The organism is Xanthobacter luteus, assembly GCF_040049235.1.
Lineage (GTDB): Bacteria > Pseudomonadota > Alphaproteobacteria > Rhizobiales > Xanthobacteraceae > Xanthobacter.
This window is the reverse complement of the sequence record NZ_JBDZDO010000002.1, coordinates 1-229,620: the sequence shown is the minus strand read 5'-3', so window position 1 is coordinate 229,620 and position 229,620 is coordinate 1. Positions and strand designations below refer to the sequence as shown.

General features: G+C 70.0%; 194 protein-coding genes, 2 tRNA genes, 3 pseudogenes, 1 riboswitch and 1 other annotated feature (1 of these 201 only partly in view). Of the genes and pseudogenes, 123 read left to right on the top strand and 76 right to left on the bottom strand.

Going from position 1 to position 229,620, the window contains the following annotated elements; genetic code table 11:
• Nucleotides 1–670 carry the 3' portion of a DUF2189 domain-containing protein gene (locus ABLE88_RS09660; protein WP_348831325.1) on the top strand. It extends 131 nt beyond the left edge of the window, so 670 of the gene's 801 nt are visible here — the last part of the coding sequence; its start codon lies beyond the left edge, outside the window; the stop codon is at nt 668–670.
• A gap of 43 nt (nt 671–713) precedes the next feature.
• Here the strand turns inward: ABLE88_RS09660 and ABLE88_RS09655 are convergent, their stop codons facing one another.
• Complete coding sequence (locus ABLE88_RS09655; RefSeq protein WP_348831324.1) at nt 714–1,562, bottom strand: NUDIX hydrolase; 849 nt, start codon at nt 1,560–1,562, stop codon at nt 714–716.
• Nucleotides 1,563–1,704: 142 nt separating this feature from the next.
• Nucleotides 1,705–2,445, bottom strand: a complete 741-nt coding sequence (locus ABLE88_RS09650) for an SIMPL domain-containing protein (protein ID WP_348831323.1) — start codon at nt 2,443–2,445, stop codon at nt 1,705–1,707.
• Between the two features lie 210 nt (nt 2,446–2,655).
• Between ABLE88_RS09650 and ABLE88_RS09645 the strand changes: the two genes are divergently transcribed.
• The 3 genes from ABLE88_RS09645 to ABLE88_RS09635 all read left to right on the top strand — a co-directional run bounded on the left by ABLE88_RS09645 (nt 2,656) and on the right by ABLE88_RS09635 (nt 4,641).
• Nucleotides 2,656–2,731, top strand: a tRNA-Ile gene (locus ABLE88_RS09645).
• Nucleotides 2,732–2,905: 174 nt separating this feature from the next.
• Nucleotides 2,906–4,111, top strand: a complete 1,206-nt coding sequence (locus ABLE88_RS09640; RefSeq protein ID WP_348831322.1) for a tyrosine-type recombinase/integrase — start codon at nt 2,906–2,908, stop codon at nt 4,109–4,111.
• 323 nt (nt 4,112–4,434) lie between these two features.
• Nucleotides 4,435–4,641 (top strand): hypothetical protein, encoded by a 207-nt coding sequence (locus ABLE88_RS09635; RefSeq protein WP_348831321.1) that lies wholly within the window; start codon nt 4,435–4,437, stop codon nt 4,639–4,641.
• Here the strand turns inward: ABLE88_RS09635 and ABLE88_RS09630 are convergent.
• Nucleotides 4,610–4,867, bottom strand: coding sequence for a hypothetical protein (locus ABLE88_RS09630; RefSeq protein WP_348831320.1), 258 nt, complete (start codon nt 4,865–4,867; stop codon nt 4,610–4,612). The genes ABLE88_RS09635 and ABLE88_RS09630 overlap by 32 nt on opposite strands.
• Nucleotides 4,868–4,878: 11 nt before the next feature.
• Between ABLE88_RS09630 and ABLE88_RS09625 the strand changes: the two genes are divergently transcribed.
• The gene (locus ABLE88_RS09625; RefSeq protein WP_348831319.1) at nt 4,879–5,169 is read left to right on the top strand and encodes a hypothetical protein; all 291 of its coding nucleotides are present in this window, start codon (nt 4,879–4,881) and stop codon (nt 5,167–5,169) included.
• Nucleotides 5,170–5,174: 5 nt separating this feature from the next.
• Here the strand turns inward: ABLE88_RS09625 and ABLE88_RS09620 are convergent, their stop codons facing one another.
• From ABLE88_RS09620 to ABLE88_RS09605, 4 genes are read right to left on the bottom strand one after another with little or no spacing between them, the layout of a single operon-like run.
• Complete coding sequence (locus ABLE88_RS09620) at nt 5,175–9,305, bottom strand: hypothetical protein (protein WP_348831318.1); 4,131 nt, start codon at nt 9,303–9,305, stop codon at nt 5,175–5,177.
• Between the two features lie 58 nt (nt 9,306–9,363).
• Complete coding sequence (locus ABLE88_RS09615) at nt 9,364–10,797, bottom strand: hypothetical protein (protein WP_348831317.1); 1,434 nt, start codon at nt 10,795–10,797, stop codon at nt 9,364–9,366.
• Nucleotides 10,797–11,003, bottom strand: coding sequence for a hypothetical protein (locus tag ABLE88_RS09610; protein ID WP_348831316.1), 207 nt, complete (start codon nt 11,001–11,003; stop codon nt 10,797–10,799). Before ABLE88_RS09610 ends, ABLE88_RS09615 begins: the two co-directional genes overlap by 1 nt.
• Nucleotides 11,004–11,012: 9 nt before the next feature.
• The gene (locus ABLE88_RS09605) at nt 11,013–11,219 is read right to left on the bottom strand and encodes a hypothetical protein (RefSeq protein WP_348831315.1); all 207 of its coding nucleotides are present in this window, start codon (nt 11,217–11,219) and stop codon (nt 11,013–11,015) included.
• A 351-nt stretch (nt 11,220–11,570) separates the two neighbouring features.
• On the opposite strand from ABLE88_RS09605, the gene ABLE88_RS09600 reads away from it, so the two are divergent.
• From ABLE88_RS09600 to ABLE88_RS09545, 12 genes are all read left to right on the top strand, one after another.
• On the top strand, nt 11,571–12,635 hold the full coding sequence (locus ABLE88_RS09600) for a hypothetical protein (protein ID WP_348831314.1): 1,065 nt from the start codon (nt 11,571–11,573) through the stop codon (nt 12,633–12,635).
• Between the two features lie 109 nt (nt 12,636–12,744).
• A complete protein-coding gene (locus ABLE88_RS09595; RefSeq protein WP_348831313.1) occupies nt 12,745–12,966 on the top strand; it encodes a helix-turn-helix domain-containing protein in 222 nt (73 codons plus the stop codon).
• A gap of 81 nt (nt 12,967–13,047) precedes the next feature.
• Nucleotides 13,048–13,461, top strand: a complete 414-nt coding sequence (locus ABLE88_RS09590) for a winged helix domain-containing protein (protein WP_510182878.1) — start codon at nt 13,048–13,050, stop codon at nt 13,459–13,461.
• A gap of 35 nt (nt 13,462–13,496) precedes the next feature.
• Nucleotides 13,497–13,694 (top strand): hypothetical protein, encoded by a 198-nt coding sequence (locus tag ABLE88_RS09585; protein WP_348831312.1) that lies wholly within the window; start codon nt 13,497–13,499, stop codon nt 13,692–13,694.
• The gene (locus ABLE88_RS09580) at nt 13,691–15,097 is read left to right on the top strand and encodes a replicative DNA helicase (protein ID WP_348831311.1); all 1,407 of its coding nucleotides are present in this window, start codon (nt 13,691–13,693) and stop codon (nt 15,095–15,097) included. Before ABLE88_RS09585 ends, ABLE88_RS09580 begins: the two co-directional genes overlap by 4 nt.
• 3 nt (nt 15,098–15,100) lie before the next feature.
• Nucleotides 15,101–15,379, top strand: a complete 279-nt coding sequence (locus tag ABLE88_RS09575; protein ID WP_348831310.1) for a hypothetical protein — start codon at nt 15,101–15,103, stop codon at nt 15,377–15,379.
• Nucleotides 15,379–16,293 (top strand): hypothetical protein, encoded by a 915-nt coding sequence (locus ABLE88_RS09570; RefSeq protein ID WP_348831309.1) that lies wholly within the window; start codon nt 15,379–15,381, stop codon nt 16,291–16,293. Before ABLE88_RS09575 ends, ABLE88_RS09570 begins: the two co-directional genes overlap by 1 nt.
• On the top strand, nt 16,290–17,219 hold the full coding sequence (locus ABLE88_RS09565) for a hypothetical protein (RefSeq protein WP_348831308.1): 930 nt from the start codon (nt 16,290–16,292) through the stop codon (nt 17,217–17,219). Before ABLE88_RS09570 ends, ABLE88_RS09565 begins: the two co-directional genes overlap by 4 nt.
• Before the next feature lie 110 nt (nt 17,220–17,329).
• Entirely contained in the window at nt 17,330–17,602 is a 273-nt protein-coding gene (locus ABLE88_RS09560) for a hypothetical protein (RefSeq protein ID WP_348831307.1), read from the top strand.
• Between the two features lie 883 nt (nt 17,603–18,485).
• Nucleotides 18,486–18,857, top strand: coding sequence for a hypothetical protein (locus ABLE88_RS09555; protein ID WP_348831306.1), 372 nt, complete (start codon nt 18,486–18,488; stop codon nt 18,855–18,857).
• Entirely contained in the window at nt 18,796–19,311 is a 516-nt protein-coding gene (locus ABLE88_RS09550) for an ImmA/IrrE family metallo-endopeptidase (protein WP_348831305.1), read from the top strand. The genes ABLE88_RS09555 and ABLE88_RS09550 overlap by 62 nt, the downstream gene beginning before the upstream one ends.
• Before the next feature lie 491 nt (nt 19,312–19,802).
• Nucleotides 19,803–20,297, top strand: a complete 495-nt coding sequence (locus tag ABLE88_RS09545) for a hypothetical protein (protein ID WP_348831304.1) — start codon at nt 19,803–19,805, stop codon at nt 20,295–20,297.
• A gap of 119 nt (nt 20,298–20,416) precedes the next feature.
• Here ABLE88_RS09545 and ABLE88_RS09540 read toward each other — a convergent pair whose 3' ends face one another.
• Together ABLE88_RS09540 and ABLE88_RS23815 are read right to left on the bottom strand one after the other, a co-directional pair.
• Nucleotides 20,417–20,797 carry a hypothetical protein gene (locus tag ABLE88_RS09540; protein ID WP_348831303.1) on the bottom strand — a complete coding sequence of 127 codons (381 nt, stop codon included), beginning with the start codon at nt 20,795–20,797 and terminating at the stop codon, nt 20,417–20,419.
• Between the two features lie 184 nt (nt 20,798–20,981).
• Nucleotides 20,982–21,524, bottom strand: coding sequence for a DUF3761 domain-containing protein (locus ABLE88_RS23815; RefSeq protein WP_510182877.1), 543 nt, complete (start codon nt 21,522–21,524; stop codon nt 20,982–20,984).
• Nucleotides 21,525–21,781: 257 nt separating this feature from the next.
• Here ABLE88_RS23815 and ABLE88_RS09535 point away from each other — a divergent pair, with 257 nt between their 5' ends.
• The 3 genes from ABLE88_RS09535 (at nt 21,782) to ABLE88_RS09525 (ending at nt 23,725) form a co-directional block, all read left to right on the top strand.
• Nucleotides 21,782–22,555 (top strand): hypothetical protein, encoded by a 774-nt coding sequence (locus ABLE88_RS09535; RefSeq protein ID WP_348831302.1) that lies wholly within the window; start codon nt 21,782–21,784, stop codon nt 22,553–22,555.
• Between the two features lie 157 nt (nt 22,556–22,712).
• Nucleotides 22,713–23,381 (top strand): SH3 domain-containing protein, encoded by a 669-nt coding sequence (locus ABLE88_RS09530; RefSeq protein WP_348831301.1) that lies wholly within the window; start codon nt 22,713–22,715, stop codon nt 23,379–23,381.
• Between the two features lie 164 nt (nt 23,382–23,545).
• Nucleotides 23,546–23,725 carry a hypothetical protein gene (locus tag ABLE88_RS09525; protein WP_348831299.1) on the top strand — a complete coding sequence of 60 codons (180 nt, stop codon included), beginning with the start codon at nt 23,546–23,548 and terminating at the stop codon, nt 23,723–23,725.
• Here the strand turns inward: ABLE88_RS09525 and ABLE88_RS09520 are convergent.
• Nucleotides 23,722–24,234 carry a phospholipase D-like domain-containing protein gene (locus ABLE88_RS09520; RefSeq protein WP_348831298.1) on the bottom strand — a complete coding sequence of 171 codons (513 nt, stop codon included), beginning with the start codon at nt 24,232–24,234 and terminating at the stop codon, nt 23,722–23,724. The genes ABLE88_RS09525 and ABLE88_RS09520 overlap by 4 nt on opposite strands.
• 250 nt (nt 24,235–24,484) lie before the next feature.
• On the opposite strand from ABLE88_RS09520, the gene ABLE88_RS09515 reads away from it, so the two are divergent.
• Nucleotides 24,485–25,699, top strand: coding sequence for a S1 family peptidase (locus tag ABLE88_RS09515; protein WP_348831297.1), 1,215 nt, complete (start codon nt 24,485–24,487; stop codon nt 25,697–25,699).
• 234 nt (nt 25,700–25,933) lie between these two features.
• Here the strand turns inward: ABLE88_RS09515 and ABLE88_RS09510 are convergent, their stop codons facing one another.
• Both ABLE88_RS09510 and ABLE88_RS09505 read right to left on the bottom strand, forming a co-directional pair.
• Nucleotides 25,934–26,827: a hypothetical protein gene (locus tag ABLE88_RS09510; RefSeq protein ID WP_348831296.1), complete on the bottom strand. Its 894-nt coding sequence runs from the start codon at nt 26,825–26,827 to the stop codon at nt 25,934–25,936.
• A gap of 88 nt (nt 26,828–26,915) precedes the next feature.
• Nucleotides 26,916–27,176: a helix-turn-helix domain-containing protein gene (locus ABLE88_RS09505; RefSeq protein WP_348831295.1), complete on the bottom strand. Its 261-nt coding sequence runs from the start codon at nt 27,174–27,176 to the stop codon at nt 26,916–26,918.
• A 93-nt stretch (nt 27,177–27,269) separates the two neighbouring features.
• Here ABLE88_RS09505 and ABLE88_RS09500 point away from each other — a divergent pair, with 93 nt between their 5' ends.
• From ABLE88_RS09500 to ABLE88_RS09455, 10 genes are all read left to right on the top strand, one after another.
• Entirely contained in the window at nt 27,270–27,857 is a 588-nt protein-coding gene (locus ABLE88_RS09500) for a hypothetical protein (protein ID WP_348831294.1), read from the top strand.
• A gap of 54 nt (nt 27,858–27,911) precedes the next feature.
• Nucleotides 27,912–28,418: a hypothetical protein gene (locus ABLE88_RS09495; protein ID WP_348831293.1), complete on the top strand. Its 507-nt coding sequence runs from the start codon at nt 27,912–27,914 to the stop codon at nt 28,416–28,418.
• Nucleotides 28,411–28,818, top strand: a complete 408-nt coding sequence (locus ABLE88_RS09490) for a hypothetical protein (protein WP_348831292.1) — start codon at nt 28,411–28,413, stop codon at nt 28,816–28,818. Before ABLE88_RS09495 ends, ABLE88_RS09490 begins: the two co-directional genes overlap by 8 nt.
• A complete protein-coding gene (locus ABLE88_RS09485; RefSeq protein ID WP_348831291.1) occupies nt 28,811–29,071 on the top strand; it encodes a hypothetical protein in 261 nt (86 codons plus the stop codon). The genes ABLE88_RS09490 and ABLE88_RS09485 overlap by 8 nt, the downstream gene beginning before the upstream one ends.
• Before the next feature lie 589 nt (nt 29,072–29,660).
• Complete coding sequence (locus tag ABLE88_RS09480) at nt 29,661–31,112, top strand: sensor domain-containing diguanylate cyclase (protein ID WP_348831290.1); 1,452 nt, start codon at nt 29,661–29,663, stop codon at nt 31,110–31,112.
• A gap of 290 nt (nt 31,113–31,402) precedes the next feature.
• The gene (locus ABLE88_RS09475; protein ID WP_348831289.1) at nt 31,403–31,903 is read left to right on the top strand and encodes a hypothetical protein; all 501 of its coding nucleotides are present in this window, start codon (nt 31,403–31,405) and stop codon (nt 31,901–31,903) included.
• A gap of 555 nt (nt 31,904–32,458) precedes the next feature.
• The gene (locus ABLE88_RS09470; protein ID WP_348831288.1) at nt 32,459–34,669 is read left to right on the top strand and encodes a heavy metal translocating P-type ATPase; all 2,211 of its coding nucleotides are present in this window, start codon (nt 32,459–32,461) and stop codon (nt 34,667–34,669) included.
• Nucleotides 34,670–34,783: 114 nt separating this feature from the next.
• Complete coding sequence (locus ABLE88_RS09465; RefSeq protein ID WP_348831287.1) at nt 34,784–35,149, top strand: MarR family winged helix-turn-helix transcriptional regulator; 366 nt, start codon at nt 34,784–34,786, stop codon at nt 35,147–35,149.
• Nucleotides 35,150–35,275: 126 nt separating this feature from the next.
• Nucleotides 35,276–36,460: an acetyl-CoA C-acyltransferase gene (locus tag ABLE88_RS09460; protein ID WP_348831285.1), complete on the top strand. Its 1,185-nt coding sequence runs from the start codon at nt 35,276–35,278 to the stop codon at nt 36,458–36,460.
• Nucleotides 36,461–36,486: 26 nt separating this feature from the next.
• The gene (locus ABLE88_RS09455; protein ID WP_348831284.1) at nt 36,487–37,869 is read left to right on the top strand and encodes an MATE family efflux transporter; all 1,383 of its coding nucleotides are present in this window, start codon (nt 36,487–36,489) and stop codon (nt 37,867–37,869) included.
• Between the two features lie 101 nt (nt 37,870–37,970).
• Here ABLE88_RS09455 and ABLE88_RS09450 read toward each other — a convergent pair whose 3' ends face one another.
• Complete coding sequence (locus ABLE88_RS09450; protein WP_348831283.1) at nt 37,971–38,768, bottom strand: SRPBCC family protein; 798 nt, start codon at nt 38,766–38,768, stop codon at nt 37,971–37,973.
• A gap of 31 nt (nt 38,769–38,799) precedes the next feature.
• Complete coding sequence (locus tag ABLE88_RS09445) at nt 38,800–39,942, bottom strand: zinc-dependent alcohol dehydrogenase family protein (RefSeq protein ID WP_348831282.1); 1,143 nt, start codon at nt 39,940–39,942, stop codon at nt 38,800–38,802.
• 132 nt (nt 39,943–40,074) lie between these two features.
• On the opposite strand from ABLE88_RS09445, the gene ABLE88_RS09440 reads away from it, so the two are divergent.
• From ABLE88_RS09440 to ABLE88_RS09430, 3 genes are read left to right on the top strand one after another with little or no spacing between them, the layout of a single operon-like run.
• On the top strand, nt 40,075–40,950 hold the full coding sequence (locus ABLE88_RS09440) for an FAD binding domain-containing protein (RefSeq protein ID WP_348831280.1): 876 nt from the start codon (nt 40,075–40,077) through the stop codon (nt 40,948–40,950).
• Nucleotides 40,947–41,429 carry a (2Fe-2S)-binding protein gene (locus ABLE88_RS09435; RefSeq protein WP_348831279.1) on the top strand — a complete coding sequence of 161 codons (483 nt, stop codon included), beginning with the start codon at nt 40,947–40,949 and terminating at the stop codon, nt 41,427–41,429. Before ABLE88_RS09440 ends, ABLE88_RS09435 begins: the two co-directional genes overlap by 4 nt.
• Nucleotides 41,426–43,831, top strand: coding sequence for a xanthine dehydrogenase family protein molybdopterin-binding subunit (locus tag ABLE88_RS09430; RefSeq protein ID WP_348831278.1), 2,406 nt, complete (start codon nt 41,426–41,428; stop codon nt 43,829–43,831). The genes ABLE88_RS09435 and ABLE88_RS09430 overlap by 4 nt, the downstream gene beginning before the upstream one ends.
• Before the next feature lie 167 nt (nt 43,832–43,998).
• Here the strand turns inward: ABLE88_RS09430 and ABLE88_RS09425 are convergent, their stop codons facing one another.
• The 4 genes from ABLE88_RS09425 to ABLE88_RS09410 form a co-directional block, all read right to left on the bottom strand.
• Nucleotides 43,999–45,540, bottom strand: a complete 1,542-nt coding sequence (locus tag ABLE88_RS09425) for a class I adenylate-forming enzyme family protein (protein ID WP_348831277.1) — start codon at nt 45,538–45,540, stop codon at nt 43,999–44,001.
• A gap of 181 nt (nt 45,541–45,721) precedes the next feature.
• Nucleotides 45,722–46,474 carry an SDR family NAD(P)-dependent oxidoreductase gene (locus ABLE88_RS09420; RefSeq protein ID WP_348831276.1) on the bottom strand — a complete coding sequence of 251 codons (753 nt, stop codon included), beginning with the start codon at nt 46,472–46,474 and terminating at the stop codon, nt 45,722–45,724.
• Between the two features lie 52 nt (nt 46,475–46,526).
• Nucleotides 46,527–47,288, bottom strand: a complete 762-nt coding sequence (locus ABLE88_RS09415) for an N-acyl homoserine lactonase family protein (RefSeq protein WP_348831275.1) — start codon at nt 47,286–47,288, stop codon at nt 46,527–46,529.
• Between the two features lie 25 nt (nt 47,289–47,313).
• Nucleotides 47,314–48,087: an enoyl-CoA hydratase-related protein gene (locus ABLE88_RS09410; RefSeq protein WP_348831274.1), complete on the bottom strand. Its 774-nt coding sequence runs from the start codon at nt 48,085–48,087 to the stop codon at nt 47,314–47,316.
• A 736-nt stretch (nt 48,088–48,823) separates the two neighbouring features.
• Between ABLE88_RS09410 and ABLE88_RS09405 the strand changes: the two genes are divergently transcribed.
• Complete coding sequence (locus tag ABLE88_RS09405) at nt 48,824–50,080, top strand: ABC transporter substrate-binding protein (RefSeq protein ID WP_348831273.1); 1,257 nt, start codon at nt 48,824–48,826, stop codon at nt 50,078–50,080.
• A gap of 141 nt (nt 50,081–50,221) precedes the next feature.
• Here ABLE88_RS09405 and ABLE88_RS09400 read toward each other — a convergent pair whose 3' ends face one another.
• The 3 genes from ABLE88_RS09400 to ABLE88_RS09390 form a co-directional block, all read right to left on the bottom strand.
• Complete coding sequence (locus tag ABLE88_RS09400; RefSeq protein ID WP_348831271.1) at nt 50,222–51,454, bottom strand: winged helix-turn-helix transcriptional regulator; 1,233 nt, start codon at nt 51,452–51,454, stop codon at nt 50,222–50,224.
• Nucleotides 51,455–51,564: 110 nt separating this feature from the next.
• The gene (gene proA, locus ABLE88_RS09395; RefSeq protein ID WP_348831270.1) at nt 51,565–57,597 is read right to left on the bottom strand and encodes an anti-phage protein ProA; all 6,033 of its coding nucleotides are present in this window, start codon (nt 57,595–57,597) and stop codon (nt 51,565–51,567) included.
• Between the two features lie 299 nt (nt 57,598–57,896).
• Nucleotides 57,897–59,471 carry an adenosine deaminase gene (locus ABLE88_RS09390; RefSeq protein ID WP_348831268.1) on the bottom strand — a complete coding sequence of 525 codons (1,575 nt, stop codon included), beginning with the start codon at nt 59,469–59,471 and terminating at the stop codon, nt 57,897–57,899.
• A 382-nt stretch (nt 59,472–59,853) separates the two neighbouring features.
• Between ABLE88_RS09390 and ABLE88_RS09385 the strand changes: the two genes are divergently transcribed.
• From ABLE88_RS09385 to ABLE88_RS09335, 11 genes are all read left to right on the top strand, one after another.
• Nucleotides 59,854–61,887, top strand: a complete 2,034-nt coding sequence (locus ABLE88_RS09385; protein ID WP_510182876.1) for a c-type cytochrome — start codon at nt 59,854–59,856, stop codon at nt 61,885–61,887.
• 157 nt (nt 61,888–62,044) lie between these two features.
• Nucleotides 62,045–62,944 (top strand): LysR family transcriptional regulator, encoded by a 900-nt coding sequence (locus ABLE88_RS09380; protein WP_348831266.1) that lies wholly within the window; start codon nt 62,045–62,047, stop codon nt 62,942–62,944.
• Nucleotides 62,945–63,088: 144 nt separating this feature from the next.
• Entirely contained in the window at nt 63,089–64,159 is a 1,071-nt protein-coding gene (locus ABLE88_RS09375; RefSeq protein WP_348831265.1) for an ABC transporter substrate-binding protein, read from the top strand.
• A 160-nt stretch (nt 64,160–64,319) separates the two neighbouring features.
• Entirely contained in the window at nt 64,320–65,078 is a 759-nt protein-coding gene (locus ABLE88_RS09370; protein ID WP_348831264.1) for an ABC transporter permease, read from the top strand.
• Nucleotides 65,075–65,881 carry an ABC transporter ATP-binding protein gene (locus ABLE88_RS09365; protein ID WP_348831263.1) on the top strand — a complete coding sequence of 269 codons (807 nt, stop codon included), beginning with the start codon at nt 65,075–65,077 and terminating at the stop codon, nt 65,879–65,881. Before ABLE88_RS09370 ends, ABLE88_RS09365 begins: the two co-directional genes overlap by 4 nt.
• Before the next feature lie 77 nt (nt 65,882–65,958).
• Nucleotides 65,959–66,753 (top strand): enoyl-CoA hydratase/isomerase family protein, encoded by a 795-nt coding sequence (locus tag ABLE88_RS09360; protein ID WP_348831262.1) that lies wholly within the window; start codon nt 65,959–65,961, stop codon nt 66,751–66,753.
• An 8-nt stretch (nt 66,754–66,761) separates the two neighbouring features.
• Nucleotides 66,762–67,928: a thiolase family protein gene (locus tag ABLE88_RS09355; protein WP_348831261.1), complete on the top strand. Its 1,167-nt coding sequence runs from the start codon at nt 66,762–66,764 to the stop codon at nt 67,926–67,928.
• Between the two features lie 2 nt (nt 67,929–67,930).
• The gene (locus ABLE88_RS09350; RefSeq protein ID WP_348831260.1) at nt 67,931–68,410 is read left to right on the top strand and encodes a Zn-ribbon domain-containing OB-fold protein; all 480 of its coding nucleotides are present in this window, start codon (nt 67,931–67,933) and stop codon (nt 68,408–68,410) included.
• Nucleotides 68,411–68,414: 4 nt separating this feature from the next.
• Nucleotides 68,415–69,968: a class I adenylate-forming enzyme family protein gene (locus ABLE88_RS09345; protein WP_348831259.1), complete on the top strand. Its 1,554-nt coding sequence runs from the start codon at nt 68,415–68,417 to the stop codon at nt 69,966–69,968.
• 7 nt (nt 69,969–69,975) lie between these two features.
• A complete protein-coding gene (locus ABLE88_RS09340) occupies nt 69,976–71,133 on the top strand; it encodes an acyl-CoA dehydrogenase family protein (protein ID WP_348831258.1) in 1,158 nt (385 codons plus the stop codon).
• Nucleotides 71,133–72,221, top strand: a complete 1,089-nt coding sequence (locus ABLE88_RS09335; protein ID WP_348831257.1) for an acyl-CoA dehydrogenase family protein — start codon at nt 71,133–71,135, stop codon at nt 72,219–72,221. The genes ABLE88_RS09340 and ABLE88_RS09335 overlap by 1 nt, the downstream gene beginning before the upstream one ends.
• 71 nt (nt 72,222–72,292) lie before the next feature.
• On the opposite strand, the gene ABLE88_RS09330 is transcribed toward ABLE88_RS09335, so the two are convergent.
• Nucleotides 72,293–74,572, bottom strand: a complete 2,280-nt coding sequence (locus ABLE88_RS09330) for a TonB-dependent receptor (protein ID WP_348831256.1) — start codon at nt 74,570–74,572, stop codon at nt 72,293–72,295.
• A gap of 161 nt (nt 74,573–74,733) precedes the next feature.
• Nucleotides 74,734–75,072, bottom strand: a complete 339-nt coding sequence (locus ABLE88_RS09325; protein ID WP_348831255.1) for a DUF2946 family protein — start codon at nt 75,070–75,072, stop codon at nt 74,734–74,736.
• A gap of 683 nt (nt 75,073–75,755) precedes the next feature.
• On the opposite strand from ABLE88_RS09325, the gene ABLE88_RS09320 reads away from it, so the two are divergent.
• From ABLE88_RS09320 to ABLE88_RS09290, 7 genes are all read left to right on the top strand, one after another.
• The gene (locus tag ABLE88_RS09320) at nt 75,756–75,950 is read left to right on the top strand and encodes a hemin uptake protein HemP (RefSeq protein ID WP_348831254.1); all 195 of its coding nucleotides are present in this window, start codon (nt 75,756–75,758) and stop codon (nt 75,948–75,950) included.
• Between the two features lie 375 nt (nt 75,951–76,325).
• Complete coding sequence (locus ABLE88_RS09315; protein WP_348831252.1) at nt 76,326–78,674, top strand: DUF3141 domain-containing protein; 2,349 nt, start codon at nt 76,326–76,328, stop codon at nt 78,672–78,674.
• A 170-nt stretch (nt 78,675–78,844) separates the two neighbouring features.
• Nucleotides 78,845–79,813, top strand: coding sequence for a bifunctional enoyl-CoA hydratase/phosphate acetyltransferase (locus ABLE88_RS09310; protein ID WP_348831251.1), 969 nt, complete (start codon nt 78,845–78,847; stop codon nt 79,811–79,813).
• Nucleotides 79,814–79,818: 5 nt separating this feature from the next.
• Complete coding sequence (locus tag ABLE88_RS09305) at nt 79,819–80,991, top strand: acetate/propionate family kinase (RefSeq protein ID WP_348831250.1); 1,173 nt, start codon at nt 79,819–79,821, stop codon at nt 80,989–80,991.
• Nucleotides 80,992–81,154: 163 nt separating this feature from the next.
• Nucleotides 81,155–82,150 carry an HlyD family secretion protein gene (locus ABLE88_RS09300; RefSeq protein WP_348831249.1) on the top strand — a complete coding sequence of 332 codons (996 nt, stop codon included), beginning with the start codon at nt 81,155–81,157 and terminating at the stop codon, nt 82,148–82,150.
• Nucleotides 82,147–84,876: a ribosome-associated ATPase/putative transporter RbbA gene (gene rbbA, locus ABLE88_RS09295; RefSeq protein ID WP_348831248.1), complete on the top strand. Its 2,730-nt coding sequence runs from the start codon at nt 82,147–82,149 to the stop codon at nt 84,874–84,876. Before ABLE88_RS09300 ends, rbbA begins: the two co-directional genes overlap by 4 nt.
• A gap of 14 nt (nt 84,877–84,890) precedes the next feature.
• Nucleotides 84,891–86,063: an ABC transporter permease gene (locus ABLE88_RS09290; RefSeq protein WP_348831247.1), complete on the top strand. Its 1,173-nt coding sequence runs from the start codon at nt 84,891–84,893 to the stop codon at nt 86,061–86,063.
• 6 nt (nt 86,064–86,069) lie between these two features.
• On the opposite strand, the gene ABLE88_RS09285 is transcribed toward ABLE88_RS09290, so the two are convergent.
• Entirely contained in the window at nt 86,070–87,083 is a 1,014-nt protein-coding gene (locus ABLE88_RS09285) for an AI-2E family transporter (RefSeq protein WP_348831246.1), read from the bottom strand.
• Nucleotides 87,084–87,293: 210 nt separating this feature from the next.
• Here ABLE88_RS09285 and ABLE88_RS09280 point away from each other — a divergent pair, with 210 nt between their 5' ends.
• A complete protein-coding gene (locus ABLE88_RS09280) occupies nt 87,294–88,472 on the top strand; it encodes an alpha/beta hydrolase (protein WP_348831245.1) in 1,179 nt (392 codons plus the stop codon).
• 8 nt (nt 88,473–88,480) lie between these two features.
• Here the strand turns inward: ABLE88_RS09280 and gltS are convergent, their stop codons facing one another.
• The 5 genes from gltS to ABLE88_RS09255 all read right to left on the bottom strand — a co-directional run bounded on the left by gltS (nt 88,481) and on the right by ABLE88_RS09255 (nt 96,695).
• Nucleotides 88,481–89,689: a sodium/glutamate symporter gene (gene gltS / locus ABLE88_RS09275; RefSeq protein ID WP_348831244.1), complete on the bottom strand. Its 1,209-nt coding sequence runs from the start codon at nt 89,687–89,689 to the stop codon at nt 88,481–88,483.
• A gap of 162 nt (nt 89,690–89,851) precedes the next feature.
• On the bottom strand, nt 89,852–91,315 hold the full coding sequence (locus ABLE88_RS09270; RefSeq protein ID WP_348831243.1) for a GntP family permease: 1,464 nt from the start codon (nt 91,313–91,315) through the stop codon (nt 89,852–89,854).
• A gap of 3 nt (nt 91,316–91,318) precedes the next feature.
• Nucleotides 91,319–92,344 carry a patatin-like phospholipase family protein gene (locus ABLE88_RS09265; protein ID WP_348831242.1) on the bottom strand — a complete coding sequence of 342 codons (1,026 nt, stop codon included), beginning with the start codon at nt 92,342–92,344 and terminating at the stop codon, nt 91,319–91,321.
• Nucleotides 92,345–92,484: 140 nt separating this feature from the next.
• A complete protein-coding gene (locus tag ABLE88_RS09260; RefSeq protein ID WP_348831241.1) occupies nt 92,485–95,577 on the bottom strand; it encodes an efflux RND transporter permease subunit in 3,093 nt (1,030 codons plus the stop codon).
• Complete coding sequence (locus tag ABLE88_RS09255) at nt 95,574–96,695, bottom strand: efflux RND transporter periplasmic adaptor subunit (RefSeq protein WP_348831240.1); 1,122 nt, start codon at nt 96,693–96,695, stop codon at nt 95,574–95,576. The genes ABLE88_RS09260 and ABLE88_RS09255 overlap by 4 nt, the downstream gene beginning before the upstream one ends.
• Nucleotides 96,696–96,897: 202 nt before the next feature.
• A riboswitch (cobalamin riboswitch) is annotated at nt 96,898–97,111 on the top strand.
• Nucleotides 97,112–97,215: 104 nt separating this feature from the next.
• On the opposite strand from ABLE88_RS09255, the gene ABLE88_RS09250 reads away from it, so the two are divergent.
• The 7 genes from ABLE88_RS09250 (at nt 97,216) to ABLE88_RS09220 (ending at nt 107,521) form a co-directional block, all read left to right on the top strand.
• On the top strand, nt 97,216–99,210 hold the full coding sequence (locus tag ABLE88_RS09250) for a TonB-dependent receptor plug domain-containing protein (protein ID WP_348831239.1): 1,995 nt from the start codon (nt 97,216–97,218) through the stop codon (nt 99,208–99,210).
• An 8-nt stretch (nt 99,211–99,218) separates the two neighbouring features.
• Nucleotides 99,219–100,103, top strand: a complete 885-nt coding sequence (locus ABLE88_RS09245; protein WP_348831238.1) for an ABC transporter substrate-binding protein — start codon at nt 99,219–99,221, stop codon at nt 100,101–100,103.
• Nucleotides 100,100–101,107, top strand: a complete 1,008-nt coding sequence (locus ABLE88_RS09240) for a FecCD family ABC transporter permease (protein WP_348831237.1) — start codon at nt 100,100–100,102, stop codon at nt 101,105–101,107. Before ABLE88_RS09245 ends, ABLE88_RS09240 begins: the two co-directional genes overlap by 4 nt.
• The gene (locus tag ABLE88_RS09235) at nt 101,104–101,886 is read left to right on the top strand and encodes an ABC transporter ATP-binding protein (protein WP_348831236.1); all 783 of its coding nucleotides are present in this window, start codon (nt 101,104–101,106) and stop codon (nt 101,884–101,886) included. The genes ABLE88_RS09240 and ABLE88_RS09235 overlap by 4 nt, the downstream gene beginning before the upstream one ends.
• Nucleotides 101,883–102,632 carry a DUF6925 family protein gene (locus ABLE88_RS09230; RefSeq protein WP_348831235.1) on the top strand — a complete coding sequence of 250 codons (750 nt, stop codon included), beginning with the start codon at nt 101,883–101,885 and terminating at the stop codon, nt 102,630–102,632. The genes ABLE88_RS09235 and ABLE88_RS09230 overlap by 4 nt, the downstream gene beginning before the upstream one ends.
• A 277-nt stretch (nt 102,633–102,909) precedes the next feature.
• Nucleotides 102,910–104,433, top strand: coding sequence for a sensor domain-containing diguanylate cyclase (locus tag ABLE88_RS09225; protein WP_348831234.1), 1,524 nt, complete (start codon nt 102,910–102,912; stop codon nt 104,431–104,433).
• A gap of 91 nt (nt 104,434–104,524) precedes the next feature.
• The gene (locus ABLE88_RS09220; RefSeq protein ID WP_348831233.1) at nt 104,525–107,521 is read left to right on the top strand and encodes a cation-translocating P-type ATPase; all 2,997 of its coding nucleotides are present in this window, start codon (nt 104,525–104,527) and stop codon (nt 107,519–107,521) included.
• A 14-nt stretch (nt 107,522–107,535) separates the two neighbouring features.
• Here ABLE88_RS09220 and ABLE88_RS09215 read toward each other — a convergent pair whose 3' ends face one another.
• Nucleotides 107,536–107,997 (bottom strand): Hsp20/alpha crystallin family protein, encoded by a 462-nt coding sequence (locus ABLE88_RS09215; protein WP_348831232.1) that lies wholly within the window; start codon nt 107,995–107,997, stop codon nt 107,536–107,538.
• Nucleotides 107,998–108,276: 279 nt separating this feature from the next.
• Between ABLE88_RS09215 and ABLE88_RS09210 the strand changes: the two genes are divergently transcribed.
• The 4 genes from ABLE88_RS09210 to ABLE88_RS09195 are packed head-to-tail and all read left to right on the top strand — an operon-like array spanning nt 108,277 to nt 111,784.
• The gene (locus ABLE88_RS09210) at nt 108,277–109,341 is read left to right on the top strand and encodes an NAD(P)-dependent alcohol dehydrogenase (RefSeq protein WP_348831641.1); all 1,065 of its coding nucleotides are present in this window, start codon (nt 108,277–108,279) and stop codon (nt 109,339–109,341) included.
• 54 nt (nt 109,342–109,395) lie between these two features.
• Entirely contained in the window at nt 109,396–109,692 is a 297-nt protein-coding gene (locus ABLE88_RS09205) for a hypothetical protein (protein WP_348831231.1), read from the top strand.
• Nucleotides 109,685–110,170, top strand: coding sequence for a hypothetical protein (locus ABLE88_RS09200; RefSeq protein WP_348831230.1), 486 nt, complete (start codon nt 109,685–109,687; stop codon nt 110,168–110,170). The genes ABLE88_RS09205 and ABLE88_RS09200 overlap by 8 nt, the downstream gene beginning before the upstream one ends.
• A 36-nt stretch (nt 110,171–110,206) precedes the next feature.
• Nucleotides 110,207–111,784 carry a bifunctional aminoglycoside phosphotransferase/ATP-binding protein gene (locus ABLE88_RS09195; RefSeq protein ID WP_348831229.1) on the top strand — a complete coding sequence of 526 codons (1,578 nt, stop codon included), beginning with the start codon at nt 110,207–110,209 and terminating at the stop codon, nt 111,782–111,784.
• Here ABLE88_RS09195 and ABLE88_RS09190 read toward each other — a convergent pair.
• The 6 genes from ABLE88_RS09190 to ABLE88_RS09165 form a co-directional block, all read right to left on the bottom strand.
• Nucleotides 111,750–112,157, bottom strand: a complete 408-nt coding sequence (locus tag ABLE88_RS09190; protein ID WP_348831228.1) for a hypothetical protein — start codon at nt 112,155–112,157, stop codon at nt 111,750–111,752. The two genes, ABLE88_RS09195 and ABLE88_RS09190, sit on opposite strands and share 35 nt — an antisense overlap.
• Before the next feature lie 148 nt (nt 112,158–112,305).
• Nucleotides 112,306–113,355 (bottom strand): selenide, water dikinase SelD, encoded by a 1,050-nt coding sequence (gene selD, locus ABLE88_RS09185; RefSeq protein ID WP_348831227.1) that lies wholly within the window; start codon nt 113,353–113,355, stop codon nt 112,306–112,308.
• Between the two features lie 33 nt (nt 113,356–113,388).
• Nucleotides 113,389–114,882: a PhnE/PtxC family ABC transporter permease gene (locus tag ABLE88_RS09180; protein ID WP_348831226.1), complete on the bottom strand. Its 1,494-nt coding sequence runs from the start codon at nt 114,880–114,882 to the stop codon at nt 113,389–113,391.
• Nucleotides 114,883–114,958: 76 nt separating this feature from the next.
• Nucleotides 114,959–115,675, bottom strand: coding sequence for an ATP-binding cassette domain-containing protein (locus tag ABLE88_RS09175; RefSeq protein WP_348831225.1), 717 nt, complete (start codon nt 115,673–115,675; stop codon nt 114,959–114,961).
• 2 nt (nt 115,676–115,677) lie between these two features.
• Nucleotides 115,678–116,544: a putative selenate ABC transporter substrate-binding protein gene (locus ABLE88_RS09170; protein ID WP_348831224.1), complete on the bottom strand. Its 867-nt coding sequence runs from the start codon at nt 116,542–116,544 to the stop codon at nt 115,678–115,680.
• Between the two features lie 240 nt (nt 116,545–116,784).
• Nucleotides 116,785–117,093 (bottom strand): hypothetical protein, encoded by a 309-nt coding sequence (locus tag ABLE88_RS09165; RefSeq protein ID WP_348831223.1) that lies wholly within the window; start codon nt 117,091–117,093, stop codon nt 116,785–116,787.
• Between the two features lie 48 nt (nt 117,094–117,141).
• Between ABLE88_RS09165 and fdnG the strand changes: the two genes are divergently transcribed.
• The 10 genes and pseudogenes from fdnG (at nt 117,142) to ABLE88_RS09115 (ending at nt 128,483) form a co-directional block, all read left to right on the top strand.
• Nucleotides 117,142–120,228: a formate dehydrogenase-N subunit alpha gene (fdnG, locus tag ABLE88_RS09160; RefSeq protein WP_348831222.1), complete on the top strand. Its 3,087-nt coding sequence runs from the start codon at nt 117,142–117,144 to the stop codon at nt 120,226–120,228.
• Between the two features lie 14 nt (nt 120,229–120,242).
• Nucleotides 120,243–121,184: a formate dehydrogenase subunit beta gene (gene fdxH / locus ABLE88_RS09155; protein ID WP_348831221.1), complete on the top strand. Its 942-nt coding sequence runs from the start codon at nt 120,243–120,245 to the stop codon at nt 121,182–121,184.
• Nucleotides 121,181–121,873, top strand: a complete 693-nt coding sequence (locus tag ABLE88_RS09150) for a formate dehydrogenase subunit gamma (RefSeq protein WP_348831220.1) — start codon at nt 121,181–121,183, stop codon at nt 121,871–121,873. The genes fdxH and ABLE88_RS09150 overlap by 4 nt, the downstream gene beginning before the upstream one ends.
• A 336-nt stretch (nt 121,874–122,209) precedes the next feature.
• Nucleotides 122,210–123,139, top strand: coding sequence for a formate dehydrogenase accessory protein FdhE (fdhE, locus tag ABLE88_RS09145; protein WP_348831219.1), 930 nt, complete (start codon nt 122,210–122,212; stop codon nt 123,137–123,139).
• A gap of 10 nt (nt 123,140–123,149) precedes the next feature.
• Complete coding sequence (selA, locus tag ABLE88_RS09140; RefSeq protein WP_348831218.1) at nt 123,150–124,652, top strand: L-seryl-tRNA(Sec) selenium transferase; 1,503 nt, start codon at nt 123,150–123,152, stop codon at nt 124,650–124,652.
• A complete protein-coding gene (locus ABLE88_RS09135; protein ID WP_348831217.1) occupies nt 124,639–125,451 on the top strand; it encodes a tetratricopeptide repeat protein in 813 nt (270 codons plus the stop codon). Before selA ends, ABLE88_RS09135 begins: the two co-directional genes overlap by 14 nt.
• Nucleotides 125,448–127,328, top strand: a pseudogene (gene selB / locus ABLE88_RS09130) (selenocysteine-specific translation elongation factor); the annotation flags it as partial. The gene ABLE88_RS09135 and the pseudogene selB, both read left to right, overlap by 4 nt.
• A 132-nt stretch (nt 127,329–127,460) precedes the next feature.
• Nucleotides 127,461–127,556: transfer RNA gene (locus tag ABLE88_RS09125), tRNA-Sec, on the top strand.
• Between the two features lie 17 nt (nt 127,557–127,573).
• A complete protein-coding gene (locus ABLE88_RS09120) occupies nt 127,574–128,041 on the top strand; it encodes a hypothetical protein (RefSeq protein WP_348831216.1) in 468 nt (155 codons plus the stop codon).
• Nucleotides 128,028–128,483, top strand: coding sequence for a hypothetical protein (locus ABLE88_RS09115; protein ID WP_348831215.1), 456 nt, complete (start codon nt 128,028–128,030; stop codon nt 128,481–128,483). The genes ABLE88_RS09120 and ABLE88_RS09115 overlap by 14 nt, the downstream gene beginning before the upstream one ends.
• A 46-nt stretch (nt 128,484–128,529) precedes the next feature.
• Here the strand turns inward: ABLE88_RS09115 and ABLE88_RS09110 are convergent, their stop codons facing one another.
• From ABLE88_RS09110 to trxB, 4 genes are all read right to left on the bottom strand, one after another.
• Nucleotides 128,530–129,249, bottom strand: a complete 720-nt coding sequence (locus tag ABLE88_RS09110) for a M15 family metallopeptidase (protein ID WP_348831214.1) — start codon at nt 129,247–129,249, stop codon at nt 128,530–128,532.
• A gap of 515 nt (nt 129,250–129,764) precedes the next feature.
• Entirely contained in the window at nt 129,765–130,283 is a 519-nt protein-coding gene (locus ABLE88_RS09105) for a peptidoglycan-binding domain-containing protein (protein ID WP_348831213.1), read from the bottom strand.
• 442 nt (nt 130,284–130,725) lie between these two features.
• Nucleotides 130,726–131,616: a LysR family transcriptional regulator gene (locus tag ABLE88_RS09100; protein ID WP_348831212.1), complete on the bottom strand. Its 891-nt coding sequence runs from the start codon at nt 131,614–131,616 to the stop codon at nt 130,726–130,728.
• 111 nt (nt 131,617–131,727) lie between these two features.
• The gene (gene trxB, locus ABLE88_RS09095; RefSeq protein ID WP_348831211.1) at nt 131,728–132,687 is read right to left on the bottom strand and encodes a thioredoxin-disulfide reductase; all 960 of its coding nucleotides are present in this window, start codon (nt 132,685–132,687) and stop codon (nt 131,728–131,730) included.
• Nucleotides 132,688–132,924: 237 nt separating this feature from the next.
• Between trxB and ABLE88_RS09090 the strand changes: the two genes are divergently transcribed.
• Nucleotides 132,925–133,407 (top strand): Lrp/AsnC family transcriptional regulator, encoded by a 483-nt coding sequence (locus ABLE88_RS09090; RefSeq protein ID WP_348831210.1) that lies wholly within the window; start codon nt 132,925–132,927, stop codon nt 133,405–133,407.
• A 15-nt stretch (nt 133,408–133,422) separates the two neighbouring features.
• On the opposite strand, the gene ABLE88_RS09085 is transcribed toward ABLE88_RS09090, so the two are convergent.
• Nucleotides 133,423–135,852, bottom strand: coding sequence for a tetratricopeptide repeat protein (locus ABLE88_RS09085; RefSeq protein WP_348831209.1), 2,430 nt, complete (start codon nt 135,850–135,852; stop codon nt 133,423–133,425).
• A gap of 215 nt (nt 135,853–136,067) precedes the next feature.
• Between ABLE88_RS09085 and ABLE88_RS09080 the strand changes: the two genes are divergently transcribed.
• The 3 genes from ABLE88_RS09080 to ABLE88_RS09070 all read left to right on the top strand — a co-directional run bounded on the left by ABLE88_RS09080 (nt 136,068) and on the right by ABLE88_RS09070 (nt 147,778).
• Nucleotides 136,068–137,870, top strand: coding sequence for a type I secretion system permease/ATPase (locus ABLE88_RS09080; protein WP_348831208.1), 1,803 nt, complete (start codon nt 136,068–136,070; stop codon nt 137,868–137,870).
• A gap of 14 nt (nt 137,871–137,884) precedes the next feature.
• On the top strand, nt 137,885–139,195 hold the full coding sequence (locus tag ABLE88_RS09075; protein ID WP_348831207.1) for an HlyD family type I secretion periplasmic adaptor subunit: 1,311 nt from the start codon (nt 137,885–137,887) through the stop codon (nt 139,193–139,195).
• Nucleotides 139,196–139,582: 387 nt separating this feature from the next.
• Nucleotides 139,583–147,778 carry an ExeM/NucH family extracellular endonuclease gene (locus ABLE88_RS09070; protein ID WP_348831206.1) on the top strand — a complete coding sequence of 2,732 codons (8,196 nt, stop codon included), beginning with the start codon at nt 139,583–139,585 and terminating at the stop codon, nt 147,776–147,778.
• 249 nt (nt 147,779–148,027) lie between these two features.
• On the opposite strand, the gene ABLE88_RS09065 is transcribed toward ABLE88_RS09070, so the two are convergent.
• Nucleotides 148,028–149,284, bottom strand: a complete 1,257-nt coding sequence (locus ABLE88_RS09065) for a CaiB/BaiF CoA transferase family protein (RefSeq protein WP_348831205.1) — start codon at nt 149,282–149,284, stop codon at nt 148,028–148,030.
• A 97-nt stretch (nt 149,285–149,381) separates the two neighbouring features.
• On the opposite strand from ABLE88_RS09065, the gene ABLE88_RS09060 reads away from it, so the two are divergent.
• Nucleotides 149,382–150,314 (top strand): hydroxymethylglutaryl-CoA lyase, encoded by a 933-nt coding sequence (locus tag ABLE88_RS09060; RefSeq protein WP_348831204.1) that lies wholly within the window; start codon nt 149,382–149,384, stop codon nt 150,312–150,314.
• A gap of 49 nt (nt 150,315–150,363) precedes the next feature.
• Here ABLE88_RS09060 and ABLE88_RS09055 read toward each other — a convergent pair whose 3' ends face one another.
• The 8 genes from ABLE88_RS09055 to ABLE88_RS09020 form a co-directional block, all read right to left on the bottom strand.
• On the bottom strand, nt 150,364–151,074 hold the full coding sequence (locus ABLE88_RS09055; RefSeq protein WP_348831203.1) for a Sua5/YciO/YrdC/YwlC family protein: 711 nt from the start codon (nt 151,072–151,074) through the stop codon (nt 150,364–150,366).
• 14 nt (nt 151,075–151,088) lie between these two features.
• A complete protein-coding gene (locus ABLE88_RS09050) occupies nt 151,089–151,784 on the bottom strand; it encodes a Sua5/YciO/YrdC/YwlC family protein (protein ID WP_348831201.1) in 696 nt (231 codons plus the stop codon).
• Nucleotides 151,785–151,812: 28 nt separating this feature from the next.
• A complete protein-coding gene (locus tag ABLE88_RS09045) occupies nt 151,813–152,613 on the bottom strand; it encodes an ABC transporter permease (RefSeq protein WP_348831200.1) in 801 nt (266 codons plus the stop codon).
• On the bottom strand, nt 152,610–153,407 hold the full coding sequence (locus ABLE88_RS09040) for an ABC transporter permease (protein WP_348831199.1): 798 nt from the start codon (nt 153,405–153,407) through the stop codon (nt 152,610–152,612). The genes ABLE88_RS09045 and ABLE88_RS09040 overlap by 4 nt, the downstream gene beginning before the upstream one ends.
• Nucleotides 153,404–154,183 (bottom strand): ABC transporter ATP-binding protein, encoded by a 780-nt coding sequence (locus tag ABLE88_RS09035; RefSeq protein ID WP_348831198.1) that lies wholly within the window; start codon nt 154,181–154,183, stop codon nt 153,404–153,406. Before ABLE88_RS09035 ends, ABLE88_RS09040 begins: the two co-directional genes overlap by 4 nt.
• A 48-nt stretch (nt 154,184–154,231) precedes the next feature.
• The gene (locus ABLE88_RS09030) at nt 154,232–155,260 is read right to left on the bottom strand and encodes an ABC transporter substrate-binding protein (protein WP_348831197.1); all 1,029 of its coding nucleotides are present in this window, start codon (nt 155,258–155,260) and stop codon (nt 154,232–154,234) included.
• A gap of 348 nt (nt 155,261–155,608) precedes the next feature.
• On the bottom strand, nt 155,609–156,472 hold the full coding sequence (locus ABLE88_RS09025; protein WP_348831196.1) for a GntR family transcriptional regulator: 864 nt from the start codon (nt 156,470–156,472) through the stop codon (nt 155,609–155,611).
• Between the two features lie 78 nt (nt 156,473–156,550).
• Entirely contained in the window at nt 156,551–157,468 is a 918-nt protein-coding gene (locus tag ABLE88_RS09020; protein WP_348831640.1) for a phosphatase PAP2 family protein, read from the bottom strand.
• Nucleotides 157,469–157,634: 166 nt separating this feature from the next.
• On the opposite strand from ABLE88_RS09020, the gene ABLE88_RS09015 reads away from it, so the two are divergent.
• Nucleotides 157,635–158,147: a YaiI/YqxD family protein gene (locus ABLE88_RS09015; protein WP_348831195.1), complete on the top strand. Its 513-nt coding sequence runs from the start codon at nt 157,635–157,637 to the stop codon at nt 158,145–158,147.
• Nucleotides 158,148–158,268: 121 nt separating this feature from the next.
• On the opposite strand, the gene ABLE88_RS09010 is transcribed toward ABLE88_RS09015, so the two are convergent.
• From ABLE88_RS09010 to rph, 4 genes are all read right to left on the bottom strand, one after another.
• Complete coding sequence (locus ABLE88_RS09010) at nt 158,269–159,969, bottom strand: NAD+ synthase (protein WP_348831194.1); 1,701 nt, start codon at nt 159,967–159,969, stop codon at nt 158,269–158,271.
• Between the two features lie 67 nt (nt 159,970–160,036).
• Nucleotides 160,037–161,230: a radical SAM family heme chaperone HemW gene (gene hemW, locus ABLE88_RS09005; protein WP_348831193.1), complete on the bottom strand. Its 1,194-nt coding sequence runs from the start codon at nt 161,228–161,230 to the stop codon at nt 160,037–160,039.
• A gap of 117 nt (nt 161,231–161,347) precedes the next feature.
• Entirely contained in the window at nt 161,348–161,980 is a 633-nt protein-coding gene (gene rdgB / locus ABLE88_RS09000; RefSeq protein ID WP_348831192.1) for an RdgB/HAM1 family non-canonical purine NTP pyrophosphatase, read from the bottom strand.
• Entirely contained in the window at nt 161,980–162,693 is a 714-nt protein-coding gene (rph, locus tag ABLE88_RS08995; RefSeq protein WP_348831191.1) for a ribonuclease PH, read from the bottom strand. The genes rdgB and rph overlap by 1 nt, the downstream gene beginning before the upstream one ends.
• Before the next feature lie 175 nt (nt 162,694–162,868).
• Here rph and hrcA point away from each other — a divergent pair, with 175 nt between their 5' ends.
• Together hrcA and grpE are read left to right on the top strand one after the other, a co-directional pair.
• Complete coding sequence (gene hrcA / locus ABLE88_RS08990) at nt 162,869–163,969, top strand: heat-inducible transcriptional repressor HrcA (RefSeq protein ID WP_348831190.1); 1,101 nt, start codon at nt 162,869–162,871, stop codon at nt 163,967–163,969.
• Between the two features lie 148 nt (nt 163,970–164,117).
• Nucleotides 164,118–164,795: a nucleotide exchange factor GrpE gene (gene grpE, locus ABLE88_RS08985; RefSeq protein WP_348831189.1), complete on the top strand. Its 678-nt coding sequence runs from the start codon at nt 164,118–164,120 to the stop codon at nt 164,793–164,795.
• Between the two features lie 99 nt (nt 164,796–164,894).
• Here grpE and ABLE88_RS08980 read toward each other — a convergent pair whose 3' ends face one another.
• Both ABLE88_RS08980 and efp read right to left on the bottom strand, forming a co-directional pair.
• Nucleotides 164,895–165,308, bottom strand: coding sequence for a response regulator (locus ABLE88_RS08980; protein WP_348831187.1), 414 nt, complete (start codon nt 165,306–165,308; stop codon nt 164,895–164,897).
• A gap of 267 nt (nt 165,309–165,575) precedes the next feature.
• Nucleotides 165,576–166,145 carry an elongation factor P gene (gene efp, locus ABLE88_RS08975; RefSeq protein WP_348831186.1) on the bottom strand — a complete coding sequence of 190 codons (570 nt, stop codon included), beginning with the start codon at nt 166,143–166,145 and terminating at the stop codon, nt 165,576–165,578.
• Between the two features lie 132 nt (nt 166,146–166,277).
• Between efp and epmA the strand changes: the two genes are divergently transcribed.
• Entirely contained in the window at nt 166,278–167,360 is a 1,083-nt protein-coding gene (gene epmA / locus ABLE88_RS08970) for an EF-P lysine aminoacylase EpmA (protein ID WP_348831184.1), read from the top strand.
• 16 nt (nt 167,361–167,376) lie between these two features.
• On the opposite strand, the gene ABLE88_RS08965 is transcribed toward epmA, so the two are convergent.
• From ABLE88_RS08965 to ABLE88_RS08940, 6 genes are all read right to left on the bottom strand, one after another.
• Nucleotides 167,377–167,688 carry an STAS domain-containing protein gene (locus ABLE88_RS08965; RefSeq protein ID WP_348831183.1) on the bottom strand — a complete coding sequence of 104 codons (312 nt, stop codon included), beginning with the start codon at nt 167,686–167,688 and terminating at the stop codon, nt 167,377–167,379.
• Nucleotides 167,669–169,375: a Na/Pi symporter gene (locus ABLE88_RS08960; protein WP_348831182.1), complete on the bottom strand. Its 1,707-nt coding sequence runs from the start codon at nt 169,373–169,375 to the stop codon at nt 167,669–167,671. The genes ABLE88_RS08965 and ABLE88_RS08960 overlap by 20 nt, the downstream gene beginning before the upstream one ends.
• 435 nt (nt 169,376–169,810) lie before the next feature.
• Nucleotides 169,811–170,263, bottom strand: coding sequence for an ATP-binding protein (locus ABLE88_RS08955; protein WP_348831181.1), 453 nt, complete (start codon nt 170,261–170,263; stop codon nt 169,811–169,813).
• Between the two features lie 8 nt (nt 170,264–170,271).
• Nucleotides 170,272–170,634 carry an STAS domain-containing protein gene (locus tag ABLE88_RS08950; protein ID WP_348831180.1) on the bottom strand — a complete coding sequence of 121 codons (363 nt, stop codon included), beginning with the start codon at nt 170,632–170,634 and terminating at the stop codon, nt 170,272–170,274.
• Nucleotides 170,635–170,830: 196 nt separating this feature from the next.
• Nucleotides 170,831–172,813, bottom strand: a complete 1,983-nt coding sequence (locus ABLE88_RS08945; RefSeq protein WP_348831179.1) for an MFS transporter — start codon at nt 172,811–172,813, stop codon at nt 170,831–170,833.
• A complete protein-coding gene (locus ABLE88_RS08940; protein WP_348831178.1) occupies nt 172,810–173,478 on the bottom strand; it encodes a hypothetical protein in 669 nt (222 codons plus the stop codon). Before ABLE88_RS08940 ends, ABLE88_RS08945 begins: the two co-directional genes overlap by 4 nt.
• 166 nt (nt 173,479–173,644) lie before the next feature.
• On the opposite strand from ABLE88_RS08940, the gene ABLE88_RS08935 reads away from it, so the two are divergent.
• The 4 genes from ABLE88_RS08935 to ABLE88_RS08920 all read left to right on the top strand — a co-directional run bounded on the left by ABLE88_RS08935 (nt 173,645) and on the right by ABLE88_RS08920 (nt 178,673).
• Entirely contained in the window at nt 173,645–174,391 is a 747-nt protein-coding gene (locus ABLE88_RS08935; protein WP_348831177.1) for a hypothetical protein, read from the top strand.
• A complete protein-coding gene (locus tag ABLE88_RS08930; RefSeq protein ID WP_348831176.1) occupies nt 174,381–175,211 on the top strand; it encodes a hypothetical protein in 831 nt (276 codons plus the stop codon). Before ABLE88_RS08935 ends, ABLE88_RS08930 begins: the two co-directional genes overlap by 11 nt.
• Nucleotides 175,211–177,289, top strand: a complete 2,079-nt coding sequence (locus ABLE88_RS08925; RefSeq protein ID WP_348831175.1) for a SpoIIE family protein phosphatase — start codon at nt 175,211–175,213, stop codon at nt 177,287–177,289. Before ABLE88_RS08930 ends, ABLE88_RS08925 begins: the two co-directional genes overlap by 1 nt.
• A 112-nt stretch (nt 177,290–177,401) precedes the next feature.
• Nucleotides 177,402–178,673 carry an MFS transporter gene (locus ABLE88_RS08920; RefSeq protein WP_348831174.1) on the top strand — a complete coding sequence of 424 codons (1,272 nt, stop codon included), beginning with the start codon at nt 177,402–177,404 and terminating at the stop codon, nt 178,671–178,673.
• A 187-nt stretch (nt 178,674–178,860) separates the two neighbouring features.
• On the opposite strand, the gene ABLE88_RS08915 is transcribed toward ABLE88_RS08920, so the two are convergent.
• From ABLE88_RS08915 to ABLE88_RS08905, 3 genes are all read right to left on the bottom strand, one after another.
• Nucleotides 178,861–179,436 carry a hypothetical protein gene (locus ABLE88_RS08915; RefSeq protein WP_348831173.1) on the bottom strand — a complete coding sequence of 192 codons (576 nt, stop codon included), beginning with the start codon at nt 179,434–179,436 and terminating at the stop codon, nt 178,861–178,863.
• A 96-nt stretch (nt 179,437–179,532) separates the two neighbouring features.
• Nucleotides 179,533–179,655 carry a hypothetical protein gene (locus ABLE88_RS08910; protein WP_348831172.1) on the bottom strand — a complete coding sequence of 41 codons (123 nt, stop codon included), beginning with the start codon at nt 179,653–179,655 and terminating at the stop codon, nt 179,533–179,535.
• A gap of 52 nt (nt 179,656–179,707) precedes the next feature.
• Nucleotides 179,708–181,159, bottom strand: coding sequence for an FAD-binding oxidoreductase (locus tag ABLE88_RS08905; RefSeq protein WP_348831171.1), 1,452 nt, complete (start codon nt 181,157–181,159; stop codon nt 179,708–179,710).
• Nucleotides 181,160–181,424: 265 nt separating this feature from the next.
• Between ABLE88_RS08905 and rimM the strand changes: the two genes are divergently transcribed.
• The 3 genes from rimM to rplS all read left to right on the top strand — a co-directional run bounded on the left by rimM (nt 181,425) and on the right by rplS (nt 183,297).
• On the top strand, nt 181,425–181,979 hold the full coding sequence (gene rimM / locus ABLE88_RS08900) for a ribosome maturation factor RimM (RefSeq protein ID WP_348831170.1): 555 nt from the start codon (nt 181,425–181,427) through the stop codon (nt 181,977–181,979).
• Nucleotides 181,980–182,064: 85 nt separating this feature from the next.
• Nucleotides 182,065–182,778 carry a tRNA (guanosine(37)-N1)-methyltransferase TrmD gene (gene trmD / locus ABLE88_RS08895; protein WP_348831169.1) on the top strand — a complete coding sequence of 238 codons (714 nt, stop codon included), beginning with the start codon at nt 182,065–182,067 and terminating at the stop codon, nt 182,776–182,778.
• 96 nt (nt 182,779–182,874) lie between these two features.
• Nucleotides 182,875–183,297, top strand: coding sequence for a 50S ribosomal protein L19 (gene rplS / locus ABLE88_RS08890; RefSeq protein ID WP_348831168.1), 423 nt, complete (start codon nt 182,875–182,877; stop codon nt 183,295–183,297).
• 127 nt (nt 183,298–183,424) lie between these two features.
• On the opposite strand, the gene ABLE88_RS08885 is transcribed toward rplS, so the two are convergent.
• Nucleotides 183,425–184,405, bottom strand: coding sequence for a hypothetical protein (locus tag ABLE88_RS08885; protein ID WP_348831167.1), 981 nt, complete (start codon nt 184,403–184,405; stop codon nt 183,425–183,427).
• Nucleotides 184,406–184,409: 4 nt separating this feature from the next.
• Complete coding sequence (locus ABLE88_RS08880; protein ID WP_348831166.1) at nt 184,410–186,011, bottom strand: hypothetical protein; 1,602 nt, start codon at nt 186,009–186,011, stop codon at nt 184,410–184,412.
• A 343-nt stretch (nt 186,012–186,354) separates the two neighbouring features.
• On the opposite strand from ABLE88_RS08880, the gene ABLE88_RS08875 reads away from it, so the two are divergent.
• The 10 genes from ABLE88_RS08875 (at nt 186,355) to ABLE88_RS08830 (ending at nt 200,256) form a co-directional block, all read left to right on the top strand.
• Nucleotides 186,355–186,945, top strand: coding sequence for an ANTAR domain-containing response regulator (locus tag ABLE88_RS08875; protein WP_348831165.1), 591 nt, complete (start codon nt 186,355–186,357; stop codon nt 186,943–186,945).
• The gene (locus tag ABLE88_RS08870; RefSeq protein ID WP_348831164.1) at nt 186,942–188,075 is read left to right on the top strand and encodes a CmpA/NrtA family ABC transporter substrate-binding protein; all 1,134 of its coding nucleotides are present in this window, start codon (nt 186,942–186,944) and stop codon (nt 188,073–188,075) included. The genes ABLE88_RS08875 and ABLE88_RS08870 overlap by 4 nt, the downstream gene beginning before the upstream one ends.
• Before the next feature lie 929 nt (nt 188,076–189,004).
• The gene (locus ABLE88_RS08865; protein WP_348831163.1) at nt 189,005–190,351 is read left to right on the top strand and encodes a CmpA/NrtA family ABC transporter substrate-binding protein; all 1,347 of its coding nucleotides are present in this window, start codon (nt 189,005–189,007) and stop codon (nt 190,349–190,351) included.
• Between the two features lie 60 nt (nt 190,352–190,411).
• On the top strand, nt 190,412–191,311 hold the full coding sequence (gene ntrB, locus ABLE88_RS08860) for a nitrate ABC transporter permease (RefSeq protein ID WP_348831162.1): 900 nt from the start codon (nt 190,412–190,414) through the stop codon (nt 191,309–191,311).
• A gap of 10 nt (nt 191,312–191,321) precedes the next feature.
• A complete protein-coding gene (locus tag ABLE88_RS08855) occupies nt 191,322–192,116 on the top strand; it encodes an ABC transporter ATP-binding protein (RefSeq protein WP_348831161.1) in 795 nt (264 codons plus the stop codon).
• Between the two features lie 82 nt (nt 192,117–192,198).
• On the top strand, nt 192,199–192,621 hold the full coding sequence (locus ABLE88_RS08850; protein WP_348831638.1) for a globin family protein: 423 nt from the start codon (nt 192,199–192,201) through the stop codon (nt 192,619–192,621).
• A gap of 26 nt (nt 192,622–192,647) precedes the next feature.
• Complete coding sequence (locus ABLE88_RS08845) at nt 192,648–193,862, top strand: NAD(P)/FAD-dependent oxidoreductase (protein WP_348831160.1); 1,215 nt, start codon at nt 192,648–192,650, stop codon at nt 193,860–193,862.
• Nucleotides 193,863–193,885: 23 nt separating this feature from the next.
• Nucleotides 193,886–195,652, top strand: a complete 1,767-nt coding sequence (locus tag ABLE88_RS08840; protein ID WP_348831159.1) for a NirA family protein — start codon at nt 193,886–193,888, stop codon at nt 195,650–195,652.
• Nucleotides 195,653–195,857: 205 nt separating this feature from the next.
• Complete coding sequence (locus tag ABLE88_RS08835; protein WP_348831158.1) at nt 195,858–197,495, top strand: sulfite reductase subunit alpha; 1,638 nt, start codon at nt 195,858–195,860, stop codon at nt 197,493–197,495.
• 55 nt (nt 197,496–197,550) lie between these two features.
• The gene (locus ABLE88_RS08830; RefSeq protein ID WP_348831157.1) at nt 197,551–200,256 is read left to right on the top strand and encodes a nitrate reductase; all 2,706 of its coding nucleotides are present in this window, start codon (nt 197,551–197,553) and stop codon (nt 200,254–200,256) included.
• Between the two features lie 65 nt (nt 200,257–200,321).
• Here ABLE88_RS08830 and ppa read toward each other — a convergent pair whose 3' ends face one another.
• Both ppa and ABLE88_RS08820 read right to left on the bottom strand, forming a co-directional pair.
• Nucleotides 200,322–200,855 carry an inorganic diphosphatase gene (ppa, locus tag ABLE88_RS08825; RefSeq protein WP_348831156.1) on the bottom strand — a complete coding sequence of 178 codons (534 nt, stop codon included), beginning with the start codon at nt 200,853–200,855 and terminating at the stop codon, nt 200,322–200,324.
• Nucleotides 200,856–201,116: 261 nt separating this feature from the next.
• Complete coding sequence (locus tag ABLE88_RS08820) at nt 201,117–201,626, bottom strand: GNAT family N-acetyltransferase (protein ID WP_348831155.1); 510 nt, start codon at nt 201,624–201,626, stop codon at nt 201,117–201,119.
• Nucleotides 201,627–201,886: 260 nt separating this feature from the next.
• Between ABLE88_RS08820 and ABLE88_RS08815 the strand changes: the two genes are divergently transcribed.
• From ABLE88_RS08815 to ABLE88_RS08805, 3 genes are all read left to right on the top strand, one after another.
• A complete protein-coding gene (locus ABLE88_RS08815; RefSeq protein ID WP_348831154.1) occupies nt 201,887–202,201 on the top strand; it encodes a hypothetical protein in 315 nt (104 codons plus the stop codon).
• A 199-nt stretch (nt 202,202–202,400) separates the two neighbouring features.
• A complete protein-coding gene (gene msrA / locus ABLE88_RS08810) occupies nt 202,401–203,057 on the top strand; it encodes a peptide-methionine (S)-S-oxide reductase MsrA (RefSeq protein WP_348831153.1) in 657 nt (218 codons plus the stop codon).
• A gap of 258 nt (nt 203,058–203,315) precedes the next feature.
• Complete coding sequence (locus ABLE88_RS08805) at nt 203,316–204,005, top strand: fumarylacetoacetate hydrolase family protein (protein WP_348831152.1); 690 nt, start codon at nt 203,316–203,318, stop codon at nt 204,003–204,005.
• Between the two features lie 25 nt (nt 204,006–204,030).
• On the opposite strand, the gene ABLE88_RS08800 is transcribed toward ABLE88_RS08805, so the two are convergent.
• From ABLE88_RS08800 to ABLE88_RS08790, 3 genes are read right to left on the bottom strand one after another with little or no spacing between them, the layout of a single operon-like run.
• Nucleotides 204,031–204,714 (bottom strand): adenosylcobinamide amidohydrolase, encoded by a 684-nt coding sequence (locus tag ABLE88_RS08800; RefSeq protein ID WP_348831151.1) that lies wholly within the window; start codon nt 204,712–204,714, stop codon nt 204,031–204,033.
• Complete coding sequence (locus ABLE88_RS08795) at nt 204,711–205,934, bottom strand: beta-ketoacyl-[acyl-carrier-protein] synthase family protein (protein WP_348831150.1); 1,224 nt, start codon at nt 205,932–205,934, stop codon at nt 204,711–204,713. Before ABLE88_RS08795 ends, ABLE88_RS08800 begins: the two co-directional genes overlap by 4 nt.
• A 3-nt stretch (nt 205,935–205,937) precedes the next feature.
• Nucleotides 205,938–206,222 carry an acyl carrier protein gene (locus ABLE88_RS08790; RefSeq protein ID WP_348831149.1) on the bottom strand — a complete coding sequence of 95 codons (285 nt, stop codon included), beginning with the start codon at nt 206,220–206,222 and terminating at the stop codon, nt 205,938–205,940.
• A 360-nt stretch (nt 206,223–206,582) separates the two neighbouring features.
• On the opposite strand from ABLE88_RS08790, the gene ABLE88_RS08785 reads away from it, so the two are divergent.
• From ABLE88_RS08785 to ABLE88_RS08730, 12 genes are all read left to right on the top strand, one after another.
• On the top strand, nt 206,583–207,428 hold the full coding sequence (locus ABLE88_RS08785; RefSeq protein ID WP_510182875.1) for a nitroreductase family protein: 846 nt from the start codon (nt 206,583–206,585) through the stop codon (nt 207,426–207,428).
• A 139-nt stretch (nt 207,429–207,567) separates the two neighbouring features.
• Entirely contained in the window at nt 207,568–210,492 is a 2,925-nt protein-coding gene (locus ABLE88_RS08780; protein WP_348831148.1) for a molybdopterin oxidoreductase family protein, read from the top strand.
• Complete coding sequence (locus ABLE88_RS08775; protein WP_348831147.1) at nt 210,489–211,223, top strand: 4Fe-4S dicluster domain-containing protein; 735 nt, start codon at nt 210,489–210,491, stop codon at nt 211,221–211,223. Before ABLE88_RS08780 ends, ABLE88_RS08775 begins: the two co-directional genes overlap by 4 nt.
• A 19-nt stretch (nt 211,224–211,242) precedes the next feature.
• Nucleotides 211,243–212,181 (top strand): dimethyl sulfoxide reductase anchor subunit family protein, encoded by a 939-nt coding sequence (locus ABLE88_RS08770; protein WP_348831146.1) that lies wholly within the window; start codon nt 211,243–211,245, stop codon nt 212,179–212,181.
• Entirely contained in the window at nt 212,181–213,998 is a 1,818-nt protein-coding gene (locus ABLE88_RS08765) for a SulP family inorganic anion transporter (RefSeq protein WP_348831145.1), read from the top strand. Before ABLE88_RS08770 ends, ABLE88_RS08765 begins: the two co-directional genes overlap by 1 nt.
• Nucleotides 213,999–214,533: 535 nt before the next feature.
• Complete coding sequence (locus tag ABLE88_RS08760) at nt 214,534–215,529, top strand: NADPH:quinone reductase (protein ID WP_348831144.1); 996 nt, start codon at nt 214,534–214,536, stop codon at nt 215,527–215,529.
• A gap of 111 nt (nt 215,530–215,640) precedes the next feature.
• Nucleotides 215,641–215,844 (top strand): tautomerase family protein, encoded by a 204-nt coding sequence (locus ABLE88_RS08755; RefSeq protein WP_348831142.1) that lies wholly within the window; start codon nt 215,641–215,643, stop codon nt 215,842–215,844.
• Nucleotides 215,845–215,917: 73 nt separating this feature from the next.
• On the top strand, nt 215,918–216,586 hold the full coding sequence (locus ABLE88_RS08750; RefSeq protein ID WP_348831141.1) for an isochorismatase family protein: 669 nt from the start codon (nt 215,918–215,920) through the stop codon (nt 216,584–216,586).
• The gene (locus tag ABLE88_RS08745; protein ID WP_348831140.1) at nt 216,579–217,469 is read left to right on the top strand and encodes a polysaccharide deacetylase family protein; all 891 of its coding nucleotides are present in this window, start codon (nt 216,579–216,581) and stop codon (nt 217,467–217,469) included. Before ABLE88_RS08750 ends, ABLE88_RS08745 begins: the two co-directional genes overlap by 8 nt.
• Nucleotides 217,470–217,483: 14 nt before the next feature.
• Entirely contained in the window at nt 217,484–218,389 is a 906-nt protein-coding gene (locus ABLE88_RS08740; RefSeq protein ID WP_348831139.1) for a polysaccharide deacetylase family protein, read from the top strand.
• 66 nt (nt 218,390–218,455) lie between these two features.
• Nucleotides 218,456–219,637 (top strand): CaiB/BaiF CoA transferase family protein, encoded by a 1,182-nt coding sequence (locus ABLE88_RS08735; RefSeq protein WP_348831138.1) that lies wholly within the window; start codon nt 218,456–218,458, stop codon nt 219,635–219,637.
• Nucleotides 219,634–220,470: a citryl-CoA lyase gene (locus tag ABLE88_RS08730; RefSeq protein WP_348831137.1), complete on the top strand. Its 837-nt coding sequence runs from the start codon at nt 219,634–219,636 to the stop codon at nt 220,468–220,470. The genes ABLE88_RS08735 and ABLE88_RS08730 overlap by 4 nt, the downstream gene beginning before the upstream one ends.
• Nucleotides 220,471–220,506: 36 nt before the next feature.
• Here ABLE88_RS08730 and ABLE88_RS08725 read toward each other — a convergent pair whose 3' ends face one another.
• Complete coding sequence (locus ABLE88_RS08725) at nt 220,507–221,397, bottom strand: MurR/RpiR family transcriptional regulator (protein WP_348831136.1); 891 nt, start codon at nt 221,395–221,397, stop codon at nt 220,507–220,509.
• Between the two features lie 374 nt (nt 221,398–221,771).
• Here ABLE88_RS08725 and ABLE88_RS08720 point away from each other — a divergent pair, with 374 nt between their 5' ends.
• The 5 genes from ABLE88_RS08720 (at nt 221,772) to ABLE88_RS08700 (ending at nt 227,458) form a co-directional block, all read left to right on the top strand.
• Complete coding sequence (locus ABLE88_RS08720) at nt 221,772–222,224, top strand: tripartite tricarboxylate transporter TctB family protein (RefSeq protein WP_348831135.1); 453 nt, start codon at nt 221,772–221,774, stop codon at nt 222,222–222,224.
• 12 nt (nt 222,225–222,236) lie between these two features.
• The gene (locus ABLE88_RS08715; RefSeq protein WP_348831134.1) at nt 222,237–223,742 is read left to right on the top strand and encodes a tripartite tricarboxylate transporter permease; all 1,506 of its coding nucleotides are present in this window, start codon (nt 222,237–222,239) and stop codon (nt 223,740–223,742) included.
• A 96-nt stretch (nt 223,743–223,838) separates the two neighbouring features.
• Nucleotides 223,839–225,566 carry an FAD-dependent monooxygenase gene (locus tag ABLE88_RS08710; protein ID WP_348831133.1) on the top strand — a complete coding sequence of 576 codons (1,728 nt, stop codon included), beginning with the start codon at nt 223,839–223,841 and terminating at the stop codon, nt 225,564–225,566.
• Nucleotides 225,563–226,351 carry an aspartate racemase/maleate isomerase family protein gene (locus tag ABLE88_RS08705; RefSeq protein ID WP_348831132.1) on the top strand — a complete coding sequence of 263 codons (789 nt, stop codon included), beginning with the start codon at nt 225,563–225,565 and terminating at the stop codon, nt 226,349–226,351. The genes ABLE88_RS08710 and ABLE88_RS08705 overlap by 4 nt, the downstream gene beginning before the upstream one ends.
• A gap of 225 nt (nt 226,352–226,576) precedes the next feature.
• Complete coding sequence (locus ABLE88_RS08700) at nt 226,577–227,458, top strand: Bug family tripartite tricarboxylate transporter substrate binding protein (RefSeq protein WP_348831131.1); 882 nt, start codon at nt 226,577–226,579, stop codon at nt 227,456–227,458.
• A 102-nt stretch (nt 227,459–227,560) separates the two neighbouring features.
• On the opposite strand, the gene ABLE88_RS08695 is transcribed toward ABLE88_RS08700, so the two are convergent.
• Both ABLE88_RS08695 and ABLE88_RS23810 read right to left on the bottom strand, forming a co-directional pair.
• The gene (locus ABLE88_RS08695; protein WP_348831130.1) at nt 227,561–227,653 is read right to left on the bottom strand and encodes a hypothetical protein; all 93 of its coding nucleotides are present in this window, start codon (nt 227,651–227,653) and stop codon (nt 227,561–227,563) included.
• Nucleotides 227,654–227,733: 80 nt separating this feature from the next.
• A pseudogene (locus ABLE88_RS23810) lies at nt 227,734–227,871 on the bottom strand (IS3 family transposase); the annotation flags it as partial.
• Between the two features lie 284 nt (nt 227,872–228,155).
• On the opposite strand from ABLE88_RS23810, the gene ABLE88_RS08690 reads away from it, so the two are divergent.
• Together ABLE88_RS08690 and ABLE88_RS08685 are read left to right on the top strand one after the other, a co-directional pair.
• Entirely contained in the window at nt 228,156–228,422 is a 267-nt protein-coding gene (locus tag ABLE88_RS08690) for a hypothetical protein (RefSeq protein WP_348831129.1), read from the top strand.
• Between the two features lie 71 nt (nt 228,423–228,493).
• Nucleotides 228,494–229,205, top strand: a pseudogene (locus tag ABLE88_RS08685) (transposase family protein); the annotation flags it as partial.
• Nucleotides 228,778–228,894, top strand: a sequence feature (AL1L pseudoknot). It overlaps the preceding pseudogene by 117 nt.
• On the opposite strand, the gene ABLE88_RS08680 reads toward ABLE88_RS08685, so the two are convergent.
• Complete coding sequence (locus ABLE88_RS08680; protein WP_348831128.1) at nt 229,198–229,479, bottom strand: PepSY domain-containing protein; 282 nt, start codon at nt 229,477–229,479, stop codon at nt 229,198–229,200. The pseudogene ABLE88_RS08685 and the gene ABLE88_RS08680 sit on opposite strands and share 8 nt — an antisense overlap.
• Nucleotides 229,480–229,620 lie beyond the last annotated feature (141 nt).

Below are 229,620 nucleotides of genomic sequence, written 5' to 3'. Positions count from 1 at the left end.
CCTGTTCTTCGGCGCCATCTATGCCCTCGGCGGCATGCTCATCTTCGCCACCGTGTTCGCGCTCGATCTCGGCTATCTCGCCTACCCGCTGGCCGCCGGATCGGTGCTGATCGGTCCGTTCGTGGCCGCGGGTCTTTATGAGGTGAGCCGGGAGATCGAGGCCGGGCGCCGGCCCAGCTTCTCCACCGTGATCCGCACCGCGCTCGCGCAAAGGAGCCGGGAGCTGGGCTGGATGGCCTTCGTCACCATCTTCGCCTTCATCATCTGGATGTATCAGGTGCGCCTGCTGCTCGCTCTGTTCCTGGGCTTCGCCTCGTTCGCCTCGCTCCAGGAATTCGCGCGGGTGCTGTTCACCACCGCGGACGGTCTCAGCTTCCTCGCCGTGGGCCACGTGATCGGCGCCGCGCTGGCGCTCGGGCTGTTCTCCATCACCGTCATCTCGTTCCCGCTGCTGATGGACCGGGACCTCGACGTGGTCACGGCCATGATCGTGAGCGTGCAGGCGGTGCTGGCGAGCCCCGGCCCGATGATCCTCTACGGCATCATCGTGGTGGCGCTGCTGGTGATCGCCGTGCTGCCAATGTTCCTCGGGCTGCTGGTGGCGCTGCCGGTGCTGGGGCACGCCACCTGGCACCTCTACCGCCGCGCCATCGTCCCGCCCGCGCCATAGCCCGCGCCTGAGACATCGCCGCGGCCGCCGCGCGCGCCGGGACCTAGGGCAAAGACGGTGGCAGCTTGCTTTGAGCGTGCTCTGCCGCGGGCTTGGCCTTGGCGCCCTTTGCCGCACCATCCTTCTTGGGGCTCGGCGGCTGAGACGCCGCGGCATCGGTCGTTGCGCCGGCGTCGGGCGGCGCGGCGGCGCGCTCCGTGCCTGAGACCTTGGATGGCTCGGTGGGGGGAGCCTTGGTCGTTCGTTTGGCCGATGCCTTGTCCGCGGCCCTGGCCGCGGCCTTGGCCGCAGATTTGGCCTCGGACTTGGCCTCGGACTTGGCCTCGGACTTGGCCTCGGACTTGGCCACGCCTTCGACGGCCGGCGCGGGCACCGGCGCGACCGCCGCGGCCTTGCGCGCCACGGCCGGCGCCGGCTTCACGGGAGCGCTGCTGCGCTTCTCCGCGAACTTCTGCGCCATCAGATCGCCGAAGGCGAGGATGAGCGCCTTCAGCTCCTCCTCCTGCACCGCCGCGGCCGCGCTCTCGATCGGAAACCAGAAGCCGAACCGCTGCGAGCGCTCCGGCCAGTTGCGCACCCGGCGCTTCACCTTCAGCGGGAACACGATCACGTCGCAGGGCACGGATCGGGTGGCGAGGCGCTTGTCGTAGGTGTAGAGGCCGAGCGGCTCGCGCGCCACCGTGCCGAGCAGTCCGGCCTCCTCGTAGGTCTCGCGCGCGGCCGCCTTCGGCGGCGTCATGCCCTTCATGGGCCAGCCCTTGGGGATCACCCAGCGCCGCGTCTCGCGGGAGGTGATGAGGCGCACCTCCACCGTTCCGTCCCGGCGCACCCGGTAAGGCAGAGCGGCATACTGGATGCGCCGTCCGTTCCGCTCGTTGATGCCCGACGCCATGGCCGACGCCCCGTCGAAGAAGCCCGCGATTCCCTCGCGAATCAGGGAGTGCGATGAGTTGGATTTTTCATTTACCACATCGCGCGGACCGGCAGGTGACGGGCTTCGCCCCCGCCGCCCCTCGCCCGGGCGGCCGCGCCGCTCACTGCGGCTCGATCTCGAACACGAACACCGCGCGGGCGCGCACCTCCACCTCGCCGGCCTCGATCGGCACCGCCGCGCGGGCGGCCTCCGCCTTCATCATCATCGGCGCCGGCATCACCGGCCCGAAATTGTCCGTGCGGGTGTCGATGCTGGCGATGCGCACGATGCGCACGCCCGCCGCCTTGGCGAGCGACTTCGCCTGGGCCATGGCGTCCCGCACGGCGGCGCCCTGCGCCTCCGCCTGCGCCGCATCGGGGTCGGCGAGGGTGAAGGTGAGGCCGGAGGCCTGGTTGGCGCCGGACTGGACCATCTTGTCGAGCAGCGCGCCGAGCTGGGCGAGGTCGCGCACCTTCACCCGCACGGTGTTGCGCGCCTCGAAGCCGATCACCCGCGGCGGCCCCGACTGGGCGCCGCTGGCATATTGGGGCGAGATGGAGAAATTGGCGGTGGCGATGTCCTTGGGCGCGATCCCCGCCTCCTTGATCACGGCGATGACGGCGGTCGCGGCCTTGGAATTGGCGGCCACCGCCTCGCCCGCGGTCTTGCCGGCGGTGACGACGCCGGTGGAGATGAGCGCCATGTCCGGCTCCGACGCGATGCGGCCCTCGCCCACCACCGTGAGCGTCGCCGCGGCGCGCGCGGGGAGCGGCGTTGCGGCGAGGAGCGCGAGCGCGCACAGCGCCCCGGAGACGATGCGCAGCGGGCGGGCAAGCGGGCCGTGGGCCCTGTCGAGGGGCATGGGAGATCCTCCATCGGATGACGCAGAGACACCACCTGCCGAACGCGGCGCCAGTGCGGCGCTCCGGTGGCGCAAGCCGTCGCGCCTGTGGGAAACCGCGCGGCGCCGCGCCGGCGGCTGGCCGGTCGGGCGCGCGCAACCGCTCGAAAAGCCGCCGGTTGTTCGATCCCGCCCCAATTGCTAGAGGAGACGACGCGCCGCGCCGCGCGCGGGCCCGTAGCTCAATGGTTAGAGCTGACCGCTCATAACGGTCTGGTTGTCGGTTCGAGTCCGGCCGGGCCTACCACATCGCGATCCGCCGGGGTTCGTCCCGGTTCGCAGAAGCCCGGTGATATCTCCACTTATCAATGGCTTATTTGTCGCGGTTCGCCGCCGACGTTCGTCACAGTTCGTTGGCACCCGCAAAATTTGATGGTACGAATGCTGGCACGAAATCGCGACTGCAGGCGACATACCATCAATGCCCCTGACTGACACCGCCGTGAGGAATGCGAAGGGCAAGGACCGGCCCTACAAGCTCAGCGACGGCGGCTGGCTCTTTTTGCTGGTGAACCCGGACGGCAAGCGATACTGGCGCGCCTCCTATCGCTTCGCCGGAAAGCAGAAGACGCTGGCAATTGGACCCTACCCCGCCATCTCGCTCGCGGAGGCGCGGAAGCAGCGCGACGCGCTCAAGGAGCAACTGGCCCAGGGGCTCGACCCGAGCGAGGCAAGAAAGGCCGACAAACGCGCGACCGCGTTGAACTCCAGCAGGACGTTCGAAGCCATCGGTCGGGAGTGGATCACTCTGAAGCTGCCGGGCTGGGTTCCGGCCTATTCCGAGCGGCTATTGAGCCGTTTGGATGCTGATGTGTTCCCGGCGCTCGGATCGCGCCCCATCGCTGATATCGAGCCGCCCGAGGTGCTGGAGGTCGTGCGGAAGATCGAAGCACGAGGCGCCGTCGAACTGGCGCGGCGCGAGATGCAGGTGATTGGGCAGATCTTCCGATTTGCCATTGCCAGCGGGCGTGCCAGCCGCGATCCGACCCAGGACCTTCGCGGCGCGCTCAAGTCGCCGGGCCGGCCGAAACACCGCCGTGCCCTCCCCCGCGAGGACCTCCCGGACTTTCTCCAGGCGCTCGACGCCTATGACGGCGAACCGATGACCAAGCTTGCCCTGAAGCTAATGGTCCTCACGTTCGTTCGCACGACAGAGTTGCGAGCGGCTCGATGGTCGGAATTCGAGGGGCTCGATGGAAAGGAGCCGCTTTGGCGCATCCCAGCGGCCCGCATGAAGATGAGGTTCGAACACCTCGTGCCGCTCGCGCCCCAGGCGGTTGCGGTGCTGAACGAACTGCGTCCCTTGGACGGCCGGAGCGCGCAACTGTTCCCCTCCCCTGGCAAGGAGGGCTTCATGTCGAACAACACGATGCTCTTTGCCATGTATCGCATGGGTTATCACGGCCGGGCGACGGTTCACGGCTTCCGCGGCGTGGCCTCCACCTGGCTCAACGAAGCCGGCTATGACTCCGACTGGATCGAGCGGCAGCTGGCCCATGATGAGCGGAATGAGGTGCGCGGCGCCTACAACAGCGCTCAGTACCTGACCGGCCGTCGGCAGATGATGTGCGACTGGGCTGACTTCTTGGACGCCCAGAAGCGCAAGGGCGCCAGCGAGAACAGCTAGGGAGCTTCCCGGCTGTCACCAGCCCAAGTTCGCACGTTGGGGGTGCGAACCTTCCTGCGAACCTGCATCAGGCTCGCCCGTTCTGGCGAGCAAATCCAAAGCCCAGCAACCGGAGTTTTCCGGAGCGCCGAGCACCTCATCCAGATCCTATCCGAGAGCCCTGCATTTCCCCTGTTGATGCAGGGATGGCCGAGGTGCGAACCAATGCGGCGCGCGGGTTCGCGCGTTAGGGGTGCGTACCTAGTGCGTACCCAGCGGAAGCTGCGACTCGTCCGGCGAATTGAGTAGTGCTAGCGTGACCTTCTCAACCTGGGGAGGATGGAATGTCAGATAAGGCACCAGTCGTGCACATAGGCGAGAACTCGCCGGAGCAGGTCGCTTACAAGCTGCTGGGCGCCGTGGCCCACGCTGAAGGCAAGCTCGTGAATGGCCTCGTTCACGCCAAGGAAAAGGCCACACGCGAATGGATCCTCGACACCTACGCCGAGTGCCTACAGGCTACTCTGAATCACCGTTCTCTGAAGCGGTGATGAAGTCGAGGTAGATCTGCGCCCGCTCGACGACCATCTGCGCCGGGCCGCCCTCGCCATTCGCCAGCTTCAGGCACTCCATCCGGAGGGCCGGCGCGTCGCGGCTGAAGGTGGACCAGTTTGCCCCAACCGACGCGCCTTCAGCACTGCCGAAGGTCGAGGCGCCCTCCCCGGCGCCCATGACTTGGCCGATGGTAGCGAAGCCCTTCTCGTAAGTCTTGGACATGGTGATCTCCTATGAAGTGGGGAAATGGCGTTAAAGCCGCCGCGTTATCGCTTTCCGCCCTACTCGTTTCCTGCGGAGATACGGAGGATGCTCGGCGCTTTGCGTTTGAGAAGTTCATCACCAACAATCGAGTTGGATCTGCCCCGGACTACTGGCTTGTGAAATACAACGCCTTGTCTCAATATGAACGTGTTGCTCTTGTATTCGGATTCATGGAAGATTTTGCCTTCTGCCAAGAAGTGGCCGAATTGTATATGAGAAAATACCCGATGGATCACTATTCCTGCGAGAAGGCAAACTAGACCGTTCACTTAGAGCCGCCTTCTCGATCTATGGCTCCCATCCCCGACGCGCGCAGGATCGCCTTGCGCAATTCGAGCGACTGGCGCGGGTTCTTGGCTAGCGCCCTGTCCAGCAGCAGCGAGGCAAGCTTCGGGTCCAGCATCGCATCCCGGAGGATCGTGTCGGCGCTCTTGATGCCGGCATTGCGCATGGCGCCAGCGAGCGCAATGACTACAGCGCCAGCCACGCCCGGAACAACGCCAGTGGTGAGGCCCACCGCGCCGCCCATGGCGCCCGCGCGCGTCAGGATCGACAGGAGGGACTGAGGCTCGCCAGTCGTCGCCCGAGCCGCCGCCAAGGCGTCGGGGGCGGTGTTGGACTGGCCCGGAACGCGGGCCGCCGTGTTGGAGCGGTTCGCCCGGTGGAGGTCGGCCGCAATCCGGCTCATCATCTCCACCTCGGGATCGGTAAAGACGACGCGCAGCGTGTTGCGGCTCGACTTCACAAACTCCTGGAACTGGTTCGAGCGCAAGAGGTTCTGTTCGGTGGTCGCCCCTTCGACGTTCGAGACGAAGCGGCGGTTGATATGCTCGGCCACCGCCTTGCGGAGACCCTGGCGCGCATCGGGGTTGCCGGCCGTCTCCCGGACCAGCTTGCGCATCTGAGCAACCGCGTCCTGCCGGCCGAAGATGCCCCCGACCGTCTTCACCACGTCCTGGGGGTCATCCACGCCAAGCAGCTTGGCGACGGTGCCGGCCTGGAAGCCCTCTAGCGCCTCCTTCCTGGCGATGGCCAAATTTGCCACCGCTTCGGCGGCGGAGGTGGGCTCGGCAAGCATGCGGTCCACCTCGGGAAGGGCGCGCAGGGCGTCCTTATGCCGGGCGCGCCACATTTCGACCTTCTTCGGGTCCAGCGTGCCGGCGATGTCGCCGCTCTTCACCTCGGCGAAGTCGCGCAGCCGGTTGATGGCGTAGTCCTGAAGGATGGCCTGCGCCCGCCCGTCGCCGAGGGCGCGCACGAAGTTTGTCACGCTCTCATAGCCGCCTGGGCCGGATCGGAAAACCCGCCCGCCGACATCTCCGTCCAGGACGCCTTCCGGGATGATCCGCGCCTCGTTCAGGAGCCGGGAAGCCCGCTCGGCCGTTCCGATGGATCGCAGGAAGTCAGGGGCCGCCCGCAGGGCGTCGGCATACTTGGCCCGCCACCGGCCGTAGGCGTCGGGGTCGAGCGTGCCGTTCGGGCCCGTCGCCGTGCGGCGAAGGTCGGCCACAGCCGCTTGCTGAAGGAGATGGACCGCGGCGGCATCGTCACCAACCGCCCGGCGGAAGGCTTGGACCGCTTGGAAGCCCTCAAGGCCCGGCCGGAACAGGGCGCCAGGCACCGCACTTTCCGAAAGCCGGTAGCGATCCGCAGGGCCAGACGATTCAAGGACGCGACCAACGGGGCCAGTGTCGAACGTCTCGGCTCGCTCGCGCGTGGCCGCGTTCGCGGTCCTCATTCGGGCGAGGTCTTCTTCCCCAAAAACGGAAGCAGGCTCCATCCGTGGCGGCGGAACTCCCTCACCTCCCGGAGAACCGCCAAGTCCCCGTCCCGTTTCCCCTCGTGCTCCAGGTGATCCAGGATTGCTTCCCACTCCTCCGGCGGGAACCTCAGGAGCACCCGAGCCATCCCCCGGCCCCATACCCCGCCATCCGGCTCCTGCCCCCGCGGCGGATTCACCGGAGGTTCCGAGGTCTCGGGGGGCGGATCGCTGGACATTAGGCGCTCGCGCTCGATCCAGAAGGTTAGGGACGACCGACGACGGCGGCCCGTCACCATAAAGCGCAGCCTCTTGGTTCAGCAAGTCAAGGGCGGCCCGCCGCGAACGCAAAGGGACGCCTTGCTCCGCCGCCAGGCGCGTGATGGACTCGGCGATGCGGGCGGCTTCCTCCCGCTCGGGGCTCGCGTGCATCGCGATCCACCAATCAGGATCGCGCCCGTTCGCGGCCTCAGAAATCCAATCGAGGATCTGGTTTTCGTCCGGCCGCTCGCGCATGCCGCTGCGTTCGGCAATGGAGATGCCGAGTTCGTCCACACTCCGGCCGCCGGTGCTCAGGATGCCGCCATAGCGACGATCAGCAGCGTCCAGAACGGCAGTCACATTCGCATCCGGGAGCACGCCACCGCGGGCCGCGACCCACCTCAGGAAAGAGGGAGGGCGATAGGGCGCGCGCCGGCCGAGGGCGATATCCGCCGCCTCTACCATCACAGCGTCCGGCTTGGGCGCGCCCGCGCGCGCCGCGACATCACCCTGCGCCGGAGCGCGGGCCATCGGGACAGGCCCCGGCCAGTCCCCAGCCCCACCACCAGACGCCACCGCCTGCACCCGGTCAAGCAAGGTGTCTTCCAGGTCCACCGCGCCACTCGCGACGAGCTGGGCTTCGTTCTCGGCCTGCCGGAGAACTGCCGTCTCCAGGTCGCGCTCTATTGCACCTTGAAGCCGCGCCAGGCGAGCATATTTGACCGTCCGCCCATTGGCCCGGCGCTCCTCCCAGGCGGCATCCCGAAGCCGGCTCCGTAGCGCCGCGAGTTCCCGGTAAGGGGTGGCCTGCCCGGCATACTGGTTCGCAACCGACAGGATTGCAGCCTCTTCCCCTTCGATCGGTCGGGCCGACCTGGGCAACGAGGCGGCCACCTCGCGTGCCGTCCTCGCCGTCTCGTTCGCGGAAAGAGCCAGCCGGCCGTCAGGATCAACGGCCTCGTGAAGAGCATTCTCCCGCTGCTTCATGACCTCGCGCGCATCGGCCAGCCGGTTGCGCAGAGCGCCGCCATAGAATTCCGGTGTGTCGAGCCCGCCCATGGCGCGCGTCGCGGCCTGCGCCTCGGCCTCGGCGCTTTGCACAATAGGCCGCTCGATGTCCCTCAGGGCCGCGCCATAGGCTTCCGGCGGCAGATCGCCTCCAAGGGCGCGCGTCCCCTCCACCGCCCGCGTAGTGGCGCCGGAGATGGCCGCGCTCGTCTCCTCATCGATCCGGGCGAGTTGCTCGCGAAGAGCCTGAGAGACCTGTTCCGGGTAGCCCGTGGGCTGGATCGCGTCCAGCGCCTCACGGCGGGCGATGTTCTGTTCGGCCGTGCGCTGCTGGAAGGCGGGCTGATCCTTGGCCGCGACACCCCGCTCTAGGCCCGCCAGCCCCATGTCCCCCGTCGCCTGGAAGGTGGTCGGCTGGGAGCCGGGAATAATCTCGGTGCCGCCTTCGTCGAGCGCCTCGCGCACCGCATAGGGATCGCTCGCCGCATCCCGGAGGGTGGCCCCGGCGGCGCGCTCCTGGGCTGCCCGCGTCGGCAGGAGCCGATCCGCGCCCATCCGGACACCCTCGCTCACCGCCCGAGGCGCCACAGCGAGCCCGGCGCCGGCCACACCACCGGCCACGTTGCCGGCCAGTTCGCCGAGCGGGCGGAACTTCTCCCCACCCTGTTCGGCCGCGATATCCCCCGTAACAGCACCGACACCGCCTCCCGTACCGCCGATGGTCAAATTTGCCACGAAGTTGGCGGGGTTCCGCGCCTCGCCGAACAGGGGGGCGAGCGCCTCAAGGGCGCCCTCCCGCAGCAGGCCGGCACGCGCCAGCCCCACAATGACGGCGGAAGGCGCCAGCATGGATCCGACGCCCGCGCCGACGCCGCGCGCAACCCGCTCTTCCACCGTGTTCGCCTGCACCTTCGCGGGATCGTTGACGCCGATGGATTCCATGGCCCGCGTGATCGAGCCTTTGCCTCCCACCGGCTCCTTGATCTCCTGCACTGGGGCGCCGTGCGCGGATCGGACCTGCCGCCCCGCTTCATTCAAGGCGCCGGTCGCGGCATCGACGGGGAGGCCGGCCACGGTGAACAGGAAATCGTTGGCGCCAGCAGTCAAATTGTTCCAGACGCCATCCGGCCCTTCACCTCGGGCGCCACCTTCCGGGCCGGGCGGCTGCTCCGGCTTGTCCGCCATCGGAATGCCCATGGCGTCCCACTGCTCCGGAGACTTCCGGCGCTGGCCCGCGACGGTCGCCTGCCGCAGTTTCGCCCGGTAGTTCTCGCGGGTCAGATCATCAGCCGAGGGCGCATCCGCAGGAGCTGCCCCCGAGGGCGACACCTCGCTATCGGCCATCGTAATGCCCGGCTCATCCAGCACGAATCCGGGGGGGAGCCCTGGGTTGACAGGTTCGTCAAGCACGAACCCCGGAGGAAGTTCACCGGCCATAGGGCACCCACTGTCCGTTGCGGAATTGGACTTTTTCGCCAGTCTGCGGATTGGTCGCGGTGGCGCCCTCACGCTGACCAGCCTTCGCGCCGCCGCTGGCGCCGGTTTTGACGCCGCCCTGCGCCGACGCGGCGTCGTCTGGCGGGAGCGGGACCACCATCCGGTCAACGTCGAGCGGCTCCAGGCCGTTGTCGGCGCGGCGCTGCTGGATCACGTTCCGCCGGTACTCGGCCGCAACCTTGTTGAGACGGGTGATTTCCGCAATCCGCTGCTTCACCACCTTCGGATCATTGATGTTCTTGATAAGTTCGTCCCAGGCGCGGACTGCATCGCCTTCCGTCTGGACGCCCTTATTCAGGCGCAGGGTGTCGTTCCGAAGCTTTTCCAAAGTGGCCTGGAATGACGCATAGTTGCGGGATTCCGCGCTGCTCAGTCCAGCCGCGTTCTTGGCCCCCGAGATGAAGTTCGAAAGCGGGCCGAGCTGGAGAGAGCCGGTGTCGATCTGCTTCGAGAACCGATCGAGGGTGTCGTTGATGCTGGTGATGCTCTGCACCCCGTAGAGGTCTTCAGCTTCGGCATTCTGGATCGTGGCCGGGACGGGCTTCTTGGGCGGCACCTTCACGCCGCCGATGGGCGTGACGGCGCCCGTGGCAGGATTGACGATGGCCGCCCGAGGCTGACCCGTCGTCTCGTCGTAGACCTCCGTCACGACTGGCTTGCCGGTGAGGCCCGCCTGCCGCTTCTGCGTCTCCACCAGGAGATCATGGGCGGTCTTGTCCTTGTAAAGGCCGAGGGCGTTGTCTCGCTCGCGCGCCGACCGGCGCACGTCGATCATCTCTTTCAGCCGGACTTCGGGCGCATAGACCGACGCCACCCCCATCATGAAGTCCTCGGGCGTCTTGAAGGTCGCCGCATAGCTCTTGCCCGAGCCGTCGCGATAGTCCACCGCCCAGCCGGCGGACTGCCCTTTGTCGTCAGCGAGCTTGCGCGTTCCGATATAGGTGTATCCGGCCGGGCCATAGCCGGGCACGGTGGCGAGCTTGCCGAAGGCGCCGAGCGCACCGTCCATATCGCCCGACTGCGCCGACATGAGCGCCTGCCGGAAAAAGGAGCGGCCTTGACGGGTATTCTCCGCCTCGGCCAACTCGCCCGCCTCCTTCGCCGATGTCAGGTCGCCGCGCTGGGCAAACTCCTGTTGCATCTGGGGAAGGATCTTGCCGGTGAAAAACGTGTTCCACTGGTCCTCAGACGCCTTGCCCGCCGCAACGTCGGCATCAAACTGCGCCCGGCCATCAGTCTTTATCTTGTCGATGGCCTCGCGGTCCTGCCGCTTCTGATTGACGGCCTCGAACTTCTGCCCGAGCCCATAGCCGCCTGCGAACCCTTGGGCGAATGCGCCCATGCCAACGCCGAAGCCAGCCATCACGCATTCCCTTCGGCACGGTGGTGAGGAGCGCCCGCCTTGGTAAGGTCCGCCGCGGCTGAGTTCGCGGCCAAATCCCGCGCGACGGCCTGGCGGATGAGTTCCGCGAACGTGATGCCGCGCCGCTCGGCCTCGGCACGCACGCTCGCGTGGAAGCCTTCAGGGGCGCGGAAATTGAGAAGTTCACTCTTTCGGGCGGAGTTCATCGCAGCACCTCAATGCACAGCGGACGGCTTGCCGGCCGGGCCTTCGCCCGGAAGCGCGTCGTCATCGTTGGTGGCCTTGTCGGGAGCCGGCGGCGGCGCGGTGGGGATCATGCCGCGTAGGGCATCGAGCGCTCGCTGCGCCTCCTGATAGCCGCAGACGACGAACACCTCCAGAATCCCCGCGTGGCGCAAGGTGGAATCGATGTCGGACGACACGCGCCCGGCCGCCTCCAAACAAGTCGCCCTCAGTTTCATGGGATTCACAGCGATGCCTCCGACGAAATGGCCTGCTTCGAAAAGTACGCTGTTTGTCCTACTCGCACAATAGTCAAGAATAATGCCCGTAAACGTCCATTTGTATGCGCCAACATACTTATTTATATTTAGACATGTTTGGTGCTTGTGTCTTTTTTCGCAAGACCGAGGGAAGCCCTCCGCCTGTGGAGCAGGGGCACAGACCACCCTCGCGCCCCTTGCGAACAACGGCGGACGCGCTCAAATTCAAGGAACACATAGAGAACGCCTCCGACCTTCGGCCGGGGGCGCTCTATCCGCCAAGGGTCGCAGATGAGCCAGGATCACGACTTTACTTTCGAGCTTGGGCCGCTTCCGGCGGAGGATACCGTCAGTCTGGCCGACGCCATGCAGTTTCTGCGATATGGCGGCATCCCGCGCTTTCGCCCGGCGAGCAGCGATCAACCCGCGGCGCACTACGATGGATCCCTCTATCAGGACCAGGATGGGCATTACCGCTTCTACCCGGCCGGCTCTGCCACCGCGGCCAGCAGCCCTCATGTTCTCGACGTTGCCAAGGCCGGCGCCGTGTTCAGCTTTCCTAGGGATGGGGCGGAACGGGCGAGCGATTGGCGCGCCGAAGTCGTCAAGCGTGAGGCCGAGCTGCAATCCTTGCTGAATGAGGCCGCGAGGTCTGGAAAACTCAAGATGTTTGGCACGCGCGTGAGCGGCCCAATGCACCTTGAGCCCAGCCCGAAGCGGCCCAAGGCACCGCCTGAACCAATAGACCGCGAATATTTCCACATTACGCGCGATTTCGACGATGCGTATTGCCGCATTCATTATGTCGATTGCGACGATTATCTTGAAATGGAGCAAGAATTAATTACCGCCGCCGCCGACGATGAACCGGTTTACTCTTTCTCAAACGTGAAGGTGGAGCGGGCCGGTGTTGTGGCGTTGATGGCCGAGATGGCGCCCGAAGTGGCTTGGGAACAGCCGGCGGACCAGCGCGCCGAGGTTGAAGGCGAACCGCTCGCGGGCGAACACGCCGCCGCTCCCGAGGGGATCGAGGCAACAGAGATAGTCGATACCGCCGATGTCGTCGATCCCAGCGTGCCTTCGACGCGGCGCCCGGCAGGTAGGCCAGGTGCGCGAGCGACGGTTCGCGCAGAGATGGAGCGTCGCGCAGCGGCACATGAAATGATAACCAGCCGCCTTATCGATGAGGCCGAGCACCTGTCTAGATGGCTTGAGGAAAAATTCCCCAACGAACCGAATATGCGCATGAAGGCCAAGAGCATTTCCGACATTTTCGGAGGACACGCGGACGGGACAAAGGACCGGGGCCTCTATTTTGAGCTTTGCGATAAATCGGCGGGGCTCATCGCGCGATAAACTATAAATAGGCTACCTATTTATAGTTATTTTTATCGCTTTTTGGCCGGGGCATGCTCGCAGCAGTTTCCACGCGCTCTCGATGCGCACTGCTTTGCGAGGACCGAACATGACCGAGCCCGCCCACGTCGCCCGCGCGGCCTACACCCTCGAAACCTTCTGCACCGTCTTCGGCGTCGGCAGGACGAAGCTGTACGACGAAATCAACGCCGGCCGCCTGAAGGCCGTGCGCGTGGGGCGCCGCGTGCTCATCCGCGCCACCGACGCCGACGCCTGGCTCGCCGCGCTCCCGGCCGTGAACCGGACTTGGGATTATCGCACGAACCCGTAACGCGAAACGCCCCGTGCCGGCGAAGCACGGGGCGTCAAATTTTCGCGTCTGAAACCCTCTCCCGCCAAGGAAAGAACTTCGATGACTCATGTAACGGATAGCTGCGCCGCGCACAAGGCCAGCCCGGCCCCCACCTTCGACTTTCAGCCGCCCACCGCGTCCCCCATGGCGGGCCGCGACCTCGACAAGATCACTCGCCTGCGCGTCCGCCTCCCCGGCCCCGAGGGCGCCGAGGGCGAGACCATCACGGTTCGGGGCCGCACGGCCTGGGCGCTCGCGGCGCTGATCCAGGCGGGTGCCGCCGGATGCACTCCGTTGACGCGGCCGGCGCCGCGGTGGAGCCACTACGTTTTTACCTTGCGCGGCATTGGCGTTCCGGTCGAAACCGTGACGGAGGGCCATGGCGGCCCCTACAGCGGCCATCACGCTCGCTACGTGCTGCGGGCGGCGCTGGAGGTGATCGGCGCCGAGTTCGCCGGGGAGGCCCGCCCGTGAGCCGCCCCCTCACTCACCCGCCTGGGCGCCACCCCGTGTCGCGCCCCGCCCACCTGCCGCCTGCGGTTCATTTGACCACCGTGGATGAATTCTTCGCGCGCTACACTCGCATCGCGAAGAGGGCGCAGGCCACGCACAGCTTGGCGGACGGCATTGCCGCCGGCCGGGCCTGGCGCGATTTTCTCGACGCCTTCACGTCCGAAGGGGACGACGAAGCGGAGGGCGTTGCATGATGAACTACGCCCCCCCGATCCCCGCCGACCTGGCGGACGATGGCCCCCGCATGGTGGAGGCCGAACAAGCGCTCTTGGGCGCCATCTTTTGCAACAATGCCGCGCTCGGCCGCGTTAGCGACGTGATCAGGCCGGCTCACTTCTACGAGCCGATCCACGCCAAGATTTACTCGCTGTGCGAGTCCGCCGTGATGGAAGGGCGCGCGGCGACGCCCATCACGATCAGCGGCAAGTTGTCGGCCGGCATCGACATCGCGGGCCTGACGGGCATTCAGTATTGCGCCCGGCTCATGGCCGAAGCCACCACGGTTGTGATGGCCCGCGACTATGCCGTGTCGGTGCGCGATGCCTGGGCGGCCCGCGAGGTGATCCGCGTCGCCCGCGAGGCCGCCGCCGCCGCGTCGGAGCCGGGCGCCAGCGCTAAGGCCGCCATCGCCGAGGCGGTGGGTGCGCTCGATTCCATCCGGGCCGAGGTGGACGACACGCGTTTGGCGCGCGAGCCGGTGGGCGAGGTGGCGTCGGCGGTCTTGCGCCGACTGGACGCGATCAGGGACGGGACATTTGAGGCGGGCGTCAGCACCGGCCTGCGGGACCTTGATCGCTCCATCGGTGGGCTTCAGCCCGGCCGACTGGTGGTGGTCGCAGGCCGACCCGGCATGGGAAAAAGTCTTGTGGGAGGCAATATCGCCCGCGCGGTGGCTGTTGCTGGGTATGGTTGCGTGTTCCACAGCATGGAAATGGGAAAAGAGGAAATCGGCGCAAGGATTGTTGCGGATCAAGCCTTTACACATGATTCGCCGATCAGCGCAAAGGGCATTTTTGAAGGCGCCTTGCGCCCGCAGCACCGCGAGATGGTGGAGCGGGCCGCCGAGGCTGTGGCGGCGCTGCCGTTGGTTTTCGACACGACCTCAAGCCTGTCAGTGAGCGAGATTGTCGCCCGCGCCCGGCGCACCGCGGACGAGATGAAGGCGCGGGGCCAGCGTCTTCATGTGGTGGTGATTGACTATTTGAAGTTCGTCAAGGCGTCGGAAAGGTATAGGGGCCAGCGCCATTATGAAGTTGGCGAAATTACCGCCGGCTTAAAGTCTCTTGCGAAAGATTTGAACATTTGCATCGTGCTCTTGTGTCAGCTTAACCGGGTGGTGGAGACGCGCGCCGACAAGCGCCCCGAGCTTTCCGACCTGCGCGAGAGCGGCGATATCGAAGCGGATGCAGATATTGTGATCCTTCTGTTTCGGCCGGCTTACTACTTGAAAGACAAAACCGATCCGGAATCGCAAGCACTACTTCTGTCTTGCGAAAATGACCTCGAAATCATCGTCGCCAAATCGCGGATGGGGGCGGTGGGGACCGTCCGCGTCTTTTGCCATCCCGCCGCGTCGGCAATCAGGGACTGGAGCTAACACATGGGCGCCTCTTATTCGGATATGGAATATCCTTCCACCAAGTGGACCACGGACCCGGCTTTGCGCCGGTGCAGCCTGTCGGCGCGCGGTCTGTTCGCTCACGTTCTTGTGCTGGTGCACGGCGACCCCGCGAGCGGATCGCCCGTCTCGGCTGTGCAGTTGGCGGCTGATAGCAGGCTCACCGAGCGCGAGTTCCGGAAGCTTCTCGCCGAGCTTGCGGCCGAGGGCCTCATCAGCCCGGACGGCGAGCGCCTCCACGTCCGGGAGGACTGGTTGTGATGGGCAACAATCCCTGGATCAAGTTCTATCCCCGAGACTGGCGCGGCGATCAGGCTTTGCGAGCCGTGAGCCTGGCGGCGCGTGGTTTCTGGATGGAGTGCCTCTGTGTGATGCACGAGGCGAAGCCGTACGGGCATCTCTTCCTCAACGGCGAGGTTCTAGAAGACGACGTGTTGGCGCGCATGGTCGGGGCGCCGGTGGACGAGGCACGGGCCCTGATGGCCGAGCTTCGGAAAGCCGGAGTCCTGAGCCTGACACGCTCAGGCGTCGTTTTCTCCCGCCGGATGGTGAAGGATCATGCCAAGGCGCAAAAGGGCGCCAAAGCGGCCAATAAGAGGTGGGCACAAGCCTCTGAAATGGAAGAGGAAAGCGCGGCACCTAATAGGCTCCCCAATGGGGACCCTATTACCCAGAAGCCAGAAACCAGAAACCAAAAGAATAATATTCATGCTTTCGAGGCTCCCCGAGAACCCCGGAAGCCGGAGCGTGACGAACTGTTCAACCGCTTCCGTTTGGCCTATCCCAAGCGGGACGGAACCCAAGACTGGCCGAAGGCTGGCGAGGTCTTCGCCCGGCTCCTGAAGAGCGGGACCGATCCGGAGGCCATCATTTCCGGAGCCGAGCGATACCGCGCGGATTGCCGGCGCCGTGGCGTGGAAGGAACCCCGTATGTGAAACAGGCCCGCAGTTGGCTGAACGGCCGGCTGTGGGAGGAATACAGCGGCGCGCCCAGCCCCGAGGCTCCCGCCATCGACTGGCGGGCGCTGGTGGGGCGCTATGCGGGCGGTGGCTCCTGGCCTACCGCCGCCGGCCCGGCGCCCGATTACGGCGGCTGCCGCGCCCCGCCGGACTTGCTCGCCGAGTTCGGCTTCGCCCAGCCGGCCGGCGCTGCCGCCGCGGGGGCCGCGCCGTGACCGCCCCCCATTCCGCAAGGTTCGATGCGGAGCGCTTCCGCAAGGTTGCGGTGCTGATCGAATTGGGCGCGACCGAAGGCGAGCGCAGCGCGGCCCGCGCCCGTGCCGAGGCTATCGCGATGGTCGCCGGCATGACGCTGGACGACGCCTTGGACGGCATGCGCGCCGAGGCTGCCACCGCCCCGCCGCAAGACGATTGGCGCGACGGCTTCCGCGACATGATGCGCGACCTTGAGCGCGAGCGGTGGGATAGGGACGCCCCGGCCCGTGCCGCGGCCCTTCGGGAGTTCGGATCGAGGGAGGCAATGTTTGCCGAGACCGACCGCGAGCGGCTGTTGGCCGACGAATTTGCGAACATCCGGTGGGATCATGCCAACGAGGACGCCCCTCACGCCGCGAGGGAAGCCGCTCGGCGGGCATTCCCCATGCCGGACGACCTCGCGGGCGTCTGTGCGGAATGGCGCGGCTGGCGCACCATCTGGACGCGCCGCCGGCTGTTCGATTCCCGCTATGAATTTCCCCTCGGGGTTTCGGCGCGGTGGGACTGCTTGGAATGGATGCTCGACAACTGGAGCGACCCGTCCTTTGCGGGGATCGAGGCCCGCACCTTGTGGCTGCGCTTTTGGGAGACCGAAGGCGGCGGCAGGGGATGGGGCACGGACAAGGCCCTCGCCGCGCTCTTGCTCGATATCTCGATGATGCAAATGCCCACCGCCAGCGATGACGGCACCGGCAAAAATTGCCACCCATCCACCACCGCCCCCGCCGAGCGCAGGACCAACGCGCAGAAGCGGGCCGAGGTGCTCGCGATGCTGACGGCGCACCCCGAGCTTAGCGACGGGGAGATTTCCCGGCGCTGCGGCGTCTCGCGCCAGAACGTATCCAACCATAGGAAGGCAATCGGCCGAGAAAGGACGAGGTCGTAGGGGGAGGAGCATTTCGGCGGTGGATTGCCAGTCAAAGCCTCACAGCTTCGGTTGCGCCGGGAACCAGACCCGCGCAGGTTGTCCGAATTCCATTCGCACTAGGTGCCGCTATGACCCAGGATGAACTGATTCGCCTAGTTCAGGATCTTCGAATTCGCGTGAACCAGCAGAGCGCGCAGATCGCCGCATTTGAGGCGCTGGTATCCTCTCAGGAGATCGAACCGAGCGTCTTCCTCGCAGCTCGTGCCCACTTGAAGCACTGGAAGTTCACCGACGTCATCCCCGCCCCCAAGGGCTTCCCGCGGGAAGCAACGGACGACATGTTTCCTGTCACCTACCTGAACCGCATTGAGGAGGCAGTGACGGGCAAGCCCGTCGAATGATCGCGGGAAGCCCGCAGAAATTCTGCGAAAACAGGTGCTGGCTTGGATCACGCTGACTTTTCAGACCCGCATCGCGATGCCGTCGCCGGGACGCCAAACGTTTGCGGCGAGGGCTAACCTCCAGATGTCGGTGGACAAAACCTACCGACATTCTAGTTGACCGGCCTAGTTTACCGGCGCGCCCCTCGCTCCCGGTCGAAAACTCGACCGTTGGATTTCAAGGATTTGTCGGACATCGGACCCCGCACGTACGATGATCCATGGCGGGAGAGTTGCGCCGCACGGCGCGGCGCATCAACTATGGTGGAGATTCCCACGGTTGCCTAAGGCGGATGGCTTACGGCAGAGCGGCTTGCGCTTCACCGTGAAGCGCAAGGGGCCATTCTGCAATGCAGGGGCACCTCGGAATTTCGGAGGAGGCTGCTGGCACATGGCCCCATCATGACCATCTGGCGCGGGCCGATGCCTGGCACAAGGACGCTGTGGAGCTACAACGCCGCGCCTATGCAGGACGTGATCATCGAATGGGCCGCGCGGGTTAGATGGATCGAACGCGCCGGCTAATCATCTCCCGGCCGGGACAGATCAGAAAAATGAGTCTGGGCACCCCCGTTGATGCACCGTGGAAAAGGATGGCTCATCGATGTTTACGATAGCGTCTCTCTTCTTTGCCAGCCTAATAGCTTGGTGGGCCGGCCGGATGAATGAGAAAGACCGCGAGAGCTACGACAATAATCCTGACATATACCGCATTCAACTCCATATGCGCCAAGACTTGAAGCTCATTGCCGCTCTGCTTTTCGGGGTGATAATCATGTTAGGGGTCGTTGCAGATCGCGTCCGCTGAACACCCGCCGGTCCATGATCGAGATGTGAGGGAGCGATGAGAACAATCTTCGTCATACTCGTCGCGCTGCTGTGCCTGCTGCTTGGCGTTGACATCGCTCTGCGAGCGAAGGAGCTCCCCAATGGATGGCCTCCCGCGGACGTTGTGACCGTCGTGCTCAGCGCCCTGAGCGCCATGCTCGCGATTGTCACGATTTTCCTCGGTATTGCCGCGATTCTGGGCTATTTTCATATTCGTGAATTGTCGGTGCAAACAGCATCTGCCGTGGCGAAGAAAACGGCGGAAGAGGTCGCTACCCGAGCGACCAGAGTGTTGAGCGACCAGGAGGAAGGCCAGGGAGGCGGAGATGAATATGCACAAAGCGCCGTCGCCCAATCAGAGGTTCGACCCCCTGGCTCCGGCGGTTGAGATCATCAGCGCCTTCCAGAAGACCGCGCCGATTGACGTGGACGCTATCGCTGCCGCGCTTGGCATCGAGGTCGTGATCGATGACCGATTGCCGGATGATATTTCCGGGAAGATCGAGCGGGTTGGCTTCTTTGGAGACCGATATCGGATCACCGTCAACGGGCGTCATGCTCGGACGCGCCAGAGATTTACGATAGCCCATGAACTGGCTCATTTTGCTCTTCACCGCAGCCTCATTGGCGACGGGATCGTGGATGACGCGATGTATCGCAGTCCTCGGGGTGACGACGTTGAACGGCAGGCCAATAGCTATGCCGCGACGATCCTAATGCCGGCGCCTCTGGTGCGGACCTATTATCGTGGCGGCATGAAGGACTTTGCGTCGATGGCACGCACATTCGATGTGTCTCCAGATATGGCGAGAATCCGCATGCGAGAGCTTCGCTTAGGATAACCTTTTGTCCCCATGAAACGATCTAGCCCGCCTTAACCGGCGGGCATTTTGTGCTCGCCAGATCATCTGAACGGATCGCCACTCGCCGCGCGGCACGGCGAGATGCCGCCACCATGGCGCCCAAGAGGCCCGGAGGATCAAACCCGATGAAGCGCCGGGTGTGGCTTGCATCAGCTGGCACCCTCGCGCGTTACCTGCTGAAACCGCCCTGAAACCTGCCGCCTGAAACCTGCGCTCCCGAGCCAATGCACCAACGCTGCACGGCACGGCTCCGGCACGTGCGGGGATGGCTAATATTGCCGCCTAAGCTGGGCCGAACTGAACCCGGCGCCATCTGCCTACCAGTCGGCGCGGCGGAAGGAGATCTACGAGGCGCTGCATCCGGAGGCTACCGGGCTATGGCACGGCTTCCACAGGTTGCATTCCTCCTGCCTTAGCGTTACGCCCAATCTGGGGGCAAGAGGAGTGATCGGCTGGGGATTCGCAACAAAATGGATTTCAAGTCTGCCGCCGTTCGAGACTGGATGAGCGTCACCTGCTACGAGCGGTTCTGCGCTTCGGTGCCTGACATTTTGGTCGGCCAATGGCCGGCGTCTTTCGACAGGGGCAGGGACCAGCCCTGGAAGCTCTGGATCGTCGATAGCGATGCCGAACGGAGGGCGTTGGATCACGCGCTCGGCCAGCCAGTCCCGTTTCGCAAGGGTTGGCCGGATTTTCGGGCAGGACCGGACTTCGTCAACTCGGGGCCGAGCCGCGGGATTGCCTTTGTCGCACTCTACCAGCCGCCGGCATCGGGCTTGCCCTGGATCACCCTTCGCTCCATGCCGGGAAGCCCGATCGGCTATCGCAATCGCTACGTCTGGGCATGCGACGAGACGCTCGCCGACGCCACCGCCCATTTTCGGAGCTTCTCGGAAGCCGATCCGAAAGCCGCGCGTTTCCTTCCGGCGGGTGGGCCTGCCCGCGACGGCGCGTCCACGGGCTGACCCAGCAAACCGGAGACGCAGAGTCAGGCCCCATGCCAGAGATGGAGAGCCGGACGACAGGCGGGGGACCGCCGCCCGGCTCTCCGCTTGTCCGCTCGGGGGCGCGGCGCGGACAAGAACTAGCGTAGCACACGGGTTGCGTCGGCCATCTGACCGGTCGGCGCGCGCCACAGAAGGGCCCGTTCGTTCTTGGCGAGGCCGGCCTTTCGAGCCTCGGCGAGCACTTCTTCGCCTGCGCTGGCGATTTCCATGTCGCGACGGAGGCGCATGCGCTTCGCCTCGTCAGTATCGCCTGGAACTGGCAATTCCCGCGCGGCCAGTCTGATGCCGCCCTCGTGGCGATGCCCACGACCATCTGCCCGCTTGCTTTTTTCATTTGGGTCAACTTGACCCGTTTGAAGATCCTCCTCCTCCCGGAGCCGTATCCACTCCGCCTCGTGCAAGGCGCGCTGGGCGCGGTCCAGATCATTGCGATGCAGGTTCTCGCTGATCTCCCACATGCGCGTTCTGGGGGAGCCACCTTGCGGAAGTGCCTATGCTTTCACTTGTCGTCTTAATGCCCGAAAATCCGGCGTGATAGGAAGCGACCATAGAGGCAGAGCCCGCGACCGACAGCATTAACTCCTTTTAGGGGATGCAAGAACCCCTCCCGGGAAGGTCTCCCCTAAAGCCGAAGCGCTTTCGCTACCGACGGCGCTTTGGCGACCTGGTAGGACGCGCTCGGTGGGGCTGCCGAGGTGCCCCACCATCCGCCCGCACCTCTAGTCTCATGCAATCAGGATCGAGACATTCCCAGAAATCGCCGTAGGGTTCGGGGCCGGCGGTTCTGGACACCGCCCGCATGCCGCCGCCACAAACTGGGCAATGTCGCGTAAACTGCATCGCCCATGCTTTCGACAAGCTCGGTGCGGGGTCTCGACTGAGATCCGGCGGCGCCAAGGCTACTCTATCCTCAGCTTCTTCCACGGTCCGACGAGCGGAGTTCGCAGGGAGACGGGCCGTGGAGCGGAGCCAAGCTGCAATGCCACCCGAGACCGTGCCCACCAAAAGGGCCAGCCATGGCGCTGAGGAGGGGCGGACGCCGCCGTGATGTGAGCATGCGCCTTGCATACCAATGGATGAGGAATACCACCCGTCGCGGCAACGGGCCGGTCCCTCGATGCGCGATATCGTACCCCATGAGACAACGAAGGCCAGAATGCCAACGAGCCAAGGCGAAGCCCGCATTTTATCCCCATCAACCGATCAGAAGCTCCAGGATGAGCCGGGAGACCCTGGCCTTCGAAGGCGGACGGCACGCCGGTGTGCGTGATGATCATGCGGCCGTCGGCACCCCGGCGATACCGGAATAACGCGCCAGGCGCGCGCCAAGCTCTGTTGCTCGCGCGCCACGCTCACGCCTGAGTTGCTTAACCAATCGTTAACGTGCCTCGACAGCCGGCTGCATATCCCAGAGGATGCCCGAAAAGGTAGAGGGGGCGGGGATGCGCAGCGGGGCATTGCGCGTCGGAGCAGCCGCGGCCGCGGCGTTGGTGCTGGCCGGATGCGTCACGACGGAAGTCGCACGGTTTCAGCCGAAGGGCCAGCAAGAGGCTATTGTGCGGGACGGGCAGCCGGCCCTCGTTTCGAAGCGAACGAAGACGGTCGCGCTCATTCGGCCCGCCTCCCGCGGCTTGCAGCCCGGCGCCCGGCCGGTCTACGTGGTCGGCGTTCTCAACGCGACCGGAACCCCGATCACGCTTCGAGCCTCGGACATCACGGTCGAGCAGCTGATCGACGGGGAGCCAGCTCATTCGCTGAAGGTCTACTCGTACGAGGATCTCGTGCGGGAGGAACAGACGCGCCAGGTGGTTGCGGCAATCCTGGTGGGCGTCGCTGCAGGCGCCAATGCGGCCGCCGCCTCCAGGTCCGGCTATTACACGAACACATCGCAAGTCTACTCGCGCTACGGCACCGCGACGGTCGTCACCAGCGGCTACAGCCCCACGGCGAACGCCATCGCCCAGGCCAATGCCTCCTACCAGAATGCGCAGATGATCGACGCCGCGGTGGCGCGGGGCCAGGCCAACCTGGCGAACCTCGAAAGGGACGTCATCAAGGACAACACGATGATGCCGGGGGAGTGGTATGGAGGCCAAGTCGTATTCGACCCGCCGCAGACCACGACGGGAAACCAGAAGGCCTATCGCATCACGATCAACGTGGGAGGCGAGCGCCACGAAGTCGACGTGTCCCAAGAGGCCCCCGCCCGGACCTGATCGGGCGCTGCCCTGGTCGTTGCCGGACGCGCCCAGGTGGCAGCGCTTGGCCGTCTGGAGCGGCATCTTAGGCCTTTCTGCCGTGCTGGCCGCGCTGCCCCTGGCAGGCCCCGTGCTTCGCCTGCTGCGCCAGCTGGCGCGACCCTAGGCGGTCATCGTGCAACGCCGGCGCATCCAGGTCGTTTTCGGATTGGCGGCGCTGATCGTGCTCGGGATGCTTTCGGGCAGGAAGGAAACGCCTGCGCCCCCGGCCCCGTCGGAACCGCCGGCGCGCGTCGCCCTGGTCTCTCCAGCGATCCCGTCCGTCCAAGCGCCTGCTCAGGCCGCGCCGCCCGTCCTGCGCCCGCCTTCCGCCGCCCCGGTGCGCTTGCGGGTCACAGGGACGGGCGTCGCGCTGCGCGGGGAGCCTTCTCGCGATGGCGCGATCCTGGATCGACTCTCACGGCCCCTGGTCGTCGAGGCTCTGGAGAGCGCAGGGGAGTGGGTGAAGGTTCAGCATCCTCTGACGGCTGTGGAAGGCTGGGTATTCGCGAAGCTGCTCGAGGCCGAGGGAGACGCGCCGCGGCCGGAGCAAAAGCCGCGGCCAGTGCCGCAGGTCCAACCGCCCAGCGTTCCCGCCCTGTCCGCCGCGATGATCGCTCAGCGCCTAGTGGCCGAGTCGCGGGCAGCCTATCCCGGCTCGTGCGCATGTCCCTACGACGTTGATCGCGGCGGGCGGCGCTGTGGTGCTCGGAGCGCCTATTCGAAGCCGGGTGGCTATGCGCCCATCTGCTACGAAAGCGATGTGACCGCAGCCATGTTGAAGCGCTATCGAGGACAGCCTTAGGATGGAAGTTGCCCTATGCGCACTGCAGGCGATGGTCGCTTCTGGACCGCCAACCGCGGCAATACCCCTGCACTCGCGGAAATGCAGGCGTCACTTGAGGCGCCGCACTTCCCGAAGGGCCTCTTGGCAGGCCTTCTCAATCTTTCTTTCGCGATGAAGCAGGCATGGCCGAAGAGCGTCAGCTTGTGGCCGCTGCGGCGATCCCGGCCGAGGTGCGGCCCGCGCGCATCGCCACCCTGCGGGCCGAGCGGGCGGGCCTGTGCTTCTATGAGAGCAACAGGCGGATGGACCAAGCTGCCGCCGAAATCGCGGTCGAGCTGCGGGTGCTGGAGGCGGTGGCCTAGCGCCCATCCCCTGGCGCCGGGGCGTATGGCGCCGCCGCGCGCCATAGCGCCTCGAATTCCGCTTGGAAGCGCTCCACCGCCTGGGCGTCGCGGATCACGACAAGGTCATTGTTCTGCCGCTTGAGGGCGCTGGGGCTGAAATTCGCCGAGCCCGTGCGCAGCGTGCTCCCATCCACTGCATAGCTCTTCAGGTGCATCAACGCGCCCTTGGCCTTCTGGCGAATCTGGGCGCCGAGCGGCGCGAGCTTGTCGGCGGCATGCTTGATCGAAGGATCGAGCACCACGCGCACGCGCACACCCCGGCCGGCGGCCATGACGAGTTCCTCGGCCACGGGCCAATCCGTCACCACGTAACCCGCGAAGTCGATAGAGACGCGCGCCGAGCGCAACAGGCCAAGGTCTATGTGCTCAAGGTTTTCGCCTGGGCTGTAGTGGATCGAGGCCGATTGCGCCTCGGCAGGCATGGGCACCACCGCGAGCGACAAGCCGAGCACGAGCACGGTCTTCATCGTTGGGAATGGCATGAGATGCCTCCTCAAATTCACAGAGCAGACCCGGTTAAGAGAAAGATGCAATGATTACCATCGGAGAGTTTGAAGCGACGCCAAATGAGGCTAGGCGGTCTCTCCTTCTTGGGTCGGCAAAAGTCCCTTCCATTCTCCACAAACGCACTCCTTGCAGCCGCCGGTCAGCCTGATACGGTTGCACAATGTTGGTGGCACTCCCAATGTTCGCAAGCTGACTCATTCCGAGGAGCAGATGACACGCTTAGCTTGGTTATGCGCCGCGATATTGACGGTCTCAGCAATTGAGCTGCGCGCGGCGCACGCGGAAAGCGTCAACATCGGCCAGATTGCGGGATGGAATACCCAGATTTGGTATGATAATGACACCAAGCGGCTTGGCCATTGTTCTGGAGAGGCCAGGTATAAAAGCGGCCTAACACTTTCATTCCTTCTTAATACGGACTATGTTTGGGCCATCATTTTTCGCAATGGTCACCTCTCTACGCGCGACAATGCTAGATATGATGTAGCGTTTCAGGTGGACGACTGGCCGTACGTGACATTCGACGGAATCGGTGTTCTTAGTTCGTCTGTCATAGTTCCTATCCGGAATCGCCCCGATCTATTTCAGCAAATTCGTCGCGGAAATATATTGCATGCTAGAATACAGGGTGTAATTGTCCACTTTCAATTAGATGGTACTTCGCAATTATTGTCAGGTTTAGCTAGATGTATCGAACTTGCCCCCAAAATTTACTCTCCACGGATTGCTTTCAATCCGAACGCCACTACGCCTGAATCAAACGTAAGCACGAAACCGGGAAAAGACAGCAGGCCTAAGAGCGCGTCCACTGGATCGGGATTCTACGTCGCCTCCGATGGGACAGGAATTACTAACGCACATGTTCTAGATGGGTGCTCTAGTGCCACTATTTCAGATATAGGGCCAGTGCGTATTCTGGCGCGCGACAATGCCAACGACCTTGCTCTTGTAAAGCCGAATGTCCCCTCCATTACAGCTTTTGCCAAACTGCGTTCGTCACCCGTGCAGCTAGGTGAGAGCGTTTTTGCTCTTGGATTTCCATTGGTCGGAGTTGTAGATAACGGACTGAATTTTACCAGCGGGTCAGTGAGTTCATTGGCGGGAATTGGGGCTGATACTCGACTTATGCAGTTTACTGCACCAATTCAGCCCGGCAATTCCGGGGGACCCATAGTCGACAACTCTGGGTCCGTAGTGGGAGTAACGCAGTCGAAACTTGCGGAGATTGCGGCGTTGAAAACGAGCGGGTCGCTGCCGCAGAACGTAAATTTTGGGATCAAGGCGCCGGTAATTTCAGGGTTTTTGAGCGCAAATGGAGTCAAGCCGACGCATTCGAATGAAGAAAAACCAATGTCTCCTACCGATGTTGCGGCTATTGGAAAAGGCTACACGTTCCAGATCAAATGTGTTTCGAATGCTGATTGATGGAGTTACGTCATTTCTACCCGAGTCGGGCTCAGCGCTTGCTTCGGCTTGAGCATCGCCCTCGTGGGGTTGCTCGCTGCTTTTGCCAGCCGCTGGAGCGGATCTTGGGTAAGGGTTCCCTGCCGGAGGTGAATCACAGATCGCTCTCAAGTCTTTTTCCGCGCAGCATCACCCCTGGCTGTCCGTGGTTCAGGAACTCGATGCCGGCGGCCTCGATGGCATGGACGAGATGGTCTACTCCTCGCCCACTTCCTGCCACTCCAGGTCCGTGCTCACTGACGCCTCCAAGGTGATGCGGTCGCCAAATAAGTGAGCATGCAGCGCAAGCATTTCCCGTGCCTTTTCTAGAGCTTTCGCCTTGCCGTCACAGGCCTCAGAGAACGTCTGGATGCTCTCCCCGGACTTTCGGCGCTCGTCCCACCGAAACACCTCCACGACGGCATACCACGTGCCCTTCCCGCTTCTGCGCCGGCGCTGTATCTCGCGCATCTCTTCGACGCGATTGGCAACCCCTTCGGATATAGCGCGCTCGGCTTTGAAGTGCCGAGCTTGCTTGCGAAGCTCAGATAGGACGCCTTTCAGCGAGTGCTCAGATAGGTCTTCTAGAGCGTTCTCGATTGTGAAGATTGCCTCATGGATGGTCTGAACCGCTCGACGAGCGTCAGAACTCACCGGCTGCGACTTTGGTCCGCCACCTTGCACACTCCCAACGCGTTCGTCTTCACCTCGCCTGGGCCAAATGGCGCGGGCTATCAGCTCGATCTGATCGACGGTCGGGGTCCAGCGATGGCGCTCTTGCCATTGTCGACGCTCGATAACAGGGCTGATATCCACGATAGGGCCATCCCTGTTTGGATTATCCAGATGAGAGAAGAGGTACCTAAGGGCGTCCGGGTCGCTCTCGTAGACGCCATTGCCGTCAAAGCTCCACCAGGAGCCCCGAACGTCTAGGAGCCGCAGGGGCTGGCGGCCGTCCATCTCGATCACACATTCGGCGAAGCGAACGCGCTTGCCCGCGAATTCAGGAACGGTGCGTTCGCCAAATACGCAATCGTCCAACAGTGCCTTGGGAAACAGCTTGATTTCTAGATCATCGGGGAACGCAAAAAACCGCAAAGACGTGGACATGCGTGGTCCTTCCAGCGCCCCGAGGAAGTGTCGCCACCCAACTCAAGCATGTGCGCTGATACGGTTCAAGCGACGCGAACGCTTGGCGTCAGTCTGGCTTTGCCAAACGCACCCCTGGGCCGCCGTCCGCCGCTTGGCCCTCTGCTAGAAAGGCTATCCCGGCGGCTTCGAGGGTGCGCATCACGGCAGCGACATTGTTCGCCAAGCCAGCCGCCGGGCCTTCGCTCGCTTCCATGCGCTTTAATGTGGGCACCGAGATGTTGGCCCGAGTGGCGACATCGGCCTGCGAAAGGCCAACGAGCGCGCGCGCCGCTGCAATCTGCCGTCCCGTGAGGGTTGAATGATCCATAGGGATTAATTTTATCCATAAGAGTTGACTAAGGGTTCGTTTCGATCCATAAGTATCACATTGATGCTTTGGATCAAAGTCGGACCGACAGTCATGCTCAACAAGTCCCACATCATGCGCCGCGCCTGGTCGCTCTTCCGGCAGAGCATGGCGCCCTACAATCGGCCGGCCTTCGCCTCCTGCCTCCGGCAGGCATGGAACGAGGCCCGGAACGCCCCGGTGACGCCATGGGACGTGCTCCAGCGCTTCTTGACCGTCTCGCGCGGCGCACACCGCGCGGTGGTGATCCGTCAGGCTGAACTGGCCCTGGCCTCGGCCCGTGCGTGCATGGCCCGCTACAGCCGCGCCGGGGCGCCCGCCAACTGGAGCGCCGCCAAGCACCGCAGCGCCGACCTGACGCGCGTCGCGAGCCTGGAGGCAATCGTTTCCGCCGAGAAGGCCGCGGCCGGCTTGGCAGCCCGCTACACCGCACAGCGCGACGGCACCGGCTTCGTCCTGAAGCGCAATGGCGTCGAGTTCGGCCGGCTCACCGGCCCGGCCAGCGCCCTCTCCTTCACCGCCACTGACGACGCCCTCGCCGAGCGCGTCCGCTCCACCTTCATCCCGTGGGGCGGCGTGCCGGCGATCCTCGCCAAGGTCCGCGCCGCGGACGAGGCCCTTCGCCTGTCCCGGATCGCCTGATCCCCGGCGGCGACCTCCGGGCCGCCGCTTCCTCTCACCACCTGGAGACTGACCATGCCGAAGCCCATCGCGGCGGCAAACGCCGCCCCCTTGCCTGCCACCACCCGCCGCGCCGTGCTCAAGGCAGCCGGCGCCCTGAGCGCCGTCGCCGCGCTCGCGGTCCCCGTCGCCATCCTCCCCAAGGCCGAGGCCGCGACGGTCGATCCGGTCTTGGCGGCAATCGAGGCGTTCTGCGCCAAGCGCGACGCCCTCGACGCGGCCTTGGCCGACCAGGCGAACCAGGAGAAGGTTTGCCGCGAGCGCGGCGAGCACCTTTCCACGAGCACGGCGCCGGATGCGCTCGCCATCCAAGCGCGCGTGGATGCCGCCCACGAAGCCGATATGGACGCGTGGTGGGGCCTCATCAACACGGCGCCGACCACGCGAGAGGGCCTGTGCGCCTTCCTCGATATGCTGACGGCTCCGGACGGCTACGGCGGCGGATCTGCCCCCACAAGCGAGGAGGTGGAAGCAATCTGCGCTTCCGTGCGCTCCTTCGCGATGGGGAACGCCCATGCGTGACCGCGCCGCCCTCCATGCCGGCGCAACGGGGGCGGCTTCGGCCGCTCCCACCGCCGCCACCTTCTGCGCCGCCGTCGCGCGGTGGAGAGCGGCGCAGCGTGCCGTGCGCGCCGCCGAACGCTCCGACATCGTGAACGACTGGCGCGCTTTTGCGCTCCTGTGCGACACGGCCGAGGCGTCTCTATTCCAGGCGTTGAACGCGCCTGCCACCGCAGGCGATGCGCCCGCCGTTCTGGCGTTCGGGGCGGCGCTCCGGCGCTTCACGCGCTCCCGGCTCCAACTTCCGTTCGATGATTTCCGGGTGCAAGCGCCGGATGGCGCCTTTCATCTCGCGGCCGAGATGCTCGACGCCCTCGCACGCGCATGCGCGCGGGCGCAGAAAGGGGGCATCCATGCCTAAGCGGCACAGCGCGACGGGGGCCGCAGAAACGCCGCGCCCCACCCTGGACGCCCTTGAGGGCTCCATCTGCGCCATCGCGAACATGGCGGCCCTTGTGAGGGACGACACAGAGGGCGCCATGGCGGGGCCGGGCGGCACCGCAACGGTATCGGAAGCTACGCTTTGGGGCCTGCTTCAGGTGCTCGACCGCGCGCACGAGCTGAAGGAGGAGCTTTACCGCCTTCTTAGAGAAGGAAATGTGCCCCGCGCGTGAGACGGCGCTTCCCGCCTCTCCATAGTCACGAGAGAGTGAGCCGGGCGGTGCGCCTGGGGGGCACGGTCCGCCCGGCTCCCCATCTACCCAGTCAGGGCGAGAGGGTCGACGCTGGCCAACATAGCGTAATTTGGACGTTTGCAGGAGGGATCGCGCGCAAATACATTGACCTGGATCAAGTGGCCCCTATTTATTCCGGATGCGTTGCGGAGCGCAGGAGGGTGAAAATTGGATCATGCATGCTCTGGACCTTCGCAACGCTCACGGGGACGTGCCTTGTGCTCATGTTGTGGGTCTCGCACAAGCCGTGACCGAAGAGCGCGTGCCTCTCTCCTGGGAATGCGGGGCTTTTTGTTTCACGGCCCATCCTTCCGCTCTCCTCGCGCCACAGCCTGGAGCCCATGGAATGTAATGGCGGCCACCCAGCTCCGACAAAGGTCAAGCTCCGCGGTAGCTCAAGTGCGTCGTCGTCGACACGAGGGTTCCGTCCCTCCACCTTCCGTGCTGTACTGCGCAAGAACGACGGCCGTTGCCGCGGATAGGATGTTCATTGCCAGAAAATAGGACTACTCTTCCATCGAGCAACCTGATGCCTGGAAGTGCCCATTTTCTTTTTTACGGCAGTCTTGTTGCTGCTGTACTTGTGGCAATCCTGGCAGGGATTACCATCTGGCAAAGCTATTCCAGCACCTGGGAAAGCGCCCAACGTACATCCGACAACCTGCTCCGCAGCGTGACCGGCTATGTAGACCGGCACATACGGCTCTTTACCTTCGGCCTCGATATGGTGGGCAACGCAGAGAGCGACCCGGAAATCGCCGCCCTCTCAGACGAAGCGAAAGTGGGGGTCCTTCAGACCATTGCCGGAAGCACCGACTATATCGGCAACGTGGTCGAGATCGATACGTCAGGCCAGGTGGTGCGAAGCGCCCGCCCTATTCCACCTGAATTTAGGAATCTCGCCGACCGGGAGTACTTCATATCCCATCGCGAAAACCCGGACATGGGCCTCCACGTCAGCCGGCCGTACCAAAGCCTGATGCGAAAGAACGAGTGGGCCATCGCGTTCAGCCGACGCCTGACTCATCCGGATGGCAGTTTCGCCGGGGTTGTCGCCATCTCGGTCCGGCTCGCATATATCCAGGCGTTCTTTTCCGAGCTCGATATGGGTCCCAACGGCGCGCTGCTTCTCCTAAGCACGAGCGGCCGGATTCTCGCACGCCAGCCGCCGCGGCAAGGTCCCGGTGACGTGGGCTCCGATTTATCCGGAACCAGCGTATTCAAGCGTATGGAAAAGCTGGGCTCCGGCTCGTTCGTCGCACGTGCGGCCGTCGACGGCATCGAGCGCTACTACACGTTTGCACGCATCCCCCAGCAACCTCTGATCGTCAATGTTGCCTTGGCCCGCCGCGATATCCTGGCGCCTTGGTGGCGCAGGTCCGAGCTCGTCGCCATCATCACTCTCATCACCTGCAGCCTAATCATCTTCCTGGCCACGGTGCTGCGACGTGAATTGCGACGCCGGGCCCAGGTGGAGGCTGACCTTGCATTCCTCTCCATCACCGACGGACTTACGGGGCTCGCCAATCGGCGCCGGTTCGACGATGCAATCAGCAGGGAATGGCGGCGGACGAAGCGCACCGGCACGGCGCTGGCGCTCCTGATGATCGATGTCGATCGCTTCAAGCTCCTCAACGACCGCTATGGCCACGCCCGTGGCGATGAGGCCCTCAAAGCTATTGCGCGACTGATCGAAGGCTGCATCCGCCGCCCCGGCGACACGGCAGCGCGCTACGGCGGCGAGGAGTTCGCGGTGATACTGCCCGACACGGACGCCAATGGCGCCGTTTCAATCGCAGAGTCGATCCGCGCGAAGATCGAGCGGGGAGTTCCCGACGTGCCGCCATTCACCGTCAGCATAGGCGTCAAGTCCGTTCGACCTACTCCGGAGTCGAGCCTGCAGGAATTTCAGCACGAGGCGGACAAGGCGCTCTATCAGGCGAAGGCCGAGGGCCGCAATCGAGTTGTGCTCGCTGGTTAGCATCGCCGACGATAACCTGCATATCCGCCACCTCCACTCTGCTGTGGAGGGCCAAGCCGTTCGTCCCAGGCCCCATCTTTCCGCTCGCCGCGCAGGACACTCTGAAGCCCGGCGTCGGCGCTGGCACGGCGAATGGCCGATTGCCAGGCGGCCGATTTCTACCGAAGCTTGTGGGGCGCATCATGGGGGTGTGGGTGCCGCGCGGCAACTAGTCCGATCCAAGCGGGAATTTCACCACGCTTACCCCCTTCCACGCCGCCGTCCTATGATTGCAGACGATGGAGGGGCACATGGAAAGAGAATGGCTTTTCGCGGCGGCGCTGGAGGACGCGAGAGAGCGGCATAAAGCCGTGTACGAGCTGATACGGTTTACCGACCAGCAAGCGATGGCGTTGCTGAACTTGTACTGCACGCTCGGCGTAGCGTCGGCTTCAGGCGCTGCGGCAAGCCTTGGGCGGGATGCGATCATCCCATTACCTGTAGGCAGCGCTTTAGGTGTCGCTGCGCTCTTCTTCATCCTCGGGGCAGGATGCTGCTTTCGCGTCCTGGCGTCGGCAACGATCAATCTTCCGGGCAGGGAAGCCGGATTCTGGACCTGGGCCAACTCCTATCCCACCCTCGGTTTGAGTGAAATCCTTGCTGCTTATCTCGACGGTGTGGCTGATCGGGAGGCGATGAACAATGGGGTCAATGCGACGGGCGCAAAATGGCTCGGGCGCGCTCGCCTCTTTGGCCTAATCGCCCCCTTTACGTCGCTGTGTATCGCCATCGGGACTTGGTACGCTGCCTAGTCGCGCCTCTCCGGCGCTGGAGTGGGACGCGGCAGCGGCCACTGGCTCTTTTGATGGTCGGTCGGAGGCGGTGGGGGCGGCGGCGGCGGGGATGGTGCCTTGGGTTCGCTATCCTGCGCCATTGTCACGCTCCCCAATCTCGTTTCGCCAAAGATGATGAACGCGACGCTTCAGTCTGTCGAGATGCTTCCCTGGTTCCGGCAAATGTCAAATCCGGCCACCGGTACAGTTTGATGGTATTTTTGCGGGTATTTGCCAGTTTTAAATTTTTCTATTTAATTGATTTATAACGATAATTTAGACTCAATATCCGTCCGGCCGGGCCTACCACATCGCGATCCGCCGGGGTTCGCCCCGGTTCGCGGAAGCCCAGCGACCTCTAAACTTAGCAGTGGTTTGTGGGACGCGATCCGGCGCCGACGTTCACCGACGTTCGTTGGCACCCGCAAATCTGGTGGTCGTTCGGGGATCGCAGAGATGCCCCCTTTGAGATGCCAGCTATTGGTCATTTAGGGTGCCGGCTCAAAGAATGGAAGGCGAGAGAAGGGCTCGACGATGAACGCTCCGCAGGTTCTCAGCCGCTTCCGGGTCTCGGGCCTCGACTGCGCCGCCTGCGCCGCCAAGATCGAGGGCGCGGCCAAGCGGGTGGACGGCATCACCGAGATCTCCGTCTCGGTGGCGGCCGCCACGCTCGCGGTGCGCCATGTTGAGGGGCTCGATCTGTCGGCCCTGGCCGACCGCCTCTCGCCCATGGGCTACACCCTCGCGCCGCTGCCGGCGGCGGCCGGGCCCGACGCGGCGCCCGGCGCCGCGCCCGCATGCTCCGGCGCAGGGGCGCACGGCCACGATCACGATCGCGATCACGCCGCCGCGCCCGGCCCCGGCGAGGCCGCGCCGGCCGATCGCCGCTGGTGGGCCGCGCCCAAGACGCGCCTGACCCTGGCGAGCGGCGCCGCTTTGGTGGCGGCGTTCGGCGCCGCCTGGGTGGTGCCGCAGGCGCGGGCCGAGATCTTCGTCGTCGCCATGCTGGTGGGCCTCGTGCCGATCGCCCGCCGCGCCTTCGCGGCGGCGCGCAACGGCATGCCCTTCACCATCGAGATGCTGATGACCATCGCCGCCGTGGGCGCGGTGGTGATCGGCGCCGCCGAGGAGGCGGCGGCGGTGGTGTTCCTGTTCCTGGTGGGCGAATTGCTGGAGGGCGTCGCCGCCGGCCGCGCCCGCGCCGGCATCCGCGCGCTGGCGGCGCTGGTGCCCAAGACCGCTTTGCTGGAGCGCGCCGGCGCCGCCGTGGAGGTGCCGGCCGAGCGCCTGCCCATCGGCGCCGTGATCCTGGTGCGCCCGGGCGAGCGCATCGCCGCCGACGGCGTGGTGCTCGCCGGCGCGAGCGGCGTCGACGAGAGCCCGGTCACGGGCGAGAGCGCGCCGGTGGCCAAGGGGCCGGACGCCCCGGTGTTCGCCGGCACGGTGAACGGCGAGGCGGCGCTGCGCATCCGCGTCACGGCGGCGGCGCAGGACAACACCATCGCCCGCGTGGTGCGCCTCGTGGAGGAGGCGCAGGAGGCGCGCGCCCCCACCGAGCGCTTCATCGACCGCTTCGCGCGCCATTACACCCCCGCCGTGGTGGCGGTGGCGGCGCTGGTGGCGGTGGTGCCGCCGCTCGCCGTCGGCGCCGGCTGGGACGAATGGATCTACAAGGGGCTCGCCATCCTGCTCATCGGCTGCCCCTGCGCGCTGGTCATCTCCACCCCCGCCGCCATCGCCGCGGGCCTTGCCGCCGGCGCCCGGCGCGGGCTGCTGATGAAGGGCGGGGCGGTGCTGGAGACGGCGCGCCAGGTGAGCGTGGTGTGCTTCGACAAGACCGGCACGCTGACCGCGGGCAAGCCGCAGGTGACCGACATCGTCGCCGTCAGCCGCCCGGAAGCCGAAATCCTGGCGCTCGCCGCGGCGCTGGAGGCGGGGTCGAGCCATCCGCTCGCGTCCGCCATCCTCGCCCGCGCGGCGGCGGACGGCATCGCCCCCGCCCCCGCCGAGGCCGCCAGGGCCCTAAGCGGCAAGGGCGTCTCGGGGCTGGTGGACGGGCGCGAGGTGCTGCTCCTGTCGCCCCGCGCCGCCGCCGCGCTGGCGCCCTTGGGCGCGGAGCCGGAGGCGCGCATCGCCGCCCTCGCCGCCGCCGGCAAGACCTGCGCGGTGGTGGTGGCGGACGGCAGGCTCGCGGGCCTCATCGCCCTGCGCGACGAGCCGCGTGCGGACGCCAAGGCCGGCATCGCCGCCTTGACGCGCAAGGGCATCCGCACCCTCATGCTCACCGGCGACAACCGCGCCACCGGCGACGCCATCGGCGCGGCGCTCGGCATCGACGTGCGCGCCGAGCTGATGCCGCAGGACAAGCTCGCCATCGTCGGCGCGCTGAAGCGCGCGGGCGCGGTGGTGGCCAATGTGGGCGACGGCATCAACGATGCCCCCGCGCTCGCCGCCGCCGACATCGGCATCGCCATGGGCGGCGGCACCGACGTGGCGCTGGAGACCGCCGACGCCGCGGTGCTGCACGGCCGGGTGACGGACGTCGCCGCGATGATCGACCTCTCCCGCCGCACCATGGGCAACATCCACCAGAACATTGCCATCGCTTTGGGGCTGAAGGCGGTGTTCCTGGTGACCACCCTCGCCGGCATCACCGGCCTTTGGCCGGCCATCCTCGCCGACACCGGGGCGACGGTCCTGGTCACGCTCAACGCGCTGCGGCTGTTGTCGGCGCGGCCCGGCTGACGCGCGCGGGCGCGTGCAAACCGGCAAGGGAACGCGGCGCGGATCTGGACAAGCGGGCGGTAAGGGCATATACCCGCATCCATGACATCGCCCTGCTACTGCGCCCGGCTGAGGATGGCGACGCGCAAGGTTTCCGCCTTCTACGACGCGGGCCTCGCGCCTTCGGGGATCAACGTCGCCCAGTATGGGCTGCTGCGCCGGATCGCCCACGCCAAGGCCATGAGCCTGACCGAGCTCGGCGCCGCCTCCGGCCTCGACCGCTCCACCGTCGGCCGCAACGTGCGGGTGCTGGAGCGGATGAAGCTGGTGGCCTTCACCCGCGGCAAGGACCAGCGGGAGGCGGTGGTCGCCCTGACCGCGGCGGGCACGGCGGTGCTCGCCGCGGCAACGCCGCTCTGGGAGGCGTGCCAGAAACAGATGGAGGAACGCCTCGGGCCCGAGAAGCTGGAGGTGATGCGCCAGATCCTCGATGCCTTCTGACGCGCCGTTTCGCGGCCTGACGCGGGTATATGCCCGCCTCGCCCCGTCCCGCCTCGTCCATCCGGGAAGGCCTCAGCCGCTTGCCTCGCCTGGGCGTTTCCCTTCACCACGGACCAGGAGACCGACATGACGTCCCTCGACATCGTCCTCACCCAGCCGGTGCGCACCGCCATCGGCGCCTACAACGGATCCCTGAAGGGCACCCCCGCCACCGAGCTCGGCGCCGTGGTGGTGCGCGAGACCCTGCGCCGCGCGGGCCTTGCCGCCGACGCGGTGGGCTCGGTGATCATGGGCAACGTGGTCCAGGCCGGCAACCGCATGAACCCGGCGCGCCAGGCGGCGATCGGCGCCGGCCTGCCGGTCGCGGTGCCGGCCATGACGGTCAACCGGGTCTGCGGCTCGGGCGCCCAGGCCATCGTCAGCGCCGCCCAGGAGATCCGCGCCGGCGACATCGCGGCGGCGGTGGCGGGCGGCATGGAGAACATGGACCGCGCGCCCTACCTCATGGACGGCGGGCGCTGGGGCTACCGCATGGGCCCGGCCACCATCCTCGACAGCATGCTCACCGACGGGCTCAACGACGCCTTCTCGGGCGCCCATTCCGGCTGGCACACGGAAGACCTCGTGACGCAGATGCAGATCAGCCGCGTCGACCAGGACGCCTTCGCCGCCCGCTCGCAGCAGCGTTTTTCCGCCGCCCGGGCGGCGGGCCGGTTCGCGGCCGAGATCGTGCCGGTGCAGGTGAAGGGCAAGAAGGGTCCCGAGAGCTTCGCCGAAGACGAGGCGCCGCGTGCCGACACCACGGCGGAGATTCTCGCCAAGCTCAAGCCGGCCTTCCGCCCGGAGGGCACCATCACCGCCGGCAACGCGCCGGGGCTCAACAGCGGCGCGGCGGCCATGATCGTCTCCAGCCGCGACTTCGCCGAGGCGAAGGGGCTTACCGCGCTCGGCCGGCTCGCCGGCTACGGCGTCGCGGCGGTGGAGCCGGGGCTGTTCGGCCTCGGCCCGGTGCCTGCGGTCAAGGCGGCGCTCGCGCGCGCCGGCTGGACCCTGGCCGACCTCGAGCGCATCGAGATCAACGAGGCGTTCGCGGCGGTGCCGCTGGCGGTGGCGCGCAGCCTCGGTCTGCCGGAGGAGATCGTCAACGTGGAGGGCGGGGCGGTGGCCCACGGCCATCCCATCGGCGCCACCGGGGCGGTGCTGGTGACGCGGCTCCTGCATTCCATGCGGCGCGACGGGGTGCGCAGGGGAATGGTCACCCTGTGCATCGGCGGCGGCCAGGGCATTGCCCTCGCCCTCGAGGCCGCCTGAACCCGAGCCGAGAAGGCAGGCCCGCCATGACCGACATCGCCGCTCCCCCGCCCGCCGCCGCGCCGGGAGCGATCGCGGCCCGCACCCGGCGCCTGGTGGAGGCGCCCATTCTGCCGCTGCTGCTCTCCATGGCTTGGCCCAACATGCTGATCATGGTGGCGCAGGCCGCCACCGGGCTGATCGAGACCTGGTGGATCTCGCGCCTCGGCACCGACGCGCTCGCCGGCATGGCGCTGGTCTTCCCGCCGGTGATGCTGATGACCATGATCTCCGCCGGCGCCATGGGCGGCGGCATCTCCTCCGCCGTGGCCCGGGCGCTGGGCGCGGGCCGGCGCGAGGAGGCGGACGGGCTGGTGCTCCACGCGGTGGTGCTCAACCTCGCGCTCGGCGCCGCCTTCTCGTTCGTGTTCCTGATGTTCGGGCGGTCCATCTATGGCGCGATGGGGGCCTCCGGCGGCGCGCTGGAGGCGGCGCTCGCCTATTCCGACACCGTGTTTGCGGGCATCGTCTTCGTTTGGCTGATGAACGCGCTTGCGAGCGTGATCCGCGGCACGGGCGACATGCTCTATCCCGCGCTGGTCATCTGCATGGGCGTGGTGTTCCTCATTCCGGCCTCGCCGCTGCTGATCTTCGGGTTCGGCCCGGTGCCCGGGCTCGGCATCGCCGGAGGCGGGGTGGCGCTCACGTTGTTCTACGCAGCGGGAACCATCGTCATGGCATGGCGCGTCGCCTCGGGGCGCAACCCCGCGCGCTTTCGCTGGGTGCGGCTGCGCTGGGCGCCCATGAAGGGCATCCTCAGGGTGGGCGCGGTCTCCGCCATCGCCTCGATCCAGACCAACCTCACCATCGCCGGCGCCACCGCTTTGGTCGCGGCGGCGGCCGGGGTCGAGGCGGTGGCGGGGTTCGGCACCGGCGCCCGGCTCGAATACCTGCTGATCCCGCTGATCTTCGGCATCGGCGCGCCGCTGGTGGCGCTGGTGGGCACCAATATCGGCGCCGGGCGCGGCGACCGGGCGCTCGCCATCGCGCTTCTGGGCGGCGGGCTCGCCTTCATCGTCACCGAGGCGATCGGCATCGCCGCGGCGCTCTGGCCGGCAGCGTGGCTGTCCTTGTTCAGCGACGACCCCGCCATGATCGCCGCCGGCAGCCAGTATCTGCGGATCGTCGGGCCGGCCTACGGCTTCTTCGGCCTCGGCATGTCGCTCTATTTCGCCTCCCAGGGGGCGGGCCGACTGTTCTGGCCGCTGGCGAGCGGCTCCCTGCGCGTGGCGTTGGCGCTGGGCGGGGGATGGCTCGCGCTCGCGCTCACCGGCTCGCTCGCGGCGCTGTTCGCGGCCCTCGCCGCGGCGCTCGTCGCCTATGGTTTGTCCATCCTCGCCGCGGTGAAGTCCGGCGCCTGGTTCCGGTAGGGCGGGATCCGCCCCTGCCGGTACGCCCGGGGGCGCCTCGGCGGGGGCGCGCGTCCGCGTCCGTTCGATACGTTGCAGGTCGGATCGCGGGCGCGGGCGGATCAGGTCTGACGGCCGTCGAGCCGGCCGAACAGATAGCCGATGGCGGCGACGAGGATCAGCAGCACCGCCAGCACGAACTCGGTGGAGACCGGCAGGCCGGCGCCGGTCGTGCCGGCCATGCCGCCGAACAGGAAGCCCGCCACGGCGAAGGCGGCAAGCAGCGCGCCGATGCCGAACAGGTTCCAACGCCCCGGTGCGGGCGCAGCCGCAGCCTCAGCCGCACGCGCAGGGGCGGCAGATGCGGGGCGCGGCGCGGCCGCCGGAGCGGCGGGCGCGCCTTCCCCCCCATTCCGGGGCGCCGGGGCCGCGGGCGCGAGCGCCTCGGGCGGCGCTGCCGGCGCCGCGGCGGCCTCCTGGCGGGCCAGCACCTCCTGCCCGAAGCGCTTGAAGAAGGCGCCGGACATCTGCTTGGCCGTGGCGTCGATGAGGCGCGCGCCGAGCTGGGCCAGCTTGCCGCCCACCTGCGCCTCCACCTGGTAGCGCAGGATGGTCTCGGCGCCGTCCTCCTCGAGGCTCACCTTGGCGTCGCCCTTGGCGAAGCCGGCGACGCCGCCCTGGCCCTCGCCCGAGATGCGGTAGCTCTTCGGCGGGTCGAGGTCGAGCAGCGTCACCGCGCCCTGGAAGCGGGCGCTCACCGGCCCCACCTTCAGCACCACGGTGGCGGTCATCTCGGTGTCCGAGAGCTTGTTCAGCTCCTGGCAGCCCGGGATGCAGGCCTTGAGCACCTCGGGGTCGTTCAGCGCCCGCCACACCGCCTCGCGCGGGGCCGGAATGCGCTGCTCGCCGGTCATGTCCATGGATCGTCTCCCCTCGCCGGAGCCGCCGGGCTCAGCCGGCGAACTCCACCACCAGGCGCACCACCGAGCCGTCGTGCAGCCGGTCGAACCCGGCATTGATCTCGTCGAGCCGGATGGCGCCGCTCATCAATTTGTCCACCGGCAGGCGGCCGGTCTTGTAGAGGTCCACATAGCGCGGCAGGTCGCGCACCGGCACGCAGGTGCCGATATAGCTGCCCTTCACCGTGCGCTCCTCCGCCACCAGGCTGACGATGTTCACCGGCAGCGTCGCGTCCGGCGGCGGCAGGCCGGCGGTCACCGTGGTGCCGCCGCGCTTGGTCATCTTGTAGGCGTTCTCCAGCGCCCGCGCCGAGCCGGCGAACTCGAAGGCGAAGTCCGCGCCGGCGCCGCCGGCCAGCGCCCGCACCTGCTCCACCGCGTCGGGCGCCCGCGCGTCCACCGTCGCGGTGGCGCCGAGCGATTTGGCAAGCGCCAGCTTCTCGGGCGAGAGGTCCACCGCCACCACCTTGGTGGCGCCGGCGGCGATGGCGCCGAGCACGGCCGCAAGGCCGACGCCGCCGAGGCCGATCACCGCGACGCTCTCGCCGGGCTGCACCCGGGCGGTGTTGATGACCGCGCCGACCCCGGTGAGCACCGCGCAGCCGAACAGCGCGGCGATCGGCAGGGGGATATCCTTGTCTATCTGAACCAATGAGCGGCGCGAGACCACCGCATGGTCGGCGAAGGCGGAGCAGCCGAGATGATGGTGCACCTCCGAATGATCGTGTCCGCACACATGCAGGCGGATGGCGCCGGTGAGCAGCCGGCCCTTGCCGTTCGCCACCGCGCCGGGCTCGCACAGCGCCGGACGGCCCTCGGCGCAGGGCAGGCAGTGGCCGCAGCTGGGCATGAACACCATCACCACGTGGTCGCCGGGAACGAGGTCGTTGACGCCCTCGCCCACCTCGACCACCGTGCCGGCGGCCTCGTGGCCGATGGCCATGGGCATGGGCCGCGGGCGCGAGCCGTTGATGACGGAGAGGTCCGAATGGCACAGCCCGGCCGCGCCGATCTTCACCAGCACCTCGCCGGGACCGGGCCGGTCGAGCTCCAATTCCTCGATCGCGAGCGGCCGGCTTTCGGCGTAGGGATGCTCCGCGCCCATCTGGCGCAGGACGGCGGCTTTGATCTTCATAGCGGCGAATTCCTCCGTGGATTCCGCATCCGGACCCGTTCCGCGGAACGGCGCGGCGGCTTGACACCCTCTAACATAGTTCAATAATGCAAGTAACTCGGGAATGAAAGCGCAGATGCCGGAACTCGAAGCATGAAGCCCGCCCGGTTCGACTATGTCCGCGCCGAGGCGGTCGCCCACGCGGCGGCGATCCTGGCGGATGCGGGGGGCGACGGCAAGGTGCTGGCCGGCGGCCAGAGCCTGATGCCGATGGTGAATTTCCGCCTGGTGAAGCCGTCGGTGCTGGTGGACATCAACCACGTCGCAGGGCTCGACAAGATCACGCTCGCGGACGGCCGCCTCTCCCTGGGCGCGCTGGTGCGCCACCGCATGACCGCGGAGAATGCACTGGTTGAGACGCACATTCCCGTGCTGCGCCACGCCATGAAGCACGTCGCGCATCTGACGGTGCGCAACCGCGGCACCTTCTGCGGCAGCGTCTGCCACGCCGACCCCGCCGCCGAGATGCCGATGATGACCCTGCTGCTCGACGGCCTCATCCACACCGCCTCGACCCGCGCAAACCGTGTGATTGCGGCCCGTGACTTCTTCGTCGGCTCCCTCGTCACCGCCTTGGCGCCGGACGAGCTGGTCACCGCCGTCACCCTCGACACGCTGCCGGAAGGCGCCGGCTGGGGCTTCGCGGAATTCGCGCGGCGCCACGGCGACTACGCGCTCGCCAGCGTCGCGGTGGTCCTGGAGCGGCACGGCGGCGTCGCCCGCAACGTGCGCGTCGCCACCATGGGGGTGGGCGAGCTGCCCGCGCGCATGGACACCGTCGCGGCGGCCCTCGAAGGCACCGCCATGGACGATCGGGTCCTCGACGGCGCCGTGGACCTGCTGCGGGCGGCGGTGTCGCCCAATTCCGACCTCAACGCCTCGGCCGACTACCGCCGGCACCTGGTGGGCACGCTGGCGCGCCGCGCGCTCGCCGACGCCTGGGCCCGCGCCAGGGAGGCAGCCCAGTGACCGCGCGCCCGGAGATCACGATCACCGTCAACGGCATCGCCCACACCCGCGCCGTCGACCCGCGCCTGCTGCTGTCCGACTTCCTGCGCCACGAGCTGGGCCTCACAGGCACCCATGTGGGCTGCGAGCACGGCGTCTGCGGCGCCTGCACCATCTTGCTCGACGGGCGCAGCGCCCGCTCCTGCCTGCTCTTGGCGGTCCAGCTCGACGGCGCCGCCATCGAGACCGTGGAGAGCCTCGGCACCCTGGAGCGGCTCGGCCGCGTCCAGGAAGCGTTCCGCAGCCACCATGCCCTCCAGTGCGGCTTTTGCACCCCCGGCTTCCTGATGACCATCACCGACATGCTGCGCCACCACCCGCTGGAGAGCGACGCGGAGATCCGCGAGGCGCTCTCGGGCAACATCTGCCGCTGCACCGGCTACGAGCACATCGTGAACGCGGTGCGCGAGCTGGCGCGCGAGCGGGGGCCGCTGAAGTGACGGTGCCCCCCAAGAGCGCCGACGCCGCGGTGGAGCTGCGCCCCAAGCTGGTGGGCCAGCGCATCAAGCGCACCGAGGACCCGCGCCTGCTCACCGGCTCGGGGCGCTATGTGGACGACATCGCGCTGCCCGGCATGCTGCACGTCGCCGTGCGCCGCTCCGACCAGCCGCACGCGCGCATCCTCTCCATCGACGTGGGCGAGGCGTTTTCAATCCCCGGCGTCCTCGCCATCTTCGACGCGCGCGACATCGAGGCGGACATCCTCCCCGCCATCCCCACCTCGCGCATGGACGGCTATTACGCGACGCCGATCCGCCCCCTGGCGCAGGACAAGGTGCGCTACGCCGGCGAGCCGGTGGTGGCGGTGGTGGCGGAGAGCCGCTACGCCGCCGAGGACGCGCTGGAGCAGATCACCATCGCCTACGAGCCTTTGCCCTTCGCCATCAGGCAGGTGGATGCGGTGGAGCCCGGCGCGCCGCTCCTGCACGCGGAGGCGGGCAGCAACGTCATCATCGCCCGCCAGTTCCAGCGCGGCGACGTGGACGCCGCCATCGCCGCGGCGCCGCTGGTGGTGCGCGGGCGCTTCCGCATGACGCGCAAGACCGCGGTGCCCATGGAGAACCGCTCCTATCTCGCCGACTGGGACAAGAGGCGGCGCGCGCTCACGCTGCACACCTCCTCCAACATCCCCGGCATCGTGCGCGACGTGCTGGCCGACTGCCTCGATCTGCCCGGCAACCGGCTGCGGGTGGTGGCGCCGGACGTGGGCGGCAGCTTCGGCGGCAAGGGCTCGCTGAACCACGAGGAGATGCTGGTCTGCGTGCTGGCGAAGAAGCTGGAGCGGGCGGTGAAGTTCACCGCCGACCGCATGGAGGACCTCACCGCCATGAGCCAGGCGTTCGATGAACTCATCGACGCCGAGCTGGCGGTGGACGCCGAAGGCCGGCTCCTCGGGCTCCGGGCCGACGTGATCGGCGACATCGGCGCCTATTCCATCTATCCCTGGACCGGGGCGCTGGAGCCGGTGCAGGTGGTGAGCTTCCTGCCCGGTCCCTACCGCATGGAGCATTATCGCGGCCGGGTGCGCGGCGTGCTCACGCCGAAGCCGCCCACCGGCCCCTATCGCGGCGTCGGCCGGCCCTCCTCCACCTTCGCCATGGAGCGGCTCATCGACATGGCCGCGCGCCGGCTCGGCCTGGACCCGGTGGAGATCCGCCGGCGCAACCTCGTGACGGCCGAGGAATTTCCCTACCGCACCGGCTCCGGCATCATCTGGGACAAGTCCGCGTTCCAGGAGTGCCTGGACGGGGCGTGCGCCGATTATCCGGCGCTGGTGCAGGCGCGCGATGCCGCCCGCGCGGAAGGGCGCCTCGTGGGCATCGGCCTTGCGAGCTACGCGGAGCTGACCGGCATCGGCTCGCGCATCGCGGTGGCGCCCGGCATGCCCATCAATACCGGCACGGAGACCGCCGCGATCCGCATCGACGCCACCGGCGCGGTCACCGCCGCCTTCGGCATCTCCTCCCACGGCCAGGGGCTGGAGACCACGCTCGCCCAGATCGTCGCCGACGAGCTCGGCTGCCGGTTCGAGGACGTGGAGATCCAGCACGGCGACAGCGATCTCGTTCCCATGGGCACCGGCACCTATGCCAGCCGCTCGGCGGTGCTGGGGGGCGGCGCCGCCACCAAGAGCGCCCGTGTGGTGAAGACCAAGGTGCTCAAGGCCGCCGCCCATCTCATGGACGTGCCCATGGAGGACCTGGAGGCCGAGAACGGCCTCATCCGCGCCCGCTCCTCCAACGCGGTCCTGACCTTCAAGGAGGTGGCGCGGGCGGTCTATTCGCAGATGGGCCGCATCCCCTACGACCAACGCGAGGACCTGGTGGCCGAGGAGACCTACGATCCCTATCTCGGCACCGCCAGCGCCTCCACCCACCTCGCCATGGTGGAAGTGGACCGCGACACATTCGGCGTCACCGTCACCCATTTCGTCGTGGCGGAGGACTGCGGGCGGATCATCAACCCGCTGATCGTGGAGGGCCAGGTGCACGGCGCGGTGGCGCAGGGCATCGGCGCGGCGCTGCTGGAGGAGGTGGTGCACGACGACGAGGGCCAGCTGCTCACCGCGAGTCTGGCCGACTATCTGGTGCCGGTTGCCACCAACATGCCGCCCATCGGCATCGTCCATATCGAAGCCGACCTGCCGAACAATCTCGGCGGCTTCCGCGGCATGGGCGAGGGCGGCACCATCGGCGCGCCGGCGGCCATCGCCAACGCGATCTCGGATGCTCTGTCTCCCGTCGGGATCGAGATCGACACCCTGCCCGCCACCCCGGAGCGCCTGTTCCGCCTGGTGGAGGCTGCAAAGGCGCGGATGGCGCGGGACAAGCCGGCCGAGTAACGGCGCAAATCTGGAGAACCGTCATGCTCCGGCTTGACCGGAGCATCCAATCATTGGCGCCGGGGCCTGGAGGCGCGCCCCATGGGCCCTCCGGTCAAGCCGGAGGGCGACGGGTGGAGAGCCAGGGCGACAACGCGAGAGAGGGCGGGAGCGCCGACGGGGCACACTCACTGCGGCCCCACCATCTCCTTCAGGCGGAAGCGGATGATCTTGCCCGAGCCGGTGCGCGGGATCTCGCTCACCTGGTGCACCACGTGCGGCACCTTGTAGGACGACAGGCGCTGGCGGCAGTGCGCCAGCAGCGCCTCGACGTCGAAGGCCGCGCTGCGCGGCACCACATAGAGCGCCGGCACCTCGCCGAGCTGGGGGTGGGCGATACCCGCCACCGCGCAGTCGAGCACCTCGGCGAAGGTCAGCACCGCCTCCTCGATCTCCGCCGGGGCGATGTTCTGCCCGCCGCGGATGATCAGCTCCTTGAGGCGCCCGGTGATGGTGACGTAGCCGTTGCGGTCGGCCTTCGCCAGGTCGCCGGTGTGATACCAGCCGTTGCGCAGGGCCTTCTCCGTCTCCTCGGGCTTGTTGTGGTAGCCGAGCATCACGTTCGGCCCGCGCACGATCAGCTCGCCCTCCTGGCCGGCGTCGAGGTCCTTCAGGGTCGACGGATCGACGATGCGCAGCGCCACGCCCGGCAGCGGCAGGCCACAGGAGCCCATGACCCGCGCGCCGTCGGCCGCGTTCATGGTCACCATGGTGGAGGTCTCGGTGATGCCGTAGCCGTCGAGCAGCGGCACCTTGAAGGCGGCCTCGAAGGTCGAGTTCAGCGTCGCCGGCATGATGGCGCCGGCCGACATGCACACCCGAAGGCCGGGAAGGCTCGCGCGGCCTTCGGCGATCCCGGCCTCCATCAGATAATGGAACATGGTGGGCACGCCGGGGAGCACGGTGAAGGCGCCGGTGTCGAGCAGCCTCAAGGTCTCGCGGGTGGAATACTTCTCGAGGATGTACTCGCTCGCGCCGGTGGCGAGGATCGAGAGCACCGAGAGGTTGAGCGCGTAGGAGTGGAACAGCGGCAGCGGCGAGAGGACGTAGTCGTTCTCGTCGAGCCCCATCACCGAGGCCCAGGCGGAGGCGGTGACCCACAGCATGGAGCGGCAGGTGAGCAGCACGCCCTTGGCGCGGCCCGTGGTGCCGGAGGTGTAGATGATGAAGGCGGCCGCATCGATGTCGGACGGGTCGCGCGGCGGCGCCGGCGGCGCGCTGGCCGCGAGCGCCTCGAAGCTGCGCGGGTCGCCCGCCGGCGCGTCCACGAGAACGAGGCCGCAAACGCTCGGCGCCTCGGCCTTCATGCCCTCGATCAGCTCCGCCTTCGCCGCGGTGGTGATGACGAGCCGGCAGGCGGCGTCGGCGAGCCGGTAGGATACCTCGCCCGGAGCCGCCTCCGCGCTGATGGGCACGGCGACGCCGCCGGCGCGCACGATGGCGAGGAGCGCTTCCACCCAGGCGACGGAATTGGCGAGGTAGATGGCGACGCGCTCGCCCTCTGCGAGCCCCAGGGCCGCCAGATGGCCGGCAAGGTTGGCGGTGCGCCGGTGGAGGTCGCCATAGGTGACCGCGCCGGCGGCATCCCTGAACGCCACCTTGCCGCCGCGCGCCGAAGCGTGGCGCCGCAGAAGCTCCGGAATGGGTGCGATGAGTTCCGCCTTGAGCATGAAACCTCCCCGAATTCTGGCGCGGACTCTAGAGCCGGATCCGTCCGCAGGAAAGCGCCACGGGCGATCCATGATGGGCAGTGAACACGTCTGTCTTCAACAACTTAGAGGGCGACCTGCTGCCCGGGCGAAAGCTGGGACGCCGTCGCCCGGGCGGATCGCGCGCACCCGCGCGCGGCCTTCAGAGCATCGAGAAACCACCCGAGATGCTGATCACCTGGCCGGTGATCCACGAGCCCTTGGGCGAGGCGAGCAGCGCCACCGTCGGTGCGATGTCCTCCGGCTGGCCGAGCCGGCGCAGCGGATAGAATTTGGTCAGCTTGTCGCGGTTCGCCTCCACCCACGAGCGGTCGTGCGCGGTCTCGATCAGGCCGAGCGAGACCGTGTTGGCGGTGACCCCGGAGCGGCCCATCTCGCGCGCCAGCGACTTCATGAGCGCGATCACGCCGGCGCGCGCCGCGGCGACGATGGAGAGCCCGGATTCGCCGACCCGCGAACTGTCGCCCACCACGGCGATGAGGCGTCCGTCGCCGCCCTTCTCCAGATGCGGCGCGGCGGCGTGGGCGAGGTGGATGGCGCCGTACAGGCAGGTGTCGATCTGCGCCTTCCATTCCTTCTCGGTGGTGTCGGTGAACTTCTGGCGGATGGCGAGGCCGGCATTGTTGACGACGATGTTGAGCCCGCCGAGCTCGGCGACGATGGCGTCCACCATGGCCTTCACCGCGGCGAAGTCCGCCACGTCCGCCTTATAGGCCTTGGCCTCGCCGCCCTTGGCGCGGATCTCGTCCACCACCGCCTGCGCCTCCTCGGCGGACTTGCGGTAGTTGACCGCAACAGTGGCGCCCTCGGCCGCCAGCGCCAGGCAGATCTCGCGGCCGACATCGCGGCCGCCGCCGGTGACCAGCGCCACTTTGCCCTTCAGGTTCAGGTCCATCGTTGTCTTGCCTCGTTCTCGATTGGTGGGCCGGCCGCGGCGTGGCCGGATGTCATTGGTAGGCGTCCGCGCCCTTGCGCAGGCTCTGCCACTGGGCGTCGTCATGGCCGCATAAAACGGTGGCCCCCGCGGCCGCGATCTTCTTGATTTCGCCGATGGTCTTCACGTGGGCGTCGACGTTCCAGGTGTTCTTCGGCACCACGTCGCGGTCGAGCGCCGAGCGCAGGCTGACCGCGTCGGAGGCGAGCAGGAAGGCGCCGTCGCGCTCCAGCGTCACCAGCGCGCCGGTGAGGCCCGGCGTGTGGCCGGGCAGCGGCACGAGGGTGATGCGGCCGTCGCCGAACAGGTCCTTCTCGCCCGCGATCAGCTCCATGGGGTTGGGCTGGTCCCAGTCCACCGGCAGATAGCCGGACGCCACCGCGTTTTCGGCCTTGGCCGCCGCGAGCTCCAGCGCGCTCACCACGACGGTGGCCTTGCGGAACAGGCCGTTGCAGCCGCAATGGTCGGGGTGGAAGTGGGAGCACACCACCACGTCGATGTCGTCCGGCGAAAGGCCGACACACCGGAGCTGGGAGACCGCATTGTCGTCCGGCCCCATGATCGGCGTCATGGCGCGCGCCACGCCGCCCCAGCGCGCCTCGGCGTCGCTCGCCACCGAGGGGTGGCAGCCGGTGTCGAACATCACGTTGCCCTGCGGGTGGCGCAGCAGGAAGCAGGACACCGGCAGCTCGATCATCTCGCTGCGGTCGGCCGTCGGCTCGTAGACGTGCTTCTTCATGCGCAGCCGGCCGCCGGACAGGACATGCATCTTCATGGCGCTCTCCCTGCGCTGGCCACGCTCAGCGCCCCTCGAAGCGCGGCGGGCGCTTCTCGGCGAAGGCCTTGCGGCCCTCCTGATAGTCGTAGCTGCTGGAGGCTTCGTCGATCAGGCGCTGCGCCGCGGCGACGTCGAGCGCGCCCTCGCCCATGGCGAGGCCGTCGAGGATGTATTTCGCCCCCGACACCGAGAGCGGCGCGTTCTGCGCGATCGCGCCCGCGAATGCGCGCGCCGCCGCGAGAGGATCGTCCGCCACCTCCTGCGCGAAGCCGATCGCGAGCGCGCGCGCGGCATCGATCCGGTCCGCCGTGTAGAGGATGCGCTTGGCCTCGGTGAGGCCCACGAGCGCCAGCAGGCGCTGGGTGCTGCGCACGCCATAGATGATGGAGAGCCGGGCCGCCGGAATGCCGAACACCGTCGAGGGCGCGGCGAAGCGGAAGTCGCACGACATGGCCATGTGGCACCCGCCGCCCAGGCAATAGCCCTCCGCCACCGCGATGGTGGGCTTGCCGGCGCCCTGGATGGCGTCGGACGAGGCGTCCACCGCCTCCTCATAGGCCACCGACTGCTCGACCGTGTGGCGCACCGTGCCGAACTCGGAGATGTCGGCGCCCACCGAGAAGTTGCCGCCCGCCCCGGTCAGGATGATCGCCCGCACGCCGGGATCGGCCCCGAGCTCGCCGAAGATGCGCGCCACGCCTTGCCACATGGCAAGCGTCATGGGGTTGCGCAGCTGCGGCCGGTTGAGCGTGACGGTGGCAACGCGATCGGCGATCGCGACTTCGATGTCCGACAAGGGGACCTCCTAGGGTGCGGCGTCGCCGGACGCGCCGGCGAGAGGAGAAGGCACCGCCCGGGGCTGCTCTGGCAAGGGCGCGGGCCGGCAGGCCGCCCGCTCCCGCGCGACGCGGACGAGGCGCGCCGGGCGCGCGGCGGAAAAACACAGGTATCGGCGCCGCGCCTTGGCCCCGAATACGCTGACGATTCCGTTGCCGACCGAAGACATTTCGCTCATGTCAAGACCATGTCCGCAAGGTTCATGGAAAAAGACCTGCGGAATCGCGCTCTCCACCTGCAGGCCCGCGCCGCCCGGCCGGCGGCCAGGCGCGGCGCCGGCGCGATGGCGGGGGGCGGGCCGGCCCAGCGCGACACGGCCGCTCACGGCAGCACTCGCGCAGCGGCACACCGGGCAGCGCCCGGCCCGTGACCTGGAAGGCTCGATGCCGGCTTCCGCACGTCCGCTTCCTCTCCTCGGGGCGGGTTCCAAGCCACCCGCCGCCACGCTCAATTCATGGCTTGCATTAATAGACTAAAAATGCTGTTGTCAATGCCGCCACCAGGGATGCGGGCGGAATTCGACGCATTTCCAAGGGGTTTCGCGCCGTTCCGCGGCTCTGCCGTGGAGGCTATTCCAGCTAGTTGCGGGATTTAAGTCCATCTACGAAAGCAATATGGCGGCGCGCCGCCCGCCGGGAGCCCCGTTCCCGGCGCCGGAACCCTGCGCGCAACGGATGGACAGACCGGAGGAAGTGATGCCAAGGCCCGTCAAGACCGCCCCCTTCAACACCGCCCTCGTCAAAGCGGTCCTCACCTGCGCCGCGCTCGCGGTGCCGTTCGGCGCCCAGGCGCAGGCGCCGGCCGGCGGGATCTCCAAGGACGTGGTCAAGATCGGCGTCCTGACCGACATGTCCGGCCAGTTCTCCCACGAGGCCGGCGAGGGCGCGGTGACCGCGGTGAAGATGGCGGTCGAGGATTTCGGCGGCAAGGTGCTCGGCAAGCCGGTCGAGGTGATCGTCGCCGATCACCAAAACAAGACCGAGGTGGCGGTCGCCAAGGCCAAGGAATGGTTCGACGTCGACAATGTCGACATGATCGCCAACCTGATCAATTCCGCGGTGGCCATCGGCGTCGCCAACGTCGCCAAGGAAAAGAACGGCATCGCCATCGTCAACGGCTCCGGCTCCTCCCGCCTCACCAACGACGCCTGCACGCCCAATTCTATCCACTATGCCTACGACACTTATGCGCTGGCCGTGGGCACCGGCAACGCCCTCATCAAGGAGGGCAAGAAGCGCTGGTTCTTCCTCACGGCGGACTATGCCTTCGGCCATGCGCTCGAGGCCGACACGGCGGCGGTGGTGAAGGCGGGTGGCGGCCAGGTGGTCGGCTCGGTGCGCTATCCCATCAACACGCTCGACCACGGCTCCTTCATGCTGCAGGCCCAGAGCTCGGGCGCCGAGGCCATCGCCGTCGCCGGCTCGGGCACCGTGTTCATCAATGCGGTGAAGGCGGCCCACGACTTCGGCCTCACCACGTCCGGCAAGCAGACGCTGGCGGGCCTCCTGGTCTGGATCACCGACGTCCACTCCATGGGCCTCGAGACCGCGCAGGGCCTGGCGCTCACCAATGCCTTCTACTGGGATCGCGACGCGGAGACCCGGGCCTTCTCGAAGAAGTTCGAGGCGAAGATGGGCCGCAAGCCCCACATGGGCGATGCCGGCGACTATTCCTCCACCATGCACTATCTGAAGGCCGTCCAGGCCGCCGGCACCGACGAGGCCCAGGCGGTGATGGCCAAGATGCGCGAGATCAAGGTCAACGACTTCTTCGCCAAGAACGGCGTGATCCGCAAGGACGGCCGCTTCGTCCACGACATGTATGTCTACCAGGTCAAGAAGCCGTCGGAATCAAAGTATCCGTGGGACTATTACAAGCTGGTCCAGGTGATCCCCGGCGACGAGGCGTTCCGGCCCCTGTCGGACAGCAAGTGCCCGCTGGTCAAGAGCTGACGCGGCGGCCCGGAAGCCAAGGCCCGAAGCGATCGCCGAACGGCGGGGCGCGGGGGCCGACGCCCGGACTCATTACCCTTACTTGCTCCTCCCGAGCACGGCCCGCCACCCGGCGGGCCTTTTTTTGTGCCGCCCCGCGCCTCAGTCCTCGGCGCGCGGCGGCGCGAGGTTCTCCACCCGGTCGGTGATGGTGCCGAAGCGCCTGGCATCGTAGTTCAGCCGGTAGCGCATGGCGTGCGCCTCCACCGGCTTGCGGCACTTGTCGCAGATCACCACGGCGGAGAAATCGTGGCCGCAGTCGAGATGGGTCAGGATCAGGGGCGGATCGCCGCCCGAGAGCCAGCGGTCGCCCCAGGCCTGCATGGCGATGAAGGCGCCGTAGATGTCCTTGCCCATCTCGGTCAGGCGGTATTCGAAGCGCTCGGGCAGGTCCTGATACTTGCGGCGCTCGAACATGCCGCGCGCCACCAGCCGGGCGAGGCGCTCGGTGAGGATGTTGGGGGCGATGCGCAATTCGCTCTGGAGCGCGTCGAACCTCCGCACCCCGAAGAACGCCTCGCGCAGGATCAGGAAGCTCCAGCGGTCGCCGACGATCTCCAGCGTGCGCGAGACCGAGCTCGGCCGCCCGCGCAGGAAGCTCGCCGATTCGGCGGTGCGGCGCGCGCGCTTCTCCGTCCCCAACGGCGTGCGCCCCGCGCCCGGCCCGTCGCGGTAGCGCACCCGCGCCGCGCTCACCTCCTGGAGGCAGTGGGAGCAGGCCACATAGGGCCGGCATTCCTGCCCGCACACCGAATGCACCAGCCGCAGCGGCTGGCCCTCCGCCGCCGAGAGCCAGCGGTCGCCGAAGCCGATCATGGCGGCAAAGCTCGGATAGAGGTCCATGCCGCAGCGGGTGAGGTGGTATTCCACCCGGCTCGACTTGGCCGAATAGTGCACCTGCCGGAAGATGCCGCGCAGCGTCAGCCGCTTGAGCCGCTCGGCAAGGGTGCCGCGCGGCAGACCGAGGGCGGTGCGGAACTCCTCGAATCGTCGTGCGCCGAAGAACGCCTCGCGGATGACGAGGAAGCTCCAGGCATCGGAGAGGATGGAGAGCGTGCGGCCCACCGAGCAGTTGCGCTCGAACGCCTGGAGGACGCCACGGCCCTTGGGATCGCGGCCCTTGGGATCGCGGCCCGTCTGACCGGTCTTGCGCGCCGCGCCGGTGACGGCGGCGGACTTCTTGGCCGGCGCGGCGGCGGCGCCGCGTGCGCGGTCCCCCTCATCCGGCGCGCCGGCTTCCGCCACGCCCGTCTTCGCCACGCTCCGTTTCGGCGCGGTCGACTTCAGCGCGCTCTTGGCGTCGCGAGGTGGGCTCGCGCGCTTCTGCGTGGACATTCGGCTCCGCCCCGCTGACCCATTCGTTCAATTATACAATGAACCCTCCGGCAGCGATGCTGTCGAGCGAAGATTGCCGCGGCGGCCGCGCGGCCGCCTCCGGCAAGCCGCTAGTCCTGCGCTGGGTGCTCCCCCGGCGCCTCTTGGGGCGCGGTCTCGCCGTTGCCGGCGGAGCGGGTCCGCAGCGCGATGCGCTCGACCGCCTCGGCGAGGCGCGGACGGGTGGTCGCCTTCAGCCGGTCGATGCCCAGAAGCCGCGCCAGCGCCAGCGCCGGGTCGGGATCCTCCAGGATGTTGCGGTTGCGATCGACCACAAAGGCGAGCTCGGCGAGCGGGATCTCCGCCACGCTGCGGCGCGAGGCCTCCCCCGAGGGCGCGCGATAGGCGATCAGCTCCCGTACCGAGCCGGCGCGCCACAGGAAATCGCCGCTGCCCTCGCTGGTGCGCTCCATCGCCGCGAAGCACTGCGCGATCCGCGCCTTGATCCGCGCCCCGGTGCGCAGCCAGCCATGGGCGCGGGCGATGCGCTGGGCGAGGATGTCCTCGCGCACCGGCGCCTCGCAGTCGAGCACGGTCTCGATCATGGCGGCGAGGGTCGGCACATAGGCCTCCTCGTAGAACTGGTCCGGGCGGGCGGTGAAGGCGGAGAGGTCGGCCATCAGATAGCGCGCGCCCGCGTCGGCCGCCCCGCCCCGGTCGGCGAACAGGGGGCCGGCGATCCGCACGGCGACATCGGGCGCCGGACGCGTCGGCAGGCCCTCGCCCACCCGCTCCTCGGGCTCGGCGGGCGCGGGCGCGGGCTCGGGCTCGGGCGGCGCGCCCTCGTCCGGCGACAGCGGCGGCGGCGCGGCGGGCGCATCCGCGCCGGCGGCGGGTTCGAGCGCGGCGCCGAGATCCCAGTGGGACGCGGCCTCCGGCGGCGGCGCCCCGGCGTCCTCGGCGAGGAGCGCATTGAGTGCCTCGTCCAGTGCCTTCGTGGCGCCTTCGGCGTCGCGCCACCAGTCGGTGGACCACGCGCGCAGGATCTTCCAGCCGAGGCCGCGCAGCACCTCCTCGCGCACCTTGTCGCGGTCGCGGGCGGTGGCGGAGCGGTGGTAGGTGGCGCCGTCGCACTCGATGCCGGCCAGATAGCGCCCCGGCTTATGGGGATGCGCGACGGCAAGGTCGATGCGGAAGGCGGAGACGCCGACCTGCGGCACCACGCTCCAGCCGCGCGCGGCGAGCGCGAGCGCCACCGCCGCCTCGAACGGAGATTCGCCATCGCCCACCGGTCCGCGGTCGGGCGCCGCGAGCGCCGCCGGCCCGCGCGCCGCATAATCGAGGAAGGCCTTGAGATGCCGCACGCCGACCGAGGCGGTGCGCGACAGGTCGAGATGCTCGGCCTCGGTGCCGGAGAAGACCAAAAGTTCCTGCCGCGCGCGGGTGATCGCCACGTTCAGGCGCCGCTCGCCGCCGTCGCGGTTGAGGGCGCCGAAATTCATCCGCCGCACCCCCACCGCATCCTTGGCGTAGGTGATGGAGAACAAGATCACGTCGCGCTCGTCACCCTGCACGTTCTCGAGATTCTTGACGACGGTGGGCTCGAAGCGCTCCTCGGCGAAGAACCATTCGATCGCCGGCTCGTCGCGCCGCGCCTTGTCGAGCAGGTCCTGGATCAGCGCCTGCTGCGGCAGGTTGAAGGTGATGATGCCGAGCGTCGGGCGCGCCTTCTCGGGCAAATCGAGCGCGGCGCGCATGCGCGCCACCGCCTCGGCGACCACGGCGCGCGCCTCCACCGGATTGGTGCGCGCGCCGGCCTTCCCGCCGTCATAGACGCCATCCGGCACCGGCACGAGCCGCACCGCCTGCCGGCCGGTCTCGGGCGAGGGGAAGGTGATCAGCCGGTTGCCGTAATAGGCGCCGTTGGAGAAGGCGATGAGGCTCTCGTCCCGGCTGCGGTAGTGCCAGGAGAGGTAGCGCACCGGCAGGCCGCTGGCGCGCGCCTCGTCGAGGATGCTCTCGAGGTCCTTCTCGTGCTCCTGGACGTCCTCGTCCTCCTCCTCGGTGCGGCCGAAGAAGTTGGTGGGCGGCAATTGCTTGGGATCGCCGACGATCACCGTCTGCCGCGCCCGCGCGATCGCGCCCACCGCGTCCCAGGTGGTGATCTGGGAGGCCTCGTCGAAGATCACCACGTCGAACAGCGGATGCGACGCGGGCAGATACTGGGCGATCGACAGAGGCGACATCAGCAAACACGGCGCGAGCTTGGGAAAGCTCTGCGGCATGGCGGCGATCAGCTCGCGGATGGACTTGCTCGGCCGCTTCAGCGTCATCTGCTGGTTCAGCAAACCGAGCTCGGAATTGCGCGGCACGCTCTGCGCCGGCGGCAGGCCGTGGGCGATGCGGTGGCGCACGCGGGCGCTCGCCTGGCCGCGCACGAAGTCGTCGAGGGCGCGGAACTCGCCGACGGCGTGCTCGTGCTTGAAGCGGCGGAAGTCGCGCAGCGCCGGGGTGGCATCGAGCACCAGCGGCGCCCACCAGCGGGCGTAAGCGAGGCGAAAGGCGGAGCCCATCCAGTCGGGCGAGAGGAGGCCCACCTCCAGCGCCTCCACCAGCGGGCCGAGACCCGCTTCGCGCGCCCGGTGGCGCACCGCGCACCAGGTGCTCCAGTCGGCGAGCGCGGCCTGGGCGGCGGCGACCTCGTCCATGGCGCCCGCGATCTCGCCGAGCGATCCCGCGCCCATGAGCGCGGCGGGATCGCATCCCGCCGCCGCGGTGAAGCCGCGCCCCGCCACCGCGAAGGCGTCCACGGCGGCGCGGAACGCGCGCCCCGCCGCGCGCACCCCGTAGCGGTCCTCGGCCGCCATGGCCAAAGGCGCAAAGGCGTCGATCGCCTCCTGCGCCTCCTCGTCGTCCAGCGGCAGCTCGGAGAAGGCGCGGCGCAGCTCGGCGCAGCGCTCCAGACGGGCCGTCATGGCGGCGATGTCGCTGTCCGCGCCGGCGAAGCCGATCTTCTTCTGCGCCAGCGGACTTGCGGCGATCTCGGCGAGGTGACCCTTCAGGCGGCGCAGCAGCGGCAGCACCTCCTGCGGATCGGGCTTGCCGGAGGTGGCGTAGGTGGCGAGCAGGTTGCGCACCTTGGCGAGCCGGGCGAGCCGCAGCGGCCAGGCGGAGACGGCGGCGGCGCGCCAGTCGCGCTCCATGTCGTCGAGCGGAATGCGGGCCATCTCCTCGCGGGCGAAGTGGCCGACGAGGCGCGCCTCCGCGCCCTTGGCGCCGGCCAGGCTCGTGCCGAGCGCCTGGAGCATCCCGGCCAATGCCTCGAAGTCGGGGTCGAAGACGATGGAGTGGTCGCCGTCGGCGCAGGCCTCCAGGGCCGCTGCGAAGCCGTCGAAGACCTCCACCTCGGGCAGGCCCGCCGCCGGGCGCGCGGGTAGGCCGAGCGCCTCCAGGAAGCCGTCGAAGGCGGCCGCGAGCCGCTCCGCCGCCGCGCGCAGGCCGGCCGCGGCGGAAAGCAAATCGCGCTGCCAGGTGCCGGACCACTGCTCGATGCTCACGAAGCGCAGCGCCGGCCGGGCGCCGACGGCGGCGAAGGTGCGCCCCGCTTCCTCGGCCAGTTCCTCCAGGGCCTGGCGCGCCTCGGCATCGTGCGCGTTGGCGTCGGGCCAAGCGAGGGCCGGCACGTCGCGCGCCGCGCCGCGCAGCACGATCCCCACCGCCTCGAAGGCGGACAGGCCGTTGCCGTGGCGCGCGTGCAGCGCCGCCACATAGGCATTGAGCTCGTCCCGGCGGCGCTGCAGGCGGCCGTTGCCGACGATCCAGTCGCGGTCGTCCGCCGCGCCGCCGTCCTCCCACGCCGCCCGCAGCTGGGCGAGGAGGTGGCGCCGGTCGGTCTTGCTCGAGTGCAGCTCCAGGCAGTGCGGGCCGAGGCCGTGCTCCCTGAGGCGGCGGTGCACCACGTTGAGCGCCGCCGCCTTCTCGGCCACGAACAGCACGGTCTTCCCCACCGCCAGGCAGTGGGCGATCATGTTGGCGATGGTCTGGCTCTTGCCGGTGCCGGGCGGGCCGACGATCACCATGTCGTGGCCGGCGGCGGCCATCACGCTCGCCACGGTCTGGGAGGAATCGGCCGGCAGCAGGCACACCACCTCGCGCGCGGCATAGGCGGTGTCGAGGTCGGCCGGCGCCGGCGCGGGCACGTCGGCGCCGGGAAAGGCCGCGTCGGGCGTGTCGATCAGGTGGCGCACCAGGCGGTTCTCGCGCAGCTGCCCGGCGCGCTCGTCGAGGTCCTTCCACATGAGATACTTGGCGAAGGAGAAGGTGGAGAGCGCGGTGTCGCCCACCACCTCCATGCCCGGGACGTCGCGTATCGCGGCGCGCACCGTGGCGAGCAGGCGCGCGACGTCGACCCCGGTGCCGTCCTCGGGCAAAGGCGCCTCGAGCTGCTGCAGCGCGAGGGAGAATTCGCTTTCGAGGAACCTCAGCAGCGTCGCGTTGAAGCGCGGCTCGTCCTCGTGGAAGCGCAGATTGAAGCGCGCCGAGGCGGCGAGGCGCTCGAGCTTCACCGGCACCAGCAGAAGCGGGGCGCGATAGTCCTTGCCGCCGCGCCGCCAGCGCAGGAACCCCACCGCCAGAAACAGCGTGTTGGTGCCGCCCTCGGCGAGGTCGTTGCGCGCCGCGCGGTGGAGCTCGACCAGGCGCGCCTCGAGCTGGGCCGGCGCCAGCGGCGCGGGCAGCTCGTCGCGCGCCAGCGCGTCGGCGGCAAATCCCAGATGGATGTCGTGCCCGCGCATGTCGCGGAACACGCCGGGATCGCGCTCGCCCAGCGGATTTTGCTCCGGCAGGGAGATGATGCGGATCGCGGCGCCGGCGGCGAGGCGGTTCTCCAAATGCGCCGCGTCGGTGCACAAGAACGGCACGGTGCGGCGCGTGTCCTTGAAATTGAGCAGGCGGTTGGAGAGCGTGAGGTCGAGCAGCTTCTTCTGCCAGCGGGCGATGCGGCCCTCGGGGGTGGTCGGCTTCTCCTCCGGCGCAGGCGCCACGGCGGGGGCCGGCTCCGGCCCCGGCGGCGGCAGGATGATCAGCGGCTCGGCCTTGACCTCCGCCTCCGGCGCCGGCGGACGCTCCTCGTGGCTCGGCAGCGGCGTGATCCCGCCCTCGCGCAGCCGCTTCACGTCGATGGCGGCGCGGAACTCCCCTTCGCGCGCCTCGGCGAGGCGCGCCGCCGCCGCCTCCTGCGCCCGGTCGATGGCGAGCACCGGCCGGCGCGTGACGCCGGTGGTCTCGAACACCATCATCTCGCCGGCGGCGATCGCCTTGCGCACCTCCATGGGGTCAGCGGTGACGGCGAGCGGCAGCGTGCGCGCCGACAGCCAGACCCCCACCGCGGCATGGCCCTCGAACAGCAGCACCACCGGGTTCAGCCCCGCCGCCTCGAACGCCGCCGCGAACAAGAGCGTGCTGTCGAGGCAGGTGGCAAGTCCTGAGCCGCGGATCGCGGAGGGCCGGCGGATCTTCTGGCCGCGCGCCTCGAAGCTCGCCGGCGGCTCGGCGTAATGCAGGCTCAGGGACGCGGTGGCGGCATAGATGGCGGCGGCCAGGATGCGCGCGCGCCGCGGGTCTCCGCTCTGGTAGCCATCCATCCCCGAGGGGATGCGGTTCCTGACGAGCGCCTCGGAGGCGGTGCGCAGCAGCGCCTCCACCGCCGGGTCGTTGGGCATGACGAAGGCGGCGAGCAGCTGCGCCATGTCGGCGACGCCGCCCCATTCGTCGCGCGCCAGCAGGCGCACCGGCAGGCGCGCCTGCGCCAGCACCTCCTCGCCCTTGGCGAGCACGAAGGCGACCTCGCCCCGCTCGGCCTCGTCGAGGCTTCTGAGAAAATCGAGATCGAAATGCACCAGGCGGTCGAACACGGTCTGCCGGTCGCCGGGGGCGAGGCGGTCGATGGTCCAGCTCTTCGGCCGCAGGAAAGGCGGCGTCGCCGTGAGCTCCAGCCGGCATCCGGCATGGACCGCGCCGCTGGCATTGACGAGCGCCAGCGCGCGCAGCACCGGGACGGCGTTCTGATAGGAAGCGTAAGTGAAGGAGGGGGCGACCTCGGCGAGGATCGTCACGGCCCCGTCCGCCAGGTCCTGCGCCGTCCCGTCGATTGCCTGCCGCTCCACGGGCGCCCCTCCAGAGTCGTAACCATACGATAGACCGGCGAAATTCCGCCCCGCAACCCGGGGCGGCCGGGCTCCTCGGTGCGCGCGTCAGGCGAACGGCGGCGTGCCGGTCCCGGCGGGGGCAAAAAAGAACGAAAGAAGGGAGGAGGATAAGGCGAGCATCATCTCCCTCCCACGGGCGTGATAATCTACCCTGATACCGGACACGACGGTACGGCCCAGGGTTTTTCTTCCCCTTCATCGCATGAACCGCGGGGATGCGGTCGGAAAATCATGGCCGGGAGGCGGCAGGCCTGGGCTCAGCGGCCGGCGCCGAAACCGAACGCCGCGCGCAGCACCGCCGCCACGCGGGCGGGGAGCGGCATTGTCCCGGCGACGTCCTGTTCGAAGGCGGCGAAGGCGGCGTCGAGCCGCTCCCGTTCGCGCGCCTTGTCGGCCTCGGGAAGGAAAGCGTGGGCGATGGCGGCGTGGGCGAAGGCCTTCAGCCGGGCATAGTCGACGCCCTGCTCGAGGGCGGCGCGGACGAACTCGTTGGTGAGGTCGATGCGCGACACGCCCGCATCGTCGGTGGCGAGCACCACGGGGACCCCGGCGGCGAGGTAGGTTAGGATCGGATGGGCGTGACCGCGTACGCCGAGGATCACGTGGCTCGAGGTGAGGGCGATCTCGACCGCGACGCCGCGCCGGCTCATCTCGGCCAAAAGGCCATCCATGTCGCGCTCGAAGGCGATGGCGGTGCCGTGGCCGATGCGCCGCGCGCCGGCCATCTCCACCGCGGCACGGATGTGGAAATCGAGGTCGTCGGGCGGCACGAGGCCGAGCCACAATTCGCCCGCATGGAGCGCCACCGGCACGTCCGTGCCGGCGAGGAAGCCGACCCAGCCCATATGGGTGCGGTAGTCGCGCCGGGCGACCTGGAAGTCCTCCGGCCCCACATAATTGATGCCGGCAACGATCGCCGACGCCGCGCGCACCAGCGCCGCCGAAAGCGCGGTCTGGGCGAACACCTCCGCCGGCGCGCCGTTGCGGTTGATCTGGGCGATGTAGCGGAAGGCGACGCCGCAGCCCGGCTTGGTCCGCCCACCGTCGCAGGCGCGGAGCGCGTCGATGCGGGCGATGAGGGCGGTGAGCTGGCGCGCGCGCCCGGCGACGAGGTCGTCGAGCCCGTTCGCCTTCAGCGCCGCCAGCAGGACGGCGGGGTCGACCTCGATGACGGGCCGGTCGCCGGCGGCGGCGCTCACCACCTGCGCCATCCGGCGGCGGTCCTCGCCCTCGAACAGGGTGGCCATCAGCTCGGCATACTGGACCTTCTCGGCGTCGTACTGGCGCAGCTGGTCCACGGTCATGTCGGCGAGGCGGGCGAGGGTGAGCTCGAAGTCGGCGCCGCCGGTGGCGGCGTTGAAGCGCGAGAAGGTGCTGAAGAACTGGTCGTGCCCGGACGGCACCGCCCCGCTCGGCACGAACCAGCGCATGGAAAAGGCATTGACCATCCGGTCGTAGATGCCCTGCCCGCGCCAGCCGGCGATCGCCTCGGCCACGGGAACGAGCCCGCCATCCGGCCCGCACGCGGCGCCGGGCGCCGCCCCCGGCGGCGGCGGAACCAGGGTCATGTCCGCGGTGCGCAGGCACAGGCCGTCGGCCGCGGCAAAGCCGATGAGCCGCTCCGCATAGACCGCGCCGGACAAATGGGTGTGCAGGTCCGCGCCCTTGGGCATGGGCGCCAGGAAGGCGCGCAGGCGCGGCGGGTCGGCCCGGAGCGTCTCGAGACGGGCCGCGGTGGCGACGCCCGGAAAGTCCTGCGCGACGACGATGAGGCGGACCAGCACGGCGGCGGCCACCAAGAGGAGGGCGGCAATCCAGATGCGGCGGCGCAAACTCGGGCTCCAGCGTTGAATCGACGCGGAGCCTAGCCCAGCGCGCTTCGGCGGAGAATGACCCTGTCGTCCGCGCCGCGCCAGAGGAGGCCGCGGCCCGTGGCGCGATGCCCTTGGGCATCCGACCCTTTTGCCCATCGCCGGCGGACCCGCCAGTCTTGCGCGGGGCGCAGCGTCTTCGTTCGGCCCGCCCTGCAAAGAGGCGGCAATGCATGACTGCCATGCACGCGGTCCATTCCACCGTTGCGGGACGTCAATGCCTCCATGCGGGACCGGCTTGAACGTGACCATCGTGCCAGCAGCAGAGCCAGCAGGAGATCGCGCGATGGATGACGGCCTTTCGGTGAAACGCAGATCCCGGTGGCAAACCCTTGGCGCGCTCGTGGCCAGCCTCGCCGTTGTGGGCGCGGGTGTGTTCTGGTGGGTGGTCACGCCGCCGCCCATCGGGACCAGCGGGCGCGTCCTGCCCGAGGTGGCCGACCCGGCATTGATCGCGCGCGGCAAGTATGTGGCCGAGCTCGGCGACTGCGTCGCCTGCCACACCCAGCACGGCGGCACCCCGATGGCCGGCGGGCGGCCGCTGGAGACCCCCTTCGGCGTCCTCTATTCCACCAACATCACGCCCGACCGGCAGACCGGCATCGGCGGCTACAGCTTCGGCGCCTTCGACCGCGCCATGCGCCAGGGCGTGACCGCGGACGGCACCCACATGTACCCGGCCATGCCGTACCCCTCTTATGCCAAGCTGACGCCGGACGACATGTTCGCGCTCTACGTCTACCTGATGAAGGCAGTCGAGCCGGTGGCGGCGCCCAACCAGCCCTCCGAGATCGCCTTCCCGTTCAACCTGCGCTGGTCGCTCGCCTTCTGGAACACGGTGTTCCTCGATGACCGGCCCTTCGTCGCCGACGCTTCGAAGGACGAGGTGTGGAACCGCGGCGCCTATCTGGTGCAGGGCCTCGGCCATTGCGGCGCCTGCCACACGCCGCGCGGCCTCGGCTTCCAGGAAGTGGCCATGTCGGAGAAGGGGCCAAACGGCGGCCAGTTCGTCGCCGGCGCCAAGGTGGAGGAGTGGAACGCCATCAACCTGCGCGGCCTATGGACCGTGGATGACACGGTGGAGCTGCTGAAGACCGGGCAGAACCGCTTCGCCACCGTGTCCGGCTCCATGACCGAGGTGATCCACAACTCGACCCAGAACTTCACCGACACGGACCTCCGCGCCATCGCCACCTACCTGAAGTCGCTGCCCTCCGACCATCCGTTCGAGGGGCTGCCGCCAAAGGCGGACCAAAGCGTGCCGCAGGCCATGTTCTCAACCCGCGGCGGGCTCGCTTATGCGCAGTTCTGCGCCGACTGCCACCGCCTCGACGGCGCCGGCGTCGCCCAGGTGTTCCCCCCGCTCGCGGCCAATCCCACGGTCGCCGCGAAGGATGCCTCGACCCTGGTCCACATCACCCTCACCGGCTGGAAGACGGCGCGGACCGAGGCCCATCCCCGGGTCTACACCATGCCCGGCTTCGCAAGGCTGGCGGACGACGAGATCGCCGAGATCCTCACCTTCGTGCGGGCCAGCTGGGGCGCCGGCGCCGGCGCGGTGAGTCCGGCCGAGGTGAAGAAGGCGCGCGCCGCCCTCGACCCGAAGGCGGACACCTCCACGTTCGTGACCCCGCGCATCGCCGACATCCTGAAGGAGACCAACGCCGACCAGCTGATCCGCGGCATGCGGCTCAACACCGAGACCCATACGCTGCTGCCGGGCAATGTGGGCAACGTGCTCAACTGCACCAGCTGCCATCTGAACGGCGGCACGGTGGCGGACGGCTCGCCTTATGTGGGCGTCTCGGCCTTCTTCCCGAGCTACGGCGCGCGCGCCGGCCGGGTCATCACGCTGGAGGAGCGCATCAACGGCTGCTTCCAGCGCTCCATGAACGGCAAGCCGCTCGCCAAGGACGGCGACGACATGAAGGCCATGGTCGCCTATTTCGACTGGATGAAGCGCGAGACCAAGCCGGAGGACAAGGTCGAGGGCCGCGGCATCGGCAAGATCGACCGCAACATCAAGCCGGACCCCGAGAACGGCAAGCAGATCTACGCCGCCCAGTGCGCGGTCTGCCACGGGGCGAACGGCGAGGGTCTGACGGACGCGACCGGAAAGTACGTCTATCCGCCGCTGTGGGGCGACAGGTCGTTCAACATCGGCGCCGGCATGGCGCGCACCTACACCGCGGCGGCGTTCGCGAAGCGCAACATGCCCATCGGCTTCCACGAGAAGTTCCCGCTCGGCCAGGGCGGTCTCTCGGACCAGGAGGCGGTGGACGTGGCGGAATATTTCAGCCACATGCCGCGCCCCGACTTCGCCCCCAAGGTGAAGGACTGGCCGAAGGGCGACAAGCCCGCCGACGCGCGCTACTGACCGCGCGGCCCCTCGGCGGGCCGCGCGGCGGGCGATGACCGACACCCGGGCGCCGCGACCCGGGCGTTGGCGCCGCCCGGCGGCGGCGGCTGGCGGCAGGCCGGAAATTCTGGCACCACGGCTGGGACGAGACGTTCCATCCCGAGGGCCGCGCTCCATGGCCATGAAGATCGACCTCAACGCCATGCTGCTGTTCTACGAGGTCGCCAACAGCGGCAGCCTCACCAAGGCGGCGCAGAAGCTCGATCTGCCGAAGTCGACATTGAGCCGGAAGATCGCCCATCTGGAGGACCAGATGGGGGTGCACCTGCTCAAGCGCGGCAACCGCAAGATCACCGTCACCGATGCCGGGCGCGCCCTCGCCCACCATTGCGAGCGCATCTCCTCGGAGATCGAGGACGCCGGCCTCTACGCCCACAGCCTGCAGACCGAGCTGCGCGGCAAGCTGCACGTCTCCATGCCCATCGATTTCGGCATCTCCTGGCTCAGCCGCGCCATCGGCGAGTTCGCCATGAAGTATCCCGACATCCACCTCGACATCGAGGTGAGCGGGCGCTGGGTGGACGTGAACGAGGACCGCTGCGACGTCGCCATCCATCTCGGCCGGATCAAGAACTCGCAGGTGCCGGTGCGCCGGCTGGCGCGCGTCACGCGCGGCGTCTATGCGAGCCCCGATTATGTGCGCCGGCGCGGCGAGCCGGCCACCATCGAGGAGTTCGCGAGCCACAATTGCATCGTCACCGACCACCAGCGCAGCGAGGGGGTGTGGACGTTCCAGAGCCGCAACGGTGACCGCGCCGTGGCGGTGGAGGGACACGTGACGGTGAACAATATCGGCGTCGCCCGCGAGCTCATCATCAAGGGCGTGGGCATCGGCATCCTGCCCAACATCATGTGCCGCAACGACGTGAAGGCCGGGCGCCTGGTGCCGCTGCTGGCAGACTGGGAGAGCCCGGCGCTGGAGGTCTCGGCCACCTTCCTCGGCCGGCGCCGGACGCCGCGCATGGTGCGCGTGTTCCTGGACTTCATCGCCGAGAGCCTCGGCGAGGAGGCCTGAGGCGCCGCCGCCCGCCGGCGCCGATCGTTCCATTATTGGAACGATGCCGGCGCGCATATGCGCTGGATCGGTCCCCGCCCTCCCCCTAGCATCCTCAAGCGAGAAGACCGGCGGCAAGCCCGGTCGCTCGACGGGAAACGCACAATGAGCGCGCCGGCACCACGCGAGATCGTGGGGTCATGGACGCGCCACGCCTGGGAGGGCAACGTGGTCGATCATCTCACACGCCGCACGTTCCTTGGAGCATCCTTCGGCGCCTCGCTCGCGGGCGGCGCCATCGGCGTTGCCGGCCGCGCCGCGCCGGCCTTCGCGCAGGCCGCGGCCCCGGTGCGCTGGGCTTCGCTGGCGCCCGGCTTCACCATCCTGGTGGTGCAGTACATCCTCGCCCAGAAGCTGGCCGAGAAGCACGGCGTGCCGCTCGCCGCGCCGACCCAGTACACCGCGGTCTCCACCTATTACAACGACTTCGCCGCCGGCAATTACGATGTCTGCATCGGCAGCTGGGACACCTTCGCCGCGCGCCAGCAGGCCGGGGTGCCGATCGAGATGCTGTGCTCCATCACCACGGCGGACATGATCTACATCGTCACCGGCGACCCTGCGGTGACCGACGTGGCGAGCCTCAAGGGCAAGACGCTGGCCGCCGCCCAGTCCACCGGCACGTTCCGCATGGTGGCAGCCCTCATCAAGGAGCTGAACGGCATCGAGCTGGGCAAGGACGTGACCATCCAGGGCGTCGACAACCCGGCCGCCGCCATGACGCTGGTGATGGCCAACCGCGCCGAGGCGGGCCTGTCCTGGGAGCCCAACGTCACCGCCGCCTTGATGCGCGACGCCAAGCTGAGGCCGCTGTTCAACGCCGGCGAGAGCTACCGCAAGGCGACCGGCCTCGAGCTGCCCTATTTCGGCGTCGCCGTGCGCCGGGAGCTGGCCGAGAAGAACCCGGACCTGGCGCGGCGCGTGCGCGCCATGTTCGAGGACTGCCTCGCGCGCATCAACGCCGACCCCAAGCAGGCGGTGGCCGTCGCCGGCCAGAATTCCGGCTTCCCGCAGGAGGTGCTCGCCGAGGCCATCACCTCGCGGCGGCTGCGCTTCCAGTTCGGCTCCATGGCGAGCGCGGAGGGCCGCGCCACGGTGACCAAGGCGAGCGCCTTCCTCGCCCGCAACGGCCTGCTGCAGAAGCCCGTGGACGACGGCTTCTTCTTCAAGGGCTGACATCGCGGAGCAAGCACCGGCCGGGGGTCGCCCCGCCCGTTCGATCCGCCCGCCTCCGGGCCCTGTGCCCGGAGGCCCTCGGACCAACCAGATGCGAGGACGCGCCTTGACCTCCACCCATCCGAGCATGCCCCGGGCCATCGCGCCGCCGCGGGCCCCCATGACGGAACGGCGCCGCGAGACCATCGCCACAGTCGCCGTGGTCACCACCCTGCTGGTCCTCATGGAGATCCTGAGCCGGTTCGTGCCGGACTACGTGATGCCCTCGCCCGGCGCCGTGCTCAAGGCGGGCAAGGAGATCTTCTTCTCCGACACGAGCCACGTCTTCATCACGCTCGCCCGGCTCACCGCGGCGGTGGCCGCCTCCATGCTGCTGGGGCTGATCCTCGGCCTGGTGATGGGGATGAAGCCCAAGGTGCGGCCCTATCTGCGCTCGCTGGTGGTGATCGACACCGGCATCCCGGCGCTGTCCTGGATGCTGATCGCGGTGTTCTGGTTCCGGGATCCGGAGGTGCGCATCTTCTTCATCCTGTGCGTCATCATCATCCCGTTCTACGCGCTGAACATCTATGACGGCATCCGCGCCATGCCCAAGGAGCTCGTCGACATGATCGAGAGCTTCCGCCCCTCGCGCTGGCACGTGATGCGCTACCTCATCATCCCGCACATCGTCCCTTACGTGTTCCTCACCACCAAGTCGGTCATCGGCTACGCCATCCGCATGGTGGTGTTCGCCGAGCTGGTGGCCTCCGCCGCCGGCATCGGCTCGCGCATGAACCTCGCCCAGTCGACCTTCCGCATCGACCAGGTGTTCGCCTGGACCTTCTTCCTGGTGGTGCTGAACATCGTCCTGCAGGTGGCCATCTCGGCGATCGAGAAGGTGGCGCTCAAGTGGCGCCCGGAAGTGAGCGTGCGATGATCCAGGACATCTCCATGATCAAGAGCGCAGCCACCGCCGCTCTGCCGCCCACGGTGCGGCTCCACAAGGTCAACAAGGCGTTCGCCGGCAAGCCGGTGGTGGACGACCTCTCGATCGACGTCGCCCACGGTGAGATCGTCGCTCTGCTCGGGCGTACCGGCGCCGGCAAGAGCACCGTGCTCAACCTCGTGCTCGGCACGCTGACGCCGGACAGCGGCACGGTGCGGGTGGCGGGGCTCGACCCCAACGCCAACTTCCTCGGCCTTAGGGGCAAGCTCGCCGTGAGCTTCCAGACCGACCGGCTGCTGCCCTGGCGCACGGCGGTGGAGAATGTGGAGCTCGGCCTGCTCATTCTCGGCCGCTCCAAGCAGGAGGCGCGCGCCGCCGCCTTGTCCTGGCTCGAGCGGGTGAAGCTCGCCGACGCCGCCGACAAATACGCCCACGAGCTTTCGGGCGGCATGCGCCAGCGCGTCTCGCTCGCCCGCGCGCTCGCGGTCGACCCGGAGATCGTGCTGCTGGACGAGAGCTTCAGCCAGCTCGACCACGTGACCTCGCGCGCGCTGCGCGCCGATTTCCACCGCATCGCGCGGGAATTCTCCAAGACCTGCCTGCTGGTGACGCACCGCATCGAGGACGCGCTCGACATGGCGGACCGGGTGCTGGTGCTCGGCGCCCCCGCGCGCATCCAGCTGGAGCTGGCGCTCACCGAGCGCGACCGCCTCGACGCGCAGCTGCGCGGCCGGCTGCGCGACGAGATCGCCGCCGCGCTCGGCGAGGAGGAGAGCCCGCCCGCGCCCAGCTGACCCCGCGCCAGAGCCTTCATTTCCCGCGCGGCCGGCCGGCGCGCGCCCGCACAGCCTTGTCCATCCGGAGTATGTCCATGTCCCACGAAGATATCCTGGTCGCCCGCCGGGACGCGACCGTCGAGATCACCATCAACCGGCCGGAGAAGCTGAACTCCCTGCGCGAGCAGACGGCGGCGGAGATCCTCGAGGTGCTGGCCGAGGCCGAGTTCGACCGAAAGGTGCGCGCCGTGGTGCTCGCCGGCAGCGAGAAGGCGTTCTGCACCGGCATCGACACCAGCGAGTTCCAGATCAAGGAAAACGAGTATTTCGAGTTCTACCGCTTCCGCAAGCGGGCGCGGAAGGTGAACCGCCTGTTCCAGGAGGTTGCCGCCTTCACCAAGCCGGTGATCGTCGCGGTGGAGGGCTTTGCGCTCGGCGGCGGTCTCGAGCTGGCGCTCACCGCCGACATCGTGGTGGCCGGCGGCAAGGCGAAGTTCGGCCTGCCCGAATGCAAGCTCGGCCTGATGCCCGGCGGCGGCGGCACCCAGACGCTGCCGCGCCTCATCGGCCCGCAGCTCGCCAAGGACCTGATCTGGACCGGCCGGCGCATCGACGCCGCCGAGGCCGAGCGCCTGCGGCTCGTCACCTACGTCACCGAGGCGGGCGCGGCGCTCGCGAAGGCGCACGAGGTGGCGGCAGCCGTCGCCGCCAACGCGCCGCTCTCGGTGATGTTCTCCAAGGCCGCCATCGACCGCGGCGCCGACATGCCGCTCGCCGAGGGCTTCGCCACCGAGGCCGACCTCTCCTTCTACCTCTACTTCTCGCGGGACCGGAACGAGGGGCTTGCCGCCTTCCGCGAGAAGCGCGCCCCCAACTTCCAAGGCGAATGAGACCGACCATGAGCAAGCGCGACATCGTCATCGCGGGCTATTCAGAGACCCGCATCGACTTCAAGACCGGCCGCAGCGCCTACGACCTCGCGGGTGAGGCACTCTCCGACCTCCTCACGGCCACCGGCGTCGACAAGGACCGCATCGACGGCCTGTCGGTCACCGCGCCTTTGAGCGAGGCGCCGAACCCGTTCTACGCGGTCTACATGACCGAGGCGCTCGGCCTCACGCCCACTTGGCTGAACTTCGGCGCCATCGGCGGCTGCTCGGCCACGGGCGGGGTGGCGCGCGCCGCCGCCGCCATCCGCGACGGCGCCTGCGAGGTGGCGGTGGTGCTGTCCTCGGATGCGCCCTCGACCTCCTGGCGCGCCAATTACGGCGCCTACCGCAGCGAGTTCCAGGACCCGCCCGGCGTGCAGGGTCCGCCCGCCTCCTTCGGCCTGCTGATCTCGCGCTACATCCACCAGTACGGGCTGAAGGACGAAGCGCTGGGCAAGATCGCCGTCACCCAGCGCGCCCAGGCGCTGATGAACGACAACGCCTATTCCAAGTTCAAGAAGCCGCTGACCATGGAGGATTACTATGCCTCCCGCGTGGTCAGCGACCCGCTACGGCTGCTCGACTGCGTGATGTTCTGCGACGGCGCCAACGCCTTCCTCGTCACCTCCGAGAAGACCGCGCGCGAGATGGACATCGAGAAGATGGTCTACCCCACCGCCTTCGCCGAGGTGACCAACTTCAACGGCACCGACATGCTCGCCGACGTCACCGAGAGCGGCTTTTCGAAGATTTCCGGCACCGTGTTCGGCAAGACCGGGCTCAAGCCGAAGGACATCCGCATGTTCCAGCCCTACGACGACTTCACCATCGCCGTGCTGATGCAATTGGAGCAGTTCGGCTTCTGCAAGCGCGGCGCGGGCTCCGACTTCATCCTCGACACCGACCTCTCCCACACCGGCGGCCTGCCCACCAACACCGGCGGCGGGCAGATCTCCGCCGGCCAGCCGGGGCTCGCCTCGGGCGGGCTCAACCTCGCGGAAGCCGTGCGGCAGATGTTCGGCGAAGGCGGCGCGCGCCAGGTGCGCGATCCCAAGAACGCGCTGGTCACCGGCATCGGCGTCATTCCCTACGCGCGGAACTGGGGCACCAGCGCCGCCATGATCCTGGAGGCCTGACCATGAGCGAGGCGAAGACTGCAAGCGCCGCAAAGCCCGAGAGCGCGGCCAAGGCGGAGAGCCCGAAGCCGGCGCGGCCCGCCCCCAAGCCCAACGTCTATGTGGACACCCAGCCGTTCTGGGACGGGGCCCGGCAGGGCAAGCTGATGATGCAGTATTGCACCGAGACCGGCCGGTTCCAGCACTATCCCCGCCCGGTCAGCGTGTTCACCGGCAGGCGCACGCTGGAATGGCGCGAGGTGTCCGGCAACGGCGCCATCTATGCCTGCACCACGGTGCGCATCCCGGGTCCCGGCGTCGAGGGGCGCCTGCCGCTGCCGGTCGCCACCGTGGAGCTGGACGAAGGCGTGCGCCTGATCGCCAACATTCTCGGCTGCGCGCCGGAGGAGATGGCGATCGGCAAAAGGGTGACGCTGGCCTTCGACCATTTCGACGACGGCACCCCCTACCCGGCATTCCGGCTGGCCGACAACGCGAGGTGATGCCATGCGGCTCGAGGTCTTCGTGGAGGCCCACGCCCTCAGGCGGCCGGATCATCCGGCCGTGGTCTGCGGCGGCGAGCGGCTGACCTACCGCCAGCTCCAGGCGCGCATCGCCGCGCTGGCGGGCGCCATGAGCGCCCGCGGGGTGCGGCCCGGAGACCGCGTGCTGCTCTGTTTGTCCAGCGGCTTCGCCTTCGTGGAGCTGACCTTCGCCGCAATGTCGCTCGGCGCCGTGGTGGTGCCGGCGACCACCCGCCTCACCGACCACGAGCTCGCTTATATCGCCACCGACGCCGAGCCGCGCCTGGTGGCGCACGACGGCGCCGGCGCGCCGCTCGACCGCGTGCGCGCGGCCGCCGCGGGTGCGATCTTTTTGTCCGCCGGCGCCCCCCCCGGCAGCGACGAGGCGCTCGCGGACTGGCGCGCCGAGCCGGTCATGCTGCGCCCGGCGGTGCCGGTCGAGTGGCAGGACGCCATGATCATGTACACCTCGGGCACCACCGGCCGGCCCAAGGGGGCGCTGCTGACCCACGCCAACATCATCACCAACCATCACTTCGTGAACGGGCTCGAATGGGGGCTCACGGCGGACGACGTGTTCCTGGTCTCGACCCCGCTCGCCCACCGCACCGGCTTCGCCCGGCTCGCCAACGCGCTCACGGTGGGCGGCACGCTGGTGGTGATGGAGAAGTTCGACCCGGCGACCACCCTCGACACCATCGCCCGCGAGAAGGTGAGCATCGCCGGCATGGTGCCCACCATCTGCCGCATGATGCTGCCCGCCATCGCCGCCGCGCCGCAGAAATGCGCGAGCCTCAGGCGCATCGTCGTCACCGGCGAGGCGTTCCCGGTGGAACTGAAGCAGCAGCTCATCGCGCTTCTGCCGCACGTGCGGCTGTTCTCCTTCTTCGCCATGACCGAGGCGGGCGCCATCACCGGGCTCGACCACGAAGAGCAGTTCACCCACCCCGCCTCGGTGGGCCGGCCGACGCCGGGCATCGAGCTGAAGCTGGTGGACGCAGACGGCGCCCATGTGGCCGACGGCGAGGTGGGCGAGATCGCCGTGCGCACCGGCGCGCCGGGCCAGTTCCTCACCTTGCGCGGCTATTTCCGCCGCCCCAAGGAGACCGCCGAGACCATCCGCGACGGCTGGGTCCACACCGGCGACATGGCGCGGCGCGACAAGGACGGCTTCCTCTACATCGTCGACCGCAAGAAGGACATGGTGCTGTCCGGCGGCTTCAACATCTACACCAAGGAGGTGGAGCAGACGCTGATCGCCCACCCCGCGGTCGCTGACGCGGCGGTGGTCGGCATCCCGGACGCGCTCTATGGCGAGGCGGTGGTCGCCTTCGTCGAGGCCCATCCGGGCGCGGAGGCGAGCGAGGAGGCGCTCATCGCCCACTGCCGCACGCTCATCGCCGGCTACAAGAAGCCGAAGCGCGTGCTGTTCGTGGACCAGCTGCCGCGCAACGCCCTCGGCAAGGTGCTGAAGACCGAGCTGCGTCGGCAGGCGGTGGAACGCTGCGGCGCCCCTGCCGCCAAGGCCGCGTCCTGAGGCCGCCATGCTGCGCCCCGAGAGCGAGGCCGAGCAGGCATTCCGCGCCGAAGTGCGGGCCTTCCTCGCCGCCGCCATCCCCGGCCCCCTGCGCGACCTCACCTTCCGGCCGCCGCCGGAGCAGGCCATGGCCTGGTACCAGACGCTCGCCCACAAGGGCTGGATCGCGCCCCACTGGCCGAAGGCGTTCGGCGGCATGGGCGCGAGCCCGGTGGAGCAGGTGATCCTGCTGGAGGAGATGGCGCGCGCCGGCGCGCCCGACATCCCGAGCCAGGGCATCAACCATCTCGGCCCGCTTTTGATGCATTTCGGCACCCCGGCGCAGCAGGCGCGGCATTTGCCGGCGATCCTCGGCGGCGCGGTGATCTGGTGCCAGGGCTATTCCGAGCCGGGCGCCGGCTCCGACCTGTCGGCGCTGCGCACCGCGGCGCGCCGCGACGGCGACGATCTGGTGGTGAACGGCCACAAGATCTGGACCACCTGGGGCCAGCACGCGCACTGGATGTTCGCGCTCGTGCGCACATCGAACGCCGGCAAGCCCCGCGAGGGCATCACCTTCCTGCTGATCGACCTTGCGAGCCCCGGCATCGGCCGGCGGGCGATCCGCAACATCGCCGGCGACGACGAGTTCTGCGAGGTGTTCTTCGACGAGGTGCGGGTGCCGGTGGAGAACGTGGTGGGCGCCATCGACGGCGGCTGGCGCGTGGCAACCGCGCTGCTCGACCGCGAGCGCATCCAGCTCGGCGCGCCGGCCCAGGCGCTGCGGGCGCTGGAGCGGGTACGCCGCCTCGCGCGCCAGCTTGCGCCACCCGCGCGGGCGGCGCTGGCCGACCGCATCGCCGAGGCAGAGCTGGCGGTGGAGGTGCTCACTGCCGCCTTCCTCGACGCCGCCGAGCGCTTCGCGGCGGGCCAGGACCCGGGGGCGGAGAGCTCCTACCTCAAGATCCTGTCCACCGAGACCACCCAGGCCGTGCTCGACATCGCCCAGGAGCTCGCAGGCCCGCTGATGGCGCTGCGCGATCCGTTCCGGCTCGGCGACGCGCTGGTGGACCCGAGCGAGATGTTCCTCCAGGCCCGCCGCCTGTCGATCTATGGCGGCTCCAACGAGATCCAGCGCTCGATCCTGGCGGACCGGGTGCTGGGCCTGAAGCGGGAGGCGCGCTGATGGCGGCCCGTTCCGAGACCGAGGCGCTGCTTGCCTCAGCCGCCGCCGATCTGCTCGACGGCGAGGGCGGGCTCGCCCGCACCCGCGCCCGGCGCGACGCCGGCGGCGGGCTCGACCGCGCGGTGTGGGGCCGCATGGCCGAGATGGGCTGGTTCTCGCTGCTGCTGCCGGAGGCCCATGGCGGGCTCGGGCTCGCCCCGGCCGACGCGCTCGCCTTCCTGGAGGAGATCGGCGCGCGGCTCGCGCCCGAGCCGGTGGTGGCGGCGATCGCCGCCCAGCCGCTGCTGGCCGCCTGCGGCACCGCCGCGGCCGACGCCTTGCTCGCGCGGGCGGCCGCCGGCGCCGTCGTGGTCTGCGCCGATCCCGGCGAGGGCGCCCCGGGGGCGATGGCCGGCGCCGAGGGGCTCGCCTTCGCGCCGCCGGGCGTGGACGCGGCGGTCGCATTCGACGCGGCGGGGCGGCGGCTGCTCGCCCTCGATCCGGCGGAGGCGCGCGCGCTGGCCACGGTGGACGGCGGCGCCCTCGCCTTCCTGGCGGACGGGCCGGGCGCGGTGCTGCTCGGCGAAGGCGCGGCGGCCGAGGCGGCGTTCGCCGCCGCGCGGGACGTGATGCGCCTCGGCCATGCGGCCGAGCTGTGCGGGCTGACGGGGCGCGCGCTCGACATGACGCTCGACTACATGCGGCTGCGCCGCCAGTTCGGCCAGCCGATCGGTGCGTTTCAGGCGCTCCAGCACCGCGCCGCGACCCATTTCGTGGACGTGAGCGCGACCCGCGCCGTGGTGCGGGAGGCGGGCCGCGCCTTCGGCACGCCGAAGCAGGCCGGCGCGGCGGCCGCCGCCAAGGCGGCGGCAGGGGCGGCGGCGCTCCGGGTCTTGAAGGATTGCATCCAGCTGCATGGGGCCATCGGCTTCGCCGACGAGCACGACATCGGCCTCTACCTGCGACGCGCCATGGTGCTGGCGGCCGCCGCCGGACCGCCCCGCGCCTGCCGCGCCGTGTTCGGGACGGCCCGTGCGGCGGAGCTGGAAGCGCCGCTCCCGCGCCGGACAGCCCGAGCCGCCGGCCTGGCCGCGTCACACGCGAACTGACCCGCCCCCTCCCGCCCTTCCCCCGATGGGAAGGAGGGGGCGGCCCGGCGCGGACGAGCCGCGCCGGAAGCTCAGAACTGGAGCGTCACCCGCGTGTTGAAGGAGCGGCCCATGCCGGCGACTGGGTAGCCCCAGTCCACGGAGCTGCCCATCATGGACGGTGTGCGGTAGTTCACGAGGTTGGCGCCGCCGAGCGGCAGGTCGTAGTTCGTGTCGAAGATGTTCTCGACCGAGAACTCCACCCGCAGCATGTCCTTCTGGTAGGAGGTGCGGAAGTTGAGCAGCGCATAGGCCTCGGTCTCGAGCTCGTTGCGCACCTGGCTGACCAGGGTCTTGGAGGACACCATCTGCAGTTCGAGGCTGTTGCTCCACTTGCCCCAGCTGCGCTCGATGGCCTGGTCAACGGCGACGACGCCGTTGAGCGGCATCATGTGGTAGAGGTTGATGCCGTCGGTGCGCTGGCCCTGCACGAAGTTGAGGCTGCCGCGGAACTGGCCCTGCCCCCAAATGGCGTCGTCCCACAGCGCCATCTTGCCGTCGATGTTGACGCCGTAGAGCCAGGCGTCGTGGTTGGCGAACTGCAGGAACACGAAATTGTTCTGCACATAGGCATTGTTCGGCTGGCTCGCGAGGCAGCCCGGCAGGGTGCAGCGGTCGGCGTCGATATAGTCCACCACATAGCTGTAATAGGGCGACACCCTCAGCTGCCACAGCTTCTTGGCCGGATCGTTCCAGGTGGCGGTGAAGCTGATCGTGTGCGCCGCCTCGGGATCGAGGTCGAGATTGCCCACATAGCCGTTGCCGTCGCCGAACCAGCCGATCATGTCCATGGCCATGGCGTTGGTGGACCAGGCGTAGCGCTCGTAGAAGTTGGGCGAGCGCGTCTTGCGGGCGAGGCCCAGCTCGTAGAGGCTCGAGGCGTCCGGCTGGTAGCGCAGGATCGCCGTGCCGTCCATGTTGAAGTCGGTGCGGGCATGGTCCTGGGCGTTGAAGGCGGCGGCATCGGCGCCGTACATCATCATGTTGTAGCCGTGGACGTCGCCGGTGTTCATCCACACCGTGTCATTGCGGATGCCGACGACGCCGGTCCAGGCATTGTCGAACGTGTGCTCCCACTCGGCGAAGGTGCCGAGGCGGGTGCGCTGGCCGTTGTTGATGTTGATGAAGGCGTCGGGCCCCATCATCATCGAGCCGGCCACCGGCGGCCACCAATCGTCGAGATTGTTGTAATAGAGCTCGTTGCCGACCCGCAGGATGTCGCGTGCGGAGAGGCCGATGGTGCCCTTCAGCGCGTAGCCCATGTCGGTGGTGCGGGTGTCCATGGGCATGTCGCCGCTCTTGTCCGGCTCGATGAAGCCCATGGTGTGGCGCACGCGGTTGAAGAACACGGTGCCTTCGAGCTTGCCCCAGTCGAACAGGCCCTCGTATCGGCCGTTGGCAAAGACGCTCTTGTTGTCCACCATGTCCATGTACTGGTTCACATAGCCCTGATAGGGGATGAACTGGCCGCCGATCTGCACCGTGAAGAGCTGGTCGTTGATCTTCTTCGACAGGCTCAAGGCATGGTTCTGGGTCTCGTACATGGTCGACTTGATGACCGTGCCGTCGCCCGCCGTGTAGTCGCTCGCCTTGGCCCAGCCCCCGGTATAGGTGAGGCTGGTGTCGGCGTTCGACATGATGAGCGTGGTGTCGACGCCGTAGGAATTGCCGTTGGACCGATAGAAGCCGGCGACCGAGCCGGAGACGGTGATCTGGTCGCCCGGCGTGAAGCGCGGCGGCGCCAGCGTCACGTCCACTTTGGCGCCGGTGTAGTCGCCGCCGACGCTCACCGGCGCGGTGCCCATATAGACCGCGATCTTCGACACCATGGCCGGGTTGAGGAAGGACAGCGGCGGGTTCATCTCGTTCGGGCAGGCGACGCCGAACAGCATGCCGTTGATGCCCACCTGGACCCGGTCGGCGCCCATGCCGTTCACCGCCGGCAGGCTGGAGACTCCGCCCGCGCCCCAGGCCGCGCCGCCGGGAATGCCGGCGATGAGCGAACCGGTATCGCTGGTGTTGAGCGTCGCCGCGGCGGCGTCGGCGCCGGAGATGGTGGCGGTGTCGGCGGGTACGAAATTGCTCGGGATGCCGCCGAGGCCGAAGCCGGCGTCGCCGGGTGCGGGCGGGCGCACCACCACAGTCGGCAGCGCCGTGTCGGGCGCGCTCTGCGCCAGCGCCGGCAGCGGCAGGAGCGCGAGCGCCGCGAGCGCGGGGCGCACCAGCGCGGTGGTGGTGCGCAGCGCGGTGCGGCGCGCGGGCGCGGACTGGCGCGGCGCAGGGCGCCGGCCGCGGGCGAAAAAGGAGGACATGGGCATTTCCCGGCTTTGGCGAGGCGTCTGCGCCCGGCGCGGCGAAGGACGCGCGCGGGGCGGCTGGCCTCTGTGAAAGGAGGTTGCTTCCCGGCCGGACGGCGCGGGACACCATGGGCGGGCGCGCCGGCGCCGCACGGCGCCGGGACCTGCCCGCCGTTTCAGCCGAGGAGAGGAGGCGCGCGCGGCTGCGAGGGCAGCCACCCCGGCGCGCGCGGAGCGGGAAGTGGGGCCGGCGGCACGTAGGTGACGGCGAGGGCGACGCGCTTTGCCGCGGCCACGGGGAACGGCGGCGGCAAAGCGGCGGCGTCCACCCGCATGAGGCAGACGGGGCAGTGGACGGCCGCCCCCTTGCCCTTTTCGCCCTGATCCGCGTCGCCCGCGAGGCGCGCCGCCGCGCAGATCGGTGTTCCGGAGGCATCGCGCGGCATGGCCGCGACGAGGGCGCTGGCGAGCACCAGCTGGAACACGAGCGCATAGGCGGCGGCCCAAGCCGCCACCCAGCCGATCGTCCCGTTCCGCGGTGCGAGTCTCAACATTTCATTACCAGCCCACCTTCGGATAGCACGGCGGCGGCGCGCTGAAAATACGGCAGATGTGCGGCAGAAGGTGCGGTCCGCGCCGCCGGTTCGGCCGTCGCTTGGAGCGGCGGCGGAACGGTGGCAGATTCCGGCGCGCAGATGGGAGGCAGCGGTGGCGCACCCTGGGCGCATGTGGGGAGACCGGGCCGTGGCCGTGCTGGCGGCCTATGCGCTGGTGCTCGCCCTGACGCTCGCGGGGTGGGCTGCCGGCGCCCGGACCGCGGCTCGCGCGGACACTGCGTCCGCGGCCGCTCCCGTGGCGGCCTCCTTCGCGTCGTCGTTCGCCGCGGTCTGCGCGGCGGCGGACGCGGCGCCGGCTGGCGCCGCCGACCGCGCCGGCCACGCGCCCTGCCCCGCCGGTCACTGCCTCGCCGCCGATTCCCTTGCCGCCCCCCCGGACGGGGGCCGCGCCCTGCCCGCGCGCCACCTGGGGGCGGCCCATCGGGGCCCGGCGTCGCAGGCCCGGTCCGCATCATCGAGCGGCGCCCACGGGTCCAACTGCGCCCGCGCTCCACCGGCCTGAGCGGCGCCATCCGCCAGCCCGCCGGACCTCACCTCGCCAGCCGCCCGCGCGGAACGGCGAGAGACATGGAGTTGCCCCGATGACCCGACCCCCTTCCCCGCCTGGGCGCGGCGCCGGCACGGCCGACGCGCCGGCGCGCGCCATTCCCGTCATTGACCAGCGCATCGACAGCGCGGATCTGTTCCGCGCCGGGCGCATCGTCATCATCGATCATGGGGGCGAGACCTACCGCCTGAGGCTTACCGCCCAGAACCGGCTCATCCTGACCAAATAGGCGCGGCCGGCGGCGTGCCCCGGGGCGGACCTGCCCCGACCTTCGGGGGACCGTGCCCCGGCTCCGGCATCGCCGCGGGCTCCCCGCCGGCAGGAGCCGTGGCTCCGCCGCCGATTTCCCGCGCCCCAAGGCTCTTGATCCACGTCAACGGGCGCGGGTTGCTTTTGCTGTACTGCACAACGGTGGCCGCAGTTCGCCGCGACAATCATGTCGAGCGGCAGGTCCTCATTTCCGGGCGGAGATCTGCGGCAAGCGAAGGCGCAAGCGAGGCGGCACGGCTGCGTCCCCCACATGCGTGGTGCGGGGCGCCCTTGCCGGCGTCTGCCCTTCGGCCAGCGGACGCGCGGATGACGCCGGACGGGAGGCGGTCACGCCATGAACGACCAGACCCAGGATCAGACCAACGTCCCTCCGGCGACGGCCATGGGCGCGCCGCGGTTTTCCGGCTTCGGCTTTCCGAAGGCGCCGCCTGGTCTTGCGGGCTTCCCGGCGGTCGGCCCGGCCGAGCTCGCCAACGCCTTCGGCGAATACATGGTGGATGCCGCCCAGCGCGGCGTGCTGCTGATGGACGTGCTGCGCGTGCGCGGCAACGAGCAGGCCCAGATGGCGGCCCGGCCCATGGCCACGGTGCTCACCTTCGAGCACCAGATCATCCTCTCGGGGGCAGGGCTGCGCCGGCCCATCAATTATTCGCTCGCCCGCGTGGTGCCGCCCGAGGGCGCCTATATCGATCCCGCCAAGCGGCCGGTCGTGGTGGTGGACCCGCGCGCCGGGCAGGGGCCGGGCATCGGCGGCTTCCACAAGCAGAGCGAGATCGGCGACGCCTTCGCCGGCGGCCACCCGGTCTATTTCATCGGCTTCTCCGCCGAGCCCATGCCGGGCCAGACCTTCCTCGACGTGGTGGAGGGGCAGGTGCGCTTCTTCGAGCACGTGGCGCAGATGCACCCGGACGCGCCGCGCGCCTTTGCCATCGGCAACTGCCAGGCGGGCTACCAGACGCTGATGGTGGCCATGCTTCGGCCGGACCTGTTCGGACCGGTGCTGCTCGCCGGCTCACCGATCTCCTATTGGCAGGGCGTGCACGGGCGCAACCCCATGCGCTATGCGGGCGGCCTGTTCGGCGGCTCGTGGCTCACCGCTTTGTCCAGCGACCTCGGCAACGGCAAGTTCGACGGCGCGAACCTGATCTCCAACTTCGACACGCTGAACCCCGGCAACACCTTCTTCAACAAGCTCTACAAGCTCTACGAGAGCATCGACACCGAGAGCGAGCGATTTCTCGGCTTCGAGAAGTGGTGGGGCGACTTCATCCTGCTCAACGGCGAGGAGATCCAGTATCTCGTCGACGAGCACTTCATCGGCAACAAGCTGACGCGCAACGAGACCGCCACCGCCAACGGCCAGCGCTTCGACATCCGCAATGTCGCCTCGCCGATCATCGTCTTCACCTCGCACGGCGACAACATCTCTCCCCCGCAGCAGACGCTGGGCTGGATCCTCGACCTCTATGAGAGCGTCGACGAGATCCGCGCCGACGGCCGCACCATCGTCTATTGCCTCAACGGCGAGGTGGGGCATCTCGCGATCTTCGTGTCGCCCAAGGTGGCGGTGGCGGAGCATCAGTCGATCCTGCAGACCCTGGACGTGATCGACGTGCTGCCCCCCGGCCTCTACGAGCTCGTGGTCACGCCCAAGACGCCCGGCGCGCCCGCCGCCGACCTGGTGAAGGGCGACTATCTCTCGCGCTTCGAGGCGCGCACGCTGGACGACATCCGCGCCCTCGGCCGCAACAGCGAGGACGACGACCGCGCCTTCGCCACGGCCGCGCGGCTTTCCGAGATCAACCTCTCGCTCTACCGCACCTATCTCCAGCCCTGGGTGCGCGCCGCCACCACCGAGCAGAGCGCGGAGGCGCTGCGCGCGCTGCATCCCGCCCGGCTGCAATATTCCCTGTTCGCCGACGACAAGCCCTGGATGGGCCTCGTGGCGCAGGCGGCGGACCAGGTGCGCGCCGCGCGCCGCCCGGCGCCGGAGAACAATCCCTTTCTGCGGGCGCAGGCGAAGCTGGCCGAGGCCATGCTGAAGGGCTGGGATGCCTGGCGCGACTGGCGCGACCGGATGAAAGAGCAGTCCTTCTTCGCCGTCTACGGCACGCCCGCGGTCCAGGCCCTGCTCGGCACCGCCGCGCCCGCCCCCACCCGCGCGCCGGCGCCGCCGGCCAAGACCTCGGCCGAGCGCGACGCGATCGCCGCCCGACTCGAGGCCTACCGCGCGCGGATCTGCGAGGGCGGCCCGGACGCGGCGCTGGTGCGCGCCTTCCTCCACGTGCTGGCGGCGGAGCGGGCCTTCGACGAGCGCGCCGCGATCGCCGTCGCCACCGTCGCCCCCGAGCTCCGGGCGATTTCGGTCGCCCAGCGCAAGGCCCTGGTGCGCGAGCAGTTCTTCGCCTTGTTCCTGGCCCCCGAAAAGGCGCTGGCCATGCTGGGGCGCATGGTTCCGAACCCGGCCGACCGGGAGACCCTGGTGGCGCGCATCCTCGCCGTGATGTCGGTGACCGGGGCGCCGACGCCGCTGACGCTCCACCGCATCCAGGAGGTGGCGGACCGCCTGGAGGTCGACCTCGCCCGCATCCGCGCCGCCGGCGCGCGGCCCCCGGCGGCGCTGATGCCGCCGTCGCAAGCGCCCGTTCCCGAGCCCGCCCCGGCCGTCGCGGCGGCCTCATGACCACATCCCGCTGACGGCGCAGGGCTCCTCCTGCGCCGGAGGCAGGCGCCCGGCCTGCACCTCCCCCGCTGGCCGGGCGAACTGCCTGTCCCGTTCCCACCGGGCGGCTCGCCGCCCCGCCCAAGGTCCGCCGGCCCGGCCGGCCCGCCGCATTCCGAGGAGCCCGCGCCATGGACAATGACCCGGCCGCGCCGAAGTCCCAGCGTCTCGACGGTCTCATCGGCCAGGGCCGCGCCGTCAAAGCCCTGCCCATGGGCGTGGTCTATCCGCTCAATGGCGACGCGCTCGCCGGCGCCTTGGAGCCGGCGCGCGACGGCCTGATCGAGCCGGTCCTGGTGGGACCCGAGGCGCCGATCCGCGACCTCGCGCGCAAGCTCGAGATCGACCTCGGCGCGACCCGCATCGTCGACGTCCCCGACGCCGAGGCGGCCGCCGCCACCGCCGCCGCCATGGCCGGCCGCGGCGAGGTGCTCGCCCTCATGAAGGGCAGCCTGCACACGGACACGCTGCTCCACGCGGTGGTGCAGAAGGAGGCGGGCCTGCGCACCGGGCGCCTGCTGAGCCATTGCGCGCTGATCTTCTCCCCCGCTTACGGGCGGCGCATCATCCTCTCCGACGCGGCGATCAACATCGCGCCCGACCTCGACGCCAAGCGCGACATCTGCCAGAACGCCATCTTCCTCGCCCATGCGGTGGGCATCGCCGTGCCCAAGGTCGCCATCGTCTCGGCGGTGGAGACGGTGCGCTCCAAGATGCCCTCGACGCTGGACGGCGCGGCGCTCGCCAAGATGGCGGACCGACGCCAGATCGTCGGCGGCATCGTCGACGGCCCGCTCGACCTCGACGGCGCGGTGGACCCGGCGGCGGCGCGCATCAAGAAGATCGTCTCGCCGGTGGCGGGCATGGCCGACGTGCTGATCGCCGCCAACATCGACGCCGCCAATGCCATGTACAAGGAGTTCCTGTTCATGGCCGGGGCGCAGGCGGCGTGCTGCGTCATGGGGGCCAAGGTGCCGATCGTGCTCACCAGCCGCGCCGACAGCGCCGAGACGCGCACGCTCTCGGCCGCACTCGCCGTGATCGTCGCCGACGCGGTGCGCCGCAAACCCGATCTGTTCGAAGGCCCGAGCGGGGAGTGAGCGCCATGGACACCGGCATCCTTGTGGTCAATGCGGGCTCGTCCAGCCTGAAGTTCGCGCTCTACCGCGTGCGCGGGCAGACGCTGGCGGTGGCCTGCCGCGGCGCGGTGGAGCGCATGATGACGGCGCCCCGCTTCGCCGTGCGCGGCCCCGACGGCGCCGCGCTGGGCGAGCATTCCTGGCCCGGCGCCGTCGACGCCGAGGCGGCGCTGCGCTTCGTGCTCACCTGGGTGGACGCGAACCAGACCGATGTGAAGGTCGCCGCCTGCGGCCACCGCCTGGTGCAGGGCGGCGCGCGCTATGGCGGCCCGGTGCGGGTGGACGATGAGGCGCTGTCTTATCTTGACGGCCTCCGGGTGTTGGAGCCCCAGCACCAGCCGTCGGAGGTGGAGGGCATCCGCTCGCTGCGGCGCATCCATCCCGGCATGCCGCAGGTGGCGGTGTTCGACACCTCGTTCCACCGCACCATGCCCGAGGTCTCGCAGATCTACGCCGTGCCGAAGGCGATGCGCGACCAGGGGGTGCGCCACTGGGGCTATCACGGCATCTCCTACGACTACATCACCCGCACCCTGCCGACATACGACCCCGACGCAAGGCGGGTGATCGTCGGCCATCTGGGCTCGGGGGCCAGCATGTGCGCCATCCGGGACGGCAGGAGCGTCGCCACCACGATGGGCTTCTCCGGCATCGAGGGCCTGCCCATGGGCACGCGCTGCGGCGCCATCGATCCCGGGGCGCTGCTCTATTTGCTGCGATCCGGCCTCTATGACGAGAAGACCCTCGCGCACGCGCTGTACGAGGAATCCGGCCTCAAGGGCATCTCGGGCCTTTCCAACGACGTGCGCGATCTGTTGGCGAGCTCGGCCCCCGAGGCCAAGCTCGCCATCGACTATCTGGTGCACCGCATCGTCTATTTCGCCGGCGCCTACGCGGCCGTGCTGGGCGGGCTCGACGCCATCGTCTTCACCGCCGGCGTCGGCGAGAATGCCGCCCCGGTGCGCGCCGCCGTTCTGGAACGCCTCGCCTTCCTCGGCGTTGTCCTCGATGCCGAGGCCAATGCGCGCAACGGCCCGTTGATCTCCGCCGCGCAAAGCCGTGTGCGCGCCTTCGTGATCCCCACCGACGAGGAGATCATGATCGCCCACCACACCCTCGCGCTCGCCGCCCTCCCCTGAGTGCGGCCGCCGGACCCGGCATCCCGGGGCGCGCGCTTGACTCCGGTCAAGGCCGCACCGCGGGACTGCGGCTAACTCAAGGATCAAGGGCGTTTCCAGCGATCAGGGCGGCGTGCGATGGTGCTGCGCGCGCATCCGCGCCGCTGCTTTGAAGGATCTGTCCATGAAGCGCACCGTGGCCATTCTCGCGCTTCTCGCCGCTTTGCTGGGCGTGGGCGGCGCGGGCGCCTGGTATCTGGCCGCCCGCAGCCGCACCCTGCCGCCGGGCTTTGCCTCCGGCAACGGGCGCATCGAGGCGACCCAGGTGGACGTCGCCACCAAGGCCGCCGGCCGGGTGCTCGATGTGCGCGCCGAGGAGGGCGACTTCGTCCAGGCCGGCCAGATCGTCGCCCAGATGGACGTGGAGGAGACCGCCGCCGCCTTGCGCACCGCCGATGCCCAGGCGGCGCAGGCGCGCCAGTCGCGCGACACCGCGACCCACGTGGTGGAGCAGAGGAAGGGCGAGCTGGACCTCGCCGCCAAGGAGCTGGAGCGCCAGGAAACGCTCGTGGCCAAGGGCTTCGCCACCGAGCAGAAGGTGGATCAGTATCGCACCACCAAGCTCACCGCTGCCGCCGCGCTCGCCGCCGCCCAGTCGAGCCTTGCCGCCAGCGAGAGCGCCATCCGCGCCGCCGAGGCCGAGGTGGACCGCCTGAAGCGCCTGGTGGCCGACGGCACGCTGGTCGCGCCCAAGTCCGGCCGCGTCATCTACCGCCTCGCCGAGCCCGGCGAGGTCTTGGCGGCGGGCGGCAAGGTGCTGACGCTGATCGACCTCTCCGACGTCTACATGACCATCTTCCTGCCCGCGTCCCAGGCCGGCACGCTGGCGCTCGGCGCCGAGGCGCGCCTGCTGCTCGAGCCGCTGCCGGACCGGGCGGTGCCCGCCAACGTCTCCTTCGTCTCGGCGCGCGGCCAGTTCACGCCCAAGCAGGTGGAGACCCAGAGCGAGCGCGACCGCATGATGTTCCGCGTCAAGCTGAGGATCGCCCGGACGCTGGTGGAGAAGTATCTGGAGCATGTGAAGACCGGGGTCACCGGCGTCGGCTATGTGCGGCTCGATCCCAAGGCCGAATGGCCATCCTGGCTCACCTCCGACCTCGTCGACGAGGCCAGGAGGTGAGCCAGGGCGCAGCCGGCGGGTCGGCCGACGCGGTCCGCCTTTCCGGCATCGGCCACGCCTTTGGCCGCACCCGCGCGGTGGCCGGCATCGACCTTGAGGTGCGCGAAGGCGCCTCGGTGGCGCTGGTGGGGCCGGACGGGGTGGGCAAGTCCACTTTGCTCGGACTGATCGCAGGCGCGAAGCGCATCCAGGCCGGCAAGGTGGAGGTGCTGGGCGCCGACTTCTCCGCCCGCGCCGCGCGCGAAGCGGTGCAGCCGCGCATCGCCTACATGCCCCAGGGGCTCGGGCGCAACCTCTATCCCAACCTCACGGTGGCCGAGAACATCGCCTTCTTCGCCCGCCTGTTCGGCGAGGACGCGGACGCCAAGGGCGCCCGCGTCGCGCCGCTGCTCGCCGCCACCGGCCTCGACCCGTTCGCCGACCGGCTGATGCGCAAGCTCTCCGGCGGCATGAAGCAGAAGCTCGGTCTGTGCTGCGCGCTGGTGCACGACCCGGACCTGCTGCTGCTGGACGAGCCCACCACCGGCGTCGACCCGCTCTCGCGCCGGCAGTTCTGGGACTTCGTGGACGAAATCCGCGCCGACCGGCCGCGCCTGACCCTTCTCGTGGCCACCGCCGACATGGAGGAGGCGGCGCGCTTCGAGCGGGTGGTGATGGTGGATGGCGGGCTGATCCTCGCCGACGGCGCGCCGGCCGCGTTGCTCGCCCGCACCGGCCAGCCGAACCTGGAGCGCGCCTTCGTCTCGCTCCTGCCGGAGGACCGGCGGGGCGAGGGGGAGGTGGCCGCGCGCGCCGCCGCCATCGCCGACGATGCCCCCATCGCCATCGAATCGCGCGGCCTCACCCGGCAGTTCGGCGACTTCGTCGCCGTGGACCATGTGAGCTTCGAGATCCGCCGCGGCGAGATCTTCGGCTTCCTCGGCTCCAACGGCTGCGGCAAGTCCACCACCATGAAGATGCTCACCGGCCTGCTGCCCGCCTCCTCCGGCGAGGCGCTGCTGTTCGGTGTGCCGGTGGACCCCGCCGACATCGAGACCCGGCGGCGGGTCGGCTATATGAGCCAGGCCTTCTCGCTTTATGGCGAGCTCACCGTGCGCCAGAATCTGGAGCTGCACGCCCGCCTCTTCACCTTGACCGAGGACGCGGCGAAGGCGCGCATCGCCGAGCTGGTCGCGGCGTTCGACCTCGCCGGCCATCTCGACGCGCTCGCCGACGGCCTGCCGCTCGGCGTGCGCCAGCGCCTCTCGCTGGCGGTGGCGGTGCTGCACCGGCCGGAGGTGCTGATCCTCGACGAGCCCACCTCGGGGGTCGACCCGGTGGCGCGCGACAAATTCTGGGACCACCTCCAGCGGCTCTCCCGCGAGGACGGGGTGACCATCTTCGTCTCCACCCACTTCATGGGCGAGGCCGAGCGCTGCGACCGCATCTCCTTCATGCATGCCGGCAAGGTGATCGCCACCGGCACGCCGCAGGCGCTCAAGGCGGAGCAAGGCACGCCGACCCTGGAAGAGGCCTTCATCGCCTATATGGAGATGGGCGGCCGCGAAGCGCGGACCAGCGCCCGCCTCGCCCCGCCTGCGCCGCGGCGGGACAGCCGGCGCGCCGCCTTCTCGCCGCGCCGGCTCGGCGCCTATGCCTGGCGCGAGGCGCTGGAGCTGAGGCGCGATCCGGTGCGCCTCGCCTTCGCGCTGCTCGGCACCGCGCTGCTCATGATCATCTTCGGCTACGGCATCACCCTCGACGTGGACAAGCTGCGCTTTGCCGTGCTCGACCGCGACCAGACGCCGGAGAGCCGCGCATATGTCGACGGCTTCGCCCACTCCACCTATTTCGTCATGGAGCCGGCGCTCGCGAGCCCGCAGGACCTCGACCGGCGGCTCAAGGCCAACGCCATCGCCTTCGCCATCGAGATCCCGCCCGAGTTCGGCGCCGACCTGCGGTCCGGGCGGCAGACCGAGGTGCTCGCCACCATCGACGGCGCGATGCCGTTCCGCGCCGAGACCATCAAGGGCTACGTGCAGGCGGTGCACCTGCTGTTCCTGTCGGACGTGGCGCAGGCGGCGGGGCAGTCGGTCGCCAGCTTCGCCACGCTGGAGATGCGCTACCGCTACAACCAGTCCTTCAAGAGCGTGGAGGCCATGGTGCCGGCCACCATCGCCCTGATGCTGATCTTCATCCCCTCCATCCTCACCGCGCTCGGCGTGGTGACGGAGAAGGAGCTCGGCTCCATCACCAACCTCTACGTCACCCCGGTCACCAAGATCGAGTTCCTGCTCGGCAAGCAGCTGCCTTACGTGGCGCTCGCCTTCTTCAACTTCCTGGTCATGGCGCTGATGGCGCAGTTCCTGTTCGGCGTGCCGCTGAAGGGCTCGTTCATCGGCCTCGCGCTCGGCGCCTTCGCCTATGTGCTTGCGACCACCGCCATCGGCCTCGTCGCCTCCACCCTCACCAGCACGCAGGTGGCGGCCCTGTTCGGCACCGCCATCGGCACCATGATGCCCGCCACCCAGTTCTCCGGCATGCTCCAGCCGGTGGCGACGCTGGAGGGCGGCGCGTACGTGCTGGGAACGCTCTTTCCCACCACCTATTTCATGCGCGTCTCGGTGGGCGCCTTCACCAAGGGGCTCGACTTGGGCGACCTGCTGCCCTTCGTCGGCGCGACGGTGCTGTTCTGGCCGGCCTTGCTGGGCCTGGCATGGGCCATCCTGCGCAAGCAGGAGGGCTGAGCATGGAGCCGAACATGACCGCGCCCTCCCCGCCCGCCCGCAGGAAGGGGCCGCCGCGCTGGCGCGCCATGGCCGGCAACGTGCGCGAACTGGTGGTCAAGGAGCTGATCAGCCTGTGGCGCGATCGCGCGCTCATGGTGCTGGTGCTCTACGCCTTCACGGTCGCCATCGTGCTCCAGGCCAACGGCATCAAGCACGACCTCAACCGCGCCACCGTGGGCGTGGTGGACGAGGACAATTCGGCGCTCTCCAATGCGATCCTCGACGCGCTGCTGCCGCCGCGCTTCCAGGCGCCGGTCCATCTGTCCCCCCAGGACGTGAACCGGGCCATGGACGCGGCGCGCTACACCTTCGTGCTCAACGTGCCGCCCGACTTCCAGTCGGACGTGCTGGCGGGGCGCAACCCGCAGGTCCAGCTGCTGATCGACGCCACCGCCTTGATGCAGGCGGGGCTCGGCGGGAACGACATCTCCGCCATCTTCCAGGAGGAGGTGAACCGCTTCGTGCTGCGCCATTCCGAAGGGGTCGCGACGCCGGTGGAGCTGAAGATCCGCGTCGCCTTCAACCAGGGGCTGGAATCCTCCTGGTTCACCGGCACCATGGGCCTGATCACCAACGTCACCATGCTCTCGGTTCTGCTCGCCGGCGCGGCGCTGATCCGCGAGCGCGAGCATGGAACCCTGGAGCACCTGCTGGTGCTGCCGGTGCGCCCGTCCGAGATCATGCTGGCGAAGATCCTCGCCAACGGCGCGGTGATCCTCGTCGGCTCGGCCTTCAGCGTCGTGGTGGTGCTGCAATGGGGACTGGGCATGGGGATCACCGGCTCGGTGCCGCTGTTCCTGGCCGGGGCGGCGCTCTACCTGTTCTTCACCGCGTCGCTCGGCATCTTCCTCGGCACGCTGTCGGGCTCCATGCCGCAGTTCGGGCTGCTGTTCTTCCTCATCGTGCTGCCCATGAACATGCTCTCGGGCGGCTTCACGCCGCTGGAGAGCATGCCGCAATGGCTGCAGACGGCGATGCAGGCCTCCCCCTCCACCCAGTTCGTCGCCTTCGCCCAGGCGATCCTCTACCGGGGAGCGGGGATCGACATCGTCTGGCCGCGCTTCGCCGCCACCTTCGGCATGGGCCTGCTGTTCTTCACCATCGCGCTGGCGCGCTTCCGCACCTTCCTCGCCGCCCAGCAGTGAGACCGCTCACGGCGCTGCCGCCGGGGTGCCGGAGAGCACCGCCGCCAGCTTGCGGCCGCGCGGATGGCCGGCGCAGAAGGTGAGCGCGACGATCAGCACCGGCACGCCGATGAAGGCGCCCGGAAGGCCCCAGAGGAAGGCGAAGAAGAACACCGAGAACAGCACCAGGAACGGCGAGACGGCAAGCGTCTTGCCGGCGATCCGCGGCTCGATGTAGCTGCCGGAGAGGAACTGGATCAGGTTGAGGCAGACGAAGACGAACAGCGCCATCTCCCAGGACTCGAACTGGGCGAGCGCGAACACGGTGGGCAGCAGCGTCGCCACGAACGGGCCGATGAAGGGGATGTAGTTGAGCGCGAAGGCGATCGCGCCCCAGGCGAGCGCCAGCTCCAGCCCCGAGGCCAGCGTGAAGGCCCACACGGCGACGCCGGTGGCGAGGCTCATGAGGGTGCGCACGATCATGTATTTCCGCAGCTTCTCCGCCGCCGCCGCGCCGGCCGCCACCATGTAGGCGCCGCGCCCGCCTTCCCTGAGCTTGAGGAGCTGCGATTTCAGCGCGTCCACCTCGAGCATGCCCAGAAGGAAATAGAGGAAGGTGAAGACCAGGAACGAGGCCAGCGAGTGCAGGCGGCCGGAGATGTCCTGGAACACCCGGAGCATCCAGCGCACGTCGAAATGATCCGCCATCACGCTGGCGAGCACGAAATCGTGGCCTTCGAGCCAGGCGACGAGCTGGCCGTACAGCGCCTGGAACCGCGCCGCATTGGCGAACACCCATTGCCCGGCATGGCCGAAGCCCCACACCACCAGCGAGGTCACCGCCCCCACCACCGCGAGCGCCACCACCAGCGTCAGGAGCACGGCCGCGATCTTCGGCAGCATTGCCTCGAGCCGGCGCTGCAGCGGCCAGGCGAGCGCCATCACGAACACCGCGAACACCACCGGAACGATCAGGGTCCGCGCCTCGCGCAGCGCCGCGCACACCACCACCAGGGCCGCGAGCCCGACCAGCGCCCTCATGGCGTTCTCCCCCATCCGTCCGCGCCCGCCGCGGCGTCCCTTTATGGGCGAAAGCCCGGGGCGGGCGAAAGGGCGATCCGGGTCCGGCCGGCGGAAATGCGACGGAGCGCCGCCGCCCGCTACCGGCGTGCCCGCTCGCGCTGCGACGCAGCTTTCCCTTTACCTGCAAGGCTCTATAAAGAGGCCGAGCGAGATCGGGACGGACCGGGAATGACGCAGCGGCGCATGGGCTTCGGCACGGCGGGCAGGCCAAAGGCGCCCGCCCGCGCGCGCCTTTGGGCGCTCGCCGGCTTTGGCCTGCTCGCTCTGTCCGCCTGCGCGCGGCCCGAGGGCGTGCTGGTGCCCGTGGCGGTAAGCGAGGTGCCCGGCACCCGGGTCGACATGCTGGTCGCCACCACCCGCGCGCCGAGCGCGGTGACCGGCGTCGTGTTCTCCGGCGAGCGCGGCGACGGCCTCGCCTTCGCCGACGTGGCGGTCTCGGTGCCGCGCGACCGGCCGATAGGCTCGGTGCAGTGGCCGTCCGGCCCCAACGGCGATCCGGCGCGCGAATTCGTCGTCACCCGGCTCGATCAGCTCCAGCGCACCGACATCCCCGCCTGGTTCAAGGCGCGCCACGGCCAGAAGCGGCGCGTGCTGGTGTTCGTCCACGGCTTCAACACGCGCTTCGACGCCGCGGTGTTCGGCTACGCCCAGTTCATCGCCGACACCGACGCCTCGCTGGTGCCGGTCCTGTTCTCCTGGCCCTCGCGCGGGCGGGTGACGGACTATGTCTACGACCGCGAGAGCGCCAACTTCTCGCGCTCCGACCTTGCCTACGTGCTCGGCACCGCGGCGGCGAGCCCGAAGGTGGACGAGGTGGTGGTGATGGCCCATTCCATGGGCGCCTGGCTCGCCGTCGAGGCGCTGCGCCAGCTGGCGCTGAAGGACGGGCGCGTGCCGGCGAAGATCACCAATGTGGTGCTCGCCTCCCCCGATCTGGACATCGACGTGTTCGAGCGCCAGATGCAGGAGCTCGGGCCGAAGCGGCCCAAGATCACCATCTTCGTCTCGCGCAACGACAAGGCGCTCAGCCTTTCGCGCCTCCTCGCCGGGCAGGTGACGCGGGTCGGCGCGGTGGACCTCAACGATCCCCGATATGCCGCGCGGCTGGAACGGGCGCGCGGCATCACGGTGGTCGACCTCACCGCGCTGCAAGGTGGCGACGCGCTCAACCATTCGGTCTTCGCCACCCAGAAGGACATCGTCCAGCTGATCGGGGCGCGGCTCTCCGGTGGCCAGGATCTGGGCGAGGAGCAGGGCCTCGTCGCCCGCGTCGGCGGGGACGTCGGCAGCGCCGTCGGAGCCGTGGCGGTGGCGCCGATCCTGGTGTTCTCCGGCGGCGGCAACTGAGCGCCCGCTCAGCGCAGCATGAAGCCGATGGCGAGCGCGTTGGCGATGTCGATGAAGAAGGCCGACACCAGCGGCAGGATGATGAAGGCGAGCGGTGCCGGCCCGTGGGTGCGCGTCACCGCGGTCATGTTGGCGATGGCGGTGGGCGTCGCCCCAAGGCTGATGCCGGTGAAGCCGGCCGCCAGCACCGCCGCCTGATAGTCGCGCCCCATGGCGGGAAACACCACGAACAGGATGTAGGCCACCGCCACCAGCGTCTGCAGCCCGAGCACCACGGCGAGCGCCGGGCCGAGCCCGCCCAGCGTCCACAGCTGCATGCTCATGAGCGACATGGCGAGGAAGATCTTCAGCGACAGGTCGGAGATCAGCGCCAGCGCCGGCGTGCGCGCCGGCCAAGGCGAGCGCGGCATCAGCCGCGGCAGGGTGTTGGTGGCGACGATGGCGACCAGCAGGCACACCACGAACAAAGGCAGCTTGATGCCGGTCTTCTCCACCAGCTCCTCGAGCGAATAGGCGACGAGGATCACCACGTTCAGCACCAGCAGCGAGCGCAGGATGTTGTCGTAGGTGACCTTGCCCGCGTCCGGACCGACATCGTTCTCGGGCAGGCCGACCATCGGCGGCAGCAATTCTTCGCTGGAGAGCTTGAAGCGGCTGATGAGGATGCCCGCCACCGGCCCGCCGACCAGGCTGGCGATGACCAGGCCGAGCGTCGCGCTGGCGATGCCCACCTCCAGCGCATGGGCCAGGCCGAAGCGCTCCGAGATGAGCGGCGCCCAGGCGATGGTGGTGCCGTGGCCGCCGATGAGCGAGACCGAGCCGAGCAGCGGGCCGATGCCCTGGGGCAGATCGAGCAGGGCCGCGCCGCCGATCGCGACCAGGTTCTGCAGCCCGAGATAGGCCACCGTCAGGGCCAGCAGGATGAACAGGGGCCGTCCGCCCGTGGCGAGGTCGGACAGGCGCGCATTGAGACCGATGCCGGTGAAGAAATAGAGCAGCAGGACGTCGCGCGCGGCGAGGTCGAAGGAGATGGCGAGGCCCAGCAGGCGGTAGGCGGCAAGCGTCGCGAGCGCGGCCAGCAGGCCCCCGGTCACCGCCTCCGGGATGTTCCAGGCGCGCAGCGGCGCGATGGCGCGGTTGAGCCCGGCGCCGACGAAATAGACCACGATGGCGAGGGTGAAGGCGAGAAAGCCCGAGACCTCGTAGCTGACCGGCATGCGCCCCTCCCTCCGGGTGGAGCCCACTCGGAGCCCGTTTGGAAACTCGTTCCCTTGGGTGCTTGCAGCACCTGCGGGCGGGTAATCTGCGGCCTGGCCGGGCTCGTCCCGGCCAGGCCGGGGTGATTTCGGCGGCGCCCGTTTGAAAGTCCAAACCGGCGCTTAGAAGCTGCCCACCAGGGAGCCGAGCACGATCACCGCCGCGAGCGCGATCAGCGCGCCGACGATGCCCGCCATGACGATGTCGAGATAGCCCTCCTTGTGGGAGACGCCGCACACCGAGAGCAGCGTCACCACCGCGCCGTTGTGGGGAAGGCTGTCGAGCGTGCCCGAGCCGATCACCGCCACGCGGTGCATGAGCGCCGGGTCCATGCCGATCTCGGCGGCGATCTTCATGTAGGTGGGGCCGAGCGCGTCGAGGGCGATGGTGAGACCGCCGGAAGCGGACCCGGTGAGCGCGGCGAGGATGTTGGTGGCGACCGCCAGCGACACCAGCGGCCCGCCCTCGATGCCGAGCACGAAGTCGCGCACGGTGGCGAAGGCGGGCAGCGCGGCGACGATGGCGCCGAAGCCCACCAGGCTCGCCACCGACAGGATCGGCAGCACCGAGGCGTTGGCGCCGGCCGACATGGTGGCGCGCAGCACCGGCACGGAACGGAAGTTGATGGCGATCACCGCGATGATGGCGCAGGTGAGCGCCACCATCACCGACCACACGCCGCCCACCGCCGACAGGCTGGTGCCGCCCCATTGCGGCAGCGCCAGGAACGCGGTGTCCATGCGCGGCAGCACCACGAACGACATCAGAAGGTTGACGATGATGACGACGATGATGGGCAGCGCCGCGAGCAGGATCGGCGGGCCGGTCTCCGCCTCGTCGCTGCGGTGGATCTCCGCCGGGTCGAACGGGCCGGCGGTGGTGGCGCGCTCGCGCACGATCGGGTCCTCGACCGCGCTCTCGGCTGACGCCTCGGGATCGACCACGGCCGCGCCGAAGCCCTCGCCGCGGGCGCGGGCGGCCGCCTCGCGCCGCTTCAGCCACCACATGCCGAACGCGAGCATGATGAGCGAGGCGATGAAGCCGAGCCCCGGCGCCGCGAACGGCGTGGTGCCGAAGAACGGCATGGGAATCGCGTTCTGGATCGAGGGCGTGCCGGGCATGGCCGACATGGTGAAGGTGGAGGTCCCGAGCGCGATCGCCGCCGGCATCAGGCGCCGCGGCACGCCCGCCGCCCGGAACAGCGCGATGCCCATGGGCGCCAGCACGAAGAAGGCGACGAACAGCGAGACGCCGCCATAGGTGACGATGGCGCCCGCCAGCACCACGGCGAGGATGGCGCGCGCGGCGCCGAGCTTGCGCGTCATGTAGTCGGCGATGGAGGAGACCGAGCCGGAATCCTCCATCAGCTTGCCGAACACCGCGCCCAGCAGGAACAGCGGGAAGAATTGCGCGACGAAGTCCGCCGCGTTGCGCATGAAGGTCTGGGTCCAGCTCGCCAGAAGCGGCTCGCCCGAGAAGGCGGCCGCGATCAGCCCGGCGATGGGCGCGAGGATGAGGATCGAGGAGCCGCGGAAGGCGAGATAGATCAGGACCGAGAGGCCGACGAGGATGCCGATGAGACCCATGGCTCAGAGCTCCGACAGCAGCATGTTGAAGTCCACCGTCGACGCCTTGCCGATGTCGTGGCCGTGCTGGTCGAGGAACACCTGCGCGGCCTTGCGCCCCTCGTCCTTGAGCATGGTGAGGAATTCCCACTCGGCGTTGAGCTTGGAGGAGAAGCCGAGGCCCGCCATGATCGGGTTGCGCACGATGTGCACCCGCATGCGCGCCCAGTTGCAGGCCTCGCTGTCGCCGGTGAGCTCGGCCGTGTGGCGCTGCAGCAGCGCCATCATGTAGAGTTCCTTGATCGCCACCGAATTGAACGACACCTCGTTGAGGCGGTTGAGGATCTCCGCCGGGGTCTTGGGCGTGCCCGGCCGCTCCAGCGGGTTGATGGGGATCAGGATGGTGTCGTCGGATTTCAGCTCGCTCACCAGCGGGGCGAGCGTGGGGTTGCCGGAATAGCCGCCGTCCCAATAGGCCTCGCCGTCGATCTCCACCGCCTGGAACAGGGTCGGCAGGCAGGCCGAGGCCATCAGCGCCTCGGGGGTGATGTCGGCGTTGCGGAACACCCGCGGACGCCCGGTGCGCACGTTGGTGGCGGTGATGAACACCTTGACCGGCGAGGCGCGCAGGCGCTCGAAGTCGATCTGCTTGGCGAGGATCGGCGCCAGCGCGTTCCCGCCCATGGGATTGAACTGGTAGGGCGAGAACATGCGCGTCATGAAGTCCATGAACAGGTAGCCCGGCGCGCTGTCGAGGCCCCAGCGGCCGAGCATCTTGTCGAGCGGCGAGCGCTTGAAGGGGCTGAAGCGCGCCGCCTCGGAGACGTGGGCCCAATAGCTGTCGAGCGCCTTGCGCGCGCCCTCGGCGCCGCCGGCCGCATAGCCGTCGGCCAGCACCGCCGCGTTCATGGCCCCCGCCGAGGTGCCAGACACGCCCTCGATGTCGAGCCAGGTCTCTTCCAGGAGACGGTCGAGGACGCCCCAGGTGAATGCCCCGTGGGAGCCGCCGCCCTGAAGCGCCAAGTCCACCAGCACCGGTTCTCTGTCCATCTCGCGATCCCCTCTGCATGGGCGCACGCCCGCCGCCGCCGGTGGCGGCGGCCTGCACCTTCCTGGCCCTCCCGGTCCTGCTTCTTGGTCTTTTCTTTTTGGCGGGCGCAGGCATGCCGCGTCCGCCGAAATCCCGCGCCTCAGGCCGGCTGGGCGGCCTCGCCCGCCGGCGCGGCGGCCCGCTCCGGCCCGGTCTTGGGGCCGAACCAGGCGACGTAGAGCGCCGGCAGGAAGATCAAGGTGAGCAGGGTGCCCACCAGCAGCCCGCCCATGATGGCGAAGGCCATGGGCCCCCAGAATACGGTGGGGGCGATGGGGATCATGCCGAGCACGGTGGAGACCGCGGTGAGCATGATCGGCCGGAAGCGCACCGAGGAGGCGGCGATCACCGCGTCCCAGACGGTCTTTCCGGCGGCGCGGTCGGCCTCGATCTGGCCGATCAGGATCACCGCGTTCTTGGTGATCATGCCGATGAGGGCCAGAACACCGAGGATGGCGACGAAGCCCAAGGGCCGCCCCGAGAGCAGCAGCGCCCCCACCACGCCGATCAGCCCGAGCGGCGCCACCGACAGCACGATGATGATGCGCTGGAAGCTCTTCAGCTCGAACATGAGCACGGAGAACATGAGCAGCAGCATCACCGGCACCACGGCGACGACCGAGGCGAGCGAGGCGGCGCTCTCCTCCACCGTGCCGCCGACCTCGATCCGGTAGCCCGGCGGCAGGGTCTTGCGCAGCGCCTCGATCTTCGGCTCCAGCTTCTCCACCACGCTCTCCGGCAGCACGCCCTGGCGCACGTCCGCCTGGACGGTCAGCGTCGGCACCCGGTCGCGCCGCCAGATGGCGGGATAGTCCTGATCGTAGGCGAAGGAGGCGATCTGTGAGAGCGGCACGGTGCGCCCGCTCGGCAGCGGCACCTGGAGCGTCGACAGGCTCGCCAGCGAGACGCGCTCCTCGTCGGTGGCGCGGGCCACCACGCTGACGAGATAGATGTCGTCGCGCACCTGGGTCACCGCCTGGCCTGACAGCACCGTGTTGAGCACCCCGGCGAGCTGGGCGGTGGACAGGCCGAGCAGGCGCGCCTCGTCCTGGTCCACCTCGATGCGCACCTGTCGCGCCGGCTCGATCCAGTCGAAATTGACCTTCTCGGCTTGCGGGTTCGAGGCCACCACGCTGGCGAGGTCGAGGGCGAGCGCGCGCACCTTCTCGATGTCCGGCCCCGAGACGCGGTACTGCACCGGCCAGCCCACCGGCGGGCCGAGCTCCAGCGGCGCGATGCGCGCCACCAGCTGCGGGAAGTCCTGCGCCAGCGCCTTCTCCAGCTTGGCCCTCAGGCGGTCGCGGGCGGCCACGTCCTGCGCCACGATCACCGACTGGGCGAAGAAGTCGTTGGGCAGCTGCACGTCCAGCGGCAGGTAAAAGCGGATCGCGCCGCGGCCCACATAGGTGGACCAGCGCTTCACGTCCGGATCGTCCGCCAAGAGCGCGTCGAACGCCTGGGCCACGCTCTCGGAGGCGTAGATCGAGGCGTTCTGCGGCGAGGCGAGGTCCACCAGCAGTTCGGGCCGGTCGGAGGCGGGGAAGAACTGGCGCGGGATCAAGGGCAGCGCCAGCACCGAAAGCACGAACAAGGCGATGGTGACGGCGATGGTGACCCAGCGCAGCTTCAGGCACAGCACCAGGAAGCCGCGATAGATGCCCATGACGCCGCGGGGCGGGGCGTCGGGATCGGGGATGCGGTCCTTGGGCGGCGCCTTCAGGATCAGCACCTGCAGCAATGGGGCGAACAGCACCGCCACGAGCCAGGAGACGATGAGCGCTATTCCCACCACGGCGAACAGGGTGAAGGTGTATTCGCCCGCCGAGGAGGCGGCGAAGCCCACCGGCACGAAGCCCGCCACCGTCACCAGCGTGCCCGCCAGCATCGCCGCCGCGTAGGCCTTGAAGGCATAGGAGGCCGCCGTCACCTTGTCGTCGCCGGCGGCGAGCCGGGTGAGGGTCGCGTCGGTGGTGGTCATGGCGTCGTCCACCATGAGCGCCAGCGCGATGATGAGCGCGCCCAGCGAGATGCGCTGCATGTCGATGTGCACCAGCTGCATCAGCGCGAACACGATGGCGAGCGTCAGCGGAATGGCGAGGGCGACGATGGCGCCGGCGCGCACGCCCAGCGCGATGAACGAGACCACGAGGATGATCGCCACCGCCTGCCACAGGCTCTCCATGAACTCGGCGATGGCGCTCGACACCGTCACCGCCTGGTCCGCCACCAGATGCGCCTCGATGCCGATGGGCAAATCGGCGATCTGCCGGTTCATGGCGGCGTCGATGTTCCCGCCCATGGCGAGAATGTCGCCGCCGTCGCGCATGGCGATGGCCAGGCCGATGGACGGCTTGCCGTTGGTGCGGAACAGGGGCTGCGGCGGGTCGGCGAAGCCGCGCCTGATGGTGGCGATGTCGGCGAGCCGGATCAGCCGCCCGTTGGCGACGAAATTGACGTTCGCGACGTCCGCCTCCGAGGTGAAGGCGCCGGAGACGCGGATGGAGATGTTCTCCTTGCCGGTCTGGATCTCGCCCGAGGGCCGCACGATGTTCTGCGCCTGCAGCGCGGCGAGCACGGCGGCGCGGTCGATGCCGAGGCTCGCCAGCTCCTGCATGGAGAACTCGATGAAGATGCGCTCGTCCTGCGCGCCGAGGATCTCGATCTTCGAGACGTCCGGCACGTGCAGCAGCTGCGAGCGCACCTCCTCCACATAATCGCGCAGCTCGCGGTGGCTGAAGCCGTCCGCGGTGAAGCCGTAGATGATGCCGAAGGTGTCGCCGAACTCGTCGTTGAAGAACGGCCCGACGATGCCCTGGGGCAAAGTGTGGCGGATGTCGCCCACGCTCTTGCGCACGTGATACCAGATGTCCGGCACCTCGGCGGCGGTGGCGGAGCCTTGCAGGTGCACGAAGATCGTGGTCTGGCCCGGCTTGGTGTAGCTCTCGAGGTAATCGAGCCTCGGCACCTCCTGGAGCTTGCGCTCCAGGCGCTCGGTGACCTGCTTGAAGGTCTCCCCGAGCGTCGCGCCCGGCCAATTGGCCTGCACCACCATGGTCTTGATGACGAAGGTGGGGTCCTCGGCGCGGCCCAGGTTGCGGAACGCCATCACCCCGGCCACCACCGAGATGGCCATGAGGTAGATGATGACGGAGCGGTGCTTCAGCGCCCAGGCGGAGAGGTTGAAGCCGCTCACGGCTGCGTCCCCAGGAGGCGCACCTGCTGGCCCGGATGCAGCGCCTGCACGCCCGCCGTCACCACGATCTCGGCGGGCTTCAGGCCCTCGGCGACGGTGACGGTGGCGGGGGTGAAGCGCAGCACCTCGACGTTGCGCAGCGCCACGGTCTTGGCCTTGGGATCGACCACCCAGACCGCCGGCTTGTCATTGAGGCGGGTGAGCGCGCTCGCCGGGATCTCGATCACCGGCCCGCCATCCACGCTCACGCGGCCAATCACCGTTGTGCCGAGGCGCAGCGCCGGCGGCGGATCGATCAGCCCCACGCGCACCCGGAAGGTGCGGGTCACCGGGTCCGCCTGGGGCGCCACCTCGCGCACCCGGCCGGTGGCCTTGGCACCGGCGTCGCCGGCGAGCGTTACCTCCACCAGCGGGTCGGCGGGCAGCGAGGAGAGCAATGCCGCCGGCACGTCGAACACCGCGTCGCGCCCGTCCTGGCGCGCCACCTCCACCACGCTCTGGCCGGCCTGCACCACCTCGCCCGGCTCGGCCCGGCGCTGGGTGACGACGCCGGCCGAATCGGCCTTCAGCTCGGTGAAGCCGAGCCGGTCCCGCGCCATCTGCAGCCGCGCCTCGGTGTCCTCCACCTGGGAGCGGGCGTTGAGATAGGCCTGCTCGGCCTGTTCGTACTGCGCCCTCGGCGTGAAGCCGCGGGCCAGGAGCTGGCGCTGGCGCTCATACTGGTTGCGGGTCTGGGACAAATTGGCCTGCGCGGCCGAGAGCGCCGCCTGCGCCGAGCGCAGCGCGTTCTGCTCGTCCTGGGGATCGAGGCGGGCCAGCACCTGGCCGGGGGCCACCCGGTCGCCCACGTTCACCAGCCGCTCGATCACGCGCCCGCCGATGCGGAAGCCGTAGGAGGCCTCGTTCTGCGCCTCCACCTGGCCGGTGAGCGTCACCGCGTCGCCGGCGGCGCGGCTCGCGGCGAGCGCGGTGCGCACCGGGCGCGGCTCCGGCGCCGCCGCCTTCGGCTCCTCGCCGCAGCCGGCGAGCAGGAGCGCGCCAACGAGCAAAGCGGGCGCTGGAAGACGCCTCAAGAAGCTGGCGACTGCGTGCGGCGTGCGGGACATGACGTCGGCCAAGGGAACATCCTTTTCGCAGTGCGACCCGGCTTCGCTATAGCGGAGCCTGCGATGTGTCGCCAGTAAGTCGAGCACACCATGGCCACGCACGACGATTTGTGCCCGTCGAGGCATGAATACGACTACCGCGTTGCATGAATGTCATTCACGGGGAATTCGCCATTCCAGCGCCACATTCCGTTGACCTGCGGCTTGCTTGCGGTCTAGTCTTACCGCGACGGTTCCCCTCGGGGATCAAAAGGGAACGCGGTGCTCCGCTCCGCCCGGCGACGGGCAGGTGGAAATGCCGTGGCTGCCCCCGCAACTGTAAGCGGCGAGTCCTTCGTCTCAAATGCCACTGGGCCGTTCAGCCTGGGAAGGCGGCGACAGGACAGCGACCCGTGAGCCAGGAGACCTGCCGTCAGCCGTGGTCACGCGCGAGCACGTCGGGCGGGGTGTCCTGATGGTGGCGGAATCCGTTCGGCCGGTGCGCCGGCGGGCGCCTCGTTCGCGGTGACGGACCACCCGTGCCGAGGCCGTCATGCCGTCCCTTTTTCCTCCCAGCCCTCGCGGCGCCGCGCGCGCCGCCCGCTTCCTCGTGTCCACCGCCCTTCTCGTCGTCCCCGGCGCCGCCTTCGCCCAGTCGCCGGCCGCTGCCGGCGCTCCGGCCATCGACCTGCCCGACGTGGTGGTGACCAGCCCCACCGGCATCCCGACCCCCGAGGACGAGGTCGCCTCCTCGGTGAGCGTGGTCACCGCGCAGGAGATCGAGCGCAAGCAGTTGCGTACCCTGCCGGAGGTGCTGGAGAGCCTTCCCGGCCTCAATGTCGTGCAGACCGGCGGGCCGGGCGGGCAGACCTCGGTGTTCATCCGCGGCACCAATTCCAACCATGTGAAGGTGCTGATCGACGGCATCGACGCCGGCGATCCCTCGACCCCCAACGGCGCCTTCGACTTCGGGCAGATGCTCGCCACCGACCTCGCCCGGGTGGAGGTGCTGCGCGGTCCGCAGAGCGGCCTCTACGGCTCGGACGCCATCGGCGGGGTGATCTCGGTCACCACCAAGAAGGGCGAGGGGCCGGCCAAGGCGTTCGGCTATGCCGAGCTCGGCGCGTTCGGCACCTTCAACCAGGCGGTGGCGCTCAGCGGCTCCACCGACAAGCTGTCCTACTCCTTCAACGTCACCCATTTCTCGTCCCCCGACACGCCGGTGACGCCGGCCGACATCGTGCCGGCGGGCTATCCGCGCAATCCCAACGCCTACGACAATTGGACCTATTCGACCCGCCTCGACTACGCGGTGAGCGACACCTTCGCGGTCAATTTCGTCGCCCGCTACATCGACAGCCAGCTCTCCTTCACGCCGGACATCTACCCGCCGCCCACCTATTCCGGCATTCCCGCGCCCGAGCGCTCCACCAGCTACGCCTCCCTGTTCTTCACCAAGGGCGAGGGCGTATGGAAGGCGCTCGACGGGGCGCTGGAGACCGCGTTCGGCGTCAGCGCCATGACCTCGAGCCGCCCCACCGACGGCCCCAACGCCAGCGTGAACGGCGACTATACCGGCGACCGGCAGATCTATTACCTGCGCTCGCTCTACACTTTCGCCCCGGGCCAGAACGTGCTGGCCGGCGTCGAGCGGCGCAACGAGAGCATGACGTCGCAGACCGCCTACACCCAGCTGGACGCGGCCACCGGCAATACCGGCGTCTATGCGGAGTATCAGGGCCAGTTCTTCGAGCGGCTCTTCCTCGCCGCCAATGTCCGCTATGACAGCGACGACACGTTCGGCGACCACACCACCTGGCGCCTCGCCCCGGCGCTGCTGTTCCCGGAGACCGGCACCAAGCTGAAGGCGAGCTACGGCACCGGCTTCAAGGCGCCGACCCTCTACCAGCTCTACGCCCCCTATTACGGCAATGCCGCCCTCAAGCCGGAGGAGAGCACCGGCTACGACGCCGGCTTCGAGCAGGAATTCTTCAAGGGCCGCCTCGCCTTCGGCGCCACCTGGTTCCACAACGACATCACCAACCTGATCAGCTACGATCCCGTCACCTATCAGAACGTCAATATCTCCAGCGCCACCACGCAGGGCGTCGAAGTGTTCATGGCGGTCCAGGTCACCGACACGCTGAAGGTGCGCGCCGACTACACCTATACCGACGTGGTGGGCTATTTCCCGCCCGGCCAACCGTTCGGCGCCGCCTGCGCGCCGCTCACCGCCACCTCGTGCCTCCCGCTCAGGCGGCCCAACGACAAGGTGAGCGTGAGCGTGAACTGGCAGGCCACCGACAAGCTCGACCTCACCGCCACCCTCATCTATGTCTCGTCCTGGTGGGACATCGAGCGCCTGACGTCGAATTATGTGGACCAGCCGGGCTATACCATCGTGAACCTCGCGGCGAACTACGCCCTGAGCCCGAACGCCACGGTGTTCGGCCGCATCGACAACCTGTTCGACGAGACCTACGAGAACCCCAACGGCTTCCTCGCCCCGGGCTTCGGCGCCTTCGCCGGCCTGAAGCTGACCTATTGAGGCGGCCAATGATGCGGACGGCGCTACTGCTCCCGGCCCTGCTGGCCCTTCTCGCCGCCTCCCCCGCCGTCGCGGGGGAGGCGAAGCCCGCCCGCATCGTCTCGCTCAATCTGTGCGCCGACGAACTGGTGCTGCGCCTCGCGGACCCCGGCCGCGTCGCCTCGGTCACCTACCTCGCCCGCGACCCGCGCGCCTCCAACGTCGCCGGTCTCGCGGCCCAGGTGCCGATCAATCGCGGCCTCGCCGAGGAGATCGTGCCGCTCGCCCCGGACCTGGTGATCGCCGGCGCCTTCACCACCCGCGCCACCACCGCCATGCTGCGCCGGCTCGGGCTCGAGGTGATGGAGCTCGGCGTGCCCGCTTCCCTGGAGGAGGCCTACGCCCAGATCCGGCAGGTGGCGGCGCGCCTCGGCGAGCGCGCGCGCGGCGAGGCCATGGTGGCCGAGATCCGGGCCGCCATGGCCGCCTTGCCCCCGGCCCCCGCCGACCGCGCCACCGCCGTGGTGCTGCGGCCCAACGGCTTCACCGCCGGGCGCGGCTCGGTGCCGGACGAGGTGCTCGCCCGCGCCGGCCTCGACAACCTCGCCGCCCGCCTGTCCACCGACCGCATGGGCCAGCTGGCGCTGGAGGAGATCGTCGTCGCCCGCCCGGACCTGCTGGTGGTGAATGCGGCGCCCGACGCGCCGCCCTCCCTCGCCGACGAGCTGCTGCACCACCCCGCTTTGGCGCCGTTCGCCAAGGCGGACCGCGCGGTGCCGCTGCCGATCCGCCTGTGGACCTGCGCCGGGCCGGGCCTTGCCGAGGCGGCGGCGCGCCTCGCCGCCGCGCGCACCAAGATCGCGCCCGGCGCGCCGGGCCCCCGCGCCGCCACACCCGAAGGCCGCCGGCAATGACGGACGGGACGCACGACCACCACCGCCTGCTCCTCGCCGGCCTCGCGCTGCTGGTGGTGGCGCTGTCCGTGGCCTCGGTGCTCATCGGCTATGCCCCGCTCGATCTCGGCGCCGCGGTCTTGGACCTCCTCGCCGGCCGCGCGAGCCTGCCGGCGCTGGTGCTGGCCGAATTGCGCATTCCCCGAGCGGTGCTGGGCGCGGCGGTCGGCTTCAGCCTGGGCGTCACCGGGGCGGCGCTCCAGGGGCTGATGCGCAACCCGATCGCCGATCCCGGCATCGTCGGCGTCTCCGGGGCGGCGGCGCTCGGGGCCGTGGTGGCGTTCTATTTCGGCTTCTCCGCCGCCTTCGCGCTCGCTCTGCCCCTCGGCGGGCTGATCGGCGCCGGCATCGCCACCGTGTTCCTGCTGAGTGTCGCCCGCTCGGGCGCCGACACCGCCACCTTGATCCTCGCCGGGGTCGCCATCAACGCGCTCGCCGGCGCGCTCACCGCCCTCGCCCTCAACCTCGCCCCCAGCCCCTATGCGGCGCTGGAGGTGGTGTTCTGGCTCATGGGCTCGCTCGCCGACCGCTCGCTGGTCCACGTGGCGCTGGCGCTGCCCTTCATGGTGCTGGGCTGGGCCCTGGTGCTGTCCTCGGCCCGCGCCATGGACGCGCTGACGCTCGGCGAGGACGCGGCGCACAGCCTCGGCTTCTCGCTGAAGCGGGTGCGCCTGGTGGTGGTCGGGGGCACGGCGGCCGCCGTGGGGGCGAGCGTGGCGGTGGCGGGCGCCATCGGCTTCGTCGGCCTCGTGGTGCCGCATCTGATGCGCCCGCTGGTGGGCCACCGGCCGGGCCGGCTGCTGCTGGCGAGCGGGCTCGCCGGCGCCGCCTTGACGCTCGGCGCCGACATCGTCGTGCGCCTCGTCCCGACCCGGCCGGAGCTGAAGCTCGGCGTCATCACCGCCATCATCGGCGCGCCCTTCTTCCTCGCCATGCTGCGGCGGTTGAAGGTGGAGGGGCCATGATCGTCGTGGCGGAGGGCGTCGAGGCGCGGCGCGGCGCGGCGGCGGTGGTGCGGGGCCTCTCGCTCGCGGTGCGCGGCGGCGAGCTGCTCGGCCTCATCGGCCCCAATGGGGCCGGCAAGACCAGCCTGTTGCGCGCTTTGTGCGGCCTCGACCCGCTGGCGTCGGGCCGGATCGTCTTCGACGGCCGCACGCCGGCCGAGATCGGCCGCGCCGCCTTCGGCCGCACCCTCGCTTATCTGCCGCAGAACGGGCGCATCCACTGGCCCATGACGGTGGCGCACGTGATCGCCCTCGGCCGTCTGCCGCACGGTGCCGCCGTGCTCGACGCCGCCGCGCGCCGCGCCATGGCGGCGGCGGACGTGACCCATCTCGCCGGCCGCACCACCGGCACGCTCTCCGGCGGCGAGCGCGCCCGGGTGCTGCTGGCGCGCGCCTTGGCGGTGGAAGCGCCGGTGCTGCTGGCGGACGAGCCGGTGGCGGCGCTCGACCCCTATCACCAGCTGCAGGTGATGGAGCTGCTGCGCGCCAATGCCCGCGCCGGTGCCGCCGTGGTGGCGGTGCTGCACGATCTGACCCTCGCCGCCCGGTTCTGCGACCGGCTCGCTTTGATGGACCAGGGCGCCCTGCGCGCGCTGGGCACGCCCGCCGAGGTGCTGGCGCCCGCTCCCGTGGCAGCGGCCTACCGGGTCTCCATCGAGTGCGGGGCACGCGGCGGCGAGCCCTTCGTGATCCCCTGGAGCCGCCTCGACGGCCCCGCCGGCAAGGAGCCCACGCCATGACCGACCTTCTCGGCGACCCCAACGCCGTGCGCGGCGCCGGCGCCTTCGCTTTGCTGCACCACCATGCACAGGACCCGCGCGCCGGCTGGAGCCTCGGCGTGTTCGGCGGCATCGCCGAGTTCATGCGCGATGCCGGGGAGCCGGCCCGCATCGCCGCAGCGCCCGAGCGGATCGAGGTCGCCACCGCGCGCGGCGCGCTGCGGGTGATCGCCCATCCCGGCCTCGTCGCTTTGCCCTACGAGATGCCCTCGCGCCACGCGGAGCGCCGCGTGCCGGCGATCGCGCTCTGCCTGCCGGCCGCGCAGGCGGCGCGCGCCGGCCGGCGCGCCATCGCCGAGATCGGTCCCGACCTCGCGGCGATCCGGGAGGAGGACCGCGGCGCCGTCCTGTTCGACCTCGGCATCGGCCTCGACGCCGTGGAGGCCTGCGTGCGCACCCGCGACCCAGTCCTCATCGCCGCCCTGCGCAAGGCCGAGGGCCGGCAGATGTTCGATCCCGACGGCCCGATCGGCGCGATCCTCGCGGCGAGCCCGCACCGGGTGTTCGTCAGCGCGCTGGGCCGCATCGAGGTCTTCCAGCCGATCCCGCCCGCCGACGGGCGCAGCCCCGACGGGCCGCACACCCACGTTCTGCCCAGGCTGCTGGCCCACGGGCGCACCCACGCCGCCAGCGTTCCGATCCCCGACGGGCTGGTGCCGGGCCTGTCGCTCCATCCGCCGCGCGCCGGAACTCCCGGACGCGCCTGAACGGCGCCCGTCGGCCACGCCAGCCAGCTGGGCAGCTGGAATTCTATTCCGCACAATTTCCGCCTGCATTGACGCAACCCCTTGCGGAGGCGGTTGAGGTCGCGCATTGGTTCGACCATCACACGCGGTCCGCGCGCGGGAGTGGCGGCTCGACCTGCGGGAAGCGCAGCGCTTTGGCTTGGCGTTTCGGGGCGCGCCGAGCCATCGCCTGCAGGATCGCGCCCCCCGCCGCGCGGCCCGCGACAACGGCAACGGGAAGGTGTTCCCAGAGGACGAGGTGGCCCAGGTGCAAATGGACAGCGTCCTGAAGCGTTCGGTCCGGGGTCCCCTGCTCCAGCTTGTCACCGCGGCGATCGTGCTCATCATCGTCCTCGTCCAGGCCGGCATGCTCGCCAAGCTGCGCGAGGATCGGCGCATCGAGGCCCAGCGCTCGGCCGAGAACGTGCTGCGCACGCTGGCGCTGACCATCGACCGCAATCTCAGGTTGATAGAATTCTCCATCGCCAGCGTCCGCGACGCCCTTGCCTTGCCGGAGATCGAGGCCGTGCCGCCGGCCGCCCGGCACGCGCTTCTGCTGAGCCGGGCCACCGCGCCCCAGTATCTCGGCTCCCTGCTGGTGCTGGACGCCGCGGGCGACATCGTCCTCGATTCCGGATCCGTGACGCCGCGCCGGGCCAATTTCGCCGATCGCGACTACTTCAGGGCGCACCGCGATGCCGACGCCGGAACCTTTCTCAGCCATCCTTACGCCAGCCGCCTGCGGCAGAACGATCCCAGCATCGGCATGACGGTGCGGGTCTCCGCCGCCGACGGCGGCTTCGGCGGCGTGGTCCTGGGCGCGATCCGGCTCGCTTTCTTCAAGGCGCTGTTCGAGAAGATCGACCTCGGCCCGGACAGCATCGTGAGCCTGGTGAACGCCGACGGCGTCATGGTCTACCGCCATCCGTCCACGGACGGCGCCGGAAACACCGGCCAGAGCGTCGCGCACTCGCCGGTGTTCCAGCGCCTGCTCGCCGACCCCACGGCGCCGATCACCGGCACCTCGCAGATCGATGGCGTCTCCCGCTTCTACGTGAGCGAGAAGATCGGCGACTTTCCCCTCATCCTGTCGGTCGGCATCTCCGCCTCCGGAATCTATTCCGAATGGAACGCGCGGGCGCTCATAGTCGGGCTGCTCACCCTCGTCGTCTGCAGCCTGCTGGTGGGGATCGTGCTGGTGCTGCGCCGGGCGCTGATCCACAGCTACGACATGGAGGAGCAGCTCGAGCACATGGCGGTCACCGACGCGCTCACGCAGATCCCCAACCGACGCGCCCTGGAGATGGCCCTCGACACCGAGATGCGCCGCGCCGCGCGGGAGAAGACCGAGCTTTCGGTGCTGGTGATCGACCTCGATTTCTTCAAGCAGATCAACGACACCTATGGGCATTCGGCGGGCGATGCCATGCTGCGCAGTGTCGGCCGGCAGGTGACGCGCGCGATCCGCCGGCCGGGTGACTTTGCGGCCCGGCTCGGCGGCGAGGAATTCGTGGTGATCCTGCCCTCGACCGGCCCGGCCGGCGCCACCTTCATGGCCGAGCGCATCCGCAAGGCGATCGCCGCCACCCACGTGGCGACCGAGGACGGGCGCCGCGTGAACGCCACCGCCAGCATCGGCGTGGCCTCGGGCAGGATCGAGACGTCCGATCCCGTGGACCGGCTGCTGCACGAGGCGGACGGGGCGCTCTACAAGGCCAAGGGCGGCGGCCGCAACCGCGTGGTCGGCAGCCACCAGGACGACGGCTTCGCGGCGGCGCAATAGGCCCGGGCTCCCGGGGGCGACGGTGCCGCGAGGGGGTCAAGCAGGTGTCATTGAGCCGGGCGAAAACCAGGCGATGGAGGGAACGTCAGCCATGCCCGCCGAGATCACCTGCCGAGTCTGCCACCACCTGCCCAGCCGCACCCGCCTGCGGCTGACGGGCGGCTGGCCGAAGGACTGGGACGCGATCGCCCGCGCCCTCGCGGCGGCGGGCGCCGGCCTTGCCAAGGCGGACCCGCGCACCGGATCGGTGCTGCTCAACCATCCGGCGGGGCTCGGCGCCGCGCAGGTGGCGGCCGGGATGTCCGCCGTGCTGGGCGGCGGGCGGTTTCCCGCCGCGCCGCTGGCGCCCGCAGCGCCCAGCGCCGGTCCCGGCGCGCGCGCGGGCGCGACCGGCCCGCGCATCGTCGCGCGGCGCGGCCCGCCGGCGGCCGCGGGCGCGGCCATGTCCTCCGATGCCCGGCTCGACGCCGTGCTCCTCATGGAGCCGGCCCAGGCGCTGGCGCGGCTCGGCTCCGCCCCGGCGGGACTGTCCGGGGAACAGGCCGCGCGCATCCGCGCCGTGCGCGGCCCCAACGCGCTGCCGGCGCCGGAAGGCCGCTCGCGGCGCGAGATCCTGCTCGATCAGGTCTCGAACCTGCCCGTGGGCCTGCTGGCGGGCTCCGCGGTGCTCTCTTTCGCCACCGGCGGGGTGTTCGATGCGGCCGTCACCCTGGCGGTGATCGCCGTCAATGCGGGCATCGGCTTCGCCACCGAGAACTCCACCGAGACGCTGATCCGCCGTCTGTCCCGGCCGGTGGGGCATCCCGCCACCGTGCTGCGGGACGGCGCGCCGGCGGTGATCCCCGCGCGCGAGATCGTCGAGGGCGACGTGATCCTCCTGGCGCCCGGCACCGTGGTGCCCGCCGACGCCCGCCTGATCGCCGCCGACGCCTTGTCGGTGGACGAGAGCGCGCTCACCGGCGAGAGCCTGCCGGTGGACAAGACCGCGGCCGCGCTCGCCGCCGTCCCCGGCGCGGTGGGCGAGCGCCACAACCTGGTCCACGGCGGCACCGTGGTCACCGGCGGCGGCGGCCGCGCGGTGGTGGTGCGCACCGGCGCCGACGGCGAGGCGGCGCGCACCCGCGCCATGATCGGCGCGGCGCGTCCGCCGCGGCCGGTCACCGAGGAGAAGCTCGCCGCGCTCTCCACCAATCTGGCGCTCGGCTGCCTCGGCGCCTCCGGCCTGCTGCTCGCCGCCAGCCTGGCGCGCGGCGAGCCTTTGATCTCGGCGGTGCGCAGCGCCATCGCGCTCGCCGTCGCCGCGATCCCGGAAGGGCTGCCGGCGGTCGCCACCACCACGCTCGCGCTCGGCGCCAAGGCCATGGAGAAAGACCGCGCCCTGGTGCGCTCCTTGCCCGCCATCGAGGCCATCGGCGCCATCGACACCATCTGCCTCGACAAGACCGGCACGCTGACCTGGAACGAGATGGCGGTAGCCCGCGCGCTGGCGGGCCCGGCGGCCCTCGATGTCGAGACCCTCGCGCGGGCGGGTGCGGACGGCGACCTGCTCGCTTTGTGCGAGGCGGTCGCCCTGTGCAGCGAGGCGGAGCTGGAGCCGCGCCAGGGCTCGGCCACCGAGCTCGCTCTGCTGGACTTCGCCGTCGCCATGGGCTGCGACGTGGCCGCGCTGCGCGCCGCCTTGCCCCTCGCCGCGCTGCGCAACCGCGACCACCGGCACCGCTACATGGTGAGCGAGCATTCCGGCGCCAGCGACGGCCCGCTCTTGTTCGTGAAGGGCTCGCCCGAGGACGTGCTCGCCTTGTGCGACAAGGAGCGGGTCGGCGGCACCGAGCGCCCGCTCGCGCCGGCGCGGCGCGCCGCGCTGCTTGAGGAGAACGAGCGCCTGGCGGGCGACGGCCTGCGGGTGCTGGCGGCGGCGCGCGGGCGCGGCGCCATCGGCGCGGCGGCGCCGCAAGGCCTCGCCTTTCTCGGCCTCGCCGGCCTCGCCGACCCGGTGAAGCGCGACGCGGGCGAGGCCATCGACCTGTTCCACAAGGCCGGCATCCGCACCATCATGATGACCGGCGACCAGCAGGGCACCGCGCTCGCGGTCGCCCGCTCCCTCGCTCTGTCGCGCACTGGCGTCCTGCGCATGGCGAGCGGACCGGAGATCGCCGCGCTCGATCAGGACGCGCTCGGCACGCTCGCGCTCGGCACCTCGGTGTTCGCCCGCGTGAGCCCGGCGGACAAGCTGCGCATCGTCGAGGCGCTGCAGGCCAAGGGGCGGCGCGTCGCCATGCTGGGCGACGGGGTGAATGACGGCCCGGCGCTGCGCGCCGCCGCGGTGGGCGTGGCGGTGGGCGAGAAGGCGACCGCGGTGGCGCGCGAGGTGGCGGACCTCGTGCTCGCCCACGACGACCTGCGCGAGCTTGCCCGCGCCATCGCCCGCGGCCGCGCCACCCAGGACAACGTGCGCAACTCGATCCGCTTCTTCTTCTCCACCAACCTGTCCGAGATCCTGGTGATGCTGGTGGAGACGCTGCACGGGCGCGGCGAGGGCGAGACGCCCATGGAATTGTTCTGGCTCAACCTCGTCACCGACGTGCTCCCGGCGCTCGGCCTGGCGCTCGCCGAGCCGCGCGGCGACGTGATGGCGCGCCCGCCGAACGACCATACCGCCCCGCTGTTCGACCGCGGCGAGCTCGCCAGCGTGCTGGCCGACGGCGGCGCCATCGCCGCCGCGGCGCTCACCGGCCATTTCCTCTCGCTTGCGCGCTCGGGGGTGGGGCCGCGCACCCGCACGGTCACCTTCACCACCCTCGCGCTGGCCCAGATCGCCAATGCCTGGGTGCTGCGCGATCGCTCGCCGGGCGCGGGGGAGGCGCTGATCGTCTCCGAGCGGCGGCTGGAGGCGACGCTGGCGGGCGCGCTCGGCCTGCTCGCGCTGCCGTTCCTGGTGCCGGGCCTGCGGCGCCTGCTCGGCGTCGCGCCCGCGACCCTCGGCGACCTCGCGCTCGCCGGGAGCCTCGCGGGCGCCGCCTTCGCGGTGAGCGAGGGCCGGCGCATCGTGCGCATCGCCCCGCGCGCCGGGGCGATGCGCACGGCCTGAATGCTCCGCCGGGCTCAGCCCGCCTTTACCTCGATCTTCTTCGCCTGCGGCGCGGCGGCCACGGGCTTCGGCAGGGTGACGGTGAGCACGCCCTTGGACAAGCTCGCCTTGATGTCCTCCGCCTTGATGCCGGGCGGCAGCTCGATCGTGCGCGCGAACGCGCCATAGGAGCGTTCCACCAGCTTGCGAGCCCCCTCTTCCTCGGTGCGCTCGGCCTTCTTCTCGCCCTTCACCGTCAGGATGTTGTCCACCACCGAGACTTCCACATCCTTCTCCTCGAGGCCGGGAAGCTCGGCGGCAATCTCGATGGTTCCGTCGCGCTCGGTCACGTCCATGCGCGGCGTCAGGCCGCCGCCGCCCAAGGCCGGCCAGTTCCGGGAAAAGTCGTCGAACACCCGATCAATTTCCCGCTGGAGGCTGCCGAACGGCCCGCCCTCGGTCCGGGCGATATCGGCGCGCTTGTCGCCGAACGTCAAAAAAGCGATTTGAGGTTCATGGCGTCAGGTTCCTGTATCTGGATGCTGCGCCGGAGGGCGCGAAGAGGAAGGGTGAGCCGGACCCGGGCACCCGTCCTTGCGCCGGATCAACCGGCGCCGGGGGGCCGCCGCGACCACGTTGACTGGCGTCAATGGCAGGCGGCCCGCCGGTGCTATTGGTGGAACCCCGATCCCGCACAGGAGTTGACGGCCATGGCGGATACCATCCTCGCGCAGGCGCAAGCCGCCCCCAAGCCCCGCTCCGCCGGCCGGCGGATGATGAAGGCGGCCATCTTCGTCGAGAAGGACCGCATCGTCCTCGACGAGAAGCCGGTGCCCGAGGTCGGCCCGCTGGACGCCCTCATCCGTGTCACCACCACCACCATCTGCGGCACCGACATCCACATCCTCAAGGGCGAATACCCGGTGGCGAAGGGCCTCACCATCGGCCACGAGCCGGTGGGCGTCATCGAGAAGCTCGGCTCCGCGGTGGAAGGCTTTGCGGAAGGCCAGCGGGTGATCGCCGGCGCCATCACCCCGTCCGGCTATTCCAACGCCTGCCTGTGCGGCTGCGGCTCCCAGGACGGCCCGCGCACCAAGCACGGCTTCAAGCCCATGGGCGGCTGGCGCTTCGGCAACACCATCGACGGCGCCCAGGCGGAATATCTGCTGGTGCCCGACGCCATGGCCAATCTCGCCCCGGTGCCGGCGGGCCTTACCGACGAGCAGGTGCTCATGTGCCCGGACATCATGTCCACCGGCTTTTCGGGCGCCGAGAGCGGCAAGGTGAAGATCGGCGACGTGGTGGCGGTGTTCGCCCAGGGGCCGATCGGCCTGTGCGCCACCGCCGGCGCGCGCCTCATGGGCGCGACGCGCATCATCGTCGTCGACCAGGTGGAGGCGCGCCTGAAGGTCGCCCGCGCCATGGGCGCCGACGCGACGGTCGATTTCTCCAAGGTGGATCCGGTGGAGGAGATCCTGCGCCTCACCGACGGGCGCGGGGTGGACGTCGCCATCGAGGCGCTGGGGCGCCAGGCCACCTTCGAGGCGGCGCTGAGGGTGCTGAGGCCCGGCGGCACGCTGTCTTCGCTCGGCGTCTATTCCAGCGACCTGAAGATCCCGCTCGATGCCTTCCTCGCCGGGCTCGGTGACCAGACCATCGTCACCACGCTCTGCCCGGGCGGCAAGGAGCGCATGCGCCGGCTGATGGACGTGGTGGCCTCCGGCCGGGTGGATGCGCGCGCCCTCGTCACCCACCGCTTCAAGCTCGACGACATCGAAAAGGCCTACGACCTGTTCGGCCATCAGCGCGACGGCGTTCTCAAGGTGGCCATCACGCCGTAACATGGTTTGGGCAGTGTGGATGCTGCTGGCGCCAGAACGAGGGTTGCGACGGGCATGGAACCGGAAAAGGTATTGCGCGGTGGCTTCCTCATCGGCCTCGCGGTGGGGGTGGGCGTGGCGGTGATCGGACCGACCTTGTGGCGGCTTGCCCGCCCGGCGGCCAAGGATGCCATCAAGGCCGGCGTCGCCGGCTACGGCGCCGCCCGCGTCGCCCTCGCCAAAGCGAGCGAGGAGGTCGAGGACCTGGTCGCCGAGGCCGCGCACGAGATGAAGACGGCCGCCGCCACCGCGGCGGCAGCGGCGGAGGAGGCCGCGGGCGAGGCGCAGGACGGGATTATCGTCCGTGGCTGAGTCGCACCGCCCGGTCCATGCGCGGCTGGCGCATCTGACGCCGGGGCGCACCCGCCTCGTCTTGCTCGGCAAGGTGCCGCACGAGCGCCTGGTCGCGCTGGCGGACGCGCTGGCGGAAGGCGGCATCGAGAAGGTCGAGATCCGGCCCCGCACCGGCAGCATCGTCCTCATCCACGAGGCACCCTGGGACGCCCTCGCGCCGGCGCTGAGCCAAGCCGGCCTCAAGGTCGGCGCGCCCGCCCCGCCCGAGCCGGAGCAGCCGCCGATCGAGGAAGCCTCCTCGCGCCTCGCCAAGGCGGACCTGATGATGGCGCTGTTCACCAACGGCCGGCTCGATCTGCAGAACGCCGCCTTCCTGGCGCTGGCGCTCGGCGGCCTGGTCCAGCTGGCGCGCGGGCGCGTGGCGGGGCCGGCGCTCACCTTGTTCGGGCAGGCGCTCACGCTCGCTTTGCTGAAGGACCGGCGCCCGCCTCTGTGAGGCGCCGCTACGGGGAACCGGCCCCGCGGAGGAGCGATGTCCGACCCCCTCTCCCCCTCCCCTGCGGGCGGACCCGGCAGCCACGTGGTGGCCGACCAGTCGGAGGTCTTCGCCGCGCTCGCCGATCCCGCCACCCACGGCCTGCCGGCCGGGGCCGAGGTGGTGCGCATCGACACCCACGGGGCCGCGGTGTTCCTGGCCGGGCCGTTCGCCTACAAGGTGAAGCGCGCCGTGCTGTTCCCCTTCATGGATTTCTCCACCCTGGAGAAGCGCCGCGCCGCCTGCGCCGCCGAGGTTGAGATCAGCGGCGCCGGGGCGCCGGGCCTTTATCTCGGCGTCGTGCCGATCGTGCGCGGGCCATGCGGCCTCGTGCTCGGCGGCGACGGGCCGGCGGTGGAGCATGCGGTGAAGATGCGCCGCTTCGACGCCGCCCTCACCCTCGACAAGATCGCCGCGCGCGGCGCGCTCACGCCCGAGATCGCCAAGGCGCTGGCCGGCGCCGTCGCCATGTCCCACGCGGCCGCGCCCAAGCGCCCGGGCTTCGACATCGCCGCCCGCCTCGCCTCCTATGTGGACGACAATGCGCGCGAATTTTCCGCCCGGCCGGACCTCTTCCCGGCCGAGGCGGCGGGCAGGCTCGCGCGCCTGTCGCAGGAAAACCTCGCCCGCCTCGGCCCGCTGCTTTCGGCGCGCAGCGCGGCCGGCTTCGCGCGGCGCTGCCACGGCGACCTGCATCTGCGCAACATCGTGCTGATCGACGGCGCGCCGGTTCTGTTCGACGCCATCGAGTTCAACGACGACATCGCCACCTGCGACGTGCTCTACGACCTCGCCTTCCTGCTCATGGACCTGTGGCAGCGCGCGGAGCGGGCCGCGGCGAGCCTGATCTTCAACCGCTATCTCTGGGCGAGCCCGGACGAGATGATCGACGGCCTTGCGGCCCTGCCCTTGTTCCTCAGCCTGCGGGCGGCCATCCGCGCCAAGGTGGAGGCGGCGGGGCTCGGCCACCTTTCGGGCGCGGCGCGCAGCGAGACCGAGGCGCGGGTGCGCCATGCCTTCGCGGCGGCGCTCGCCTTCCTCGATCCGGGCGCGGCCGGCGCGCCGCGCCTGGTGGCGGTGGGCGGGCTCTCCGGCAGCGGCAAGAGCACGTTTGCCGCGCGCGAGGCGCCCGGCATCGGCCGCCCGCCCGGCGCGGCGGTGGTGCGCTCCGACATCGAGCGCAAGCGCGCCTTCGGGTGCGCCGAGACCGAGAAGCTGCCGCCCGAGGCCTACACGCCGGAGGCCGGCGAGAAGATCTATGGGCGGCTGCGCGCGCTGGCGGCGCGCGTCCTCGCCACCGGCCAGAGCGTGATCGTGGATGCGGTGCACGCCCGCGCGCACGAGCGCGACGCCGTCGCGGCGGTGGCGCGGGACAACGGCGTTCCGTTCGAGGGATATTGGCTGGAGGCGAGCGAAGCGGAACTGGTCCACCGGGTGGAGGCCCGCAGCGGCGATGCCTCCGACGCCGACGCCGCCGTGGTGCGGCGCCAGCTGTCCTACGATCTCGGCGACATCCGGTGGGCCCGGGTCGCCCGCGCCGTCAGCACGGGCGCTGCGCCGTCGGCTTTGGATTGACGCCCGTCACCACCTCGGGCTGGCGCTGGGGCGAACCGGGCGAGGCGGCATGGGGCGACAGGCCGGTATGGTTGCCGCCGGTGCCGCCGGTCCAGCCCGTGGAGCCCTCGCTCCCGGGCATGGTGCCGGAATTCGGCCCCTGCGGCGGCGCGGTCGCAGGCGTGGCCGCGGCCGGAGGATTCGCGCACGCGCCCTGGCGCTGAGCCAGCGGGTCGGACTGGGCGGACGCCGGCTCCGGCGCCGCCGTGGCGAGCAGGAACATCACCCCGCCCACGAGGCCGGTCACGAGCAGCCGCCCGCACCCCTCGACGCGCGGCGAGAGAACGACGGGAGCCGCGCGTGCAGGGGCCGTCGCATTGGAATAAGAGAGCATGGGCGTTCTCCTTTCATGCTTGAGAACGTCCGCTGCGGAATCCTGGTTCCCGCGCCCCTCCGGAAGCGGTGCGAACGGGGGCAGCGTCTCGGGTTGAATTGCCTGCTGCGCAGGAGTCGCCCCTGGACCCCGGCTCGGCGCTCCGGCCTCAGGCGGCGACGGTCACCCGCGGCGCGCCCGCTTCCACCACGCCGATGCGGCGCGCGGCGGCAAAGCCTGCGGCCTGGATCTCGCCCAGCAGGCGATCCGCGTCCCCGTCCGCGCAGGAGACCAGCAGGCCGCCCGAGGTCTGCGGATCGGTGAGCAGATGGCGCCAGTATTCCGGCGTTTCCCCTTCGAGATCGACCTCGGCGCCGTAGCTCGCCCAATTGCGGTGCGAGGCGCCGGTGACGAAGCCCTGCCGCACCAGCGCCTCCGCATGGGCGAGCAGCGGCAGCGCCGCGCGGGACAGGCGCAGGCGCGCCGACGAGCCGCGCGCCATCTCGAGGCCGTGACCGAGAATGCCGAAGCCGGTCACGTCGGTCACCGCATGCACCGCCGGGTCCTTGGCGAGTTCCGCCCCCACTTTGTTGAGGCGGGTGGTGGACGCGATCATCTCGTCATAGGCGTCGGCGGGCAGCGCCTCCTTCTTGAAGGCGGCGGAATAGACGCCGACCCCCAGCGCCTTGGTGAGGATCAGCGCGTCGCCCGCCTTGGCGTCGGCATTGCGCCGGATGCGCGCCCGCGGCGCGGTGCCGATCACCGCGAGGCCATAGACCGGCTCGGGGCAATCGATGGAATGGCCGCCCGCCACCGGAATGCCCGCCTCGGCGCAGATCGCCTGCCCGCCGGCGAGGATGGCGCGCACGGTCTGCGTGTCGATCTTGCCGAGCGGCATGCCGAGGATGGCGAGCGCCATGATGGGCGTGCCGCCCATGGCGTAGACGTCGGAGATGGCATTGGTGGCGGCGATGCGGCCGAAATGGTCGGGGTCGTCCACCATCGGCATGAAGAAGTCGGTGGTGGCGATGACAGTGGTGGTGCCGTCGAGGTCGTAGACGGCGGCGTCGTCGCCGGTCTCGGTGCCCACCAGCAGGCGCTCGAACGGGCCGCCCTTGGCCTGGCCGGCGAGCAGTTCCTGGAGCACGGAGGGAGCGAGCTTGCAGCCGCAGCCGCCGCCATGGGCGAGGCTGGTGAGGCGGAATTCGGTCTCGGTCATGAGGTCACCTCTCGGCGCAAACATAAGGAGCGATCAGCGGGCGGGGAAGCGCTGCGCCTCCACGCCGCCGAACGCCCCGAGGGCGAGGCGGGCGCGGATACGGCGCGAGGCGAAGTCGATGGCGGCGGTGGCGAGCACGGTCACGGCGATCAGCACCAGGGCGCGGTCGAGGCGGATCTCGGCGATGGCGCTGTCGATGAAGAAGCCCAATGTCGCCACGCCCAGGATCCCGACGATGGCGCTCTCGCGCATGACGATCTCCCAGCGATAGAAGGCATAAGCGAGGAACGGGCCGTAAAGGCGCGGGAGGAGCTCATAGCCGTAGAGGTCGAGCCCGCGCGGCGCGTCCGGCCGCAGGGTGCGCGAGAGCCGCTCGCCCTCCCGGCCCAGCAGATGGGCGATGATGGCGCCGTTGTGGAGGCCGAGCGCGATCACCGCCGGCAGCATGGAGGGGCCGAACACCTGGAGCGCCAGATAGGCCAGCATGTATTCCGGCGTCGAGCGCAGCACCACCAGCACCCCGTGCCCGGCCCGCGCGCCAAGCCGGCCCACCACGTTGCGCACCAGCAGCGCGAAGCCGGAGAGGGCGACGAGGCCCATCACCACGAGGGTGAGCTGGGTGACCACGAAGGTGGCGACGAGCCCCGGCGTCGCCTGGTCCACCAGCACGATCTTGAGCCAGGCGCCGAACGCCGCCCAAGTGGCGGGCGCGGCGAGGTCGGCGCCTCGGAGCGGCGCCGGCACGATGTCCACGGTGAAGACGCGCGCCACGTTCGCCCAGTCGAGGCTCACGGTGTCGAGGGAGACGAGCACCGCGAGGCCGGCAATGAAGTAGAGCGGCAGCAGCTTGGCCCGCATCCACCAGCGGATGGTGCCGATCATGAGGTAATAGGTGAGCAGGATCGCCGCGGCCGCGTCGTATTGGCCCTGGCGGAAGAAGCTGTCGAGCTCGAAGCCCAGGGTCGGCAGGCCGACGAAGCCGATCACCGCCGAAGAGCGGATGCCGCATTCCATGCGGTAGAGGCCGTAGACCTTCATGGGCGCCAGCGCCTGCGGCAGGCGGGCATAAAGGAAGGCGCTCACGGCGCCGGTGCCGCGCGGCAGCACGTCCGCCGGGCGGCTGTCCGCCTCCTCCAGCAGCTCGCCATAGACCTTGGCGAAGATGCCGGCATAAGGCAGCGCGATGGCGAGCACGCCGGTGAGCGCGCTCGGCCCGAAGGGCTGCATGAGCAGCAGCGCCCAGAACAATTCGTGGACCGAGCGCAGGATGGTGGCGAGGCCGCGCGCCGCCCGGTGGCGGCTCGCGAGCGCGAGGGCGAAGCCGGCCGCGCCGCCGAGCACCACCCCCACCACCGCGAAGGCGAGGGTGAGCAGCACCGCGTGCCCGAGATCGGACACGGCGCCGAAATCGGGCGCGAGGAAGCCGGCCGCGAGCCGGGCCAGCACGCCCCAGGGATCGGAATTGGCGATGGCGAGATCGGCGAACGGCAGCAGCGCCAGCGCGAGCAGCAGGAAGGCGAGGCTCACATTCGCCCGCGTGAGCCGGAGCCCGCGGCGCGCCCCGCCCCCCGCCGGGGCGGCCGGAAGAGGCGGGCGAAGCGCCTCAGCGGGCATAGAGGCCATCGAGCTCGGCCCGCGTGACGGCCGCCGCAGGGGCGTCGATCACCACCGCGCCGGCCCGGAGGCCGACGATTCGGTCGCAGCTTTCCCGTGCCAGGTCCACGGCGTGGAGCGACAGAATGAGGGTGGCAAACCGCCCCGCCATGGCGGCAAGGATGCGCCGCGCCTGGGCCTCGTCCACGGCGGAGACCGGCTCGTCGGCGAGCAGCACATCGCCGCCGCGGAACCAGGCGCGCCCCACCGCCGTGCGCTGGCGCTGGCCGCCGGACAGGCGCTCCACCGGCCGGAGCAGGTCCGGCCCGAGGCCCAGCTCCTCGGCCAGCGGGGCCACCGCATCGCGCTCGCGGCGGAACGGTCGCACGAGGTTCACCGCGTTGTAGAACGCCCCGTGGCGGTCGAGCCGGCCCATATAGATGTTGTGGAACACCGACAATTGCGGCACCAGCGCGTGGTCCTGGGGCACCAGGGCCACGCGCGCGCCGGCGTCGGACAGGCGCCGGTAGAGCGCCGCGATCAGCGTCGATTTGCCCGCCCCGCTGCGCCCCAGCAAGGCGACGCGTTCGCCCTGCCGCACGGAGAGCGAGAGGCGCTCGAACACCGTGCGGTCCCCATAGCCGAGGCGCGCGTCCGCGAACGTGGCGAGGACGGGCGCGGACCCTGCGGGATCGCCGGGCGAAGGGACCGGGCGGAGCGCGTTCACGCTCAATCCAGCAGGCCGAGCTGCTGGCCCACGGCGACGATGGGCTCGTAGTCGGAATTGGTCGCCGGGATGAACTTTTTGCGCGGGAACGAGGCGAGCAGCTCGGGATCGCTCATGCCGAGCAGCGCCGCGCGCACCTTGTCGGTGAAGCCGGCACCGAAGGTCTTGTCGGCATCGCCGCGGATGGTCCAATTGTAGTCCGGATACGGCGGCGTCTTCCAGACGATGCGGACCACCGCCGGATCCACCTGCTTCTTCGCCACCATGTCGTCGAACGAGGAGAAGTTGACCGCCCCCACCTCGTAGGCGCCGGACGCCACGAGCTCCACGGTCTTGGTGTGATCGCCGGAGAAACCGACGCGGGAAAACACCTCCTCGGGACCCTTGCCCAGTTCCTTGCGGATGTAGAATTCCGGCATCAGGCGGCCGGAGGTGGAGGTCTTGGCGCCGAAGGTGAAGGTCCTGCCGGCCACCGCCTTGGACAGGTCCTTCTGGTCCGCCGGCAGGCCGGTCGCCGCATTGGCGATGAAGTAGCTGACGAAGGCCTTGTCCTCCTCGCCCTGGGCCAGCGCCTGGGAGCCGGGCACGGCGCGGCGCGCCTGCACCCCCGAGAGACCGCCGAACCAGCCGAGCTGGATCTGGTTGTTCTTGAAGGCGGTGACCGCCGCCCCGTAGCTCTTCACCGGCACGTACTTCACCGGCACGCCGAGGGTCTTGGACAGATAGTCGGCGACCTTGGTGAAGCGCTGGACCAGCTTGGTCTCGTCTTCGTCGGGAATGGCGGAGAAGGTGAGCGTCTGGGCGAGGGCGGCGGAGGCGCCGAGGAGGATGGCGGCAGCAGCCGCCGCGACGAGGAGCGGACGGGGCATGGAGGTGTCTCCCTGAGCGGCGCGGGCGCGCGCCGCGCGCTGCGATTGAAGATGCGCGCCTCAAGGGGCGAGACGGCACGGAGCAACACTGGCAATGGCGCAAGACCGGCAGGGAGCGGGCGGCCACGCAGGGGGCCGTATCGTCGCGCGCTGGCGCGGCCGCTCTCGATAAGGTGCGCCCCGTCACGCGGGAGCCGGACTGCCGTCACCTTCCCAGACTGGAAGTTGGCACGGTCGGCGTCAATAGAGAAAAAAGGCGCGCCGCGCCGGCGCGGCGCCGAGAGCCGCGAACGTTATGTCAAACATCGGCGCCGCCAATTCTGCACCCCGGACCGTGCATTTTGGAAACCGTCCATTGTGCGCCGCAACAAATACATGGCCAAATGGCATTTTCTGCTGCTCTTCAGTCTCAAACGGCGGGAAACCCTGCCAAATCTGAGCTCGTCCCTTGATTTTGAACGACGCCGCTCCAGTTGCAGTTTGACATGCTTCCAGTTCCAAAATACCGTCCCAACAGGCCGGAATCCCGGCGTCGGACGTTTGCGACAACGTCCGCAATCGTCCCCTGTAAGGGGCGCTTATCGGAGGCTGCCTTCGATGAATATGGAGCTCTCGCGGCGCCAGTTCCTACGAACGGCGGGCGCGGGTGTGGCGGGGACAACGCTCGGAGCCATGGGCTTCGCAGGGGTGGAAGAGGCCCTCGCCTCCACCATCAAGCCGTTCCGTCTCGTCAACACCACTGAAGCCCGCAACACCTGCACCTATTGCTCGGTGGCGTGCGGCATCATCATCTATTCCAAGGGCAGCATCGCCAAGGGCGAGAAGGCCGACATCACCCACATCGAAGGTGACACCGACCATCCCACCAATCGCGGTACCTTGTGCCCGAAGGGCGCGGCCCTGCTCGACATCGTCAAGTCCGAGACGCGCCTCCAGTATCCGATGATCCGGCGCGCGGGATCCGACAAGTTCGAGCGCGTCTCCTGGGACGAGGCGCTGAACAAGATCGCCCGGGCGATGAAGGACGATCGTGACAAGAACCTGGTCCAGAAGAACAAGGACGGGGTGACGGTCAATCGATGGACCACGACGGGGTTCCTCGCGGCCTCCGCAACAACCAACGAAACGGCCCTGTGCACCTATAAGGTGGTGCGCTCGACCGGCATGGTGGCTTTCGACAATCAGGCGCGCGTCTGACACGGCCCGACGGTGGCGAGTCTCGCCCCAACTTTCGGCCGTGGCGCCATGACGAACTCCTGGACCGACATCAAGAACACGGACCTCGTGGTGATCATGGGCGGCAATGCCGCCGAGGCCCATCCGTGCGGCTTCAAGTGGGTCACGGAGGCGAAAGCCAACCGGGGCGCCAAGCTCGTCGTCGTCGACCCGCGCTATACGCGCTCGGCCGCGGTGGCGGACTATTACGCGCCGATCCGGCAGGGCACCGACATCGCGTTCCTGAACGGCGTCATCAACTACCTGATCCAGAACGACAAGGTGCAGTGGGACTACGTCAAGGCGTTCACCAACGCGCCGTTCGTGGTCAAGGAAGGCTTCACCTACCAGGATGGCCTGTTCACGGGCTATGACGAGCAGAAGCGCGACTACAACCGCTCCACCTGGGACTACGACATCGGTCCCGACGGCTTTGCGGTCGTCGACGACACGCTCCAGAACCCGCGCTGCGTCTGGAACCTGCTGAAGCAGCACGTCTCGATCTACACGCCCGAGACGGTCGAGCGCATCACCGGCACGCCGAAGGACAAGTTCCTGAAGGTGGCGGCGATGATCGCGGAGTGCTCGTCGCCCACCAAGACGATGACCTCCATGTACGCGCTCGGCTGGACCCAGCATTCCAAGGGCTCGCAGAACATCCGCGCCATGGCGATGATCCAGCTCATCCTGGGCAACATCGGCGTGCGTGGCGGCGGCATGAACGCCCTGCGCGGTCACTCCAACATCCAGGGGCTGACCGACCTCGGCCTGATGTCGAACCTGATCCCCGGGTATCTCGCGATCCCGACCGAGCGGGACGTCGACTTCAACGCCTACATGTCGACCCGCGGCTTCAAGCCGTTGCGGCCGAACCAGATGAGTTACTGGCAGAACTACAAGAAGTTCTTCGTCAGCTTCCTGAAGATGATGTGGGGGCCCGCCGCCACGGCGGAGAACAGCTTCGCCTTCGACTGGCTGCCCAAGCTCGACGTGCCGTCCTACGACATCCTGCGCGCGTTCGAGCTCATGGACCAGGGGAAGATGAACCTGTACTTCTGCCAGGGCTTCAACCCCCTGCAGGCGTTCCCCAACAAGGCCAAGCTGGCGCGCGCGCTGGGCAAGCTGAAGCTGCTCGTGGTCATGGATCCGCTCCAGACCGAAACCGCGCGCTTCTGGGAAAACCACGGCATCTACAACGAGGCGAACCCCGCCGCGATCAAGACCGAGGTGATCCAGCTGCCCACCACCTGCTTCGCCGAGGACGAGGGCTCCCTCGTCAATTCGGGCCGCTGGCTGCAGTGGCACTGGCCGGGCGGCTCGCCTCCCGGCGAGGCGAAGACCGACACCTTCATCATGGCGCAGATCCATCTGCGCCTGAAGGAGCTCTACAAGAAGGAAGGCGGCACGGTCCCCGAGCCGATCGTCAACCTCACCTGGAACTACAAGGACCCGAACGAGCCCACGGCGGAAGAGCTCGCCAAGGAGATGAACGGCTCCGTTCTCACCGACGTGCTCGACCCCAACGATCCCACCAAGAAGGTGCTGGAGGCGGGCAAGCAGCTCGCATCCTTCGGCTTACTGCGCGACGACGGCTCCACCGCGGCGGGCTGCTGGATCTATACCGGCTGCTTCACCGAGGCGGGCAACATGATGGCCCGGCGGGACAATTCCGATCCCGGCGACACCGGGGCCTATTCCAAGTGGTCGTTCTCCTGGCCGGCCAACCGCCGCATCATCTACAACCGCGCCTCGTGCAACCTCGACGGCACGCCGTGGGACGAGACGCGCAAGCTGATCTGGTGGGACGGCGCCAAGTGGACCGGCTACGACGTGCCGGACATCGCGCCCACGGCCAAGCCGCGGGACGTGGGTCCGTTCATCATGAACCCGGAAGGCGTCTCGCGCCTGTTCACGCGGGGCATGATGCGCGACGGGCCGTTCCCGGTGCACTACGAGCCGTTCGAGAGCCCGGTCGCCAACCTCATCGCCCCGAAGGTCCGGGGCAATCCGGTGGCGCGCGTGTTCAAGGACGACTTCGTCCAGTTCGCCGACGTGGGCTCGAAGGAGTTCCCGTATGCGGCGACCACCTACCGCCTGACCGAGCACTTCCACTACTGGACGAAGAACAACCACGTGAACTCGGTGCTCCAGCCCGAATTCTTCGTGGAGATCTCGCCCGAGCTCGCGAAGGAGAAGGGCGTCGCCAATGCCGGGTGGGTGCGCGTGTGGTCGAAGCGCGGCTCCGTGATCGCCAAGGCCTACGTGACCAAGCGCATCCGTCCGCTGATGGTGGACGGCAAGCCGGTGCACATCGTCGGCATCCCCATCCATTGGGGCTTCGTCGGCGCCGCCAAGAAGGGCTTCCCGGCCAACGTGCTCAGCCCGTTTGTCGGTGACGCCAACATCGAGACGCCCGAATACAAGGCGTTCCTGGTCAATATCGAGCCCACGACCGGGCCGGTGGCATAAGGGAGAAGAGAGCCATGTTTCCTCCGATCCCCAATCCTCCGGTCACCGCGACCCCCGCGAAGTTCGGCGACCAGGACCTCGTCCGCCGCTCGGCTTCCTCGGTGCCGGCGCCGGCGCAGAAGCAGACGCCGGTGGCCAAGCTCATCGACGTGTCGAAATGCATCGGCTGCAAGGCCTGCCAGGCCGCGTGTCTCGAATGGAACGAGCTCCACGAGGAGATCGGCACCTTCAACGGCACCTACACGAACCCGCCGGACCTCACCCCGGCGTCGTTCACGCTGATGCGCTTCGACGAGTGGGTGAACCCCGAGACCGACAATCTCGAATGGCTCATCCGCAAGGACGGCTGCATGCACTGCGGCGATCCGGGCTGCCTGAAGGCCTGCCCGGCGCCCGGCGCCATCGTGCAGTATTCCAACGGCATCGTGGACTTCGACCACGACAAGTGCATCGGCTGCGGCTACTGCGTGAAGGGCTGCCCCTTCAACATCCCGCGCATCTCGCAGGTCGATCACAAAGCCTACAAGTGCACGCTCTGCTCCGACCGCATCGCGGTGGGACAGGGTCCGGCCTGCCAGAAGGCCTGCCCGACCCAGGCCATCGTGTTCGGCACCAAGGACCAGATGAAGCAGTGGGCGGACGGCCGCATCAAGGACCTGAAGTCCCGCGGCTTCAAGAATGCGGGCCTCTACGACCCGCCGGGGGTGGGCGGCACCCACGTCATGTACGTGCTGCCCCACGCCGACAAGCCCTCGCTCTATTCGGGCCTGCCGGACAATCCGCGCATCAGCCCCATCGTCGAGGCCTGGAAGGGCGTGACGAAATATGTGGGCCTCGGCGTCATCGGCTTCGCGGCCGTCGCCGGCGCGTTCCACTATCTCGTCACGGGCGCCAACAAGGTCACCCCCGAGGATGAGGAAAATGCCGAGAAGCTGACGCAAGGAGGGCGTTCATGAGCACGACCCCCTATGATGTCGAGAGCGGCGACCAGGTCCACAAGGGCCATCCGGTCCAGGTGGACCGCTACACGGTCGCCGCCCGGATCAACCACTGGATCACGGCCATCAGCCTGATCCTGCTGGCGATCTCCGGCCTCGCCCTGTTCCATCCGAGCCTCTATTTCCTGACCGCCTTGTTCGGGGGCGGTCAGCTGACCCGCGCCATCCATCCCTGGATCGGCGTGGTGCTGTTCTTCTCCTTCTTCGGGCTGTTCTTCCGCTTCTGGAAGGCGAACCTGTGGAAGAGCGAGGACGGCACCTGGCTCAGGCGCATCCGCGACGTGCTCGCGGGAGACGAGGAGAAGCTGCCCGAGCTCGGCAAGTACAATGCCGGCCAGAAGTTCGTCTTCTGGGGCATGTCCTTCCTCATCGTGGTGCTGATCGGCTCCGGGCTGGTGATCTGGAACACCTACTTCGCCAGCTACACCAGCATCGAGCAGCAGCGGGTCGCACTCCTGGTGCACGCGGTGGCGGCGGTCGCCATCATCTGCCTGTGGATCCTCCACGTCTACGCGGCCATCTGGGTCAAGGGCACGATCTCGGCCATGACCCGCGGCCAGGTGACCGGCGGATGGGCCTGGCGCCATCACCGCAAGTGGCTGCGCGAGCTGGTGGCGGGCAAGCGCTCGGGAACCCCCGCCGAATAGCGGCGGTTCCCTTTGCAGCTCCCCGCCTGCGGGCGGGAGCTGCCGCTCCGGTGAAGGCGAACGGGGGGCGTGCTCCGCCCGGCAGCCGCGCCTTTTCCACCCGGACCAGGCGGGCCGGTGCCGATGGCGCTCGGCCTGCCCCTGTTCCGACCCGGGGCCGCGCCGGGGCTGGACGCGGGATTCGGATTCTGGGCGCCGGCTGCGCCGCGCCGTCCCGCGGCCGCCCGCGAAGCCGGATGTTCCCTGCAAGGCGCAGCCTTGCGGACAGTGTCGAAGCGGTCCCGGCGGGCCCGCAAGATCGCCCGCCATCCACGTGACCCGTGAGGTTCGTGACTCATGTCGTCTTCTGCCGATTCCCCGGGCGCCGTGCTGCCCGATCCCTCGATCATCACCGGCGTCAACATCCCGCCTTTCGCGGTGATGCCCGACCCTGCCCGGCTGTTCGCCCGCCGGGCGCAGCGCTTCGCCGCGTTGGCGCAGCACCACGAGCTGTCGCCCTACCTCACCTTCCTGCATGATCTCTCTGCGGCCCAGGCGGCCAGCCTTGCCGATCTGCCGCTGCCGGAGCTGCCGGACGCCGAGGACCGCGCGCGCGCCCGCTCGTTCCAGATGCCGCCGCTCGACCGCAGCCGCTTCACCGCCGATCCGGTGCTCGACGACACTTTCGCGCGGCTGCTGAAGCTTGCCGCCGAGATCCCCATGCCCGCCGCCGCGGCCGGGGGCCTGGAGCGCCTCGCGCATGCCGGCGACGGAGTGCGCGAGGAGGTGATCCGCAACGTACTCGCCGATTCCATCCCCCTGGAGCACCTGTCCGAGCATGTGTTCGCGGCCGCGGCGCTGCAGGTGCATTTCGCCCGCCTCGCCGCCCGCCTCGACGCCAAGACGCTGGTGGACGTGGGGGTCGGCATGTGCCCCGCCTGCGGCGGGCCGCCGGTCTCGAGCATGGTGGTGGACTGGCCGAACGCCCATGGGGCGCGCTATTGCGTGTGCGCGCTGTGCAGCACCTGGTGGAACTTCGTGCGCATCCGCTGCACCGCGTGCGGCACCACCAAGGGCATCGGCTACCAGGAGGTGGAGGGCAGCGAAGGGGTCATCAAGGCCGAGACCTGCGACGGCTGCCACACTTATACCAAGGTGCTCTATCTGCCGAAAAATCAGGACCTCGACCCGGTGGCGGACGATGTGGGCAGCCTCGGCCTCGATCTGCTCATGAAAGACGGTCCCTACCGGCGCTCGGCGTTCAATCCGCTGCTGCTCGGCTATTGAGGGGGCGGCCATGACCCTGCCCTTGAAAGCGGGTGCGCGCGCCCCGAGCGCCGCCGACGCGGCCGCCACCGCGGACCGGGAGGGCGCGAGCGCACCGCGCCGCCTGCCCGCCGTGGACACGGTGCTGAAGACCGAGGCGGCACGCGCCGCCCAGGCGCGCCATGGGCGCGCCGCCGCCACCGCCGCCGTGCGGCATCTGCTCGACGTCCGCCGCGCCGCGCTCGCCGCGGGCGCCCCGCCGGACCCATCCGCGCTCGCCGCCGAGGCGCTGGGCGCGGCGGCGCTCGCGCTCCTCGATGCCGCGGCCGCGCCCTCGCTCAAGCCGGTGATCAACCTCACGGGCACCGTGCTGCACACCAATCTCGGCCGCGCCATCCTCGCCGAGGAGGCGGTGGCGGCCGCCACCGCCGCCATGCGCCAGGCGGTGGCGCTGGAGTTCGATCTCGCCGGCGGCAAGCGCGGCGAGCGCGACGACCATGTGCGCGCCCTCTTGCTGGAGCTGACCGGGGCCGAGGCGGCCACCGTGGTCAACAACAATGCCGCGGCCGTGCTCATCACCCTCAACACGCTGGCGGCGGGCAAGGAATCCATCGTCTCGCGCGGCGAATTGATCGAGATCGGCGGCGCCTTCCGCATGCCCGAGATCATGGCCCGCGCCGGCACGCTGCTGCGCGAGGTGGGCACCACCAACCGCACCCACATGAAGGACTATGCCGGCGCGCTCACGCCCGACACCGGCCTGATCCTCAAGGTCCACACCTCCAACTACCGCATCGAAGGGTTCACCGCCGAGGTCCCGGCGCGGGAGCTGGCGGACCTCGCCCGCGCCCATGGGGTGCCGCTGGTGAACGATCTCGGCTCCGGCACGCTCGCCGACCTCGCCGCCTACGGCCTGGTCCACGAGCCCACGGTGCGCGAGGCGGTCGGGGAAGGCGCCGACATCGTCACCTTCTCGGGCGACAAGCTGCTCGGCGGGCCGCAGACCGGCTTCATCGTCGGCCGCGCGGAGCTGATCGCGCAGATCAACAAGAACCCCATGAAGCGCGCGCTGCGGGTGGACAAGATCCGCCTCGCCGCGCTGGAGGCGACCCTCAAGCTCTATCGCGACCCGGACCGTCTCGCGGCCCGCCTGCCCACCTTGCGCTTCCTGACCCGCACGGCCGCGGACCTCGCCGCCGAGGCCGGGCGCCTCGCCCCGGAAATTGCCGCCCGGCTGGGCGCGGGCTTCACGGTCGGGGTGATCGCCTGCCGCAGCCAGATCGGCTCCGGCGCCCTGCCGCTGGAAACGCTGGCGAGCGCCGGTCTCGCCGTGCGGCCCGCCGATGGCAGCGGCCGGGCGCTCGCCGCCTTGTCCGACGCCCTGCGGCGGCTGCCGGTGCCGGTCATCGGCCGGGTGGAGGACCAGGCGCTGGTGCTGGACCTGCGCTGCCTCGACCAAGCGGGCGACCTGCTTTCCGCCTTCGACGCGCTCGGCACCGCTCACCGCGGGAGGACGCGCCATGGGCTGGCTTGACCGCCTGCGGGGCAAGGCCGGCCGGCCGGCCCCCGGCGCGACGGCGGCGGAGGCCGCGGCGCTCATGGCCACCGCCCTCGAGGCCGCCAAAGCGGGCGACTATGCCCAGGCCCTCTCCCTGTGGGAGCCGCTGGCGAGCGCCGGCCATCCGCGCGCGCAGAACAATGTGGGCGCCTGCTTCGTGGACGGTCTCGGCGTGGACCGCGACCTGGCGCTCGCCCACCGCTGGCTGGAACTGTCCGCCGCCGGCGGCGACCCGGTGGGCATGCGCAACCTCGCCGCGCTCCATTTCAAGGGCGACGGTGTGGAGCAGAACTATACCCGCGCCGCCGAGCTCTATCGCGGCGCCGCCGAGAAGGGCGACGGCCCGGCCCAGGACATGCTGAGCTGGATGCTGCTGGAGGGCGAGGTGATGCCGCCCGATCCCGCCGAGGCCAGGACCTGGGCCGAGGCGGCGGCGGCCCAGGGCATCGCCTCGGCCATGACGCGGCTCGGCATGATGGCCCACAACGCCCTCGGCACGGCGCGCGATCCCGCGGAGGCCGCGCGCTGGTGGCTCAAGGGCGCGGAGGCCGGCGACGCGGACGGCCAGGCGATGCTGGGCGCCGCGTTCCATCTCGGCTCCGGCGTGCCGCGCGACAATCTCTCCGCCTTCGTCTGGCTGCTGCGGGCCAGGGCCGGCGGCAGCCCGCTCGCCGAGCGATTCTTCGAGGTCGTGCGCGGCCAGCTGTTTCCCCAGGAGCAGGTGGAGGCGCGCCGCCGCGCGGCGCAGCCACTTCCGGGGGCGGAGAAGCCATGATCGTCGGCACGGCGGGCCATATCGACCACGGCAAGTCGACCCTGGTGCGCGCGCTCACCGGGGTCGATACCGACCGGCTCAAGGAGGAGAAGGCGCGCGGCATCTCCATCGACCTCGGCTTCGCCTATCTGCCGCTCGCCGGCGAAGGGCCGGACGGGATCCTCGGCTTCGTCGACGTGCCGGGGCACGAGAAGTTCGTCCACACCATGCTCGCCGGGGCGAGCGGCGTCGATTTCGTGCTCCTCGTGGTGGCGGCCGACGACGGCGTGATGCCCCAGACCCGGGAGCATCTGGCCATCGTCGACCTGCTCGGCATCCGGCGCGGCCTCGTCGCCCTCACCAAATCCGACCTCGTGGACGCGGCGCGCCGCGATGCGGTCGCGGCGGAGATCGCCGCCGCGCTCCAGGGCACGGCGCTCGAAGGCGCCGAGATCCTGCCGGTCTCGGCGGCGACGGGGCTCGGCATCGAGACGCTGCGCGCGCGTCTGGCGGCAGCGGCGCGCGCCATGGGCGACCGGGCCGACGCCGGCCGCTTCCGGCTCGCGGTGGATCGCTCCTTCACTTTGTCGGGCGCCGGCACGGTGGTCACCGGAACCGTGGTTTCGGGCCGCGTGGCGGTGGGCGATCGCGTTATCGTCAGCCCGTCCGGCCTGTCGGCCCGCGTGCGCTCGATCCGGGCCCAGGACCTCGCGGCGGACGCGGGCCGCGCCGGCGACCGCTGCGGCATCAACCTCGCCGGCGACGGCATTTCCAAGGAGGCGGTCCAGCGCGGCGACGTGGTGCTCGACCCCGCCCTCCATGCCCCGGCGGATCATGTGGACGTGGCCCTGCGGGTGCTCGGCTCCGAGCCCAAGGCGATCGGCCAGTGGTTCCCCGTGCGGCTGCATCACGGGGCGCGGGAGGTGGGCGCGCGGATCGTGCTGCTGGGCGATGCGATCCCGCCCGGCGGCAACGGCCGGGTCCAGCTGGTGCTGGAGGCACCGATCGCCGCGGCGGTGGGCGACCGCTTCGTGATCCGCGATACCTCGGCCCAGCGCACGATCGGCGGCGGCACCTTCCTCGATCTGCGCGGCCCGGCGCGCAAGCGCCGCACGCCCGAGCGCCTGGCCCAGCTCGACGCCCTCGCTCTGCCCGAGCCGGAGGCCGCCCTCCGCGCGCTGCTGGAGATCCCGCCGTTCCAGGTGGACCTTGCGGCCTTCGCCCGCGACCACGCTTTGTCCGCGGCCCAGGCCGAGACGCTGGCGCAGGCCCTCGGCCTCGTGCGCATTCCGGCGGGCGAGAGCGTGATCGTGCTGTCCGCCGGCCGCTTCGCGGCGTTCCGCGACCAGCTCTTGGGCGCGCTCGACGCCTTCCATGGCCAGAACCCCGACCTGCCGGGCATCGGCCGCGAGCGGCTGCGTCTCGAGCTGACCCCGCGCCTGCCGGCGCCGGCCTTCCTCGCCGCGCTCCAGCTGCTGCCGCGCGCGGACGTGCGCCTGGACGGCGCATGGGTGCGCCGGGCGAGCTTCGAGGTGCGCCTCTCGCCCCAGGACGAGGCGCTGTGGGCGCGCATCGCGCCCCTCGTCTCGGCGGAGGAGCGCTTCCGCCCGCCCCGCGTGCGCGACATCGCCGGCCTGCTGCCGGCTCCGGAGCCCGAGGTGCGCCGGCTCATGAAGCTCCTCGGCCGCATGGGGCGCCTCGACGAGGTGGCGCACGACCACTTCTTCCTGCGCGCCACCGTGGCCGAGATGGTGGGCATCGTGCGGCGCCTCTCGGCCGCGCACGCGAAGGGCGAATTTTCCGCCGCCCAGTTCCGCGACGAGGTCGCCAATGGCCGCAAGGTGGCGATCCAGATCCTCGAATTCTTCGACCGCCACGGCGTGACCCTGCGCCGCGGCGATCTGCGCCGGGTCAACCCGCACCGTCTGGACCTGTTCGCCGCGCCGGTGGAAGATGCGCCGGCGCAGGGTCCCGGCGATTCGAAATCCGCGACGCCCTCCCCCGCCGCTGCGGGACGCGGCGCGCCGCGAGGAAGAGAAGCGTCCCTGGTGGGGCGTCCGGACTTCAAATCCGGGAGGGGCCGCGAGCCGGTCCTTGGTGGGTTCGACTCCCACTCTCTTCCGCCAGCCCTCCGGGAAAAGCGATGAGCCTTTTAGCCGTCTTTCTTGCCGACCTCGACGCCGCCAGGAGCGCCGCGGACGCGGCCGAGACCCGCTTCCGCGCCGAGGCCGCCGCCCGCATCGAGGCGCTCGCCACGGCGCGCGCTTATGCCTATCGCCGCGCCGATCTGATGGCCGGCCTCGCGGAGGCGACGCAGGAGGTGGACAGCGCGGAGCTCGCCGCCGCGGCCGGGCACGCGCTGCTGCGCACCCGCCTCGGCTGGGACGAGGACAGTCCTGCCCGCTCGGAAGTGCTCACCCGGTTCGCGGACGTGGCGCTGGCGCTGTTCGCCGCGCGAGCCGCGAGCCCGGATGCCGGGCCGGACGGGCCCCCGCCCGATCCCGCCGCCGCGCTGGCCGCCTTCGAGGAGTGGTATCTTTCGACCCGCGAGACGCCGTTCTGGCACCTGTTCGACCACTATCTGCCGGAGACGGCCCTTGTCGACTTCTAGACGCAAGCCGCGCGAGCGGCCGGGCGCGGCACCCGGCGGCCGCCGCCCCTCGCTCGTCGATCCCGCGCCGCCGGCCGACGACTTCTCCCAATGGCTGGCCGAGGCCTATGCCCAGGAGGGAGACTTCACGGCGCTGGTGGTGCTGGTCGCCATCGGCGAGACGCGGGTCTCGCCGCTCGCCTCCACCTTCCTCACCTTCGTGGGCGACGCGGTGGGCTGGGCGGAGATCGCCGGCCTGTTCGCCGGCGCCAAGAAGGCCTGGGACGGCGTGAGCTTCTTCCCGGTGCTCGATGCCGACGGCCCGCTGGAGAATGCCGAGGCGCGGGCACGCCTGCGGCGGCTCGAAGCCCGCATCGCCGAGGACCGGCTGGTGCTCAATGAAGGCGCCTTCTTCGACGCCTGGGGCCGCAAGCTGAAGGTGGAGCAGATCACGCCCCACTGAGGCGGGATGCGCGCAGCCGGCGCGCGCCGATTCGGCTGCCGGGCGCTCAGCGGATCGGGAAATCGAAATAGGTCGAGGGAAACGGCTCGTCCTTGAGCGTGAAGTGCCACCATTCCTTGGCGAAGGGCACGAAGCCGTGGCGCTTCATCAGGTCGGCGAGGCGCGTGCGGTTCGCCTTCTGGACCGCCGTCACCGCCTCCGATCCCGGCCAGGATCGCGGGCTGAAGAGGTCGAAGGCCGTCCCCATGTCCACCTCCGCTCCGCTCGTGGCGTGGACCAATGTGAGGTCCAGCGTCGAGCCGCGCGAATGGCCCGAGCGCGCGGCGATGTATCCCTCCTTGAACAGCTCCGACTTGGCGATGTCGGGATAATAAGCAGGCTTGGTGCTCTCGTCGGCGAGATCCGCCGCCCAGCGGGCGAAGTGCGCCACCGCGCGGGCCGGGCGATAGCAATCGAACAGCTTGAGCCCATAGCCCTGCCGGCGGGCGTCCTCCGCCACCTGGGCGAGCGCCTCGGCCGCGGGCCGGGTGAGGAAGCAGCGCGGCGCCTCGTAGCCATCCACCCGCGTGCCGACGAAATTGTCGGCGCCGAAATAGCGCACGTCCAGGATCACGCCCGGCACCGTCTGCCCCACGTCGACGAAGCTCGCGGGCCGGTCGGTGCGCGCCTCGGCGGGCGACACGAGGGGGGAAAGGCCCAGAATGAGGGCCGCGGGTTTCACCACGTGGTCCATGAGGCGCGCGACCATCGGCAGGAGGAAGGCCATGGGCCAAGCTTAGTCGCGCCGCCGGCCGAGGCAAATGCCCTGGCGTGGCGGCGCCGGGGCGCTCGCTCGCCTGGACCGGGCGCGCCCTTCGCGCGGGGGCTCGGGGGGCAGGCGGATCGGATCGACCGCCGGCGGGGGCTCGGGAAAGGGCGTGCGGCGCGGCGTCCGCCGAGGATCGCCCTCGGGCAGCGGCGGCACGCCGGGCGCCGGCGGCGGCGCGGGAGCCGGCGGCTCCTCCAGCGGCTGGGGCGGCGGGATCGGCGGCACCGGATTCGGCGGCCACGGATCGGGGCGGCGCGGGTCGGGCGTCAAACCGGCGGTGATCGGCGCGGCCGCCGGGGGCGTGGGTGAAGGCGGGACGGCGGCGGCGCGGTGCGGTTCTTCCCTCATCGGGGGAGAACGTGGTCCCCGGCTCCGCGTTCCCGGAGCGCTGGCGCGAGCCACCGGAACCGGAACCGGCGCCGCGCAAACGCGCGATCGGACCGCGGCGCGCCGGGGCGCGCCGCGGCGGACGATCAGGAGAAGAAGCTGGTGATGGACTGCCAGATGCTCTTCTTCGGCGCGTTGGCGGCGTCGGCCGTCACCGGCTTGCCGTCGGTGCCCACCGTCGGCGCACCGGACTGCGCCTTGGCCACGGCCTCGGCGCTGAAGATGCCGGCGAAGGCGGAGATCTTGGACAGGGTGACGGGGCCGGCCATGCTGTCCGCCTCAAGGCCGTTCTTCTCCTGGAACTCCTTCACCGCCTTCGCGGTGCCGGGGCCGAACTGGCCGTCGGCGGTGATGCCGAGCGCGGTCTGGAGCTTTTTCACCGCCTCGCCCTTGGTGCCGACGGTGAGCAGGACCAGCTCGGGCAGACCCATGGCGGAGAAGGTGTCGGGGCCGGCGACGCCGTCGGCGGCGAGGCCATGGGCCTTCTGGTAGGCCTTCAGGGCCTCCTCGGTGGCGGGACCGAACTGGCCATCGGCGGTGACGCCAAGCTTGGCCTGGAGAATCTTGACCGGCTCTCCGGCCAGTCCGCGCTTCAGAATCGCCATCTCTGTTCCCCTGAATGGTTGGCTGAACTGGAAGGTACCCGGCCGCGGGCCCGCCCTTTCGGGCAGCACCGGCAGAAGAGCCCCGCGGCATCCCGCCCGCCACGCCCGACGCCGGCGGCCCCGCTGGGCGGCCCGTGCCGGGAACGGGGGCGAAACGCCCTCGACCGCAAACCACATACAACCAACGCATGACAAAAGCATGCGAATTGACGGGCCGAAAAAGAAAAAGCCGGGCCTTTTGACAGGCCCGGCAAGTATCGCCGCAGAGCGGCGAACCTTCCAGAGGGGAACAGCTGAGGCACCGCATAGGATGCGATCAGCGCCCGATCAAAATGCCTTCCGCATAGGCATTTTGCAACGCCATTTGACCGCATAACAGGCATGTCCTGGACGCTGGGCTCACCCGATTCGACGGCACCTTCATACCATGCAAGGACTTAGATCAATAATTCCAGCGCTGGGCCTTGGAAATTAGAAAGTCTCTGAACACTTGGATCCGCGCCACGGAGCGCATTTCCTGGGCATAGGTGAAGTAGGCTTCGAGCTTGGGAGTCTCGCGGTCGGTGAACAGCGGCACCAGCGAGGTCGAATCGTCCGAAAGGTAATCGGGTAGCGTTCCAATCCCCACGCCCCGCTCCACCGCCCGCTTCAGCCCCAGCACATTGTTCACCTCGAACGCCGGAATGCGCGGGGTCGAGCCGTCGCGGCCGGCATGCTCCAGCCAGTTGAGGCCCTGGAAATAGGACGGGATCGGCCCGCCGAGGAGCAGGATGCGGTGCTTGTCGAGCTCGTCCACCGTGCGCGGCTGGCCGTGGCGCTTGAGATAGTCCGCCGAGGCGTAAGCGTGGAAATGGACAGTGAACAGCTTGCGCTGCACCAGGTCCGGCTGCACCGGCTGGCGCATGCGGATGGCCACGTCCGCCTCGCGCATGGCGAGGTCCAGCTCCTCGTCGGTGAGGATCAGCTGGATGCGGATGTCGGGATAGAGTTCGACGAATTCGCCCACCCGCGCCGTCAGCCAGTGGGTGCCGAGACCCATGGTGGTGGTCACCCTGAGGTCGCCGTTGGGCTTCTCGCGGCTGTCGGTCAGCTGGGCGCGGGCCGATTCGAGCTTCAGGAACACCTCGTGGGCGGTGCGGTAGAGCAGTTCGCCCTGCTCGGTGAGGATGAGGCCGCGGGCATGGCGGTGGAACAGCGGCACCTTCAGCTCCACCTCCAGCGCCGAGACCTGCCGGCTCACCGCCGATTGCGAGAGCCCCAGCGTCTCGCCCGCATGGGTGAACGAGCCGGCCTCGGCGGCGACGTGGAAGACCTTCAGCTTGTCCCAGTCCATGGGGCCCCGTTCCCTGGCAGCATTTGCGCCCCGCAGGGTTGCGGGGCCTACGCTCAGTGTCTCATGTCGAGCGTCCGGGCAGCGGCGCGCGGCGCCGCCCCCGGCATGCCCTCATTCGGCCGCCTGAGAAACCTGGTGGTGGGCGAGGAAGCGCTCGGTCTCGAGCGCCGCCATGCAGCCCCGCCCCGCCGCCGTCACCGCCTGGCGGTAGACGTCGTCCGCCACGTCGCCCGCCGCGAACACCCCGGGCACCGAGGTGGCGGTGGAATCGGGCGCGGTCCACACATAGCCGTTGGGCTTGAGCTTCAGCTGGTCCTTCACCAGGTCGGTGGAGGGCGCATGGCCGATGGCGATGAACACGCCGTCGGCGGCCAGGCGCGTCAGCTCCCCCGTGCGGGTGTCGCGCAGCATCACGCCGGTGACGCGGGTGGGCTCCTCCGCGCCGACGATCTCGGCCACCTCGGCGTTCCACACCACGGCGACCTTGGGATGGGCGAACAGCCGCTCCTGGAGGATCTTCTCGGCCCGGAAGCTGTCGCGGCGGTGCACCACCGTCACCTTGGCGGCGAAGTTGGTGAGGAACAGCGCCTCCTCGACCGCGGTGTTGCCGCCGCCCACCACCACCACCTCCTTGCCGCGGTAGAAGAAGCCGTCGCAGGTGGCGCAGGCGGAGACGCCGAAGCCGCGATAGGCCTCCTCGGAGGCGATGCCGAGCCAGCGCGCCTGCGCCCCCGTGGCGAGGATCACCACGTCGGCGACATAGGTCTCGCCGCCCTCGGTCACCATGCGGAAGGGCCGGCGCGAAAGCTCGAGGGTCGCGACGTGGTCGGCGATGATCTTGGTGCCGACGTGCTCGGCCTGGGCCCGCATCTGCTCCATCAGCCAGGGACCCTGGATGACGTCGGCGAAGCCGGGGTAGTTCTCCACGTCGGTGGTGATGGTGAGCTGGCCGCCCGGCTGGATGCCCTCGAACAGCACTGGCTCGAGCATGGCGCGGGCCGCATAGATGGCCGCGGTGTAGCCCGCCGGGCCAGAGCCGATGATGACGACCTTCTTGTGATGGGTGGTCATGAAATTCCCCGAAACCCGGGCATGGCGATGGTTCCGCGCCCGCGCTGTGAAGCGTCGCAGCCTCAAGCGAGGGCGACGAGCCATGCAAGAATGTAGGAGCCCGCGTGCGGCGCCACAAGACAGGGACGGACGCCGCGTGACGCAGGGGCGCCATTGCCGCTGGCACGAAAGATTATTTCGTTGCACCGCGATAAAGGCGCACTAAGGTGCCGCACTGCCATTCGCAAGGAGTTCACCTTGACGGTTCGTCTCGATGCCGTGGACTGGAAGATCCTCGACGAGCTCCAGCGGGACGGGCGCATGACCAATGTCGAGCTCTCGCGCCGCGTCGGCATCTCGGCACCGCCCTGCCTGCGGCGCGTGCGGGCGCTGGAGGAAGACGGAATCATCGAGGGATACCGGGCGCTGCTCGACGAGAAGCGCCTGGGCTACGACCTCACGGCCTTCGCCATGGTGCACCTGACGAGCCAGGCAGAAGCGGACCTCGCCGCCTTCGAGGCGTGCATCGCCAAGTGGCCGCTGGTGCGCGCCGCCTGGATGCTGTCCGGCGAGGTGGACTTCCTGATGCTGTGCGTCGCGCCCGACTTGCGCACCTTCCAGGCGTTCGTCCTGGAGATCACCGCCGCGCCCAATGTGCGCAACGTGAAGACCGCCCTCACCCTGAAGCGCTCCAAGGATGCGCCCGTGGTGCCGCTGGAGACCGGCCTGCCCAAAGGCTGAGGGGCGCCCGCCGCCTCACCGGCACTGCTTGCGCACCCGCCGCACGAAGTCGACGGCGCCGTCGGGGTTGAGCAGGTAGCAGCGGCGCACGTCCGCATCCGTCAGGCCCGACAGGCCGTCGCACACCTGCCGGAACGCCGCGAGCTTGCGCGAGAAGCGCGCCGGCAGCGCATCGTATCCCGCGCCGACCGCGTGATAGCCGCCGAGCACGCTTTCGCAGGCGACCTGTCCGGGCTGCGCGGGCCGCAGCACCGCCAGCGCCGCCTCGGCGCGCGCGTCGCCTTGCTCCGTCGCCCTGCGCAGCCAGTCGAGCCCGCGCTCGAAATCGAGCGGCACCTCGGCGCCCACGCTGTGCCGCAGGCCGAGCGCGACCATCGCCCCAGGGTCGTCGGCCTCGGCCGCCTTGCGCAGCCAATAGTAGCCTTCCTGCGGGTCCTTCGGCACGCCGGAGCCATTGAAGTAGCTGAGCGAAATGAGCCGCATGCTCGGCACGTCGCCGGCCTCGATGGCCCGCTTGTACCAGGAGATGGCCGCGCGCGGGTCTTTCCTGAGGCCGTTGCCGGTCTCGAGGTTCATGGCGAGCAGGCGCATGCCGCGCCGGTTCCCCGCCGCCGCGGACTTCTGGTACCAGGCGTTGGCGTCCTTGAGGTTGCGGGGCACGCCGTTGCCCAGCTCCAGCAGCAGGCCGAGGCTCGCCATGGCGAAGCCGTCGCCCATCTCGGCGGCGCGGCGATACCAGAGGGCGGCCTTGCCGGGGTCCCTGGCGATGCCGTTGCCGGTCACCAGATTGTCGCCGATGAGGTTCATGGCGGCGCTGTTGCCGGCCTCGGCCGCCTTCAGGTACCAGGAATTGGCGGCGGGAATGTCGGTCGCGACGCCCTCGCCGTCTTCCAGCAGCAGGCCGAGGCCGACCATGGCGGCGGGAGAGCCCTGCTCCGCCGCGCGCTTGTACCAGGCGAGGGCGTCCGCCGGACTGCGCGCGACGCCCTTGCCGGCGGCGAGGTTCGAAGCGAGGTAGCGCATGCCGTTGGTGTCGCCGGCGTCGGCCGCCCTGCGATACCAGGCATTGGCTTCCTTGAGGCTCCGCGGCACCCCGGCGCCGGCCTCGTACATCAGGCCGAGCCCCGACATGGCCGGCAGATCCCCCTGCGCGATCGCCCGCTGGTACCACGCGACGGCCGCGGCCGGGTCCTCCGGAAGACCGTGGCCGGTGGCGAGATTGTCCGCTAGATACCGCATTCCCAGCCGGTTCCCCGCCTCCGCCGCGCGTCGGTACCAGGCATTGGCGAGCGCGAGGTCCTGCGGCACGCCCGCGCCGCGCTCATAGAGATCGCCGAGGCTCCACATGGCGTCGTCGTCGCCGAGCTCGGCCGCCCGGCGGTAGAGCCGCGCCGCCTCCGGCAGGCTCTTGGCGATGCCCGTGCCGGTCTCGACATTCTGCGCCAGGAAATAAAGGCCATGGGCGTTGTCCGCCTCCGCCGCCTTGCGGAACCAGACATTGGCCGCGGCCGGATCGGACCGCGTGCCCACACCGCGGTCGTAGGCGAGGCCGAGATTGACCATGGCGGGCACGTAGCCCGCCTCGGCGGCCTTGCGGAACCAGGCGAACGCCTGCGGCTCGTCCACCGCGCCGCCCCGGCCGTTCTTCAGATTGATGGCGAGGGCGCGCATGGCGACCGCGCTGCCGCCGTCAGCCGCGGTCCGGAACCAGCGGTTGGCCGCGGCAAGGTCCGCCGCCCCGCCGCGCCCCGCCTCGAGCGCGAAGGCGAGCGCCACCATGGCGTCCACCTCCCCCGCCTCGGCCGCGCGGCGATACCAGGCGAGGGCCGCCGCGGCGTCCTGCTCCACCGACGCGCCGGCGAGCAGCGCGTCGGCCATCAGGCGCATGGAGGCCGGGTCGCCCGCCTCGGCGCCCTTGCGATACCAGGCGATCGCCGCGGCCCGGTCGCCGGACGGGCCGCCGGACTCCAGCAGGCGCCCGAGACTCCCCATGGCGGGCGCAAACCCCGCCTCCGCGGCCTTCTCGTAGAGCCTGCGGGCGGCGTCGAGGTCGCGCGGCCCGCCGTGGCCGGCCTCGTGGCTTTCGCCCAGCGCATGGGCGCCGCCCGCATGGCCGAGCGCGTCGGCGCGCGCCGCATGGTCGCGAACGGCGCCATATTGGCGGGCGGCGAGATAGGCCCGCGCCAGCTGGTACCACAGCCGCGGCACGCCGGGCGCCGCGCGCACCGCGGCCTCGCAGGCGGGAATGGCGGTCCGGGGATCGATCGCCTGCGGCGCCACGCCGGCAACCCCATGGGGGCGATCGGCGTCGAACGGGCTCGCCGCCGCCTCGTCGCAGCGTTGCACCAGGGCCTGCGCGGCGTCCGCGCCCGTCTCGCGCGCTCCCTGCGCCAGCGCCCCATCGGCGCTGCACAGCGCAGCCACCAGCGCCACAGCGTATCTCATGCCGCTCCCCGACCGACGACGACCTCGCGCCCAACTTATCCGATCGGGGGGCGGTTGGCAGGCCGCGCGCCGAAGCTTTCCTGGCGCCGTCCGAGCGCAGGCCCGCCGGCGGCGACATCGCGGCCGTCACACGCCTGACGCCTGCTGCCTCTAACTAGCGCCCTTCCGCCCGGAACAAGCGGCGGGATGCCAACCGTCACAACCCGATCGACCCCATGAGCAGTCGAGCACATACAGGCGGCGCAGGCGCGCGCGCCGCCTCGGATCTTCCCGCCCAGGCGCTGTCCCGCTGCCGCTATGCCTTCGCCGCGGTGGGCGCGTTCTCGGCGGTGGTGAACGTGCTGATGCTCACCGGCTCGCTCTACATGCTCCAGGTCTATGACCGGGTGCTGCCCTCCCACAGCCTGCCGACCCTGGTGGCGCTCTCGCTCATCGTCATGGCGGTCTATGCCGTGCAGGGCCTGTTCGACGCCCTGCGCCAGCGCATCCTCGGGCGCATCGCCGTGGCCCTCGACCAGGACCTGTCGGGCCCCGTGGTGTCGGCGATCCTGCGCGCGCCGCTGCGACGCCGCGACGACGGGCGGGGCACCCAGCTCGCCCGCGACCTCGATACGGTACGCTCCTTCCTCTCCGGGCTCGGGCCGACCACCCTGTTCGATCTGCCCTGGATGCCGCTCTACGTGCTCGCCTGCTTCCTGCTCCACCCCTATCTCGGCTGGACGCTGGTGGTGGGCGCGCTGCTGCTGGTCAGCCTCACTTTGCTCACCGAATGGCGCACCCGGCGGCCGGTGCGCGAGGCGGCGCAGACCGGCGCCGACCGGGCGGTGCTGCTGGAGGCGGCGCGCCGCAACGCCGAGGTGGTGGCCGCGCTCGGCATGGAGCAGCGCATGCTCGCCCGCTTCGAGCAGCGCAGCGCCGGGCATCTCGCCGCCCAGCAGCGCGCCGCCGACATCGCCGGCGGCCTCGGCGCGCTCTCCAAGGTGCTGCGCTTCATGCTGCAGTCGGCGATGCTGGGCATGGGCGCCTGGCTCGTGATCTCGGGGCTGGCTTCGCCGGGGGTGATGATCGCCTCCTCGGTGATCGCCAGCCGGGCGCTGGCGCCCCTCGAGCTCGCGATCCAGAGCTGGCGCCCGTTCCTCGCCGCGCGCCAGTCCTGGACCCGCCTGCGCCAGGCGCTGACCGATGAGGACCGGGCGCGCCCGGTGGCGCCGGAGCGGGCGCGCCAGCGCCTCACGGTGGAACAGGTCTCGGTGGTGCCGCCCGGCGCGAGCGCGGCGGCGGTGCAGAATATCTCCTTCACCGTCGACGCCGGCCACGCGGTCGGCGTCATCGGCCCGTCGGCCTCCGGCAAGTCCACGCTGGCGCGGGCGCTGGTCGGCGTCTGGCCGGTGCTGCGCGGCGAGCTGCGGCTCGACGGCGCGACCCTCGACCAGTGGCCGGACGAGGCGCGCGGCGCCATGATCGGCTATCTGCCCCAGGACGTGGAGCTGTTCGACGGCACCGTGGCGGAGAACATCGCGCGCTTCGATCCCGCCGCCGCCGAGGCCGACATCCTGGCCGCCGCCAAGGCGTCCGGCGCCTATGAGATGATCCTGCGCCTCAAGGACGGCTTCGCGACCCGCATCGGCGAGGGCGGCTCGACGCTCTCCGGCGGCCAGCGCCAGCGGGTGGCGCTCGCCCGCGCGCTCTACAAGGACCCGTTCCTGGTGGTGCTCGACGAGCCCAATTCGAGCCTCGACGCCGAGGGGGAGGCCGCGCTCACCACCGCCATCATGGGCATCCGGGCGCGGGGCGGCATCGCCATCATCGTCGCCCACCGGCCGGCGGCGCTCGCCGCCGCCGACCTCGTGCTCGCTCTGGCCCAGGGCCAGCAGCAGGGGTTCGGCCCCAAGGAGGAGGTCCTGCGCCAGGCCCTCGCCGCGCGCGAGACCCAAAGCGCGCCCCCAAGCGCGCCCCAGGCCGTGCCGCCGGCCGCGGGCGCGGGCAAGCCGCGCGTCGTGGTCGAGCGCGTCGGATAGGCAAAGGAGCCCCCATGGCCCCCGTCAAGCCGCTGGACCCGTTCCGCGACATCCGCATCACCGCGCTGGTCGGCGGCACCGCTCTGCTGGCGCTGCTCGGCACGGTCGGCGTGTGGGCCGCGACCGCCCCGCTCTCGGGGGCCGTGATCGCCCAGGGGCAGGTGGTGGTGGAGAGCAACGTGCGGCGCATCCAGCACCCCACCGGCGGCGTCGTGGGCCAGATCCTGGTCAATGACGGCGACCGGGTGAAGGCCGGCGACGTGCTGGTCCGGCTGGACGAAACCACCGCGCGCGCCAACCTCGCCATGGTCGACAACCAGCTCAACCAGCTCGGCGCCCGCCGGGCGCGGCTCGAGGCCGAGCGGGACGGCAGGGCCGCCCTCGTCTTCCCGCCCTCCCTCGCGGATCACGCCGACCAGGAGGCGATCGCCTCCATCCTCGCCGGCGAGCAGACGCTGTTCGCCTCCCGGCGGGCCGCGCGGGAGGGGCAGATCTCCCAGCTGCGCGAGCGCATCGCCCAGACGCGCGAGGAGATTTCCGGCCTCGCCGCGCAGGTCGCCTCCAAGCGCGAGCAGATCCGTCTGATCGAGCTGGAGCTCGAGGGGGTGCGCAAGCTCTATGCCGCCAATCTGGTCTCCATCTCGCGCATGACGAGCCTGGAACGCGAGGCGGCGCGGCTGTCCGGCGAGGCGGGACAATTGGTGGCGGAGACCGCCCGGGCAAAAGGGCGAATCACCGAGACCGAGCTGCAGATCATCCAGATCGACCAGGAGCAGCGGCGCGAGGTGTCGACCGAGCTGCGCGACGTGGAGACGCGCCTCGCCGACTTCGCCGAGCGCCGGGTGGCGGCGCTCGACCAGCTCCAGCGCATCGAGCTGCGCGCGCCCCAGGACGGCGTGGTGCACCAGAAGGCGGTGCACACCGTGGGCGGCGTGGTCAGCGCCGGCGAGCAGATGATGCTCATCGTCCCCGAGCACGACGGGCTGGTGATCGAGGCGCGCATCGAGCCGCAGCTCATCGACCGGCTGAAAGCGGGGCAGAACGTGATTCTGCGCTTCTCCGCCTTCGACAGCGCCACCACCCCGGACCTCGCAGGGGTGCTCACCCGGATCTCGGCGGACCTCACCCGCGACCAGCAGAACGGGACCGCTTTCTACGTGGTGCGCATCGGGCTCCGCGCTGGCGAGCACACCCGGCTCGCCGGCAAGGAGCTGGTGCCTGGCATGCCGGTGGAGGCCTTCATCCAGACCGGCGAGCGCACCGCCCTCGCCTATCTGGTGAAGCCGGTCGAGGACCAGCTGATGCGCGCCTTCCGGCACGACTGACCGCGCCCCGCACCCGACACCGTTGCGATCCCGCCCCGACGGCGCGCCGGCGGTTGCCTGCGCTCGTCTGACGCAGATTTTGACAATCCAAGAACAAAGCTCCCTAAATCAATCATGATATTGCCGGCGCAATAGTTGTTTAGCTGGACAATATTTTGCCAAACAAGCAAAATTTTTACCAAGATAACCGCTTATATTTTCAACAAAAATTCCGCAATGTCACAAGGTCTGCAGCGGATATTCATCGTTCTGTTATGAACGCTTTTTAGGTTCGCCCTCGATTACCAAAGGTTAGGCGGGATACTGGTGCGCTGGGCGGCGGCACCGGTGCTCCCCGCTTGTCTTCATGTTTCCCCGTGGCCGCCCCGATCAGCAGCGAGCTCATCCATGGCGACCACCCCTCATGTCCTGTCCACCGGCGACTTCTCCCAGAATTGGAGCAATGCTGGCCTGATCACAGCCGATGACAATTGGTCGAACGTTTCGGCAATCGTCGGTTATCTGGGCGACATCGACGGCGGCTCCACCACCAATGTCGATCCGCAGACCCTGACCGGCGCCGCGCTCGGCACCGTGGACGTGATCGCCAACCAGGCCGCGACCACCATCACCAATGGCGGCGTCGCCGAGTTCGACAGCCTCGCCAACCCCACGGTGGCGCTCCAGGGCTCCGGCACCGCCGATGCGCCGAGCCTCGTGATCTATCTCGACGCCACCGACCGAACCGACGTGACCCTCACCTTCGACGCCCGCGACATCGACGGCTCCGCGGACAATGCGGCGCAGCAGATCGCCGTGCAGTATCGCCTCGGCAACAGCGGCGCCTGGACCAACGTCACCGGCGGCTATGCCGCCGACGTGACCACCGCCAGCGCCGCCACCCAGTCCACCGCCTTCGACCTGACGCTGCCCGAGGCGGTGAACGGGCGCGCCGACCTCCAGGTGCGCATCCTCACCACCAATGCCGCCGGCAGCGACGAGTGGGTGGGCATCGACAACATCAAGGTGACCAGCGCGCCCGCGGTCGAGACCCAGAAGGTCGGCTTCGCGCTCGATTCGCTCGCGCTGTCCCTGGTGGAAGGCGACACCGGCACCAAGCTGTTCACCTTCACCGTGGAGCGCACCGGCGGCACCACGGGCGACGTGAGCTTCTCCGGCTCGTTCCTTGAAGGCGACACCGCCGCCGACGACTTTGCCAATCTCATCTCCGGCTTCGCCGGCATCATCGCCGACGGCTTCGCCTCCACCACCGTGACGCTGGAGGTCAACGGCGACACGGTGATCGAGGCCAACGAGGCGTTCTCGCTCACCCTCACCGACGTCTCGAACTCCGCCGGCATCGCCACCTCGCTCCTCGCCGAGCGCGCCAGCGCCGCCGCCGCCATCCTGAATGACGACGCCGCGCCCGCCAGCGAGATCGGTGGCATCGAGATCCTCGACATGGCCGAGTCCCTCGCGGGCTCGGTCGAGACCCCCGTGGCCACCGAGACCCTGTCGGTCACGCGCCGCGGCTCCTGGGTGTCCGGCGACGGCGAAGGAGGCTCCGAGAGCATCACCTTCGACGACACCACCGCCCGCGCCTATGTCACCAACGCCGCGAGCGACCGCATCGACGTGCTCGACCTGAGCGACCCCTTCGCCCCGGTGAAGGTGGACGAGATCGACCTGTCCACCCTGCCCGGCTACGGCGAGGTGAATTCGGTCGCCGCCCGCGACGGCGTCATCGCCGTGGCGGTGCAGAATGCCGACGGCGGGGAGAACGGCCTGGTCGCGCTGTTCGACGGCACGGGCGCCCTCATCAAGACCATCACCGTCGGCGCGCTGCCGGACCAGCTCACCTTCTCCCCCGACGGCACGCTGCTGCTGGTGGCGAACGAGGGCGAGCCCTACAATGACGAGACCGCGGGCGTGATCGAGAACGCCCCGGGCTCGGTCTCGGTCATCGACATGGCGGCGGGCGCCGCCAACGCCACGGTGCGCAACACCATCGGCTTCAGCGCCCTCGACGGCTTCGAGGCCCAGCTTTCCGACCTCGGCATCAAGATCTTCGCCGGCAGCGGCGACCTGCCCGCCCCCACCGCCTCGCAGGACATCGAGCCGGAATATGTGGCGGTCTCCCCGGACGGCACCAAGGCCTACGTCACCCTCCAGGAGGTGAACGCGGTCGCCGTGATCGACCTCACCGACGCGGCCGCGGACAAGCCGGTCTCGATCCTGCCGGCGGGCTATGTGGACTTCTCCCTCGCCGGCAACGAGGCGGACTTCTCCGACCGCGACGGCGCGAGCAATGGAAAGTCCATCTCGGTGGGCAACGCGCCGGTGAACGGCCTGCTCCAGCCCGACGCCATCGCCTCCTTCGAGATCGACGGCACCACCTACTTCATCACCGCCAATGAGGGCGACACCCGCATCGTCCAGAACGGCTCGGAAGGGCTCAACGAGGCACGCGCCTCCAGCTTCGGCGTCACCGACGCGGACTATGCCCGCTACAATCTCGACACCGTGTGGACCACCTCCGCCGACGACCTCTACGGTTTCGGCGGGCGCGGCGTCTCGATCTTCAAGCAGAACCTCGACGGCACCGTCGAGAAGGTCGAGGAGACCGGCGGCGACTTCGAGCAGATCCTCGCCGCTTTGCCGAACGCCAGCACCGTGTTCAACGGCGAGAATGGCGGCAGCTTCGACACCCGCTCGGACAATAAGGGCGCCGAGCCCGAGGGCGTCACGGTGGGCGAGGTGAACGGCAAGATGTACGCCTTCGTCGCGCTGGAGCGCATCGGCGGCGTGATGGTGTGGGACGTCTCCACCCCGGAGGACGCCAAGTACGTCACCTATGTCGCGCCCACCTCCGACGATTACGGCCCGGAGGTGATCAAGTTCGTTTCCGCCGAGGACAGCCCCACCGGCCGCGCGCTCCTGATGACCGCCAACGAGATTTCCGGCTCGGTGACGGTCTATGACCTGGAAGACCCGAACGTCACCAAGATCAGCGCCGTCCAGGGCGAGGGCGCCAGCTCCGGCATGGTCGGCCAGACCGTGACGGTGGAAGCCATCGTGGTGGGCGACTTCCAGAACGGCGACGCCGACGCCAGCCGCAACCTCGGCGGCTTCTACATCCAGGAGGAGGCGTTCGACGAGGACGGCAACCCGCTGACCTCGGAAGGCATCTTCGTCTATGGCGGCACCGGCGACGTGAATGTCGGCGACCGGGTGCGGGTCACCGCCACCGTCAGCGAATATTTCGGCATGACCGAGCTCAACGCCACGGCCATCGAGGTGATCGAGGCCGGCGCGGTCGAAAACATCGACGCGATGGCGCAGACCATCTCCTTGCCGGCGGACGGGGTGACCACGAGCCAGGACGGCGACGCCCAGCCCGATCTCGAAGCCTATGAGGGCATGCTGGTCACGGTGGAGCAGGAGCTCACCATCACCGAGCAGTTCAACCTCGACCGCTTCAACGAGATCAAGCTGGTGGCGGGCGAGCGCCCGGCCCAGTTCACCCAGGAGAACGCCCCGGACGCCGCCGCCTATGCGGCCTATCTGGAAAGCCTCGGCGCCCGCACCATCACCTATGACGACGGGCTGAACGTCCAGAACGCCGCGATCTCCAACCTGGACGGCTTCGACCCCTACACCACCGAGACCGCCCCGCGCATGGGCGACACCATCACCGGGCTCACCGGCGTGCTCGACTATCAGTGGGCCGGCAATTCCGCCTCCGGCTCCACCTGGCGCATCCGCTCGGTGGAGGACGGCGCCAACACCTTCGAGGAAGGCACGCCCCGCGAGGCGGCGCCGGAGGACGTGGGCGGGCGCCTCACCGTCGCCTCGCTCAACGTGCTGAACTACTTCACCACCATCGACACCATCTCCGACTCCAGCTCCGACCAGCCCGGCGACAACACCGCCGCCGGCTTCGACCCGCGCGGCGCCGACAGCGAGGCGGAATTCGCCCGCCAGACCGAGAAGCTGGTGGGGACCATCCTCGCCATCGATCCGGACGTGCTGGCGCTGGTCGAGCTCGAGAACGACTTCCTCGCCGGCTCGGACGGCAACGCGCTGGAATATCTGGTCGACCAGCTCAATGCCGAGCTGGGCGCCGAGATCTATGCCTGGGTGGACCCCGGCACCCAGTTCGTGGGCGGCGACGCCATCGCGGTGGGCTTCATCTACAAGCCCTCCGAGGTGACGGTGGCCTACGACACCACGATCGAGATCCTCGACGACGCCGACCTTGCGACGCTGGGCCTCGACGGCCTGCTCGACCAGAGCACCGTGGACGGCATCTTCACCGGCGTGAACACCAGCCGCGCCGCGCTCGCGGTGACGTTCGAGGAGGTGGAGACCGGCGAGACCTTCACCGCCATCGCCAACCACCTGAAGTCCAAGAGCGGCGCGGGCACCGACGCCGATGCCGACCAGCTCGACGGCCAGGGCGCCTGGCAGCAGCAGCGCGAGCTCGCCGCCACCGCGCTCACCGCCTGGGCCGAGAGCGACCCCACCGGCTCCGACGACGGCGACGTGCTGCTGCTCGGCGACTTCAACGCTTATGCGAAGGAAGACGCGGTCGGCATCCTCGAGGATGCCGGCTTCGAGAGCCTGGAGACGCGCCTGGAGGATCCCTACTCCTACGTCTTCGACGGCCAGACCGGCTCGCTCGACTACATCTTCGCCAACCAGACCCTCGCCGCGCAGGTCACGGGCGTGACCCACTGGCACATCAACTCCGATGAGGCCGACGCCCTCGACTACAACACCGACTACGGCCGCGACCCGAGCATCTTCGACGCCGACAGCCCGGTGCGCACCTCCGACCACGATCCCCTCATCATTGGCCTCAACCTCGAAGAGGAGCCAGAAGTGGCTGATTATACGCTCCAACTCCTGCACTTCTCGGACGGTGAAGCGGGCCTGCTCGCCTCCGAGACCGCGCCGAACCTCGCCGCCCTGGTCGACGCCTATGACGACGACTACGCCAACACCCTGATCCTCGCCGGCGGCGACAACTGGATCCCCGGCCCGTTCCTCGCGGCCGGCACCGATCCCGCGGTGCGCGACGCCATCAACGAGGTGACCGGCTCCACCATGACCGGCACGATCCCGATCGCCGCCGCCGACATCGCCATCCACAACGTCATCGGCGTCGAGGCCTCGGCCCTCGGCAACCACGACTTCGACCTCGGCTCGAACGTGCTGGCGGCCTCGCTCACGGCCGGCTCCGGCTGGGTGGGCGCGCAGTTCGTGTCGGTGTCCGCCAACCTGGTGGTGGGCCCCTCCTCGCCCTATTACACCGACCCCACCGCCACCGACTCGGCGCTCAACGCCATCTATGTGGACACGGTGGACTACAACGTGCAGCCGGGCGTGAACCAGCCGGCCACCACCACCGCCATCCCCGAGGCCGCGACGCTCAAGGGCAAGATCGTGCCGGCGGCGGTGATCACCGAGGGCGACGAGAAGATCGGCATCGTCGGCGTCACCACCCAGATCCTGGAAACCATCTCCTCGCCCTCGGGCACCGAGATCGCCGGCTACCCCGGCGGCACCGGCGCCAACGGCGAAGTGGACGACATGGACCTGCTCGCCGCGCAGCTCCAGCCGATCATCGACGAGATGATCGCCGAGGGCGTGGACAAGATCATCCTCCAGTCGCACCTGCAGATCATCGGCAACGAGATCGAGCTCGCCTCCAAGCTCAAGGGCGTGGACATCATCCTCTCGGCCGGCTCCAACACCCGCATGGGCGACGCCGACGACGAGGCGGTGGAATTCCCCGGCCATGCGGCCGACTTCGCCCTGGAATACCCCTATCTGGGCACCGATGCGGAGGGGAACCCCATCCTCATCGTCAACACCGACAACGAATACACCTATCTCGGCCGCCTGGTGGTGGACTTCGACGAGAACGGCCACATCATCACCGACAGCCTCACCGCCAACCAGTCCATCAACGGCGCCATCGCCGCCACCGAGGAGAACGTCGCCGAAGCCTGGGGGACCACGGTCGGCAATCTCGACGCGACCGCGTTCGCCGAAGGCACCAAGGGCGGCGACGTGAAGACCATCACCGACGCGGTCCAGGGCGTGATCGACGTCAAGGACGGCAACGTCTACGGCTATTCGACCGTCTATCTGGAAGGCGAGCGCGGCCAGGTCCGCAACCAGGAGACCAACCTCGGCAACCTGTCCGCCGACGCCAACGGCGGCAGCCTCACCACGGCCCTGAAGGACGCGCTCGGCACCGCCGCGGAAGGCGCCTATGTGGTCTCCATCAAGAATGGCGGCGGCATCCGCGCCCAGATCGGCACCATCTCGGCGCCCGATCCGGTGGACGGCACGGTGGACAAGCTGCCCCCCGAAGGCGGCGTCTCCCAGCTCGACGTGGAGAACTCGCTGCGCTTCGACAACAAGCTGATCGCCTTCGACACCACGCCGGAAGGCCTGAAGGCGATCCTCGAGCACGGCGTCGCCTCCTACGGCAACCAGGGCCGCTTCCCGCAGATCGGCGGCGTGGCCTTCTCCTTCGATCCGGACGCCCCGGCGGGCAGCCGCATCCTTGATCTCGCGCTGGTGGACGAAGAGGGCAACACCCTGGTCCAGCTCTATGACGACGGCGTGCTGCTGGAGGACGTGCCCGCCGAGATCTCGGTGGTCACGCTGAACTTCCTCGCCGACGGCGGCGACGGCTATCCCATGAAGGCCAACGGCGAGAATTTCCGCTATCTGCTCGCCGACGGCACCCTCGGGCCGGTCCTCGACGAGACCCAGCTCCTGGTTCCGCTCGCGCCCGCCAACACCCTCGGCGAGCAGGCCGCCTTCGAGCGCTACATGCGCGAGAACCACGGCACCGAGGAGACCGCCTACGACCTCGCCGACACCGACATGGCCGGCGACGAGCGCATCCAGAACCTCAACGCCCGCGCCGAGGACACCGTCCTCGCCTCGGAGCAGGTCACCTTCTCCGGCGACGCCGAGGCCAACATGTCCGAGGGCGGCGCCCTCGACGACATGCTCTCGGGCAATGCCGGCAACGACATGCTCAAGGGCCACGGCGGCAACGATCTGCTGCGCGGCGGCGGCGACGACGACCTGATGTTCGGCGGCTCCGGCGACGACGCCCTGCTCGGCGGCTCCGGCGACGACGAGATCTATGGCGGCGACCAGGACGACGAGGTCGAGGGCGGCCGCGGCGACGACATGCTGATCGGCGGCAACGGCTCCGACGCCTATTCCTACGAAGAGGGTGACGGCACCGACACCATCGCCGAAGACGGGGGGCTCGAAGGCGACGCGGACCGCCTCGTGTTCCAGGACATCGACAGCGACAAGGTCTCCTTCACCACCTCCGGCAATGACGTGGTGATCCTCCTCGAGGACGGCTCCGCCATCACCCTCAAGGACCAGGTGGACGGCTCCGGCGGGGTGGAGGAGATCGTGTTCGCGGACGGCGAGACGCTGGCCCGCGACGCGATCCTCGGCAGCGTGGGCAACATTGCCCCGGTGGCGCAGGACGACGCGCTCGGCCCGGTCGCCGAGGACGCGGCTCCGGTCCTGATCGCCTTCTCCGACCTGCTGGCCAACGACACCGACGTCGAGGACGACGTCCTCACCGTCACCGGCGTCAAGAATGTGGTGGGCGGCATCGCCCAGCTCACCGCGGAAGGCGTGCTCTTCACCCCGGCTGCCAATTTCAACGGCCAGGCCTCGTTCGAGTACACCGTCTCCGACGGCGAGGACACCGCCCAGGCGAAGGCCTCGTTCACCGTGACCGCGGTGAACGACGGGCCGGTCGCCGCGGACGACACGGGCGCGGCGACCGCCCTCGACACCAAGCTGTTCGACCTGCTCGCCAATGACGCCGACGGGGATGGCGGCGCGCTGAGCCTCGCCGGCTTCTCGGTGACCTCGGTCGCCGGTCTCGACCTCGACCCGGAGGCGGCGGCGGACGCCTTCGCCATCACCGGCAACCAGCTGGCCTTCAGCCCCGACGGCGCCTTCGACGGCCTCGCCCGCGGCGAGACCGCCACCGTCAAGGTGGCCTACCTGCTGTCCGACGGCCAGGGCGGCACCGACGAGGGCGAGTTCGTCCTCCAAGTGACCGGCACGGGCACCTTCAACCCGATCACCGGCACCGACCAGACCGAGACGCTCGCCGGCACCCGCGGCGACGACCTCATCCGCGGCCTCGGCGGCGACGACGTCCTGCGCGGCGGCGCCGGCTTCGACCGCGTCGAGGGTGGCGCGGGCAATGACGACCTGCGCGGCGGCCTCGCCGCCGACGTGCTCGACGGCGGCGCCGACAACGATCAGATGCGCGGCGGCGCCGGCCGGGACACCTTCGTGTTCCGCTCCGGCTACGGCACCGACACGGTGTTCGACTTCAAGCGCGGCACCGACGTGGTCCAGCTCGACAGCGACGACTTCACCAACTTCGATGCCCTCATGGATGCGGGCGCGATCACCGTCAGCGGTGCCGGCGCCAACATCACCACCTTCATCACCCTGGAGGACGACTCCCAGCTCGTCCTGCGCGGCATCAACGGCGCGTCCCTCACCGCCGACGACTTCCGCTTCGTGTGATCGCCGCCCGGGCGGATGCCGCGGCATCCGCCCGGAACCGCGAAGGCACAAGGCCGCAAGAGCAAAAGGGGCGCCCGCCGGGCGCCCCTTTCTGGTTTCACGCCCAAGCGGGGACCGGGCCACCTTCCCGCGGCCCGGCCCCCGCCCTCGGCGCCCGTTCCGCCGCCTGCTTGGCGACGCCGCACGGCGACGCCGCGGGGCGGTGGACGGACCTCGCGCCCTCCGGCGGCAGGGCCCCGTTCGAACCCCTCAGGCGGCGGCCTTCGCGCCGGCGCCGATGATGCCCTTCGCGGCGAGGTCGGCCCGGGTGCGCTCGTCGAGGCCGAGCAGCCCGCCGAGCACCTCGCCATTGTGCTGGCCGAGCTCGGGCCCGCAGGCGGCGACCTTGCCGGGCGTCTCGGACAGGCGCGGGAAAGTGTTCTGCATGCGCAGGCTGCCGAACATGGGATGGGCGATCTTCACGATCGCCTCGCGCGCCTTGAAATGCGCGTCCTCCAGCATCTCCGGGGCGCGGTAGATGTCGCCGCGCGGCACGCCGTGGGCGTCGAGCACCGCGCCCAGTTCGTCGGGCTCGAGCGTGCGCGACCAGTCGGCGATCATGTCGTCCAGCTCCTGCTGCACCTTGCCACGCGCCGAATGGGTGGCAAAGCGCGGGTCCTCGGCCAGCTCGGGCCGGCCCATGGCGGCGGCGAGGCGCTTGAACACCGTGTCCTGGTTGGCGGCGATCAGCACGTAGCGCCCGCTTTTGGTGGGATAGACGTTGGAGGGGGCGACGTTGGGCAGGATCGCGCCGGTGCGCTCGCGCACATAGCCCGCCTGGTCGTATTCGGTGATGAGCGATTCCATCATGGCGAGCACCGCCTCGTAGATGGCGCTGTCCACCACCTGGCCGCGCCCGGTGCGCTGCACCGCATGGAGCGCCATCAGCCCGCCGAGGCAGGCGAACACGGCGGCGAGCGTGTCGCCGATGGAGATGCCCATGCGGCTCGGCGGGGTGGAGGGATCGCCCACCACGTAGCGCAGGCCGCCCATGGCCTCGCCGATGGCGCCGTAGCCGGCCTTTTCCGCATAGGGTCCGGTCTGGCCATAGCCGGAGACGCGGATCATGACGAGGCGCGGATTGATCTTGCGCAGCTCCTCATAGCCGAGGCCCCACTTTTCCATGGTGCCGGGCCGGAAATTCTCGAGCAGGATGTCGGCATCCGCCACCAGCCTGCGGATCAGGTCCTGGCCTTCGGGGACGCGGGCATTGATCTCCACCGACTTCTTGTTGCGCGCGATCACCGGCCACCACAGCGACTTGCCGTGCTGCTTCTCGCGGCCCCATTCGCGCATGGGATCGCCGACGCCGGGCTGCTCGATCTTGATGACCTCGGCGCCGAAATCGGCCAGCAATTGTCCGCAGAAGGGGCCGGCGAGCAGCTGCCCCATCTCGATGACGCGGAGGTCGGCCAGCGGTCCGAAGCTGCTGGGGCCGACGCTGGTCTGGGTTCGCGGCTCGCTCATGGCATCACCTATTTGTCCGGACAATATTGTTGGGATACAAACAGAAGGGAAACGGGCTGGCAACGGTGCGCCGGGCCGCAGAAGGAGGAGGACGCGCATGCCGCCGCACACCGTCGAGATCGTCGAGGTGGCCCCTCGGGATGGGCTTCAGAATGAACAAGTGCAGGTGTCCACGCCGATCAAGGCCGAACTCGTCAGGCGCGCCGTGGAGGCCGGGCTGAGGCGCGTGGAGGTGACCAGCTTCGTCAATCCGCAGCGCGTCCCGCAGATGGCCGACGCCGAGGCTCTGATGCAGAATGTCCGGACATATCCGGACCTCATTTCCATCGGCCTCGCCATGAACCGGCGCGGCTTCGACCGGGCGCGCGCCGCCGGCTGCAACGAGGTGAACATGGTGGTGGTGGCCTCCGAGAGCCTCGGCCGCCGCAACCAGGGCATGTCCACGGCGGAGAGCATCGCCATCGTGCGCGAGGTCGGCGCCGCGGCGCGGGAAGCCGGCCTGCCCATGTCCGTCACCATCGCCGCGAGCTTCGGCTGCCCGTTCGAGGGCGAGGTGCCCGAGGCCCGCGTGCTCGCCATCATGGAGCAGATCCTGCCCGAGGCGCCGCTGGAGATCGCCTTCGCCGACACCATCGGCTGCGGCGTGCCCGCGCAGGTCACCTCCCTGCTGAAGCAGGCGAACGCGCTCGCGCCCGGCATGCGGCTGCGCTGCCACTTCCACAACACGCGCAACACCGGCCTCGCCAACGTGGCGGCGGCGGTGGCGGCGGGCGCGCGCGCCATCGACGCCAGCCTCGGCGGCACCGGCGGCTGCCCGTTCGCGCCCGGCGCCACCGGCAATGTGGCCACCGAGGACGTGGCCTGGATGCTGGACCGCATGGGGGTTTCGACCGGCGTCGATCTCGACAAGGCGGTCGAGGCCGCGCAATGGCTCGCCGCCGCGCTCGGCAAGCAGATGGCGGGCGGCGTCGCCAAGGCCGGCCTGTTCCCGAAGGCGGTCGCGCGCGGCGGCTGCGTGGCGGTGGCCTGAGGTCCGGCGCGCCCCCGGCCGGCCGCGCCCTCGCGGGGTTGCGCTCATCTCACGAGGCGCGCCGCTCCAGCGCGCCCGGCCGCGCCGGCAGAGCGATGCCGAAATGGCGCGCCAGAACATAGGCGATGTCCTCATAGCAGGAGCCGAAGCGCACCACCTCCAGCGTCTCCACGTTCAAAAGCGTGGAGGACGAGCCATAGGGATGGAAGCGCTGCAGCCCGTGGTCGATCACCACGTCGGCGATGGCGAGGATCTCGTCCTCGATGTCCTCCACCTTGAACTTGGTGCCGCCGAGCGTGAGGTTCGCCGAGGAGCCGAACAGCGGGAATTGCGCCTCGAAGGACAATTGCGTCAGCGCCGCGTGGAACGGGCCGGCGTTCAGCAGCATGACGAGCGTGCCTTCCTTGGTGCTCGCCCCCATCACCTGGGTGTCGAGGCCGGCCATCATGGGATGGTCGGCCCGGAACGGCGCGATGCACCCGAGCGGCAAGTCGTAGTCGCCGGTGATGGCGGCGACGATCTCCGCCCCGCGCGTGCTGGTCACATGCAGCGCGCGGTGCGCCGCAAGGCTCGCCACCATGGCGTTGAGCTTCTGCGGCGCCCGCTTCTTGGTGCGGAAGATGGTGTCGAGCGCCGCCTTGGAGCCGCCGAGGATGGAATAGCCGATGGTGTTGGGCACCACGGCGATGCCGCCCGCGCGCAGCACCCCGAAGGCGCGGGCGGCATCGCCCGCAATGTCGAAGAGGGGAGCGCCCGACATGCCCCGCGCCCCGCTCAGGCCGCGACCGGCGCCGGGCGGGCCGGCAGCTGGATCTGGAAGTGGCGGTTCAAGATGTCGGAGATCTGCTCGAAGCACACGCCGTAGCGGTGCACCTGGAAGCTCTTCAGGTCGATGATGGTGGAGGAGATGCCTTCGGGATTGGCATAACGCGACAGGCCGTAGTCGATTTCGATGGCGGCGATGTCGCGCACCTCCCGGTCCACGTCCTGGAGCCGGTACTTCGAGCCGGTGAGCGAGCGGTTGGCGGACGAGCCGAGCACCGGGCGCATGCGCTGGCGCGAGAGTTCGGTGATCGCCTTGTGGAGCGGGCCGGCGTTCAGCAGCAGATCGAGCGTGCCGATCTTGGTGGAGCGCTCCATGGTGAATTCGTCCACCGAGGCGAAGATCGGATGGTCGGCGCGGAACGGCGCCACCACCGAGAGCGGCAGGCCGTAATCCTCGGTCACGGCGCGCACCAGCGTGCGCTCGCGCGCGCCGACGATGTGCAGCTCGGAGAAGATCTCGAAGTCGGCCATCATGCCGTTGGGCTTGGAGAAGCTGCGGCCCTTGGCGGTGAAGATGTTCTTGATCGCCTCGCCGCAGCCGCCGAACACGGCATAGGCGACATCCAGGGGAACAATGGCGACGCCCCCCTTGTCGAGCACGTCGAACACCGCCTCGGCGTCTTTCCTCGGGTCAAGCACGACCATCTTCGTCTCCTTGGAAAAGGGCATGGGATCAGCTCCAGGGCGCGAGCCGGGAGCGCAGAGCAAGCAGCACGGCGCGGAACAGCACCGTGGCGGCGACGATGATCACCAGCAGCGCCACCACGCCCGTGGTGTCGAAGCCCATGGAGGCCGCCGAGATCAGGTGGCCGAGGCCCGAAGTGGAGCTGATGAACTCGCAGATGATCACGCCGATCAGGCACAGGCCGATCGACAGGTCGATGGCGGCCCACATCCAGGGCACGAGGCTCGGCCCGGTCACCATCGCGAAGGTCTGCCAGCGGCCCGCGCCCATGAGCAGGAACTGGCGCCGCAGCATGGGATCGATCTGCCGCATGCCTTCGAGCACGTTGGTGGTGAACACGAACAGGGCGATGGACACGGCCAGCGCCACCTTCGCGGTGACGCCGACGCCGAGGAACAGCACGATCAGCGGGCCGAAGGCGACGCGCGGAATGCCGTTGATGGACACCAGCAGCGGGTTGAGGGTCGCCTCCAGCAGCGGCCAGCGGTAAAGCGCCATGCCGAGCGCGAGGCCGAGCCCCGCCGAGAGCACCAGGGCGAGGACGGCCGCCCCGAGGGTGTCGAACATGTGCGGCCAGATCATGCCGCTGGCGAACATCTCGTAGAGCCGCCGCGCCACCAGCGCCGGCGAGGACATGGAGGCAGGCTCCATCCAGCCCGCCGACACCGCGAGCTGCCAGAGCGCCAGCAGGACCGCGACCAGCACGAGGCGCGAGGCCGAGAGGCCGAAGCCGAAGCCGATCTTCGCCATGGGATCCTTCCGCGCCGCAGTGACGGACATGACGCTCATCGCGCGGCCTCCCACGGCGAGAGCATGCCTTGGCCGAAGCGCAGCAGGCCGTCGAGCGCGAGGGCGAGGACGCCGAGCACGATGATGCCCACGTAGCACCAGGCCACGTTGAAGGTGCCGAAGCCGTACTGGATGATGAAGCCGACGCCGCCGCGCGCGGCCACGAACTCGCCCACCACCACCGCGGTGAGCGCGAGGCCGAGCGAGATCCGCAGCGCGCCATAGTGCCAGCGGGCGAGCTGCGGCAGCATCAGCATCTTCAGCATCTGCCAGCGCGAGGCGCCCATGAGGCGAAGGTTGGCGCGCACCACCGGGTCGATGCTCTTGAGGCCGGCCACGGTGTTGAACAGGAACACGAACACGACGATGGTCACGGCCAGCGCCGCCTTCGAGGCGATGCCGATGCCGAGCGCCGCCGCGAAAGCGGGCGCGAGCGCGATCTTGGGCAGCGCGTTGAGCGCCGACCAGATCGGATCGAACAGCTTCTCCAGCCAGTCCGACAGGCTCATGAGGATGCCGAGCGCGGTGCCGATGACGGCGCCGATGGCGAGCCCGATCAGCGTCGCGCTCACGGTGAGCCAGACATGGTTGAGGAGCTGGCCGTTGAGGGCGAGCTTCCAGAACAGCGTGCCGATGGCGGACGGGGTCGAGAACCAGAAGGTCGGGCTCTCGATGAAGGCGTTCATCCAGCCGTTGCCGGTGCCGGTCTCCCAGGCGACGAGGAAGGCGGCGAGGCCGGCCACCTGGATGTAGCGCGCCGTGCGCCGGATGCTGGGTGCGGCGAGGGCGGTCATAGGGCGAGCGTCCGGCCGACCTCGGCGCGCAGCGAGGTGGAGAGCGTGCGCAGGGTCGGCTGGAAGCCGTCCGCGAACTTCGCCTCGTCCACGGTGCGCGGACGCGGCAGGGGAATGTCGAGCACTTCCTTCATGGTGCCCGGATGGGCGGTGAGGATCACCACCCGGTCGCACAGGCAGATCGCCTCCTCCAGATCGTGGGTGACGAACAGCACGGTCTTGCGGTTCTCCTCCCACAAACGGAGGAAGTCGTCCTCGATGATGGTGCGGGTCTGGGCGTCCAGCGCCCCGAACGGCTCGTCCATGAGGATCACCGGCGGGTCGAAGGCGAGCAGCACGGCGAGCTGCACGCGCCGGCGCATGCCGCCGGAGAGCTGGCTCGGATAGCGGTCGGTGAAACGGCCGAGGCCCACCTTGTGCAGCACCTCGTTGGCCCGCGCCGGCCACTCAGCCTTCGCCACGCCCTTCAGCTCGAGCGCGGCGCACACATTGCCGTAGGCGGTGCGCCACGGCAGCAGGCTGTCCTTCTGGAACAGGTAGCCCACCTCGCCGGGCACCACGCCTTTGACGTCGTGCCCGTTGAAGAGGAGCTTGCCCGACGCCACCGGGATGAGGCCGGCGACGGCGTCCAGGAAGGTGGTCTTTCCGCAGCCGGAGGGGCCGACGATGCCGACGAACTCGCCCGCCGCGACCTCGAGGGAGAAATCCTCCAGGGCGACGGTGCCGTTGGCGTGGCGGATGGTGATCCGCGACGCGGAAATCAGCTGCCGTGACATGTGCTCGGAACCCTCCTGCTCGGAACCGCGTGCGTTCAGAAGCCCTCGTCAGAAGCCCTTGGCGGGCGGTGCCTTCCAGGTGCGCCACAGATCCTCGAACCCGGCCGGCACCACCTCGGCGAGGGTGAAGGACTTGGTGGTGACGCCGGCGAACTTGCCGTACTCCACCACATTGGCGAGGCTCTGCGCGCTCATCACCGGCGAGAACGAGGCGAGGTGCTCGTTGAGGCTGCGCCGCAGCACGTCCTTGGCGACGCCGGGGAACATGGCCTGGTAGACCTCCAGCACCCGCGGGTCGCCCTCGAGGATCACGTCGATGGCCTTGGTGTTGGCGCGGTTGATGGCCTTGGCGGTCTCCAGATTCTTGTCGATCCACGCCGCCTTCGCCGCCAGGCATTCCATGGCGAAATCCTGGAAGATGGCGGGCGGGTCGCCGGCCGGGCCGCTCCACACGGGATAGGCGATCTTCTTCTCGTACTTCAGGATCGACTGCGCCGGGTCGAACGCCATCAGCACGTCGATCTGGCCCTCGGTGAAGGCCTTCACCTGGGTGGCGGGGCTGCCGACCGCGACGAACGAGACGTCGGTGTCCGGATCGAGGCCGGCGGCGCGCAGCACGTAGCGCGAGGACACGTGGCTGCCCGAGCCCATGCCCGAGACGCCGATGGTCATGCCCTTGAGGTCCTTGACCGACTTCACCTTGTCCTTGTGCTTGGTGTGGACCACGAGCTCGGTGATGTACCGGCGCTCCTGCACCGCGATCACCTTCACGTCGAGGCCGGTCTCGCGCAGCTTGAGCATGTGCTCGACGCCGGCATTGGCGATGTCGGCCGCGCCGGTGAGCAGGAGCTGGGTGATCTCGGAGCCGCCGCGGGCGATCACGAACTCCACCTCGACGCCGTATTCCTTGAAGATGCCGAGGTCCCGCGCCACCCAGGTGGGAAACAGGATGATGCTCGGCAGCGTGGCGATCCGCACCTTGGCGGCCTGCGCGAAGCCGGTGCTGCCGAGGCCGGCGGTGGCGGCGAGACCCGCCGCGCCGGCGAGAAGGTGGCGCCTGTTGAGTTGCATTGCCATGTCGTTCTCTCCCTCAGGGCCCGCGCCGTGTCGCCGACGGGGATCGTTTGTTGGGGAGGGCGCGCCGGTGCTCCGAACCTGGAGCTGAGCCGGACCGCTCCCGCATGTGCGGCGGCGGATGAGGGTTCATCCGCCAGGAAACGAGAAGATGTCCGGTCAAATACCGCCGATGGCGCCGGCGGCTGCGGCGGCTGCTGCTGCGGCGGCTCCTGGCCGGCGCCGGCCGGTTCCGCACCGCGGCAAGCGCGGCACGGCTTCGACTTTGACGAAAGATTCCAGCGGCATGGACGTCCTCCCGGTGCTCTTCTTATTATTTGTCCGGACAACATATCCGAAGACGGCGGGGTGTCAACCGTCCTGTGGCGGCCAGTCCCCCCTGCGGATCGTCATGACGTAGGAGAAGCGGTCGGCAGGATGCCAGTTGAGGGAGGTCAGCATGATGCCGCCGCTGGCGTCGAGGTAGCGCCGGACGAAGCGCATGGCGGGGGCGCCCGGGCGCACGTTCAGCGGCTTGGCGATGGCCGCCGGCAGGGCACAGGCGGTGATCTCCTGGATCGCCTCGGCGATGGCCTCGCCCGAGCGCGCTTCCACCAGCGCGTAGATCGGCCCCTCGGCCTCGCTCACGTCGGCGAGCAGCGGCACGAAGCGCACGTGGATGTAGACCGTGGTGTAGCTGATGGTCTCGGTCCGGGCCGGGTTCCAGCGCACGCCGCGGATGCGCAGCCAGCGGCTGCCGGCCGGCGCCTTGAGCACCAGGGCCTCCTCGTCGTCGATGGCGACGATGCCGGATTCGCGCACGTCCAGATGGGTGTCGCGGGCGTACTGGAAGAACTCCGCCAGCGTGCGCATGGTGTGGGAATAGGAGGTGCGGGGCGAGGCCGCGACCACGCGCGAGCCGGCCCCCTGGCGGCGTTCCACCATGCCGAGCTCGACCAGTGTCCGCAGCGCCTCGCGGATGGTGTAGCGGCTGGCGCCGAAGGAGGCGCACAGCGCCGCCTCGGTGGGCAGCAGCGCGCCGACCGGGTAGCGCCCCACCGAGATGGCGGTCTCGAGCTGCTTGGCGATGCGCCGGTAGCGCGCCGGATCGTCGTCGCCGCCGCGGACGGCCGCGCTCGTGGCGGCGTCGGCCGGCGCCTCGGTCGCGGCCGGATCCCCGACGGGCACGCCGGCCGCGATGGTGCCGGTGGTGCCGATGGTCACGCGCTTCCTCATGCCGGTTTCCGCCGCTCCGTGGATCCGTTCAGCTTATCCGAACAGGATACACAAATCGACACTTGTCCGGTCATTTCGTCATTTGTTCGACTCGGATGTGGCTGTCCGATCGGGACCGTCCACGGCCGGGGAGCCGGGCGGCGGCGCGCCCTTGCCGCCCCCCGCCTCGCTCTCCACCTCGCCCCGGCGCTGGAGCCAGAGCATGATCAGCCACGAGGCGGCCGCCCAGCCGGCGCCGCCGGCCCAGCCGGCGAGCACGTCGGTGGGCCAGTGCACCCCGAGATAGATCCGGCTTACCCCCACCAGAACGGTGACGAACACCGCCACCCCCAGCAGGAACACCTTGACCCGCACCCGCTCCTGGCTGCGCGCGAGCAGCGCGCCCAGCGTCAGGTAGATCGCCGCCGACAGCATGGCGTGGCTCGAGGGGAAGCTCTGGGAGTAGACCGCCACGCCGTGCGGCACGAGGTCCGGCCGCGGCCGGCCGAAGCCCCATTTCAGCAGGCTCGCGAGCACGGTCGCGCCGACCACAGAGGCCGCCACCAGGAACGCCGTGCCGCGCCGGCGCACCAGCAGCAGGTAGGCGATCACCGCGAGCGTGACGAGCGTGAGCACCGCGGTGCCGCCGAGCGCGGTGAAGTCGCGCATCACCTCCTCGAACCAGGCCGGGCCGAGCGGGTCGCCAAGGTCCTGCGGGTTGCGCAAGGCGAGCAGGATGGTGCGGTCAAGCCGGTTGGCGTCGCCTTCCAGCACCTCCCCCGCCACCAGCGCGAAGAGGTAGATGGCGCAGGCGACGACGGCGACGACGGCGAGGGTGAGCCGCTCCATGCGCGCCACCGGGGCGAGGATTCGCGAGAGCGGGCTTTGGGCGAGCCATGCGGCCGCCCGCGCGAGCGGCGGTCCGGCCAGCGGAATGGCGCAAAGACGGGGGAGCCAGCGACCGTCCGGGTTCATGGCCCCATGCTTGGCCGCATTCGCCCGCAGCGTCAACAGCATGGCGTGCACTGGCACGGATCCGCCGCGCCGGTGCGCCCGCCGCCCTCCGGCCGTCATGCCCCGGCCACGAGCCGTCCGGCGAGGCCCGAGGGCGACGGCGCGGGAGGCCGGACGAAGGAAAGGCGCGGCCTTGCCCCGCGCCCGCGCCCCTGCCAAGACACGGCCCATGGAGCGCCTCGATCCCGAACCACCGTCCGCCGACGCCCCCGTCATCCGCGTGTTCATCGATGCCGATGCCTGCCCGGTGAAGCAGGAGGCCTACAAGGTGGCCCTGCGCCACGGCGTGCCGGTGATCGTCGTCGCCAACGCCCCCATCGCCGTGCCGCGCGACCCGCTGGTGAGCCGCGCGGTGGTGCCGGCGAGCCCGGACGCGGCGGACGACTTCATCGCCGAACGGGCGCGGCGGGGCGACGTGGTGGTGACCGCCGACATTCCGCTCGCCGCCCGCTGCGTGAAAGCGGGCGCCGACGTGATCGCCCCCTCGGGCCGGCCGTTCACGACCGATTCCATCGGCTTGGCGCTGGCGACCCGCAACCTGTTCGACGAGCTGCGCTCCCAGGGCACGCTCACGAGCGGGCCGAAGCCGTTCTCGCCGCGCGAGCGCTCGGCCTTCCTCTCGGCGCTCGATCTCGCGATCGTGCGCCTGAAGCGCGCCGGCTTCCGTCCTGCGCCCGTCTAGGGCGAGAACCGTCGGCGCAGCAAATCCCAGCGCCCCCGCCGCAGGGCGAGGGAGCCGCGGGGGCCCGGGCATGACCCTCTGCAAACGCAGCGGCCCCCGGAAAAACCATCGCCCCGCCGCCTCAGCCCTGGTCGCGGAAGCGGTTGGTGATGGGGTAGCGCCGGTCGCGGCCGAAATTGCGCGCCGTCACCTTCACCCCCGGCGCCGCCTGGCGGCGCTTGTATTCGGCGACGTTGAGCAGGCGCTCCACCCGCTTCACCACCTCCGGCTCGAAGCCCTCGGCCACGAGCTCGGCCACCGAGGCCTCGCCCTCCACCAGCCGCGCCAGGATCGCGTCGAGCACCTTATAAGGCGGCAGCGAATCCTCGTCCTTCTGGTTCTCGCGCAGCTCGGCGGTGGGCGGCTTGTCGATCAGATGGTCGGCGATCACCTCGCCGCTCGGCCCCTTGGCGAACGCCGGCTTCCACAGATTGCGCAGGCGCGAGAGGCGGAACACCTCGCTCTTGTAGAGGTCCTTGATGGGGTTGTAGCCGCCGTTCATGTCGCCATAGAGCGTGGCGTAGCCGGTGGACATCTCCGACTTGTTGCCGGTGGTGACCACCATGGACCCGAGCTTGTTCGACACCGACATCAGCAGCGTGCCGCGCACCCGCGACTGGAGGTTCTCCTCGGTCACGTCGCGCGGGCGGCCGGCGAACAGCGGCGCGAGCGCCGCCTCGATGCCCTCGACGCCGCCGGCGATGGGCACGATGTCGTAGCGCACGCTTAGCTTCTGCGCCACGGCGGCGGCGTCCGACAGGCTCTCGTTCGAGGTGTAGCGATAGGGCAGCATGATGCAGTGGACCCGTTCGGGCCCGAGCGCATCCACCGCCATCACCGCACACAATGCGCTGTCGATGCCGCCCGACAGGCCGAGAACCACGCCCGGAAAGCGGTTCTTCTCCACATAGTCCTTCAGCCCGAGCACGCAGGCGGCATAGTCGGCCTGATCGCCTTCGGTGCGGTCCGCCAAGGGGGCCTCGGTCATCTTCCAGCCGTTGGCGAAGCGCTCCCACTTCGTCACCCGCACCCGCTCCTGGAAGCTCGGCAGCTGCATGGCGAGCGAGCGGTCGGCATTGAGCGCGAACGAGGCGCCGTCGAACACCAGCTCGTCCTGCCCGCCCACCTGGTTCACGTAGAGCAGCGGCAGACCGCTCTCCACCACGCGCGCCACCGCCACGTTCTCGCGCTCCTCATAGACCGAGCGGCGATAGGGCGAGCCGTTGGGGACGATGAGCAATTCGGCGCCGGTCTCGGCGAGGCACTCGACCACGTCCGGACCCCAGATGTCCTCGCAGATGGGCACGCCGAGCCGGATGCCGCGGAACGGGATCGGCCCCGGCATCGGGCCGGGGGCGAACACGCGCTTCTCGTCGAACACGCCGTAATTGGGCAGGTCCACCTTGTGGCGCGCCGCGGCGACGCGCCCGCCGTCCAGCAGCAGCACCGAATTGTGGAGCTTGCCCGCCTCCACCCACGGCGCGCCGACCAGCAGCGCCGGGCCATCCACGGTCTCCGCCGCCAGCGCCTCCACCGCCCTGCGGCAGGCGGCCTGGAAGGCCGGCTTCAGCACCAGGTCCTCGGGCGGATAGCCGGAGATGGACAGCTCCGAGAACACCAGCAGATCGGCGCCCTCAAGCCGCGCCGTGTCGCGCGCCTTGCGGGCGAGGGCGAGGTTGCCCTCCACGTCGCCGACCGTGGGATTGATCTGCGCCACCGCGATGAGGAGTTCGTCCGGCGGGGCGCTGGCGCTGATGGCGGGCTGGGTGTCGGTGCTGCTCATGGCTCGGATGTAGCCTTCGTCAGGCCGGCGGAAAAGGGGCTTTTGTGCGTCCGGCGCGGCGGCGCGGTCAGCCGGCCAGCGCCGCGATCACGGCGTTGAGCACCGGGAAGCCCTCCGCCGTCACCTGGAGCCGGTCGCCCGCGCGCACCACGAGGCCGTCGGCCTGAAGCGCGGCAATGCGCCCGTCATCGAGCGGGCGGCCGGCGAGCCCGGCATGGCGGGACAGATCCACGCCCTCCCGAAGGCGCAGGCCCATGAGCAGCATCTCGTCCGCCTGCTCGGCCGCGGTGAGCGCCGTATCCTCGACGATGCCGTGGCCCGCGGCCTCGACGCAGGCGAGCCAGGCCTCCGGCGCGCGCTCCGTGAGGGTGGCGCGGCGCGCGCCGTCCAGCAGCAGCCGGCCATGGGCGCCGGGGCCGATGCCGGCATAGGTGCCGTAGCGCCAATAGACGAGATTGTGCCGCGCCTGCGCGCCCGCTCTGGCGTGGTTGGAGACCTCGTAGGCGGGCAGGCCGGCGGCGGCGGTGACCTCCTGCGTCACGTCCCAGAGCGCGCGCGAGGCCTCGTCGTCCGGCAGGATCAGCTTGCCGGCGCCATAGAGCCGCTCGAACGGCGTGCCCGGCTCGATGGTGAGCTGGTAGAGCGAGAGATGCTCGCAGCCTTCCGCCAGCGCGCGGGCGAGCTCGGCGGCCCAGGCGTCCGGCGTCTGGCCCGGGCGGGCATAGATCAGGTCGAAGGACACGCGATCGAACGCGGCGCGCGCCACCGCCACGGCGGCCAGCGCCTCGGCCACCGAATGCATGCGGCCGAGGCCCTTGAGGTCGGCATCGTCGAGCGCCTGGACGCCGAGCGAGACCCGGTTGACGCCGGCGGCGCGGTAGCCGGCGAACCGCGTCGCCTCCACCGAGGTGGGGTTGGCCTCCAGCGTCACCTCGGCATCGCCGGCGAGCGGCCAGGCCTCGTCGATGGCGTCGAGGATGCCGCCCACCGTCTCCGGCGCCATGAGCGAGGGCGTGCCGCCGCCGAAGAACACGCTCTCGGCCCGCTGCGGGCCCGACAGGGCGCGCATGTGGCCGATCTCGCGCCGGAAGGCGGCCAGGAAGCGCGCCTGGTCGGGCGGGGCGTGCCGCACATGGGAGTTGAAGTCGCAATAGGGGCATTTGGCGAGGCAGAACGGCCAGTGGACATAGACCGCGAACCCGCCGGCGGCGGCGGGCGCCGCGGCGCCCGCGGTGCCGGGCTTGATTGCGGCTTTGGTCATCTCACGCTCGTCCTCACCGGGCGCTGCGCCCGATCCTGGTTCCGCCCCCGCCTTTGCCCCACGCGTCCCGGCTCTCCTTCCGCTGGCGCTCCATGCGTCCGGGACACGGGGCTGGCGTCACCCCTCCAGGCACGCCTTGGAGAGCTTCAGGAATGCCCGCGCCCGATGCGAGAGGCCGAAGCCCTTGGGCGGCATGGCGTGCTTCTCGTCCGCGGTCATCTCGGCGAAGGTCTTGTCATGGCCCTGTGGCTGAAACATGGGGTCGTAGCCGAAGCCCTTCGCCCCGCGCGGCGGCCACACCAAAGTGCCCTCCACCGTGCCCTCGAATTCCTCCCGGTGGCCGTCCGGCCAGGCGAGGCAGAGCGCCGAGACGAAGCGCGCGGTGCGCTGCGCGGGCGCCTGCGCGCCGGCCTGGCGCAATTCCTCCTCCACCTTCTCCATGGCCATCTCGAAGTCGCGCGCCGGCCCCGCCCAGCGGGCGGTGTGGATGCCGGGCGCGCCGCCGAGCGCATCGACCACGAGGCCGGAATCGTCGGCGAAGGCGGGAAAGCCCGAGGCGGTCGCCGCCGCCACCGCCTTCAGCCGCGCATTGCCGGAAAAGGTCGTCTCGGTCTCCTCCGGCTCGGCAAGGCCCAGCTCGGCGGCGGACACCGCCTCCACCCCGTGCGGCGCGAGCAGCAGGCGCATCTCGATGAGCTTGCCCGGATTGTGGGTCGCCACCACGAGGCGGCCGGAGAGGCGCCGGCCCATCAGGCGACGGCCGCCTTCTGGAGCGCCACCAGATGCTCCACCCCGCCGCGCGCGAGCGCGAGCAGCGACAGCAGCTCGTCCTGCGAGAACGGGGTCTTCTCGGCCGTGCCCTGGATCTCGACGATGCCGCCGTCGGAGGTCATGACGAAATTGGCGTCGGTCTCGGCGGCGGAATCCTCGGCATAATCGAGGTCGAGCACCGGCGTGCCCTCGAAGATGCCGCAGGAGACCGCGGCGACGTGGGTCTTCAGCGGGATCTCCTTCACCATGGAGCGGGCGCGCATCCAGGCAAGGCAGTCATAGAGCGCGATCCAGGCCCCCGTGATGGCGGCGGTGCGGGTGCCGCCGTCCGCCTGGAGCACGTCGCAATCGATGGTGATCTGCTTCTCGCCGAGGCCGACGAGGTCGGTCACCGAGCGCAGCGAGCGGCCGATCAGGCGCTGGATCTCCTGGGTGCGGCCGGAGGGCCGGCCGGTGGTGCTCTCGCGCCGGGTGCGGTCGTGGGTGGCGCGCGGCAGCATGGAATATTCCGCCGTCACCCAGCCGCGGCCCTGGCCCTTCAGCCACGGCGGCATGCGCTCCTCCAGCGTCGCGGCAACCAGAACGTGGGTGTCGCCGAACTTCACGAGGCACGAGCCTTCCGCATGGCGCATGACGCCCCGCTCGAAGGAGACGGCGCGCATCTCGTCGGGGGCGCGTTTGCTGGGACGCATGGGGCACTTCCTTCTTGGTGTTCTCGTTCGGGGGGCGCCTTATTAGGGGGGCGGGGCCCCCGCGGGCAAGGGGCGCGCGGCCGCGGCGCTTGAACGAAGCCGGCGCCGGGGTCACATAATGGGCTCCCGGCCTTCGCCGGGCGCCGGCAGCATTCCGCCCAAGAGGCACCCGACCGTGGCTCTCGACCCGCTATTGTCCCTCTCCTCCGGCGGCCTGGCGCAGATCGACGAGCGCGCGCGCGAGATCTTCCGCCAGATCGTGGAAAGCTACCTCGCCACCGGCGAGCCGGTGGGCTCGCGCAACATCTCGCGCCTCATCCCCATGACGCTGTCGCCCGCCTCGGTGCGCAACGTGATGGCGGACCTGGAGGCCGCCGGCCTGATCTTCGCGCCCCACACCAGCGCCGGGCGGCTGCCCACCGAGCGCGGGCTGCGCTTCTTCGTCGATGCCATGCTGGAGATCGGCGACGTCAACGAGCGCGACCGCACCAATATCGAGACCCAGGTGATGGCGGCTGCCAAGGGCGCCACCGTCGAGGGCGTGCTGCAGGAGGCCTCGGCTCTGCTCTCCGGCCTCTCGCGCGGGGCCGGCGTCGTCACCGCGCTGAAGACCGACCCGCGCCTCAAGCATGTGGAGTTCGTGCCGCTCGACCCCGACCGCGCGCTGGTGATCCTGGTGTCCGAGGATGGGCAGGTGGAGAACCGCGTGCTGCCGCTGCCGCCGGGGCTGCCCGCCTCGGCGCTCACCGAGGCGACCAATTTCCTCAACGCCCGCATCCGCGGCCGCACCCTGGCCGAGGCGCGCACCGAGATGGAGAGCCTGCTCGCGGAGCTCCGGCGCGACCTCGACGCCCTCACCGCCCGGGTGGTGGAGGCCGGGCTCGCCACCTGGTCCGGCGACGCGCCTGCCGAGCGCCGGCTGATCGTGCGCGGCCAGGCCAAGCTGCTGGAGGACCTGCACGCGCTGGAGGACCTGGAGCGCATCCGCCTGCTGTTCGACGACCTGGAGCAGAAGCGCGACGTGGTGGACCTGCTCGGCCGCGCCGAGGAGGCGCAGGCGCTGCGCATCTTCATCGGCTCGGAGAACCGGCTGTTCTCGCTGTCGGGCTCCTCCACCATCGTCGCGCCCTATCGCGACGGCCAGGGCCGGGTATTGGGCGTGCTCGGCGTGATCGGCCCCACCCGGCTCAATTACGGGCGCATCGTGCCCATGGTGGACTTCACCGCGCGCCTGGTCAGCCGCGTGCTCGGCGCGCCGGGAGCGGACGCGGCCTGAGGGCGGCGGGGCGCGTGGTCGCGAACTCTTGATTTTTGCGCCCGCTCCTCCGATATGCGCGGGGACCAGGCCCGCCCGCCCGGGCGGGACGCCATCGATTGCCCGCCCGCCGCAGGGCGGCAACCCTTTGAGGAAAGAGGAAGACCGGATGAGCGAGCACAAGCGCGCGCCCGAGCCCGGCGAGGGCGCGGCCGACCCCAGCTCCGAGGCCAATGCGGAAGCCGAGGCCCTCGCCGCCGCCGACGCCCAGATCGGCGCTGACGCCGCCGCCGAGCGCGCGCGGCTTGAGGCGGAGATCGCCAGCCTGAAGGACCGGTACCTGCGCGCCTTTGCCGAGGCCGAGAACGTGCGCCGCCGCGCCGACAAGGAAGTGGCCGACGCCAAGACCTACGGCGCCGCCGCGTTCGCGCGCGACATGCTGAACGTCGCCGACGACCTCGCCCGGGCGCTCGCCGCCGTGGACGACAAGGTCAAGGAGGAGGCGGAAGGCTCGCTGAAGGCGCTGATCGAGGGCCTCGAGCTCACCGAGCGCGGCCTGCAGCGGGCGCTGGAAAAGCACGGCGTCAGGAAGCTTGAGCCGCGCGGCGAGCGCTTCGACCCGAACCTGCACCAGGCCATGTTCGAGGTTCCCGACCCGAGCGTGCACAGCGGCACCGTGGTCCAGGTGGTCCAGGCGGGCTACACCATCGGCGAGCGCGTGCTGCGCCCGGCCATGGTCGGGGTGGCGAGGGGCGGCCCCAAGCACGATGCCGCGAAGCCGGATGCCGGCAGGTCCGACGCGGGCAGGTCGCAAGCGGGCAAGGATCAGGCGAACAGCCCCGGCTGAACGCGCGTCGGGGCGCCCGCCGCCCCGAAGCCGGTCTTCGCCCGGTTAACCAATCATTGACCATGTTCGCAAGTCGGCCGCCGGCGCGGCGGCGGCCGATCAGGGATGTCCGTCGGCCTGGACGCCGCCGCGGGGCCCGAATCCGCAGGCGTCGGTCCCTATCAGGTCGGCGAGCGCGGCGGCGATGGCCGAGCTGGTATAGGGCTTGGGCACGCGCGGGGCGTCGGCGAACCCCTCCGGCAGCCGGCCCGAGCCCGAATAGCCCGAGCAGAACATGAAGGGAATGCCGCGGTGCACGAGGATGGCGGCGGCCGGAAACACGGTTTCCCCGGCGAGATTGACGTCGAGTATCGCCGCATCCAAGGTCTCGTGCGCCGCGGCCAGCATGGCGGCCGAAAGGTTAGCGACGGGGCCGACGACGGTGCAGCCGAGCGCCTTGAGATTGTCCTCGAGGCCCAGGGCCACCAGGAACTCGTCCTCGACGACGAGCACCCGCTTGCCAAAAAACTTCATCTCTACATACGCCTTGATTGGTCATGCATTTTCGCGACCAACGGCGCCTGAGACAGAAAGTTCCGCCCGGCGAGCGCGGTGTCTTGCCCCGACCTGCCCTTGCGCCATCCGCGCCTCAGCGCGGCAAGGGGCGCGGCAAGACATGCGCGCCTGCGCACGGCCTGCCCTGGCGCCTGCAGATGCGAGCCCGCCGGCCCGCATCGCAATGCTGCCCTGCGGCCGAAGACGGGCAGCCATGCCCCCGCCGAACCGCGCGGGGCGGGGCGATCAGTCCTTGGCGCGCTCCACATAGGAGGCGTCGGCGGTCATGATGACCACGCGGGTGCCGGCCGAGATATGCGGCGGCACCATGGTGCGCACGCCATTGGACAGCATGGCCGGCTTGTAGGACGAGGAGGCGGTCTGCCCCTTCACGGTCGGCTCGGTGTCGACGATCTCCAGCGTCACCCGGGCCGGCAGCTCGATGGCGATCGGCACGCCGTTGTGGGTGGAGAGCATGCATTCCATGCCCTCCTGGAGATACACGGCGGAATCGCCCATGACGTCCTTCGGCACCGTCACCTGGTCGAAATTCTCCGGGTTCATGAAGGTGTAGCCGTCCGAATCCTCGTAGAGGAAGGTGTGCGGACGGTCCTCGACGAAGGCGCGCTCCACCTGCTCGGTGGTGCGGTAGCGCTCGGAGATCTTCACGCCGTCGGAAATCCGGCGCATGTCGAGCTGGGTGACCGGCGTGCCCTTGCCGGGATGGATGTTCTCGGCGGTGAGCACCACATAGAGCTTGTCGTCGATGTCGACCACATTGCCCTTGCGCAGGGAGCTGGCGATGACCTTGACCACGTCCTGTGTTCCTCGAACTGTGCGGCGGCGCCGCCTCTGAGTGTTGGGCGGCACCTAGCCCATAATGGCGCCGAGCGCCAGCCTTCGCGCGCATTTCCCGCCTTGCGCGCCAGCCGAGGACCCGCCGAGGCGATGACCGCACCCCCCTTCCCCGGCCCCGAGCGCGGCCCCGCCCCGAGCCCCTGGTGGGACCGGCGGGCCTATGAGGACCGCCGGCCGTTCCTGCTCGCGCGCATGCGCATCCTCGCCCGCCTGCGCCAGGCGTTTTCCGATTGGGGCTTCCTGGAGGTGGAGACCCCCATCCTGCAGCGCTCTCCGGGCAACGAAACCCACCTGCACGCCTTCGCCACCACGCTCCAGGCGCCCGACGGCGCGCCCGCTCCGCTCTATCTGCGCACCTCGCCGGAATTTTCCGCCAAGAAGCTGCTGGCGGCGGGCGAGACCCGCATCGTCGAATTCGCGCGCGTGTTCCGCAACCGCGAGCGCGGCAGGATCCACCATCCCGAATTCACCATGGTGGAATGGTACCGCGCTCATGCGCCCTACGAGGCGCTGATGGAGGATTGCGCGCGCCTGCTCGCTTTGGCGGCGGAGGCGGGCGGCGCCCGCGCCTTCGCCCATGGCGGCCGCGTTTGCGACCCGTTCGCAGCGCCCGAGCGCCTGACGCTCATCGAGGCGTTCGCGCGCCATGGGGGGATCGACCTCGACGCGCTCCTGCCCGCGCCCGGCGACGCGCCCGACACGGCGGCCTTCGCCCGAACGGTCGCGGCCGCCGGCATCCGCACCGCGCCGGACGACACCTTCGCCGACCTGTTCTCGCGGGTTCTGGTGGAGCGCATCGAGCCGAAGCTCGGCATCGGCCGGGCGACCATCTTGTGCGAGTATCCGGTGAGCGAGGCCGCGCTCGCCCGCGCCAAGCCCGCCGATCCGCGCCTTGCCGAACGGTTCGAGTTCTATGCCTGCGGCCTCGAACTCGCCAATGCATTCGGCGAGCTCACCGACCCGGCGGAGCAGCGCCGGCGCTTCACGCGCGACATGGACGAGAAGGCGCGCCTTTATGGCGAGCGCTACCCGATCGACGAGGAGCTGATCGCCGCGCTGGCGCAGATGCCGCCGTCGAGCGGCTGCGCGCTCGGCTTCGACCGGCTCGCCATGCTGGCCGCCGGCGCGCGGCGCATCGAGGACATGCTGTTCGCCCCGGTCGCGCAGCCCTGATTGGGCCGCGCCCCGCTCAGGTGATCTCGAACAGCGACGAGAAGCCGGAGATGTCGAACACCTCGCGGATCTGCGGCTGCAGGGCCGTGAGCGCCAGCTTGCGCTTGCCGGTGCGCATGGACTTGCCGGCCACCAGCAGCGCGCGCAGGCCCGAGGAGGAGACGTAGTCCACCCCCGACAGGTTGACGATGATGCCGCCCGTGGTCTGGGACACCACCTCCATCAGGCTCGCCTCGAACGGCTTCGCGTTCGGGGTGTCGAGGCGCCCCACCACCTTGAGGAGCACGTCGTTCCCCGACTGTTCGCGATCAATGTGCATGGACGTCATGAGCGCTCCGCACCCTCGGACCCGTCCCGGCGTGCGGCAGGCGGGCTTCCGCCGGAGCCTCCTGCCGCGCGGGGTCACCTTCCGGTGCTGTATCCTCAATCGCAGGGGGGCGCAACGCCACCGCGATGCGCCGCACCAGCCAGACCGCGCGCTCGAACAGGCTGGTGGCGAGCATGAGGCGGCGCGAGTCCGCTTCGGCGCCCGGGGCCGAGGCGGCGAGCGCGCGGCGGATGCGGTCGAGCATCTCGGAGCGGTCGGCGGTCAGGTGGATGAGCAGGTCGAAGTCCTCCACCGCGCCGCCATCGGCCGCGTCCGCCAGCGACAGGACGATGGTGCGCAGCGATTCGGAGAGATTGAAGACGAGCGGCGGCACGCTCTCGAAATCCTCCACCAGGCCGGTGAAATCATGCACCGTGTCCACCAGGGCGCGGATGGTCTCGAGCTGCGCCTGCTGCTGGAGCGCGATGTCGAGGCTCTCGCGCGTCGCCCCGGCGCGGATCACGTCCACCAAGAACAGGTCGAGCGCGTGGATGATGGCGGTGGAGCCCTTCCAGAAGGCGTCGCGCGCCTCGGGGCTGTAGTCTTCGGCGCCGCGGTCGAGGTCGGGCAAGAGGTTGGGCAGCAGCTTGAGGAGCCGCGCGCCCTCTTGCTCGGACAGATCGAGCGCGGTGGAGGCCTCCTCCACCGCGCGGTGGTGGATGTAGCGCGGGCGCGAGGCGTCGTCCTCCACCGAGGGCGGGCTCAAGTGCACGGCGATCTTCTCCGTGACGCCGCGCAGCAGCGCCACCGGCACCGCGCCGGCGAGCTGGAGCACCAGGAACAGCACCGAGATCGCGGTCTGCGGTCCGCCGCTGCCGCCCGCCGCCGCCAGCACCGCTTCCGGATCGCCGCCCGCCAGCGCCACCGCCAGCCAGGCGCCGAGCAGCAGCACGCAGCCGATCGCCTTCACCAGGATGTGGACGTAGCACAGCTGCCGCCCGGTGCCCTCGAGCTCGCCCGAGGAGACGAGCGTGGCGAGCCCCGAGCCGAGATTGGCGCCGAGCACGATGAAGAAGGCGTCCTCGAGGCCGAGCAGACGCGCCTGCATCAGCGCCAGCACCAGGATGGTGGGGGTGGAGGAGGACTGGCACAGCGCCGCCGCCACCATGCCGATGAGGAAGCCGGCCCAGGGCGACAGGCCGGCCTCCAGGGCGCCGGCGATCAGCGCCACGTCGAGATCGCGCGGCCCCTGCTTGATGAAGTCGAGCCCGAGCAGCGCCAGCGTGAGGCCGAGGGCGACCCAGATCCACTCCTTCCAGGCCGGCTGGCGGTCGAGCTTGACGTGGAAGCCGAACCCCACCAGCGCCAGCAGATAGAGCACCACCAGGCGGAAATCGAAGGCGGCGACGAACACCAGGGCCGCGGTGCCCACATTGCCGCCCGCCACCACCGGGATCGCGTCGCGGGTGGTGAACACGCCGCCGCGCACCAGGTTGCCGCAGATCAGCGCCACCGCGTTGGAAGACTGGCTGGCGGCGCCGGCGACGATGCCGGACAACAGCCCCGCCAGCGGCGAGCCCGTGGCCGAGCGCAGCAGGCGGCGCACCCGTCGCCCGGTGGCGCTCTGCAGATGGCTCGCCATCGTCTTCAGCCCAAAGAACAGCAGACCGAGCCCCGCCAGGATCTCCGCCAGAACCACCGCCATCATTGGGACTTCCCTCTCGGGCGGCGCCCGCGGCGCCGCGCGGGCACGCCGCGGCACCGACGCGCGACCGCCGCACGCCACCCAGCGCCCGTCCGCTGCGGAGCACGGCGCGCGGGGCAGTATGTGAAATTTCCATGTCGCTAAGACTACAGTTCAAGCATCTGTTTTCATTGACTATTCAGTTGACCGGGCGGCGCGCGGCGCGCGCGGCGTTCACGGCCGTGCCGCCCGGGCGGCGGACCCGCGCCGTCCTCGAACCGCACCGCGCCGGCACCCGGTGGGAGCCGATGTCCCAATCGCGCCCGAGGACGGGCGGCGATTCGGACCCGAACCGCATCGGCCCGCAGGGGCCGGCCATGCCCCAGCTCTCAAATGGAGCTTTGCGGCGGGGCCGGCAGCGCATGGAACCGCGCGGCGGTGCATGCCTGCGGAGCGCGCCTAGCTGGCGGCGGCCGGCTTCGCCACCAGGGTCAGCCGGTTCTCCCCGCTCGCGCGCTCGTAGCTGAAGCTCTCGAGGAAATGGCGCATGAGCTGGACGCCGTGGCCGCCGATCTTGGCCTCCTCGAGCGAGGCGGCGACCTCGGGCTCGGGGATCGCGGTGGGATCGAAGGCGACGCCGTTGTCGCGGATGCGCACCGCCGCCCGGCCCTCGGGCATGCGCCAGCATTCGACGCGGATGTCGGGCGCATGGTCCACCCCGGCGAAGCCGTAGGAGACGACGTTGGTGAGCGCCTCTTCGAGGCTGAGCTCGAGGCCGAATCGCATGGCGTCCGGCCAGCCTTCGGCCTCGGCCACGTCGCCGAGCCAGGCGGTGGCGTCCGCCACGGCATCGATGCTCGCGCCGACCCTCAGCTCGGAAAGCAGGGTCCCGGCTGCGGGAGCGGCAGTCATGTCGGACCTTAGACCGGGCCGCCGCCGGGAACGAGATGTCCGGCCCGCGCCACCGCCTCCTCGCGGGTCGCCACGATGGCGATCAGCTGGTCGACGCCGGTGGAGCGCAGCACCTTCTCCACCTGCGGATCGCAGCCGAAGAGGATCATGTGGCCGTCGCGCCGGGTCAGCGCCTTGGCGTTGGCCAGCAGCAGGCGGATGCCGATGGAGGCGAGGAACGTCACGCCGCCGAGATCCACCACCATCACATGCGCCTCGCGGGCGGCCGTGGAGAACGGAATCTCCACAGCCCCGGCTCCGGCGATATCCAGCCGCCCGGCCAAGGCGGCGAGCACCACGTGGTTTCCGAGCTCGGTCGTCTCGATCTTCATAACCCCGTCGATCTCCCGGCAGCGGAAGGTTGCGTCACGGCCGCAGGGACGCCGACCGCGCCCAACGTGCCGAAGCTCGGTGACACTCTAGAGAAGATCGCGGGCCATGGAAACGGGGCGCGCCGCCGGCACGGCCACGTTCCCCGCGGATCCGCCCCCGCGCGTCGCCGGGGAGGAGGCGGTGCGGCTCCCGTCGTCACAGCGCGCCGCCTTCGCTGGCGGAGGCGCTCGCCGCCGCGCCGGGGCGCAGCGCGCCGCGCCCGGCGAGGGCGTAGAGCGCGGCGCCCGCCACCACCACCGCGCCCAGGGCCGCGCCGGCGGACGCGAAGCCGATGCTCGCCAGCAGCGCGCCGGCCGCCGCCGGCCCGGCGGCGTTGCCCGAGCGCTCCACCAGGCGGAACAGGCCGAGCACGCCGGCCGACCGGCCGCCGGTCGCAGAGGCGCTGTCGGCCACCAGCGCCGACTGGGAGGCGATGGACATGGACTGGCCGATGCCCAGCAGCACCAGCGCCAAAGCGATGACCAGCACGCCCGGAAAGAGCGGCAGCGCCAAGGCGCCGGCGCCGGCCACCAGGCCGCCCAGCACCACGAAGCCGGCGCGCGCCGCCATGCGGTCGGCCATGGCCGCGAACACCGGCACCAGCACCACCATGAGGATGGGATAGATCATCTGGAAGCGGCCGATGGCGGCCGACGAATAGCCCAGGGCCTGGAGCTGGAGCGGCACCAGCAGGAAGCACAAGGCGGCGAGCAGCAGCTTGGCCGGGAAGGCGCAGCCCACCAGGAGCGCCATCAGACGCGGCGCCCGCGCCGCGTCCTTCAGGTCGCGCCAGGACAGGCCCGCGCCCTTCACCGCGTGCCGCGCCGCGGGCAGCGTGAGGGCGGCGACGCCGAGCGCCACGATGGCAAGGCCCGCGGCGAGGAAGAACGCCGCCTGCGGCCCGAGCCGGTCGGCGATGACGCCGCCGATGGGCGGCCCGCACAGACTCGCCACCATGATGGCGCGCACGAACACGGCGAGCGCCGTGGTGCGCGCGCTGCCGGCGGAATAGTCCACCACATGGCCCTGGGCGGAGACGAACACCAGCGCGTAGCCCACCGCCGTGGCCACCCGCGCGGCGAGGAACAGCGTGTAGTCCCCGGTGGAGGCGGAGAGCGCGTAGCCGCAGGCGGCGAGCAGCGCGCCGATCAGGAAGCCGGGGCGCCGGCCCATGCGCTCGGAGAGCGCCGCGAACGGGATCTGGCACAGCGCCACCACCGCCATGAAGGCGACGATGGGAAGGCTCGCCGCCATGTCGGGGCCGATGGCGCCGTCGCCCGCCGCGAGGCCCTGGGCGAAGCGCGGCAGGAACGGCCGCGTCAGCTCCTCGGCCAGCATGAACAGGAACAGCGCCGGGCGCACCGCCACCGCGGCCTGGCATTCCGGCGTCGTCACCGCGCCGAGGCCGGTGCGGCGGGAGACCTGGTCGAGCTGGGCGAGCGCCTCGGCGTCGCCCGCCCGCGCGGCGGCGGCGCGCGCGGCGGCGTGGCGCGCGGCGAGGTCGCTCATCTGCCGGTCGATGGGGGCGACGAGTTCGCGCGCCCGGGTTTCCGCGCCGCCCTCGTGCAGCGCGAGCCGCCCCTTGGCGAGGGCGCGCAGGCGGTCCTCCAGCGCCGACAGGGCGGCGATGCCGCTGGTGCCGATGACCAGCGCCACCAGCTCCAGCGCGATCAGCAGCGAGACGACGCCGATGAAGGCGACGTCGATCAGCACGCCGCCGACCTCCTCGGAGATCACGCTCGGATCGACGGTCACCGCGATGTCGGCGATGGGCACGCCCGAGCGGCTGGCCGCCGCCACGTGGACCACCGGCGCCGCCGCCATCCCGGCGGCCGGACCCGAGCGGGCGATCTCGCGCCCGTCCGGCGCGGTCATGCGGATCAGCGCGAACTCGCGGTTGGCCGCGCGCAGGTCGGCGAAATAGGCCGGCACCCCCACCATCCGGTCGAGCGGAATGCCCGCGCCGTAGGCGACCTCCACCAGGCTGGCGGCGGAGCGGCCCACCGATTCGGCCTTGGCGAGGATCTCCGGCACGATGGTGCGCTCGGCGGCGCTGCGCGCGCCCCAGCCGACCACGGCGAGGGCGACGCACAGGACCGCGGCGATGGCGATCGAAATGCCGGCGCGGAATCCGATCATGGCCGCAACTCCGGCTTCAAGGTGACGGCGCCGTCGGCGGCGGTGCGGGCATGGACCTGGGAGACCGCCTCGAACGCGGCGCGCGCCGCCGGCGGCCAGGAGGACGGCTCGGCCGCGCGCAGCGCCGAGCGGCGCAGGCTCATGGCGAGCAGCAGGCCGACCAGGATGGTGGCGAGGCAGGCCACCGCCAGGGTCGGCACCGCGATCACCGACAGGTCGTCGGCAAGGGCGGCGGAACCGACCGCCAGCGTCGCCGGGTCGTAGCGCAGCTCCACCCTGCCGATGGCGACGCCCAGATCGTTGGTGATTCGCCGCGACACCGCGTTGCGGACCTTGGGATCGGCCGCGCCCACGCGCTCCGGTCGGCTGCTGAACAGCACCACGCCGCGCTCGTCCACCACGTCGATGGAGGCGATCGCCGCCTCGATCTCAGCCTCGCGGCGCAGCAGATCGGCGAGCGTCGCCTGCGCCGGCAAGGCGATGCCGAGCGAGCTCGCCCGCTCGGCGGTACCGGCGAGGCGTTCGGCGGTGATGCCGAACCGCGCCTCGATCGCCGCGCGATGGGCGTTGAGCAGGGTGACGTAGGAGAAGTAGGCGCCGAAGGCGACGCACGCGGCGGCGATCAGGGCGAACAAGGCTATGAGCCACAATGTGGTCCGCGTCATGGTGTCGACCGTTGGAGCGGGAGTGGCGCACAATGTCAGGCAATCCGCGCCGTGAAAAGCGGGGCGAGGGAAAAGGGCGTTTTTTGCGTGCAACACCAATTTGGTCTGGTTTGATGCAGGCGGCGCAGGTAACGTCCGGCCCCGACCCATTGTCGAAGCCTTGCCCATGACTTTCGTAAGCCGACTTGCGCTGCTTCTGGCGGCCTCGGTGGTGACTGCCGTCGTCGCCACAGCCGTCATCGCCTTCGCGGCGAGCGAGCGCGTGAGCGAGGAGATCGAGCGCGCCCGCGTCGCGCATCTGCTGTCCGCGGTGAAGCAGAACGCGGAGGCGAGCCTGTCCATCGGCCTCGCGCTCGACCAGATCTCCACCCTGCAGAACCGAATCGAGCGCGAGAAGGCGGGCGATCCCTCCATCCTCGCCATCGAGGTGTTCAACCCCTCGGGCCGGGCGGTCTATTCCACCGACGTCAGCGTCACCGGCGAGACCGTCGCCGCCGATTGGGTGCGCCGGCTCTCCGCCCCGGGGACCTGGCAGGCGGTGGAGCGCGGCGAGACCGTGTTCGGCAGCCATTTCGAGAACGACCTCGGCGTCGCCGGCGGCATCGCCGTCACGGTGTCGGACGAATCGCACCTCAACCGCGTCGACCGGCTCGCGGTCGACCTGATCCTGCGTGCGGCGCCGCTGGCGCTGATCGCCGCTTTGGTGGCGGCGGGCGCGGCGATCGCCTTCTCCTACGTGGTGACGCGCCCGTTCGACCATGCCGCGCGCGTGCTCGCCGGCCACGAGGCGGTCGGCGCCGACGATCCGGACCTGGTCCGCCTCGCCGGCCAGGCGCGCGCCGGCTGGAACGCCGCCGAGGCGCGCATCGACCGCGGCCTGCAGCAGCTCGGAGCCCTCGACGATGCGGGCTGAGCCTCTGCGCCCCGGACGGGCGCGCCTGTGGACCGCCCTGGTGGTGTTCCTGATCACCCTCTCAGTGGGCGGGGGGGCGAGCCTGGCGCTGACCGACGGCTTCCGGGCGCGGGTGGAGGACAGCGCCCGCCGCGACGCGCTGGTGATCGGCACCTCGGTCGCCCGCACCTTGGCCCAGCAGTTCGAGCGCGCCGCCCGCTTCAACGTCCCGCTGAAGCTCATTCCCGGCGTCGACGCCTATCTCGCCGACACCCTCGCCGGCACGCCCGGCATCACCCAGATCGTGCTGCGCGGCCCGGACGGGCGCGAGATCCGCAGCGCGGTGGGCGAGGAGCCGGGTACCGATCAGGCCAGCGCCCCGGTGACCGTGGACGGGCTTCAGGTCGCCTCCGTCGAGGTGAGCACCAACCCGGCGGCGCTCATCTCCTCCTCGGCCCGCTTCCGGCTGAGTTCGATGCTCGCGGTGCTGGCGACGGCGGTGGCGTTCGCGCTGGCCGCCGCGTTTCTCGCCGGCTCCCGCCTCGACGCCGAGCACGCGCGCCTCGCCTCCGGCCTCGCGCGCGCCGCGCAGGAGGAATTCGAGCCGGGCCCGCTCGACCACAGGCGGCCGCCGCGCACCGGCAGCGGCGCGGTCGGCCGGGCCTACGGCGCCCTGCTCCAGGGCAACCGCCGCGTCACCGAGCGGCGCGCGGCGCTCGAAGCTTATGCGGAGGAGCTCCTGGCGGTGGACTTCGACGGCGCGCTGCGGCCCGACGTGGAGCGCATCCGCCGCGAGGTGCTGGCGCGCCCGGCCACGGCCGACAAGGCACGGAGCTCCTGATGCTGCTGCGCACCCGCATCACGCTCATCGTCGCCGCCGGCTTCGTCACCCTCATGCTCGCCATGTGGAGCGCCACCGTGCTGCGCGACCGCGTCGCCCAGGCGCGCGAGGGCGAGCTCGCCATCGCCGGCCAGGGCGTGCTGTGGCGCGAGATCGTCGCCTTCCAGGTGGCGAGCCTCGGCCGCGTGCTCGACCGGGTGGACGCCTCGCCCTCGTTCCGCCTGACGCTCGGCTTCGCCGACCGCTCCGGCATCTCCACCGCGCTGCAGGAGGCCGGCGTCGACGTCGAGGACGACGCGACCTATTTCGAGGTGGTGGATGCCGAGCGGGAGGTGATCTACTCCAGCAGCGGCGCCGGCGCGCGCTCCATGCTGGACGCCGGCAGTCTCGACCGGGCCCTGGGCGGGGAGGCGCTGGGCGGCATGCGCCAGGTGTCGGCGCGCCGCATCGTGGTGCTCGCCACCCGCACCGTGACCCTCGCCACCAAGGGCGTCGCCGTGCTGGTGCTGGGCCGCGACGCGAGCCTCGGCATGGACCGTTTCGCCCGCGGCATCAACGCCGAGACCACCCTCGTCACCCTGCGCGGCCGGGTGGCGGCGAGCACCGACCCCGCTTTGTGGGAGCGCGCCGGCCTCAGCTTCACCCCGCGCCGGGCGTTCGCCGAGCAGATCATGGTCGGCCAGAAGACCTATGCCGTCACCGGCATCCCGATCCAGGACCTCTCCGGATCCGCCCTCGGCGCGCTGGTGAGCTTCGTCGACACCACGGCGACGCTGGAGGCCACGAGCCTGATCCGCAGCGCCGCCATCGCCGGCGCGCTCAGCCTGGTGCTGCTCGGCGTGATCGGGCTCAACCTGTTCCTGTGGTACTCCTTCCGGCCGCTCGAATCGGCCATCGACGTGCTGCAGGCGCTGGCGCGCGGCGACACCTCGGTCACCGTCGACCATGCCGGCGAGGACGAGATCGGCCGCATCGCCTCCGCCGTGGTGGCGCTGCGCGGCAACGTGCAGGCGCTGGCCGAGGCGCGGCGCCAGCGCGACCGGGTGCGGCGCCGCCAGGAGGCGCTGATCTCCACCGAACTGAAGGCGCTCGCCGACGCCATCGACCCCACCGACCGGGAGGAGGTTCTGGCGCTGCTCGCCCGCGGCGCCGAGCCCACGGACCAGGAGGACGAGCTCAAGCGCGTCGCCCGGGTGCTGCACGATCTGTCGCGCCGCATCGTCGAGCAGCACACGCGCCTGTCCTCCATGGTGGTGGAGTTGCGCGAGGCCCTCGTCACCAAGACCAAGCTCGCCGGCCTCCAGCAGGAGCTGGAGATCGCCCGCCAGGTGCAGCTCGCCATCCTGCCCAAGGAATTCCCGCCCGACGCCCGCGTGGCGGTGCACGGCCAGATGACCCCGGCGCGCGAGGTGGGCGGCGACTTCTACGACTATTTCATGATCGACGACACCACGCTCGGCTTCGTGGTGGCGGACGTCTCCGGCAAGGGCGTGCCGGCGGCCCTGTTCATGGCGATCTCGCGCACGCTGCTGCGCTCCACCGCCTTGTTCGAGCGCTCGCCCGCCTCCAGCATCCGGCGGCTCAACGACCTGCTCGCCGCCGAGAACGAGCAGGTGCTGTTCGTCACCCTGTTCTACGGCGTCCTCGACCTCAATACCGGCCGCGTCTCCTACGTGAATGCCGGCCACAATTTGCCCTATCACATCACCCGCGCCGGCGAGGTGACCACGGTGCCGAGCACCCGGGGCATGGCGGTGGCGGTGCTGGAAGGCTTCGTGTTCGTCGAGGGCGAGCTGCAGCTGGCGCCCGGCGACACGCTGTTCCTCTACACCGACGGCGTGAACGAGGCGTTCGACGTGGACGAGCAGCCCTATGGCGAGGAGCGGCTGGAGACGCTATTGAGGAGCGGCGCCAGCGACTGGTCGGTGCACGATCTGTCCGAGCGGGTGCTGGCCTCGGTGCACGTGTTCGAGCGCGGCGCGCCGCAGGCGGACGACATCACCTGCCTGACCCTGCGCTATTCTGGCGGCCAGGGACCGCGGCGATCGGGCGAGTTGGGTCCGCGACGTTCGAGGTGAGGAACCAGCCTCACCCGAGCTAAGAGTACCGGAAGAGGGGAACGAACCGGCCGGGCGGCGCGCGCCGCACCGGCGCCGGCGTCAAGCCGGCCACCGGACGGGAGGAAGAGTCGTGTCCTTGCAAACGCACGCGGCCGGTTGGCCGGCGCGCGAGGCGTCCACCATCGGCGCGGTGGGGCTCGCCCATTTCTCGAGCCACTTCCTGCAGCTCGCCATCGCCCCGCTGTTCCTGCTCATGCGCGACGACCTCGGCGTGTCCTTCACCGAGCTCGGCCTGATCCTGTCCCTCTTCTACCTGTTCTCCGGCGTCGGGCAGGTGGTCGCGGGCATCCTGGTGGACCGCTTCGGCGCCGACCGCCTGCTGCTCGCCGGGATGATGCTGCAGGGCACCGCCACCGCCGCCATGGGCTTCGCCCCGCATTATGAGACGCTGCTGCCGCTCGCCGCCTGCGCCGGGCTCGGCAATTCCGTCTACCACCCGGCGGACCTGTCCATCCTCAGCCACCGGGTCGCCCATGCCCGGCTTGGGCGCGCCTTCGCCGCCCACGTGATCGCCGGCAGCCTCGGCTTTGCCGCCTCGCCGCTGGTCTCGGCCGCCATCGGCACGTCCCTGGGCTGGCGCACCGCGCTCCTGGTGATGGGGGGAACGGTGATGGTGCTCGCCCTCGTCCTCGTCGCCTGGCGCGGCGCGCTGAAGGTGGAGCCGCAGGCGCGCCATCTCCCGGGCCATGCCGGCGCCCCGCGCGCGCCGAGCTTCGTCCAGGTGCTGGCGATGCCGGTGGTGCTGATGGCGTTCCTCTATTTCGTGCTGACCGCGGTGTCGCTGTCGGCGTTCCAGAGCTTCTCCATCGCCGCGCTCCAGCAGGGCTACGGGGCGAGCCTGGCGCTCGCCACCATGGCGGCCTCGCTCTACCAGCTCGGCAATTCCGCGGGCGTGGCGGTGGGCGGGGCGGTGGCCGACCGCACCAGCGCCCACCACGTGATCGCCATGGGCGGGCTTGCCGCCGGCTCGGCGCTGGGCTTCCTCGCCGCCGGGCTGACCGCCGAGCCGGCGGTGACGGTGGCCCTGATCGCGATGGTCGGGGTGTGCCTCGGCCTCTCGACCCCCTCGCGCGACGTGCTGGTGCGCCACGCGGCGCCGGCGGGCGCCACCGGCAAGGTGTTCGGCGTGGTCTATTCGGGCTACGACATCGGCGCGCTGGTGGCGCCGGTATTCTTCGGCCTGGCGCTCGACCACGGGCAGCCGACCCTGGTGCTGGCGGGCGGCGCGCTGGCGCTCGGCATCGCGGTCCTGACCGCCTTCGCGGTGCGCCGCCGTCCCGACCAGCCGGCTGCGCGGGGCCCCGAGCCCGATCCGCTGGAGATCGAGGCGCCGGAGCGCTGAGCGGCGGGCGCGAAACGGGCTTTGGCCCGGTGTTCCGGGTGCCGGACCTGGGGTCGGGCCGCCATTGACGGCCCACGGCCGACGGCGCCCCCTCTGCCGGCCCGCCGGATGCGGAGCCCCTCGAAGCGGGACATCTGGAAGCGGGATCGGACGCAGCCGTCACGCGACCTCCCCGGCCGCACCGGGCTCACGATCGCGCCGCGCCGTCCCGCCCGAGCGCGGCGTCCGCCTCCACCACCGGATCGTTGAAGGTCCAGCGGGGGATCGCGCGCATGCGGTCGAGGCCGGCGAAGACGGCCGCAAAGCTGCCGTCCGGCGACACCTCGCGCAGCGCGGCATCGAACGCCGGGCCGAACCCGTCGAAGCCGGCGGCCTCCACCTCGCACAGATGAATCTGGTTCCAGTCCATCGTCAGCGCCGGGTCCTGATGGAGAACGGCCGCCGTCTCCATCGCCCGGAACGTCCCGATCCTGTCCGCCTGGACAAGCTTCGCGGCGGCCGGGCCGATATATTTTTGCATGATCTGGCGGTATTCTCCGAGGTAAGGAAGTTTCACCTCGATATATTCCAGCGACACCTGCCGTTCGGGCCGTCCGGCCGAGCCCTGCCAGTTGCGCGGCAGCACGAAGGCCGAGGGGGTGGTCAGGAGAATCTCCGCGCGCAGCACGTGGGCCCGCGGCGGTTGCGGCTCGACCACGAGTTCATGAATGGCGCCGGCCGGAACGATGTCGCGAAAGTAGCTCAGTTCGAGGTGGCTCCACACGGCCGCCTCGCAGGCATTCCGGAAGACCGCGCGATGCCGGTAGAGCGCCTGGCCGAGGCATGTTTGCCCAAAGCGCGCCCCGTTCGCGACCCGGTCCTAAAGTTCGGCTTCCGCTCCGGGATCGCGAACCTGGATTGTCCGGGCGAGGACCACGAGGCGGTCGTCGGGCTCGATCCGGACCAGATGCGCCCCGTCACAGGCATGGATGCTCTCGGCCATGGGGCGCCCCCGTCTTAGGTCTGTCCGCAAGAGATGAGCAGCCGGGCCGGCGCTACCGGCCCATCAGCACCTTGCCGGGATTGGCGAGCCCCTGGGGGTCGAGCGCCGCCTTCACCGCCGCCATCACATCCAGCGCCACCGGGTCCTTGTAGAGGGTGAGCTCCTCCTTCTTGAGGAGGCCGATGCCGTGCTCGGCGGAGATCGAGCCGCCGAGCGCCGCCACGAGGTCGTGGACGATGCGGTTGAATTCCTCCCAGGTGTCGATGAACGCCTGCTTGTCCATGCCCACGGGCTGGCTCAGGTTGAAGTGGACGTTGCCGTCGCCCATGTGGCCGAAGGCGCAGACCCGCAGGCCGCCCATATGGGCCTCGCACCGGCGCGTCGCCTCGACGATGAAGTCGGCGACCTTGGAGACCGGCACCGACACGTCGTGCTTGATCGAGCCGCCCTCGAACTTCTGCGCGTCCGACAGGTCCTCGCGCAGGCGCCAGAGCGCGCCGGCCTGGGCCTCGCTCGCGGCGATCACCGCGTCCTCCACCTCGGCCGCCTCGAAGGCGTCGGCGAGCACGGCGAGCACCATGGCGGCAAGGTCGTCCTCGTCGCGCGTGGAGGTGAGCTCGGCGAGCACGTAGAAGGCGTGGTCGCCCTTCAGCGCGCGCACCGTGCCCGGCATGTGCTTCAGCACCATTTCCATGCCGAAGCGCGGCATGATCTCGAAGCCGGTGAGCGCGTCGCCCGCCACCGCGCGCAGGCGGCGGAACAGCCTGAGCGCGGCGTGCGGCCCGTCGAGGCCGACGAGCGCGGTGGCGCGCTGGCGCGGCGCCGGGAACAGGCGCAGCACCGCCGCCGTGATGATGCCGAGCGTGCCCTCTGCGCCGATGAACAGGTCCTTGAGATCGTAGCCGGTATTGTCCTTGCGCAGGCGCGAGAGGCCGTGCCAGACGCGCCCGTCGGGCAGCACCACCTCGAGGCCGAGCGCGAGCTCGCGCATGTTGCCGTAGCGCAGCACGGCGGTACCGCCGGCATTGGTGGAGAGGTTGCCGCCGATCTGGCACGATCCCTCCGCGGCGATGGAGAGCGGGAACAGGCAGCCGGCCTCGCGCGCCGCCTCCTGCACCCCGGCGAGGGTCACGCCCGCCTCGACGGTCACCGTGAGGTCGGTGGGGTCGAGGTCGCGGATGCGGGTGAGCCGGGAGAGCGAGATCAGCAGCGCGCCGAACGGCATCTGGCCGCCGACGAGGCCGGTATTGCCGCCCTGCGGCACGAAGGGCACGCCCGCCGCGGCGCAGGCGGCGACGGCGAAGGCCACCTCCTCGGTGCTGCCGGGCCGCACCAGCGCCGGCGTCGCGCCGCGATAAAGGCCCCGGCCCTCGATCAGATGGGGGGCGAGATTCGCCGGGTCGGTGACGACGTGCGCGCGGCCGATGCGCGCGGCGATGGTGTCGAGCAGTCCGGAGAGGCGCTCGGCTTCGATGTGGATGGGCTCAGGGGCGGGGCTCGGCATGCCGGGAAAGTGCCGCAGCCCCGCCCCCGCCGCAAGCCTGCCCGGCGACGCGCGAGCGGCGATCCGTCCCGGCTGGGGCGGCCAAAGGCGGCGCGGCCGAAGGCGAGCGCCCCAAAGACGCCTTGGCAAAGGACGACGCGCTGGGCTAGAGCCGGATCGGCCCCTATTCGGTAAGCTGGAGGCGATGAACCGGCTCCTATGGACCCTCGCGGTGATGCCATGGGATGGATCGCGCTCCAGAGCGGGTGCCCTGAACGGAGACCTCATGGCCGACCGCGTCCTCGTCGCCCGCATCGGCGCCCCGCACGGGGTGAAGGGGGAGGTGCGCCTGTTCGTCTTCACCGAGGACCCGGACGCGGTGCTGGAGTTCGATCCGCTGACCGACGCCGCCGGCCGGCGGAGCTTCCGCATCACCGCTTTGCGCGCCGCCAAGGATCATTTCGTCGCCCGTCTGCACGGCGTCGCGGACCGCGATGCCGCGGAGGCGCTGACCAATGTGGACCTTTATGTTCCACGCGCCGCCCTGCCCGAGCCGGAGGACGCGGAGACCTTCTATCACGCCGATCTCATCGGCCTGTCGGTCGAGGACGAAACCGGGGCGCGGATCGGCACGGTCGTCGCCCTGCACGATTTCGGCGCCGGCGACATCCTCGAATACGCGCCCGCTCTTGCCGGCGTGAAGGCGCGCACGCTGATGGTGCCCTTCTCCCGCGATGCGGTGCCGGTGGTGGACCTGACGGCCGGGCGCGTGGTGCTCGCCGAAGCCTTCGTGGAGCGCAAGGCGGCCGAACCTGAGGCGGGAGAGGACAAGCAGGGCTGAGCCGGCCCTTCCGGCGCAGCCCGTGGGGTTGGCCCGCCGCGGCTCCCATTTGACTCACCGCCCTGCCCTCCCCCATCACCCTGCCATGACATTCCGCGCCACCATCCTCACGCTCTATCCGGAGATGTTCCCCGGCCCGCTCGGCCATGCCCTGGCGGGCAAGGGGCTCGCCGGCGGCCTGTGGGCGCTGGAGGCGCTGCAGATCCGCGACTTCGCCCTCGACCGGCACCGCTCGGTGGACGACACGCCGGCCGGCGGCGGCCCCGGCATGGTGATGCGCGCCGACGTGCTGGCCCGCGCCATCGACGCCGCCTCGCCCGCCGGCGATCCGCGCCCGCGCCTTTTGATGACGCCGCGCGGACGCCCGCTGACCCAGGCGCGGGTGCGCGCGCTCGCCGCGGGACCGGGCGCGGTGATCGTGTGCGGGCGCTTCGAGGGGGTGGACGAGCGCATCGTCGCGGCGCGCGACCTGGAGGAGGTATGTGTCGGCGACGTGGTGCTGTCGGGCGGCGAGGCGGCGGCGCTCCTCCTGCTCGATGCCTGCGTGCGGCTGATCCCCGGCGTCATGGGCAAGGCCGAGAGCGGCGAGGAGGAGAGCTTCGCCCACGGATTGCTCGAATATCCGCACTATACGCGGCCGCAGGAGTTCGAGGGCCGCGGCATCCCCGAGGTGCTGACCTCCGGCGACCATGCGCGCATCGCCCGCTGGCGCCGCGCCGAGGCCGAGGCGGCCACCCGCGCGCGCCGGCCGGACCTCCCCGTCCCGCCCTGTGACGGAACGCCGACGGAAAGGGAATGACAGCGCCGGCTTTCTCATATATGAAGCCGCGTCCCTTAACTTATAACGACACGATGTGGCGCCGGGGCTTGCCCAGGGCCGCTAGAGGTTGGCGACATGAACATCATCCAGACGCTCGAAGCCGAGCAGGCGACCAGGCTCGCCGAAAAGCGTGCCGTCCCGGAATTCCAGCCGGGCGATACCGTGATCGTGAACGTGAAGGTGGTCGAAGGCGACCGCTCCCGCGTGCAGGCCTATGAGGGCGTGGTGATCGCGCGCTCGGGCGGCGGGCTCAACGAGAGCTTCACGGTCCGCAAGATCTCCTATGGCGAGGGCGTGGAGCGCGTGTTCCCGGTCTATTCGCCGCTGATCGATTCCATCAAGGTGGTGCGCCGCGGCAAGGTGCGCCGCGCCAAGCTCTATTATCTGCGCGACCGGCGCGGCAAGTCGGCGCGCATCGCCGAGCGCCAGGATCCGGACGCCAAGGCGAAGGCCAAGGCCAAGAAGGCCGCCGCGGCGGGCGTCACCGCCGCCGAGTGAGGCCGCCGCGCCCGCGGGCGCCGGCCGGGCGGCGCGCTCGGTCCCGGGAGCCCGTGGAAAGACCACCGGACAATCCACGCCGCCGGCCCCGCGCCGGCGGCTTTTTCTTGTGCGCGGCGCGGACGGCTCAGGACCGGGCGCCGCCGGCGCCCGGCTCTTCCCCGGGACCCCGGGAGCCTTCCGGCCTGCCGGCCGGTCGCGCGTCGGCGGTGGCGAGGAGGCGCGCCAGCAGGCCGTCCGGATCGGCGTCGAAGGCGGCGCGGGTGCGCTCCAGGGCGCCCGTTCCCCCCGCCCGGTGCCCCGCCCCGCCGATATGGAACCAGGTATCGAGCAGCATGCTGGCGCGCCGCGCGCCGGCGCCGGGGACCGCGTCCGCCAGATAGACGCTGCGCACCTGCGCCCGCTTCAGCTGCCCCCGGTCGAGGCGGGAATAGAGCACGCCCCAGTTCTGGCCGCCGGTGTCGAGGCCGAGCGGCGTGTCGGTGCCGAAATCGAGCGCCAGCGCGCCGACGCGGGCGAAGTCGAAGACGCTGAAGCCAGGCCACAGGTACCAGGCGCGCTCGCGCGGGAAATCGGAACGGCGCAGATGGCCGTAGCAGGGCTGGTCGCGCACCAGCGCCGCAAGGTCGACCCCGGCGAGCGGCACCAGGTCGTGGTCGAGCACCGCGAACACCGCCGGCGCCGCCGGGCGCACCAGATTGGAGAACGCCCAGTTCAGCGCCACCGCGTGGGAGCGCGAGCCGTTGCGCGCGCCGCGATACGGCGTGGGCGGCAAGGGGCAGTAGTCCACCCGCCGCGCGCCGCAGACCGCGGCGATCGCGGCGCGGGCCGAAGGATCGGTGGAATTGTCGCACACCACCAGCGCCGTGTCGGGCAGAAAGCGGGTCATGGCGTCGGCGAGCAGCGCCACCGCGCCGGGCTGGTTGAACGCCACCGTGACGGCGAGCGCCGGTGCGCCCTTCAGACGTGCCACCAGCGCCTCCTGGCCCACCGCGCGGCGGCGGCGGTAGAGGCGGTCGACGGCGACGTTGCGCGCCCGCCGCAGGCGCTGGGCGAAAGGCGCGCCGGCGAGCCATTCGCGCAGGGCATAGTCGGAGAGCGCGCGCACGGCCTCACCCTCCCGCCGGCGCGCGCAGACGGCGCCGGAGCTCGGCGGCGTCGGGCGCCGGCCCGGCGCCGGCGACGGCGTAGAGCCGCGCCTGCCCGGTGCCGTCGGCGCGCGGGAACGCCCCCACCAGCCGGAAGCGGTCGGGATGGGCCGCCACCGCCGCCTCCGCCGCTTGCACCGCCGGCAGCGCCCGCGCGCCGGTCGACGCATCGAGCGCGAGGAAGGCGGCGCCGAGCGCGTCGATCTCGGCCAGCACCGCCGCGGGATCGGCGTCCGGCCGCCGGCGCGCCAGCGGCACGACGATGGTGGCCGCGGCGCGGTCGTGCTGGGCGATGGCGGCGATCAGCGCCCCCTCCCCCTTCGGGTCCGCCGCCACCAAGACCACCGGCCGCTCGCGCTTGCCCGCGACCACCGCCTGCGCCACCTCGTCCATGCCGACCACGCTTTTGCGCACCGGCTCCAGCAGCGCCGGCATGGCGGCGACCAGCAGCACCACGGCGACCGCGAGGCCGAACACCGTGTCCCAGCTCGACGAGACGAGGCGCAGCAGGCTGATGGCGCCATAGGCCGAAAGGATCACCACCGGCGCCACCAGCACCAGCGTGCGGCCGGGGTCCGGCGGCGCGGCGGCGAGCGCGAACAGCCCGAGACAGGCGAGGCCGAGCGCCGCCACCGCCGCCATCGGCCGCGCCGCGTCGTCGCCGCGCCAGGCCTGCGCCACCGCAGCGAGGGCGCCGATCGCGGCGAGCACGACGAACACCCCGCCGAGCCCGGCGCGCAGCGCCGCCGCGCAGGCGCCGAGATTGGCCGCGACGCTTGCGAGCGTGGGCGCGGCGGCAAGGCCGAGCGGCGTCGGGTGCGCCAGATACCAGGGACCGGCGAGGAGCGCGATCAGCGCCAGCGGCAGCCAGAAGGCACGGCGCGCGAACAGCCCCGGCCGCCCGCCGAGGAGCGGGCCGAGCAGCGGCACGGCGAGAAGCGCCGCGCCGTCGGGCGCGGTCAGGAGCGCCGCCGCGGCGGCGAGCGAGAACAGCACCATGGAGGACGCCCGGCTTTGGGCGAGGGCGCCGGCGAAGGCGAGCGCGGCGAGCAGCGACAGCAGCGCCAGCGGCAGGTCGGCACCGGCCATGATCGCCGCCTCGCGCAGCGGCACGGCGGCCATCAGCACCGCGCCGGTGGCGACGCCCGGCAGCGGCCCGGCCGCGTGGGCGGTGGCCCAGCCCGCGCTCACCACCAGCAGCGCCGCAAGGAAGGCCGGCAGCAGCAGCAGCGCCGGCGTCAGCGGCCCGAGCCCGGTGATCCACAGCCCCAGCGCCAGCGCCGGAAGCGGCGGCCCGGCGCCGAGGCCCGGCGCGGGCAGGCGCAGAGCCTGCTCGGAAAAGAAGGCGGCGGGCGCCGGCAGGCCGCCGGCGATCCAGTCGGCCACCATCACGGCGCCCACCACAGGGGCGGCCTCGTCCGCGCGGGTGGCGGAGAATTCGGCGAGATAGGCGCCCGAGCCGCGCTGCTGCGCCACCACGATCATCGCCGCGAGCGCCGTGAGGATGAGGAACGCCAGCACCCGCAAAGATGCCGCGCCAAGGCTCGGACGACCGTCTTCCCGCACCAACCGCCTCCGCGATCACGCTTTTCAAGGTCCCGGCGCGCCGCAGGACGTGCCGCGCCGTTCTCTATCACCATTTCGGAGGGCGATTCACCGTTCGCATCGAGTCAATCTGATGGGAGCGCGCGCGCTGTCCCCGGTTCAGGGCGCGCGATCGCGTCGCAGGGACGGCCGGATGCGCCGTCCGCGGGCCGCGGGCGGCGGCCCGGGCGACAAACGCCTTGACCGCACCCGACGCCGCGCGCGAGGAGTGGAGGGGTGCGCCGCGCGCGCGTCGCAGGCCGGCGCGGGCCTTCCGTTTGGTGCGATCCTTGCCTTAAGGGCGGGGCCAGAGCTTGGGACAGTCATGGCCAGCGACCTCACCTTGCGCATCGTGATCGTCGACGAGAGCCCCGTGCGCGCCGCCATCCTCGAGGAGGGGCTGCGCGAATCGGGGTTCGAGAACGTGCTGCGCCTCGAGGGGCGGCACAACCTGCTGGAGCGCATCTACGCCATCGATCCGGACGTGATCCTGATCGACCTGGAAGACCCCAGCCGCGACACCATCGAGCAGATGTTCCAGGTGAGCCGCGAGGTGAAGCGCCCCGTGGCCATGTTCGTCGACCAGTCCGACAAGAGCACCATCGAGGCGGCGATCGAGGCCGGCGTCGCCTCCTACGTGGTGGACGGCCTCCGGAAGGACCGGGTGAAGCCGATCCTCGAGACCACCATCTCGCGCTTCCGCGCCTTCGCCCGCCTCAAGGCGGAGCTGGAGGAGGCCAAGAGCCAGCTCGAAGAGCGCAAGGTGGTCGACCGCGCCAAGATGATCCTCATGAAGCTCAAGGGCATCGGCGAGGAGGAGGCATACGGCCTGCTGCGCCGCACGGCGATGAACGAGAAGAAGCGCATCGCCGACATCGCCCAATCCATCATCACCGCGTCGGAGCTCCTGCGATGAGACGGCTCGCCATCGGCTTCATCCCCCTCACGGATGCCGCCGTCCTGATCGCCGCCGCCGAGCGCGGCTTCGCCATGGCCGAAGGCATCGAGATCGACCTGCACCGCGAGGTGTCCTGGGCCAACATCCGCGACAAGGTGAATATCGGCCTTCTGGACGGCGCCCACATGCTGGGGCCGCTCGCCATCGCCTCCTCGCTCGGCCTCGGGCATGTGCGGGTGCCGCTGGTGGTGCCGTTCGCGCTCAACCTCAACGGCAGCGCCATCACCATCGACAAGCACGTTTATGCCGCCATGGGCGAGGTGGGCGAGGATCTGGCGCACGCGCCCGGCGCCGCCCGCGCGCTCGGCAAGGTGGTGCGCCAGCGCCGCGCCGAGGGGCGCGACCCGCTCACCTTCGCCGCGGTCTACGCCTTCTCGACCCACACCTATCTCATCCGCCACTTCCTGAAGGGCGGCGGGGTGGACCCGGACCGCGACGTGCGGCTCGTGGTCGTGCCCCCGCCTTTCATGGTGGAGAGCCTGCGCGGCGGGCTGATCCACTCCTTCTCCGTGGGCTCGCCCTGGAATTCGGTGGCGGTGGACGCGGACGTGGGCCGCATCGCCGTGCTGGGCGCGGAGATCTTCGGCTGGGTGCCGGAGAAGGTGCTGGGCGTGCACGCCCGGTTCGCCAATGCCGAGCCGGAGGTGCTGCACCGCCTGGTGCGCGCGCTCCATTCCGCCGCCCGCTGGTGCGAGGACGAGGCCAACCACGAGGACCTCGCCCGGCTCCTCGGCGAGCCGCGCCACCTGAACCTGCCCGCCGACGTGCTGCGCCGAACCCTCGACGGACGCCTGCATTCGGCCCCCGGCGGCGCGCGGCGCGCCCACCCGGACTATCTGGTGCTGAACCGCGACGGCGCCAACCGGCCCTCCGTCGACCATGCGCTGTGGATCTATTCCCAGATCGTCGAGGCCGGCCAGGGCGAGTTCTCGCCCGACGCGGCGCGCGAGGCCATGGGCGTCTACCGCCCGGACATCTTCGACCAGGCGGTGGGCCCGGTGCCGGTGTTCAAGCCGCAGCCCGACTGCGTCGCCACCCAGTTCGGCGCGGTGTTCGACCAGGACGCCTTCCTCGCCCGCAAGGGGTGAGGTCGGGCGCGCGGGTTCAAAAGCCGTTCACCGCCGCCATGCTCCGGCTCGGCCGCGTCTGCCTTCCCCATCCCGCGTCCCGAACCGCCGTCATGCTCCGCCTTGACCGGAGCATCCATGCGACCTCCCCGCCGCGCGCCCGGCGGAGAGATGGGCCCTCCGGTCAAGCCGGAGGGCGACGGCAGGGAAAGGGGAGGTGGCGGGGGAAGAAGGAACGGCGGGGGAGAGGGAACGGCCGGGGAAGAGCAACGCGGCGGAAGAAGATCGACGCGCCGCAGAAAACCCAAACCACCGTCATGCTCCGGCTTGACCGGAGCATCCAAGCGACCTCCCCGCCGCGCGCCCGGCGGAGAGATGGGCCCTCCGGTCAAGCCGGAGGGCGACGGCGGGGAGAGGGAGACGCTGGGAGAAGGGCGACGGCGGTGGCAGGGCAACGCCGCGCGGAAAACTCACACCGTCATGCGCCGGATCGGCCGCGTCTACTTCCCCAGCCCTGCGTCCCAAACCATCGTCACCCCCCGGCTTGCCCGGGGCATCCACGCCGCGAACCGCGCTCCGTCTGACGGCGCCGCAGGCGCCGCGGAGACTGTCTTCCGCACCTTCCACCCTCTTCGCACCGCACAATCGGGCGGCAGCTGCCCGCGTTTTCTGCACGTCCCGCAGGCGACGGCGGCGATGCACAATTTTTAATCTCTGAAAAATTCGATCTGTTCCAACGTGATAGCGCGCCGCCGCGCCGCGTCCAGTCTTGGCACGCGTCTTGAATGGAGAAGGACGTACGTGGTCAACGACGACCACGCCAGCCCATTCGTCCCAATGACGGGACCCGCAGCAGAGCCGCTGACACCGATGGCCGTAGGCCGTCGTGCTGTCCGCGGCTTTTTTCGTTTCGGGTGCCGAGATTGCCTGCCCATCCAGAGGGGAAAAAAATGAGCGACGACGCGAAGGTCCAGTCCGCTTCAGTCTCCGCCGCCGCGCCCGGCGTCTCCCGGCGCTCGCTTCTGAAAGGTTCCGCCGCCGCCCTCGGCACCGCCGCTTTGTTCGAGAGCATCCGCCTCGCCTTCCCCGGCGGCGTGCCCTACGCCCACGCCGCCGAGGCGCCCGAGACCACCAAGGCCACGCTCGGCTTCATCGCCCTGACCGACGCGGCGCCGCTGTTCGTCGCCAAGGAAAAGGGCCTGTTCGACAAATACGGCATGACCGAGGTGACGGTCGCCAAGCAGGCCTCCTGGGGCACCACCCGCGACAATCTCGTGCTCGGCTCCGAAGGCAACGGCATCGACGGCGCCCATATCCTGACCCCGATGCCGTATTTGATCTCGGCCGGCAAGGTGACGCAGAACAACGTGCCCACGCCCATGTACATCCTGGCGCGCCTCAACCTGGACAGCCAGTGCATCTCGGTGGGCCAGGAATATATCGACCTCAAGATCGGCCTCGACACCAAGCCGTTCAAGGAGGCCCTGGAGAAGAAGAAGGCCTCCGGCAAGCCCATCAAGGCGGCCATGACCTTCCCGGGCGGCACCCATGATCTGTGGATCCGCTACTGGCTCGCCGCCGGCGGCATCGACCCGGACAAGGACATCGAGACCATCGTCGTCCCGCCGGCCCAGATGGTGGCCAACATGAAGGTGGGCACCATGGACTGCTTCTGCGTCTGCGAGCCGTGGAACGAGCAGCTGGTGCACCAGAAGATCGGCTACACCGCGCTCACCACCGGCGAGCTCTGGAACAAGCATCCCGAGAAGGCCTTCGGCATGCGCGCCGCTTATGTGGACAAGAACCCCAAGGCGGCCAAGGCGCTGCTGAAGGCGGTGATGGAAGCGCAGATGTGGTGCGAGAAGATGGAGAACCGCGCGGAGGTCGCGGCGATCTGCGCCAAGCGCCAGTGGATCAACGTGCCGGTCGCCGACGTGGTCGACCGCATGAAGGGCGATTTCGACTACGGCACCGGCAAGGTGGTGAAGAATTCGCCCCACATCATGAAGTATTGGGCCGACTTCGCCTCCTATCCGTTCCAGAGCCACGATCTGTGGTTCATCACCGAGGACCAGCGCTGGAACAAGTTCGAGGCCGACCTCGACGCCAAGGCCCTGATCAAGAAGGTGAACCGCGAGGACCTGTGGCGCGAGGCGGCGAAAGAGCTCTCGGTGCCGGCGGCGCAGATCCCCACCTCCACCTCGCGCGGCAAGGAGACCTTCTTCGACGGCAAGGTGTTCGATCCCGAGAACCCGGCGGCCTACCTCGCCTCGCTCGACATCAAGCGCATCGCGTGACAGCCGGGCCGCCCCCGCGGGGGCGGCCCCTCCTCCTTTTCGCCGCACGGAGCGAGCCCGATGAACATGACCGTCCGCAAACTGCACGAAGGGGCACCGGCCATCGCCGCAGCGCCCGCCGCCGTGGTGGCCCTGCCGCCGCGCAAGCGTCCGCCGCTGGGCGAAAATGCGGTGGGCTATCTGAAGATGGTGGCGGCGAACGTGATCCCGCCTTTCCTGGTGATCGCCTTCCTGGTGGCGCTGTGGGAGATGCTGTGCAGCGCGCCCGGCGCCTCGCTGCCGCCGCCCTCCTCGATCCTGCAGAATTCCTGGGAGCTGATCTCCGATCCGTTCTACGACCGGGGCGGCCTCGACAAGGGCCTGTTCTGGCACATCCTCGCCTCGCTCCAGCGGGTGGCGGTGGGCTACAGCCTCGCCGCCGTGGTGGGCGTGGGGCTCGGCACCCTGATCGGCCAGTCCACCTGGGCCATGCGCGGGCTCGACCCGCTGTTCCAGGTGCTGCGCACGGTGCCGCCGCTCGCCTGGCTGCCGCTCTCGCTCGCCGCGTTCCGCGACGGCCAGCCGGCGGCGGTGTTCGTGATCTTCATCACCGCCATCTGGCCGATCATCATCAACACCGCGGTGGGCATCCGCAACATCCCCCAGGACTATCGCAACGTGGCGGCGGTGCTGCGGCTCAATCCCATCGAATTCTTCCTGAAGATCATGATCCCGGCGGCGGCGCCCTACATCTTCACCGGTCTTCGCATCGGCATTGGCCTCTCCTGGCTCGCCATCATCGCGGCCGAGATGCTGATCGGCGGCGTCGGCATCGGCTTCTTCATCTGGGATGCCTGGAACTCGTCGCTCATCGGCGACATCATCGTGGCGCTCATCTATGTCGGCATCGTCGGGTTCGTGCTCGACCGCATCATTGCCGCCATCGGCGCCTTCGTCACCCGCGGCACCGCCGCTTCCTGAGGAGGCCGACATGGGCGCCTACCTGAAGCTCGACCACATCGACAAGACCTTCACCCGCGGGTCCGCCTCCACCAACGTGCTCAAGGAGGTGACGCTCGACATCGAGAAGGGCGAGTACGTCTCCATCATCGGCCATTCCGGCTGCGGCAAGTCCACCTTGCTCAACATCGTCGCCGGCCTCACCGACGCCACCGCCGGCGGCGTGATCCTCGACGGGCGCGAGGTGAATTCCCCCGGCCCCGACCGCGCGGTGGTGTTTCAGAACCACTCGCTGCTGCCCTGGCTCACGGTCTACGAGAATGTGCGCCTCGCCGTGGACAAGGTGTTCTCCGGCACCCGCTCGAAGGCCGAGCGCGACGCCTGGACGATCCACAATCTCGATCTGGTGCAGATGGCCCACGCCAAGGACAAGCGCCCGTCGGAAATCTCCGGCGGCATGAAGCAGCGCGTCGGCATCGCCCGCGCGCTCGCCATGGAGCCGAAGGTGCTGCTGCTGGACGAGCCGTTCGGCGCGCTCGACGCGCTGACCCGCGCCCACCTGCAGGACAGCGTGATGCAGATCCATGCGGCGCTCGGCAACACCATCCTCATGATCACCCACGACGTGGACGAGGCGGTGCTGCTGTCCGACCGCATCGTGATGATGACCAACGGCCCCTCGGCGCGCATCGGCGAGGTGCTGGAGGTGAAGCTCGCCCGTCCGCGCAAGCGCCTCGATCTGGTGACCAACGCCACCTACCTCAAGGCCCGCGAGGCGGTGTTGAAATTCCTCCACGAGCGCCACCGCTTCGTGGAAGCCGCCTGAGCCGCGCCGGTCCCGGCCGCGCGCCGGGACCGGTGTTCCCCTGTCCGCCAGCCCAGGAGCACCGATCATGCCTCAGCGCCAAATCACGCCGAGCCAGGTGGATCTCGTCCAGTCCTCCTTCGGCCAGGTGGCGCCCATCGCCGATCAGGCGGCGGCGCTGTTCTACGGCCGCCTGTTCGAGATCGCGCCGCAGGTGAAGGAGCTGTTCAAGGCCGACATGGCCGGCCAGGGCAGGAAGCTCATGGGCACGCTCGCCGTGGCGGTGGCCGGGCTCTCCGACCTCGAGACCATCCTGCCCGCGGTGGAGGGCCTGGCCCGCCGCCACGTGGCCTACGGCGTGGAGGCCGCCCACTACAAGCCGGTGGGCGAGGCGCTGATCTGGACCCTGGAGCAGGGGCTCGGCGACGCCTTCACCCCCGCGGTGAAGGCCGCCTGGCTCTCCGCCTACGCCTTGCTCTCCACCGTCATGATCTCCGCCGCCGAGGCGGAGGTCCCGGCCGCCTGATCCTCCGGCAGACCCAGGACGACCCCATGGCCGCCCCCCTCCTCATCGTCGGCAACGGCATGGCCGCCGCGCGGCTCTGCGAGGAGCTGAGCGCCCGCGCGCTCGGGCGCCATCCGGTGTGCGTGATCGGCGCCGAGCCGCACCTCGCCTATAACCGGGTGCTGCTCTCCGAGGTGCTCGCCGGCCGCATGCGCGCCGAGGAGGCGCAGATGAAGCCGGCCCGATGGTGGCGCGACATGGGCGTGACGCTGCAATACGGCACCCCGGTCGCCGCCATCGACCGGGCGGGCCGCGCGGCGGTGCTCGCGGACGGCCGGCGCCTGCGCTACGCGCGGCTCGTGCTCGCCACCGGCTCCAGCCCCATCCGCCTGCCTCTGCCCGGCATGGACCTGGACGGCGTCCACACCTTCCGCGACCTCGCCGACGTCGAGGCGCTGCTGGCGGCCGCCCATCGGCCCGGCACCCGCGCCGTGGTGATCGGCGGCGGCCTGCTGGGCATCGAGGCCGCCGCCGGCCTCGCCGGCGCGGGGGTCGACACCACTTTGGTCCATCTCATGGACCGCCTCATGGAGCGCCAGCTCGACGCCCCCGCCGCCGCTCTGCTGCGCCAGGCGGTGGAGGCGCGCGGCGTGAAGGTGGAGCTTTCCGCCTTCAGCGACGCGGTGGCGGGCGCGGGCCGGGTGGAGGGCCTGAGGCTCAAGGACGGGCGCACCCTCCCCGCCGACCTTCTGGTGGTGGCGTGCGGCGTCGCCCCCAATTGCGACCTCGCCCGCGCCGCCGGCCTGAAGGTGGGACGCGGCATCGAGGTGGACGACACGCTGGCCACCAGCGACCCGGCGATCTTCGCCATCGGCGAATGCTGCGAGCATCGCGGCGTCACCTATGGCCTCGTCGCCCCGGCCTACGAGCAGGCGGCGGTGCTCGCCCAAAGGCTCGCCGGCGCGGATGCCCGCTATGGCGGCTCGGTGGTCTCCACCAACCTCAAGGTCTCCGGCGTCCACGTGTTCTCGGCGGGGGACGTGGCCGGCGGGGAAGGCGCCGAGGACATCGTCCTCGCCGACCGCCGTCTCGGCCTCTACCGCCGGCTGGTGATCCGCGACGGCGCGCTGGTGGGTGCCGTGCTGTTCGGGGATACGGCCGACGGCCCGTTCTATCTCGACCTCATCACCCGCCGCACCCCCATCGCCACGGTGCGCGCCGAGCTCGCCTTCGGCCGCCTGGCGGCGGCTGCCGCAGCCTGACAAGAAGAAGAAAGGGAACGTTCATGGGCGCCGATTTCACCACCGACCAGAAGCGCTATCTGGAAGGCTTCGTCTCCGGTGCCAAGGCGGTGCAGATCGCCCGCGGCGCGGCCCCCGCCGCCCGCCCCTCCGCCCAGCCCGCCGCCGAGCAAACCGGCCCCGATGCGGCGAGCCACAGGGCCATGGCCCGCACCGAGGCGCAGGGCAGGAAGCTCACGGCCGAGGAGAAGGCCAAGCGCGAGGAGCTGGGGCTCGACGCCTACGACCGCATGCGCCACGCCGCCCGCGACGGGGTCTTCCCCAAGGGCCAGGACGTGCTGCGCTGGAAATATCACGGCCTGTTCTATGTCGCCCCGGCGCAGGACAGCTTCATGTGCCGCATGCGCATTCCCGGCGGCATCCTCACAAACTGGCAGTTGCGCGGCGTCGCCGACATCGCCGCGCGCCACGGCGGCGGCTATTGCGACATCACCACCCGCGCCAACCTGCAGATCCGCGACATCCCGGCGACCGACGGCATCGCCGTGCTGGAGGGGCTGGTTTCCCTCGGCCTCACGGCCAAGGGCTCCGGCGCCGACAACATCCGCAACGTCACCGGCACCCCCACCGCCGGCATCGACCCGCAGGAGCTTCTCGACACCCGCCCGCTGGCCAGCGCCTGGCACCATTACATCCTGAATTGCCGCGACATGTACGGCCTGCCGCGCAAGTTCAACGTCGCGTTCGACGGCGCCGGCACCATCGGCGCGCTGGAGGACACCAACGACATCGGCTTCCAGGCGGTGGACGTGATGGACGGCTTCGGCATCGCCCCCGGCGTGTGGCTGCGCCTCGTGCTCGGCGGCATCACCGGCCACAGGGATTTTGCCCGCGACACCGGCATCGTCGTGCGGCCCGAGGAGGCGGTGGACGTGGCGGCGGCCATCGTGCGCGCCTTCATCGACACCGGCGACCGCACCGACCGCAAGAAGGCGCGGCTCAAATACGTGCTCGACGCCATGGGCTTCGACGGCTTCCTGAAGCTGCTGGAGAACAAGCTCGGCCGCCCCTTCACCCGCCTTGCCGCCGCGGCGGTGAAGCCGCGCGCCGAGCCGGACCGCCTCGCCCATCTGGGCGTCCATGCGCAGAAGCAGGCGGGGCTGAACTACGTCGGCGTCGGCCTGCCCGCAGGGCGCATGAGCGTCGCCCAGATGCGCGGCCTCGCCGACATTGCCGGCCGCCTCGGCGACGGCGACATCCGCCTCACGGTCTGGCAGAACCTGCTCATCTCCGGTGTCGCCGATGCCGATGTGGCGGCCGTGACGGGCGCCGTGGAGGCGCTCGGCCTCACCACCAAGGCAACGCCGCTCCAGGCCGGCATCGTCGCCTGCACGGGGTCGAAGGGCTGCCGCTTCGCGGCGGCCGACACCAAGGGCACCGCGCGCGAGATCCTCAGCCATTGCGAGGCGCGGCTCGCCCTCGACGGGCCGGTGAACATCCATGTCACCGGCTGCCACCATTCCTGCGCCCAGCATTATATCGGCGACATCGGGCTGATCGGGGCGCGGGTGCCCGTCAATGACGACGGGGACACGGTGGACGGCTATCACATCCTCGTCGGCGGAGGCTTCGGCAGCGCGGCCGCCATCGCCCACGAGCTCTACCAGAACGTGAAGGCTGAGGACGCCCCGCTGGTGGTGGAACGGCTGCTGAAAAGCTGGCTCGCCCACCGCGCCGAGGGGGAGACCTTCGCCCAATTCACCCGCCGCCTCGATCCCGACGCGCTGAGGGCGCTGGCGGAGGCGGCATGAGCCCCCAGCTCCCTTCCATTCAGCCGCTTCGCGACCGTTTGCGCTGGGCCCCGGCTCGCATTCCGCTGGCGCTCCATGCGTCCGGGGCGCGAGGGCGGGCGCGTGTCCCGGCCGACTGCAACGGAGCGAAGCGCCGTGGAAGGAGAGCCGGGACCCAGCGCAATACCGGCGCGCCGATGGCGCGCGCCCTGACCGAGACCCACCCATGAGCCTCCAGTCCCGCCCCCCCATCGTCCCGGTTCTGCCCGACAGCGCGCCCTTCACCGACGAGCAGCGCGCGTGGCTGAACGGCTTCTTCGCCGCCATCCTCTCCTCGGAGGCCGCCCCCGCGCCCATGGCCCTTTCGGCGGGCGACGCGGCGGCGCTGATGCCGGACATCTCCGCGCCGGCGCCTGCCGCCGAAGCGGGCGACGGCGCCGACGATGGGGCCCCTTGGCACGACCCCGCCATGCCGCTGGCCGAGCGCATGGCGCTCGCCGAGGGCCGGCCGCTGCCGCGCCGGCTCATGGCCGCCATGGCGCAGCAGGATTGCGGCCAGTGCGGCTATGTCTGCGAGACCTATGCCGCCGCCATCGCCGCGGGCGCGGAACCCAAGCTCAATCTCTGCGCCCCCGGCGGCAAGGAGACCCTGCGGGCGCTGAAGCAGCTCACGGAAGGGGCCGCGACGCCCGCGCCCGCGGCGGCCGATGCGGCGGCCAAGCCCGCGCCCGCTGCCGCGGCCGCGCCCGCGCCGATCGGCACGCGGGACAATCCCGGCACCGTCACCTTCCTCGGCCGCCGGCGGCTCAACAAGGAGGGGTCCGAGAAGGAGACCTTCCACATCGACTTCGACCTCGAAGGCTCGGGGCTCGATTATGCGGCCGGCGACAGCTTCGGCATCTTTCCGGTGAACGATCCGGCGCTGGTGGACCAGGTGATCGCCGCGATCCACGCCCCCTGGGACTTCCCGATCGCCGACAAGACCCTGCGCGAGGTGCTGACGCACGAGGTGTGCCTGAAGGCGCCGCCGGACGCGCTGTTCCAGCTGGTCTCCTATCTGGTCGGCGGCGCGCGCCGGGACAAGGCGAAGCGCCTTGCCGCCGGCGAGGACCCCGACGGCGATGCCGCGCTCCTCGACGTGCTGGCGGCGCTGGAGAAGTTCCCCGGCATCCGGCCCGATCCGGAGGCCTTCGTCGAATGCCTGGAGCCGCTGCAGCCGCGCCTTTATTCCATCTCCTCGAGCCCGGCCGCGACGCCGGGCCGGCTGTCGCTCACCGTCGACAAGGTGCGCTACGCCGCGTTCGGGCGCGAGCGTCTGGGGGTGGCGTCCAGCTTCCTCGGCGACCGCATCCCGGACGGCACGAAGCTCAAGGCCTATATCCAGAAGGCCCATGGCTTCGGCCTGCCGCAGGACCCGGCGAAGGGTGTCATCATGGTGGGGCCGGGCACCGGCATCGCCCCGTTCCGCGCCTTCCTGCACGAGCGCGCCGCCACCCGGGCGCCGGGCAAGAACTGGCTGTTCTTCGGCCACCAGCGGCGCGACACGGACTTCTTCTACGAGGAGGAGCTTTCGGCGTTCCAGGCGGAGGGCGTCCTCACCCGCCTCGACACCGCCTGGTCGCGGGACGGCGCGCGCAAGGTCTATGTCCAGGACCAGATCCGCGCCGCCGGCGCCGAGCTCTGGACCTGGATCGAGGACGGTGCGCATTTTTACATCTGCGGCGACGCCAAGCGCATGGCCAAGGACGTGGAGGCGGCGCTCGCCGAGGTGGCGGCCAGCCATGGCGGCCTGGGGCCCGACAAGGCGGCGGCCTTCCTCGCCGATCTGAAGAAGGCCGGGCGCTACCAGGCGGACGTCTACTGATGGGCAAAGCGATGGCTCAGGCAGAGCGGGTTCCGGCAGCGCGCGGGAGCGGACGTTGAACGCCTTTTCGGCTTCGCCCGCGGTGAAGACCACCTGCCCCTATTGCGGCGTCGGCTGCGGCGTCGCCGTGGTGCCGGACGGCGCCGGCGGCGCCCATGTGGAGGGCGACAAGGCCCATCCCGCCAATATCGGCCGGCTGTGCTCCAAGGGCGCGGCGCTGGGCGAGACGCTCGGGCTTTCGACGCGCCTGCTTTATCCCATGATGCGCGCCGGCGACGGCCCGCTCGAGCGCACCAGCTGGGCGGCGGCGCTCGACCGGGTGGCGGCGGACCTTCGCGCCATCATCGACCGTCACGGGCCGGGCGCGGTCGCCTTCTATCTGTCCGGCCAGCTCCTGACCGAGGACTATTACGTCGCCAACAAGCTCGCCAAGGGGTTCCTCGGCACCGCCCATGTGGACACCAATTCCCGGCTCTGCATGGCCTCGTCGGTGGCGGGCCACAAGCGCGCCTTCGGCTCCGACACCGTGCCCGGCTGCTATGAGGACCTGGAGGCGGCGGACCTCGTCGTCCTGGTGGGCTCCAATGCCGCCTTCTGCCATCCGGTGCTGTTCCGCCGCATGGAGGCGGCGCGAGCGCAGCGCGGCACCAAGATCGTCGTCATCGACCCGCGCGGCACCCAGACCGCCGCCGAGGCGGACCTGGTGCTGCCCCTCGCCCATGGCACGGACGCGATCCTGTTCGCGGGGCTGCTGGTCCATCTCGCCGAGAGCGGACGGGTGGATCCGGCCTTCATCGCCGCCCACACGCAAGGCTATGCCGCGACATTGGACGCAGCGCGCGAAATCGCCGCGACTCCCGCGACGACGGCGCGGGCCTGTGGCCTCGAAGAGGCGGACGTTGCCGCGTTCTTCCACCTGTTCGCCGGGACCGAGAAGGTGGTCACCTGCTACTCGCAGGGGGTCAACCAGGCGGCCCAGGGGACCGACAAGGTGGGCGCCATCCTGAACTGCCACCTCGCCACCGGGCGGATCGGCAAACCCGGGCTCGGCCCGTTCTCCTTGACCGGCCAGCCCAACGCCATGGGCGGGCGCGAGGTCGGCGGGCTCGCCAACCAACTGGCTGCCCACATGGGATTTTCTCCCGCCGAGGTGGACCTGGTGCGGCGCTTCTGGTCGGCGCCGCGGATGGCCGAGCGCGAGGGGCTGAAGGCGGTGGACATGTTCGCCGCCATCGGCCGGGGCGAGATCAAGGCGCTGTGGGTGATGGGCACCAACCCCGCCGTGAGCCTGCCCCAGGCCGGCGCCGTGCGGGCGGCGCTGGCGAGGCTCGACCTCTTCGTCCTTTCCGAAAACGTAATCGCCACAGACACTTCCTCCTGCCGCCCCCACGTGATGCTGCCCGCCGCCGCCTGGGGCGAGAAGGACGGGACCGTGACCAATTCCGAGCGCCGGATCTCGCGCCAGCGCGCCTTCCTGCCGCTGCCGGGCGAGGCGCGGCACGGCTGGTGGTCGCTGTGCGAAGTGGCGCGCCGGCTCGGCTTCGGCGACGCCTTCGCCTTTGCCTCGCCGGCCGACATCTTCCGCGAGCACGCCGCGCTCTCGGGCTTCGAGAACAACGGCGCCCGCGACTTCGACATCGCCGGCCTCGCCACCCTCTCGGACGCGGCCTATGACGCGCTGGAGCCGGTGCAATGGCCGGTGCCGGCGGGCGGCGGCGGCACGGCGCGGCTGTTCGCCGACGGCGGCTTCTTCACCCAGGACCGCCGCGCCCGCTTCATCGTCCCCGCGCCGGTCGCGGCGGCGCAGGGGCAAGAGGGCTTCCCGCTGCTGCTCAACACCGGACGCCTGCGCGACCAGTGGCACACCATGACCCGCACCGGCCTCTCGCCGCGCCTCGCCGCCCACGAGCCGGCGCCGTTCGTCGCCGTCCATCCCGACGACGCGGCGCGCCTCGGCCTGGTCCATGGCGGCCTTGCGCGGGTGGCGAGCGCCGCGGGGGAGACGGTGCTGGAGGTGCGCGCCGATCCGCGCCAGCCGGCGGGGACGGTGTTCGCGCCCATTCACTGGAGCTTCGCCAATTGCTCCCACGGGCCGATCGGAGCGGTCGTGCATGCGCTGACCGACCCGTTCTCCGGCCAGCCGGATGCCAAGGCGACGCCGATCCGCTTGGCGCCCGTGCCGGCTCCCTTTGAGGGCGTGCTGCTGGCGCGCTCCGACATGGCGATGCCTCACGGCGTCTGGTGGGCGCGCGCGGCGCTGGCGGGCGGCTTCGGTTGGCGCCATTCGGGCACGCTCGGGCCCACGGCCTGGGCGGACTGGTTCCGCGCTGTGGCCGGCGAAGACCTCTTGGAGATGACCGACCTGGCCGGCGGCGCCTATCGGGCGGCTGCGTTCGATGCCGAAGGACGGCTTGCCCTCGCCCTGTTTCTTGCCCCCGCCGGCGCGCGGCCGAACGTCGACGCGCTGAAGGGTCTGCTCGGCCCGCAACCGGTCTCGTCGGAGGATCGCCGCGTGCTGCTCGCGGGGCGGCGCGCCGGGCACGGCGCGGCGAACGGACCGCTGGTGTGCGCCTGCTTCGGCGTGTCGAAGGGGGAGATCGAGGCCGCCATCGGCTCCGGCTGCGCGGACGCGGCGGCGGTGGGCCGCGCGCTCAAGGCGGGCACCAATTGCGGCTCCTGCGTACCGGAGATCCGCGCGCTTCTTTCGCGGGCCGCACCCGAGCTGCCCGCCGCTCAACCGAATGCCGACGTCGCGGCCTGAGGTCCCCGGTTGGGGGGCCGGGGTGGCGGGAGGCGACGTCCTGCGTCGCCTCCCGCCACGTCATGTCAACCTTCCTTCTTGGCGCGCTCAATGCCTTCGAGGATCAGCTTCTGCGCCTCCTCGGCGTTGCCCCAGCGCACGATCTTCACCCACTTGTTGGGCTCGAGATCCTTGTAGTGCTCGAAGAAGTGCTCGATCTGCTTCAGCGTGATGTCCGGCAGGTCGGAATAGTTCACCACCCGGTCGTAGCGCTGGGTCAGCTTGTGCGACGGCACGGCGATGATCTTCTCGTCCTGGCCGCTCTCGTCCTCCATCAGCAGGACGCCGACCGGACGCACGCTGATATAGGCGCCCGGGACGATGGCACGGGTGTTGGCCACCAGCACGTCGCACGGGTCGCCGTCGCCCGAGAGCGTGTGCGGGATGAAGCCGTAATTCCCCGGATAGCGCATGGCGGTATAAAGGAAGCGATCGACGAAGAGCGTGCCCGCCGCTTTGTCCATCTCATACTTGATGGGCTCGCCGCCGATGGGCACCTCGATCACCACGTTCACGTCGTTGGGCGGGTTCTTGCCGATCGGAATCGCATCGATGCGCATGTCACACTCGCAATTGGGCCAGGAGCACGCGCCCGATCGGCTGGCATCGCCCGCGGATCGGAAAAGCGCGTTCTCCATCAAATTCAGAGGGCGAGTCACCGAGCAGATTGATTCAATTTGCTTGGATCGCGCTCCCAGGGGCGCACGAGCTAGAGCACGCGCCGAGCCGCTTGCAAAGCTAGCTGATCGGCGAATGGCGCCGCGGTCGCCTGCCGGACAGGAACCGCGCCCGAGCCAACCGCGCCCGAGCCCATGCGGGCGCTACCGCTGCCAAGCGAAGGCCACCTTGTCCAGCGATTTCGTGCCGAACTGCTCGGTCGAGGATGCGACCGGTTGCCCGCCCAGCGCCTTGTAGAAGCCCACGGCGTTCTCGTTGTCGGCGAGCGCCCACACCACGAGCCCGTCGAGCCGGGCGAGCGCGAGGTCCCGTCTTGCCGCCGAGAACAGGCGCTGGCCGAAGCCGAGGCCCTGATAGAGCGGCTGGAGGTAGATCTCGTAGATCTCGCCGCCGAACGGCAGGCTCTTGGCCCGGTTGCCGCCGAAATTGACGTAGCCCGCGACGTCATCGCCCACCAGCAGAACCGAGATGCGGCTGCCACGCCGGATCGCCGCGTCCCACCATTTGGGGCCGCGCCGCTCGACCATGCGCTCGAGCTCGATGCCGGGGATCAGGCCCCGATAGGCCCCGCGCCAAGCCACGTCGTGCACCGCCGCGATCGCCGGTGCGTCGGCGGGCTTCGCCCTACGGATTTCGATCAGGCCCGTGCTCATGACCCTGATGGAAGCAAACCACGGGCCGCCCATCAAGTGGCAAGGCGCGGCGATGCACCAAATCCAGCGAGAGATGGGCCGTCGCGGGCGCCGGATCCGCCGCTGCGGGCCTGCCTGCGCCACCGATCGCATCCTCCATCGCATGCCGGCCGTGCGCGCGAGGGGCTACAGGCGGGGCGCGGGCCGTGACATAAGGAGGCACCGACCACCGGCGGGACGCAGCGCCCGCGGCAAAGAACCCGAAAGGGCCGCCCTCGCTCATGATCCGCTTCTCCCTGCGATTCACCGGCTTCTGGCTGCTGGCGGCCGGCTTCGTCGCCCTGATCGTCGACGGCACGCGCTCGATCGCCGCCTCGGCTCTGATTTTGATGTCGGCGGGCGATGCCTGGTATGCGGTATCTCCCGGAAGCCTCGCCGCCCTCGAATCCTGGGCCCGGACGAAATCCCCGGCCCTGTGGGAGACCGCGATCACCTCGGTGCTGTCGGTGCCGGCGTTTCTGCTGCTGCTGGTGCTCGGCATCGCGCTGATGACGCTCGGCCGGGTGCGCGAGCGCTCGCGCTTCGAGGCCGGCTGACCGCGGAGCCCCGAACGCCCGCCAAGATCCCGCTGCCGGTGCGCCCCTCGCGCAACGGCGACGCGCACCCCATATCTGGGGTCCGGGCCGACCAAGGCCTCATGCCTTTGTGATGGCCGCGCCCGGGGTCCTGTCTCATGATGCGCCGATTGGCCCCGCCCGGTCCGGGCGCGGGGCGTCGCGCGCGAGGAGCCGAGCCATGCTCTTTTTCCGCAAGTCGCTGGAGCTTCCCACCAAGGAAGAGGCGCTCAAGGGGCGCGACGCCGCCATCCCCACGGCGCGCGACCACTTCGTCAATTCCCACCCGCTGAAGGGCCCCTACCCCGCGGGGCTGAAGAGCGCCGTGTTCGCGCTCGGCTGCTTCTGGGGCGCCGAGCGCAAGTTCTGGCAGCAGCCGGGGGTCTGGGTGACGGCGGTGGGCTACATTGCCGGCCACACGCCGAACCCGACCTATGAGGAGGTATGTTCCGGCCGCACCGGCCACACCGAGGCGGTGCTGGTGCTGTACGACCCCACGATCGTGTCGTTCGACCAGCTGCTGAAGCTGTTCTTCGAGGCCCACGATCCGACCCAGGGCATGCGCCAGGGCAACGACACCGGCACTCAATACCGTTCCGGCATCTATGTGAGCGACCCCGCCGACCTTGCCCGGGCCGAGGCCGCGAAGGCTGCTTATGGGGCCGCGCTGAAGGCCAAGGGCTTCGGGCCGGTCACCACGGAGATCGCCGACGCGGGCCCGTTCTACTTCGCCGAGGACTACCACCAGCAGTATCTGGCGAAGAACCCCCACGGCTATTGCGGCATCGGCGGCACCGGCGTCGCCTGCCCGATCGGCACCGGGGTGGCGGCCGAATAGGGCCGCGGGAGCCGGGCCGCGCGCCCGGCTTTTGCTGCCGGCGTAGGAGGCTGCGGGCGGGTTTGCGCCCGCAGTTCGACGTCAGATCAAACCACCTGTTCCTCAAAGGCCTAGAGCCGCCGCGACGGCGCGGTGCGAGACCTCGCGCCGGTTCACGATGGCGATCCCGCCGGCGCCGGCAGGCCGCTGCCGCCGGCTCGCCCTTTCCTCCCGCACCGGCGCGGCCTATGCAGAGGCAACCCACCGCCGGAGCCTCCCATGCCGAGCTATGCCTTTCCGCCCGCCGCCGTCCCGGCCTTGCCCATCGTCGGCGGCGATGCCTTGTTTCCGGTCCACCGCATCTATTGCGTCGGCCGCAACTTCGCCGACCACGCCATCGAGATGGGCCACGACCCCTCCAAGGAGCAGCCGTTCTTCTTCCAGAAGAACCCCGACACCCTGGTGCATTCCGGCGCCACCATTGCCTATCCCAAGGGCAGCCGGGACGTGCACCACGAGGTGGAACTGGTGGTGGCCTTGAAGCAGGGCGGCGAGGACATTCCGGTCGAGCGCGCCCTCGATCACGTGTTCGGCTATGCGGTGGGCCTCGACCTCACCCGCCGCGACCTCCAGGCCGAGGCCAAGAAGCTCGGCCGGCCGTGGGAGGTCGCCAAGGCGTTCGAGGAATCCGCCCCCTGCAGCGCCATCGTGCCGGTGGCCATCTGCGGCCATCCCGACCAGGGCCGCATCTTCCTCAACGTGAACGGCGCCACGCGCCAGGATGGCGACCTCAACCAGATGATCTGGAAGGTGCCGGAGATGATCGCGATCCTCTCCACCTTGTTCCGCCTCGCACCCGGCGACCTGATCTTCGCCGGCACCCCGGCCGGCGTCGGCCCCATCGGGCGTGGCGACGTGCTGGAGGGTGGCGTGGACAATGTGGGCGAGGTCCGCCTCACCATCGGCTGAGGGCGCGCGTCCACGGCGCACGCCTTCAAAGGGTCGCCTGATCCGAAAGCCATCGGGCGGCCGCCTGCCGCGTCGCGGCGAGCACGGCGGCGCCCAGCGCCTCGCCGACCGCCGTGTGCAGGCCGGCATAATCGTGGGGCGCCGCGCCCGGACGGCCGGCGGGCGCGCTCACCACGACGCAGTCGGTGCCGGTGCCCGAGACCGGCGCCTCCTGGCCCTCCCGGCGATACCCGGCCTCCAGAATGGCGAGGGTGCGCGCCTCCACCGCGATGGAGAGCGCCTCCACCAGCGCCGCGTCGGTGAGCGGCACCGAGACCGCCGCGAGGAGGTTCACGGTGCCCCAGCGCGCCGCTGTCCGGCGCGCAATCCGCGCCCCCACCCGCTCCCCGTTGTTGAGCCCGAGGGTGACGAGGCTGGCCGCGGCGATGCCCTCCACCTCCGACGTCGCCTGGTGATGGCGCGAAACGTCCCGCGAGGTCATCAGCCCCACCGCGTCGGCGAGCCCCGCCTGGTCGAGGCGGGCTGCGAGCAATGCCCGCGGATCCACCTGCGGTGCCAGATCGCCGTCCCGCACCTCCAGGATCGCCACCTGCCGCGCGACCACGAAGCCGGGCCGGGTGATCGACCAGGAGAGCATGCGCCGGGGCGCGGCAAAGCGCGCCACCAGGAGCGGCCGCCGCGCCTCGATCTCGAACAGCGGTGGGTTCAACGATAGGCCTTCAGCGCCAGCACGGCATTGAGGCCGCCAAAGGCGAAGGCATTCACGAGCGCGTGCTCCACCGCATGGACGCGCGCCGCATTGGGCACGCAGTCGATGGCGCAGTCCGGGTCCGGCACCCGGTAGCCCATGGTCGGCGGCACGAAGCCCTCGCGCATGGCGAGCACGGTGCCGAGCACCCCCAGCGCGCCCGCCGCGCCGAGGCAGTGGCCGTGCATGGACTTGGTGGAGGAGACCGGCAGCGTGTCGAGCCGGGCGCCGAACACCGCGCGCAGCGCCGCCGTCTCGGTCTTGTCGTTGAGCACCGTGCCGGTGCCGTGCGCGCTCACATAGTCCACCCGTTCGGGCGGAAGCCCCGCATCGGCGAGGGCGAGGCGCATGGCGCGCGCGGTGCTGGTGCCGTCCGGGGCGGTGATGTCGTTGCCGTCGGCGCTCATGCCGAAGCCCACCACCTCGGCGAGGATCTCGGCGCCGCGCGCCCGCGCGCGCTCCAATTCCTCCAGCACCACGACACCGCCGGCCTCGCCCAAGACGAGGCCGTTGCGGTCCGCCGAGAACGGGCGGCAGCCATCCGGGCTCAGCACCCGCAGCGCCTCCCAGCTCTTGCTGAGGCCCGGCGTGTGCGGCGCCTCGCTGCCGCCGCTCAGCGCCACGTCGATGAGGCCGGCGCGGATCATCTGGAAGCTGAGGCCGATGGCGTGGCTCGCCGAGGAGCAGGCGGAGGCCACCGCGAAGGACGGCCCCAGCACCTTGTGCGCCATGGAAATCTGGCTCGCCGAGGAGGACGGCATGGAGCGCGGCACGGTGAAGGGATGGGGGCGGCCGGGCGGGGTCGCGTTGAGGCGCCGATAGCCGTCCTCGATGGACTGGAAGCCCACGGAGGCGCCGTAGATCACGCCGGCTTTCTCGGGCGGAAGGCCGTCGAGGGCGTCGCCCGCCTGCGCCACCGCCTCGCGGGCGGCGACCAGAGCGAGCTCGGAATTGCGGTCCATGAGGCCGCGCTGGCGCGTGTCGAACCATGCGTCCGGGTCGAAGTCGGCCACCTCGGCGAAGCATTTGACGCGCAGCTGTGCGCCGTCCATGAGCCGGGTCGGGCCGATGCCGACCGTGCCTGCTTTCAGGCTCGCCAGATGCTCGGCCACGTTGGCGCCGATGGACGAGACCGCGCCGAGACCGGTGATGACGACCCGCCGGGCTGAGGAAGGGCTCATGGTTCAGCCGGCGGACGACGCCGACGCCTTGCCGGACTTGGCGTCGATGAGCTTCATCACATGGTCCACCAAGGTGAAGACCGGCACGTCGGTGGTCTCCAGCGGGCCTTCGGAAGGGATCTCGATCTGGAACCGGTCCTCGATCTTGAAGATCAGCTCCACGAGATCGAGCGAGCCGATGCCGAGATCCGAGACCGTGGTGTTTTCATCCACGATGGACGGGTCGACGGAGGCCTCGTCCGCGATGACTTCCAGGATCTGTCTCTTGCGCGCCTCGACATCCACCACCGCGACACCTCCAGGCCGATCCCGCCGTCCGCCCTCCAGAGGGCCGACCCCGGCGAGGGCGGGGCTAACATGCACAGGCTCCCACCGGATGTCCACCGGGGGCGAGCCCGCCCGCGCCATCGTGTCCCGGCGCTTCCGCGGCCCCGTGCGACGGTCCTGCGGCGGCGGCCTTGCCCTTCCCGGAACGCGGCCCCGGAGCCGTCCGCGCCCTCGCCCGCCGGGCATCTCGCGCTTGGCAGCGCGGCCGGGGAGTGCACCAATGGAGGCGATCGGCCGCGCCCCCCGCGCCGGCGGCGGTCATCCGCGCGGCCGAGCGCGCGGACCGCCGCCCGCCGAGACCCGTGCGAAAGGAGTTCTCCTGTGTCCCCATCCACCGCCGACGCCGCGCCCGCCGAGGCCGCGGCCCTGCTCGAGGCCCGCTATGGTCAAGCCGGCACGCCGGGCCACATCCGCCTCAACGCCGTGATCTCCGGGCTGATCGCCCACCGCACGGTGCGCGCCTTCAGCCCGCGCCCGCTGCCCGAGGGCACCGTCGAGACGCTGGTGGCGGCCGCCCAGTCCGCCGCCTCCTCCTCGAACCTGCAGACCTTCAGCGTCATTGCCGTGGAGCAAGCCGAGACCAAGCGTGCGCTCTCCCGCCTCGCCGCGAACCAGGCCCAGGTGGCGGCGGCGCCCTTGGTCATGGTCTGGCTCGCCGACCTCGCCCGGCTGGCGGAACTCGGCCGCCGCCATGACGCGCCCACCGACGGGCTCGATTATCTGGAGACGCTGCTGGTGGGCGTGATCGACGCGGCGCTGGCGGCGCAGAACGCCGTGGTGGCGCTCGAATCCCTGGGCCTCGGCAGCTGCTATATCGGCGCCCTGCGCAACCATCCGCAGGAGGTGGCCGAACTGCTCGGCCTGCCGCCCCAGGTGGTCGCGGTGTTCGGCCTGTGCGTGGGCCATCCCGATCCCGCCCGCCCGGCGCGCGTCAAGCCGCGCCTGCCGCAGGCGCTGGTGCTCCATCGCGAGCGCTATGACGCGAGCCTGCCGGCCGGCGCCGTGGCCGACTACGACGCGGCGCTCACCGCCTTCCAGCGGGTTGAGGGCATGGCCGAGGTGGGCTGGACCGCCACCGCCCTCAACCGCGTGCGCGGCCCGCAAGCCCTGAGCGGGCGGGACCGGCTCGCGGCCGCGCTCGAGGCGCTGGGCTTCGCCCTGCGCTGAGGCGCCTGCTTCCCTCGCAGGATCGCCGCCTGGACGGCCGCCCCCAGCCGGCGGCGATCCCGATCAATCTCGATGCAAGATGGAATTGATCTAAAACATCTATTGGACCGCGGCGCGCGCGAAACCCCATCTTTCGCCCATGATCAACACCGGTTATCGCGGAGCCAATTCTGCTCCGACGCAGCGGCCCCTCCGCGATTCTCACGCGCCCACGGAGCCGGACAACGTCGAAACCTCGCCCAAGATCGGCGACCAGGTGGCCAAGACCACCTGCTACATGTGCGCCTGCCGCTGCGGCATCGAGGTGCATCTGCGCGACGGCAAGGTCCGCTACATCAACGGCAACAAGGACCACCCGGTCAATCGCGGCGTGCTGTGCGGCAAGGGCAGCGCCGGCATCATGCAGCATTACAGTCCGGCGCGGCTGAAGAAGCCGCTGCTGCGCACCGGCGAACGCGGCGCTGGGGAATTCCGCGAGATCGAGTGGGAGGAGGCGCTCGCCATCGCCGCCGCGCGGCTCGGCAACATCCGTGCCACCGATCCCAAGAAGCTCGCTTTCTTCACCGGGCGCGACCAGTCCCAGTCGCTCACCGGCTGGTGGGCCGCGAAGTTCGGCACCCCCAATTTCGCCGCCCATGGCGGCTTCTGCTCCGTCAACATGGCGGTGGGCGGCCTCTATACGGTCGGCGGGGCGTTCTGGGAGTTCGGCGAGCCGGACTGGGAGCATGCCAAGTATTTCCTGCTGTTCGGCGTCGCCGAGGACCACGATTCCAACCCCATCAAGATCGGCCTCGGCAAGCTGAAGGCACGCGGGGCGAAGTTCGTCTCGGTCAATCCGGCGCGCACCGGCTACAACGCCATCGCCGACGAGTGGGTGGGCATCCGGCCTGGCACGGACGGCCTGTTCGTCATGGCGCTGATCCACGAACTGCTGCGCGCCGGGCGGATCGACGTGCCTTACCTCGCCCGCCACACCAATGCCCCGGCGCTGGTCATCACGGCGCCCGGCACCGCCGAGGACGGCCTCCTGCTGCGCGACGCCGAGGGCCGCATCCTCGCCTTCGACAAGGCGACCGGCGGCCCGAAACCGGCCGACGATCCGGACCTCAGCCCGGCGCTGTCGGGCACCTTCACGGTGGACGGGCGCACCGCGACGCCGGTGTTCCAGCTGTTCGCCGAGCGCTATCTCGACCCCTCTTATGCACCCGAGGCGGCCTCCGAGCGTTGCGGCGTGCCGGCGGACACCATCCGCCGCATCGCCGCAGAGCTCGCCCATGTGGCGTTCGAGCAGGCGATCGAGCTGCCGGTCGCCTGGACCGACACCGCCGGCCGCCGCCACGAGACCATGACCGGCCGGCCCATCGCCATGCACGCCATGCGCGGCATCTCCGCCCATTCCAACGGGTTCCAGACCTGCCGGGCGATCCATCTGCTCCAGGTGCTGCTGGGCTCGGTGGACGTGCCCGGCGGCTGGCGCTTCAAGCCGCCCTTCCCGAAGCCGATCCCGCCCGGTCCCAAGCCCGCCGGCAAGGACGGCGGCAAGCCCATGACGCCGCTGTCCGGTATGCCGCTCGGCTTCGTCTCCGGCCCCGAGGACCTGCTCGTGGACGCCGACGGCGGCCCGGTGCGCATCGACAAGGCCTATTCCTGGGACGCCCCGCTCGCCGCCCACGGCATGATGCACATGGTGATCCGCAATGCGTGGAAGGGCGATCCCTACAAGATCGACACGCTGATGATGTACATGGCCAACATGGCCTGGAACTCGTCGATGAACACCGACGAGACCATCGCCATGCTGACCGACAAGGACGAGAAGGGCGAGTACCGCATCCCCTTCATCATCTATTCGGACGCCTATTTCTCCGAGACCGTTCCCTACGCCGACCTCGTGCTGCCCGACACCACCTATCTGGAGCGGCACGACTGCATCAGCCTGCTCGACCGCCCCATCAGCCATGCGGACGGGCCGGGTGACGCCATCCGCCATCCCGTCGTCACGCCGGACCGGGACGTGCGCCCGTTCCAGAGCGTGCTGATCGAGCTCGGCGCGCGGCTCGGCCTGCCCGGCTTCGTGAACGACGACGGCGCGGCCAAGTACAAGGACTATGCCGACTACATCGTCCATCACGAGCGCGCGCCCGGCATCGGCCCGCTCGCCGGCTGGCGCGGCAAGCAGGGCGAGAAGATCGGCCGCGGCGAGACCAATGAGGGCCAGCTCGACCGCTACATCGAGAATGGCGGCTTCTGGCACCACGAGCTGTCGCCGGACCAGCGCTATTACAAGATGGCGAACCGCTCCTACCTCGATTTCGCCGTGCACATGGGCTTCGTGCCGAAGGCCGACCCGATCGTGTTCCAGCTCTATTCGGAGCCGCTCCAGCGCTTCCGCCTCGCCGCGCGCGGGCACGGGCCGGTGGTGCCGCCGGAAGGCGACCGCGCCCGGATCGAGGCCTATTTCGACCCCCTGCCCTTCTGGTATGCGCCGCTGGAGGAGGCGGCGATCGTCACCGCCGACTATCCCATCCACGCGCTCACCCAGCGACCCATGCACATGTACCATTCCTGGGGTTCGCAGAATGCGTGGCTGCGCCAGATCACCAGCCAGAACCGGCTGTTCGTGCACCGCGCGCTTGCCGCTAACCTCGGCCTTGCCGACGACGACTGGGTCTGGATCGAAAGCATCAACGGCAAGGTGAAGGGCCAGATCCGCCTCGTGGACGGGGTGGAGAAGGCGACCGTGTGGACCTGGAACGCCATCGGCAAGCGCCGCGGCGCCTGGGCGCTGAAGGACGACGCGGCCGAGAGCAACCGCGGCTTCCTGCTCAACCACGCCATCGGCGACCTGCTGCCGCCCGACGTCAACGGCAAGCGCTATTCCAACTCCGACCCGATCACCGGCCAGGCCGCGTGGTTCGACCTCAGGGTGCGCCTGCGCAAGTGCGCGCCCGAGGAAGCCGGCTTCACCGAGCCGCAATTCGCCCGGCTGCCGCTGCCGCCCAACCTCCAGCCCGCCCCGGACACGCTCCGCTTCGGTGCCCAGTTCAAGGAGGCGGCGCGATGACCTGCCTGCCGACAAAGACCGAGAAGAGCCTTGGCCTCGTCATCGACCTCGACACCTGCGTCGGTTGCCAGGCCTGCGTCACCTCCTGCAAGGAGTGGAACACCGGCGGCCACATGGCCCCCCTCACCGACCAGAACCCCTATGGGGGCGCGGCGGACGGCGTTTGGTTCAACCGCGTCCACACCTACGAGCACAGCGTCGACGGGGCGAGCCGCACGGTGCACTTCCCGCGCTCGTGCCTGCATTGCGAGACCCCGGCCTGCGTCACCGTCTGCCCCACCGGCGCCTCCTACAAGCGCGGCTCGGACGGCATCGTGCTCATCGACGAGGACAAGTGCATCGGCTGCAAGCTGTGCAGCTGGGCCTGCCCCTACGGCGCGCGCGAGTTCGACGTGGACGTGGGGGTGATGAAGAAGTGCACGCTCTGCGTCGACCGCATCTACAATGAGAATTTGCTCGAAGAGGACCGCGTCCCCGCCTGCGTCGCTGCCTGCCCGTCGGGGGCGCGGCACTTCGGCGATCTGGGCGACTCCGATTCGGCGGTGTCCCAGCTGGTCGCGGAGCGCGGCGGAACGGCGCTGATGCCCGAACTCGGCTACGCGCCCGTCAACCGCTATCTGCCGCCGCGCGCCAATACCGGGCGCGGTCCGAAGGTGGCGGCCCGGCCTTTGGAGAGCGTCGGCGATGCGGGCGGCTTCTTCGGCTGGGTCGACCGCGTGCTGTCGCTCTGAACGCTCGAACGAGACCAGGATGCATCCCGCTTATTCCGTCATCGTCTTCACCACCGCCACCGGCGCGGGCTACGGGCTCCTGGCGCTCCTCGGGCTCCTTGCCGCCTCGGGCGCGACGCCGCCGGCGCTGGTGCCGGGCCTCGTGAGCTTCGGCCTCGCCTTCGCGCTGATCGGCGGCGGGCTTTTGTCCTCCACCGGCCATCTCGGCCGGCCCGAGCGGGCGTGGCGCGCCTTCTCGCAGTGGCGCTCCTCCTGGCTCTCGCGCGAGGGCGTGGCGGCGGTCGTCACGTTCGTGCCGGCGGGCCTCCTGGCGCTCGGATGGGCGGTGCTGGGACAATCCGGCGCCTGGATCGTCGTGTGCGGGCTGCTGGCGGCGGCGTGCGCCGTCGTCACCGTGTGCTCCACGGCGATGATCTACGCCTCGCTGAAGCCGATCGCGCAGTGGCACAGCCGGTTCACGCTGCCGGCTTATCTGCTGTTCGCCGCCACCAGCGGCCTCGTGCTCCTGAACGCGCTGATGCAGGCGTTCGGCCGCCCCTCCGTGCCGTGGCTTGCGGCCGCGCTCGCCTTCACGGCGCTGGCCTGGGTGCTGAAGATCGCCATCTGGCGCCACAACGACGCGCTCGGCATGCCGGCGACCCTCAATTCGGCCACCGGCCTCAAGGGCGGCACCGTGCGCTCGGTGGAATGGCCGCACACGGAGGAGAACTATCTTCTGAAGGAGATGGGCTACCGCGTCGCGCGCAAGCACAGCGCGCGGTTGCGCGTCATCGCGGTGCTGCTGGCCTTCGCACTGCCTTGCGCGCTGCTGGCGGGCGCCTTCCTGGCCGGCGGCGCGGCCGCGGCGCCCTTGTCGGTCCTGGCGGCCGCAAGCCAGCTCGCGGGCCTTCTCGTCGAGCGCTGGCTGTTCTTCGCCGAGGCGAAGCACACCGTCACCCTCTATTACGGCCTCGGCTGATGGCGATCCTATCGGCAGGCAAGTTTCCCGGCATGGGCTTTCCCATCACCACGGGGACGTTGCGGGCCGACGCGCTTGCCGGCCTGCTCGGCGCGGTGCTGTCGCTGCCGCAGGGCATCGCCTTCGGCACGCTCGCCGGCCTGCCGCCGGAATACGGCATCTACACCGCCGTGGTTCCCTGCATCGTCGCCGCTCTGTTCGGCTCCAGCCACCACGTGGTCTCCGGTCCCACCAACGCCAACTCGCTGGCGCTGTTCGCGGCTCTGAGCCCGCTCGCCATTCCCGGCTCGGCGCAATACATCGCCTTTGCGCTCGCGGTCACGGCGCTCGTGGGCTTGATGCAGTTCGCGGTGGGCGCCTTCAAGCTCGGCTGGGTGGCCGACTTCATCGCCCCGGCGGTGCTCATCGGCTTCACCAGCGGCGCTGCCATCCTTATCGGCCTCTATGCGGTGCCCGACCTCCTCGGGCTCACGCTCGAAGCGGGCGGCGGCGTCATCGGGCTCCTGTCCAAGCTCGCCGAGCACCTCGGCCAGATCAACGCGAGCGCCTGCGTGGTCGGCGCGACCACGCTCCTGGTGAGCGCCGCGGTGGCGAAGCTCTCGCGGCGCCTGCCCTACATGCTGATCGGCATCATGAGCGGCTTCGCCGCCGCCGAACTGCTCGCTCGGTGGCCCTCCTTGCCGCAGGTGGCACGCATCGGCGACATCCCCTCGGTGCTGCCGCCGTTCTCGGTTCCATGGATCGAGCCGTCCATGCTGCCGCAATTCATCTCCATCGCCGGCGCGCTCTCGATCGTCGCGCTGGGCCAGTCGGTGTCCATCGCCAAGGCCATCGCCCAGCGCTCGGGCCAGCATCTGGACGTGGACCGCGAATTCGTCGGGCAGGGCCTGTCCAACATCGCCGGCAGCTTCTTCTCCTCCTACGTCTCGTGCGGATCGCTGAACCGCTCGCTGCCGAACTACCTCGCGGGCGCCAAGACGCCCTTGGCGGCGGTGCTGTCGTCGGTGTTCCTGGTGGCGCTCGCCTTCGTCTCCCGCCCGCTGCTGGAGCGCCTGCCGATGCCCGCCATCGGGGCGCTCTTGATCTACATCGCCTACGGGCTCGTGGACGTGCGCGGCTTCCGGCGGCTGGCGCGGTTCCATCGCGCCGAGTTCGGCGTCGCCGTCGCGACGTTCGGCGGCATGCTGTTCCTGCCGTTCCAGCAGGCGATCATCATCGGCAGCGCCCTGTCGCTGCTACTTTATCTGAACCGCACCGCCCATCCTGCGGTGCGCACCCTGACGCCCGACCCCAGCACGCCGCGGCGGACCTTCAGGCCAATCGAGGACCTCGGAGGGGCGGGACAGGAGTGCCCCCAGCTCAAGCTGGTGCGGATCGAAGGGTCGGTCTATTTCGGCGCCGCCGGCTATGTCACGCGCCGCCTCCATGACATGCGCGACGCCGGCCGCCAGAGGCACATGCTCGTCATGGTGAAGAGCATGAATTTCATCGACCTCGCCGGGGCCGACGTGTGGGAGCACGAGCTCGTCGCCCGCCGCAAGATCGGGGGCGACCTCTATTTCCACCAGCCGCGAGCCGATGTCCGGGCGCTCTGGCGCAGGACCGGCTTCGAGGAGCGCCTGGGGCGGGACAACGTGTTCGCCTCGAAGGCCGACGCGCTCGCCGCCATATACCCCAAGCTCGACCGGGACATCTGCGCCGGATGCCGCTTGCGGCTCTTCCAGGAATGTTCGATTTCAATACCTTCCGGCGGTCGGCGGGAGGCTGGGGCGGACGCTTCGGCACCGCCGCCTGCAAACCCGCCGCGCCCGGCATGAGCCGGCGCGGCGACGTCGCCGTCCGCCGCCCATCGCAAAGCAACGGGAACGCCGAGCCGGGAGAGACCCAAGATTAAGCGGCAATTGCCGTGGACGCAGCATCGCTCTTCCGGCCCAGACCATGCAAAATCGATAAGACGCGCGATCTTATAGTCGCGCGCGCCATTTTACACCGTTACTATTCCACGCACGTCCTTCGAGCGACACACAACACCTCTTCTCTAAAGAAGTCGGTTACTCCTGCTCCATAGCGACTGAAGCGCCTCTCGATTCATGGACGCCTTCTTCCCTGAATCTTGAGGCAAGGAGGCCCCAACTGTTTCCTCCCGACCCCTTCTGGGCCTCCAAACCACCCGCCTTCACCGGCGCGGCGGCTTTCTCGCGTACTCCGGGTGGTCGGCCCGGCGTGGTCGTTCGCGCCCCGCTAAAAAAACAATTGTTGCAAGTTATATATCATTATGAAATGAATGTCTCAACGGCCTCGCGGGAGGCCGACCGCAATGCCGTCCGGCATTCGTGAGGAGACGCAACCTCGATGCGCGCGGCCTGGTACGAGCGGACGGGACGGGCAAGGGACGTGCTGGTGCACGGCCAAAGGCCCTGTCCATCCGCAAAGGCCGACGAGGTTCTGGTCCGTGTCGCCTATTCGGCAGTGCATCCAGCGGATGTGAAGCGGCGCGCCGGCTTGCTTGGCCCCGCGCCGACAGGGCCGGTGATACCCCACAGCGACGGCGCGGGCGTCGTGGAGGCGGTGGGAGACTGCCTGTCCGCGGGCGAGTGGCTTCACCGGCACGTCTGGATCTTCCACGCGCAGCGGGGCCGCGCGGAGGGGACCGCGGCGGAGTATGTGGCCCTTCCCTCCCGCTTGTGCCGGCCGGTGCCGGAACCTTACACGCTGGCGGAGGCCGCCTGTATCGGCATTCCCATGCTTACCGCCCATGCGGCGGTCCTTGGCTTGGGGCCGGTCAAGGGGAAGAGTGTCGTCGTGACCGGCGCCTCCGGAGGGGTCGGCCGATATGCGCTCCAATGGGCCCGCTGGGCCGGGGCGAGCCGTGTGCTCGGCACGGTCACGGCCGCATCGCAGATGGGGTTGGCGCGCGATCTTGGCGCCGACGCGGTGCTCGATCTTGAGGAGCGCGAGCCGCAGGCCTGGATCGAGAACGCGCTCGGCGGAGCCCGCAAGGTGGACCTGGTGGTCGACCTCGACATGGGGCGCAACGCGCCGTGGGTTCAGAAGGTCATCGCCCCCGGCGGCCGATGGTCGATCTTCGCCAGCGGCGCACCCGTCGCGCTCGATCCGAGATCCCTGCTCGACACCAACGCGCGCCTGCGCTTCGTCCAGTCGCACAGCCTCGCGCCGCACGAGCTGGCATCGGCCCTTGCCGACGTCGCACGCATCCATGCGGACCAGGCGGTGCGGCACGAAATCGGCGAAGTGTTCGCGCTGGAGGACATCGCGGCCGCCCATGAGAGGGTCGAAGCACGCGGCCGGCGTGGCGCGACCCTTCTGAAGGTGGGGGAGGCCGCATGAGCCGGCACCGCCCTGCCGATTTTGCCTTCCACGGCGGCGCCGTCCCAACTCGCGCGCCCGCAGGACGAGACGGCCTGCCCAAGACCAGCCCATGATCGGGGGACACCAGTGATGCCAGAAATCGTCGTCTACATGTTCGAGGGCCGCACGCTCGAGCAGAAGCGCACCCTCGTGCGCAACCTCACGGATGCGGTCACCGGTTCGCTGGCGGTTCCCCAGGAGGCGGTGACGGTCCAGCTGATCGAAGGCCCGCGGCACCACCGCGCCCGCGGCGGCAGGCTGATCAGCGACATGGATGCGGAGAAGGCGAAATAGCCGCCCACCAGCCCACGCTTGCGGCCAGACCCTTCGCTGCACCAACGCCCCACGCTGCCGGAAAGACCCACCCATGAAGCAATCGAGCGCCACGGCGCGGGAGTTGTTCGAATCGCTCATGCGCGAGCCGCGGCGCCGGCCGTTCGGCTTCGGCCGCAAGGCCGCGCTGGTCAATGTCGACCTGCAGAACGCCTATACCCGCACCGACCGCTACGCCACGGCCTATGCCAACGACCCGCGGCAGATCGACCTCGTCAATCGCCTCGCCGAGGGCCAGCGCCGCAACGGCTGGCCGGTGGTGTGGACCACGCTTGCCTACCTGCCGGACGGCAGCGATTGCGGCGTGTGGGGCCGACGCACCGACACCCCGGACAGCCTGCAGAATATCGGCTTCGGCAGCGACCGCGCGCAGTTGGATGCGCGGGTCGCCCTGGACCCGGCCCGGGACGTCCAGATCGTCAAGAAGATGCCCTCGGCCTTCCACGGCACCCATCTGCTGCCCTACCTCGTGGCGCAGCGGGTCGACACCGTCATCGTCACCGGCGGCTCGACCTCCGGCTGCGTGCGCGCAACCGTGGTCGATGCCATGTCGAACGGCTTCCTCACGGTGGTGTGCGCGGAATGCGTGGCGGACATTCACGAATCTCCGCACTTCGCCAATCTCTACGACATCCACGCCAAGTACGCTGACGTGCGACCGGTGGAGGAGGTGATCGCGTGGCAGGAGGCGGCCCGTGATTGACGAACGCACGCTGCTCGCGCCCTGGACCGGCTACGAGGCCGAGCCGGGCACTTGGCCCGGGGGCAAGACCCTTGCCTTCTGGCTCGCGCCAAACATCGAATACTATGAGATCGATCCCGCGCCCAATCTGGTGCGCGCGCCCTGGCCGCGGCCCTGCCCCGACCTGCAGAACTGGTCCTGGCGCGACTACGGCAACCGGGTCGGGGTGTGGCGTTGCCTGGAGCTGTTCGACCGGCACGGCCTCAAGGGATCGGTCTCGCTGAACTCGGCCATGTGCCGGCACTTTCCCGACATTGTGCAAGCCTTTGTCGACCGCGGCTGGGAGCTGTTCTGCCATGGGCAGTACAACACCCGATACCTGTTCGGCCGCTCGCCCGGAGAGGAGCGGGAGGACCTCGCCTCCGCCTGCCGGGAGATCGAGAACTTCTGCGGCACGCGGGTCCGCGGTCTGCTCGCACCGGCGCTCACCTATACCGAGACAACCCTCGAAAGCGCCGCCGCCTGCGGCATCGACTATGTGTTCGACCTCTGCATGGCCGATGCCGTGGTGCCCCTGCGCCTGCCGGCGACCACCCTGCTCGCCATTCCCTATTCCATCGAGCTCAACGACTTCTTCGCGGTGGTCGCGGGCGGCCTCTCCGCCACCACCTATGTGGACCGCTTCCGGACCCAGTTCGACCAGCTGATGGCCGAGAGCGCGCGCCAGGCGAAGGTGGTCGGGCTGCCGCTCCATCCCTACCTCATCGGCATGCCGCAATACATCTGGGCGCTCGACCGGATGCTGGCGCACGTGCGCCAACATGACGGCGTCTGGTGCACCCGCGCGCGCGACATCGCCGACCATGTCTGGCGGCAGGTCCTGCCCGACACCTCCCATCCGTGAGCGGAGGCCATCGCATGACCGCCTATCCCGATCAGAGCTGGTTTGACGTCCGCACGCTGCGGCCGGACCGCGTGCCGCGCCCGGCGCCGCGCTTCGCCCCGGGATGCCGCGCGGCGATCCATCTCGCCGTCTGCCTGGAGGCCTACCCACTGGGCGCCAGGCCGCCGTTCCCTGTTCCCGGCGCGCTCGACCGGCCGCATCCGGACCTTGCCAACTGGTCCCAGCGCAAGGTGGCCTTGCGGGAAGGGCTGGCGCGGATTGAGGCGCTTCTGGAGGACGTCGGCATCGGCGTGTCCTTCGTGGTCCAGTCGCAGGCGCTGGACGAGCTGTCCGGCTTCCTTCCCCTGCTGCGCGACCCGCGGCACGCCATCGTCGCCGGCGGCGCGCATGCGGCAGCGCTCCACAGCACCTTTGCCGATGCCGAGGCGGAGATGCTGGCGATCCATGCCGTGCTGGAGCGGCTGCGCGGCGGGCTCGGCGTGCCGGTCGAGGCCTGGCGCTCGCCCTCGGGCGTCCACTCGCGCCACACCTTCGCGGTGCTGGCGCGTGCGGGCGTGCGCGCGGTTCTGGACCTCAACAACGACGAACTGCCGTTCGCGATCAAAACCGAGGCGGGCACCTTGCAGGCGCTGCCCTGGCAGCATTTTTCCAGCGACCTCCACTGCCTCGGCGTGTGCAAGCAGCCAGTGCGCGATTTCCTCAACGACCTGTCCGAGGGCATCGCCTGGCTCATCCGCGAGGCGCCGGCGGCGGGCCCGCGCGTCCTGACGCTGCCCGTGCATCCCTGGATCATCGGCGCGCCGCACCGCTTCCGTCCGTTCGCGCAGGCGCTGCGCGCCTGGGCGCAGACCCCCGGCGTGGAGTTCGTCAACGTCCGCTCGCTGCTGGCTGCGGCCGAGCCCGATGGCCGGCCGGCCTGAGCGGACCGGGGCTGGCCGGCGCGGCACCGGTCCGAGCCACCATCATTCAAGCAGGGAAAAAACACCGTGACAGAACTCCTGCAGGGAATCCGCGTCCTCGACCTGACCAACGTCCTCGCCGGCCCCTACTGCGCCTATCAGCTGGCGCTGCTGGGCGCCGACGTGATCAAGGTTGAGGCCCCCACCGGCGACCTCGCACGCCAGCTCGGCGCCGCCACCAGCCTGAACCGCCGCAGCATGGGCGCGTCCTTCCTCGCCCAGAATGCCGGCAAGCGTTCGGTGGTCCTCGATCTCAAGGATGACGACGACCGGGACGCCTTCCTTGCCCTCGTCGCCGAAGCGGACGTGGTAGTAGAGAACTTCCGCCCTGGCGTCATGGAGCGGCTCGGGCTCGGCTTCGAGGTGCTGCGCCAGCGGCGGACGGACCTCGTCTACTGCGCCATTTCCGGCTTCGGCCAGACCGGCCCGATGTGCAACAACCCGGCCTACGACCAGATCATCCAGGGCCTGTCCGGCATCATGAGCATCACCGGCACGCCCGAATGCGCGCCGCTGCGGGTGGGCTATCCGGTCTGCGACACGCTCGGCGGCATCTTCGGCGCGTTCGCGGTCGCCGCCGCACTGATCCGCCGCATGAGAACCGGCGCCGGCGCGTTCCTCGACGTCTCGATGCTGGAATGCTCGCTCAGCGCCCTGGGCTGGCCGGCCTCGAACTACCTCGTCGCCGGCGTGGAGCCCTGCCCCATGGGCAACGACAACATGACCGCCTCGCCCTCCGGGACGTTCCGCACCGGCGATGGGCTCATCAACATTGCCGCCAACAAGCAGGAGCAGTTCGAGACCCTGTGCGCCATCCTGCGATGCCCCGACCTGCTGTGCGACCCCCGCTTCGCCGACCGCGAAGCGCGCAAGCGCAACCGCGAGGCGCTGCGCGAACGGATCGAGGACCTGCTCGCCACCGCCTCCGCGGCGGTGTGGGAAGAAACGCTGAACAAGGCGGGAGTCCCCGCGGGCCGGGTCCTCTCGGTGGCCGATATCCTGCACGATCCGCATATCGAATCGCGGGGGATGACGAGCAGCTTTGGCGACGTTCCCGGAATGGACCGCCCGCTGAAGGTCCTGCGCGGCGGCTTCCTGGTGGACGGCGCGCCGCCGGTGCCGGGCCGGCCCCCGCCACTGCTCGGGGAGCACGACGGGGAGATCCTTGCCCCCCGCGGTCGCCGCAGCGCCGCAGGCGTCCAGCCATGAGCGCCGATCGCGCAGATCCGGGCCGCGCCAGGGGCGAAGACTGGTGGTCGACTGAGATCATCGAAATGCGGCCGGGGATGATCCGCCTCAGGGGCTATCCGATCGAGAGCCTGATCGGCCGGGTGAGCTTTCCGGCGATGATCTGGCTGATGCTGCGCGGCGAGCTGCCGAGCGCGGCGCAGGCCGACCTGCTCGGCGCGGCTCTCGGGGCGGCGGTGGATCACGGCCCGCAGGCGCCGTCGATCGCCATCGCGCGCATGGCCGCCACCTGCGGCGTCGGCATCAACAGCGCCATGGCATCGGCCATTAACGTGCTCGGCGACGTCCACGGCGGCGCCGGAGAACAGGCGCTGGCGTTGTTCGGCGAGATCGCCGCGGACATGGACGCCGGCACCGCGCTGGCGCATGCGGTCGCGGCCGGCCTCGAGCGCAGGATGCCCGACGGGAGCGGATATGTGCCGGGCTTCGGCCACCGCTTCCACCCGGTGGACCCGCGCGCCCCCCGGCTCCTCGCGCTTGCCAGGGAAGCTGCGCGCGCGGGCGTGGTGGGCGGCCGCTTCGCGGACATCGCCGAGGCGCTCGAAGGCGCCATCGCCGCGCGCAAGGGCAAGCCCATCCCGCTGAACATCGACGGCGCCACCGCCGTCATCTACGGCGAGCTCGGCTTCCCGCCGGCCCTGACGCGCGGTCTGTTCGTGCTGTCGCGCTCGGTGGGCATCCTCGCGCATGCCTGGGAGCAGTCGCAGCAGGACGCGCGCAACAAGGGACCGCTGCCGCGCGAATGGCTCTGGAGCTACCGCGGCCCCGGCCCGCGCGACCTGCCGGGACGGTAGGCGCGCGCGGCACGCCGGCGGACGCCGGCCGGCGCCTCACTTGCGCCGGCCGGCATCCGGGGCGACGAACGTGCCCATCTCCTCGGAGATGGTGTCCAGCGTCTTGAAGCGCCGGGTCATGCTGGCGTGCGTCAGCCGGGAGACGCCGACGCACAGGAGGTGGATGACCGCGGTGATGGGGGTCGGGGAATCGAACGCGCCCGACCGCATGTTCGGCACCACGAGCGCGTGCCGCGATCCCCGCAGGAGCGGCGAGGCGGCCGAGTCGGTGATCGAGAGCAGCGGCACGCCCCGTTCCGCCAGAGCGTGGGCCAGCGACACGGTGAGCCGGGTGTACCTGCGGGTGGCGATGGCCACCGCGCAGTCGCCAGGGCCGCAGTCGGCGATCTTGCCGAGGCCGAGAACGTCAAGGGAGGAGGAGGATTCCACGCGCGGCCGGCACAGGGCAAGGCGATGCGCCAGCATGTCCGCGAACGAGCGGCTCCAGCCATTGCCGATCACGAACACCGTCCCCTTGGCTTCCGCGATCAGCTTGATGGCCTCCATGAAGGTGTCCGAGCTCACGAGCTCGCTCAGCTGGCGAAGCTGGTGGATGTCGTCGTCGAGGCCCTGCGCGAACAGCGCGCCGACATCGCCCTTGTCGCCTTCGAGCCGCGCGCGCTCGCTCGGGGACGGCACGAGGCGGGTGACGGCGGAGCGCAACTCGAGCTGGAGGTCGCGATAGCTCTCATAGCCGAGCCGTGCCACCAGCCGGCTGAGGGTGGACGGGCTGACGCCGGCCATGTCGGCGAAGCTGCGGAGCGATTCGAACGCCGCCGTGTCGGGCTTGGACGACAGGGCGTCCACCAAGGCGAGCTCCCGCTCGGAGAGCGTGCCGGCCGCCTCCTGGATGCGACTGGCCAGATTGCGATGGCTCTTCACCTTCATTGCCGCTCTCCCCGCGGGCGCTGCCTTCCGGGAGGCCCGTCGATTTTATGAGAAACAGTTGTTGCCTAACTTGATAATGAATGCAATGATTGTTCTACAACATCGTGCGAGGGCGCAGAAGAGGCGGCCCCATCGTATCCGAGGGTACGGTGCGCCGGCCGGAAATCTATCTGCTGCTTCTAAGGGTTCAGACGTGAGGCTGCTGCGAGGAAGGAGGCAGCCGCTCCTTTCTCCTGCGCGGAACGGGGCGTGTCAAACGCTTCGGTAAGCGCGGCTTTGACTTCGGCGGCATGATCTTCTGCCCACGCCTGAAACAAACGTTGCGCGCCTTCCTCCCTCGCGAGGACGGCGCCCGATCACCAGCCGAGGATGCGATGCGCGCACTTAACGTCAAGCGGCTTTGGATGGGGTTCGTGTTCGTCGCCATCGGTGCGGCCTTCTTCGCCGTTGCCCGGAACTACCCCATGGGCACGGCGGGACGCATGGGGCCGGGCTACTTCCCGGCCATGCTCGCCATGCTGCTGATGGTCGTCGGGGCGCTGGTGTCGCTGCAATCCGTGCTGACGGCGCCCGAGCCGATGGAGCGCCTCGACATCGCGCGCCTGCTGCTGATCTGCGGATCGGTGGTGGTGTTCGGGCTTCTGGTGCGCACCGCCGGCATCGCCCTCGCTGCCATGGCCCTGGTTCTCGTGAGCGCCCTGGCGAGCCGCGCCTTCGACCTGCGGTGGGCCATCCCGCTGGCCGTCGCGCTCGCCGCCGTCTGCGCCCTTGTGTTCGTCCGCCTGCTGGGGCTGCCGGTCCCGGTGCTGCCGCCGTTCGCGTACTGAGGGGGCCGGGACATGGATCTGATCGCCAACCTTGCCATCGGCTTCGACGCGGCGGTGACGCCGCTCAATCTGGCCTACTGCTTCGTCGGGGTCCTGGTGGGGACGCTGATCGGGGCGCTGCCGGGCCTCGGCCCGGTGGCCACCATCGCCATGCTCCTGCCGATCACGTTCGGGCTGCCGCCGGTGACCTCGCTCATCATGCTCGCGGGGATCTATTACGGTGCCCAGTATGGCGGCTCGACCACGGCGATCCTGATCAACCTGCCGGGGGAATCCTCCTCGGTCATCACCGCGCTCGACGGCTACCAGATGGCGCGCAAGGGCCGGGGCGGGGTCGCGCTCGCGGTCTCCGCCATCGGCTCGTTCGTCGCCGGCACCATCGCCACCATCGTCATCGCCTTGTGCGCCCCGCCGCTGGCGCAGGTGGCGATCCAGTTCGGGCCGGCCGAATACTTCGCGCTGATGGTGCTCGGCCTCGTCGGCTCCATTGTCCTGGCCCAAGGGCCGCTCCTGCCCGCGTTCGGGATGATCGTCCTCGGCCTGCTTCTGGGAACCGTGGGCGCGGACCCCGAGACCAGCGCGCCGCGCTTTTCCGGCGGCCTGCCGGAGCTCGCGGACGGCATCGGCTTCGTCGCCGTTGCCATGGGCCTGTTCGGCATCGCCGAGATGGTGAGCAACGTCGCCACCATGGAGGGCAAGGGCAGCGCGATCCGCAAGGTGACGAGCCTTACCCCCACCCGCTCGGACATGCGCCGCATCGTGGCACCGATCCTGCGCGGCACCGCCATCGGCTCGGTTCTCGGCGTGCTCCCCGGCGGCGGGGCGATCCTCGCCTCGTTCGCCGCCTACTCGGTGGAGAAGAAGGTGGCGCGCAGCGAGGTGCCGTTCGGCAGCGGCGCCATCGAGGGCGTCGCCGCCCCCGAGGCAGCGAACAACGCCGGCGCGCAGACGTCCTTCATCCCCATGCTGACGCTGGGCATCCCGGCCAATCCGGTGATGGCGCTGATGATCGGGGCGCTCATCATCCAGGGCATCCAGCCCGGCCCCGCGATCCTCAGGGAGCAGCCGCAGCTGTTCTGGGGCGTGGTGGTGTCCATGTGGATCGGCAACGCCTTCCTCGTGGTGCTCAACCTGCCCCTCATCGGCCTGTGGGTGCGCCTGCTCTCGATCCCGTACCACCTCCTCTATCCGGCAATTCTCCTGTTCTGCGCCATCGGCGCCTTCTCGGTCAGCAACAGCACATTCGACCTTTGGCTCGTCGCCGGGTTCGGCGCCGTCGGCTACGTCTTCAGCAAGCTCGGATGCGAGCCCGCGCCCCTGGTTCTCGCCTTCATCCTCGGCCCGATGATGGAGGACAACCTGCGGCGCGCGCTGATGCTGTCGCGCGGCGATCCCTCGGCCCTGGTCAGCAGCCCGATCAGCATCGGATTGCTGGTGGCGGCCGCCGTGATCCTGCTTGCCATCATCAGCCCCGCGATCCGCTCCGGCCGCATGAAGGCGTTCCAGGAGAGCGCATAGCTGAGAGCACATAGCCCCGGCGGCGGCCGGACCCATCCCACGGCGCGGCCTCGATGGCGCGGCGCGAACATCCGAAGACGTGGAGAGTATCCAGTCATGACCATCAAAGTGCCCGTGCTCGTCGTCGGAGGCGGCCCAACCGGCCTGTGCCTCGCCTCCGACCTCGCCTGGCGAGGAACCGACTGCCTGCTGATCGAGAAGCGCCGCACCCGCGAGATGCATCCCAAGGCGACCCTGCTCGGCCCGCGCTCCATGGAGCTGCTGCGGCGCTGGAACATCGACGACCAGATCTATGCCAACGCACTTCCGAACGACCTGATCTACCGCATCTTCTTCGTGATGGGGATGAACGGGCCGGTGCTGACCTGCTTCGAGAGCCCCTCCATCGACCATTTCCGCTACCGCCGGACCGAAGAGGCCAAGCGCTGGCCGGAGCTGATGTGGTCGCCCTACGGCAAGACCCAGATCGGGCAGCATGCGGTGGAGCCCGTTCTTCTGGACGTCGCCAGGAAGCAGCCGCGCCTCGACCTGCGCGAGGGGTGGGAGCTGGTCGGCTTCGAGCAGAACGCCGCGTTCGTCCGCGCGGTGATCCGCGAGATCGACACCGGGCGGCAGGAGACCGTCGAGGCCGACTACATGGTCGGCTGCGACGGCGGCGCGAGCGCGGTGCGGCGCGCGCTCGGCATCCGCTTCGTCGGCCGCGGCCCCATGCGCGCGAACGTGACCTTCCTGTTCCGCTCTCCCGAATTCTCCAGATCCCATGCGCTGGGCGGGGGAAACCTCTTCTACAACATGATGCCAGACACCTTCGGCGTGTTCATGTCCATCGACGGCAAGGATCTCTGGGGCTACCAGTTCTACTTCCTGGACCCCAAGGCCAAGACCGACAATCCCGACGTGACGGGGATCCTCCACCGGGCGGTCGGGCGGCCGTTCGAGTTCGAGCTGCTCAGCCTCACGCACTGGCACCACCATCAGTCGGTGGCGATGCGGTTCCGCGACGGGCGCGTCTTCCTGGCGGGCGATGCGGCGCACCTGTTCTCGCCCACTGGCGGCGTCGGGATGAACACCGGCATCGTCGATTCCTTCGACCTGTCGTGGAAGCTCGACGCGGCAGTGAAGGGCTGGGGCGGCAAGTGGCTGCTCGACAGCTACGAGGAGGAGCGCCGCCCGATCGCCATCATGAACACGCAATGGGCGGCCGCGAACTCCGACAAGATCGACATGATCATGTCCGAGGTCACCCCCGAGCACCTGGAGAAGGGCCCGCGCGGCGAGTTGCTGCGGGCGCAGCTCGCGCGCCGTGTCACCTGGACCGTCAGCCAGTACAACAGCACCGGCGTGCATCTCGGCTACCGCTACCAGCGCTCCAGCATCTGCTGCCCGGACGGCGAGACCGAGCCGCCGAACTGTTCGCGCTTCGTCACCACGTCGACCTTCCCCGGCTTTCGCGCGCCCCATGTCTGGCTCCAGGACGGGCGCTCCACGATCGACCTGTTCGGACGCGATTTCGTCCTGGTCTGCAGTCACGGCGCCGGCGCGGACGAGGCCGCCCCGCTGGTCGCGGCGTTCGCTGGCGCCAAGGTGCCGCTGTCGCTGGCGGTGCTGGACGACCCGGCGGTCGATGCCGCCTACCAGACGCGGTTCGTGCTGGTGCGGCCGGACGGGAATGTGGCATGGCGCGGCGCGCAGATGCCCGCCGATCCAGCCCAGGTGGTCGACCGCGTGCGGGGAGAAGGGCTGCCGTCCTTCATGCCGGACTGGGCCGAGCCGGGCGACGTCGCGGCGCTCTGGCATGGCGCCCAGGAAAGCCGCGCATCATGATGGCGCCCCTGAAGGGACTGGATATCGCCCCCCCGCAGGCTTATCCCTACGCCCGGCGCGGCTTCTGCGGGCTGCTCGTGCCCTACGGCAACTACGCCATGGAATACGAGGCGCGCGCCTTCCTTCCCGAGGGCTTCGTGCCCCTGACCGCCCGGCTCTCGGAGGACGGCGAGGATCTCGAAGCGCGCCTCGCCAACTATTTCGACTTCCAAAAGCTGGCCGCCGCCCTGAAAAGCTACGGCAGCACGCCGCTGCTGGCGGCGGGAGTCGCGTGCTCCTCCACATCCTACATCATCGGCATCGAGCGCGAGCTGGAGGTCTTCCGCCGCCTGAACGAACTGTGGAACGGGCGCGTCGCCTGGACCACCGAGGCGGTGGACCTCGCCTTCACGGAACTCGGCACGCGGCGGTTCACGCTCGTCAGCCCCTATCCGGCCGGGATCACGGCCGCCTGCATCGGCTACTGGGAGCGGCGCGGCTACAGCATCGAGCACGTGGAGCAGATCGAGCCCGGCACAGGCTTCCACCCGATCTACACGATCCCCGAGCCGCTCACCGACCAGGCGGTGGCGCGCGCGGTCGCCCGCTCGCGCTCGGCGGTGTTCATCACCGGGACTGGCCTCGCGACGCTCTCGGCGCTCGGGCAGAACCGGGATGCCGGGGTGCCGGTGCTCTCGGCCAACCTCGCGCTGTGCTGGCGGCTCGCCATGCTCGCCGGACTGCCCGGCAGCAGCCTCACCGACTGGCTCTCCCAGTCTGCGCCCTGGCGCCGGCACCTGCCCTGATCGACGGCCTTTCCAGAAAGAAGAAACCGCCTTCCAGAGAAATAAGGAGAACGTGACATGGCCTCTTGTGAGCCTCCTCATGCCGGCAGCGCCGTACCCAGCCGCACCGGCCCCAGACGCCGGTGGTGGACGCTAGGCGGCGCGACGAGCGTCGCCCTCGCGCTTGCGCTGTCGCCCCTCGCCGGTGCCAGCGGCGCGCACGCGCAAGCCTGGCCGGCGAAGCCGTTGAAGATCGTCGTCCCCTACGCACCAGGCGGCACGAGCGACATCCTCGCGCGCATCGTGGCGCAGAAGCTCGGCGAAAGCTCGGGCCAGCCCGTCATCGTTGAGAACCGGCCAGGCGCGAGCGGCAACATCGGCGCCGAGGCGGTGGCGAAATCGGCTCCGGACGGCACCACGATTGTCATCGGCGGCCCCAACAACTTCTCGTCCAATCAGTTCCTGTTCAACAACCTCAGCTACAATATTGAGAAGGACCTGGCGGCGATCACGCTCGTGGCGGAGCTGCCCAACGTGCTGGTGGTGGCGAACGGCGTCGACGCCAATAACGTCAAGGAGTTCATCGCCTACACCAAGGCCCACCCCAGCACCGTCAATTGCGGCTCGCCCGGCAATGCCACCACCGGCCATCTCACGCTTGAGCTGTTCAAGATGAAGAGCGGCGCCGATGTCCAGCATGTGCCCTACCGCGGCAGCGCACCCCTGTCGGTCGAGCTGATGGCCGGGCGCGTGCATTGCGCCATCGACAACATCTCCGGCCATATCGCACGCATCAAGGAAGGCTCAGTCAGGGTGCTCGCTGTGACGTCGAGCAAGCGCGCTCCGGTTCTTCCGGATGTGCCCACCATGGCCGAGGCGGGCACCGACGGCGTGGTGGCGACCTCCTGGTTCGCGTTTGCGGCCCCCGCCACGACGCCGCTGTCGCTGCGCGAGCAGATGGCGGCGGCGATCACGAAGGCCATGTCCGCGCCCGACGTGGTCGAGCGCCTCACCGGCCTCGGCTTGACCCCCCTCGCCACCACGCCCCAGGAAACCCAGGCCCACTTCGAGCGGGAAGCGGCGAAATGGAAGGGCGTGATCGCCGCCGCCAACGTGAAGATCGAGTAGGCCCCGAGCCGGCCACAACGGGATCGCCGTGGCCCCATGGCGGGCAGCGGCGATCAGTCCCTGCGTTCAAGGCGGCATGGGAGGCGGCGCCGCGCGCCCGCTTTATTCCACGCGCACCGTCACGCTGTCGGCGCGGCCGGTTGCGTCGATCACGGTCAGGCGCACGAAGCCGCGGCCCGGCGGGGCCCGGAACACCGTGCGCCGGTCCTCGGAACGGGCGACCGACCGCCGGGGCCGCCAGCTCGGTCAGCGGCAGCGCGCCGCCCTCCACCTTGATGACGAGGCCCCCGCCTCCTTCGCGTCCGGATCGAGGGCTGCAGATCGTGGTATTTCAGGAACGAAGCCCACTCCATGCTGGTGAACTGGCTCCCCTGGTCCGAATGCACCAGCACGCGGTCCTTCGGCTTGCGTCGCAAGCTGCGGGCAACCTCCTCGCCAAGGGGACTGAAACAACGAGAGCCAGATGCGGCACTCGCGATTCAGCCCCAAACTTCTGAGGCTGTTCTCTGGCGCAAGCCTTAGCGCGCGGCCCCTCCCCGCCCACTGAGTTATCCCCAGAAAACCGCTCAACCGCCCTTCTGAGACCGCGCTATTGAAGACCCCTTCAAGGGGCATTTAAAAGTGTTCAGAGTGGACTATATTATCGTTATGCAGTTGTATCAGGAATAACTTTCTACCACTCGAACGGCGCGCCTAGGTGCTGGCAGACAACAAGCTCGCCATGAATGCCGGCTGGGACAAGGAGATCCTCGCCATCGAGCTCCAGGCCCTGATCGATGTCGAGTTCGACGTGACCTTGACGGGATCTTCCCTGGCCGAAGTGGATCTCACCCTGGACCAGGCCCGTGAGGCCTCGGTCGAGGAGCGAGGTGACGCGGACAAGGTTCCGCAGGTCCCCGTCCATGCAGTGACCCATTCGGGGGGACTTGTGGGTGTTGGGGCGCCATCGCCTGCTCTGCGGTGATGCCCGCTCCAAGGACCGGGTTGAACCGCCCCGGCTTTTCCGGAGGCCCCAACTCCTGAGAGGATGGGGCTATGACGGGCAAGACGACGAACACGTTTTCGCCTGAGGTGGGTGAGCGGGCCGTGCGGCTGGTGCTGGATCACGAGGCCGAGCACCCGTCGCGCTGGCAGGCGATTGTCTCGATTGCGGCGAAGATCGGCTGCTCGGCGCACGCATTGAACGAGGGGCTGAAGAAGGCCGAGGTCGATGCCGGCAGACGGGCCGGCCTGTCGATGGATATGGCGGCGAAGCTGAAGGCCCTCGAGCGCGAGAACCGCGAGTTGCGGCAGGCGAACGAGATCGCGCGCAAGGCCTCCGCATATTTCGCCCTGGCGGAGCTCGACCGCCGGTCGAAGACATGATCGCGTTGATCGATGATCATCGCGGTGCGTTTGGGGTCGAGCCGATCTGCAAGGTGCTGCCGATCGCCCCATCGACCTACCATGCCCATGTTGCCCGGCGGCTTGATCCGTCGAAGCGCTCGGCACGGGCGCAGCGAGACGAGGTTCGGCGCCCCGAGATCGAGCGCGTGTTCGCCGAGAACTTCGAGGTCCATGGAGCGCGCAAGGTCTGGCGACAGATGATGCGCGAGGGGTTCGCGGCTCGCAATATGTGAGCATTCGCTACACCGAACGGCTGGCTGAGGCCGGCATCGAGCCCTCCGTCGGCAGTGTCGGTGACAGCTATGACAACGCACTCGCCGAGACGATCAATGGACTGAACCGCTGCGGCCCGATCAATCGTCATCGTGCCGGCCGGGAACCCGCTCAAGACGTGCGGGATCGAACTTCGCCTTCCGGCGCGCGCCCTGCGCATTGGTAGCGCGGACCTTGTAGCAGCCGTCGTCGGAGCGGATGGAGAGGACCGTCCAGCCCTCCGCCTCCGGCTTCTTCTGCAGCGCCTCGCGCGGCTGCCACTCGGCCAGCGGCACGTTGCAGTCGCGGTCAGCCGCGGCCGGCGTCGCGGCCAGAGCGAGGCAGGCCGCAGCGAGCCACAATGCGTACCCTCGGCGTCTCACCGCGCGTCCTCCTTCCGCCCCCGGCTTTCACACCACCGCGCGCCTGCGCACCTACACGGAAGCGGCGGTGCGGGGCACCATCGTCGTCACCACGGCGGAGGAGCTGGGCCATCGCGCCGCGGCGGTGCGGCGGGCGGTGCT

Excerpts from the sequence above, each read along its gene's own strand:
- ABLE88_RS09655 (WP_348831324.1), bottom strand. The coding sequence starts at position 1,562 with ATGGCGTCGGGCATCAACGAGCGGAACGGACGGCGCATCCAGTATGCC.
- ABLE88_RS09650 (WP_348831323.1), bottom strand. The coding sequence starts at position 2,445 with ATGCCCCTCGACAGGGCCCACGGCCCGCTTGCCCGCCCGCTGCGCATC.
- ABLE88_RS09640 (WP_348831322.1), top strand. The coding sequence starts at position 2,906 with ATGCCCCTGACTGACACCGCCGTGAGGAATGCGAAGGGCAAGGACCGG.
- ABLE88_RS09635 (WP_348831321.1), top strand. The coding sequence starts at position 4,435 with ATGTCAGATAAGGCACCAGTCGTGCACATAGGCGAGAACTCGCCGGAG.
- ABLE88_RS09630 (WP_348831320.1), bottom strand. The coding sequence starts at position 4,867 with ATGTCCAAGACTTACGAGAAGGGCTTCGCTACCATCGGCCAAGTCATG.
- ABLE88_RS09625 (WP_348831319.1), top strand. The coding sequence starts at position 4,879 with ATGAAGTGGGGAAATGGCGTTAAAGCCGCCGCGTTATCGCTTTCCGCC.
- ABLE88_RS09615 (WP_348831317.1), bottom strand. The coding sequence starts at position 10,797 with ATGGCTGGCTTCGGCGTTGGCATGGGCGCATTCGCCCAAGGGTTCGCA.
- ABLE88_RS09610 (WP_348831316.1), bottom strand. The coding sequence starts at position 11,003 with ATGAACTCCGCCCGAAAGAGTGAACTTCTCAATTTCCGCGCCCCTGAA.
- ABLE88_RS09600 (WP_348831314.1), top strand. The coding sequence starts at position 11,571 with ATGAGCCAGGATCACGACTTTACTTTCGAGCTTGGGCCGCTTCCGGCG.
- ABLE88_RS09595 (WP_348831313.1), top strand. The coding sequence starts at position 12,745 with ATGACCGAGCCCGCCCACGTCGCCCGCGCGGCCTACACCCTCGAAACC.
- ABLE88_RS09590 (WP_510182878.1), top strand. The coding sequence starts at position 13,048 with ATGACTCATGTAACGGATAGCTGCGCCGCGCACAAGGCCAGCCCGGCC.
- ABLE88_RS09580 (WP_348831311.1), top strand. The coding sequence starts at position 13,691 with ATGATGAACTACGCCCCCCCGATCCCCGCCGACCTGGCGGACGATGGC.
- ABLE88_RS09575 (WP_348831310.1), top strand. The coding sequence starts at position 15,101 with ATGGGCGCCTCTTATTCGGATATGGAATATCCTTCCACCAAGTGGACC.
- ABLE88_RS09570 (WP_348831309.1), top strand. The coding sequence starts at position 15,379 with ATGGGCAACAATCCCTGGATCAAGTTCTATCCCCGAGACTGGCGCGGC.
- ABLE88_RS09560 (WP_348831307.1), top strand. The coding sequence starts at position 17,330 with ATGACCCAGGATGAACTGATTCGCCTAGTTCAGGATCTTCGAATTCGC.
- ABLE88_RS09555 (WP_348831306.1), top strand. The coding sequence starts at position 18,486 with ATGAGAACAATCTTCGTCATACTCGTCGCGCTGCTGTGCCTGCTGCTT.
- ABLE88_RS09550 (WP_348831305.1), top strand. The coding sequence starts at position 18,796 with ATGAATATGCACAAAGCGCCGTCGCCCAATCAGAGGTTCGACCCCCTG.
- ABLE88_RS09545 (WP_348831304.1), top strand. The coding sequence starts at position 19,803 with ATGGATTTCAAGTCTGCCGCCGTTCGAGACTGGATGAGCGTCACCTGC.
- ABLE88_RS09540 (WP_348831303.1), bottom strand. The coding sequence starts at position 20,797 with ATGTGGGAGATCAGCGAGAACCTGCATCGCAATGATCTGGACCGCGCC.
- ABLE88_RS23815 (WP_510182877.1), bottom strand. The coding sequence starts at position 21,524 with ATGCGGGCTTCGCCTTGGCTCGTTGGCATTCTGGCCTTCGTTGTCTCA.
- ABLE88_RS09535 (WP_348831302.1), top strand. The coding sequence starts at position 21,782 with ATGCGCAGCGGGGCATTGCGCGTCGGAGCAGCCGCGGCCGCGGCGTTG.
- ABLE88_RS09525 (WP_348831299.1), top strand. The coding sequence starts at position 23,546 with ATGGCCGAAGAGCGTCAGCTTGTGGCCGCTGCGGCGATCCCGGCCGAG.
- ABLE88_RS09520 (WP_348831298.1), bottom strand. The coding sequence starts at position 24,234 with ATGAAGACCGTGCTCGTGCTCGGCTTGTCGCTCGCGGTGGTGCCCATG.
- ABLE88_RS09515 (WP_348831297.1), top strand. The coding sequence starts at position 24,485 with ATGACACGCTTAGCTTGGTTATGCGCCGCGATATTGACGGTCTCAGCA.
- ABLE88_RS09510 (WP_348831296.1), bottom strand. The coding sequence starts at position 26,827 with ATGTCCACGTCTTTGCGGTTTTTTGCGTTCCCCGATGATCTAGAAATC.
- ABLE88_RS09505 (WP_348831295.1), bottom strand. The coding sequence starts at position 27,176 with ATGGATCATTCAACCCTCACGGGACGGCAGATTGCAGCGGCGCGCGCG.
- ABLE88_RS09500 (WP_348831294.1), top strand. The coding sequence starts at position 27,270 with ATGCTCAACAAGTCCCACATCATGCGCCGCGCCTGGTCGCTCTTCCGG.
- ABLE88_RS09495 (WP_348831293.1), top strand. The coding sequence starts at position 27,912 with ATGCCGAAGCCCATCGCGGCGGCAAACGCCGCCCCCTTGCCTGCCACC.
- ABLE88_RS09490 (WP_348831292.1), top strand. The coding sequence starts at position 28,411 with ATGCGTGACCGCGCCGCCCTCCATGCCGGCGCAACGGGGGCGGCTTCG.
- ABLE88_RS09485 (WP_348831291.1), top strand. The coding sequence starts at position 28,811 with ATGCCTAAGCGGCACAGCGCGACGGGGGCCGCAGAAACGCCGCGCCCC.
- ABLE88_RS09480 (WP_348831290.1), top strand. The coding sequence starts at position 29,661 with ATGCCTGGAAGTGCCCATTTTCTTTTTTACGGCAGTCTTGTTGCTGCT.
- ABLE88_RS09475 (WP_348831289.1), top strand. The coding sequence starts at position 31,403 with ATGGAAAGAGAATGGCTTTTCGCGGCGGCGCTGGAGGACGCGAGAGAG.
- ABLE88_RS09470 (WP_348831288.1), top strand. The coding sequence starts at position 32,459 with ATGAACGCTCCGCAGGTTCTCAGCCGCTTCCGGGTCTCGGGCCTCGAC.
- ABLE88_RS09465 (WP_348831287.1), top strand. The coding sequence starts at position 34,784 with ATGGCGACGCGCAAGGTTTCCGCCTTCTACGACGCGGGCCTCGCGCCT.
- ABLE88_RS09460 (WP_348831285.1), top strand. The coding sequence starts at position 35,276 with ATGACGTCCCTCGACATCGTCCTCACCCAGCCGGTGCGCACCGCCATC.
- ABLE88_RS09455 (WP_348831284.1), top strand. The coding sequence starts at position 36,487 with ATGACCGACATCGCCGCTCCCCCGCCCGCCGCCGCGCCGGGAGCGATC.
- ABLE88_RS09450 (WP_348831283.1), bottom strand. The coding sequence starts at position 38,768 with ATGGACATGACCGGCGAGCAGCGCATTCCGGCCCCGCGCGAGGCGGTG.
- ABLE88_RS09445 (WP_348831282.1), bottom strand. The coding sequence starts at position 39,942 with ATGAAGATCAAAGCCGCCGTCCTGCGCCAGATGGGCGCGGAGCATCCC.
- ABLE88_RS09440 (WP_348831280.1), top strand. The coding sequence starts at position 40,075 with ATGAAGCCCGCCCGGTTCGACTATGTCCGCGCCGAGGCGGTCGCCCAC.
- ABLE88_RS09425 (WP_348831277.1), bottom strand. The coding sequence starts at position 45,540 with ATGCTCAAGGCGGAACTCATCGCACCCATTCCGGAGCTTCTGCGGCGC.
- ABLE88_RS09420 (WP_348831276.1), bottom strand. The coding sequence starts at position 46,474 with ATGGACCTGAACCTGAAGGGCAAAGTGGCGCTGGTCACCGGCGGCGGC.
- ABLE88_RS09415 (WP_348831275.1), bottom strand. The coding sequence starts at position 47,288 with ATGAAGATGCATGTCCTGTCCGGCGGCCGGCTGCGCATGAAGAAGCAC.
- ABLE88_RS09405 (WP_348831273.1), top strand. The coding sequence starts at position 48,824 with ATGCCAAGGCCCGTCAAGACCGCCCCCTTCAACACCGCCCTCGTCAAA.
- ABLE88_RS09400 (WP_348831271.1), bottom strand. The coding sequence starts at position 51,454 with ATGTCCACGCAGAAGCGCGCGAGCCCACCTCGCGACGCCAAGAGCGCG.
- ABLE88_RS09380 (WP_348831266.1), top strand. The coding sequence starts at position 62,045 with ATGGCCATGAAGATCGACCTCAACGCCATGCTGCTGTTCTACGAGGTC.
- ABLE88_RS09375 (WP_348831265.1), top strand. The coding sequence starts at position 63,089 with ATGAGCGCGCCGGCACCACGCGAGATCGTGGGGTCATGGACGCGCCAC.
- ABLE88_RS09370 (WP_348831264.1), top strand. The coding sequence starts at position 64,320 with ATGACGGAACGGCGCCGCGAGACCATCGCCACAGTCGCCGTGGTCACC.
- ABLE88_RS09365 (WP_348831263.1), top strand. The coding sequence starts at position 65,075 with ATGATCCAGGACATCTCCATGATCAAGAGCGCAGCCACCGCCGCTCTG.
- ABLE88_RS09360 (WP_348831262.1), top strand. The coding sequence starts at position 65,959 with ATGTCCCACGAAGATATCCTGGTCGCCCGCCGGGACGCGACCGTCGAG.
- ABLE88_RS09355 (WP_348831261.1), top strand. The coding sequence starts at position 66,762 with ATGAGCAAGCGCGACATCGTCATCGCGGGCTATTCAGAGACCCGCATC.
- ABLE88_RS09350 (WP_348831260.1), top strand. The coding sequence starts at position 67,931 with ATGAGCGAGGCGAAGACTGCAAGCGCCGCAAAGCCCGAGAGCGCGGCC.
- ABLE88_RS09345 (WP_348831259.1), top strand. The coding sequence starts at position 68,415 with ATGCGGCTCGAGGTCTTCGTGGAGGCCCACGCCCTCAGGCGGCCGGAT.
- ABLE88_RS09340 (WP_348831258.1), top strand. The coding sequence starts at position 69,976 with ATGCTGCGCCCCGAGAGCGAGGCCGAGCAGGCATTCCGCGCCGAAGTG.
- ABLE88_RS09335 (WP_348831257.1), top strand. The coding sequence starts at position 71,133 with ATGGCGGCCCGTTCCGAGACCGAGGCGCTGCTTGCCTCAGCCGCCGCC.
- ABLE88_RS09330 (WP_348831256.1), bottom strand. The coding sequence starts at position 74,572 with ATGTCCTCCTTTTTCGCCCGCGGCCGGCGCCCTGCGCCGCGCCAGTCC.
- ABLE88_RS09320 (WP_348831254.1), top strand. The coding sequence starts at position 75,756 with ATGACCCGACCCCCTTCCCCGCCTGGGCGCGGCGCCGGCACGGCCGAC.
- ABLE88_RS09315 (WP_348831252.1), top strand. The coding sequence starts at position 76,326 with ATGAACGACCAGACCCAGGATCAGACCAACGTCCCTCCGGCGACGGCC.
- ABLE88_RS09310 (WP_348831251.1), top strand. The coding sequence starts at position 78,845 with ATGGACAATGACCCGGCCGCGCCGAAGTCCCAGCGTCTCGACGGTCTC.
- ABLE88_RS09305 (WP_348831250.1), top strand. The coding sequence starts at position 79,819 with ATGGACACCGGCATCCTTGTGGTCAATGCGGGCTCGTCCAGCCTGAAG.
- ABLE88_RS09300 (WP_348831249.1), top strand. The coding sequence starts at position 81,155 with ATGAAGCGCACCGTGGCCATTCTCGCGCTTCTCGCCGCTTTGCTGGGC.
- ABLE88_RS09290 (WP_348831247.1), top strand. The coding sequence starts at position 84,891 with ATGACCGCGCCCTCCCCGCCCGCCCGCAGGAAGGGGCCGCCGCGCTGG.
- ABLE88_RS09285 (WP_348831246.1), bottom strand. The coding sequence starts at position 87,083 with ATGAGGGCGCTGGTCGGGCTCGCGGCCCTGGTGGTGGTGTGCGCGGCG.
- ABLE88_RS09280 (WP_348831245.1), top strand. The coding sequence starts at position 87,294 with ATGACGCAGCGGCGCATGGGCTTCGGCACGGCGGGCAGGCCAAAGGCG.
- gltS (WP_348831244.1), bottom strand. The coding sequence starts at position 89,689 with ATGCCGGTCAGCTACGAGGTCTCGGGCTTTCTCGCCTTCACCCTCGCC.
- ABLE88_RS09270 (WP_348831243.1), bottom strand. The coding sequence starts at position 91,315 with ATGGGTCTCATCGGCATCCTCGTCGGCCTCTCGGTCCTGATCTATCTC.
- ABLE88_RS09265 (WP_348831242.1), bottom strand. The coding sequence starts at position 92,344 with ATGGACAGAGAACCGGTGCTGGTGGACTTGGCGCTTCAGGGCGGCGGC.
- ABLE88_RS09250 (WP_348831239.1), top strand. The coding sequence starts at position 97,216 with ATGCCGTCCCTTTTTCCTCCCAGCCCTCGCGGCGCCGCGCGCGCCGCC.
- ABLE88_RS09245 (WP_348831238.1), top strand. The coding sequence starts at position 99,219 with ATGATGCGGACGGCGCTACTGCTCCCGGCCCTGCTGGCCCTTCTCGCC.
- ABLE88_RS09240 (WP_348831237.1), top strand. The coding sequence starts at position 100,100 with ATGACGGACGGGACGCACGACCACCACCGCCTGCTCCTCGCCGGCCTC.
- ABLE88_RS09235 (WP_348831236.1), top strand. The coding sequence starts at position 101,104 with ATGATCGTCGTGGCGGAGGGCGTCGAGGCGCGGCGCGGCGCGGCGGCG.
- ABLE88_RS09230 (WP_348831235.1), top strand. The coding sequence starts at position 101,883 with ATGACCGACCTTCTCGGCGACCCCAACGCCGTGCGCGGCGCCGGCGCC.
- ABLE88_RS09220 (WP_348831233.1), top strand. The coding sequence starts at position 104,525 with ATGCCCGCCGAGATCACCTGCCGAGTCTGCCACCACCTGCCCAGCCGC.
- ABLE88_RS09210 (WP_348831641.1), top strand. The coding sequence starts at position 108,277 with ATGAAGGCGGCCATCTTCGTCGAGAAGGACCGCATCGTCCTCGACGAG.
- ABLE88_RS09205 (WP_348831231.1), top strand. The coding sequence starts at position 109,396 with ATGGAACCGGAAAAGGTATTGCGCGGTGGCTTCCTCATCGGCCTCGCG.
- ABLE88_RS09195 (WP_348831229.1), top strand. The coding sequence starts at position 110,207 with ATGTCCGACCCCCTCTCCCCCTCCCCTGCGGGCGGACCCGGCAGCCAC.
- ABLE88_RS09190 (WP_348831228.1), bottom strand. The coding sequence starts at position 112,157 with ATGCTCTCTTATTCCAATGCGACGGCCCCTGCACGCGCGGCTCCCGTC.
- selD (WP_348831227.1), bottom strand. The coding sequence starts at position 113,355 with ATGACCGAGACCGAATTCCGCCTCACCAGCCTCGCCCATGGCGGCGGC.
- ABLE88_RS09170 (WP_348831224.1), bottom strand. The coding sequence starts at position 116,544 with ATGCCCCGTCCGCTCCTCGTCGCGGCGGCTGCTGCCGCCATCCTCCTC.
- fdxH (WP_348831221.1), top strand. The coding sequence starts at position 120,243 with ATGTTTCCTCCGATCCCCAATCCTCCGGTCACCGCGACCCCCGCGAAG.
- ABLE88_RS09150 (WP_348831220.1), top strand. The coding sequence starts at position 121,181 with ATGAGCACGACCCCCTATGATGTCGAGAGCGGCGACCAGGTCCACAAG.
- fdhE (WP_348831219.1), top strand. The coding sequence starts at position 122,210 with ATGTCGTCTTCTGCCGATTCCCCGGGCGCCGTGCTGCCCGATCCCTCG.
- selA (WP_348831218.1), top strand. The coding sequence starts at position 123,150 with ATGACCCTGCCCTTGAAAGCGGGTGCGCGCGCCCCGAGCGCCGCCGAC.
- ABLE88_RS09135 (WP_348831217.1), top strand. The coding sequence starts at position 124,639 with ATGGGCTGGCTTGACCGCCTGCGGGGCAAGGCCGGCCGGCCGGCCCCC.
- ABLE88_RS09120 (WP_348831216.1), top strand. The coding sequence starts at position 127,574 with ATGAGCCTTTTAGCCGTCTTTCTTGCCGACCTCGACGCCGCCAGGAGC.
- ABLE88_RS09110 (WP_348831214.1), bottom strand. The coding sequence starts at position 129,249 with ATGGCCTTCCTCCTGCCGATGGTCGCGCGCCTCATGGACCACGTGGTG.
- ABLE88_RS09105 (WP_348831213.1), bottom strand. The coding sequence starts at position 130,283 with ATGGCGATTCTGAAGCGCGGACTGGCCGGAGAGCCGGTCAAGATTCTC.
- ABLE88_RS09100 (WP_348831212.1), bottom strand. The coding sequence starts at position 131,616 with ATGGACTGGGACAAGCTGAAGGTCTTCCACGTCGCCGCCGAGGCCGGC.
- trxB (WP_348831211.1), bottom strand. The coding sequence starts at position 132,687 with ATGACCACCCATCACAAGAAGGTCGTCATCATCGGCTCTGGCCCGGCG.
- ABLE88_RS09085 (WP_348831209.1), bottom strand. The coding sequence starts at position 135,852 with ATGAGATACGCTGTGGCGCTGGTGGCTGCGCTGTGCAGCGCCGATGGG.
- ABLE88_RS09080 (WP_348831208.1), top strand. The coding sequence starts at position 136,068 with ATGAGCAGTCGAGCACATACAGGCGGCGCAGGCGCGCGCGCCGCCTCG.
- ABLE88_RS09075 (WP_348831207.1), top strand. The coding sequence starts at position 137,885 with ATGGCCCCCGTCAAGCCGCTGGACCCGTTCCGCGACATCCGCATCACC.
- ABLE88_RS09070 (WP_348831206.1), top strand. The coding sequence starts at position 139,583 with ATGGCGACCACCCCTCATGTCCTGTCCACCGGCGACTTCTCCCAGAAT.
- ABLE88_RS09065 (WP_348831205.1), bottom strand. The coding sequence starts at position 149,284 with ATGAGCGAGCCGCGAACCCAGACCAGCGTCGGCCCCAGCAGCTTCGGA.
- ABLE88_RS09060 (WP_348831204.1), top strand. The coding sequence starts at position 149,382 with ATGCCGCCGCACACCGTCGAGATCGTCGAGGTGGCCCCTCGGGATGGG.
- ABLE88_RS09055 (WP_348831203.1), bottom strand. The coding sequence starts at position 151,074 with ATGTCGGGCGCTCCCCTCTTCGACATTGCGGGCGATGCCGCCCGCGCC.
- ABLE88_RS09050 (WP_348831201.1), bottom strand. The coding sequence starts at position 151,784 with ATGGTCGTGCTTGACCCGAGGAAAGACGCCGAGGCGGTGTTCGACGTG.
- ABLE88_RS09045 (WP_348831200.1), bottom strand. The coding sequence starts at position 152,613 with ATGAGCGTCATGTCCGTCACTGCGGCGCGGAAGGATCCCATGGCGAAG.
- ABLE88_RS09040 (WP_348831199.1), bottom strand. The coding sequence starts at position 153,407 with ATGACCGCCCTCGCCGCACCCAGCATCCGGCGCACGGCGCGCTACATC.
- ABLE88_RS09035 (WP_348831198.1), bottom strand. The coding sequence starts at position 154,183 with ATGTCACGGCAGCTGATTTCCGCGTCGCGGATCACCATCCGCCACGCC.
- ABLE88_RS09030 (WP_348831197.1), bottom strand. The coding sequence starts at position 155,260 with ATGGCAATGCAACTCAACAGGCGCCACCTTCTCGCCGGCGCGGCGGGT.
- ABLE88_RS09025 (WP_348831196.1), bottom strand. The coding sequence starts at position 156,472 with ATGAGGAAGCGCGTGACCATCGGCACCACCGGCACCATCGCGGCCGGC.
- ABLE88_RS09020 (WP_348831640.1), bottom strand. The coding sequence starts at position 157,468 with ATGCTGTTGACGCTGCGGGCGAATGCGGCCAAGCATGGGGCCATGAAC.
- ABLE88_RS09015 (WP_348831195.1), top strand. The coding sequence starts at position 157,635 with ATGGAGCGCCTCGATCCCGAACCACCGTCCGCCGACGCCCCCGTCATC.
- ABLE88_RS09010 (WP_348831194.1), bottom strand. The coding sequence starts at position 159,969 with ATGAGCAGCACCGACACCCAGCCCGCCATCAGCGCCAGCGCCCCGCCG.
- hemW (WP_348831193.1), bottom strand. The coding sequence starts at position 161,230 with ATGACCAAAGCCGCAATCAAGCCCGGCACCGCGGGCGCCGCGGCGCCC.
- rdgB (WP_348831192.1), bottom strand. The coding sequence starts at position 161,980 with ATGGGCCGGCGCCTCTCCGGCCGCCTCGTGGTGGCGACCCACAATCCG.
- rph (WP_348831191.1), bottom strand. The coding sequence starts at position 162,693 with ATGCGTCCCAGCAAACGCGCCCCCGACGAGATGCGCGCCGTCTCCTTC.
- grpE (WP_348831189.1), top strand. The coding sequence starts at position 164,118 with ATGAGCGAGCACAAGCGCGCGCCCGAGCCCGGCGAGGGCGCGGCCGAC.
- ABLE88_RS08980 (WP_348831187.1), bottom strand. The coding sequence starts at position 165,308 with ATGAAGTTTTTTGGCAAGCGGGTGCTCGTCGTCGAGGACGAGTTCCTG.
- epmA (WP_348831184.1), top strand. The coding sequence starts at position 166,278 with ATGACCGCACCCCCCTTCCCCGGCCCCGAGCGCGGCCCCGCCCCGAGC.
- ABLE88_RS08965 (WP_348831183.1), bottom strand. The coding sequence starts at position 167,688 with ATGACGTCCATGCACATTGATCGCGAACAGTCGGGGAACGACGTGCTC.
- ABLE88_RS08960 (WP_348831182.1), bottom strand. The coding sequence starts at position 169,375 with ATGATGGCGGTGGTTCTGGCGGAGATCCTGGCGGGGCTCGGTCTGCTG.
- ABLE88_RS08955 (WP_348831181.1), bottom strand. The coding sequence starts at position 170,263 with ATGACTGCCGCTCCCGCAGCCGGGACCCTGCTTTCCGAGCTGAGGGTC.
- ABLE88_RS08950 (WP_348831180.1), bottom strand. The coding sequence starts at position 170,634 with ATGAAGATCGAGACGACCGAGCTCGGAAACCACGTGGTGCTCGCCGCC.
- ABLE88_RS08945 (WP_348831179.1), bottom strand. The coding sequence starts at position 172,813 with ATGATCGGATTCCGCGCCGGCATTTCGATCGCCATCGCCGCGGTCCTG.
- ABLE88_RS08940 (WP_348831178.1), bottom strand. The coding sequence starts at position 173,478 with ATGACGCGGACCACATTGTGGCTCATAGCCTTGTTCGCCCTGATCGCC.
- ABLE88_RS08935 (WP_348831177.1), top strand. The coding sequence starts at position 173,645 with ATGACTTTCGTAAGCCGACTTGCGCTGCTTCTGGCGGCCTCGGTGGTG.
- ABLE88_RS08930 (WP_348831176.1), top strand. The coding sequence starts at position 174,381 with ATGCGGGCTGAGCCTCTGCGCCCCGGACGGGCGCGCCTGTGGACCGCC.
- ABLE88_RS08925 (WP_348831175.1), top strand. The coding sequence starts at position 175,211 with ATGCTGCTGCGCACCCGCATCACGCTCATCGTCGCCGCCGGCTTCGTC.
- ABLE88_RS08910 (WP_348831172.1), bottom strand. The coding sequence starts at position 179,655 with ATGGCCGAGAGCATCCATGCCTGTGACGGGGCGCATCTGGTCCGGATC.
- ABLE88_RS08905 (WP_348831171.1), bottom strand. The coding sequence starts at position 181,159 with ATGCCGAGCCCCGCCCCTGAGCCCATCCACATCGAAGCCGAGCGCCTC.
- rimM (WP_348831170.1), top strand. The coding sequence starts at position 181,425 with ATGGCCGACCGCGTCCTCGTCGCCCGCATCGGCGCCCCGCACGGGGTG.
- trmD (WP_348831169.1), top strand. The coding sequence starts at position 182,065 with ATGACATTCCGCGCCACCATCCTCACGCTCTATCCGGAGATGTTCCCC.
- rplS (WP_348831168.1), top strand. The coding sequence starts at position 182,875 with ATGAACATCATCCAGACGCTCGAAGCCGAGCAGGCGACCAGGCTCGCC.
- ABLE88_RS08875 (WP_348831165.1), top strand. The coding sequence starts at position 186,355 with ATGGCCAGCGACCTCACCTTGCGCATCGTGATCGTCGACGAGAGCCCC.
- ABLE88_RS08870 (WP_348831164.1), top strand. The coding sequence starts at position 186,942 with ATGAGACGGCTCGCCATCGGCTTCATCCCCCTCACGGATGCCGCCGTC.
- ABLE88_RS08865 (WP_348831163.1), top strand. The coding sequence starts at position 189,005 with ATGAGCGACGACGCGAAGGTCCAGTCCGCTTCAGTCTCCGCCGCCGCG.
- ntrB (WP_348831162.1), top strand. The coding sequence starts at position 190,412 with ATGAACATGACCGTCCGCAAACTGCACGAAGGGGCACCGGCCATCGCC.
- ABLE88_RS08855 (WP_348831161.1), top strand. The coding sequence starts at position 191,322 with ATGGGCGCCTACCTGAAGCTCGACCACATCGACAAGACCTTCACCCGC.
- ABLE88_RS08845 (WP_348831160.1), top strand. The coding sequence starts at position 192,648 with ATGGCCGCCCCCCTCCTCATCGTCGGCAACGGCATGGCCGCCGCGCGG.
- ABLE88_RS08840 (WP_348831159.1), top strand. The coding sequence starts at position 193,886 with ATGGGCGCCGATTTCACCACCGACCAGAAGCGCTATCTGGAAGGCTTC.
- ABLE88_RS08835 (WP_348831158.1), top strand. The coding sequence starts at position 195,858 with ATGAGCCTCCAGTCCCGCCCCCCCATCGTCCCGGTTCTGCCCGACAGC.
- ppa (WP_348831156.1), bottom strand. The coding sequence starts at position 200,855 with ATGCGCATCGATGCGATTCCGATCGGCAAGAACCCGCCCAACGACGTG.
- ABLE88_RS08820 (WP_348831155.1), bottom strand. The coding sequence starts at position 201,626 with ATGAGCACGGGCCTGATCGAAATCCGTAGGGCGAAGCCCGCCGACGCA.
- ABLE88_RS08815 (WP_348831154.1), top strand. The coding sequence starts at position 201,887 with ATGATCCGCTTCTCCCTGCGATTCACCGGCTTCTGGCTGCTGGCGGCC.
- msrA (WP_348831153.1), top strand. The coding sequence starts at position 202,401 with ATGCTCTTTTTCCGCAAGTCGCTGGAGCTTCCCACCAAGGAAGAGGCG.
- ABLE88_RS08805 (WP_348831152.1), top strand. The coding sequence starts at position 203,316 with ATGCCGAGCTATGCCTTTCCGCCCGCCGCCGTCCCGGCCTTGCCCATC.
- ABLE88_RS08795 (WP_348831150.1), bottom strand. The coding sequence starts at position 205,934 with ATGAGCCCTTCCTCAGCCCGGCGGGTCGTCATCACCGGTCTCGGCGCG.
- ABLE88_RS08780 (WP_348831148.1), top strand. The coding sequence starts at position 207,568 with ATGATCAACACCGGTTATCGCGGAGCCAATTCTGCTCCGACGCAGCGG.
- ABLE88_RS08775 (WP_348831147.1), top strand. The coding sequence starts at position 210,489 with ATGACCTGCCTGCCGACAAAGACCGAGAAGAGCCTTGGCCTCGTCATC.
- ABLE88_RS08770 (WP_348831146.1), top strand. The coding sequence starts at position 211,243 with ATGCATCCCGCTTATTCCGTCATCGTCTTCACCACCGCCACCGGCGCG.
- ABLE88_RS08765 (WP_348831145.1), top strand. The coding sequence starts at position 212,181 with ATGGCGATCCTATCGGCAGGCAAGTTTCCCGGCATGGGCTTTCCCATC.
- ABLE88_RS08760 (WP_348831144.1), top strand. The coding sequence starts at position 214,534 with ATGCGCGCGGCCTGGTACGAGCGGACGGGACGGGCAAGGGACGTGCTG.
- ABLE88_RS08755 (WP_348831142.1), top strand. The coding sequence starts at position 215,641 with ATGCCAGAAATCGTCGTCTACATGTTCGAGGGCCGCACGCTCGAGCAG.
- ABLE88_RS08750 (WP_348831141.1), top strand. The coding sequence starts at position 215,918 with ATGAAGCAATCGAGCGCCACGGCGCGGGAGTTGTTCGAATCGCTCATG.
- ABLE88_RS08740 (WP_348831139.1), top strand. The coding sequence starts at position 217,484 with ATGACCGCCTATCCCGATCAGAGCTGGTTTGACGTCCGCACGCTGCGG.
- ABLE88_RS08730 (WP_348831137.1), top strand. The coding sequence starts at position 219,634 with ATGAGCGCCGATCGCGCAGATCCGGGCCGCGCCAGGGGCGAAGACTGG.
- ABLE88_RS08725 (WP_348831136.1), bottom strand. The coding sequence starts at position 221,397 with ATGAAGGTGAAGAGCCATCGCAATCTGGCCAGTCGCATCCAGGAGGCG.
- ABLE88_RS08720 (WP_348831135.1), top strand. The coding sequence starts at position 221,772 with ATGCGCGCACTTAACGTCAAGCGGCTTTGGATGGGGTTCGTGTTCGTC.
- ABLE88_RS08715 (WP_348831134.1), top strand. The coding sequence starts at position 222,237 with ATGGATCTGATCGCCAACCTTGCCATCGGCTTCGACGCGGCGGTGACG.
- ABLE88_RS08710 (WP_348831133.1), top strand. The coding sequence starts at position 223,839 with ATGACCATCAAAGTGCCCGTGCTCGTCGTCGGAGGCGGCCCAACCGGC.
- ABLE88_RS08705 (WP_348831132.1), top strand. The coding sequence starts at position 225,563 with ATGATGGCGCCCCTGAAGGGACTGGATATCGCCCCCCCGCAGGCTTAT.